Below are 230,686 nucleotides of genomic sequence, written 5' to 3'. Positions count from 1 at the left end.
TAAAATGGTGATACATTCCAGAAACGGATTGCTTCCGGCTGTTCGTTTTCATCTTGAAGATTCACATCTCAACAACGAATCACTACTAACTCCTGAAGAAATTGATTTACATAAAAAAAATAATGGTGGATTTTTATCTTTAGATTATATTTTTGAAAAGGATTTTAAAGATATTTTTATTTCCAAAGACCCTGAATTTTATCAGCGAATTAAGAATCTGTCGATAGAAGAATTTGTTGAAGAAATGATGGAATTACGAGAACGAATTGAACCTTTTACGCTTTTAAAAGCAGAATATATCCAAGCTGAAAAGTCAATTAAAAGACACGAATCTGTTTATTGGAAAGAAATGTTGGCCGTATTAAGTTTTGCTATGAATCAGCCCGCTAAATATTTATCTGCCGAAGATATGCAGCGCTTACAAAAAGTTTTAATGCCGCTCATTTCTATCGTTATTGCTTTTGTTCCTCAAACCTCTTGTTTAGAACTTCTTGCTTTGCATCAGGCGGGAATTTTAGATATTGTATCGGTTGGTTCAGACAGCACGGTTGAGCCGCAGGAGAATGGCGGAATTATATATCATTTTGAAGATGAAGACAATAATCATCAATCTGTTTATTACAAAACTTTTGTCGATTGTATTGGTCAGCCACATTTATCTTATGATAATTTTCCTTTTAAAGGATTGGTTTCACAAAAGATAATTAGTCCGGCAAAAATAAGATTCCAATCTAAAGCTTTAGGAAAAGAGGCTTTAGAGAACGGCAACGAACAAGTTGAACAAGATGATAAAGGTACTTATTTTCTGAATGTTTCGGGAATTGCGATCAATGATAATTTTCAGATTATTGATCAATACGGAGCTTATAATGAAAATATTTTTATTATGGCCGTTCCTTATATTGGCGGATTTAATCCTGATTATTCCGGATTGGATTTTTGCGAAGCAGCTTCGTTACGTATTTTAAACAGCATTCTGAAAAATTAAGTAACCTTTTGGTTTTAAAATCAAAATGCCTGTAATGACAAAATCATTACAGGCATTTTTATTAAGTTAGAAAAGCGTATTAATGAGATTCTAAGTAAGTTTTAAAGTTGGTTACATCATCATTAACCAGTTTCTCAAAATAAGGATTTAATAGTTGTGCGGCACTTTCTCCTGCAATTCCAAGTGGAGCCTGATACGAAATCGTAACATCAATTTCTGTGGCTTTGCCTTTAGATTTAAAAGTGATTTTCCCAACATTTGTAATAGATGACTCCGGTAAAGACTTCCAGCTTATTTGTTTTTCTTTTTCATCTTTTATGACTTCTGCGATCCATGACAATTTCCCAATTCCGGCCGGACCTTTTGCTGTCCATTTCGAAATGTTATAATTTATCGGTTTAACAGATTCAATATGATTCATGAATTTTGGCAGGTTTTCGAAATCGCGCCAAAAAGTATAAACTTCACTAATAGGTTTATCAATTACACTATGAACACGAATATTAATGTTTGATGTTTTGCCGTCTTTTATATGATCAACAGCATCATATACAGGACAATATCCGCTAAGGCCTCTTAAAAGCATTGCGCCTCCGGTACCAATTTTTCCAATACTTTTATCTTCTTTAGACAATCCTTGATATAAAAGATAAGATCCGCTGGTTACCATTAAAATTCTTTCAATAGCCGAAACGTTATTTTTAATTTTTGGAAGATTCTGTTTTTGAATATTTTTAATAGATGTCGATATATTTTCCATGATTTTATTTTTTGTCGTTATTTAAATTATTTGCATAATAATTTTAGAAGGTTAAAAATAAGCAGTTTACGAAATATTTATCTTACAGTATTTCAATCTTTCATTACAGAATTACGCTTTGATTTTAAAATTATTCAAAAAAAAACTTCATTATTTCTAATGAAGTTATCGGCGTGTAATAAAACTAAAAAGGCAATTAATATGTTGTAACTTCAATTCCGTGGTCTTTTGCGTACGGCAAAGCCAGGTCCCAAAGTTTTTTATATTTTTCTTCAAAAATTGGAAAATTAGCCGCTTCCATTTCGGCAATAGCTTTGTCTACTGTTTCTTTAGATGCTTTTTGATCCATTAATCGGGCGATTTTTACATAATCATTTTCATATTTTTCTTCAACAAATTTGAAAAGATCTAATGAAGCATTAATCATGGGTGTAGTTTCGTCAGTTGGTTTTAAATCTTCTATTTTTTTAATAGATTGTTTTAAATACGGAACTTTAAATCTCATAATATGGTCTTCATACGATTTTGCAGGAAACGTACTTTTTTCATCAAAAGCCATAAGTTGATTTGCACCTTTATTTTCTTCCATTCTTTGAAAATCCTTCGCACCAAACTCCATAAATAAATTAGTATTTAAGGCAGATCTATCAAAATATTCTTCTGGTGTGTTTTCCAATTTACAAGATTGTAAAACGATCAATAGCAATGCTGCAATAATAATTTTTGTCTTCATTTTATTTCTTTATAATTATTTTAAAATCTATAGTTTGTGTTAAAAAAGCTGTAACACAAATTTTATTAAAGTGAGTAAAACAGTTGTAATTAATTCTACCATCGTTCCGTTTTTTTCTTATTCCATTTCAATCTGTATCAAAGCCATTGCAGACTTCTGACTTCCTTTTTGAACACCAATATTCCATTGTTCTATCGCCTTTTCTTTTTTGCCCAACATATAATAATAGCTGCCCAAAAGTGTGTAGCCTTCAGGTTCGCCTTGTGCAATTATTTTATTTCCAAGCGCAACAATTTGAGGATTTAATGGTTTTGGTTTTGCATTTTTTCCAGGATTTAATATTGCAGCCATACCTTGATCTTCGATCAGCATCATTCCAAAATAATCCATGCAGGCTTTACTTAATCCCTCATTACAAAGTTTGCTTATTTTTTCCTTTTTAGCATTTACTGCATTGTCATCTAAAATAAGTTCTAGCGATGATTTGTTGTTAGACAACGTATAATATTCATGCAACAAACCGGCTTTTTTCTTTGCTAAAACCGCATCTTTTCTATTATTGGCAACGACAGTATCTTTTTTAATCCATGTTTCATTTTCTACCCAGTTCGAAGCTCCAATAAGAGTATTGTTTTTTATTTTAAATTTAAAAATACTTTTATCAGGATAGATAAATAACGAATCGCCTTTGGTAAAATAATCACCGTTACCTAATCCAACAATATTTACTTTTCCGTTTCCGTCAAATTCAAAAAACGAATACATATTCGAATCAGATTTGGCAAGATAGTATCCCTGAAGATTATTATCGATAACCTGAGCGTTTGCCCAATTCGAAAGAGAAATTATAAGTACTAAAAAATGGATTTTTTTCATGACACTTTTTTATGCTAATGAAATGACAATGTGATAATGCCAGTATGAGACATTGCTTTTTCATACTGGCATTTAGCAATTATTTAATGAAATCAAATTTATCTGTAAATAATTTTCCTACTACAGGAACAGGAATTTCTTGTTCGTTATTAGCGTTTATGATCCCCATAATCCATAAAACTAAAACTCCAAGATTTACCAGGCTTAAAATACTTGCCAATGTTGGTACAACAACCGCAATGATTGTTAAAGCAACAGAAATAACGATTCCTAAAATTGCAATTCCTAAACCTTGTTTCAAGTGAAATCTCGTTAAAGAATCTTTAACGGTTAATTTGTTGTAGTTTACGTAAGCAATAATCCAACCGATAATAGTAATGTACGAAATAATTGAAAGCGTCTTTTTGTTCATGATTTTTGGTTTTAAATTCAATCCAAAATTAATCATGAAATTCCTCAAAAAATAAAATCTGGTATATACTAACCATCTACAGTAGTCATTTTGACCATATATTTTGTATCTACAAGAAAATTATTTTAACAATAAAAAAACGCCTAAAGTATTGATTTTACTGGACAGAAGTGATATAAGTATCCAAATCAGTTTCGCGGTCAAGGTTTAGTTTTTGCTTGATTCGGTAGCGCGCCATTCGCATGCTTTGGGTTTCGATATTCATGTGATTGGCAATTTCTTTGGTACTCATTCCTAACTTTATGTAACCGCAATATTTAAAATCGAGTTTGGTAAGCGTGCCCGAAGCTTTTTCCTGTAAGGTCGAAAAAAATACAGGATTGGTGTTTTCAAGACTCGTTTTTAATAATTCGAATTCATCATCGACCTCCATACTTTTGTCGATTGTTTTTGAAATGGTTTTTATATCCGAAGATTTCTCCGATTTCATAATCTGCAATTTGTTCTGAATGTCTTTCAGAACCTCATTTTTCTTTTCTAATTGAAGATTATTGGTCATTAATTCCTGCTGCAATTTAATTTTTTCCTGTTCGTTCAGTTTCTTTTCCTGAATCGCAATCTGAAGTTCTTTCTCCGTCAATTCAAATTCTAATAAAGCAATCATAGCTTCTTCTTCCTTTATTTTAGATAAAAGAGTTGCTTCTTCATTCGCTTTTTGAAGCAAAAGGTTTGTTTTAATATACGAGCGCTGTCTAAAATGATACGAACGCAACATAAACAAAAGCGTAAAAAACACAAAGACAACCAATGCGATATACAAATAATTGATCTTTTTTCTTGATTCAAGATTATCCTTCAATAATTTAATTTCCTGCGACTTTTTCTCTGTTTCAAAACGTACCGAAGCATTGTATTCTCTGGATCTGTTTTCCTTTTCCATCATCACGGCAACCGCTTTGTCATACAAATCAAAATATTTTCTGTAGGCAGGGAAATCATTTTTTATAGTCGCCAGATCCATATAGTTTTTATAGAGTAGGGCATAATACCTGGAGTTTATTTCCGGATGATTTTCAATAATTTGAGATACTTTTTTTAATACTTTTTCAACGTTGGGTATATCATTTATGTTCGTGTAATATTGTGCTTGCTGGCCGTACATCACCATAAGCTGCATGGGTTCATTTATGTTCAGGCAAACAGCTTCCGTCTTTTTTAAATAGGCTAAAGTTTTTTCGGGCTGCGTTTCAAAAAAATGATACAAATAAAGACTGGCAAGATTTAAACACGTTCTTCCATAAGAGCCATTTATATTGCCTTTTCTTTTTTCATTTTCGAATATTGCAATGGCTTTTAAGTAATTGTTTTCGGCCGTTTTTAAGAGATGTAAATCAATGGGAGTTTTCTGTTCTGCATCTCTAACCAGAAAAAGAGTCCAACTTGTTAAACCATTAGCGATGTTAATTTGATTTTTACTTTCATAAGCTAAGTCTAAAGCTTTTTTATTATACTTTTTAGCGAATTTCAGATCGTTGTGATCGATAAAATACGCACCCAAATTTTCATATCCATTTACTACTTTATCGTATCTCATTTTGTTTTTTTCAAAATAAGCCAGCGACTTCAGCATGTAATAAATATATTTTTCCTTATTGCCAATAAATTCATGTTTGTAAGCAATAGCATAATTGGCATAAGCAATCGCCTTCGGGTCTTTAGATTCTACAGCTAAAGCATAACTCGAATCGGCAAATTTTATTTGTTTTGGAATATTATCAAGATAGCGTGCAATGTCTGAAAGCGCTTCATAGGCAATTGCCTGGTTATTAATTGCGTTTTCTTGGCGTGCAATCTTTAAAGCTTGATTTGCAAAAGCATACGCTTTTATGGTATCGGTTTTTTTATAACACGAACTGAGCTGGCATAAATAATCGCCTTTTATTTCTGGAGATAAATCTTTTTGCTCAAGTAATTTGATTAATTCTTGTTTTGTTTTTTGTGCAAAACAATGAAACGAAGTAAAGAAAGTAAATAGGCATATATAGAAAATATACTGAAGGCATTTAGTCATAATTTCTAATCTGTTTTTTAACTAGTTTTTGGAAATATGGTTAGTCTTTCAACTTGGTATTTGATGGAATAATGTAATTGAGGATTTATCCTGAATTAAAATCAAAGATATAAAAATAGTAGCACCAAAAATAGCCGGCAACTCTCAATACGTCGAAGTAGTAAGTATCGATAAATTTTATTAGATAAATCATCGAAATCATAATTTTGCCAATAAGGTAATTTTATTTTCCTGTAGTCTTTTTTCTATTTGTGTTCAAGCACATTATTTAATTGTAAAATAACTGTAGTATAAAAACTACAATAATTGCAAAACGCAACTTTTTTTTGTGTTCGAACACATATTTTTGAATTTTCGCATTGTCAATTAAATTTCATTATTTACTTTAGTCTGAAATAAGCTACTTTAAGTTTCTTTTTTAAATGATAGTAGTTTTAAAATCAGCAGCTTAATAATAAAATTATCGTTGATTTTTTAAAAATGAAGAAACCAAAACAGCTTGTTTTATTGAACTGTAAATATTGCAATATTTTATACTATAATTTTTTTTAATTGTTAAATCCCAAAATATCAAATTATGAAAATCAAGAAAATTACTTTTATTATTTTATTGTGTTTTGTGCAGGGTTTTGCGCAAACGTATGTTTCGACAACCGGAAACGATACTACTGGTACAGGTACAGCCGCGTTACCATTTAAAACGATTGTAAAAGGAGTTCAGGCGGCTCCATCTGGCGGAACAGTTTTGGTGCTTTCAGGAACCTATCCTGTTACAGGTCCTATTTTTGTTGGTAAACCATTAACTATTCAAAAAAGCGGTTCAGCTGCTGTGGTAATCAACGCTTCGGGATGGACAAGTACTGATACCTATGTATTGGGAATTGTAAATACAAGCAGCGTTACTATTGATGGTCTGACTATTGCGAACAAAATTGGCAACGGAAGTAAAGGAATCTGGATTCTGGCCAATTCAGGTGCAACCGCTAATCTAAACAACATTACGATCAAAAATTGTGTGGTTAGAAATATTGGCTGGATCAGCAATAATCTTTCTTCAATTCCTGCTAATAGCGGTATTGTGGCCAATGCGATTAAAGTAGATGCAGGAAATGGCACGTACGCCATAACTAATGTAAAGATTGAAAACAACGAGGTAAATAATTGTGCCACAGGTTGGGGAGAAGCCGTAACAGTAACCGGAAACGTAAATGTTTTTTCGGTTTCAGGAAATACAGTTTATGATATTGCCAATATCGGAATTGTTGCTGCAGGAAACTACACTTCAACCGGTGCGACAAGTAATAATCAGGCAAGAAATGGTATAATTGCTTCAAATGAAGTTTTTAATTGTATGAGTGCTGTGGCCAATAGTGCCGGTATTTATGTAGATGGCGCTTTAAATGTTACAGTAGAAAGAAATGAAGTGTACAGATGTGGAGTAGGGCTTGCCGTTGGTGCTGAGCAAAATACGGCAACCGGAAACGGAGGTCCGTCTACCGGACATATTGTAAATAATAATTCGGTTTATAATAACGTTGTAACCGGAGCTATTTTTGGTGGCGTTAACGGAAGCGGTTACACAACAAGTGTTGGCAATACAAAAATCTATAACAATACTTTTTACAAAAACAGAACCGGAGCCGTTATCAATGGTGTTACTACAATTGCCGGCGTTGCAGTAGGAACCGTTGCTGATATTTACGGAGGTGAAGTGCATTTTCAGAACAGTTCAGGAATAACGTACAAGAATAATATTATGTATGCTACAACCGGTAAAAAAGCATTTTTGGCTTCTTCTGGTTATACCATTTCAAGTTTTGTATCCAACTACAATTTATATTACAGAGAAGGAAATACAGATTTCATTATTGATTTAACCGGAATAAGTTTCAACGGAAGTTCAACAACAGGATCTTATAATCAGCCTCAGTTTGCAACAGCCACAGGACAAGATGTAAACTCTGTAGTAGGATTACCCGGATTTGTAAACGCTGCGACATTTGATTTTACTTTAACAACAGGTGCTTTTGCCACAGATAAAGGAGATCCAACGTATAACAGTACTTATTCCGGCACATTAGATTTTGATGATGATATTCGTAAAAGAAATGGAAGAATCGATATTGGTTGCTCTGAATTACAAACCGGATCTACAGCTAAAAAGGCTGCTACAGCAGAAGTAGCCGAAGAAATTGCCCCAAGCTTTGCTGTTTTTCCTAATCCTGCCTCAGATGAAATTAATATTAATTTTGGAAAAGAAATTCAATCTGCCACTGTTTCGGTGTTAGATTTAAATGGCCGAGTACTTTTAAAAGGAGAATATAATGCAACAAATTCAGCAACAATGAATGTTTCTGATTTAAAAAAATCACAATTGGTTATTCTTCAAATTAATGCTGATAACGAAATCAGCAACAATAAAATATACCTGAAATAAATAATAATAATTTTTAGGGAGCAAGGAAGATTTTTCTTTTTTTGCTCCCTTTTTTATTTTTAAAATTTCGTACCTTTTTAGAATGAAAAATTATAATGTAAACCGTATCGAAAAAAACATTTTGCAAATAAATGGTTTAGGAGATAATCCGTTTTGGAATAAAGCTGAAATTTTAACTGATTTTGTTTCGCCTTGGGATGAAATAAACCCCGATAAAATTGAGTTTAAAGCTTTATGGGATACAGAGAATATCTATTTTTGCTACACCGTTTATGATGCTAATGTTCATATAGACGGGCAGGATGATTCTATTGACAGTATTGGAGAATCAGACAGGGTAGAGATTTTTTTCAGGACAGATGAAACATTAAATCCGTATTATTGTATCGAAATTGATCCAACGCCAAGAATCATGGATTTTACAGCATCTCCCGCCAAAAAATTTGATTTTGACTGGAATTGGCCTGAAAATGATATTACCGTAAAATCTCAAATCAAAGAAAATTACTTTGTTGTAGAAATAGCAATCAGCATTCAGTCGCTGCAAAATTTCCACTTAATTAAAGGCAATATTCTCGAAGCCGGACTTTACAGAGCAAAATATAAAAAACAAGAAAATAATCTCTATGAACCAACCTGGATTTCATGGGTGAATCCAAATACGGAAACGCCTAATTTTCATGTTGCCAGTTCTTTCGGAACTTTGACTTTACTTTAATAAAAAACGCTGTTAATATTTTTAAACACATAGAAACATAGATTTTATAGTTTAAAAAAAGAGAATAAAGATAACACGTTATTACACATAGTCCCGAAGCTTCGGGATGAATTCATGCAAGTGAAACGCCTTTTTACACTACTAAAGGCTATGTTTCTATGTGTTTAAAAAAACTAAGCTCATAGTTTATAAAAAATAATACTTAGCATTTTCTGTATTAATGATATCGATTGGCAACAACTTTTCGGCACTAATTTCTTTTTCAAAAATAAAATGTTCGATCAAACTCGTTGTTCCCAAATACGCCTGTCTTTTCGGATTTTGATGAATCAAAAAGTCAATTGTTTTATTGTTTAAATATTCCAGATTATTCTCCAATAAATCATAACCTACAAGAGCAATTTTCTTTTCAGGATTTTTAGCAATAATTTTTGCGACCTGATACGCTTTCGAAGTCGTTACAAAAAGTCCGCTGATATTTGGATTTGCTTCTAAATACTCTTTAAGCGTCGTTTTAAACTGCGGATGTTTTACTTTGAACGTTTTGATTTCGAATTTTCCATCTTCAAATTGATCGAAATAATCCCTGAAACCTTTTTCTTTTTCCTGCATGTGAATCGCATTTTCATAATCCTCATCAATATGAATAATGGCGATTGTTCCTTTTTGAATCAGTAATTCTAGTAATCGTGCAGCAATTCTTCCGCTTTGAAATAAATCCTGACCAACAAAACTTTTTATAGAATTCGATTTAAGCTGATTATTAAAAATACTGGCAATAATACCTTTAGAATTATAGGTTTCGATTGCGTCAATAGCTTCTTTATGAAATAAAGGAACTAAAAGAACAGCATCTGGCGAAGCATTTAAAACAGCTTTATTCGTTTCTACAAAGGAGGCTGTACTTGTGGCATCAAACAAGAAAATCTCCACCTTAACATTAAAAGATTTAAACTCTTTTTTGGCTTCATTTATGCCATCAATACAAGGCTGCCAGTACGGATCGTTTTTAGAATCCGGCAATAAAACACATATGGAATAAATTTGTGTCTTCTTTAAACTTCTTGCCATTAAATTGGGCTGATAATCAATTTTATCCAAAACTTCATTAACCCGGTCAAGAGCATCCTGAGAGACTTTTCCTCTTTTATGCAAAACACGATCTACAGTGCCTTTAGAAACACCTGCGAGTTCTGCAATATCCTTAATTGTGTAAATTTTTTCCATATAGAAACAAATATATATAAAAATCAAATATGAGAAAATATTTAATTTTATGTGTTCGAAAACATTTTAATTGTGTTCGAGCACATTTTAACACAATTTTCTTTTTTTATAGAATATTAATATATATTTTAGCCGAATATTAATCATATAGTTTATGATATTAACTTAAAAACTATCAGATTAATATTTATTTTTCACTTTATACGAGAAGTTATCAAAATAGAATTACTCATTATTTTGCTGCTTTTTTAAAATCAATGGAAATAAAAAAACTGACCAAAAACAATAAAATAATAAACCAATTAATATACTATTTAAATGAGCAAAAGTAAACCTACTCTCGTGATTTTGGCGGCAGGTATTGGAAGTCGATACGGAGGATTAAAACAGTTAGATACGTTTACTCCCGAAGGAGATACAATAATGGACTTTTCGATATATGATGCATTACAGGCAGGCTTTGGAAAATTTGTATTTATTATCAGTAAAAATATAGAAGAGGAATGCAAAGAAATTTTTGATAAAAAGTTAGAAGGAAAAGCCGAAGTAGGATATGTTTTTCAGGAAATTAATAATGTTCCGCCAAAATATCAAAATCCCGAAAGAAAAAAACCATGGGGAACCGGACACGCCTTATTAATGGCAAAAGATGAAGTAACCGAAAATTTTGCTATTATAAACGCCGATGATTTTTACGGAAAAGAAGCGTTCGAAATTATGGCAAAAGCCTTAACAGAAATGGATAAAGAATCGTATCATTTTAATATGATGGCGTATTTGCTTAAAAATACGGTTTCGGATCATGGTTTTGTTTCAAGAGGAGAATGTCAGGTCGATGAAAATAATTTTTTGACCGATGTTACAGAACGCACGCACATCGAAAAAATAAATGGCAAATTAATGCGCAAAGACGATAACGGTGATTTTATTCCCATTGATGAAAACACGATTGTTTCGATGAATTTCTGGGGATTTACACCTAAATGTTTTGAGTTTGGAGGCGCACTTTTTGAAGAATTCCTGAAAGAAAACGAACACGATTTAAAAGCCGAATTCTTTATTACATCAGTTGTAAATGAAATTTTAAAATCAGAAAATGCATCTCTGGAAGTGCTTCAGTCGAATGCAAAATGGTTTGGAGTGACGTATAAAGAAGATAAGGAAATTGTAAAAAAAGAAATTGAAAAATTAAGAGCCCAAAAAGTGTATCCAACTAATCTCTGGTAATATGGTAGCAGAACATTTAAAATTTATATTCGACCAGTTCGACCATATCGAGGTTTTCAAAAATTTTGGAGAATTGGCTTCCGGTCATATCAACGACACCTATTTAATAACAACTGATAGTTCTAAACAGTTTATTTTGCAACGTATTAACAATGGCGTTTTTAAAGACGTTTCAGGACTTATTGCCAACAAAGTTAGCGTAAGTAAACATTTGTTGCGAAAACTAAAGCATTTATCTGAAGACGAACTGAAACGCCGTGTTTTAACTTTTATCGGTACAAAAAAAGGCGTTTTTTATTATCAGGATAAAGATGGAAATTTCTGGAATATGATGGTTTATATTGAAGGAAGTCTGACTTTTGAAACCGTTAACAATGAGGAAATTGCTTATGAAGGCGGTAAACTTTTTGGCGAATTTCTAAACCTGACCAGTGATTTTGATGCCAGAAAATTAATCGAAGTAATTCCGAATTTTCATAATATGGCATTTCGTTATTCGCAGTTTGATACTGCCTTAAAAGAAGCTTCAGAACAACGGATAGAACAAGCCAAAACCTGCATAAATCTCGTTCATGAACTGAAAGAAGAAATGCACATTCTGCAAAAATTAAAAGATACCGGAAAAATAAAACTACGGGTTACACACAACGACACCAAAATTTCAAACGCACTTTTCGACGCCAATAAAAAAGGACTTTGTGTAATTGATACAGACACCGTTATGCCCGGAATTATTCATTATGATTTTGGCGATGCAATCAGAACCATTTGTAATACAGCTGCCGAGGATGAAAAAAATCTGGAACTTGTCAATTTCAATTTACAATATTATAAAGCCTATGTAAAAGGTTTTCTTGAGAAAACGAATTCGTCACTTTCTTTATTAGAAATAAAATACTTACCGCTTGGTGCAAAAACGATGGTTTTTATTATGGCATTGCGTTTTTTAACTGATTTTCTGAATGATGACGTGTATTATAAAACAGAATATCCGGAACATAATCTTGATCGCTCTAAGAATCAATTTAAACTAATTGAAAGCCTTACGGAACAATTTTCAGAAATGGAAAACTATAATTTGAATTCGGCTGTATCATTAAAATAAGAGAAATGAAAAAATATGTAATTACCGGAGGTGCCGGTTTTATAGGAAGCCACATCGCCGAACATTTATCAAATGAAGGACATCAGGTTACAATTCTGGACAGTTTAAGAACAGGATTCGAACACAACCTAAAAGGATTGAATGTTGATTTTGTAAAAGGTGATATTCGCGATGAAAATTTAGTTAATGAAGTAATTGACGGTGTAGCAGGTGTTTTTCATTTGGCAGCTTTAGTCAGCGTTCCTGAATCGTTATTAAAAATTAGAGAATGTATCGAAATTAATACGATCGGAACAATTAATATTCTGGAAGCGGCAAAAAATAATGCAGGTTGTAAAGTTGTACTGTCAACATCTGCAGCGAATTACGGGAACAATCCTATTTTACCAAAAGTAGAAACCATGTTTCCGGAACCCATGACGCCTTATGCAATTACAAAATTAGACGGAGAATATTATTTAAAAATGTATCTCGATCAATATCAGGTTCCAACCGCATCGTTGAGATATTTTAACGTATTTGGTCCGCGCCAAAATCCGGAATCAGCTTATGCAGCGGCGGTGCCAATTTTCATTAATAAAGCACTTCAAAATGAACCGATTACTATTTACGGAGATGGATTGCAGACCAGAGATTTTATTTATGTCAAAGATGTTGTAAAAGCTAATATTCTGGCTTCTCAAAAAGGAGATGAAACGTATAATGTTGCACTCGGTCACAGTACATCGGTTTTAGAATTGGCCGAAAAAATCATCAAAATTACCAACTCAAAATCGCAAATAAAATTTCTGGAAGCAAGACCGGGCGATATCAAACATTCAAAAGCGAATCCTGAAAAATTCAATCAATTAGGCTTTAAACCAGAGTATATAATTGATAAAGCTTTAGAAGAAACCATTCTTTTTTATGAGCAGGAATTAGTCGGTAAATAAGCATCGAATTAACAAAGCTTAAATCGCATAAAAAATATTAAACACATAGAAACATAGATTTTATAGATTGAAAAAGAATATAAAAAGAAAACTAGTTTTCTCACACATAGTTATGTGTGTTGATGCAAGTGAAACGCCTTCTTTTAGCTTATAAAATCTATGTTTCTATGTTTAAAAAAAACACACACAGCGAATAACTAACCCCAAACCCAAAAATATGTCAGAAATCGATATTACTTTAAAAAAAGAACAAAGCAGCACTTTGATTCCAATGGTTATTTTAACCTCGTTATTTTTTATTTTTGGATTCGTAACCTGGCTCAACGGACCGCTGATTCCATTTTTTAAATTGGCATGTGAACTAACCGAATCACAATCGTATTTTGTGACTTTTGCCTTTTATATTGCTTATTTTGTAATGGCGATTCCGTCCTCATTTCTAATCGAAAAAGTAGGCTATAAAAATGGAATTTCACTAGGATTATTAGTTATTGCCGTTGGTGCATTACTATTTTATCCAGCAGCCGAAGCCCGAACTTTTGGACTTTTTTTAATCGCTTTATTTGTAATGGGAACCGGTTTGGCAGTTTTACAAACCGCTGCGAATCCGTATGTTGTGGTAATTGGTCCGCGCGAAAGTGCCGCTGCGAGAATCAGCGTATTGGGAATCGCAAATAAACTCGCAGGATTTCTGGCTCCGTTATTACTCACTTCTTTAGTATTATCCAATATTGGCGACTATTCTGCAGATAAAATTGCGGTTTTAACATCGGCTGAAAAAGAAAGTGCTTTAGATTTACTAGCCTTGCAATTGCAAACGCCATATATGTACATGGCAGCAATCATGTTGGTTTTGGCCGTTTTAGTGAAATTTTCTCCGCTTCCTGAAATCAATTTAGATGACGAAGGACAGGTGGCACATTTAAGTATTTTCAAACAAATAAAAGAAGCTTTCAAACATCCGCAATTGGTTTTTGGCGTTATTACTTTGATGGTTTATATCGCTGCCGAAGTTTTAGCCGGAGACTCCATAGGAGGTTTCGGAAAACAATTGGGCGTTTATGGCGAAAATGGATCTTTTTATCTCAAACTGACTTCGTTTACGATGACCGCAATGGTTGTGGGATATATTTTAGGAATCACACTAATACCCAAATATGTTTCACAGGTTTTTGCTTTAAAAATGTCCGGATTTTTGGGTTTAATTTTAGTTTCATTGATTGTAATACTTTCACCTAAAATCATGATTCAATTACCTGGAATTCCACAATTGCCTTTAGTAATCATTTTAGTGGCACTTTTAGGATTGGCCAATGCACTTTGCTGGCCGGCAATCTGGCCAATGGCACTTCAGGATCTTGGCGGATTTACAAAAATTGGAGGCGCAATTCTGATTATGGGAATTATTGGCGGTGCTGTTTTTCCGTTACTTTATGGTTTGCTTGCAGATACAATTAATACATCAAATGCAACTGCGGGAATTACTGAAACTGCAAAAAGTGGAAATCAACTGGCTTATTTAATATTGTTTCCAGCCTATTTAATGATCGTGTTTTTTGCATTTAAAGGTCATAAATACAGAAACTGGTAAAGGTTTTTTGGTTTTAGTTCTACCTGAAATTTGTCCTCGAAGGAGATGACAATATTGTGTAGTAAGCTTGCAGAACTTTCTATAAACATAACATTTTATTCAAGATTATAATAAGCACTCAAATATTCGTATTTGAAAGAGCTCTGGCTCAACTGATGTCTTTTTTTATCGCTTCTTGCAAATGCTAAAATTACGTTTATAAAGCTTCGTGAAAGTTAACACTGAATCTTATATGAGCAAAAGCAAAATTGAATTAACTCCGCAAATTAATGTGAAGGAAATTTTAGAAAATATAGCACAAAAAATTCAGCAGCCAAAAACCGAATTGTACCGATGTTATCAAAATTGATTTTAGGGTTGAATAAGTGCATTTAAGAAAATCAAATAAAGAACCGATTAGTCGTATTTATATCGAAAGTATTTCTCAAGAAAAAGCTGATCACTTGACAGAAAAAATCATTATTGAAATTAGGAATTTAATTTAGTTGTCATCGGCTTAAAGTTGTTTTTTGGAATAAGAATATGGTTTCAAAAAAACATTAAATGATTGATTTAGATATAGAAAAGAGAATTTTTATTGCGTTTTTTAATTAAATGAATTCCAAATAAAACATTCTTAATTTTAGAATTAAATGAACTTTTTATATTAAAAATTTAAATTCTTATTCGGTTAAAATTCAAAATAAGTAAGAATTTAATAATACTTTTTCTAAAAAATGTGTTCGAAAACACTTTTTTTATGTGCACGAACACATTTTTTTGATTTTACCATTGTTTATTAAAAAATATTATTTAGTTTAGCCAATAGTAAGTTAAAAAAGAGCTTTTTTTTTGCCCATTTTGAAGTTGAAAATGAGTTTCAATATTCGGAAGAAAGGAAATAGAAAATCAAAAGATTACGAAATCCGAAACGTAATTAAGTAATTGATAATTAGGCGAGACATAAACCCAAAATAAAGAATATCAGTTAAAAAATAAATAACCAAACGAAAACAAACAAAAAAAACAAAACCAGAAAAATTATGAAACCAAAAAAAACATAACCTGAACTTTTTCACTTTGTGCGGGCTAAAATTCCTAACCATTATTTACTCACATAAAGTATGCTTTTCACATTAACCAATAAACTAACCAGAATAATATGAAAAAAAGTAATAAGTTACTAAACGGTAACTATCAGGAATTAAAATTTAATTTAAAAGCAATAATTACAATTTTAGTCTTGATCGTAACTGTTGTAAAAGTAAATGCTACAACATCTTCGGATAGTGGCAAAAAATCAGAAATTATAAATAAAAAATCAGTTGCAGATATAATTATCAAAGGAGTTGTTTTAGATGAGTTAGGTCAACCCATGATTGGCGTGACGATTGTTCCAAAAGGATCATCAAGAGGAACAACAACTGATTTTGACGGAACATTTACTATTTTAGTTCCTTCTGGCACAGAAGCTTTATTGTTTTCTTATGTAGGATATGACAGTAAAGAAGTTTTGATAGCAAACCAAACCAATATTAAAGTTTCTTTGGTACCCGTATCAAAAACCTTAAATGAGGTAGTAATTGTAGGTTACGGAACTCAGAAAAAGAAAAATGTATTAGGAGCGATGTCTTCCATAAAAGGAGAAACACTTACTCTATCTTCTGCACCATCCGTTTTAACAGCGCTTCAGGGTAAAGTTGCAGGTTTGCAAATTACTCAAAATAGTGCACAGCCGGGCGGTGGTTTTAATATTCAGATTCGTGGTGCAGGATCTATTAATGCCCCAAATGATCCCTTAATTGTTGTTGACGGATTTCCGATTACAAACCTTGATCAGCCAGGTTCAGGAAATAGATATAACGGAGGAACACAAAGTGTCTTAAATTCATTTAATCCAAATGATATTGAATCTATAGATGTATTAAAAGACGCAAGTGCTTCTGCTATTTATGGAGCAAGAGCTGCAAATGGTGTCATTTTAATTACAACCAAAAAAGGAAAAGACGGAGAAGTAAGAGTAGATTATTCCGGATCATTTTCGTATCAAAAATACAATGACGGTTATGATGTTCTGGATTTGAAAGAATGGATGCAATTACGAAATGATGCTTCCAGAGAAAATTGGGAGTTTACAAATAAAGTATATCCGTATTCTTCAAAAACACTGGAAGAAGCAAATGCTAATCCCGTTAATGGAATCGCATACAAAAGATATTATTCGGATGAACAGATCAGAAATGCCGGAAAAGGAACAGACTGGTTATCGCTGGTAACGAGAGACGGAATGGTGCAGCAAAACAACTTATCATTAAGAGGCGGAACTCAGTCTACTAAATATTTCTTATCTGGAAATTTATACAATCAGGAAGGTATTGTTAAAAATTCAGGAATTAAAAGAAGTACGGTCCATTTTAGTATTGACCAGAAATTACATGACATTGTTACTGTTGGTATGAATATGACAAAAAGCAGGATTAACAATCAGAACTCACAATTAGGAGGACAATTTAATCAGGAGACAGGAGAAGAAGTATCTCAATTTGAAAACTCAGGAATTATTAGATCTGCAATTCAACAAGGGCCTCATATTTTGGCCATAGATGAATTCGGAAAATATCCAATTAACCCTGATAGCTCACAAGAACCAAATCCATATTCATTGCTTACTATTTCTGATGAAGGAGTTGTAGACAGAACGCTGATGAATTTTTATGCTGAAGTAAAACCGTTTAAATGTTTTACAGCAAGAGTTCAGGCAGGTTTTGATCAGGGAAATGCTAGCAGAAGTACTTATTTGCCAAGAACAACACTTTACGGAGCATTAGAAAATGGTAAAGCATCGATCAATACACAAAATAAGAATGATGATTTGCTCGATGTTATTTTAACTTATAACACCAAAATAGGAGCCAATAACTCTTTTACTTTCATGGCAGGATATTCTCAATCGACTTATAGAGTAGAAACAACAGAATTAGGAAACAGTAATTTTATTACAGATTCTTTTTTATGGCATAATATTGATGCCGGTGCGGGAATTAAACGAACAGCCTCATCAGGCCTGGAAGATATTTATCGCTCTTATTTTTCAAGAATAAACTATTCTTATAAAGATAAATATATGCTAACATCAACCATACGCCGTGATGGAGTGAGTTATTATGCTGCAAATAAAAAATATGCCTTGTTTCCATCTATTTCGGTGGGTTGGGATGTGTCGCAGGAAACTTTCATGGATCCAATTTCAGAATATGTTTCACAATTTAAATTAAGATTTGGATATGGTTCAGTAGGAAATTCAAACGGAAAAGCCTCAGGAGCATTTGATGCAAGAGCAGCTTATTTAAATCCTGATGAATCAATTTGGACAGGAGTATTTGCCAATAGATTAGAAAATCCTGACTTGATGTGGGAAACAACAACCGAAAAGAATTTTGGTGTTGATTTTGAAATCCTTAAAAGAAGAGTTTCAGGTTCTGTAGAAGTATACGAAAGAGTGATCTCAGATTTATTACAGGAAAAAAATATTAATAGTTATAATGAAGTTAATAAGGTTTGGGCTAATATTGGAAGTACACAAACTAAAGGGGTAGAGGTTACAATAAGTACAGTAAACATTGATCGTCCTGATTTTCAATGGAAAACTACATTTAGTTATTCTCACTATAAAACAAACTGGAAGGAAAGAGCTCCTGACTGGAAACCAAAAGTTTATGAAAGTTATAATGATCCTGTTCGTGCACAATACAGCCAAATTGCTGACGGAATAATGCAAATAGGAGAAGTAGTACCTGCGCAGCCTGAATTGTTTCCGGGACAGGTAAAAATTAAAGATGTTAATGGGTTTGTAAGAGACGGTCTAGGAAATCCTGTAACAGATGCAAATGGAATATTTTTGAGAACGGGTGCTGCCGATGGTAAGATTGATGAGGCTGATACGGTTTTACTCGGATCATCTGATCCTGATTTTGTAGCAGGTTTAAGTAATAACATAATTTGGAAAAATTTTCAATTGAACTTTCAGTTTAATGGAATGTTTGGAAGAGAGATTATGGACAGAACTGATTTTACATACGGTGTAACCGCTATAGGTGTAGCGCAAAACGGAAGAAATGTGACTACCAATATATATAACAGATGGACACCGGATAATCCAAGTAATACACGTCCGGCATCACACTTTGGATATTCACCATACGGATCTGGCAATTTATTTATGCAGGAAGCTTCATTTGTACGTTTGCAAAGCGTATCGCTGACCTATAATTTCCCGAAAAAATGGTTTGGAAAATTCATGCAGGGTGCTGCCATCAGACTTGATGGGCAAAACCTTTTTACCATAACAAAATATGATGGTATAGATCCTGAAACAGATGGTTATGCAGCAGCATATCCAAATGTAAAAACATACACAGTAGGAGTTGATCTTAAGTTTTAATAAAAAAGACATGAAAAATTTAAAAAATTATACAATAGTTTTACTATTACTAGTTTTCTCAGGATGTAACGATGATGATTTTCAATCGGTCAATTACGATGAGATTAATCCAAGTATTTTTCCCAGCTCAGAAGCCGATATTCAAGCTATTGTAGCATCAGCCTATTCTCCTTTAAGAGGTGCTTACGGTGACGGAATTCATTCTACTTCAGAAAATGGACTAATATTTATTTTAGATGCTACAACCGAAATTCTTCAGGGGCCTTACGGCGTACAGCAAGAAGCATCTCTACACAGCTATAAACCTAGTTCTACCAATTTTACCCGTTTTTATGATGTGTTCTACAACAAGATAAGCAGTATGACTTTGAGCATTGACAGAATCGAAAAATCAAGTGTAAATGAGTTGATAAAAAAACAGGCGATTGCAGAAATTAAATGTGCAAGAGGAGTATTGGCTTATGAACTTTTTGATATGTACGGTCCAATTGTAGTAGCACCTTTAGAGGTTCTTAAAAATCCACTGATAGAAGAACCTTTGGCACGACTTTCAAATGCAGATATGGTAAGTTTTATTGAAAATGATCTGAAAGCTGCCGCAGTAGACCTGCCGGCTCCGGATAAAGCAAACTATGGCAGATTTAGTCAGGGTTTGGCCAGAATGGTTCTAATACGATTATATCTTCATGAAAAAAGATGGGCAGAAGTAGAGGAACAGGCTAATGCCATTATGAATATGAATTATTACGCATTAGAAGCTGATTATGTTGGCCTATGGGGATTAACAGCACCAACTAAAAGTAAAGAAGTAATATGGGCTGTTCCCGCAGACTATGCAGGAACAAGCGAAAATCAATGGCAAATGATGGCGCTGCCAAATAATTTTCCGGGACGCGGAGGCTACGGAACTATTCAGAGTTCATGGACATTTTATGACTCTTTTGAAGCCACTGATATTCGTAAAACAGCACTTATTGCAGAATACACAGGTACAGATGGAGTGACTTACAACAGAGCTAATCCTGCTAATTACATGCAATTAGGACCAATTCCGTTAAAAATTCATCCGGATGCTGCAAGAACAACCGCTTTGACAACAGTAGATATGATTATATATCGTTATGCTGATGTATTATTATCAAAAGCAGAAGCACTGGTAAACAAAACTGGAACGCCAACGCAAGAAGCCATCGATTTGGTAAATATTGTTAGAAAAAGAGCTAAAATCAGTGAAGTACAATTAGCAAATTATAGCACGCTTGCCAGTTTTAATACTATGATTCTTTTAGAAAGGTCACACGAATATTGGTGCGAAAACGGACAATACCGTTCAGACTTAATCAGACACGGGAAGTTTACAGAACATGCTATTTCTTTGAATGGTGCAGCCAGTCAAAGTGCGCCTTATAAAGCATTATTTCCATTTTCATTAGACAGAATAAGTGAAGGAAAAGGAAAATTTCTTCAGAATCCGGGATATAATTAATTTCTTTTTAAGAAGAATATTAAATGATTTGATCAGATAATTTAATTATAAAAAAAACATGAAACATTTATTAATAGTATTTTGCCTTTTTCTGAATCTTGCTTCAAGTTGTCAGAGTGATGGAGGTGGCGAAAATAAAGAAGAAGAAATAACCGGAGCGGAAAAAGTAACCTACACCGTTTCTAACGAAGTCTTCACCAATCCGGAACGTGGTTTTATGCACACCTGGCAGGTAAATTCTGAAGGTGCAGCTATAACTGCCGCATCTTTAGCGAATTTAAAGAAAGAAAATGTAAGCCTTATTTTGCGTTTGTATTATTTGGAGAAATTCAAAACGACGGCTTTAAGCCAAGCGCAATTAGATCTTATAAAAACTGATTTTACACGCTTGAGAGAATCAGGTTTAAAATGTGTTTTACGTTTTGCTTATACCGATGCTCAGGATGGTTCAGATGCTTCTGTTGCCATAATTTCAGGACATTTAGATCAGCTAAAACCAATTTTAGAAGAAAACAAAGATGTCATAGCTTTTGTTCAGGCGGGTTTTGTTGGCGCTTGGGGAGAATGGTATTACACCACAAACCAACTAACTACACCAGCCAATAAAAAACTGATATTGGATAAACTTTTAGAATCTTTTCCAAAAGAAATTAAAATTCAGGTTAGAACGCCAAAAATCAAACAAGACTTCGTAGCCACTACAACCGCTATGGATGCTACAGTTGGTTACGGAAATACAAATACAGCCCGTTTAGGTTTTCATAACGACTGTTTTATGGCAAGTGTTGACGATTATGGTACGTATGTAAATGTAACGGCAGAAAAAACATATATAAGTAATGAAGCCCTTTTTGTCCCAACAGGAGGAGAAACATGTCCGCCAACCGATGTTCCGGTGGCAAGCTGCAGCATTGCCGAAAAAGAAATGACAATGCTAAAATGGACGTACTTAAATCTTGATTATTACGGTCCGGTTTTGCAGGAATGGAGAAATAATAATTGCTTTACTGATTTTGAAAGAAAGTTAGGTTACAGACTTGCATTAGCATCATCAAGCATAAAAAAAGAAGCTGCCTTAAATGGGACTTTAGAATTTAATGCACAAATCAATAATTCCGGTTTTGCTCCGGTTTACAATCCAAAAAATGCTTATTTAATTCTAAGAGCAGCGAGCGGAACGGTTTACAAGAAAAAATTGAGTTTTGATGTTCGAAAAGTGGTTCCAAGAGTAGCTTTCGATTTAAAAGAAACGGTTAGCTTATCAGAGATTCCAGCCGGTACGTATGAATTACTATTAAAGATTGAAGACAGTTCATCAAAACTAATTGACAGACCTGATTATTGTATTCGTCTTGCCAATACTGGATTATGGGAGGCTTCTACAGGATTCAACAAATTATCACAAACGGTTATCATTAAATAGTTCTAAAAACATTTAAAACAAAAAACCATGAAAAAAATAAAATTAACCAAATACATAGCAATAGTGTTAGCATTGCTATTGCTAACAGCATGTTCGAGCGATAGTTCGTCTTCGGATTCGGCAACAAAACCTGTCGCAGATTTTTCGTTTACCAATGACGGAAGTACGTTTACTTTTAAAAATCTTTCTACAAACGGTACAAAATACAGATGGGATTTTGGAGATTTATATTTTACTTCAAGTGAAAAAGACCCCGTTTACACCTATCAAATTGGTGGTGAAATTAGAGTTTCGCTCACCGTTACAAACGATGCCGGAGAAGAAGCCTTTATCACAAAAGTTATAACAGCACCACGAATTATAATCATCGATATTAAAATTGATGGTGAATTTAAGGATTGGGATGATGTAGCCGTTACTGATCAAAATACATCTGGAAATGGATCTATCCAAAAAATTAAAATTTGGGCAGGCGGTTCAAATGTGAATGTGTATTTAGAAGGAAATAAAAAAATGTTACTGGAATTGGCTCGTTTATTTATCAATACAGATGGCAATACACAAACAGGATTTTTACATCCTATGCATTGGTTGGAAGGTGCAGGAGCAGAATTTTTATTTGAAGGACCTATAGTAAGTAATGGATGGGGAACTTTTTTTGATTATACAGGTACTAATGGAGCTTGGGGATGGACAGTAATTTCAGGTTCAGGGATTAACTTAAATGCATCATCAATTGTAAGCCTTAACAATACAACAAATGCTATCGAATTTAATATTCCGAAATCTCAATTAGGAACTTTAGGAACATCTGTAGGAATTGGAATTAATGAACTAAATGGAGGATGGGGAGATGTTGCTTATTTCCCCGAAGGACCTAAATTTTCAACCTTAAAATTGTAGTTTGTCATCGATAGCCTGTCAAATTGCCATTAGATTGAACGTTTTTTGAAGAGGTCATTTTTAAATCTAATGGCATGAGCTATCGAGTAATCATATTTAAAAAGTAATTCTTCTATTATAATCATAGTAAGGATTGCTTTCTAAAATTCAAATTAAGAAATAAAGACACCAAATGAATAAAACCATTGCCAATAACCGATTAATGTCTATAGATGTTCTGCGAGGATTTGATTTATTGATGATTATTGTGGCAGATCGTTTTTTCTATAATTTGAATACAGCTGCCAAAACCAATTTCACAAAAAGCTTAGCAGACCAGTTTGAACATCCGGAATGGATTGGTTTTCATTTATATGATGTAATTATGCCTTTGTTTCTGTTTGTCGTTGGAGTTGTAATTCCGTTTTCATTAGGAAAAAGAAGCACTGAAACAGCATCAGATTTCAAATTATATTCACACATTTTAAGACGATTTGTAATTCTGTTTATTTTAGGATGGATTGTTCAGGGAAATTTATTGTTTCTGGATATTTCAAAATTTCAAATATTTAGCAATACACTTCAGGCCATTGCAGTCGGTTATTTATTCTCATCAATAGCTTACATCAATTTATCTAAAAAAGGAAGATATCTATTTTTTGCAAGCTGTCTGATTTTGTATGCCATATTATTATCAATTCCGAGTTTCTTCGGACATAGCTTCGAATTATTGCCAAATAAAAATCTTCCTATTTATATTGACCAACAGATTTTTGGACGTTTTTACGATCAGACACAATATTCATGGCTCTTAACAGGCTTGGGTTTTACCGCCACAACAATGTCAGGATTATTTGCAGGAGAATTGCTTTTATCATCTTTATCAAGACAAAAAATCGCCAACTATTTATTTTTAATTGGAATAATCGGAATCGTTATATCGTTAATAATAGGTTTATGGCATCCGATAATTAAAAAAATATGGACGAGTTCATTTGTAATATTCTCATCAGGAATTAGTTTTGTTTTGCTGGCTTTATTTTATTGGCTTGTCGATGTAAAAGGTTATACAAAATGGGCGTATCCGTTTCGGGTTATTGGCCTCAATGCCATCGCCACTTATGTGGGTTCGCATGTCTTCAATTTCTCTTTAATTGCAAAACAGGTTTTCTTTGGTTTCGAACAATTTACCGGAGCATATTACGATGCGTTTTGCGATTTAGCGGGTTTCGGAATCCTTTATTTCATACTTTGGTACATGCATAAAAACAAGACTTATATAAAGGTTTAATTAAAATTAAAAATGGAGAATTAAAAATTAAAAATCTTTGAAATCCTAATTTTTACATAATAAACTCTGTGTGTTTTAAATAAGTGGAACGCCTTTATTTTAGAGAACAAATTCTATGTTTCTATGTGTTTAATAATACATCGTTTATAACAAAACAAAATAATGACGAGTAACTCACCTCAATAAATTATATTAAAATAAAAAAAAATGAAAAGTTCAAGTTTAAAATTTCTACTCATAGCTTTTTTGCTATTAAGAATTTGCGATGCATCTGCTCAAATCATAAAAACAAAAACGCCCAAAAGAGATAAAGGTCAAACCGATGTTTTGCGTTTGGCGACACCTGCAATTCCGGTAGTTCATGTTGCAATTATTGGTTTAGGAATGCGTGGCACAGGCGCAGTAGAACGTATTACACATATTCCCGGAGTAGAAATTGTGGCACTTTGTGATATGCTCGAAGACAGAACAAAAGCAGCCAACGATACTTTAGTAAAACACGGAATGCCAAAAGCAGAAGTATTTTTTGGAGAAGATTCCTGGAAAAAAGTAACCGCACTTAAAAATGTAGATCTCGTTTATATTGTAACCGATTGGAAACACCACGCCAATATTGCCGTTCAAGCCATGAAAGACGGAAAACATGTTGCTGTAGAAGTTCCCGGAGCTTTAACCATGGAGGAAATATGGGATATTATTAATACATCAGAAAAGACCCGTAAACATTGTATGATGCTAGAAAACTGTGTTTACGATTTCTTTGAACTGACCACATTAAATATGGCGCAACAAGGTTTGTTTGGAGAAATTCTTCATGCTGAAGGTTCTTATATTCATGGACTTCAGCCATATTGGGGAAATTACTGGAACAACTGGCGTATGGATTATAACCGAAAACACAGAGGAGATGTTTATCCGACACACGGAATGGGACCAGCCTGTTTAGCCTTAAATATTCACCGTGGAGATAAAATGAATTTCTTAGTTTCTATGGATACCAAAGCGGTTGGAAATCCTGCTTTTATTAAAGAAAAAACGGGAGAAGTTGTAACTGATTTCAGAAACGGAGATCACACGATGACGATGATTCGTACCGAAAAAGGAAAAACGATCCAGATTCAGCATGATGTTACAAGTCCGAGACCTTACAGCAGAATGTATCAATTGTCAGGAACTAAAGGATTTGCGAATAAATATCCGGTTGAAGGTTATGCTATTGATGCTAAAGAAGCCGGAGCAGAAATTGCTAAAAATTATCAAAACCTGAATGCCGAAGAATTTGTATCAGAAGATGTCAAAAAGATTTTAATGGAAAAATATAAAAATCCGATTGTAAAAGATATCGAAGAGAAAGCCAAAAAAGTAGGCGGACACGGCGGAATGGATTTTATTATGGATTACCGTATGTTTTATTGCATTCAAAACGGACTTCCGTTAGACATGGATGTTTACGATTTAGCCGAATGGTCTTGTCTGAGTCCGTTAACAGAAATTTCGTTAGACAATAATTCTTCTCCGGTAGAAATTCCAGATTTTACTCGCGGCGGATGGCAAAAATTGAGTACTGTTGAATTTTCTAAATAAGGAAATCCCAGCGTAATCGATTAGTTTTTAATATTTCTTGTTAGTTAAAATCTTCTGTTTTCAAACAACAGGAGATTTTTTTATGGATAAAATGTTATGAAAAAACATTTTAATTGTTCATTAAAATGTTGATAAATAGTGATTTATATTTATTTTTTTAACACGAGGTCAATTTAATTAATAGTTATATTTGAATTAATAAACAGCTTATTAATTTAAAAGATATTTATTATGGAAAAAGCTATAAAACTAAAAGTTCGCAAAGAGTTAGATGGTCAGCAACAATTCAATATAATAAAATTAAAAGGCAGTTTAATCTCAAAGGGCTATACAGAAATAATTCATATTTTAGATCAGGATGATGAATTTCACATCAATTCCTTCGAAACTGCAGTTGGTACTACCAATGAAGTTCAGGAATTTATTAAAGATTTTATCACTAAAGAAAACCTAACCGATACGATAACATTGTTTAGATAAGTTAGGATAAAATTAACCGCAAAGAACGCTAAGTTTTTTCGCAAAGTTCACAAAGTTAGATAGATATAAAGCTTTTTGAACTTTGGGTTTTATAATACTCAACTATAAAAAACTTATCGTGCTTTGCGGTAAAAAAAATACTTGAAACCTGAAACTTTTTAGTTCAAACTTCTATATTCAATAGGAGTGTAACCGGTATTCTTTTTAAACATTCGATTAAAATGCTGTGGATATTTAAAACCCAGTTCAAATGCTATTTGACTGATGGATTTCTCCGTATCGAAAATTCTTTCTTTAGCCAGGTTTATTAATTTCAACTGAATGTGTTCCTGAGCAGATTTGCCTGTTTCTTTTTTGATCAAATCACCAAAATAATTAGGAGAAAGATGTAAATGATCTGCAAAATAGCCTACAGAAGGTAAACCTGAATCCTGCGGATTTTCAGATACGAAATAATCATTTAGCAAATTCTCAAATTTTGATAAGATATCCGTATTGATGTTTTCACGGGTAATAAATTGCCTGTCATAAAAACGGACACAATAATTTAAAAGCAACTCGATATTATTACTTATAATGCTTTTACTATGTTTATCAATAGACTGGCTTAATTCATATTCTAATTTACTAAATAGATCTTTTATGATTTGCTGTTCTTTCAACGATAAATGAAGCGCTTCATGCGAATCATAAGAAAAGAAAGAATAGTGACTCATATTTTTTGCCAGTGATGTTCCTTTTATCAAATCAGAATGAAACAAAAGCACTAATCCGGTTGGTTGATAATCTTCAGAATTATTTATTTCAAGCACTTGTCCGGGCGCAACAAAAACCATTGTTCCTTCCTCATAATCATAATTATTGCGACCGTATTTCAATTCACCGCAATTTCCGGCTTTTAAATACACGGCATAAAAACCAAAATGCATACGCGTATTATTGGGTAAAGCTTTTGCATTAGAATTATCAAAAACACTTATTAAAGGATGCTGATTTTCAACACCTTTCAATTTATTGTATTGTGCAACTTTTTCAAGTTTTATAATATGTTCCATATCTATTTCCTTAAATTGTACTGTAAAGATAATACTCAGATTGTTAATAACTTAGTCTGATTCTTCAAATCAGTAAAAATGGTAATCATATCAGTAATGTGTATACAATTAAGATATGATTATTGGAGGAAATTTGTACTGTCGAAATATTGAACAGGATTATTTTACAAACATTTAAAATACTTAAAAATGGAGAAGAGAATATTAGGAACTCAAGGATTAGAAGTTTCTGCATTAGGATTGGGTTGTATGGGATTAAGCTTTGCTTATGGACAGGCAATGGATAAACAGGAAGCAATAAAATTAATCAGAGAAGCGTACGAAAAAGGAATTACCCTTTTTGATACTGCTGAAGCCTATGGAATTGCAAACGAAGAATTAGTTGGAGAAGCCCTGAACCCGTTTAGAAAAGAAGTTGTTATTGCTACTAAATTTGGTTTTAAAGATGGAAATGTAACTGACGGCCAGGACAGCCGACCTGAGAACATTAGAGCTGTTGCCGAAGAATCTTTAAGACGTTTAAAAACAGATGTTATCGATTTATTTTATCAACACAGAGTAGATCCAAATGTTCCCATGGAGGATGTTGCCGGAACGGTTAAAGATCTTATTCAGGAAGGAAAAGTAAAATATTTTGGACTTTCAGAGGCTGGTGTTTCATCAATACGAAAAGCCCATGCAGTTCAGCCAGTATCAGCGCTACAAAGCGAATATTCGATTTGGTGGAGAGAACCGGAATTAGAAATTTTACCAACACTTGAGGAATTAGGAATTGGTTTTGTTCCGTTTAGTCCGTTAGGAAGAGGATTTTTAACCGGTGCAATCAATCAGGATACAAAATTTGAAAGTACTGATTTTAGAAATACTTTGCCTCGTTTTAGCGAAGAAAACAGAAGTACAAATCAAAAACTGATCGATTTATTGGGCGGAATTGCTTCTCAGAAAAACGCAACTCCTGCACAAATTGCATTAGGCTGGCTATTAGCACAAAAACCGTGGATTGCACCAATTCCGGGGACAACAAAATCACACCGATTAACAGAAAATATTGGCGGAGCATCCATTAATCTTTCTGTAGACGATATTAAAAAAATTGACGATGCTTTTGCTCAAACCACAATTCAGGGAGATCGATATCCGGCACATTTTCAAAAAGCGGTTGGGAAATAAAGAATTAAGAATAAAGAATAAAGATTGAAGAATTAAGATTGAAGAATTAAGATTGAAGAATTAAGATTGAAGAATTAAGATTGAAGAATAAAGGTTTTAGAAAAATCATTCATTAATGAGTGATTTTTCTTATATTTACAATGATTCGGAATTGTTTGAATTTCTTAAGTAAATGTTTCTTTTCTATTATTTTCAGCGAAAAAGCAATCCTAATTTTACAATTATTAAATAATTTAAATTAAAAAATATGAGCACAAGTAACGTAAAAGCATTTGGTGCGGCTGCGGCCGATGCAGATTTAGAACAAATGACTATTGCACGCAGAGAGGTTCTGGCCAAAGATATCGAGATAGAAATTTTGTATTGTGGCGTTTGCCATTCTGATTTGCATACAGCCAGAAACGATTGGGGAGGAACGCAATATCCTGCCGTTCCGGGTCACGAAATTGTGGGTAGAGTAACAAGAGTAGGAAGTGAGGTTACCAAACTTAAAGTGGGCGATTTAGCCGGAGTAGGCTGTCTTGTTGATTCTTGCCATACTTGCGAAAGCTGTAAACAAGACCTTGAACAATATTGTTTAAATGGATTTACAGGAACTTATAATGGCAAGGATAAACATCTTGGCGGACATACTTTTGGCGGTTATTCTGAAAAAGTGGTTGTAGATAAGCATTTTGTATTAAAAGTACCTTCAAACTTAGATTTGGCTGCTGTTGCGCCATTGCTTTGTGCGGGAATTACAACCTGGTCGCCACTAAAACACTGGAATGTTGGTGAAGGAAGCAAAGTTGCAGTTGTTGGTTTGGGCGGACTTGGACATATGGCAATTAAACTGGCCAAAAGTCTTGGTGCTGAAGTAACATTATTTTCAAGAACTCCGGATAAAGAAAAAGACGCTCTGGAATTAGGCGCAGATGCTGTAGTTATTTCAACAGATGCAAACCAAATGAAATCGGTAAGCGGGAAATTTGATTTAATTATCGATACCGTTCCTTCTATACACGATGTAAATCCGTATGTTACAACTTTAAACATTAACGGAACTTTAGTTTTAGTTGGCTATTTAGGTCCGTTAGATCCATTCTTGCATACCGTACCGATGATCATGGGAAGAAAATCTGTAGCCGGTTCTGTAATTGGCGGAATCGCTGAAACACAGGAAATGCTTGATTTCTGCGGAAAACATAACATTGTTTCAGAAATTGAAATTATCAAAATTCAGGATATCAACGACGCTTACGAAAGAATGCTTAAAAGTGATGTTCGTTATCGTTTTGTAATCGATATGAATTCTCTTCAAGGATAATACATTGCAAAATTTTCAAATAAAAATCCCGGATAAAACCGGGATTTTTTATATAAATAAATCTTGACTTTTTTAATCCTCTTCATTACACTCCTTTTTAATCGTAATGAAAATTTTATCAAATTCCTCCCGCATTGTATCATCTTCGCCTATCCATTTTATTTGATCATTAGCACAATTGAACCATCCGTAAGTCATCAGTTCCATTTGAGCATATAATAAATGGTCTTTAGAGTTGTATTTTTTATTATATTCCTCAATTACTTTTTCAGGATATCCGTTTTTACTTTTTTGCACTTCAACAATATTTCTCCAGGCTTTTAAAAGCTCAATAGTATCGTTTGATGCCAAAGCCTGAACATATTCAGAACATTTTGCAGAATATTTATTATTTAGTAAAACAGTTGGATCTGAATAGGCTTCAATAGTGATTTTTTTTAATAGATATTCTTCTTCTAATTCCCGTAATCTTTGTGTTTTTAACTTATTCCAAAACGGAGTAGAGACTACTTTTCTATTTAATAAAGCTTTTTGATTTATGTATTCCAAGAAAAGTTTAGTAGCGTCTAGTTTATTAACGTCTTCTATAAAATAAGCGTTTGTTTGAGTTTGTAATTTGGCTGTGGAAAAAGTAAACCATAAATCGTAAGTGTTTTTTAATTCTTCCTTTGTATACTTTTTAGGATCAAAAGTTCCTGTATTTTCACATGATTCTGTTGCCCAGTTAAAAATGGCTGCATTATCAATATGTTTTGCTAAAGCTATTTTACTTTTTGGTTTCTCGGATTTATCAGCGCAAGAGAGAATAAAAAATAAAAGAGCAAGTATTAGAATCGCTTTTTTCATGAATATAAAAAGTTAGAAAAATTTATGAGCGCTAATATATAGTATAAAAATACATTGGTAACACAGCTTATTAAATGTTAATACAATGTTTTATAATAACCCTGTTTTATTAATGTAAACGTAACCTTGTTGACCTACCCTCATTTCTATTTTTGAAGACATATTATAAAACAAACTATTGTAGTATATGTCATTTTTAAAAATAAGAATACTTCTCAAAATAACCGTTTTGTTACCAACCCTTTTTGGGGCAAATAATATAAAAGTGAAGTATTATGTATAAAGGTTTTACAGATGAAGAACTTGTTGAATTATTAAAACAAGGAAAAGATAAAGCATTTGATGAACTGTATTTTAGGTACAGAGATTTACTCGTTCGCTTTGTATATATCAGAATGAAATCCGTTCCCATTTCTGAAGAAATTGTTCAGGAAGTATTTACCACCATTTGGGAGCGCCGCAAAACCATACTAATTCAAAAGAGTTTTGCTGCATATATTTATACTTCAGTTCGTTACATGACTTTAGATTATATAAAATCACATTCGGTTACAGACCAGTATATACAAGAGGTTTTAGACCGGAATACTGTCGAATACACCAGCCACAACGCAACAGAAGATTCAATTTTTTATGATGAATTGCAAAAAGCCGTCGACAAAGCAACAGCATTACTTCCTAAAAAATCAAAAGAGGTTTTTATTCTGAGTCGGATTAAACATTATTCCAATAAAGAAATCGCAGAAGAACTTAATGTTTCAATCGAAACAGTGAAATATCATATAACATACTCACTAAAATTCATGCGAACTTATTTAGGAGAGTTCAATCAGAATATTTCCTAATTGAAAGCAATACGTTTTTTTCTTAACAAAAGCGTAACCTAACCAACCTACCCGAAATTTCAATTTCAAAGACATACTATTAAAGCGATAAAGAAATTATAATGCCCGAAAAATTACAACAGGAAATAAAACATTTTTTAGATGGAGGATATTCTCCAAAAGGACAAGAGATGTGGAATAAATGGTACGACAGTACCAATGAAGTTTTTGAAAACATGGAAGAAGTTCAATCTGATCGTTCGAAGCTGAAAAAAGAATTAAGACAAATAAAGAAGACAAACAAAGTTATTTTTCTTCAACATAAAAATTGGGCTGTTGCAGCATCCTTATTATTCGTAATGGGAGTATCGTGGTTTATTTATCAAACAACAATTCCAGCTATTCAGAACATACAATATGCGACAAAAGCCGGCGAACATGCTAAGGTAATTTTAAGCGACGGAACCCAAATTTGGTTAAACGCAGGAAGCCTTTTAAAATATCCAAAAGAATTTAAAGGAGATACAAGAGAAGTATACTTAACCGGAGAAGCTTTTTTTGATGTACACAAAGACAAAAAACATCCTTTTATAATTCACACCGATAAAATGGACACAAAAGTATTGGGAACCAGTTTTAATGTTCAGGCTTATCCGGATCATACCACACAGGAAGTTGCTGTTTTAACCGGAAGAGTAAATGTAAAATCGGCAGTAACAGAAGAAAATGTGTATGTAACTCCAGGTCAGAAAGTGGTTTTTAAATCGCAGGATAATAAACTACAGGCCTTTAAAGATGTTCCGGTCAATTCAATTTCATTATGGCGAAAAAACATCATTGTTTTTGAAGACACACCACTTCCGGAAGTTATTGCAACCATCAATCGGAATTATAATGTTGCCATCGAAGTCAAAAACAAGAATTTAAATAACCTGAAAATAAGCGCTTATTTCAAAGAACTTCCAGTAAATCAGGTTGTTGCTTTAGTGTGTAATATCATAAATGCTGATTACAAACTGGAGTCTGGAGTTTATAAGATTCAATAATTATTAATTATCAATTATGAATTGTTAGTTGTGAATTATAAGTGAGAAGTCACAGCGAAAAATCTAAAATCTAAAATCTGAAATCAAATATTTAATCTAAATCCCTTCCCCCATGAATGAAAAACAAATGCGGTTTGTCGTAGAAAGTCAAAGCATTACAAAAGCCCTTCTGGCCAAAGTTGTTATGTTCATTGTCTTATTTTTTACAGGAATAACGGCAAATGCCGGAAATGTTGACCTGAACAACAGAGTCACTTTAAAAGTAGAAAATGAAAGCATAAAAAGTATTTTTCAAAAAATAGAAAAACAAGTTGATGTACATTTTATGTACGAAAGCAATCAGATTAACAGCAATCAAAAAATTAGCTTAAAACTAAGCAACGTTCCATTGGAACAAGCGTTAGATAAAATTTGCAGCAATTTATCACTTCGATATGAAATTGTAAGTAATAATATTGTCATTAAAAAAAATCAAAGAATTGGTGCTTTAGACCAGAATAAAATCATTATTTCAGGAACGGTTTACGGTGGCGATGATAATATGCCATTGCCAGGCGTTGGAATTAAAGACAAAACTTCAGATGCAGCGTCATCTACAGATTTTGACGGAACTTTTAAAATAGAAGTTAACGCAGCTGAAGCTAATCTTATTTTCTCTTATGTAGGTTATGTAACGCAAGAAGTGAAGGTAAATCAATCTCAAAATATTACCGTAAAACTGGTTGCAGACATGAAACAACTTCAGGAAGTTGTAGTTATGGGATACGGAAGTGTAAAAAAGAATGAAGTTTTGGGTGCTGTAGGAGCAGTTTCTATGAAAGAATCTTCAAGCAGAACCTATAACAGTGCATCTGAATTATTACAGGGAACTGTTGCTGGTGTAACGGTAATTAATAACGGAGGTGACCCAACGGCAGAACCAACCATCAACATTCGTGGTATCGGATCTTTGAATGCTGAAACGCCGTTAATTGTCTTAGACGGAATTATTTACAGCGGTTCGTTAAATACGTTAAACCCAAATGATATTGCTTCGATAAGTGTTTTGAAGGATGCGGCTTCGGCAGCGATTTACGGTGCGAGAGCTTCTGGTGGAGTAATTTTAATTACTTCTAAAAAAGGAATATCTGATCGTATTAATGTCAATGTAAATTATCAGGGAGGTTTTCAAAACGTAGCCAAAAAATTGGGAGTTTTAAATGCTGCTGAATATGCAGATGCTATGAATACTGCAAGAGATAATGCAGGATTACCAAGAATTCCGGCTTTTGATACGGCTTTTGAACCAACGGCAAGAACTACAAAAACAAACTGGATGGATGAAATTTTCCAAACAGGCGAAATTCAGGATTTATCTATTTCGATAAACGGAAAAACAGAAAAATCTAATTTCTTTCTTTCAGGAAGTTACAGAAAAAATGAAGGTATTTTGTTGAATACTTTTGGCGAGCGTTATACAGCAAGAGCAAATTCTTCTTTTAAATTAGCGCCAAATTTTACCATTGGAGAAAACCTATCGTATTCCCTAACAAACGGTCAAAGTGCCAATACATCAAGTGGTTACACAGGAGCAATTTTGGCCGCTATTTTCTATCCGCCAAATGCAACAGTTTATAGAGAAGATGGTTCAGGACAATTTGGTGGAGTTCCTGAAAAATACATTGGTTCTTACGGAGACGTTATAAATCCGGTTGCTTATTTAAAAAGATTAGACAACAGAAATCCTATTTCGACTATTTTGATTAATCCTTATGCAGAATGGGAAATTGTTTCAGGTTTGAAAGTAAAATCAAACTGGGGTTACACCAGAATTCAGGATAATGCAAAAGAATTTGCAGTGAAAATTACTGAGCCTGGAAAAATATTCGACTTTAATCGATTAACACAAAAGTCGGTTACAACGACTGATTTATTAGGCGAGCAAACGATTTCTTACGAAAAATCATTCGGAAAACACAATTTCAAAGCTTTAGCCGGATATACGTATCAGGAAACAAAAAGAGAATTTTACACCGTTGAAGGAACAGGTTTTGATAATGAAGACGCATCACAACGTTATTTATTGAATGCAAAATTAATTCAGCAAACCGGCGCAGGATTATCTGATGAAATTATTTCTTCTTATGTTGGAAGGTTAAATTACGATTTCAATCAAAAATATTTATTCTCAGGAATTGTTCGTCGCGACGGAACTTCAAAACTTTTATCAGCAAACCGTTGGAAAGTATATCCTTCTGTTTCTGCAGGTTGGTTAATTTCTGAAGAAGAATTTATGAAAAGCATTAGTCCAATTGTAAGCAATTTGAAACTGCGTGCAAGTTGGGGACAAATCGGAAATTTAGGAAACTTAGGTCCATACCAATTTAGTGTGCCTTTAGTGCAGACTTCAGCTTTGATTGGTTCAGTTCCAACAATCAATTACGGATATGCCGAAAGTGAATTATCAAACCCAAATTTAAAATGGGAAAGCTCTGAGCAAACCAACATTGGTTTAGATTTTACCATGTTCAACAGCGCTTTAACAGGATCTGTAGATGCTTACGTGAAAAAGAATAAAGACATGTTGGTTCGTGATCAGCTTCCGGGCGTTTCAGGAACTCCACAAGGTAGAATTGTAAACTCTGGAGATGTTGAAAATAAAGGTATTGAAGCTAGTTTAACGTACCAAAAAACACGCGGAGAATTTAAGTTTGATGTAACTGCAAATGCTGCATTTTTAAGCAACAAAATTGTTTCAATTAAAGATGATTTAACGTCTCTTGAACCTTTAAATATAAGCAGAGTTCGTAGTTTGCCTTTAGCCAATATTTATCAGGTTGGAAGCCCGGTTGGTGCTTATTACGGTTATGCTACAGACGGATTATTTCAAAGTACTGCCGAAGCTAAAGCGTATGTAAATAATTCAGGTGTAGTCTATCAGCCAAATGCCGTTGCGGGAGATATGAAATTTAAAGACGTAAACGGAGATGGCGTAATTAACAATAGCGACAGAGTGGTTCTTGGAAATCCGTTTCCTAAAACAACGTACAGTTTAAACATGAACTTTAGATATAAAGGTTTTGATATGAATGTGTTTTTCAACGCAGTATCAGGAAATAAAGTTTTCAATGCTGTAAAATATACCGGTTTAAACGCTTCTTTCCCAGGATATAATTTATTGTCAGATTCTAAAGATGCCTGGTCGCCAACGAATACAGATACTAATATTCCGGTTCTTTCATCAACGGATAATAACAATAACTTCGGAAGAATCTCAGATTTTTATATCGAAGACGCTTCTTTCATCCGATTAAAAAACCTTTCAATTGGTTATACCGTTAAAGATAGTTGGTTAAACGGAAAAGCAAAATTGAGATTCTTTATTTCAGGACAAAACTTGTTTACCATCACAAAATATTCAGGAATGGATCCTGAAGTTGGGCTGAGCAACTTTGGTCTTGACTTAGGTAAATATCCACTTTCCCGTATTTATATGACGGGTGTAAATGCTACTTTTTAAAAAAAATATAAAACGAACAAAATGAAAAAATTAAGTCTTTTATTATTGAGTTTTGTGCTTTTAATAGGCACTTCAGCTTGCGAAAGCGAACTTGATGTTGTTCCGCAGGGAGCTCCGTCAAGCGGAAATTTCTGGAAAACTCCGGCTGATGCAAAAGCGGGAGTAAATGCAATTTATGCTTTATATTCAGATGACAATATGTACGGTCGTGGCTTTTTCTGGCTTAATAATGCCAGCGACGATATCGGAACAAAACCAAGACAAAATGCAGAACGTATCAAAAATTTTATTGTTGACGGATCGGAATCGGATACGAAAGATATCTGGAGACTGCATTATGAAATCATGAAACGTTGCAACGACGTAATTCGTAATATTCCAAACATTCCTTTAGACGAAAAAACAAAAAATGCAATGTTGGGAGAAGCTTATTTTAATCATGCCGTAATGCATTTAGAATTAGCCTATCACTATGGAGATGATCGCGCCGGAATTCCGATTCAGGACAGAAACGACCCAACAAATGTATATGTTCCGAGAGCTAAAAACGTTGGTGAAAACTATGCTTATATCGCTGCAGATTTAATTAAAGCAGCCGATTTATTACCGTATTTTAATGAGCTTACACCGGACAATTACGGACGTGCACACAAAACAGCAGCGTGGGGATATTTAGTTAGAACTTATTTGTATGCAAAAGACTGGGACAACGCTATTAAATATGCTAACTTAATTGTTGGAAGTGGAAAACACAAACTGCTTGATAATTTTGAAGATGTATTTAAAATTCAGAACAACTGGTCTACAGAATATATTTGGTCAGTAACTTCAAGTGCAGAAAATACATCTTTGGGTTCTATTTTTCCCGGAGTTTGTTTAGAAGATAAAGGTTGGGGAGTTTACAACGGTTGGGGAAATTTTTATCCAACAAAAGAATTATTTGACACCTATGATCCTACTGATAAAAGACGCAGTGCGACTATTTTACAAAAAGGAGACAAATTTACTTATTTTGGAGAAGTAGTCACTTTTAATGAAGGAAGTCACGTTGTAAGTTCAAGCAACAGAACAGGTTATCAGTTTAAAAAATACATGGAGCCGTTTAGTTATCCAAAAACAGGTTCTGGCGGCGTTGATATTCGTTACGTAAATGCAAACGGAGATAAACCTTCAACCGCTTTAAACGTTCCGCTTTTGCGTTATGCCGATGTAATTTTAATGTTGGCTGAAGCTAAATTAATGAAAGGCCAAAATGCAGATACAGAAATCAATATGATTCGCCATCGTGCAGGTCTTGGTGATCTTTCGGGAACAACAATGACCGATTTAAAAAGAGAAAGACGTTGCGAATTAGCAGGCGAGTGGACAGATCGTCATTATGATTTAGTACGTTGGGGTGATGCAAAAGATGCTTATGCCAAACCATTACACCATTATGACGGAAGCGTAATTTATCCTGCACGTAATTTTAATCCTTTGATTCACCATGTTTGGCCAATACCACCAGATGAAATCGCAGTTAGTAAAGGAGCTTTATGGCAAAATGAAGGCTGGAAATAGTAATTGTTAATTGTGAATTATTAATTGTGAATGTTTTTTTAGTTTGTTTTTTATTTTTTACGCTGCAGGCTTGATTGAGCTTGCAGCTGTAAAGAATTTCCAATTAAGAATTAAAAATTAAGAAATAACAATATTATAAAACCAGTCTTTGTTTAAGGACTGGTTTATGTTTTAAAAAGTTCCGGAGGAACGAACCATATTGTAGCAACGGATTTCAATCCGTTGAAAAGAATAGAAATCAAAGTGAAGTTTGTCATTCCGAGGAACGAGGAATCTCCGCAAGAAACGCTACAATCTAGATCGTCAATTTTTGTCGATTATCGTGCGGAGATTCCTCGTTCCTCGGAATGACAAAAACTGCTTATTAATTGCGAAGAATTTAAACGAATAACCCTATTTCAATGAAAAAAATAATCACCCTTTTTTGCCTCCAATTTTTCCTGTTTGCACAAGCGCAGGAATACAGTTCATCGAACATTCATTCGCACAATGATTATGCCAGCGCGCTTCCGTTTTATGGCGCTTATTCTAACGAAACCGGTGTAATCGAAGCCGATGTTTTTATAGTAAATAACGAGCTTTTTGTTGCTCATAATTTCAAAGACATTGCGCCGCAAAACACACTTAAAAATTTATATCTCGATCCTTTAGCTTCTAAGTTAAAGCATTTAGAAGGAAAAGCATACGCGAGCAATAAGCCTTTGATTTTAATGATCGACATTAAATCTGATGCCAATGCTACGCTAAAATTAATTGCCCAACAATTAAAAACGTATCCGGAAATCATCTCTAATAAAAATATTAAAGTAGTTATTTCAGGAAACAGGCCTTCGCCGGAACAATACAAAGATTATCCTGAATTTATTTATTTTGATGGAAGACTCAACGAAAATTATTCTCCGGAACAATTAGCGCGCGTTGAAATGATCAGCGAAGATTTAGGACAGCTTACAGTTTGGAACGGCAAAGGAGTTTTAACCCAAACCGATTTAGAAAAAATTCAATCGATAATTAAGAAAGTTCACGATCAAAACAAAAAAATTAGATTTTGGGCAACGCAGGATAATGTAAATACCTGGATGACGCTGATGAATTTAAAAGTTGATTTTATTGGGACAGATACTGTTTCAGAATTAACGCATTTCATCAACAATATCAAATCAACTTTCTATCAAAATACAGTATTTCATCAGGCTTACGTTCCTAAAAATCCATCGGCATTTGCCAAAAAGAAACCTAAAAATGTTATTCTCCTAATTGGTGACGGAATGGGATTAACGCAGATTTATTCTGGTTATACGGCTAATAAAGGACAATTAAGCCTTTTCAATATTCCAACACAGGGACTTTCTATTACCAAAGCTTCAGATAGTTATATTACAGATTCTGCAGCCGGAGCAACAGCAATGGCAACGGGACATAAAACCAATAACAGGTTTATTAGCGTTGATGAAAACGGAAAACCTTTAGAATTAATAACACAACAATTGGCTAAGAAAAATTACAAAACAGCCATTATTTCTGCAGGAAATATTACCGATGCAACGCCGGCGGCTTTTTACGCACACCAGCCAGAGAGAAGTTACAGCGAACCAATTGCGAATGATTTTTTAGCAAATCCATCAGATATTTTAATTGGAGGCGGACAAAATGAATTCAGAAAACGAAAAGACGGAAAAGATTTATCTAAAGTTTTGATGGAAAAAGGATATACATTTTCGGATAAATTCAGCAGTTTAGACACAATCAAAAATGCAAAATTTGTTGTTTTAGAAGATGCCGCGGTTGTTTCTATGAAAGACGGAAGAGGAGATTTTTTAACCAAATCTTTAGCAAAAGCAACAACGACTTTTTCATCAACAAAAAATCCGTTTTTTATCATGGCCGAAGGTGCACAAATCGATTATGGTGGACACAAAAACAACCTGGAATATGTGGTTCGCGAAATGCTGGACTTCGATAAATTGGTAGGACAAGCAATGGAATTTGTAGATAAAAATCCTGAAACACTTTTAATTGTAACTGCCGATCATGAAACGGGCGGACTTTCATTAATAGACGGAAACATTACAAAAGGTTACGTTCAGGGAAGTTTTAGTACAAACGATCATACTGCAGTTCCGGTTCCGGTTTTTGCTTATGGTCCGGGCGCTCATAATTTTTCCGGGGTTTATCAAAACACAGCCATTTATACTAAGATTATGGAAGTACTTAACGCGAAGTAATTCTTTTTATATTTTAAATTCAAATAGTTTTACTTAACTTGTGGTTTCAAATAAATACTCTCGACATTGTTGAGAGTTTTTTATTTTATTGAATTATAAACTTACAAGCCCTTCCCGTATAAATCAATTAAAAATGGTTCAAAAAACAGAAGAGAAAAAAGAACAGAGTGCAGTTTCTCTGCTGCCTTGGGTTACTGCTGTAGCAATGTTTATTCAGTCTTTAGACGGTACAATTCTTAATACATCATTGCCTTCTATCGCAAAAGATATGGGATATTCACCAACAGAAATGCATTCGGTTATTGTGACGTATACGCTCACACTTGCTATGTTTATTCCGCTTTCCGGCTGGCTGGCAGATAAGTTTGGTACCAGAACAATGTTTATGATTGCTGTTTTTTTATTTGTAACGGGTTCTGTATGTTGCGCACTTTCTGTCGATTTAAGAACCTTTAATCTCGCGCGGGTTCTGCAGGCAATTGGCGCATCCATGATGGTTCCCATCGCAAGGCTGGCTATTTTGTACCAATATCCTAAAAGCGAACTGCTGAAAACCATGAATTTCATTACGGTTTTTGGCTTGTTAGGGATGGTCGTTGGACCAAGTTTAGGCGGTTTTCTTTCGGATAATTTTTCCTGGCATTGGATTTTTTTAGTGAATGTTCCTATTGGAGTAATCGGAATTTCGATGGCATACAGAATCATGCCCAATTTTAAACATGCCGTCGGAAGATTTGATTTTAGGGGATTGGTTTATTTTAGTCTGGCTCTAATCTTTATTACGATGGTTCTCGAACTTATTGGCAGCGGAAGAACGCACATGATGCTAATTCTGGGGCTTCTGTTTTTATCGGGATTACTTTCGCTGTTTTATTTTATTCATTACAAAAAAACAGAAAAACCTATTATCGATTTAAGACTTCTGAATATAAGAACATTAAAAATAGGCTTAACCGGAAGTTTAGTAACACGATTAGGAATTGGCGGATTACCATTGTTGTTACCGCTAATGTTGCAGACCAGTTTTGGTTATTCGGCTTCGGTATCAGGATTATTGTTATTGCCTTCTGCGCTGGCAAATGTTGCTGTAAAACCTTTTATGGTGCGAATCATTACCTTTTTCGGATACAGAACTGTACTAATTAGTAATACAATATTATTGGGAATTATTTTTTAATTATTCTTGGTTTTGTCGAGCGCGATACACCAATTGTTTATTACATAATATTGATGGTTTTCTATGGCGTTTTTACCTCTATACAAATGTCGGCGATGAATACGATTACGCTTGCAGATTTAGATCAGGATACGGCAAGCGGAGGAAATACAATGTTGGTGATCATGCAGCAGCTTTCGGTAAGTTTTGGAGTATCGGTGGCAAGTTTGGTACTTTCGTTATTTCAATCGGGTATTTTTGAGATAGATAAAACAAAAGCATTTCAATATACATTTATAATTCTGGCCATTTTTACTATTCTGTCAAGTATCACTTTTTCAAGATTAAATAAAACAGATGGCGGTGGATATATGTAAAGTGAAAGATTAAAAGATTAAAAGATTAAAAGATTAAATCTGCTCAATCTGCGTGAAAAAATAATACGTTTAAACGGTTATCAATTTTAATCATTATTTTGATAGATTATCGATTTCAAACGACAGAATCATTTTAAAAACAGTAAAAGTTCACAAAACATAGCGCAATATTAATAAATTATTAAATGACCAAATCGTAAAAATATCAATAAGTGTTTATTATACTTTTGTAAGGGTCTTCTTTAACAATTAAAATTGCAATATGAGTTCTAATTTGGTAATAAGGTTACGTGCTGGAGATGATTCTTGCTTTAAAGAAATCTATGATTTGTATCATTTTAAAGTCTTTTGTTTTGTGAAAAAATATACAGCGCAATTGGCTGATTCTGAAGATGTGACACAAAATGTTTTCATTCACCTTTGGAAATACAGAACAAAATTAGACCCAAATGTAGACTTAGAAGCCATTTTGTTTAAAAGTTCAAAACAGGAAATCTCAAAATGGTATAAAAAGCAAAACAGAATCTTTTCATTCGAAAATGATCAGTTGATAAAGGAACTCGACAGCCCGTTAGAACCTGACGATGAAATCAATGCAAAATTGGAAAAAATAGAATATCTTCTAAATAAAATCCCTGAAAAAAGAAGAAAAATATTCAACCTTCATAAATTTGAAGACCGCAGTTACAAAGAAATAGCGCAGGAAATGGATATGTCGCCAAGTGCTGTGGCAAATCAAATTTCGAAAACACTCCAATTTCTCAAAAAGCATTCTGTAAAAAATCATGAATTGTATTGGTTTGCCTTATTCTTTATAAGTCAGTCAGAAATAATTTCGTAAGTTCTTTACATCAATAAAACAGCTAGCTATCACAATTATAGTAACGCTGTTCAACTACATAATCTTCTTTTTGCCTTTCGACCAAGGTTAAGTAAATCTTCCTTTACATTAAGAAAACGTTAATACTAATGTTGCCCCGTGATATTTAAAAGAGTCGAAATCTAATGTAGTTGAATCGAGAAGATTCGCCTGTAATTTTCACTATTAATTATTGATTGTAATGAAGTCTAAAAGAGTAAGAGAAGAATGGAACGCAATACCAAACAGAGGCATTCTTCCTGATGAAACTAATGCCCGTATGTGGAATAATATACGGAAGGTTACAATTGATAAGTACAAAAATCTTTATAACTGGATGGCCGTTGCCTGTGCCGTATTTATACTTTCTATAAGCACGTATCATGCTTTTATTCAATCCAATTTTTCTAAACAGGAAATTACGGCTACCAAAACATTTAATAAAGACATACGACTGTTGTTTTTGCCTGATGGAACACGTGTCTGGTTAAATGAAAATTCTGAACTCGAATATCCTTCACATTTTCTAAAAAACGAAAGAACCGTAACCTTAAAAGGGGAAGCTTTTTTTGAAGTAAAACGCGATCCGTCAAGACCTTTTATTATCAGTTCAGGAAGTATTAAAACTACTGTTTTAGGAACTTCATTTAATATTAAAGCTTACGGTAATAAAGAACCCGAAGTAAATGTCAGAACCGGAAAAGTAAAAGTAGAAACCAATCAAAATAGTGTTTTGCTGGTAAGAGGCTACAAAGCAGTTTATGCTGAAAAATCGTCGACGGTAAACAAACAAAGAACAAATGTTTTTGAACCGGACTGGAAAAAGGTTTTGATTTATGTTGATGATTTAAGCCTTGAAGAAGTTTTAAGCAAATTAAAATCAGATCATGCATTTTCGGTCAATTATCTTGATGAAGATTTAAAAAATCTTAAAATGCAGGGAACACTCGATACCAGACAAGGTTTGTATGAAATGCTGCAAACTATTGCTTTTGCACTTGAAATTAAAATTCAGTCGACAGGAAACAACACGTACCTGATTAGCAAATAAAACGATGAAATAATTTTTACAATTATCTTATTTGAATCTGTATTAACGGATTTGAATAGGACAGGAACCGTCATTCAAATTTTTAAATAATAGTAAGCCTAAATATCATATTAAAATTAATTCTAATACACTAACAATCATCAATTATGAACAATAATCTTTTCAGGCATTTTGCCTTTTGGATTTTATTTTTCGGAGTTTTCTTCGGAACAAACACCATTTATTCGCAAACCGGAACAGTATCGGTTGATTTTAAAAATTCTTCGCCGCAAAAAATTATCGATAATTTAAAATCGCGCACACCTTATCAGTTTATTTATCAAAAAGATCTTGATCTTACTGTGCCGCTTGTAACATTAAAAAAAGAAAATGTTTCGATTGATGAAATTTTGAGTGATTTGCAAAACATGACCAACTTAAATTTCAGAAGAAATGAAAATAATATAGCCGTAAATAGTAAGGACGCTTCGAAAAAAAAAAAGAAGGGAAAAATTACAGGTAAAGTTGTAGACATAAACGGACTTTCGTTACCGGGTGTCAATGTAATGATTGCAGAACTTAGTTTAGGAACACAATCGGATATCGATGGTAATTATGTTTTAGAACTTGAACCCGGAGAATATACGATTGTGATCAGCGCGATTTCATTTCAAACTCAAAAAGTTACTGCTGTAAGAGTAAACGAAGGTGGAGAAACACCATTAGTAGTTTCTTTAAAAGAAGATACTCAATCGCTAAAGGAAGTGGTAATTGTTCAGGATTATAAAAAAGCTACAGCATCGGTTCAGGGAATGTTATTGCAGCAAAAAAAAGCGGCTCAGTTTTCTGATGGTATTTCTGCAGAACAAATTGCAAGAACACCCGATAAAGATGTAGGAAGTTCTCTTAAACGTATCACTGGTGTAACAACAATTGGTGATAAATATGTTGTAGTACGTTCTATGGCAGAAAGATGGAACCAGGCTGTTATGGACGGAATTGTGTTGCCAAGTACAGATGCTTATCAGCAAAATTTTTCTTTTGATATTATTCCTACTGCGATTGTTGAGAGTATTGTAGTCAGCAAATCTGCGACTCCGGATATGTATGCCAATTTTGCCGGCGGATATGTAGAGGTTAAAACGATGGATATTCCGAAAGAAAATTTCACCAATTTCTCTATAAGTACTTCATATAATAGTCAAAGTGCATTTAAAGAACGACTTACACGAAAAGAAGGCAAATATGATTATTGGGGATTTGATGACGGAAGACGCGATTATCCAACCGGACTTGTTGCATTAGATATACCAACAAATGAAGCAAATTCAGGTCTTTTTCTTCAACAGTCAAAGCAATTTACAGAGGATAATTTCAGTACGTATAAAACGTATGGTGCGCCGGGAACAACACTGCAATTTGGTATAGGAAGAACTTATAAATTAAAAGATAATAACAAATGGGGATTTGTGGGATCTTTAATTTTTAAGAATACGCAGGAAAAATTAGAAATTGAACACACAGAAAGAGGTAATTATATAAGTAATACAGAGTTTTCAGCTGAAGATCAATCTACGGCATATTCTACTTTTACGAAATATGGTTTTAAAAATTCAGGAGCCAATTATAATTATAATTCAACCTTAGGCGGTATGTTTAATGGGGGAGTACAGTTGGGTAATCATAAAATCACGATCCGTAATACTGTAATGCATATTTATAACAATCAATTAACCCAAATTACAGGCTGGCGCGATAGTACAGAAATTAATGATATAATGAGTGGTACCGTTTTACCTTCTACATCTGAATCTAATTATCCTGTTTATACTACTTTTATTCAAAATAAAATCGAGGGAAGTCATAAGTTCGACAAATTAGAAATTAATTGGTACGGAGCTTACGGAAATGTAGCAAAAGATACCAAAGATGCTACATTTTTAAGCGTAGGCAAAGTAAAAATTGGTGATGATGAAACGTTTGCATATGGTGTTTATAATCAGGATGATAGTTTTAGAAGAAGTAATTTTACTAATGATGAAGTCGATTATAATGCAGCCATTAATTTTAAATACTCTTTTAATTTTAATGATTCGTTTACAAATGATATCAAAGCAGGTTATTTCGGGACTTATAAAAAAGCAACAAACCAGCAGGAATCTGCCAAGTTAGTTACTGTAGGTCAGGCTGAACGAGCAACAATTTATGAGCCATTGTCAAAATTTTTAGACGGTTCAAATTATTACTATGGCGGTTTTGGCTGGCAGGATTACGGTATATATGGCAATAAATATGTTGGAGATGTAAAAGTACATTCACCATTTTTAATGCTTGATGATAAATTGGGCCGCTTTGTAAGATTCGTTTGGGGAGTAAGAGCTGAAAGTTATATTTATACACAAATTGAAAGCCAGTCTGAAGTTCCTGGTGGCTTTACAAACGTTCAAACTGATGATAAAGTTTGGCAATTTCTACCATCGGCAAGTTTAATTATAAGCCCTACTAACAAAATGAATGTAAGGCTTGGTTATAATAAGTCTGTTTTGCGTCCTCAGTTTGCAGAGCGTTTGACAATTCCGTATTTCGACCCAATCCGTTCTGCTAAAATATATAATTATACGGATGGACTAGTTTCAAGCGTTGCCAATAATTATGATTTAAAATTAGAATGGTTTCCTTCTGGCGGCGAAATTTTATCTTTCGGTGTTTACCATAAAAATATAGATGATCCAATTGAATCTGTTGGTTATTTAAACGCATCAGGAGTTAGGGATATCTATAATATTAATTCAAGCAATGCAAAACTTTGGGGTGTAGAATTTGAGTTTTATATGAGTCTTTCTTTTTTAGGAGAAGGCGATATTTTAAAAAACCTGTTTGTTTATGGAAACGCATCTGTAAACGATACAAAAGTAACTTCATATGTTAATCTAGACGGTACAGGCGGACTTTATGAAGCCAACAGACCTCTTTACGGACAATCTCCATATACGTATAATTTGGGTCTTGATTATGTAGGCGAACGTTTAGGATTTAGCCTTAGACATAACGTTGTAGGAGATCAATACATACTTGTAGGATTTGAATATTTCGCCGAAGAAATTCGTAAACCTTATGCTGTAACTGATGCACAGATGAGTTACAAATTTTTTAAAGAGAGAAATCTGGAGGTAAAGTTCAGTATGAAAAATTTGTTTGATGCAAGTATAGAAACATATAATAATGCTAACAGCTACAGTAAAACAGAAGATGTTTCTACAGGATCTAATCCAAGAGCATATAAAAGTCTTGGAGCAGGTGCAACTACAAAATTTGATCAGGATCTGGATAGAGAAGTATTTAAAGCAAAAAACGGAAGGACTATAAGTATATCACTTAATTATTCTTTTTAAATGTATCTGCAATCAGTATTCAGTATTTAGAAGAAATAAAACCTAAGGAAGGATATTTTGCTGCTCTTTTCCAAAGGCCATGTGTAATGACAGCAATTTTAGAAATAATTAAATAGTATGAACAAAATTTTTATGTTTGCAATGGTAGCTCTGTTTATGAGTTCCTGCCAAAATGATGATGCTTCATCTGAAGATTCTTCTTTTTCTATGAAAGCTCCCAGAGCTGATTATTCCGGATATCCAGCTACAGTTCAAACGGTAACCGGAAATATTACAACAAATACTACCTGGACAAATGATAGGGTTTGGGAAATTGATGGAGTAGTTCTTGTAAAAGGGGGAGCCACGCTAACGATTCAGGCCGGTACTTTTATTAAAGCGAAACGATTACTTTACGGATTTGCCTCAGGAGTACTTGTAATTAGTAAAACTGGTAAAATCGATGCTCAGGGTACAGAAAATGCACCAATAATATTTACCAGCTATAATTTATTGGATGGCAATGCAAATACGGAGGCCCAATATGGAGATTTTGGGGGTGTAGTAATTTTAGGAGATGCTATTGTAAATAATTTTCAAGATACAAATATTGTAGATGGACTAGGCGATCAGCCTAATAGACCTGATTTTTATTACGGTGGACCAAACAATGAACATAATTCTGGAACTTTAAATTATATACGCATCGAATTTGCAGGAGTTTCATCATATGATGGTGCGTATTGGATACAATTAAATGGTCTAACATGTGCTGGAGTTGGAAGTGGAACATTTATAGATCATATTCAGGTATCTTATAGTGCTGAGGATTCATTTGAGTTTTTAGGAGGTAAAGTAAATGCAAGCCACTTAGTTTCTTTTGCACCTGACGATGACAATTTTGATTTTACTTGGGGTTATACTGGAACGATTACAAAAGCGATTGCAATTGCTGACGGTAATTTTACTCATAGTTTAAGTGGTGGAGTCCCAGATTCTAACGGTATTGAGATAGATAACAACGGTCCGGGTAGTGCTACATCAATTATCACACGTCCTGTTTTTAACCAATTATCAATTATTGGTGTTAATTCTTCTACTGTCGCAGATTTATATGAAAACGCAATACATGTGCGCCGATCGGGACAAATAAGATTAACTGATGCAACTATTACAGGGTATGACAGAGGAATTAGATGGGATTCTCCTTCTTTGCCAAGTGGTTCTTCGTATTTAAGAGTATTAATTCATGGATTTGATAATGTAGCGTTACCAGTAGGAACAACTATATCAGGTCTTGGTACAGCTACTTCAACGGCAAATCCGGCTCCAAAATGGGGACTTACACAGCCTTTCTTTAATGATGGAGCATTAGATTTTACAGGAAATACAGGTGCATTTAAAACCGAAGTTCTTTGGACAAACAACTGGACAAAGTTTACCAATTTTTAATGGCAATATTATGCTAATGATACAAATATTAAGAAACAGTTAACAATAAAATTAGGGGATGATATTTTGCTTTTTCAAATGCTAATGTATTTAGTTGTAAGTATTAGATTTCTTTTTTGTTTTGTGCATAAAACAAAAATCCAAGAAAATACTTTAAGATGTTCTTTAAAATTTAAAAGAATGGAAAGCAAACCTTTCGCTGCGTTAAAAAAATCCTATGAGTGAAAGATGGAAATATAGGTATAAACCCCAGTGGTAAAGCGGGATTGTTTATTAAAAAAAGCCTTTACCAAAAAAAGCGAAAAGACCTGAGGAAAGATATTTTGCTGCTCTCTCCAAAGGCCTAGTTTAATAGCAGCAAATATAGCAATAATAAAATTATTATGAAAAAATTTTTTCTATGTGCAATGATCGCTCTGGCTGTGAGCTCTTGTCAAAATGATGATTCTTCTGCTGATTCTTCTTTTTCTATGAAATCTGCTAGTGCTGACTACAGCGGATATCCTACAACAGTACAAACTGTAAGCGGGGATATTACAACAAACACAACATGGACAAGCGACAAGGTTTGGGAAATTGATGGGGTGGTACGTGTAAAAGGAGGTGCCAAATTAACAATTGAAGCAGGTACTTTTGTTAAAGCTAAACCTTTAGCATTAGGAGTTGCTACAGGAGTGCTTGTAATTACTAAAACAGGTACAGTTGATGTACAAGGTACTGTTAATGCTCCTGTTATTTTTACAAGTTATAATTTATTAGATGGAAATGATGCTACTGGTGCTACTCCTGGAGATTTTGGTGGTTTTGTTATTTTAGGTGATGCTGCAGTAAACAACGGATCAACTACTAATATTATCGAAGGATTAGGTGATCAGCCTAATGTTTCTGATTTCTATTATGGAGGATCAAACAACGCTCACGATGGTGGAGATGTTAACTACTTACGTATCGAGTTTGCCGGAAGAATTTTAGATGCCTTAACTGGTGTTGAAATCAACGGATTGACTTTAGGTGGTGTTGGTTCTGGTACTGTAATTGACCACGTTCAGGTATCATACGGAAGAGATGATTCATTCGAATTTTTTGGAGGAACAGTAAGTGCTTCGCATTTAGTTTCTTTGGCTTCGGATGATGATAATTTCGACTTTGATCTTGGATATACAGGAACAATTACAAAAGCTATTGCAATTGCTGATAGTAATTCTACTCATAGTTTGAGTGGTACTGCTCCTAATCAAGTACCGGATTCTAACGGTATTGAGTTAGATAACAACGCTACAGGTACAGTTTCTAATACAGGAGTTATAACACGTCCGGTTCTTAATCAATTGTCAATTATTGGTGTAAGCTCAACTACAGTTGCTGATTTATACGAAAATGCTATTCACGTACGCAGATTAGGACAAATAACTTTAATTGATGCAACCGTTACAGGATACAACACAGGAGTTAGATATGAAGCTCCATCAACTCAAGCTAGTTCTTCTTATTTGAGAGTATCAATCCACGGGTTTGATAATGTAGCTTTGCCGGCAGGAACAACTTTCTCAGGTCTAGGTACAAGTATTTCAACTGCAAATCCAGCTCCAAAATGGGGACTAACACAGCCTTTCTTTAATGATGGAGTATTAGATTTTACAGGAAATACAGGTGCATTTAGAACAGAGGCTCTTTGGACTAACACTTGGACAAAGTTTACTAATTTCTAATAGGCATAATTAAGTTAGTTATTATAATTCTACATGGGCAGACTATTTCTGCCCATGTTTTAAAATTAAAAAAAATGAAAAAAAATTTACTTTTATTAGTTTTTACTATGGTTACAGGAATAGCATCTGCTCAATATACAATTTGGGAAGATGATTTTGATGATTCAGATGCTTCAGACTGGACTTTATTAGACAGAGATGGAAATGGCAGTAATTGGATGGCACGTAAAAATATTCAATTTGCAGAAACTGTTACAGATGGTGATATTGATGTTTTAGGAACTTATAATATTGATTTTGCTACTGGCGGACAATTAGAAACTAATGAAGATAATCTGGCTATAAGCCCTGCTTTGGATGTATCATTTTATTCCGGTAAAATTAAATTAATCCTTAATGCACAACCTGCTATTTATGATACCAATGAGGATTTATTAATCTATGGATCTACTTCGCCGGATCCTGCTTCATTTATACTTTTGCATACCGTTACGTTAGAAAGAGCAACAGCAGATGAAGCAGAATTTAAAGATTATACTGTTGATATTTCACAATTTGCAGGTAAACCAATAGTATATATCGCTCTGGGGAATAAGCTTGAAACGCATTTTATAGGATATGAAATTAATAAAATTTCAGTGATTGCAGAATCACTTTTAGGAGTTGATGATGTAGACTTAAAATCATCGCTTTGCAGATTAAAACAAAATCCGGTTCAGGAAAATTTACAATTAGAATTAGCAGAAGAATTTCAGACAGAAGAAACAGCATTGCAAATCTATAACGTAAACGGAATTTTAATTAAAGAATCTCCATACAAACAAGAAGGTTTATCTGTTGAAGATTTATCACAAGGAATCTATTTTCTTTCTGTAACGAATAACGGAGTTTCCCAAAAAATAAAATTTATTAAAAAATAACGATTAGTAAAATTTCATGATTTTACAATAAACAAAACGACTACAATAAATAAAATGAATATGAAGAATAAATTGACAAGGGTATTAATTTTCTCAATCATTACAGCTCTTTTCGCATCTTGTACCAATGATAATTTGGTTCCCTATTACGGCACTGAAACGAACCAGCCCGGAAAAATAACCATTAATGGTTATAGCGCAGTTGCTGATTCTTTGCAGATAACTGTAAATGGTAAAGTGATTTTGATTGGAAATGACAAAAAAACTGCTTTTGTAAAAAAAATAGAAAAAGACTATGATTTTGTTTATTTCGGAGCTGAAGGAAAAACAGTTGAAATCTCAAATAAAGTAACAAAAGAGGTATTGCGTACTTACCATTTTACCGCAGAGAAACCAAAAGATACGCTTTCCTTTTTTGTAAAAGAAAATCTTTGGATCGACAAAATTTCTTCAATAAAATTAGGCGTTTTGAGTAAAACGGGAAACAGCGGTTATAAATTTATTTTCCCTAATAAAAATAAATATTCTAAAAGCGGTTACGAGGGCAATTTAGACGGAATTATTCGCAAATTAAACGGACAGGTTTTAGGAGTTGTAGAAAATATAAACAAAGATCAGTTTGGATCATTTATAGAATTTCCTTTCAGTTCGCCTCCAACGATTTTAATGGAACTGGTAAAACACGGCACAACAGAATCGTATGTTCCAGGTCAAAAGGTTGTTGTAATTATGACCATGACGAATAATAAATCAAAATTAATTGTGCTCGAAGAAAAAAGTGATGCAAACGGTCTTTTTTCAGGCGTTGACGGAACTTTAAATTTAGCGGATTATTTCGTTTTTAAATAGGCTAATAAATTCAATTGTTGTTTTAGTGCGTAATGAAATTCATATTTATAGATTTTAAAATGAAAAATAAAATTTACAGCTATATATTCTACAGTATCATTTTTCTTATAGACGTTTCGATTCTTTCCTGCAGTTCAGATGATCCGGTTCAGTTCTATAATGAAGGTACTAACGAATATATAAATGAATGGATATACCAGCAAATGAAAAAATATTATCGCTGGAACGACGCCATGCCGGCTCAGGGTGACATCTCAATTGCTCCAAAAGAATATTTTGGGAAATTGCTCCAGAAAGATGATGTCTATTCGTATGCCATACATCCTGAATTGCCGGAAACTGCACCAAAAAGCCTGAGACAAAAATTTGGATTTGATGTCTCATTTTTTGAGTTTGAAGGAAAATATTATGCTGTAATATTATATGTATTGGCCGATTCTCCAGCTAAAAATAACGGATTGAAAAGAGGCAATCTTATTACTCACATAGCCGGAACAGAACTAAATTCAGGAAATTATGACCAATTGTATAAAAGTATGATTGCGTCAAATAGTGTAAATCTGAAAATAACTTCATATGCTGCAGGATCAGGTTTTTCTACTCCAAAAGAAGTTTCATTATTGCAGGGATTTAGTTTTACACAGCCAATGCCATATCAGGTTATAACTGATGAAAATACAAAAATTGGGTATATAGAAATTCCACATTTTGATGTTGGCCAGGCGCAACAATTTCTAAAAATCTTTCAGGACTTAAAAAGTAAATCCATCACAGAACTTATTATAGATTTAAGATACAATGGAGGAGGAGATATAGCATCTGCAACCGCATTAAGTATTATCCTCGCTCCAAACATTAAATCAGGCGATCTTTTTATAAAATTTGAAGGAAATGCAAACGGAGGAAACGTCGATCAATCCTTTAAACAAGCCTTAGAAAGCAATGAATCTAAAATAAGTTTTGATGCCTTACAAAGTGCGCATCCCTCAATAGACAGGATATATGTTTTGTGTGGAAACCGTACCGCATCTGCATCAGAACTTATTATTAATAACCTAAAACCCTACATGCAGGTGATTACAATTGGTGAAAAAACTTTTGGTAAAGATGTAGCCAGTTTTCCAATTGAAGATGATCGAATTGCAGGAAAAAAAGGTTGGATTTTATATCCGGCAATTTATAAATTATTCAATTCCAGACATGAAGGGAATTATTCAAAAGGAATAAATCCTATCATTGCAGTAAATGAAATTCAGCAGGTTGAGGTGTTCCCTTTGGGAAACACTTCTGAAGTTTTATTGAATAATGCAGTGAATAATATTAACGGAAATGCAAGTAAAATGAAAACGGCAGCACTACGATCGTTGCCTGTTTCTAATATTGGTATTGATGCAGATCCAATACTAATAATGATTCCGTAAAGCACTTTTTTTCTAATTTTTAAAATATTGGAGTAATATAATTATGCAGGGAATTGATAATAGAGAACATCGAAATGTATTAGATGTATTTCAAAAATATGAATACATGTTACTTACTATTACCGAAATAGAATTGGAGGAAGACCTTAAAATACGCAAAGAAATGGCAGAACTTACTGCCTTATACAATAGTTTTAAAGCATTATTAGCAGAACTCGAAAAATGCACGAGAGACTACGAAAGCAAAAAGAAATATACACGAAGCATTCTTCATAAAAACATACGAAAGCTAAGTGTTAAGAGTTAGGAGTTTTTAAGTTGTGAATTATGAGTTATGAGTTTGAAGGTAACGGTTAAAGTTTTTTGTTTTATTTTGAAAACTAAACTTTTACGTTTTTAATCCTTACCTTTTTAATAAGATGCAAAGAATCTCTAATTAAAGTTTTAATTTCTAAATAAGGAGTGTGGTGTAAATCGCTGATATTTTGTCGTAAGCCATCTATATAAGTTCTGGCAATCAGTAAATCAGTTTCAAATATTTTCAGGAAATTGTTTTCGACACTTTTATTCCTTTTATAATAATAAATGGCATTATGCAGATCTTCGATTTGACCCGTAAAATCTAAAATCGCCTTTTTTGAAACCGCACGACTGTAATAATACGAAAACTCCAACGGGTTCATTTCTATAGCCTTATCAAAATCTTCAATTGCCCTGTAATGATAATCCAGTTTTTGAAAACAATTGCCCCTTATCTCATAAGCGCCGGTATCATATCCTAATCTAATGGCATTGTCAAGATAGATTAAAGCATCGTGAATTTGATTAGACCGATAAAGCCGCTTTCCTTTTTCTAAATTTTCGAGACCTTCATTTGTAGTATTTGGGTTTGAAAATTTGTCTTTAAATTTTCCCGTTAAATTGATAAACCAGTTCATATTTTTGAGGTTTTTGGTTGGTCAGATTATGTAGGTTCTAAAAACAATTTAATAAAATTCAGGGGCTTAAATGTAGTTATTTTTTTGATATATAGCTGTTTATAACTTTTTATTACGTTTTTTTATTTCATAAAAATAATTAATAGAATAAAAATTAGATGTAGAATATCTATACTCTTCTTAAGCTGGCTGGTGTTTCACTTGCTTAAATACATCCCGAAGCTTTGGGACTATGTATAAAAATCTTGATTTTTTTTAAAACTCTTTTTTGTTTAAATTTTTAGCCTATGTTTTTATGTGTTCAATAAAATTTTCATCAGTTAGATTCAACAAATAAGAATGTCAAACCTTGTTCGGTTTGCTCACATATTTATTGCCTTTTACGAAAAAGCGCCAGGGCAAAAGCGCATCTTCCTGAGCGTAAGCAACGCCAACACGAGGCAATGCCACAATCTCATCATTAGGATATTGAATACCATGATCTTCAACCCAGATTTCTTCGCCGGTTAAATCTTTTTCATTAAAAGAGCGATCAATTCCCAGCGCTTTAGCCGCAGAACCCGGACCAGAGGAAATAGCCGCTTTTGCTGCGGGCATATTGCGTCGGGCTTCGATGATATCAATTCCTACCAAAGGTTCAATTGCCCTGATCAAAACAGCGTGAGGTTCACCTTCAACAGAACTTACTATATTAAAAAGATTGTGAATTCCGTAGCATAAATACACATACGAAATGCCACCCTGACTGTATAAAGTTTCCGTTCGATTCGTCCGCCGTCCGCCGTAGGCGTGCGAAGCTTTATCCTGAACACCAAAATAAGCTTCGGTTTCTACAATTATTCCCGCAGAAATTTGTCCATCAATTTGAGTATAGAGCACTTTGCCCAAAAGATCCTTGGCCAGAAAAAGTACATCTTGATTTTGATAATAGGAAAACGTTAGCTTAGTGGGGTTCTGTTTAGAATTTTTAGGCATTATTTTTAATGAATTGCTTTTTTAAAATATATTTCTTTTTGATAAAGATTCATGTCCTGATTCATTACCGGTTATGTAAAAATAATACTTTCTCTAAAAACCTTCGGCCATTTTTATTAAGATATAAATAGTCTTTCTTGTTTATTTGTTTGGCATAAAAATGTTTTAATCAATCTGAATACTTTCAATTCCTTTTTGCAAGGCATTATCTTTTAATTCCGGAACTTTTAATCCTTCAGCACGGAAAGCTGTTAAATCGGTCATGCCTAAAAATCCCAGGAAAGCCTTCAAATAAGGAACAACAAAATCGTTTGCTTTTCCCGGACCTTCTGAATAAACACCGCCGGAAGACATGGCAACATAAACTTTTTTTCCGGTAACCATACCAACAGGACCGTTTTCATTATATCCAAAGGTAATGCCAGGTCTTGTAATATGATCAATCCAGGCCTTTAGTGAAGTATGAATTGTAAAATTGTAAAGTGGTGCACCAATAACAATAATATCTGCAGCCAATAATTGTTGAATCGCTTCCTGAGAAAATCGAATCGCTTTTTTATCTTCTTCGGTTAGCTGATCTTCAGGCATAAAAAAAGTACGTAGAATAGCAGGATTAAGATACGGAATTTCGATATCCACAAGGTTTGTTTCTGTAACAGTACTGCCCGGATATTTATCCTGAATTTTTTCGATGATTGCTTGACTCAGTTTGATACTGTAGGATTCTTTGCCTTGAATGCTTGAAATTAAATGAAGAATGTGTTTCATATGAAAATGTATTATTATTATTATTATTATTATTAATGTTAGATTTAATATGAAGCAAAGCTACAATTACCAACTATGCAAAAGATAGTACTTACCCAAAGGTAAGTGGTTACTTTTAGGAAAGTCTGTATCTTTGTAACATGAAAACAATTGAATATGAAACACTTCCTACAAAGGAAGAATGCGCAGGATCGCTTAAGAATATCCTAGACGCGCTGTATGTTTTAAACGGAAAATGGAAGATACCATTGATACTTACGTTGATACAATCGCCTAAACGTTTTAATGAAATTCAGAAAGAAATCAGCGGAATATCTCCCAAAGTTTTGGCAAATGAACTCAAGGATTTAGAGCTGAATGACTTTATAAAACGCAATGTTTATCCAACCACTCCGGTTAGCATTATTTATGAAGCGACAGATTATAGCCGGACTTTAAAAAGTGTAATGCGCGAACTCAGCGTTTGGGGTGAACAACATCGTGAAAAGATTAAGGAAAGCATGCGGAAATAAACTTAGATTTAAATTGGAGTGTCAGGTAAATCGCTTTAAATAAAGCTAATTTTAGAGCAATAATTCTTGTATTGTAAATCCTAATAATTTTAACTTTTCAATGTTAATGATGTCATAATTGTGAATTTTATATGTTTTTTCTTAAATTAAGCAGTATCTTTAGCTATATATAAACCGTTTCACGGATATAATTCGATCGTTTATTTATCTACAATAGCTTATATTTTTATATAATAACATTTGCAGATTTTTAAATTCTTGTCTTATTTTTTTGCACTATAAAATATACGGAGATGACAACACAAAATTCTAGTTTTCAGAGATGTATTTATTTAGCAGACGATGACGATGATGATCGAACCATGTTTGTCGAAGCATTGCTTGAAGTTGACAGCAATGTAATTGTAACCCAGGCTGAAGATGGTAAACAATTAATGGATATTCTTAATACACAGCCAGATCCCTTACCGGAAATCATCTTTTTGGATATTAATATGCCAAAATTGGATGGTTTTGAATGTTTAGAAGAAATAAAACAGGATACAAAATTGAAAAAATTAAATGTTGTCATGCTTTCAACCTCTAACGATCCGGAAACTATAAAAAAAGCTTATAATCTTGGAGCAACATTTTATGCTGTAAAACCAAATTCATTTGATGGATTAAAATCGCTCATCAAAAATGTTTTACAAAAAGATTGGGTTTCTCCTGAACAAGGCAATGAAAAATGTAGGTTTTCCTGATTTAAAAACTCACTACACAATCAATAATTAGTTTTGCTGCTTCATCAATCGCCTGCAGTACAATTTTTTCTGCAGATCCTTTAAAGACCTTGCGATGATTTATCATTTTATTAGGTGTTATGATACATAAGAAAATCGTACCAACAGGTTTTTCAGTAGTTTCACTGCCTCCCGCAGTTGTAAGTCCGGTAACTGCAACCGTAATTTTTGAGTTAAATATTTTTGAAGTCTGTTCAGCCAGTTTTTGAGTAACTTCTGCAGATTCCGGTGTGAATTTCTCAATGAGTGTATGAGGAACGTTCAATATTTGTTCTTTCACAAATACTTCATAACAGGTTATTCCTCCGCGCAAAACTTTTCCTGAATCTTCTGTCATCGAAAATTCAGCGCTCATTCTTCCCGCTGTAGCACTTTCCGCGAAGGCAATATTCCATTCTTTTGCAGCTAAAACTTTACTGCATTTGATTACATGTTCTGAAGGCATAACTTTATTTTTTAATGTTTGAAATTCTTCGGATATATAATTTTAATCACAGTTAAATCAGGAAAAGTTTAACTGGTCACGTTAATTTTAGGATCGTAATAACATTCGAGTAATGATCGCATCTGATTAAGGTTTTTGACAGCATTTAAAAATTCATTCCAGTTTTTTGCAGGAACTAAATCAATTAAGGGCTGCGGAACTTCCAATACTTTTGGCGAAACTTCTTTAATAAGCAAATCCCAATCTTCATGAAAGCGAAGAATATCATCAGGATAAACTGTTTTACGTTCTGTTCCTTCGTCTATAACATCAAAAGGTTCTTCTACGTTAAGGTAGCCGTAATCGTCTGTTAGTTCTTCTCCGGGGTGAATATCTCTTATCGCAATTTCAAAATCGTAAGCAGTACTAAAACAAGTTGGTTTAAAACTGTGATTCACATATTTGCCATTGTCCCAGCACAAAACCAAATCACCATTTTTATTGGTGAAAGAGTAGGTTTCAAGATGCTTTCTGATAAAAGGATTTAGGTTTGGAATTTTCTCCCGTTCCACTATCTGATCTAAATCATCTTGTACCCAGGTTATCGTTCCTTTAGGGATAAATTTCGTAGCTACAAGACCGTATCCTTTTTCGGCATTTATAAATCGAACTTCAGTATCGGTATGAATCATAAAAACAACTATTTAATCATTTACAATTTTTAGACATTCACATTGATATACTTCTTTTCTAAGTCCACTGCTTGAAAATCGGTGATTTCGTTTATTGTAAACCAATTCGATATCCATTTTTTCGCAATATTCCCTTCCGGTAAAGTTTACTTCTTTATACTCATCGCCAAGAATTCGAACATCGATACGCAATGCCTGAAGAATATCTTCAAGATCCTGTTCTGTGGTATACGGAATTATTTCATCTACAAATTTGCAGGCTTTTAGCTGAATATATCTTTCTACTACAGATTGAGTAGGTTTGTTTTTTTCCGGTCTGTCTATTGTAGGATCTGTTTGCAGTCCAACAATAAGATAATCACAATGTAGTTTTGCTTCTTCGAGCATTCTTACATGTCCTGCATGAAGTAAATCAAAAGCACTAAATGTAATTCCTGTTTTAGTTTTAGTTAATTCCATTGTAAAAAATGTTTAGTTTTTAAAAAAGTTAAGTACAAAATCTAAAATTTTGTTTGAGTTTTTAAATTTTGTTTGAGCTTTTTCAACAGCTTTTATATATTCGTCGTGCGGTATTCTGTTTCCGTTAGCATCCAGATCCCAAATGCCACACTCACAGTATTTTGTCAGATCATCCCAATCAGGTCTGTCTGTAATTGGATAAATGCAGATACCGTTTAAATCGACACCTTTTTCTTTAGCAATCAGGCATTCTGCGGTAATTTCTTCAATCCATTGCACTCTTCCGGAACCAAAATGACCCGTTTCTGAAATAAATATTGGTTTTTGGTATCTGGAATACGCCATTTGAAGCAAATCTGAAAGCGGAGTTCTCAAATTATTTACATCAGGCCAGTCGAGTGGGGCAGCATTGACTTGCCATTGGCAATTCCAATAATAATTGAAACCTAAAATATCCAGATAATCTTCATGGCCGCCAAGTTCAGGACACATTCTGCCGGCAATAATATCCATTGCCTGAAACTGATGATCGTTTAAATCGTGCAAATGATCTGCATTTTCATAATCTGAACCATGAATTTTTATCAATGGCTCGACCAAAATAATCACACAATTTAAGTCCACATCTTTTAAAGCCTGAATTCCTAAAATTGCCGCTTTGCACAAATGGTATTTAATATCCCATCCGCTGTTAACAGCAAAAGGCACCGTTCCTCTTACATCGCCAGAATGCCATGACAAAAAGCTGATTTCATTTATGGGTACAACATATAATTCCTGTGATGAATTTTCTTTGTAAAAGGTTGCAAAAGCGTAACACAGTGCTGTAAATCGGTCACAAAAATGAGGATGCGTCGGGTAAATTCCATCAGGATAACCAAAATGAATCAAATCCCAAATTTGCTGAATTCCAAACTCATCAGCCGCCTGCATTCTGTTATATACTTCAGAAAAATCAAAAACACCCGGCGAAGTTTCTACAGCACTCCAGCAAATTCCTTCGCGTACTGTTCTTATGCCAATAGCAGAAAGTGCTTCATAATCTTCTACGACCCTTGTATCATGTTGCGTTTCTTCAAGAAGATTAATGCGTTCGCCGGATCTGTTGATATGATCTGCACATTCATAACCACCCATAAAAAAAGTATTGAATATTTTCATTTATCCCGCCGTTTTATAAGTGATACTGTCTTTTTTCTCTAAGGAATCAAAAAGGTCCAGCGCATTTTTAAAAGCCTGATCCATATTGAAATATTTGTAATTAGCCAGTCGGCCTACAAAATGTACATCAACAAGTTTTTCGGCTTCTTCCTGATATTTTTTATAGATTTCTCCATTTTTCGGATTTGGAACCGGATAGTAAGGTTCGCCTTCGTCTACCGTAAATTCTCGTACAACTGTGGTTTTTTCTGATTGTTGATTTCCAAAATGTTTGTATTCGATTATTCTGGTAAAGTCAACTTCAGTTCCGGGATAATTTACTACTGAGTTTTCCTGAAAAAATTCGGCATCAACCGTTTCGCTTACAAAATTGATAGAACGGTATTCTAACTTTTCGGTTAAGCTGTATTTAAAATCAAAAAAACGGTCTACAGGACCTGTGTAGAATAATTTCTCATAGCCGCTATAATCATCTTTTACATCAAAATAATCAGTTTCGAGTAAAACTTCAATATTAGGATGACTTATAATATTTTCGAATAATTGCGTATATCCGCCTTGTGGAAGTGCCTGATAGGTATCTGAAAAATAACGGTCATCGTAATTAAAACGAACCGGAATACGATCCAGAACCGAAGCATCTAACTCAGCAGGATATTTATCCCATTGTTTTTTGGTGTAATGCTTAAACATTTTTTCATACAACACAGTTCCAACACGGTTTAAAACCGCTTCTTCACCGTTTGCAGGTGTTTCAATGGGAGTTCGGTTTTCTTCCAGCCAGTTTTTCATTTCTTCTTCAGAAGTAATATTGGCAGAAAATAATTCATTTACCGTTGTAATGTTTACCGGAATAGGAACTGTTTTGTCGTCGACTCTTGCGATAACTTTGTGTTCCCACGGATACCACTGCGAAAATTTGTTGACATATTTCCATACAGATTCTTCATTCGTATGAAACAAATGAGCCCCGTATTTTGAAACCAGTATTCCGTTTTCATCAATATAATCGTAGCAGTTTCCTGCAATGTGGTTCCGCTTTTCTATAATAAGCACTTTTTTGCCCATCGCGGCATATCTTTCCGCTAATACCGATCCGGAAATTCCGGCACCGATTATTAATATATCTACTTGTTTCATTTTGAGAATGTTTTAATAATGTTTTGCATTTTGGTTGCTGTAGCGTCCCAAGATGTGTTTTTCAGAATATCAAAATATTCCAGTTGTAATGAAAGCTGGTCTCTTTTATCAAAAAGATAAGTGATTGCTTCAGCAAATTCATCTGCCGTTTCTACAAGGTTTACGCAAATGCTATAATCTCTAACAACGTCTGTAATTTTTGTTGATATAATAGGTTTTCCAGCCGCCATATATTCAAGCGTTTTGGTTGGGCTAATGTATTTTGTTGCGTCATTGATGGCAAAAGGCATCATAGCAACATCAAAACCTTTAAGATAGTTTGGAAGTTCATCATAAGATCGCATTCCCAAATAATAAATATTATCTTCTTTTGGAAGATCAGAATCGTCTATTTTGGCCAATGGACCAATCATTACAAAAGAAACATTTGGCAGTTTTAAAGCCGTTTCGTGCAACAATTGCAAATCAAGACGTTCGTCTATAACACCAAAATAACCTACAACAGGAGCTTGTAAATTGGCAATATCTCCGGGAATTTCGATTCCGTTTAAGGCCTGTGCAAAATGAGGTTCATCGACAGAACTCGGAAAACAATAAACATTAGAATGATGTTGTTTTTTTGATTCATATAAAGATTTTCCTCCTGTAAAAATAATATCGGCATTGGCCATTAAATATTTTTCCTGATGAAGTAAATGTTCCGGAGCTCCTTTAAATAAAGTAAGTTCATCCATACAATCATAAACAATGGTTTCAAATTTAAATACATTTAAAAGTGGGCTAAAAGAAGCCGAATAAAACCATCCGATTGCAATTTCTTTATTTGTAAGATATTGAGGTAATATGTTTGCGATTGATTCAATGTCTTTTACTTTCGGTTGTAAAATATGTAAATTATCATCTATAATCTGAAGGTCTGCTGTATTCTCTTCCTCAATATTGTAACCTATTGGCTCTTCTATTAAAAGGACTTTCATATTTTTAGACATTCGACTAATTAAATGTTGTGGACGCTGGTAAACAAATTGCCATCTTAAGTGACAAAAAACTACCATGTCATAATTTTGAGGTGGTTCATTTCTCGTAATAGAAATATTAGATTCTAAGGATCTTTTTTTCGAACTGTGTATATTGGACTGCATGACTGTAAATATTTATGGATTATTATTGTATGTAATTATTTGATTTGTAAAATTTTACTGAACCAAATGTACTCGTAAAATTGAGCTGGAATTTATACAATTTTGTAAGTATGTTACACAATTAAAAGCTTGTTAAGTGCTGATTTATAAAGGTTTAAATGATGTAAGAATGTAACAGAATTATATAAGCAAATACCTTGATTGTAGTTATACATTTGATAAAACAAATTTTAAAACTTATATCATGAAAGATTCAAATACTAAGACGGCAAGCAAAAAAACAGCTGCTGTAAAAACGACGACAACTACAGCAAAATCAAAAACGACTGCTGCAAAAACGACTGCTGCGAAATCAACAACTCCTAAAGGAACTGTAAAAGCTAAATCATCTGCTGCTGAAGGTTTAAGAGATTTATTCGTAGATTCATTAAAAGATATCTACTGGGCAGAAAAAGCTTTGACTAAAGCATTGCCAAAAATGGCTAAAAATGCTACTTCTCAAAATCTTATTGATGCGATTAACGATCACTTAAAAGTAACTGAAGGTCAGGTAACAAGACTTGAAGAAGTTTTCGCAGCCGTTGGAGAAAAAGCATCAGCTAAAAAATGTGATGCAATGGAAGGCTTGATTAAAGAAGGTGAAGGAATTATGGAAGAAACTGAAGTAGGTGCTGTTCGTGATGCAGGAATTATTGCAGCATCGCAAAAAATTGAACACTACGAAATTGCTACTTACGGAACTCTTGCTGCTTTTGCAAAAACACTAGGTGAAGACGAAGCTGTTGCACTTCTTGTTCAAACATTAAATGAAGAAAAAGAAGCTGATATTACTTTAACAGAAGCTGCTTACAATACTATCAACTTTGACGCCACTGAAGGTGATGAAGAATAAATAGTAAAACAAAAAATTAAAAAACCCTGCATCTCAAAAAGATGCAGGGTTTTTTTATGATGATTTCTAATATGCAAAGTCTTTTACTAAACACATAGAAACATAGAATTTATGATGTCAAATAAATAAGGACAAATAGAAATATATTTCTTTCACATAGCACTATGAGTTGTTTTATTACAAGTGAAACATCTTTGTACGATGCTAAAGCCTATGTTTCTATGTGTTTAAAAATTTAGGTTATATTATAAAAACAATTTGTAAACCAAAAATGCTACAACACCAAAAATGACATGTGCCACAAAAAGTTGAATGTAATAACCTTTAAAATCAATATTAGGTTTTTGAGGCACGATTTCAAATAAAATAACCCAGCTAATAATGCCGATAATGCCACTAATTACGCCAAGTAAAATACTGGCAGCCCATGAAATTTCTAAAAATTCATTGTACCATAAAAAGTGATATCCAATAACAAACAGAAGGCCAATTATATAATGTAAAACCCAGGCCAGAATATTTTTAAGATTTGGAGAGATTTTTAAATGAAGATGTGAAAGAACGTAGGTTAATAAAACCGGTTCTTTATAAAGTTCTCTCGCACTTGCAGAAACAGCGTAACTAAACAAAGTCATTACAGAAGTGGCAGCAATAGAAGAAATTAAAATTTGAAGTATAATATGAAAATTCATGGTAAGAATATATTTAATAGTTTTCGATTGCTTGTTCCGGCAAGCCCTGAACCCAATGTAAGGCTTCATCAAATGCATCTTTTTTAAACCCCTTGAAGTTGCCCGGTACAACATAACTAAAGGCATTGGTAAAAGAAATAGCTCTTTCAGAGTCGGTTACAATTGCAGCGCGATTCCATTTGCCAAAGTTTTTCAGGCCAATGAATGCATCTTCAAGCCAGGCCGTTGCAGTAAAATTTTCAAGATCAGTATCAATCAGAAATAAAAAATTTATTTCATCAATTTTTGCTACAAGTTGTTTTACAGCCGGAGCAATTATGGTTTTATAATCGTGTGCCGTAACTTCTCCAAGTGCTCTAAAAGCAACAACATTCTCAGGAGCATCAATTATTTGTATCATTTGTATCTATATTAGAATTGAAAATTTAGGTGAATTTTAATTATTTTATATGAATGTGACTAAGATCAGTTTGGGCAGGTCCGTTAGTAACCGTACCATCTGTAGAAAATCTTGAACCGTGGCACGGACAATCGAAAGATTTTTCGTCATCGTTCCATTGCACAATACAGCCTAAATGAGGACACACGGCTGAAAATGCTTTTAAAGTATTGTCATAATCTCTGTAAACAGCAATTTTTTTAAGTCCCGAAGAAAGAACTCCGCCTTCGCCTGCAGCTAAATCTGCTGTGTTTTCTAAATCAGAACCTTTTATCCAATCCAGATATTGCGATGCCATATTTCCGGCTTCTTTAATAAAATCACCTGTCGATTTTAGTGTAATTCGCGACGGACTGTACAACTCTTCCCAATTATTTTTATTTCCCAAAATAAGGTCGCTGATAATCATGGCACCAATTGTAGCATGCGTCATTCCGTTTCCGGAATCACCGGTAATAATATAAATATTATCATCGCCAGGATTTTTACCCATAAAACCCAAACCATCTACAGGTTCCATAACCTGGCCTGACCATCTGTAGGTGATATCTTCGAGCATAGGGAAATAACTTCTTGTCCAGCTCTCAAGTCTATCGTAACGTTCTAATGCTGAGATTCTTTCTTCATCTGCCTGACCTGTTTTATGATCTTCTCCACCCGAAATCAGTAAGTCGTATTGATCATCAAAATTTTCCAGACGAACATAATGATAAGGCTGAGCAACCCATTTAGATTCTAAATCTCCCGTGTCCCACCATAACGAATAAGGTAGCATTCCTTTTGGAATTTTACCAGCCACAACATAAGTTCTGTAAGCAGCTTGTTTGGTATGCATCGTAAAAGTATCGTTAACAGGAGTGTTCGTTGCTACGACAATATGTTCTGCAGAAAAAGTAAAACCGTTTACTTCTGCGCCTTCTTTAGTAATATTTTCGGCACGGGCTTCTGTATATATAATTCCACCCAACGCTGTTATAGCATCGGCAAGACCTTTGAGGTAATGCAAAACATGAAACTGCGCCTGATTATTAAAAACAATAGATGGCATTGTTTCTCCGCCAGTTATTGTTGGAGTTACTTTTAGAAAATTGGTTTTTATTCCTGCAGTTTGCGTGGCCTGAAATTCTTTTTCTAAATTTTCTATTTTATCGCTCGGATGCAGAAATAAATAACCATTTACTCTTTTAAACGAACAATCTATATTTAAGGTTTGAATTGTATTTTCAATTTCATCAATTGCGGCGCTATGACTCTGGGCTGCTAATTTTGATGCATCTTTACCAAAAGTGCTTTCAATGTAATAATATCGGTCATCCAGCGCGCAAGTCAAATGAGCTGTAGTGCGTCCGGTTTCTCCGCTTCCTATAAAACCATCTTCAACCAGCACTACTTTTTTGCCTGCTTTTACCAATTTATAGGCGGTTGTAAGTCCGGCAATTCCTCCTCCAATAATAAGTACTTCTGTATTAATATTTTGATCTGGCTTATTAAAAGCTATAATAGAAGTCGAATCAATCCAATACGACACATTTTCTCCTGACGTAATACTTCCATTATTTAATTGATCGTCTATTTTAGTCATAATAAAATTATTAAAGTTTTTATTTAATTGATTGGAGATTATCCACATAGAATCAAAATTATAAAAGCGCCCTAATAAAAGTTTACAGCATATAACGATAAATTTATATCATTACCAGTTGTTGGTTATGTAAGAATGACGGTTTAAATTGTAAGATTAAGTGGTTTATTAATAGTTACTTACGATTTATTAATCTTAAATTGAAAACTTATGAAAGCAGCAGTTATTCATGGACCCGGATCTATAAAATACGATACGGTAGACGATCCAAAATTAAACGCAAAAGATGATATTATTCTTAAAGTAACTTCCACGGCAATATGCGGATCTGATTTGCATATTTACTCCGGAGGATTTCCACAACCAAGACCAATGGTTTTAGGTCATGAATTTATGGGAATCGTAGAAGAAGTTGGCTCTGAAGTAACACATTTAAAAAGAGGCGATCGGGTAGTAGTTCCTTTTCCGATTGCGTGCGGAAATTGTTTTTTTTGCAACCACGATGTTCCCGGAAATTGCGAACACAGTAATCCGGAACATTATGGGCCTGAAGGTGGAATAGCCACCGAAAAAGGAGGAGCACTTTTTGGTTATACTGATCTTTACGGAGGATACGACGGTGGTCAGGCGCAATATGTTAGAGTTCCGTATGCGAATTACGGACCAAGAGTAGTTCCGGATAATCTAACCGATGAGCAAGTTCTTTTTCTAACCGATATTTTCCCGACAGGATACACAGGAGTGGATTGGGGAGAAGTGAAAGGCGGTGAAACGGTTGCTATATTTGGTTCCGGACCTGTTGGAATTATGGCAGCCAAAAGTGCATTTTTGAGAGGTGCTGCACAGGTAATTGTGGTAGATACACTTCAATACAGGCTTGATAAAGCAAAACTTACAACCGGCTGTACAACAATTTTATGGGAAGACGGACCTAAAGATGTAGTTGAACACATTCGTTCGCTTACTCAAGGCCGCGGAGCAGATGTTTGTATTGATGCCGTTGGATTTGAACCTGACCGAAACCTAGGTGATCGTATTAAAGCAACAGTTAATTTTGAAAAAGGTTCTACCAAAGTTTTAGAAGCCTGTATGAGCGCTGTAAGAAGAAGTGGTATTGTTTCTGTTTTAGGTGTTTATCCGGTTAATTATGATAATTTCCCGTTAGGACAATTTTTTGATAAAGGAATAATTTTAAAAGGCGGACAAGCGCCGGCGCACAAACATATTGATAAACTTTTAGAATATGTGGTTCAGGGAAAAGTACAGCTTGATGATATTATTACGCACCGATTGCCTTTATCAGAGATTTCACATGCTTACGATATTTTCAAAAAACGTGAAGATGGTTGTGTAAAAGTGGTTTTAGATCCTTGGCAATAATATTTTATTTTGAATTAAAAATTAAAAATCTGTTGAATCTTAAAAACAAAAAAATCTGCAACTATGTTGCAGATTTTTTTTATCTAAAATCTAAAATCTAAAATCTAAAATCTAAAATCTAAAATCTAAAATCTAAAATCTAAAATCTAAAATCTAAAATCTAAAATCTAAAATCTAGAAATTTTATTCAGCCGCTACAATGTTTACGGTATTTAAAGCAACGTCGTTAAGTACGCAATCTGCTTCTTTTTCTTCCGCAAGTGTTTGTGTTAATAATTTAGCAGCATCATTTTCTCCCAGTGTTTTTGCAAAAGCAACCAGCGTTCCGTAAGTTGCAATTTCATAGTGCTCAATTTTTTGTGATGCAGCAATAATTCCTGCGTCTCTTACTGGTCCCGGAGTTGTTTCTGATACGATAGAATCACCTTCTTTTAGCAATCCGGCCATAGCTTCGCATTTTTTTCCTTCAGCTTTTTCTCCCAAAAGGTTAAAAATTTGCTCTAATCTTGCAACCTGAAGTTGCGTTATGTCAAGATGTTCTAAAATTGCGCTTGCAAGACCTGCAGAAGTAGCATTTGCTGCCATTTTAGGCAATGCTCCGACAAGTGCGTTTTCAGCCCAGTAAATATCTTTCAAACTGTCAACAAACAGTTCTTTTAAATTTGTTGCAGCATCAGATGTTGGTTCAACAAAATTAGCTTTCGCATTATTCTTTACAGCTTTTGCGTCAGTTGCCTTTGGTTGAGTGGCGTTTATCTGACCTTGATTTTCTGAATTTTTCATGTTATATTTTTTTAAAATTAAATGTATAAGTTTGGTTCACGTTTCCAGAAACGGTGTTTTGTCATTGCAGTAATAAATTCCTGAGCAAATGCTTCAGAACCAACTTCGCTGGTTACAATAACGCCGCCATCTTCATTTGTTATTTTAGAAGCAAAATTAGTTGCGCTAAGCAATTCAGATGCTTCTCCGTCTGCACCAATAACTTTGCAGTGTTTGTAAGCATCGTTTAAGTATTCCAGCGCGTCATCATTTTCTGCTAACACGTTAAGTCCTAATCCGTGAGGTACATAAACCGCATCGAATAAAACAGATGATGCAGTAAGGAAACTGAAATCAGCTTTTAATGCTCCATCAGCATCCGTAAGCACAGATCCTAAATGTGGTGCAATAACAAATCCTTTAGCGCCTTCTTTTTTAAGTGCATTTTTAAGATTTGTAACCGCTGCCTGAGAAACGCCGTCAGAACAAAGTATAGCTACTTTACGTGACTCAATAGTTGGTGTGTTTGTAGGGTTATTAATCATGCTTAAAGCTTCAGAAGAAGAAACCGATTGTTCAACTGTTTTTGGTTCCTGATCTCCGCCTTCATTTTCTGGTGAAACGCCTTTATTAACAGGAAATTCAAGAGTTGATGGTACAGTAGCCCCAAGTCCAAGCGCCACTTTTTCAGCAAGTTCTGCATCAACCTGAGACAATAATCCCAGCATTCTAACTCGAATTGCAGTTGTTTCTACTTTTCCAAGTTCAAAACGAAGTGCTTTCACGATATGGCTTTTTTCTTCCGGTGTCTGACTGTTAAAGAATAATTTTGCTTGTCCGAAGTGATCAGAAAAACTTTCGCTTCTTGCTCTCACTTTATGTGCGTCTACACGCTCTTCAAAACTTGAAAAACCACCTTCGCTGATTTTTGCCTGATAAGGACATCCGCCTCCAAGTGAATTTGGGTGATAACTTACACGGCCTTTGTTAACTTCCTGACGCATATGTCCGTCACGTTGATTATTGTGAACGGGAGCAACACTGCGGTTAATTGGTATTTCATGGAAATTAGGACTTCCTAATCTTGATAATTGTGTATCGGTGTAAGAGAATAAACGTCCTTGTAATAATGGATCATTTGAGAAATCAATTCCAGGAACAACATGTCCGGGATGAAAAGCAATTTGCTCAGTTTCTGCAAAAAAGTTATCCGGATTTTTGTTCAAAACCATTCTTCCAACAATAGTTACAGGAACAAGTTCTTCCGGTACTAATTTTGTTGGGTCAAGTAAATCAAATTCGTATTTTTCTTCGTCTTCTGAAGGAATGATTTGTACGCCAAGTTCCCATTCCGGAAAATTTCCCATTTCGATTGCTTGCCATAAATCTTCTCTGTGAAAATCAGGATTTTTCCCGGAAATTTTTTGAGCTTCATCCCAGGCAACGGCGTGAGTTCCTAATTTTGGTTTCCAGTGAAATTTAACAAAAGTAGACTTGCCTTCTTCATTAATTAATCTAAAAGTATGTACTCCAAATCCTTCCATCATACGATAGCTTCTCGGAATAGCACGATCAGACATTACCCACATAATCATGTGCATCGATTCTGGCATTAAAGAAATAAAATCCCAAAAAGTATCATGTGCAGATGCAGCTTGTGGAATTTCATTGTGTGGTTCCGGTTTTACGGCGTGAATAAGATCAGGAAATTTAGACGCATCCTGAATAAAGAATACAGGTATATTATTTCCTACGAAATCATAAATTCCTTCCTGAGTGTAAAATTTAACCGAAAATCCGCGAACATCACGTGCTAAATCTGTAGACCCACGTGATCCTGCTACGGTAGAGAATCTCGCGAAAACAGGAGTTTTCAGCCCAGCTTCTTTTAGAAAACCAGCTTTAGTCAATTCCGGTATTGGGTTCGTTACTTCAAAAAAACCATGTGCTCCGGAACCTCTTGCGTGAACAATTCGTTCCGGAATTCTTTCGTGGTCAAAATGCGTAATTTTTTCTCTTAAGATAAAATCCTCTAATAAAGAAGGACCTCTTTCGCCTGCCTTTAATGAGTTATTATCGTCGTTAACTTTGACACCCTGATTTGTCGTTAAAAACTTATTGGTGCCATCAGATTTGTTGATAGACAGATCTCTCTGTTTTTCATCCTGCAAATTTTCCATGTGTTTAGTTGTTATTGGTTAAAAATTTGAAAGCTTGATGTAGAACAAAACTCTTACAGTTTATTTTTTTCAAGCAATCCAAATGTACCCTTACAACATAACTTTTGCTTACACTATTTCAATTCTTACCTTACAAAATTTACAGTAATGTGTTAGATATTAGATTTTTATATTTCTTAGATCTCTAATTTTAGATTTTAGATTTTAGATTTCAGATTTTACTTTTAGACTTTAGACTTTGGACTTGACGACTTTATGACTTATTTAGAATCTACATTAATGCCTTTATAAGTTGCCTGGTCTCCACCTCGTGACAATTTTAACTGAATGTAGTTTTGAATTTTTATAAAGTTTCTGCTTTCAATTTTTGAAATGATCGATTTTAACTGTTCCGGAGTCAAATTCCAGTATGATGCCCAAAATTCGATATGTCCGCTGTCTTGATTGTTTTCTGGATTTTTCATTAGTTCTAAATTTTTTGGTTACTTTATTTAAAAGAAATATTCGTTGTTATTGTAGCTTAGGAAATGTTAGAATTGCTTCCTTGTCATCAAGTGGCTCAAGTGCCGATAATATTTCTGTAAGCGAAAAATGAGCGCCACACACAAATTCATCAGCAGCTCCGTAATAGATTGTTATTTTATCACCATCAACTACATGTCCGTTGGTAAAAACCACGTATCCAAAAAAGCCACTCAGTTCATAATTTTCCTTTGGAACCATTATGGGTTCTATTGTTCTGGATATTACCTTAGAAGGATCTTCCAAATCCATTAAAAAGGCACCAAGGCAATATTGATGTTCTGCGTTTGCACCGTGATATATCTCCAGCCATCCTTTATCTGTTTTAATAGGAGCAGCACCTGCGCCAACTCTGGCACTGTCCCACAATCCGTGTCTGGTTTTGATAATGCATTTATGATTTCCCCAATGTATGCCGTCCGGAGATTCTGCGAGCCACATATAATTTCCGCCAATTTGTGGACTTGACGGACGATGCAACGCATAATATTTGCCATTTATTTTCTCTTCAAAAAGAGCGCAATCTTTATTATGCGGAGGAAAAATCATCCCTTTTGTTTCAAAATTTTTCCAGTCTTTTGTAGTTCGCAAGCCAACTCCAACGCCATTTTCTGAAACTGCAGTATAAGCCAGATAATAAGTATCTTCTATTTTTGAAACCCTACAGTCTTCTATACCAAATTGTTCTAATATTCCTGATCCCATTAAAGTAGCTGAATCTTCGGGCTCATAAAAATGTACTCCGTCATCGCTGCAAACCACTCTCAAATGAGAAATAGTAGTAAGATAATCTAATCCTTTATACTTTATAACCCGTGCATCTGTCGCAATAAGATCCGGATCATTTAGAGGAATTTCTATGATTTCGACTTTGCCAATTGCATTAATAACAGGAAAAAAAATAACACCTTCTTTTTGCGCAATCGATTCGGCAACACGCACCAAAAGCCAGATCTTTTCTTCAAATACAAAAACACCGGGATTTAAAAGGCTGATAATCTGCAATTCGCTACTGCTCGGACGTAAATCTTTTGGCATTAGCAATGGATTTTCAGGAAACCTGCGGGCAATGTCACTCATAATGATTTCTATTTTTTGCAACTATAAAGTATAGTTAGGAAATTGATATAAAAACGATAGTATAAAGAAAGTTCTTTAATTAATGAATCGTCTTATATAATACTTAGGCAGTATTATAAAATTTTCATTTTTAGGTAAATACAGATGAAAAAACGCAGAGAAAAATGATTTAAAATGAGGATTAAAATCGCAAAATAATATAATAAAGCAGGAACAATAATGTAAAGTAAATAGCAAAGTGTAGACTAATTTTAATCTTTACAAAATGAAGACTTTTACAGAATTAATAAAAAAAAATTAATAACGCTAAATAATCAAATTATGTTTCAAAAAGGCCAAAAAGTACAGCAGGAATTCGGTATTCAGGTTATGGAAGTTATAGGTTTCGAACCTGAGTTGATCGAGAATGTGATAACCCAATGGGAAGATGAAGAAGGAACAATTGTAACAGGAAAATTTATGGAATCTCAGCTTTTGCCTGCAGAGGAATAAATGGAATAAATAAAATAGTAAATCAAAAAATGAAAACAAATACACAGCCCAAAAATACATTCTACGCTTATCAGGAAAAAGACATTCAAATTATTTTTGATGAGATGGAAAGTGCTGCAAAAAAGAAACTCTTATATCAATTGCCAACAGGCGGCGGAAAAACGGTTGTTTTTTCTGAAATTGCCAGAAGATTTATGGTTCAGTTTGGTAAAAAAGTGGTGATCCTGACACATCGAAAAGAACTGTGTACTCAGACATCATCAACACTAAAAAAGATTGGTGTAAGAAACCAAATTATAAGCAGTACCAGTGGTAATTTTAAACCGGGTTGTGATTGTTATGTTGCAATGGTTGAAACACTTCGCAACAGAATTAAAGCAAAAAAAATAAAAACGAATGATGTAGGACTTGTTATTGTTGACGAAGCGCACCATAATTCGTTCAGGAAATTAATGGGCAGTTTTAAAAAAGCATTTGTTATTGGTGTTACCGCAACACCTTTTAGCTCTGATATTTCGAAACCAATGAACAAACATTACGATCTATTGATTACGGGAGAAAACATAGCCGACCTTATTGCCGATGGTTATCTGGCCAAACCGGAATCGTTTGTTTATGAAGTAGAATTAAATTCGCTAAAAACAGGATTACACGGCGATTATACGGTAAGTTCTTCTAACGAATTGTATAGTTCTCCGGTAATGCAGGAATTATTATTAAAGGCTTACAAAGAGCATTCAACCGGAAAAAAGACGTTGATTTTTAATAATGGCGTTACAACTTCGCAAAAAGTATATGAAACTTTTAAAGATGCCGGAATTTCAATAAGACATCTCGATAATAAAACTTCTGATGACGAGAGAAAAGAAATCCTGAAATGGTTTAAGAAAACAAAAGATGCCGTTCTTACTTCGGTTTCGATTCTGACTACAGGATTTGATGAGCCAACGGTAGAGAATATTATTCTGAATCGTGCTACGACATCTATAACATTGTATCACCAAATGATAGGCCGTGGATCCCGAAAACTTCCGTCTAAGGAAACTTTTTCTATTACAGATCTTGGTAATAATATTCAGCGTTTTGGCGCGTGGGAAGAACCGGTAGACTGGAAATTTGTTTTTGAACATCCTGATACTTTTGCAAAACAGCTTCAATATCAATCAACTGGAGGTTCATCTGTACAATCGCACGGAATTTCTGCTGAATTAAGAGCACAATTTCCAAATACGCTTGAAATGACTTTTGATATTGAAGATCATTATCAGGAAGCCATTGATATGGATAAAAAACCGAAAACCGTTATTCAGGAATCAATCAGGCAACATGCCAAAATGTGTATGGATAATGCTGAAACACTTTCTCAGGCGATTGCATTGGCAGAAGCCCTACAACCGGAAATTGACTGGCGTGTAAAACAATATGTAAAATGCCTTGAAAACGCCAGCAAGAATTATAAAGAATGGCTGATGGAAGATTATCAAAACCGTTTAAAGGGATTGATTATAAAATTATACCCAAAAATAAACGCCGCTTAACATTCATTTTAAGCCTGAAAATATTGTAAAATCGCTGTAAAATAATGTAAATAATTGTCTTTGAATAGCATAATCTTTATTCGGTACAAAATAAAATACGGTAAAATTAAATATGAAAACTTTTTTACGCAACAACGGACTCTCGGTTTGCTTTTTCTTATTATTTGTCGCTGCATTTGTCGGACAAATTATTTTTGGATTCGAAGAATATAATAAAGATCTCGTTGAAAATGGAGCTTCAACAATTACGCTGTTGTCCTATTTCTCGACAGGACATTTTATAGAATCTACTTTTGAAAACTGGGAAAGTGAGTTTTTACAAATGGCGCTTCTTGTTGTAATGACTATTTTTTTACAACAAAAAGGGTCTTCAGAATCTAAAGATTTTGATAAGGAAGAAGAAGTTGACAGAGAACCTTCGGCGAATAAAAAAGATGCGCCATGGCCGGTTAAAAAGGGTGGATTAATTTTAGCGATCTACAAACATTCGCTTACGATTTCTTTGTTTTTATTATTCCTGCTTTCATTTGTGGCACATTTCTACGGAAGTTTAAAAGATGAAAACGAACAATTGTCTTTGAAAGGAATGCCGCTTGAAACAGCCTCTGATTATATAACCGATTCAAGATTTTGGTTCGAATCTTTTCAGAACTGGCAAAGTGAATTCCTTTCGGTTTTCGCTATTATCGTACTTTCTATTTACCTGCGACAAATTGGTTCATCGCAATCTAAACCTGTTGATGCACCGCATATGGAAACGGGGGAGTAGTTATTAATTGTTAGTTATTAATTATTTAGGTTGGATTACTATTAATTGGATTTATAATTACGAGTTAATTCTTTTAAACAGATATTATGCATACAATTTCACCGTGGGCTGCGACTGTGCATGCCGATTTAGAAAACAGCACTGTAATTTGGGAAAAAGAATTCCAAAAATACACTTTTCAGGCCTTTAATACTGGCGACTCATTATGGATTGTAGCTACTTGGCCAGATAACGGAAAAATGGCTTTTCGTCCTGCTTTTGGTATGAACAGCTGTTTTGAAGTAACTAATTTATTTGATGACGGACAAACGCTTGTTATTACTTTAGAAACAAGGCTGGGCAAGTATGAAGTTACTGTTTCTTTTCCGGATGATAATGCGCCTTTATTGCACTACACAACTTCGTTTAAGGCTAATCAGCCTTTGATGATTCCTTTTTGGCCAAGAGATATTATTCCCGTAACACAAAAAGGAAGCGTTGAAAACACGAATGGAAAAATACACATGAATCAAATGGGTTCGCGTTCCGGTATTATATTTTTTAGTACAACCAAACCAAAAACCGGCTCCATTTTTTACTTTCAGGACCTTACTTCTTTAAGTAGCTATTGTGAAGCTACAGAAACTAATTTAGATGATAGTGTTGTGGGAAGCTGGCCGGAAATAGGATTCAAATTACCAACCACTGAAGAAAAGCCATTGCCAGCTGATAAAGCGTATATTGTTTCTGATGCTTATGTTTTATTATCAGAAGAAATTATTGATGATGAAATAAAAGAAACGCATCAATTTTTAAACAATCTGGCAACAGTTTATCGCACCTTACCACATCCTGAAGTGATTTATCACAACTGGCCTGAAATTACAGACAATTGTCTTAACGATATTTACAACAACAAAGGCTGCTGGACACAAACGAACGGATCTCCGTACTTAAATGCTTATTTGTGTGATTATGATACTCCCGCAGAAGTTATGGTTCAATTGGCTGTAATAATGCCTTTGAATGAATTGAAGCATTGGTTTGGAGAAACACATCCTCTTTATGATGATCTTTTTAACGGAATAGATGCATTTTACGAACCTAAAATAAAGACAATAAACCGTTGGCTTCCTGACCTTAAAGATGATCTCGATAATTCAGAAATTCAAAAAAAGGAAATGGTTATGGATTCCTGGTACCTGCATCATCCGCTTATGAACCTTGCCAGGCTTGCTTTGAAAGGTGAAAAAAAGGCTGAAGAATTGGTTATGGAATCGGTTGAATTTGCTATAAAAGTGGCCCATCATTTTGATTATGAATGGCCAGTTTTTTATAAAATGGATACTTTAGAAGTGATAAGAAAAGAAACTGCGCCCGGAAAAGGCGGAGAGAAAGATGTTCCCGGATCTTACGCACATTTAATGTTGCTGATATATCGATTAACAAATGATAAACGCTATTTGCGTGAAGCCGAAAAAGCAGTTAAAAAACTGGTTGGTATTGGTTTTGATATTTTTTACCAAGCCAATAATACAGCCTTTTCTGCCGGAGCTCTTTTAGAATTGTATAAAATTACCGGCAAAAAAGAATACCTGGATTTGAGTTATGCCTGTTTGGCCTGTCTTTTCAAAAACATGCAAATATGGGATTGCCAGTACGGATACGGAAAAAATTATCCTAATTATTTTTCTGTTTTTCCTCTAAATGATGCACCTTATACCGCCGCTTACGAAGAGATGGAAGTATATGCTGCACTATCAGAATATTTAATACAGGCTGATGAAATAGAGTTACTTCCTTCCCTAAAAATTTTAATACCGGAATTTCTAAAATATGCCGTAAACAGATTGCCTTTTTATTATCCGTCAAAACTGCCTGACGAAATGTTGTCCGAAGAAGTTAAAACAGGAGAAATTCAAAAAGAACTATGGATTCCGTTAGAAGATCTTTATAGTGGCTGGGAAAAAAGCGGACAAGTAGGGCAGGAGGTTTATGGCGCCGGAGTTGGCTTTGGAGCCATGACCAGACAATACCATCAGGTTAAAGATGAAGACTTTTTATTGTTTGTAGATTATCCGCTGGTTAAATACAAACAATCAAAAAAAACAATAAGCTTTACCGTTTTAGGAAGTGCTGAATTTGGATGCAATTTTAAAATTATCCTGGCTGAAAAGAGTAAAATTAAAATGGAAGTTTTTCAGAATAAAGAAATTATTGATCCAACTGCAAAATCAAAAACTTTGCTGGAATATAAAATTAATGGAGAAAGCCACATTAAAATAACCTGGTGAGAATAAAATAATTTTTTGGTTATAATTCTGATTTATAATTTGTTATAAAGTTTAAATGTGTAAATGTCCTTGCAAATTATGTAACATTCGTGTAGGTCACAAAATTATCTTTGGCACATAAACTAAAATAATATATTATGAAAACGCTAATTAAAACCACCATGTTAGTTGCTTTATTTGCAACAGTAGTTTCATGTAAAAAGAATGAAAACGTTACAGAAGATCCTTACATGAATAGTACAGATTCAACTGAAACCACTATCGATAGTGTTGGGCCAAACTCAGACTCAACAAATACTAGTACAAACGGAACAACCGGAGCCACTGGCGAAGGTTCTACAGGTTCTGGATCTGCGGGAACGGTACAAAAAGGGAATACCAACGTAAGCACAGATTCGACCTCTACACAAAAAGGCAGATAAGATGCTGCCCTGTTGATTATTTAATGTTTTAAACCTGTGGCAGTTGCTGGCTGCAGGTTTATTTTTTTTAATTAAAAATTAAAAATTAAAAAATCCATTAATCATTTATAATTAACCATTAACCATTAACTATTTTTTCCGGTTTCATTTGGTCTGTCGGTTTGTATTTGTTGTGCTGAAACTGCGTAGGAAAAGCAAAATAAACCCAGCATTATAATTTGTTCAAATTTTTTCATGTTACTATTTGTAGTTTTTCAGATCTTTATTTAATGATAAAGCCATTTGCATTAAGTACTTCTGCAACTTCAATTACCACTTCAGAACGGTGTTTACCATCAGTCACCTTTAAATCTGTTTTTACCCAGTATCTTACATTAATCTGCACCGTATTTCCTGTAATACCCGAAACTACAGCAGAATTTGAATATCCCTGATCTTCAATATCATTATCAGCTTCCATGACATCGCGGTTATAAGAGCAAGTGCTTTTTTATAATCTGAACCATATTCAAGACCAATGGTAAAATCCTGTAAAAGAAATCCGCCACTATTAAAATTGACTAATGTGTTTTTTATCAAAAGTGCATTCGGAATGTAGATGTTTTTACTGTCACTTTTTATTTGTGTATCACGAAGATTGAGCGCAACGACTTTTCCTTTTACGCCATTGCTTTCAATAATATCGCCAACAGAAAATGGCCTTTTGAAAGCAAGCAGAATACCGGCTAGGAAATTCTCTCCAATATCTTTTAAGGCAAATCCAATAATAAATGCAGAGATTCCGGCTCCGGCCAAAATACTTTGTGCAACTCCGGTTAAGCCTATAACACGAAACATAAAAAGAAATCCTATAACGATCAGGATTGCCTTAATAAGATTGGCAATAAAAGTAGCTAATAAAGGATCGTGCATTTTGCGTTTTAATCTTTGGTCTGCAAATCCGCGTGCACGCGACGCAATAAACCAGGATATAAGAACGACCACAACGGCAAGCAATAATTTTGGAGTTATATCGACAATAGTTTGATAATATCCTTCTACATGTTGCGCAATGTCGTGTAAAAATTCTTCCATAAAATCGTATACTTAAGTTTTAAGATTTGGCAACAAATGATGATAAATAACAGTTGTCGCTGCTTATTCAAAAATAATTTATAGATTTTATACGCCGTTTATAAGTTAAAGCGATTAATTTATATAATTTATTGGTGTCAGTATTTGATAGTTTTTATTACGAAAATCTTGTTGATTCTCATTAAAAAATAAAATGCCTGTAGATTATTTTCTACAGGCATTTACAATTTATTTAAAATTGAAACTTATTACGATTCAAGATATTCTTTTAGAGTAGCAACATCATTTTTTACTAGTTTTTCAAAATACGGATTTAGAAGTTTTGCAGCACTTTCTCCCGCAATTCCTAGTGGCGCATGATAAGAGATTGTGATATCAAGTTCTGTAGAACTACCATGCGATTTAAAAATCACTTTTCCGGCATTTCTGATTGTTGAACCTTCAAGAGAATTCCAGCTCAAAAGTCTGTCTTTTCTGTCTTTTACAATTCTTGCTTTCCATGAAATAGATCCAATTCCGGCAGGACCTTTTGCTGTCCATTGAGATGTTGTTGCATCAATTGTTTTAATGTTATCCAAATGACTCATGAATTTTGGTAAATTTTCAAGATTACGCCAAAAATCATATACTTCTCCAACAGGCTTATTGATAACCGTATTAAATCTGATGTTAATGTTCGAAGCTTTGTCATTCATCAAATGCCCAGCCGCATCATAAATAGGACAATATCCTGAAATTCCTCTTAACAGCATTGCGCCACCGGCCCCTGCTTTGGTAATGCTTTTGTTCTCTTTCGATAAAGCATTATATAAAAGATAAGCACCACTGGTTACCATTAATACTCTTTCTACTGTAGATACATTAGTTTTTATTGATTTTAAAGCACCTTGTGCTGATGTTGTGAGAGTTCCCATAATTATTTTATTTTAGTTTTTAAAGTCGAGTAATTTGTACATTATTGTAAGTAATTAAAATTAAGAAGCTTAGAACGTTTTTGCTTTACACCTTTTTTTATTTTCATTACAGAATTATTGGGTGTCGTTTTTCATTAGTTCATTTAATTTTAAGGCATTAAAGGCAGCCTAGCCGTGTTCATCATTGTCAAAATAGAAATAAAAAAACCGTCTGAATTTCAGACGGTTTCAATCAACTAATTTTAAAGGCTTTTATTGATGTCACTTTCCGTGTAATCATTATCTGAATCTAGTTCAGAATCGTCATCGTCATCGTCTAAGGCATTTAAATCATCATCATCATCAGAGTCATCTTCTTCCTGATCAGTGGCGTCCAAATCATCTTTATTTTCGTAATCACCTTGATTATTAAAGTTCTGATTATTATTTTGTCCTTCATTATAGTTTTCTGAATTGTCTAATGAAGCTAAATCATAACTTTCCTTTTCAAATCTAGTTTCGCTTTCCTGAATATACAGTTCATCCTGACCGTAGTTTTCTTTTTCGGCTAAATTCATAGTCTAAATTTTTAAGGATTATTTTTTACTGCCTGCTGCACCTTTTTTTGTATCTGCAGCTTTATCACTGCTTTTTGATGCAGTTTCTTTTGTATCAGTTTTTTTATCTGATGCCTTAGCACTATCTGTGCTTTTTTTGGTGTTTGAAGTACTCATAATAGTTTAGTTAAAAGATTAATATAATAGTAAATGTATTGTTGTAATACATACCATTTTTATACTAAAATATTCTGTAGTTGTATAATTACCAGTTATTTAAAGCAATGATGAGTTTGTCATATATATTGAATGCTGAAATGCGAATAGGATTTAAAATATCTTACTAGCACATAAAAAAACCTGTAATAAATTAAGATTACAGGTTTATCATTTTTATTTAAATTGAAATTACGAAGGAAGATATATAAATACCGTTGTACCTTTTCCGGGTTCACTAGAAACTTTAATCATTCCTCTGTGGTTAGAAACAATTCTTTGAACCAAAGTCAATCCAAGTCCGCTTCCGTACTGTTGATTATTACTATGAAGTTTATAAAATGGATTAAAAATTAAAGATTCAAAATCTTTGTTAATACCAATTCCGTTATCGCTTACAAAAAGTTTTACATACTCCGTTTCGGGATTTGCTTCTAATGCAATAAGTTCTTCATCAGATGGATTTGTTATTCCAATTTTTATTTCAGGAACAGTATCTTCCTTAGCATATTTTATCGAATTGGATATCAAATTGGTGAAAAGCTGCTGTATCTGATCCGGTATAATATTCAATGACGGAAGTGGATCAGCTATAATATTTGCTTTATGTTGGCTAATAATTCCCTTTAAATCACCGGTTGTTTTTTTAAGAAGCAAATTTAAATCCGTTATTTTAAATTGCTTTTCAGCGAAATTTATTTTAGAATAATTAACAAGGTCTTCAATCAATTGATTCAAATTTTCTGTTGAGCTTAAAAGTCGTTTTACATTGTGCATTCCTGATTCTGTTAAATTCTTTTCGCTGTCTAAAATCTTTTTCCCAAACATAGAAATTTTTCGGATCGGGTCCAGAAGATTACTGCTTGCCTCAGCAGTAAATGATTGCAATTGCCGGCTAAAACCTCGCATTTCCAAAGTTTTAATTTTCAAAGATTCACTGCTTTGTTCCAAATCTGTAACATCTTCAATAGCAATAAGAATCATGCCTTCGGGTATCGAATTGACAATTGGAGCCGCATTTATAATCATAATTTTTTTGCCGCCGGTTTCAAAGTTAAATTGCAATTTTAAGTTCTCGACAGTTTCATTTTGTCCTATTTTTTTAAGGACACTGTCTTTAAATTCCGGGAAATTCCAATCATTATTTCCAATCTCAAAAATCGACAAGCCTTCCGTTTGTTCTTCCGTTGTTTTAAAATATTTATAAAATGACGGATTGGCGCTTTTCACTCTATAATTTTTATCGATAATCATAATGGGTTCCCGTATGGTTTTGATAACCGATTCGTAAAAATTCCGCATGGATGATAATTCATCCCGCCGATCCCGAAGCTCATCATTCAAACACGATAATTCTTCATTATTAGAATGAAGTTCTTCTGCAGAAACGACAAGCAGATCGTTTGCATTTTGCAGGTCTTCGGCACTGTTTAATAATTCTTCATTGGTAGTCTGCAGTTCTTCAAAATAAATTTGCTGATCTTCTGATACTCTTTTATAATCACCGGTCAGTTGTGCTAATTCTTTTTCGAGTTCCTGTATGCGGGTTTGACCTGTAGCATCTGATGGTACTGCTTTTACAGGTTTGTTCGTTTTTTTGTCGAAAACAATTAATAATAATTCAGGATGTGCGGAAAGATAGATAACTTCAAAAGAGGTTAAAAAAGACTGATTTTTAACAGCAACAAAATCCCCTGTGATGTTTTTCTTCTCATTTCGTGCTTTTAAAATGGCATATTTCAGATCAAAATCTACTTCGTCCCGAATCATATTCAAAATCTTAAAATTTGGCTTTCCTGAAGGAGGTTGCAAATAGGGACTTGTATCGCCATGAAAATGTACAATTTCCAATTCTTCATTTATGATTACTGCTGCGGGCGAATATTGCTGCAAAAGAATGTCTGAAGCAATTTTTCTAAAATCTTTTTCTGTACTAATAACCGGAGCAGCATTTCTTATTTTACTGACCGATTTATTAAAGAGATCTAGCAATCCTTTTGGTTTGTAATAATCCTGGGGAGTTTTGCGAGCGTATATTTTTTCTTGTTTTTCTACTATAGTAAATAAATTTTGGACATTATTTGCCGATTCAGATTTTCCAAGAAATAAAGTCCCATTTTCTTTAAGCGCATAATGAAATGCGGCCAATACATGATTTTGCAAATGGGTATGAAAATAGATTAAAACATTTCGGCAGGAAACAAAGTCAATCTTAGAAAAAGGGGCATCTTTTGTTAAATCATGAACCGCAAAAACACACATGTCGCGTATTGTTTTATTGACATGATAACTGTTGTCTTTTTTAGTAAAATATTTTTTGAGTCTCTCATCGCTAATGTGCTTAACATCTTGTGGCGTATACACACCAGAACGCGCTTTGGTTATGCAATGATCAGACAAATCGGATGCTAAAATCTGGACTTTTACATCAGTATTATTAGTTTGTTGTAAATATTCATGAAGGCATATTGCAAGCGAATAGGGCTCTTCACCAGTTGAGCATCCCGCAGACCAAATCCTTAAATTTTTGTTAGTCAGATTTTTTATTAGAGAAGGAAATACCGTATTATACAAATTATCAAAAAACTGCTCATCCCTAAAAAAGAATGTTACCGGAATAAGTATATCGTGAAATAATAAATCTTGTTCTTTGGTATTTTCTTTCAGTAAATTCAAATACCTTTCAGTAGTTTCCTGTCTGGTAATGACCATTCTTTTGGCAATACGTCTTCTTAAAGTCTGATCTTTATAATTGTGAAAATTAGTTCCGGATCTCAACACTATAACATCTATAATTTTATTAAAGAATTCATCTTCATCCGGTGCAATTTCTTCTTCAACATAAGCGTGGTTGATCAGATAACTTTTATGAATCTGTAATAATTTAGGAACTATGTCTGTTGGGGGAGCAAAATAATCGATAAATTCAGAAGTTACTTCATTTTGTAATAGTCCTTTTTTAGAAATAGAAGCAATAGAAGAACCTCCCAATTCTTTTATTTTTTTAAGTCCGGCAGAACCGTCTAAAGGTGTTCCGGCCAGTATTAATCCAGTTGCGTAACTCATGTAGGTTTGAGCGAGGGCATCAAAAAAGATATCCAGGCAATAATGAACTTTGCTGCTTCTGGTGTGTAGTTTTAGTTTTAAAATTCCGTTGTCTAATACCAGGAAATTATTTTCGGGTACAACATAAACATGATTGGGTTTTAGATTTACCTGATTAACAATTTCAGTAACAGGAACTTTGCTGTGTGAGGCAAGCAATTCTGCAAGATTTTCAGACTGTGGCTGCGATAAATTTTCGATAATAATATAAGCTATACCGGAATCTTCCGGCAGCTCAGAAAGTATTTTTTTTAATAGATCAATTTCTGAGGCGGCTGTACCGATACCAACAACAGGAAATTGCTGGCCAACTATTACGGTATTTTTAATTACTGTCTCCATGGCTTTTAAGGTTTAATAGGCAATGCAATATTTTAAAATTGTTTTGTACGAATGGCTCTTAGTTAACTTTGCAAATTGTAATAGAACAAAAGCATCTTAATTATAAATCAAGATGTTGATTAACCTGAATGTGAAATTTATTTTTGCCGATCTAATTTCATGTTTCTCAAATGCTTAAGTGAAACAAACAGAATACTGAAAAGTGGTCATTAAGTAAAAAACGAGTTAGTTTTCACCAAAATGGATAATCATATTGTCAAGTGTCTGATGCGGATATAGAAAAAACAATCTTCAACAGCACTGAATAAGAATTTTATAATGATCGCTGATGTAGCTGTTTAAATAGGAGAAACTGGCATAAATTCATCATTTTGATTAATTTAATTCGTTGGTTTGAAAAATAAATTATTAGGTTAGTTTTTATTTATATAATTTCCATTTAAAGTTTCATAATTTTTAGGTGAACATATATCTCATGAAAAAACCTGCTCATATTAAGAAACAGGTTTTTGCAATTTATTAAATTGATAATCAGGTGTGAAATAATATTATTTAATAGTAAAGGTCATATTAGGAACAACAATAGCACCGTTACTTCCGGTATAACGTTGAGCATAGACTTCGACATAATCATTTGTTGCTAATTCTACGGTAGCATTTAATGGAAGTACTACGATGTCATTAACAGCTGTTCCTCTTCCATAAATTTTGTATTGACTCAAAACAGTACCATTTTTAGCTATATAAATGATATAAGTTCCGGCTCCCGGAACCTGAAAAGAGATAGAACCCGCAATTTGAAAAATTCTTTTCTTTTTGCCTAGATATTTTAATCTGTTAGGAAAAGCACTATCTGTCGAAAATCTAAAAAGATTTGAAGATGTAGATATCGTGTTTACATCACCTACCTTTAGTATGTTACTTGGGTTTGAATTATTAAGAGCAACTCCAACACCTGAACCTACAGCATAGTCCATAGAAAAATCTCCTACAGCATTAGCATCTCCTTCAGTAGGAATTCCTGCTGCTCGCACCGTCCAGCTATTATTAAAATTATATCCTGTATAAGTTCCCGTAGTATAAGGTTTAACAAATCCGGCAGTAGTATTCCCTGTAAAAACTACAGATTCTAATACAGCATCACCAGTTATACTTAAACCTGAAGTTGACACGTCAACACCAATCGCAGTTCCGTTTACCTGGCTAAAGCCACCTTGTTTTTCGATCAAAGTAAATGTTCCGGTAAATTTTTCGAAAGTACCAAGATTATTGCCAAGCCATGCTTGATTGCTTAATAGCAATTGACCAATATTGTTATACGTTATACCATTTGTATTCGCTACAAAATTGACAATACTCATAAAAACTAATCCATAACCGGATATAGTACCAATACTTGTTGCGTTTGCAATAATGGTATCTCTCATTAAAAAGTTTGAAGTCGAAGCAGCAGCATTCAAATTAAAAACAGTCGCACCAGCCGCAGAAATAGTAATATTTCTTATGCTTCCTCCGGTAGTTCCGTCGAAAAGTATTCCTGATGATTTAACCAGAATGTCCTCATTAGCATCCATACCTTGTATGTAAGCATTATTTAAATCGATAGGGAAATTGAAAACAATCATACCGTTTATTTCATATAAAGTGGAACTATTAAGAACGTATTTTGATCCGCCGCCAGCAGCAAGCTCAGTTGCGAGAACAACTGAAAGGACATCAGTACTTTTTATACGCTTAAAATTCAAGCGTTGAGTAGTTCCATTATTTATTGGTGTCCAGGTCGAGGTAGTTGAAACATAGTGATAAAATGATTTCAGCGTTGTATCATAAACCATTAAGCCGTCAGCAGGAGTGGCTATTGCATTTCTTTGAGTCGTTGTCATTCTGGGAGGCAGCAATCCCTGAGTAGTAGAAGTAATATCAAGTACAGAACTTGTATTAGGCGTTACAGTTCCAATTCCGATTTGGGCATTTCCTAAAAAGGAAAGGAAGAAGAAGAAAAGCAAAAAAAGGCGATTATAATTTTTTGGAGTAATTTTATGTGTCATAATAGAGTGGTATTTAGTAGAAGTAGATTTTTTATAATTGAATTTTAACCCTTTGATTATAATTTTCCAGAAGCGGAAATAATAACTTTTTGAGTTATTTTGATATCATCAGCAGTTAAAAAAGTAGCAATGTAAATTCCGGTACTTAAAGCTGCTGTAGAAAAATTGTAATTTTGCTCTGAACCTAAATTATCCTTAACCAAAACTGTTTTTCCCAGTATATCGTAAAGAACAAAAGATTTTAAAGTAAGATTATCAGGATTTGTGGCTATTAAAAATTGGTTTAAATTATCCTGACGGATATAAAAACTATCGGTTTTAGTTTCTTCGTTTACACCTAAAGTTTTATTGGTGAATGTAATTTTAAAACGATCTGTGTACGTTCCGGGCGCAATAGTAACTTGATAAGTTCCGTTTTTTACATCATGATAAGAAGCATCAAGATTATCATACAAATAAATGTTTTGTGCCGGATCGAAGTTTATAACTTCCGGAATATAAAATTTAAGTGTAGTGCTTATTGTTGCTCTAACCGCTAAAGGAATTCTCTTTGATTGTTCGAAGTTAATGCCCTGTATAACATAATTTTTGTTGTCTAACCAAAAAGAAGCATCACTGGGAAGGCTTGAATCCATATTTAAAGCATCAATTCCAACATCTACACCATCAGTTGCTTCCGGCAAAAATGCCAATGCAAGCTGCCTTGTAAATTGATTGTTGATAATGGTGTTTAATTTGAAATGTGGAATTTCTGTAACTTCATCTTCTGTACTTTTATCACTTTTAGTATTTGAAGATTTTGCAAATTGAGACAAACCGGCACCTTCAAAATAAAACATGCGATGCGAATTTTTAAATGTAACGGTACCGTTTGCTACACCATTAATTATAAAACCCTGACCTATAGGTAAATATTTTCGTTCGACAGCCACTCCAGATGTAGTTCCGACAGTATTTAAAGAACCATCACTTTTATAAGAATTGAAAGTGGCCGGAACATAAATACCAGTTGATCCTAAACTTCCCGGCGAATAAGAGGCGTAACCGCCTTTATAAGCAGACAGGTAATGAGAATTTACTGCTTTGTCCTGTTCCCAAAAATAAGCGATACCGGTGCAGGCATTATTTGTTCCGTCCAAAAGAAATGCATTTAAATGCAATGCCGAAGGATACGGATTTCCTGTTAAGGTTGCAGCGTTATTAGCGCCTACCGTAATGGCGATGTTACCATCATTGGGTTTACCTCTAAAATCATAACGTTGAGCACCGGTACCGGGATTATTTGTAACTCCTGTTCCTTCCGGATCAGTAGTATCAGAACCGCTTGTACCTTTCATGGTAAAACCTTCTCCGGCAGCAATAGTTGTTGCACTGGCTACTTGTACCCATTGCGAATAATTATTAGAATTGGTTAATTTATAAATCCAGTACGGAGCAATTGCCAGCGGATTTGCAGTTCCGTCATAATTTCCAATAGGAAGTATTGTTGCAGCAGTAGAAACAGTCGAACTAACGGGTTTATTTAATAAAGTAATTCCAAAACTAGTGTTACCTGTCGCAATAATCGGGTTGCCAACAGGAGAGCACCAGTAATTATAATCGAAGTTATCCGAAGTTCCTTCCTGATAAACAGATATAATTCCTGTTCCTGTATTGGCAGATGCTCCCGTAGTGCCCTGAACCAATTGAGAATTATTTCTCAAATATAAATTGGAATTTGTATCCAAATTGATATTTTGAGTTACGTACAACACTTGACTTTTTACATACACCGGTGTGTTAGAGCCAATGTATATTTGAGAGAAACTACGTATGGAAATCAAAATAAATAATAAAAATAGTTTTCTTTTCATAGTAGGTTATTGGGTTTGTCTAAATTAACATTCACTCTGATTTTTTTCTTCGGTATCAGGGATATATTGAGTTTTTTACAGGTAAAGTATATTCCTATAAAAATCGCAGTAACAAATAAAATCGAATCTATCTGATTTATGGGTGCTGCTACCGGAAGTGGGTCTGGAAGCCCTGGAGGGGGAGGACCTTGAGAAAAGTGTAAGAAAGGAATTAAAAAAATTAATAAGTAATATATTTTTTTCATAGTGGGGCTGTAAGAAATTATACTTGGTTGTGCGCAAATATAGAATAGGGTAAACTCGCATTTTACACAATTACAATCAGAAGTTACATAATTCCCATGTTTTGGCATTATTTGCCTGCTTTCGACAACGTAGAATTGTCATTTTTGAAGATAAGGATCAGACAAATAACAGGTTATTTCCTATTTTTGAGCTTTCCACTTTGTAATACTAGGAGTATAGTACAGCGTTTTTATTTAAGATTTCCGCTATAATTGTAAATTCAGAAAATAGTAACATCTTTAATGGAAAACCCGCCAAATACTAAAAAAGTACAAGGCGGGGTGTCCATAAACATAATCTTCCATTTTATGTTTACTTAAAAAAATTTCCGTATGAATTCGAAATAAATGCGATGCAGTAGTAATTAATTTTACTCGTTTTTACTGCCTTATTTTTTTTTATTAATGACGTACGCTCCAAATATAATTCCCGCTACCAATAAGATGTTGGTGAATTCATTTATAGGAACCGCGATGGGCTTTTGCACAGTTTCAGAGAAAGCTAAATAGGGAACCAATATAGTAAAAAATACAATTATCTTTTTCATCGCAATTTAAGCTTATTAATTAATATAAGATTTGAAAGTATAAAGTCAATAAAGTAACTTAAAGCTGATATTATATTAGTACTAAAAAGAATGTTTGTAAAGATTGTTTTACTTTTTAATTACCGATGTCTCAAAACTGATGTAAAAAAAAGTCTTGTATTTACATAATTATCGAGGAAAGTTATATAATTCCCACCTCCTGAAATTTAGTATAATTAATAGAAAATAGGGTAGAAGGCTTTAAATTTCCCATAAAAAAATTGCGCAAAGTCTATTATAGACCATTGCGCAATTTTTATGCGGATATTTTAAGTGATTATTTAAAGAAAAGTACCAAATCTTTCAAAATGACACGTATAACCATTTGGATTTTTTACAAGATAATCCTGATGGTATTCTTCTGCAGGCCAGAATTTGGTATAAGGTTCTAATGTTGTCACAACTTTTCCAGGCCATCTTTTAGAATCATTTACAATTTCAATAACTTCTAAAGCATCTTCTTTTTCCTGTTCATCTTGTATAAATAGGGTAGATCTATAACTTGAACCCAAATCATTTCCCTGCTGATCTACAGTTGTTGGATCATGCACTCTAAAGAAATAATCCAGTAATTCTTTGTATGATGTTTCATTAGGATCATATATAATTTCTATTCCTTCTGCATGTCCGGGATGATTGTGATAAGTTGGATTTTCATTTTGTCCTCCAATATAGCCGACTTCAGTATTTTTTATGCCTGGTCGTACTCGGAACAAATCTTCCATTCCCCAAAAACAACCTCCGGCGATGTAGGCTTTTTTTAAATTTTCCATATTGTAATTTGATTTTTGAAGTAAATTCTAAAAGTTCCGTAAAGTTACTTAAAAATAAAGATTGTTTTTTATCGTGAGAATGCTTTTCAACATTCATTTTTAAACTTTTGTATTTCTCTTTATAATTAAATTAAAGATGAATGAATAAATCTAAATGAATATAAACTCGGAATTCAGAACGCTAAAAATTGTAGAGAGCAGTATAGATAAAATGAAATACAACCTTCATTTTTTTGCTAATTATAAGGCACAATTAATTTAGCCAATTATAAAGTAAGATTTACTATGAATTTAGCTTAAATCTGAGAAAAAATCAATTGAAAAACCATCAATCCCGTAAATTGAGATTAAATAGTATCAAAATTGAATGGAATTATATTGTAAAGATATTTTTTTTGGATTTTTAATTCGTGTAACAAGTTTCGTTGACGAATTAAAAATTAGAACAAAGAATATTCTGAGGAATTAAATTAATTCCTCTAATTCATAACTACCTTCACTAACAGTATTGTTATCCGGTTGATCATCCCAATCACCCCAATCTCCCACATAAGCTTTTCTATATGTAAACTCAGAATTCTCTTCTGTAGAAATAGCACTGTGAAGACATTTACCGTAATTTGGGCTGATTATGTTATTTACATTTTCCATTGCTATAAGATTTAGTTAGTAGACAGGGGCAAAATTACGTCATCTATGCTTCAATGACTTTACATTTAAAAATGTATTTGTTATGGAATTTACATGTAGTTGATTAATAATCAAAAATTTATAGGTGATTTTTATCGGACATAAAAAAACTCCATTAATAAAATGGAGTTGCTGTTTAGTATTTTTTAAAATTAAGATTTGCAACAGAAGATAGACAACCTTTTTATCGTTCCGGATTTAAAATTATTTTTTTGACAAAGTCGTCAATAATTCTTCTAAACTATTTATTGTCATTTTAAAGCCTTCTACAAATCCCATTTCAATCATTTTTTCCATACGTTCAAGTGATTCATTGGTGATAATCAGACTCAATTTTGTGATGTCATTTTCTTCACTAAAATTAAAATCCCAAACAGAACCGGGCAATTGAGGATTTTCATCTTTATCTGCAAAAGCATTATGCATTTTAAAATTACTTTTAGGAGTAATGGAAGTATATTCCTGAAGTGACCAATGCTCTTGTCCTTCGGGACTTACCATAGCATAAAATCTTTTTCCGCCAACTTTAAAATCCATATGCTTTGTTCTGGCTGTCCAGGGTTTTGGTGCAACCCATTGATCTAATATTTCTGCTTTGGTAAAAGCATCCCAAACTAATGGAAGTTCAGCGGCAAATTCTCTGGTTATGAATACCGTTTTTGCTGTTTTGTCAACGGTAAAATCAAATAATAAATTGTTGTTCATTTTGTATTTTTTTTAATGGTTGATAATACATCATCGAGTTGGTTAAAACGGATTTCCCAAATTTCTCTGAATTGGTTTAACCATTTATCAATCTCTTTCATTTTTTCAATTTCAAGAGAATAATAAATTTCCCTGCCCTGATGCTCTTGTTTTAATAATTCACATTCTGATAGTATTTTTAAATGTTTTGATACAGCTTGTCTGGTCGTGTTAAAATTCTCGGCAATAGCGTTTGGTGTCATTGCCTGTAATGAAATTAAGGCAATAATTGCTCTTCTTGTCGGATCTGCTATGGCTTGAAAAATATCTCTTCTCATTTGTTTATTTTAAAATGCGAAACTAATTGGTTGCAAATATATATGAAACCATTTGGTTTCGCAAATTTTTAGTTGGTTTTTTTGTTTTTGAAGATGATTTAATAGAAAATAGTATAATGTTAAGATCTTAATAACTTAATTTTGAATAAATTTCAGATACAATATTATTATGTTTGAACCACTTTTTAATTATTTAGAAAATCTTCAAAAAATAACTTCAGAAGATAAAAACAGCATTGCCCAAAACATTGAATATAGAACTGTCAGAGAAGGAGAAATTTTGTTTGAAGAAGGAAAAGCGGCAACAGAAATTTTCTTTGTTTGTAAAGGGGTATTAAAAATAGCCAGTATCACTGAAAAAGGAAATGAAGTAATCCATTTCTTTTTTAGTGAAAATCAGTTTTGTACGATTTTAAAAAGCTTTACGGAAAATACAATATCAAAAGATCGAATTGAGGCAGCTTGTGATGCAGAAGTAATTATTTTTCAGAAAAGTAAATTGCTTACACTTTATGATTCTTTACCTTATTTTGAAGATATGTTGGATAACATTTTCCAACAGGCTTTACTTAATAAAGTAGAATTACGTAATGCTTACCTTGGTGAAGATGCAACGGCACGTTATCAAAAATTTATGGTCAGACAATCTAACATTGCATCGAGAGTTTCACAAACTGATATTGCTTCTTATTTAGGCATCGCAAAACAGTCTTTGAGCAGGATAAAAAAAAATACACTCTAAATTTCTTTTTAACATTTGTTAAATCCTTTCGGTATTTGGCTATCTACTTTTGTTCCGTTAAATAATATTTTTAAAAGAAATAAAAATGGAAAATTTAAAAGGGAAAAAAGTAGTTATTATTGGAGGAAGTTCAGGTATTGGTTTAGCAACAGCAAAACTTGCAGCTTCGAAGGGAGCACAAATTATTATTATATCAAGTAAGCAACAACGTATTGATAATGCTTTGCAGGAAATAAAGTCTGAAAGCATTGGATATGCGATTGATGTAACAGATGGCCTACAAGTAAAAAAACTGTTTGAAAAAATTGGTTCTTTCGACCACTTAATTTTTACTGCTGGCGAAAATCTTATTCTTGCCAATGTGGAGGACACTTCATTAGAGGATGCGCGAAACTATTTTAATATCCGTTATTGGGGAGCTTTTGCTGCTGTAAAATATGCGACTCCATTTATTAACTCAAAAGGTTCTATTGTCTTAACGAGCGGTATTGCAAGCAACAGACCCAATAAAGGATGGGGATTAGGTGCCAGTATTTGTGCCGCTATGGAAGGTTTTACAAGAGCAATGGCTATGGAATTAGCACCAATAAGAGTGAATATCGTTTCTCCGGGAGTAGTAAAAACAGCATTATGGAATGGAATTTCAGAAAGTGATAGAGAGAATATGTACGCAAATATAGGGAGTAACCTGCCGGTAAAACGAGTTGGTGAAGCGGAAGATATTGCTAAAACATTTTTGTATTTGTTGGAACAAGAATACGGAACAGGACAAACATTAATTATTGATGGTGGAACATCATTAGTATAAATCCATGTATTCATAAAAGCCCCGACTGTTTTAATAGTCGGGACTTTTTTTTGTAAAAGTTACTATAAGTTTCTGTATTTGTAGTTAGGTTCTATAATTACTATTAGTTTTTCTGAAATAATCAAAACTAAAAAGAACCCACTTTAGGTTTCACGACAGCCGTAAAAATTTTCGAAAACAATAATGATGCAGAAGAAATTTACCCAATTTTATCCTAATTTTCATCCTGGTGTAGAATAAAACCGCAACGATACACGTTGTAAAATAAAACTATATTATGGGCTTATTTGATTTTATGATAGTGGAAATAGCTATGGATTTAGGGACAGCTAATACGTTAATAATTTATGACGGAAAAATTGTAGTAGATAGTCCTTCGATCGTAGCAAGAGATATTAAAAGTGGAAAAATTATCGCTGTAGGTCAAGAGGCTAATTTAATGCAGGGTAAAACACACGAGAACATCAAGACCATCCGTCCGCTTAAAGATGGGGTTATTGCAGATTTTGATGCTTCTGAAAAAATGATTAACTGGTTTATAAAAAACATACCTGAACTAAAGAAAAAAAACATTTTCACTCCTTCACTCCGAATGGTAGTATGCATTCCTAGTGGTATCACCGAGGTCGAAATGAGGGCTGTAAAGGAATCCTGCGAACGGGTAAACGGGAAAGAAGTATATTTAATTCACGAACCTATGGCTGCTGCTATCGGGATGGGATTAAATGTGATGGAACCTAAAGGAAATATCATCGTTGATATTGGAGGAGGTACTACAGAAATTGCAGTTATTGCCCTGGGGGGAATAATTTGTGACATGTCTATAAAAATTGCCGGAGATGTTTTTACTAATGATGTATCGTATTTTATAAGAACTCAGCACAATTTGTATATTGGAGAAGCGACAGCAGAAAGAATAAAAATTGATGTTGGTGCTGCCATGGAAGAACTAGAGTATCCTCCTGAAGATTTAACAGTTCGTGGAAGAGATTTGCTAACGGGTAAACCAAAAGAAGTTGTAGTAACTTTCAGGGAGATTGCAAGAGCTATGGATAAATCTATACAAAGAATTGAAGATGCTATTATGGTAACGCTCTCGATGACACCACCGGAACTGGCTGCTGATATTTATAATAGCGGATTGTATCTGGCAGGAGGAGGCGCTATGCTTAGAGGTCTTGATAAAAGAATTTCGCAGAAAACAGATTTACCGGTTTATATTGCAGAAGATCCTTTAAGAGCCGTAGTGAGAGGAACTGGCATTGTTTTAAGAGATATTTCTAAATATAAAAGTGTACTTATAAAATAAGATGGTATTAGAAAAGTGGTAAAGTTACAATGCGCTAATGGTTACCACTTTTTCAAACCGGCCATGATGACTTTTAGAAACATCCTGAATTCTGTTTGTTATTGAATTATCTAAATACGGAATACCATTTTCGTCTTTTAAGATAGATTTGTTTTCAATTTCTATAACCTGTTTAAGATCTTCTAAAATGCTTACAGCAATAGTATGAATGCGATCTTCAACGAGGATTGTTTGAGTATGATAGCTGTTTTCAGCACAAACCACTTTGCCTGTAACAAAACCACGATCTTGTGATGCGAGAGAACAAACCAGTTTTTGAGGAATATAGGCTCTTATTTTTGTTTGGCGATTATAGATTTTATACGCCGCTTCTTTCATACTCCAAAGTATCCAGACCATTATTTCAGGATCTGGTGCGTTTGAAATAAGCAATTGTTCATCAATCGTAAAAAGCTTTTCTGTAAAACCTTTGCGCTGCCAATTGCTTTCCTTTCGGGATTGCAGAATATCGATGACATCATTGCCAATCATTTTTGGGCCAGTTTGGTTTCGATAATCTCAACGGCAGTTTTAACATCGAGCATGCGTTCCATGTCTGTATTGTCAATCACGACATCAAAAGTTTCTTCGATATCAAGGATAATGTCAACAAGATTTGCTGAGTTTATACTAAGATCGTTAATGAAATCAGTATTCTCCGTAAGGTTATTATAAGCTTCTGTATTTGTTGTGTAAGGCTTAATAATTACTTTTAGTTTTTCGATAAGTTCTTCTTTATTCATGGTTTTTATTTTTCAAATTTTTTAAAGATTATGCAGGCATTTACATCACCAAAACCAAAACTTGCCTTGGCAATTATGGTAGGATTAATGTCGATTGTTTTTAAAGGCACTTTTGACGGATCAATAAGTGCGGTAATTTCAGGATGAAGATCATCACAATTTATATTTCCAAATATAAAACCTTCGTGAAGTTGCAATACGGCAGCAATACTTTCAATACTTCCGGCAGCACTTAAGCAATGTCCGGTCATACTTTTTAAGGAATTGATGTAGGGAAAATTATTTCCTTTTCGATCTAATGCTTTTGTCCAGTTTTCAATTTCGAGACTATCTTTTGTGGTTGCTGTAAGATGTCCGTTTATGGCATCAATATCATTAGCAGAAATGCCTGAATTTTGAATCGCATTTGTAATGCATCGTTGTACCGCCGTGCTGTTAGGAGCCGTCATGCTTCCGTTTCCGCGTTGTCCCCCAGAGTTTACGTTGCCGCCTAATATTTCTGCATAGATGGTTGCACCGCGTTCTAAGGCACTTTCTAAATCTTCGATAACCAATGCTCCGGCGCCGCTTCCGGGTACAAATCCTGCAGCCGTGGCACTCATAGGACGTGAACCTTCTTCGGGATTCTCATTATATTTTGAACTGCAAACGCGAAGCGCATCAAATCCGCCCCAAATGTAAGGGCCGCTGTCTCCGGTGCTTCCAGCCAATATGCGTTTTGCCTGTCCGGATTGTATGCGATCGTACGCCATTAAAATAGCTTCGGTTCCTGTTGCGCAGGCTGACGAATTTGTAGTTACCTGATTTCCGAGTCCTAATTTACCGCCAAGATAAGCGCTAATACCGCTATTCATAGTTTGCGCTACAACAGTACTGCCTAATCTTCGAACTTGCAATTCATCAATTTTATAAATGCTTTCGCGAAATTTATCGATTCCTGAAGTTCCGGAACCAAAAATTGTCCCGCTATCCCAATCAGGTTCGTTATTAATTTCTATTGGTAATCCGGCATTTTTCCAGGCTTCTATACCAGCGATAACGCCGTATAAAATACCCGTGCTGTTAAAACCTCGTAATTCTAGTTCTGTAAAATATTCTGCTTTAAGTTCTTCTGATATTTCAGGTTTACCCGCTATCTGACAAGAAAACTGCAATTCCTGCAGTTGTACATCGTGCCGAATTCCGGATATTCCGTTTTTGATGGCGTGAGTAAATTCGGCAATGCCAACTCCGTTTGGAGCCGCTACGCCTAATCCTGTTATTACAACTCGCTTACTCATAATTTATTCGTAATCATGCCGGCTAAAATCCCTTTACAAACTTCCTGTCCGGCTTCGTTTTTCATAATTACATCACACTTCAATTTTCCAAACCTAAAAAAAGATTTTTGAGATGTTACCGTAACTTTTTCGTTAGGATATACCGGCTTTAAAAACTGCATATCTGCTGAGGTAAAAGCAATTACGGTATCTTTATTAAAAGCATCACCCAATAAAAAAATACCAAGGCAAACCATGCCAATCTGTGCCATCGTTTCCGTCAGGATTACACCCGGAGTTACAGGATTACCCTTAAAATGACCTTTGTAAAAATCAAGATCTTCCTTAAAAGTATAAGTTCCCGTTACACTATTTTCATCTACATGTAATAGTTCATCTACAAACAGAAAAGGTTTGCTGTAAGGCAACTGTGCTAAAATATTTTTTGCAGTCATTTGTTTTTATTTAATAGGTTTGATGTGTAATTGAACGCGGATAAAACGGATTTACTTCGTAAAGACGCGGATTAAAACGGATTTTTTATTTTTCTCACTTTAAATATGCGCAAAATTTGAATACTTTAATTATTTAAAAATTCGTTTTTATCCGCGTCTTCGCTTAGCGAATCCGTAAAATCCGCGTTCAATTTCATATGCCAAATTACCATTGCAGCAAAACCCGTTGTGCCGAAAATCCGGGACCAAAACTAAGCATCAATCCTTTTTCTCCCGGTTTTGGATTATCATCCATAATTTGTTCTAAAACATACAATACCGTTGCGCTCGACATATTGCCGTATTGTTTAAGAACTTCTTTTGTAGCATCAATATTTTTTCCTAATCCGGAGAAAAGTGATTCAACCGTAGTAATAATTTTTTTTCCGCCGGGATGAAATATCATGTGATCGATAGCTGCTATTTCTAAATTGTTTTTTTGAAGAAATGGATGTATGATATCTCCAAAATGTGATGAAATGGTATCCGGAACTTCAATATCCAAAACCATTTGCAAACCGGAATTGGTTAGTTTAAAACCCATCATATGTTCAGCATCATAAAAATGATACATTTCTTCATCTACTATTTCAGGGCCATAATCGTCTTCATACGATGATAATAGACAACAAGCGGCTCCGTCGCCAAAAATTGCGGCACTTACGATATTCGGCATCGAAAAATCATCAAGCTGAAAAGTTGCCGTTGGAGATTCGACTGCTATGACAGCAGCACGTTTTCCGGGATTTGCTTTCAGGAAGTTTTTCGCGTATATAATACCAGATATGCCGGCAGCGCAGCCCATTTCGGTTACCGGAAGGCGCACAATGTCCTGCCTCAATTTCATTTTATTGATGAGGTAGGCATCTAATGACGGAATCATGATTCCGGTACAACTTACCGTAATAATATAATCCAGCGTTTGCGGATCCCAGTTGGCTTTTTCGAGCGCTTTTTGCAGCACTTGCTCGCCCAGAATAATTACTTCCCGACTATAAATTTCGTTTTTATCTTCAAAAGATGTTGCAGTAAAAACTTCAACCGGATCCATTATAGAATAACGTTTGTCTACGGCAGCACCTTCGAATATTTTTTTGACTTTTTTTATAAAACGCTCTTCTTGTCCTGCCAGCCATTCATCCAAAAACGGAAGTATGTCTGCAGTAGCACGCGAATATTGTGGTAGTTGCTTGGCAACAGTTATAATTTTTACACTCATGTTTTAGCAATTATCCACTGGTAGCGAAAAGCCCATTTCCAGTTTATGGAGTAGTTTTTTAAATTTAATTTTTGGGAGAATCCTTCTAATTCGTTTTTCCTGAATCCTCTTAGAATAGAGACTAATCCATCTTCACGCGACATTCTGCTCAAATTAAACGTAACGCAAATCAATTGAAAAAGGAGATACGCTAATTTACTGCGATGCAAATCGTTAATAACAACACCAATCTGTGCGTTGTTATTAAAGGTACTAATTATATTTAATATTTGCTCATTGGTAAAATGGTGCAGGGTTAGGGTGCATAAAACAATATCATATTGTATGGTTTTAAAATCTTCACTAAAAATATCCACGCATCTATACTCAATATTTGAATATTCCTTTGATAATGTTCTCGCGTAATTTATTGTAAAATCATTAGCATCGACACCAATGAATTTAAAATTCAGGTTGTTTTTTTGACCAAATTTTGCCAGCATCCGTAAGATATCACCGTTACCACAGCCTATATCTACAATTGTAATTGTTTTTCTTCTATCAGATTTTTTTAATAATTTTTTTATTCCGTTTAATGTCACTCTGTTTCCGCCAAGTAATTGATTAATAGAAGCAATTTGGTCAAGTGCAGCTCTTAATTCTTCTCCCTGAAGAGAAAAATCATCCATTATTTCAGTTTCCTGCGTTCTATATTTTGTATTTATTGCCATTTAATTGATTGCTATAGGTTTGCCATGCGTTTGTTTAATTATTGCGGGAAGTAATCCGGGAAACGATGCCACTATTGCAACAAGTATATTGGTAATGGTTTTATGAGTTAAGATTTGCGCCAGAATCCTGCCCATAAAAACTCTTTTTCCAAAATGTTTTTTCCATTCTTTCGTATAATTTTTTTCTAATAATTCGCGTGATATTTTTTCATCTGAATAATAATCCAGGATTAATTCTGATGCTATTTTTGCGCTGTGAATTGCCATCGCCATTCCGTTACCACAAAGCGGATGAATAAGACCTGCCGTATCGCCAATCATTAGTATATGATTTTCGACAGCTTGTTTTTTATCAAAAGAAATCTGGCTTATCGTTAATGGTTTATCAAAAAGAAGCGTACTATTTTCAAAAACGTTTTTAAGATGTTTGTTTTTGTAAAGTACATTTTGTTGATAATCCTCAATATTTTTATATTGCTTAAAAGTGGCGTAATCGGCCAGATAGCAAATGTTTATCATATTGTTTTCAACCTTAGAAACGCCGCAATAACCACCTTTAAAATTGTGCAGCGCAACAACGTCATTATCTAAAGTACCGGAATAATGCGCTTTTACCGCTAACCAGGGCGATTTTTTACTGATAAAATTCCGATCTAAAACCTGATCTACATTCGAGCGTTTGCCAAAAGCACCCAATACTATTTTAGCCTTTAAAATTTGATTTGAAGTTGTAACGGTAAATAAATCATCATCAAAAGAAACATCAGTAACTGTTTCTTTAATAATAGTACAGTTGTTTGCTACTGCCTTTTGGCATAAAAAATCATCAAGCGCATATCTGCTGATGCCAAATCCTCCTAATGGAAGTTTTGCTTTTGCAGCTTTTCCATTATGGGTTGTAAATTCAAATTTGGAAATGTTTGTTGGATGAAGTGCCGAAACATCAGCATCAAGCCATTGCAGATAGGGAAGAATCTCATTCGAAATATATTCACCGCAGACTTTATGTCTGGGATAGCCGGATTTTTCAAGCAGCGTTATTTTCAAATTATTCCGGGACAGATGAATCGCTGCAGCCAATCCGGCAAGTCCGCCGCCAATAATCAATACATCCGGATTTTTTTCCATATAACCAATTTAGGCATAAAATCTCACATAATGCAAAGGATAATTCTAAAAAAGGAATATTTTAACGTATTAAAATTAGTAAAGCAAAGCAGCGTAAGTAAAGCATCCCGTATTTTTTTTGATAAAAGTTAAAAGTAAAAAAACAACTATGAGTTGATTTTTATAGATTTGTAAAATCTATATCTCCCAAAAATGATTTGGGTAACAACTATAAAATCTAAAGACAATGAAATCTATTACTTCAATATTTTTATTTTTCATGTTTGTTTATTCAAATTCTTACTCACAATTGAGTTCAGATAAAATATTCGAAAGCTTTAAACAAGGAGAACGTACAAATTGTTCATCGATTGCTTTAATTAAAGCTTCTTTAAATATTTATGGATTAGACAACCTTTTTGTGACTGAAAAAATAAACGACAGTTTATACAAAATAACCTTAAAAAATAATGCCTCATTCCATCTGAAAAATGATGAAATAGAGAAAGCTAAATTTTCTGCAGGTTTTGTATTTATTAAAGACAATTGCGAGAGCGAAGAAATTACAGACTACGCAATACTGGCCTACGCCGTGATGGCAAAATACAAACAGATTATTGACAAGGATGCAACTTTTGAGAAAGCATTAGAAGATTTAGAAGATGGTGAAGTTTATACTCCAACAATTTATAAATATTTAGGATTCGAAAAAGGAAAGCAAGTACAAAAATTAAAACGACAATCCGGAAATGAATTTTGTGGAGTTGTTGCATGGTCAACAGCACATGCAGTTTTTGTTTGTGAAGAATTTATGGACTATTATGGCAACAAAAAAAGTATTTGGATAAAATACCCGGGCCGTTTTAGAATAATAAACTCACAAGAAGGAATAAAAAATAATTATAAAATTTCAGAGCTTCCCACTGATACCCTGACTTATGATGGCGCTATAGAATGATATATTGATAATTGTTAAAATTTTTCAAAAAAAAGAAATCAATAAAGTTGCAATTTAAGTTAATTTGTATATTTTTGTTCCATTAACAACCAATACATTAAGAATATGAAGAGCAAAATTATTTTACTAAGTATCCTTTTCTTCTTGACGACTGGCGCTATTTCAGCACAGGCAAAAAATGCTCCGAGAAGTATTATCAGTACAACAGCTCTAATCCGTAAATACCATGATCAAAAAGAATTAAGTGGTATGCAAAAAGGTGAGCTTTTGGAATTATACATCGAGCGTATTAAAGTTCTAGTGAAAACTCTCCCATACATTGCATTGGTTACAAAACCAGGTGTTACGATGGCAGATTTGGGTATTCCGGACGACTCTGAGCACAAAAAAGTGTTAGACAATCAAGCGATAGGTACATCAACGTTCTTAGATACTACGGTAGAATTTCAGCGTAAAATGATGCCTTATTCAGATAAGGGAAATCTAATTGCTGCAATTTTATTTTACGAAGGTACATTGAAATCATTACATGAGTTCAACGACCTGAACGAAATGTAATAGCATAAAACAAAATTTAAAACCTCCAAAGTCATTTGATTTTGGAGGTTTTTTTTATTTCTAAAATGTTCAATTGATAGATGTAATTCGCTTCTTGTACTTCTTTAAAAATTTATTTATTACCTGCACCATTAACTTAACATAAAGTTAAATTAACTTTTTAGGTATTTTTTCCCTGTTAGTTTTCATTTGCGATTAAAATTTATCATGGAAAACTATCTTTTGCCAATGTCTGACGATGAACTCCAGAAATTGATATTTCAGGGAAATAGCGATGCGTTTGCCGTTATTTTTAATCGTTATTGGAAAAAGCTATACAGCTATGCTTTTAAGATTTATAAAGAAGAAGCCATCTGTGAGGATATTGTTCAGGAAATTTTCATCAGCCTTTGGAAAAACTCAGGTAATACAGTGATACTTAATCTTGAAGCCTATCTTTTCAGGGCTGTTAAATATAGAATTGCAAATCAAATTAGAAACTTAAAATTTGATCAGCAGCATTTGGATGTCCTTGAAAGCATTCCTGCGCCTCACAACACAGTCAATGATATCGAATATATTGAATTTGAAAAAGGTATAATGGATGATATTAACCGACTCACTCCCAAATGTCGGGAAGTTTTTTTGTTAAGCCGTATCGATCAATTTACCAATGCTGAAATTGCAGACAGACTTAGCCTCTCCATTCATACTGTAGAAAAGCATATCAGCAACGCGCTAAAACAACTTCGTTTGAATCACCATTCTAACAATTTCCTTCTTTTTTACTGGGCCGCACTTTTTTATGTTAACTAAAATACCGCTATTTTAAGAAAACGTTAAGACTGGTATTTCGACTACTTGTTATGATCAAAAATGGTTACTTGTAGTTAAAAGCACTCATTTTGAAAAAAGAAACCTTTTTGCTTCTGGCAAAAAAATATGCACAAGGTACCTGCACACCTGAAGAAAAAACAGCCGTTGAGGCGTTTTTCGATAAGATGCAGAATCAATCAACATTTCACCTGAATCAGATATCTGATCAAAAAGGTGATGTTATTTTGGATAAAATATTTTTAGGAATTCATAGAAAGCCAAAAAAATATATACTGCGTAAAGCTTTAAAAATTGCAGCCATTTTAGTTGTAGCTTTTACTGTTGCCTTTACCGCTGCACAATTTGTATTCGCACCAAATGAAATAATACAGACTGCAGCCAAAGGAGAGAAAAAAGAAGTGCTGCTGGAAGACGGCAGTGTGGTGGTATTAAACTCCAACAGCAGTATTACTTATTTTGAAGATTTTGAAACTGCCCGAAACATTACTCTTAGTGGTGAAGCTTATTTTAAAGTATTCCACGATAAAAGCAGGCCTTTTACTGTACAAACCCATGATGTAAAAGTCAAAGTATTGGGAACTTCATTTGATATAAATTCTTATAAGCACATGCTTACCAAAGTAAGTGTTGTAACCGGAAAAGTAGAGGTTAGTTCTCCAACCGGAAAAAAAGTACACATCATCAAAAACCAGCAAGCCGATTTTGTTAATAACGCTGATTTCAGAATTTCTGCAGAAGACAGCAGGGAAAGAATTGCCTGGACGAGCAACATTATCATGCTTAAAAATACAACACTTTCTGAAACGGCCAAAATTATTGAAAACTGGTATAACGTTGATATTGAATTTGAAGATAAGGCACTTCAGGAATTAACCATTTCAGGAAAATTTAAAGATGAAAAGCTGGAAAATGTACTGGAAAGTATCGCTTTTTTGAAACAGTTAAAAATAGATTATATAACCAAAAAACATATCGTTATAAGAAGAAAGACATCATAAGAGCCCAATAATAAAGATAAACCCGCTTCCGGTGCAACGGAAACGGGCATTTAAAACAGACTATAAATTAAATTTACAGCCCAATAGTAATGAATACGAAACTACAATTTTTTTTCAATAAGTATATCAAGATGAAAAATCTTTACTTAATGATTATATTATTTATGTCTGCTGCAGGATTTGCAACAGGACATTCAGAGAAGGATACACAAATCAGCCTTAATCTTAGAGATGTTACCATCACAGATTTTTTTAAGGCAGTTGAACAAAAAACAACATTTACATTTGTCTTTGATGAAAAAATATCAGGGACTTCGCAGCGTATTTCGATTTATGCCGAAAAAGAAAGCCTTGATGCCGTACTTTCAAAAATTGCAGCCAAAACAGGATTATCTTTCAGGAAACTGAACAATACGATTACGGTTACCAAAAATCTGCGTGCACAGATGTCAGTACGCGGAAAAGTACTGGATGAAAGTGGAATGCCTATGCCGGGCGTTACCATACTTGAAAAAGGAACAAAAACCAGTACGATGACTGATATGGAAGGAAATTTCAATTTTGCTGTATCAGGTTCTTCAGCGGTTCTTGTTATTTCTTATTTGGGTTATGTTTCTCAGGAAGTTTCAGCAAGTACTTCGGTCATTACAGTTACGATGAAATTAGGCACAAGCGAGCTTAACGAGGTTGTTGTAACTGCTTTGGGAATTAAAAGAGAAGAGAAAAAACTTGGTTTCTCGCAACAAACGATAAAGTCTGAAAGCTTATCGCAGGCCAGATCTAACAACTGGTCGTCAGGGCTTAAAGGAAAAGTTGCCGGACTTAGTATTATTTCTACAGGTTCCGGGCCTTTAAATTCACAGCAAATTACCCTTAGAGGTAACAGATCATTGAGTCCAAAAGGAAATTATGCACTTATTGTTGTTGATGGAGTGCCGGTAAACGCAGAGATGACAACTTCAGGTTCGACAAGTGCTTACATGGGAGAAGATTCTCCTATTGATTACGGAAACGGAATTTCTGACCTTAATCTTGATGATATTGATACTGTTACAGTATTAAAAGGTGCGGGAGCAACTGCACTTTACGGAAGCCGTGCTGCAAACGGAGCGCTTATTATTACTACAAAATCAGGAAAGAAAAATAAAGGGCTTGGTATTTCTTTTAGTACGGGCGCTGCTTTTGATAAAATCCAGAGATGGCCTGATTATCAATATAAATACGGACAAGGAACAGGAAATTCACCGGATGCTCAGGGAAATCAATATTATTCGTATGGAAATTCTGCAGACGGAACTTCTACAAGCGGAACCAGCAGTGCATGGGGACCAGCTTTTACAGGACAGAATTTTTTCCAGTATGATCCTGCTTTACAAGGGCAATCTGCGCAAAGAGTTCCATGGCAATCTTACGGCGACAACCGAAAAGATTTCTGGAGAACAGGGATTACATTAAATAACAACCTTTCTATTCAGGGAGGCGATGAAAAAGGATCGATGCGTTTGTCTCTTGGAAATCAAAAGAATGAATGGATTATGCCAAATACCGGATTTGACAGGGTTACCGCAGCGGTAAATGCCAACTATCAGGTATCGGATAAAATTAAACTGGCTACTTCAGTTAATTACAACACAAGAAACAGTGAAAACTTACCTTCTACAGGATACAATAACGGTTCTATAGCGTATTTTATGATTTTCCAGCAACCCAATATCGATTTGGATTGGTATCGTCCAATTTGGGAAAAAGGAAAAGAACAAATCCAGCAGCTGCACCCGTTTAGTTCTTTTATCGACAATCCTTATTTAATTGCTTACGAGGCGACCAATACACTAGACAGCGACCAGATTGTCGGGAATCTTTCTGCCAATATCGCACTGTCTCCAAATCTGGATTTAATGTTGCGCTCTTCTATGAATACGTACAACCAGACCAGAGAGCAAAAAAGACCTTACAGTATTAACCGATATGCAAAAGGTTTCTACGAAAGACAGGATGTATTTAAGCAGGAAATCAATTCAGACTTTTTACTTTCTTATAAAAAAGATTTCAGCGATAAGTTCTCTCTTTCAGCTTCAGCTGGAGGAAACTCTATGAGCTACAAATACAGAAGAACAGAAGCAGAAGTAACGGGTCTTGTAGTGCCGGGAGTATACAAACTTTCAAACGGTTCAAGCGCTCCGATTTTGACTTTAGGAGATGCCTACAAAAAAATGAACAGCTTGTACGGAGTAGTTTCCATGTCAGTTGGCGAAATGCTTTTTGTTGATATTACCGGAAGAAATGACTGGACGAGCACACTTCCAGTAGCCAATAATTCATTCTTTTATCCGTCGGTTAATGCGAGTTTAATTGTTTCTGAAATGGTTTCGTTACCTAAAACAATAGATTATTTAAAATACAGACTTTCTTTTGCACAGGTTGGAAATGATACAGAACCTTATAAAACGCAAAAATATTACGGACAAAGTGCTTTTCCGAGTTCGGCACAAACACTAACGGTTTTATACAATGATCATTTTAAACCCGAAATCACAACAAGTTTTGAAACCGGTTTTGAAATCAGAATGCTGCATAACCGCTTAACGGCAGATGCAACATTTTATGAGAGTGTTACCAAAAATCAAATCATTGATATACCAATGGACTTTTCAACAGGATATAGCGGAGCGGTATTAAACGGTGGAAAAGTAAAAAATCGTGGTGTTGAATTATCACTTGGCGGAAAATTTATAGACAATGCCAATTTCAAATGGAGCACCAATGTAAACTGGTCACGCAACTGGAATAAAGTTATGGAACTTCCTGAAGGAATCGACGGACAGCAGATCATCGGAACAGGTGGAACGGCTTCTATCATTGCTAAAGTGGGAGGAACTACAAGTGCCATTTACGGTTTTGGATTTGTAAGATCGCCAGACGGAAAGATTGTTTACGACAATGCAGGATTACCAGCTTACCCGGATCAGATACAATATATAGGAGACGCAAGTCCGGACTGGAAAGCGGGTCTGACTAACAGTTTCTCTGTTGGAAACTTTACCATGAATGTAACAATCGACGGTCAGTATGGAGGTATGATTTATTCTATGACACACCACAAACTTTCTGAACAGGGAAAATTAAATTCTAATGAAATGGGCAGGGCAGAAGGTTATATTATAGGAGACGGTGTGATTCAGAATGCTGACGGATCTTATTCTCCAAATACAAAAAAGGTAGCAACAGCAGATTATTATGTTCGTTATTACCGAAGAGCCAATATCGAATCAAATTCGTTTGATGCTTCTTATGCCAAACTGCGAGAAGTAAGTCTCCAGTATAATATGCCAAAAAGATGGCTTAAAGATACCGGACTTCAGTCTGTTCAGTTTTCAATTTTTGGAAGAGATCTGGCTGTTATTTCAGATTTTCCAATATATGACCCGGAAACCGCAGCCCTAAATGGCGATACCATTCTGCCTGGTGTAGAAACAGGACAAATGCCTTCTCCGGCTACTTATGGTTTTAATTTAAGTTTGACTTTATAATAAAACAATGAAAAAAATAAAAATTACAGCGATAATTCTTCTGCTTACAGGACTGACAATTTCTTGTTCAGAAGGTTTTGAAGAACTTAACGATAACCCAAATCTTATTTCAGAAATAAGTCCGGGGACCTTACTAAATCCAATTATTTATGGGGTTGCTTCTCAGAATGCACTGCAGAGTGTTGATGTTACCTTCAATCTGATGCAGGTTTCACTTCCGTTTCCAAGTATCACAGGAGGACTGCACCGTTATGATGTGAGCAACAATATTGGGAACTCGGCATGGAACAATTATTATAAATGGCTGTCTAATATCAGAGAAATGCGAATGGCCGCAGTTAAAGCCGGTGACGTTAACTATGAAGCCGTTGCCTTAACGCTTAACGCGCTTGTTTATGCGAACCTTACAGATCTTTTTGGACCAGTTCCTATGACTGAGGCCGTTCGTGGCGAAGACGGTATTTTATATCCAAAATATGACACACAAGAGTTTATTTACGAAACGATTCTGGCAGATTTAGAAAGAGCCAACACGCTTTATGATGTAAGTAAACCGATGATCTATGCGGAAGATATTCTTTTTCAGAATAACATTCTTAAATGGAAGAAATTCACCAATTCGTTAAAAATGAGATTGCTGTTAAGAGTTTCAAACAGAACAGAGATGCGTGCTTTTGAAAAGCTTGCCAATATGAGCGATCATCCTGAAATTTATCCGGTTTTTACCACTACAGCTGAAAGTGCTATCTTGAAAGTTACCGGTGTTTCTCCAAATGTTTCCCCATGGGGAAGACCTCAGGATTTCAATCTGAATATAAAAATGGCTTCCTTTTTTATTGATAACCTAAACACGCTCGAAGATCCAAGAAGAGCAATAATTGCAACAGGAGCTACAGCTTTGGTTACTAATGCGCCAATTGGTTTTAAAGGAATTACGAGCGGATATGCCGGTGCAGATTCACAGTTTAAATATAATGCGTCTACGCTATTGAATGTTCAGGCAACAAACCCAATGCAAATCTATATTCTTACTTATGCTGAAGTAGAATTTATCAAAGCAGAATTGGCTCAAAGAGGTTATATTACTGATGCTGCAGGTCATTATGTAAAAGGTGTAAAAGCAGCAATAGAACAAGTAAAAGCCACAGCTCCGGCCAATTATTTTGATAATGTACAGGCACAGTACGACGGTACACTGGATAGAATTATGCTGCAGAAATATTATGCTTTGTATTTTACAGATTATCAACAATGGTTTGAATACAGAAGAACGGGATTACCGGTATTACCAACCACAACGGCAATGCTTAACGGAGGAATTATGCCTTCGAGATTTACGTATCCGGACAATCAGCAGATTAAAAATACAGAGAACTATCAGGAAGCGATTCAAATGATTGGGGGAGATAATATTAACTCTAAAGTCTGGTGGGACAAATAAAATTTAAAATGAAAAAGACATTTATATTCAGCACATTATTGTTCTGCAGTGTTTTAACAGCACAAACGACAGTAAAAGGAAACGTATTTGAAGATGTAAATCAAAACGGAAAAAAAGATAAAAAGGAAAAAGGTATCTCAAATGTTGCGCTTACCAATGGCCGTGACGTAGTTTTGACAGATAAAAAAGGAAATTACGAACTTCCATTGCAAAGTGATGCCATTATTGCCGTGATTAAACCATCGGGTTATAAAATTCAGGCTAATGCAGATAATGTGCCGCAGTTTTTTTATAATTACAAACCTGAAGGTTCACCTAAATCAAAATTTGAAGGAGTTGCTCCAACAGGAAAACTTCCTGAATCGGTTGATTTTGGACTTGTTCCGCAACAAGAAACGCCTGATTTTACGGCACTTATTTTTGGAGATCCACAACCTTATAATCTTGAAGAAGTAGATTTTTTTACAAGAGGAATTGTTGCCGAAGTTCAGGGCATAAAGAACATTCCGCTTGGTTTAAGTATGGGAGATTTAGTTGGGAATGACCTGAGTTTATTTAATCCGTACATTCAGGCAGTCAAAAAAGTGGGAATTCCGTGGTACAATCTTTTGGGAAATCACGATCTTAATTTCGATGCTAAAGTTGATAATCTGGCAGATGAAACCTACGAAGCTCATTTTGGCCCGGCCAATTATGCCTTCAATTACGGAAAAGTACATTTTATTATTCTTGATGATGTTTTGTATCCGGATCCAAGAGACAATGAAGGATATTGGGGAGGTTTTACAGAAGAGCAGATGAAATTTATAGAAAATGATCTGAAAGTAGTACCGAAAGACAATCTAATTGTGATGGCTTTTCATATTCCTATAAGCGAACCGGACAGCAAAGATGATTCTTTTAGAGATGCAGATCGTAATAAGCTTTTTGAATTGTTGAAGGATTTCCCAAACACACTTTCACTTTCGGCACATACACACATGCAGCGTCAGGATTTTTTCGACAAAAAAGATGGATGGTTACAGGAAAAACCACATCACCATTATAATATCGGAACAACTTCTGGAGACTGGTATTCAGGAAAATTAGATGAAAAAGGAATTCCAATATCGGTTATGAGAGACGGTACACCAAAAGGATATGCATTCATTCATTTTGCAGGAAACCAATATACGGTAGATTATAAAACAGCCGGTAAACCAGAGAATTACCAAATGAAACTTTTTGCACCAAAAGTAGTTGCAAAAGGCAAGCGTACCAAATCAGGCGTATTTGTAAATTTCTTTATGGGAAGTAAAAAAGACAAAGTAGTGTATCGTGTAGACGAAGGAGAATGGAAAGAAATGGATTATGCAGAAGTACAGGATCCTTCGTATGTAGAGCTGGTATATGAGTGGGAACTTTCAGAAGTACTTATGCCCGGAAGACGTTCTTCAGATCCTGAAAAAAGTACGCATGTCTGGAGAGGAGATATTCCGTCGAACCTTGCCCTTGGAAATCATACAATTGAAGTTAAAGCCACAGATATGTTTGGTAAAACCCATACAGCAACTTGCAGTTACAGAATAGATAAAGTAAAATAATTCGAATACAATGATCAGGACAATACAGATAATCTGCCTACTATTGCTACTTTTAACTTCGTATAACTGTGCAAGCAAGCATAATATGCAGCAGACACATACGCCAGAAGTACAGGGACATCGCGGTGATCGCGGAAATTTTCCGGAGAACACAATTCCGGCTTTCCTCAGCGCTGTAAAAAAAGGCGCAGATGTAATAGAATTAGATGTAGTGATTTCAAAAGACCAAAAAGTTGTGGTTTCGCACGAAACTTTTATGTCTTCGCAATATATGCTGGATCTGGAAGGAAAACCCATTACAAAGGAAAAAGAAAAGAGCTACAATCTTTATGAAATGACGTATGACAGTATTAAAAAATTTGACAGCGGTTCAAGAGGTAGGTTTTCGGGCACAGCAAAAAATGAAAACCTACAAACCATTATTATCTGAAATGATCGACAGTGTTGAAAATTATATTGCCAAAAACAAACTAAAACCTGTTAAATACAATATCGAAATCAAATCAGAAAAACAGGATTATGGTAAAAGACAACCACAACCTGAGCAGTTTTGCGAAATGGTAATGAAAATTGTTAAAGATAAAAATGTAGAACAAAAGATAAACATTCAGTCATTTGATCCTTTTGTTTTAAATGTGCTTCATAAGATGTATCCTAAAACCAGAATCGCTTTTTTGGTTGGAGAAGGTACTGTAGTTAAAAATCTTTCGTTGCTTGATTTTGTGCCTGAAATTTACAGTCCACATTTTAAATTGCTTAACAAGACAGAGGTAGATTCTTTAAGATCTCTAAAAATTAGAATTATCCCCTGGACGGTTAATGAGAATCAAGATATAGACAATATGCTGAATTTACATGTTGATGGCATTATCACGGATTATCCGGAGAAAGTATTGCAAAAAATAGTAAAATAAGCGGAACAGGAATTATTAGAACACAACTCATGAAGTTTTTGGTAAAATCATTTTTTAATTAATTATAGAATATCTTATTATGCAGGGAATAAATTCCAGAGAGCACAGGATTCTGGTAGAAGCTTTTGATAAATTTGAATCTATGTCCTTGATCGCTCAGGATGTATTGGAAGAATCGGAAGATGCCGTGACCCGAAAAGGCATGGCAGAACTTGACAGACTGTATGAGAGATTTCAGTTATTATATAATGAACTTGAAAAATGCATTAAAGATTATGAGACCAAGAAAAAAACGGTGCGTAGTAGTATCAACAGAAGCAACCGAAAATTAAGTTCTGAGTTACAAAAGAAAGTAAAATATTAAGTCAGTTTGTTATTTAAATATTAAACCTCCAAAGTCTTTTTGATTTTGGAGGTTTTTTTTAGTTAAAAGATTGCCTGAATTCCAGCGGAGAAAAATTTGTTTTTATTTTAAAAAGACGACTAAAAGATTGCGGATGTTCAAAGCCTAATTCATATGCTATTTCAGATACCGACAAATTAGAAGTCGATAATTTTTCCTTTGCTTTTTCAACCAGTTTGTTGTGAATGTGCTGCTGTGCGCTTTCTCCGGTAAAAGAGCGAAGCATATCACTTAAATAATTAGACGAAACATTTAGCTTTTCAGCGAGATAATGTACCGTTGGAATTCCTTCTAACGATGATTGTTTTGTATTAAAATAATCGTCTAAAATTTCTTCCAGTTTTTCGAGCAGACTATTGTTGGCTGACTTGCGTGTTATGAACTGACGTTTATAAAAACGATTGCTGTAGTTTAACAATAACTCAATTTGAGCAACAATTACATCCTGGCTAAAATCATCAATTCTGCTATTTAATTCATCATCAATTATTCCAAAAATTGTCATGATAGTTTCCTTTTCCTTTTCGGATAAATGCAATGCTTCATTGGCAGCATAAGAGAAGAAACCGTACTCCTTAATTTTTTTTGCCAGTGGATAAGACAGAAAAAAATCAGGATGAATAAGCAGTAAATGACCTGAGTTTGCCTGTTCAGTTGGAGATTCAAAAATTTGTCCCGGTGCCGTAAAAACTAAACCTCCTTCACCAAAGTCATAATAGTTTTGTCCATATTTTGCCTTACCGCAAAGCAGCGTTTTATAGGCAATTTTATAAAAATTTAAAACAATAGAATTGGGTAATCCATGTGCTTCAATTTTCATATCCTTTATGTCTATAAAGCTAATCATAGGATGTAAGGGCTTTTTGAGCCCAAACACCTCATGAAAGTTCGATAAAGATTCAAATTTATATAGATTATTTTCTTCCTTCTTCATTTTACAAATTTACACTTTTTGACGCAATGTTCTTTACCATGGCGTTTCTCCTGTTTCAGGATTATGTTCCTCACTGATAAATTTCCCGGTTGGGCCATCATTTCCAATCATTGCATATTTAGCAATGCGGGCGCCACCTTCCTGAACGGTTCCGGTTCCTCTGTGATTATTAAAATCAGTAGCTACAAAACCGGGGCAAACAGCATTTACTTTAAATGGAGTATCTCTTAAATCATACGCCAGATCTATTGTATACATATTAAGCGCTGCTTTTGATGCCGGATAAACGGCTGCTTTATGGGTGTAATATTTCCAGTTAGGATCGCTATGCAACGTAAGAGAACAACCGCTCGAAGAAACGTTTACAATGCGGGGCTGAGGCGCGTTTTGCAGTAAATCGATAAAGGCTTGCGTAACTCTAACCACACCATATACATTAGTTTCAAATACATCTTTAAACTGATCAATACTTGCGTCAAGTGATGATTGTGGCCACCCACCGTTTATTCCCGCATTATTAATCAGTACATCGAGTACATCTGTTTTTTGGCCTATTTGAATTCTCGCTGCCTCTACAGATTTAGAATCAGTAACATCTAACTGAATGGCTTCCGTAGTAATAAATCCTTCTGCTTTAAGTTTATTTACAGCTTCAAGTCCCTTTTCGAGACTACGGCTGCCAATGTAAACGTAATATCCTTCTTTTAAAAGCACGCGTGCGGTTTCAAAACCAATACTTTTGTTAGCTCCTGTTATTAATGCTTTTTTCATCTTAAGTTAATTTGATTGGTTATAAATCTTGGCAAATTCTTTTGCAAAATCTACCAGTTTTACTTTTCCTAAAGTTGGTTTGTTCATGTAATAATCGGCATACAAGCTTCCATCTCTTTGTGCGGCCTGCATTTTTACAAATCCATTTGCAATCCACTCATTTACATCGGCAGATAACATACCTTGAAGCGTTTCATCATCTGAAATTACAGACCATTCTAAGTCTGGTTTACCAATTGCGGCACCAATAATTTTAGCAATTTCATTTGGTGAAACTTCATCGCTGGCGACATAGCGAACACTTCTTCCGTTAAACGGATTTTCCATTTCTTCAGTGATTGCAGCTGCAATATCAAGAGGAGATACCCAAGGTTCTTTTTTGTCTCCGCCATAACTCTGTATTATTTTTCCTTTTGTTTTAATGGTTTGCATATACCTGAATATATTATTGAAAAATCCAACAGGTCGCATAAATTTAATAGAGACATTTTCAGGTAGTTCCTTAAGAATATTTTCGACAGTATGATGAACAAAAAGACTTCCGGTTCCTGTGTTTGTATGCGCGCCAATACTGCTTAAGTGTACCACTTGTAAAACTCCGGATTGCGCAATGGCTTGTTTGTAGTTGTTGCCGATTTTATTAAATGCAGCAACAAAATCTACATCTTTATCAAAGATGCTTCCTATGCCTTCCCAGGCTTCCATAAGATAAACGATATCGGCACCTTTAAAAGTTTTGGTTAAAAAATCAACGTCCTGCATCGTGCCAATGGCCGCTTTTGCACCAAGTGCCTCAATATCTTTTTGTTTTTCGGCTTTGCTTGAAATAACGGTTACCGAATGTCCTTTTTGCACCAGCTCAATTGCTAATGGCTTTCCAATGTTCCCTAAAGAACCCGTAAGTACAATATTCATAATTTTACTATTTTTTTGTTGAGACAAAGGTCATCATCAAGCCAAACAAACATTTAACCGAATTAAGGAATTTTGTAACCTAAAATAATTGAAGTGCTTTTTGACAGCAATTACTTATTCCAAATAATTTAAAATCTAAAATCAAAAAGTAATCTTATATCTTTGAAAAGGCAAAAAATAAATCATGGAAAAACTGAGAAAACATATTGAAGAAATTATTCCGATTACGGATGAAGAGTTTGAATCGATCAAACCCTTTTTCACGATAAGAAGAGTATTAAAAAATCAATATTTAATTCAGCAAGGTGATGATGCCAGATACGAATACATTATTATGAGCGGGATTTTCAGGGTTTTTTATCTGGATGAAGAAGGAAAAGAACACATCGTACAATTTGCCACAGAAAACTGGTGGATGTCTGATTATATTGCTTACTTCAATCAAAAGCCCGCAAACCTTTATGTAGTTTGTATGGAACCGGGAGAAGTATTATGCCTGACACTTGACGGCAGGGAAAAACTTTCTGATACGCTTCATAAAATGGAACACTTTTTTAGAATAAAACTGACCAAAGGTTTTATCGCACTTCAGCAAAGAGTTATTTCACTGCTTTCTAATAATCCGCAACAGCGCTATAAAGAATTTGCAGCGCTTTATCCCAATCTAATGCAAAAAATTCCCAAGAAATATATTGCAGAATATCTAGGAGTTAGCCGTGAAACCCTTAGCAGGCTTTACTCCAGTAGCAAATAACATAACCAATAATTTTCAAAGTGTGATTCTCGTCACACTTTTTTTGTGACTTTGCTCCTCGTATTGAGGAGTAGTGCTGGCATAAATTTGTCCTATAAATAATTCATTAACAACTTAAAAATTTATAGAAATGAAAAAGATTATGATTTTATCCGTAGCACTTGCCTTTTTTTCTTCTTATGGACAAACTAAAAAAGAAGACACAGCAATAAAACAAAAAACAACCCTTAAAAACGAAACAAAAATGAACAAGAAAATTTTAATTATCGTATCGAATGCCAATGCAATTGGACCAAATAACAGAAGAACAGGAACTTTTCTTCCTGAAGTAGCGCATCCTTATGCCGAATTCGACAGAGCAAATTACCAAATAGATTTTGCCAGTTTAACCGGAGATACTCCTTATTTAGACGCGCTTAATTTGGCAAACGATCCTGAAAACCTTGCTTTTTTAACCGGAAAAGGATGGGAAGCAATGCAGAAAGCCGTTAAACTATCCACTGTTGATGTAAGTAAATACGATGCCGTTTTTGTACCCGGAGGATTAGCACCAATGGTTGATATGCCGGAAAATGAATTGCTAAAAAAAGTTATTAAGGAAACTTACGAGCGCAATGCCGTTGTTGGAGCAGTCTGTCACGGTCCGGTTTCATTACTAAACGTGAAATTAAGCAACGGAACTTATCTGGTAAGTGGTAAAAATATCACTTCTTTTACAGATGAAGAAGAAAGAGGTTACGCTATAGCAGATGTACCTTTTTTATTAGAAACTGCATTAACTAAACAAGGAGCAAAATTTCATGCTGCTGCAGTATGGTCAGCTCACAGTATTGCAGATGGTAATTTGGTTACAGGACAAAATCCAGCTTCTGCAAAAGGTGTAGCTGAAAAAATGATTGTGATTTTAGAAGCTGCGAAAAAGTAATTATAACATTCAACTAGTCAGCACATTTTTGTCATCCCGAGGAACGAGGGATCTCCACGAGAAACTCCGCAAGCAAAATCGCCAATCTTTATAGAGCTACTTGCGAAGATCCCTCGTTCCTCGGGATGACAAGATTGTGGCTACTGGTTTATTAGAATGAAAGAAATATATTAAATCATAAAAAAAATCAAAATGGAAAATCAAAATTCAGTTCATGTTTTTGCAACATGGAAAGTAAAAGAAGGTCAGATTGAAAACGTTTTACAATTGCTGAAAACGGTACAAGAAGAAAGCATCAAAGAAAAAGGTAATTTGTTTTATAAAATTCACCAAAGTAATTCAGATGCAAATACAATTGTATTATTTGAAGGATATAGTAGCGAAGCTGCAGTTGCAGAACACCGAAATTCACTACATTTTCAAAATTTAGTTTTAGGAAAAATTGTTCCGTTGTTAGATAACAGAGAAATTGTTTTAACAACACCCGTAAGTTATTAATTTTCCTATTATAGAATAAGAGGTTGTAATCATCAATATTTTGAACTAAATTTAAGTATCAAACCATCCGAATTTATATCTAATAGAATCAGCTTGGTTTTTTAAGCTCACACATTAAAAAAACTTTTATGGAAAAGACGACAAAAATAGTATTCCCATACGATCAAAGCCTTGTAAAGGAATTACCGTTGATTAATAAAAATGATATTGAACAAATATTGAGTACAGCCCAGCAATTATTTAATGATCAATCTAATTGGATTCCTGCTTTTAAAAGAATTGAAATATTAGAAAAAGCAGCTTCAATAATGCATGACAGGAGCGAAGAATTAATTCATATTGCTATTAGTGAAGGCGGAAAACCCTATAAAGATTCGAAAGCAGAAATACTTAGAGCCATCAAAGGAGTAAAACTGGCAGCTGAACATATATCTCAAATAAAAGGAGAACAAATCCCGATGGGACTTACGGAAGCTTCTGTAAACAGAATAGCTTTTACTACAAAAGAACCTATTGGCGTTGTTGCGGCTGTAAGTGCGTTTAATCATCCGTTAAATTTAGCCGTTCATCAAATCGCTACTGCTGTTGCCGCTGGTTGTCCGGTTATATTTAAACCCGCAAGCAGTACTCCATTATCAGGACTTGCATTGGCAGCTATTTTAAAAGAAGCCGGATTGACCGATGGATGGCTGCAAGTGGTTTTGTGTGATAATGAAACGGCTGAATTGTTAATTACAGATTCCAGAATTCATTTTTTTTCTTTTATTGGTTCAGCAAAAGTAGGCTGGTCTTTAAAAAGTAAATTAGCTCCCGGAACACGCGCTGCATTAGAACATGGCGGTGCTGCACCGGTAATTGTAGAAAGTGATGCCGATTTTAGCGAAATGATTCCAGATTTGGTAAAAGGTGGTTTTTATCACGCGGGTCAGGTTTGTGTTTCGGTTCAGAGAGTATTTGTGAATCAGGAAATTGTAGACCGTTTTGTCGAACAGTTTTCTGAAGCAACCCAAAAATTAATTGTCGGAAATCCGTTTGATGAAAATACAGATGTTGGCGCACTTATTTCACCAAAAGAAGTTGATCGGGTAGAGGAATGGGTTAACGAAGCTATTGAACAAGGCGCTAAATTAATTACAGGTGGAAAAAGAATTTCTGACACCTGTTTTGAGCCAACAGTTTTGTTCAATCCTTCAGAAAATTCTAAAGTTTCGACTCATGAGATTTTTGGTCCTGTGGTTTGTATTTATCCTTTTACAGACAGACAAGAAGCTATAAAAAAAGCAAATGCTTTAGAAGTACATTTTCAGGCCGCTGTTTTTACTAAAAATATAGATATTGCTTTGGATGCTGTAAAACATCTAAACGCGACTGCTGTTATGGTAAACGACAATACAGCTTTTAGAGTAGACTGGATGCCGTTTGGCGGAAGAGATGCTTCAGGCTTGGGAATGGGCGGAATTTCATATACTATAAATGATATGACAAGAGAAAAGCTAATGGTTTTTAAAAGTAAATATTTATAAGTATTATTTATTTTAAAAAGAAAAGATAGTAACCAAAATTATTTCCGGTTACTATCTTTTATCAATTAAGCTCTTTATTAACTAGTAAGGTTTTTAAGCCTTTTATTTAGTGTTTTCCTTTGCCATTTCCATGACCTTTATGGTTTCCGTTATTTCCTTTTCCGGGTTTTTGTCCAATTGTTTTTTGAGGTTTTCCTTTATAACCTTTTCCGTATTTTACTTTGTGTGATTTAAAATTGTCATAAGGTCTGTCTCCTCTATAATCATTCAGTACCACTTTATATTCGGTGTAAAGATCATAGTTTCTGTAAGCAGCAGGTAGTGATCTGGTTCTTACCCATCTTCCGTTATTCAAATAAACATAATTTGATGTGCTTACGTCATAATAGGTTTCAAGATCCGGCAGATAATAATAACGAACATCTGAGTAACCGGCAGGTCCCCATGCAGGAGGAGTTCCAACATTTACATTAACAGATACCTGAGCCTGAGAGTAAGAAAAAGAAAGGAATAATATTCCGATCAATACATATTTTAAATTTTTCATGGGTTTACTTTTTTTTAATTAGTTATGAGTGTTAAAACAAAAAACGTGCCTTAATTTTTTATTTTTTTTAAGTACTTGTTAATCATTTGTTTATATTTGGTTTGATGGTGATACTATCAGAACTCATAGTGGTAGTTCTGGTGTAATGGCCATAACGAACTATAGAAAAATACCCCAAATGGAATTCATAAAAGGGCTTTCAGAGCGTAAGATCTCTTGCTTTAAATTTATGGTATGAAAAAAAAGGTAAAAAGTATAATTACTGCAAATGCTAAAATTTAAAGAATGTTTTCGTTTGAATGTTTTAAAGGTAATGTTACAGTAAATTCAGCTCCATCGTCTTTTATGCCTTTAGCAGTTATTGTACCGTTGTGTCTTTTTACGATTTTTTTGCAAAGAGCAAGACCAAGACCGTTGCCTTCATATTGATCTTTAGAATGCAGCCTTTCAAAAGCATTAAATATTCTTTCGTTAAACTCAGGATCAAGCCCAATACCATTATCCTTAATTATTATTTGTACTGCTTCGATACCGTTAACTTCAATGGTAGAACACGATATAATTACTCTCGGCGGCTGGTCTGCTTTTGAGAATTTCAGTGCATTTTGAATCAGGTTATAAAAAAGCTGGTTGATTAAAATTGGTGCACCTTCCATTTCAGGAAGATCGCAAGTAACTAAAATTGCACCTTTTTCTTTTATAATAAGTTCCAGGTCTGTTTTAATATTTTCTACAATTTCATTAAGATCTATTTTCTCAAAAGGCTGTATAGTTTTGTCTAAAGTAGAATAAGCAAGAATACCTTCTATAATACTGTCCATCCTTTGGGCAGACTTATCGATTTTAGAAATGTATTTTCTTGAATTATCGTAAAAGTCTTCTCTTTTTTCATTATTCAAAAGAGTATTGAAAATTTTAATTTTTCGAACAGGTTCTCTAAGATCATGGCTAACAATACCGGCAAATTGCAAAAGATCGTTATTAGAACGCTTTAATTCTTCGGTTTGATTGGCAACCTGTTTTCTTAACTCTTCTTCAAAGGCGCTCTGTTCGTGAATATCCTGAATAACACCAATAATAGTTTTTGGAGTATCATTTTCGTCATTAATGATTTTACCATTAATTTGAACCCATTTTACAGATTGTTCATCATTTAAAATTCTGGTCTTATAGCTTAAATTTCCGGTAATTAAAGCATCTTCATGTGCTTTTTCACGTACAGCCAAATCATCCGGATGCAGTTTTGCAATCAGTTCATCATTGTTCAATTCCTTATCAATAGATAAGATCTCATTAAAATTTCCTGCAGTTTTAACTTTTTTGGTAGCCAGGTCTATTTCATAGGTTCCCATACCAGAAGCATCAATTGCTATAGTAAGTTTTTCATTCGAGCTTTTTACCTCATCTTTAGCCTGATGAAGATCTGTAATATCGATTCCTGTATTAAGTACGCCGTATACCTTTCCTTCTTCATCAAAAAGAGGAATAAAACTATAGTTAAAGTAATGTTCGGTCATAATTCCATCAATGACAAGATCAACTTTTTGATCTTTGGCATGAAAAGGAATTCCAGTATTAAGTACAGTCAAAGCCTGATCTAAAATTTGCTGGTCCTTAATTTCCGGAACAATGTCAAGATAATTTTTTCCAATTACCTGATCTCCTTTTCCCCATGTTTTAATCATGGCAGGATTGGCAATTTCAACTTTTAAATTTTTTCCCACATACACTGCAACAGGTAAGGGAAGGGAGTCAACTATATCATTCAAAAGCCTCGGATTTTGGTACATAGTGATTTTATTTTTAGGAACGAAACTAATTATTTTTTTTGAGTAAATGTTTACATTACTTTCACGAATTGTTTCACAATTTCAACCAATGTAGTAATTAAATTATATATTATATCCTTTTTGATATTTTATTATTGGAAATTGCTCTTTGCAAGTTACATTTAAAACGATCAATTCCCTGATTTCGTTTATGCAAATGTTTTGTTTTGCAGTTTTCAACTCTTGTCCGCCATAATTTATAACTGCTAAATTTAAGCTCTTTTTTCATTAATGCTTTCACATCTGATTCAGATAAACCAAATTGATATTGTATAGCATCAAAAGGAGTTCTGTCTTCCCATGCCATCTCAATGATTCGGTCTAACTCAATTAGCGAAAAATTATTTTCTTGTTTTTTTAAGTCCATTTTTCTTTAAGTCTTGCTAAAGTTTTAAGGCTGAATATTTTACGTTTTTTAGCCTTATTTTAAATTGATTTATACGCTAATTTAAATAAAAAAGAATTTATTTTGTTTAACTTTTACTTAAAATTATTAAACAATCCTTATCTTTAACATTTAAGGATCTGATCAATTAAAATTACAGCAGATTGTTGTAAAATTAGTAGTGAATATCTGTATTCATTTGGCCTAACAAGTATATATCATCCACAAAAAGCTTTAAATAATATCAACTCAATTGTATAAAAATGGATAAAATTGTTATTATCGGAGGAAGTAAAGGTATCGGAAGTGCTATTTTGCTTCAGCAGTTAGAACACAGCTTAGTTTATAATATCAGCAGAACGCCTCCTGATATTTCACATCCTAACTTAGTTCATTTTTCAATTGATGTTCTTACCGAGCCTTTGCCTGAGATAGAAAATATTGATGCTTTGATTTATTGTCCGGGATCCATAAATTTGAAACCTATTTTGAGTTTAAGCCTTGATGATTTCAGGAATGATTTTGAAATCAATGTTATTGGCGCTGTAAAAGTTATTCAGCATTATTTGCCAGCATTAAAAACTTCGATGCATCCGTCAATTGTTTTATTTAGCACTGTTGCTGCAAAATTGGGAATGCCTTTTCATGCGAGTATTGCCACAGCAAAAGCTGGACTTGAAGGACTTGTAAAATCACTCGGAGCAGAGCTGGCGCCCGGCATACGGATTAACGCCATTGCACCAACTATAACAGAAACTTCGTTATCAGCTTCGATTTTACGAAACGATCGTATGAAAGAAAATATGATGGAACGACACCCAATGAAAAATTATTTGAAACCTCAGGAAGTGGCCCGCATGGCAAATTATCTGATTTCTGAAGATGCAGCATCAATTTCGGGTCAGATTTTCCAAATGGATTATGGCTTGGTAAGTTTCAAATTATAAAACGAAATAAAACATGAAAATTCTATTAACAGGTGCAACAGGTTACATCGGCAAGAGACTTTTACCTTTGTTATTAGATCATGGACATGAGGTAATTTGCTGTGTCAGGGATAAAAGCAGATTTTATTTCTCTGATGAGTTTAAAAATAATATAACAATTATCGAAGTTGATTTTCTGGATCCGCAAAGTCTTGAAAATATTCCCAATGACATAGATGCTGCATATTATCTGATTCATTCAATGTCAGGTGCTTCCAATTATGATGAATTAGAAAGTATTTCGGCAAATTATTTCATAGAAAAAATAAACAAAACAAATGCAAAACAGGTTATCTATCTGAGCGGAATTGTAAATGACAAATCACTATCCAAGCATTTATCATCCAGAAAAGCTGTCGAAGAAATCTTAAAAACCGGAGCAGTTGCATCCACCACGCTACGAGCAGGAATTATTGTGGGATCTGGAAGTGCCTCTTTTGAAATAATCCGTGATTTAGTCGATAAACTGCCCGTTATGATTACCCCGAAATGGCTTAATACGAAATGCCAGCCTATTGCCATTAGTGATGTTTTAGAATTTTTAATTAAATCACTGCTGAATCCATTAACGTATAATCAAAGTTTTGACATTGGAGGACCTGATATATTGAGCTATAAAGAGATGCTGTTAGAATTTGCGAAGGCAAAAAGACTTAAAAGATATATTTATACGATACCGGTAATGACTCCTAAATTATCTTCTTACTGGCTGTATTTTGTTACGTCGACTTCTTTTAAACTGGCTTCTGCTCTGGTTAGCAGTATGAAGGTAGAAGTGATATGCCGTGATACGAGAATTAACAATATACTAGAAATAACACCAATTGGTTATCAGCAGGCTTTAGACAGAGCTTTAATAAAGATTAATGATGATGCTGTAATTTCAAGTTGGAAAGATTCTCTGGTAAGCGGTCAGTTTAAAGGAAATTTGGCTAACTATATCAAAGTACCCAAAAAAGACTGTTTTATTGATCGAAGAAAACGACAAATTATAGACAGTGATTTTACTATTGAAAAAATTTGGTCTATTGGCGGCGAAACAGGCTGGTATTACGCAGACTGGCTTTGGGATTTAAGAGGATTTATTGATAAAATTTTTGGAGGAGTGGGAGCCAGACGCGGAAGAACTCATAAATATTATATTCATGCAGGAGATGCACTCGATTTTTGGCGCGTAATATATGCCGATAAAAAAGAAGGAAAACTGATTTTATATGCCGAGATGAAATTGCCGGGAGAAGCATGGCTGGAATTTAAAATTATAAACAACACATTGTATCAGGCCGCTACATTTAAACCAAATGGAATTTCTGGAAAACTCTACTGGTATTCGGTTTTACCATTTCATGGTTTTATCTTTAATGGAATGATTAATAAATTGATACGATGATTTAAAGTTTTTATTTTAGTGTTTTTATTTATGCAATTAAAAATCCCATTTCAAATTGAAATGGGATTTTTTAGTTTTTGCTCACTTTGATCCAAATAAAATATTGAATAAATTAAGGATTACCTTCACCGCCGCTGGCACCATAAATTTGTCCAGTTGCATAACTAGCATCATTAGCGGCAAGCTGTACATAAATAGAGGCAAGCTCAGCAGGTTGTCCGGGTCTTCCCATTGGTGTTTGTGAACCAAACTCTTTTAGTTTTTCCATCGTCGCTCCTCCGCTTACCTGAAGTGGAGTCCAGATTGGTCCCGGCGCTACACCATTAACTCTGATGCCTTTGGGAGCAAGCTGTTTGGCAAGAGATTTTATATAATTGGTTGTAGCAGCTTTTGTTTGAGCATAATCATATAAATCTTCTGTTGGTGCATACGCTTGTACAGAACTGGTTCCAATTATTGAAGCACCGGGTTGCAAATAAGCTAGAGCAGCCTTGATAATCCAGAAAGGAGCATAAATATTCGTTTTCATTGTCCAGTCGAATTCTTCTGTCGAAATATCCAATATTGATTCATGAGTCTGCTGGCGTGCAGCATTATTAACAACAATATCTAATCCGCCAAGTGCTTTTGCCGCCTGATCGACAAGTGATTTGCAGAAATCTTCATTGCGTAAATCGCCAGGAATTGCAATTGCCTTACGTCCTTCGGCTTTGATGAGCTGAATTACTTCTTTGGCATCTTCTTCTTCGGTAGGAAAATAATTTATAGCTACATCAGCACCTTCTCGTGCATAAGCTATAGCAGCGGCTCTTCCCATTCCGGAATCTCCTCCGGTTATCAATGCCTTACGGCCCTTTAATCGTCCGGAGCCTTTATAGCTTTTCTCTCCATGATCAGGTCGTGGATCCATTTTACTAACAAGTCCCGGCCATGGCTGCTTTTGCTCTTTAAATGGCGGTCTCGGATATTTTGTTTTTGGATCTTCTGCACCATTTGAAATTTTAATTTCGCCTGTTCCAAAACCATTCGCTAAGACAGGATTAACGGCTGCCGTTGCAATTACTGCTCCCATACTTGTAAGTGCGGAGCGACGTGATATTATATTTTTAACATCCATAATAATTAATATTTAATTTTTAAACTTGTATGTCTGTGTTGTTGACAATCAAATAAATGTAAAAAACAAGGTGCTCAGAGTCTTATAGAATTTAAGTATTTTATTACAGAATATAATATGTGATTGAATTTCAAAAAAACCTAAGTATCTAATTATTTTGATGTTACGCATTATGGTAGTATTAAAAATGTAAGAATTTCTTATAATTATATAAAATGGCATATAGTCTTGCAGCTATCTTGGTCTTTAATTAAATAGATGATTATTAATCTGTTACAGATAAGATTTAAAGAATAGAATATAAGAGATATGAATCTATATACAGATTCTAATTCTAATAAGAAAGGCAGAAAATAACTGCCCTGGTTGATTATTTAAAGTTGTAAACCTGTAGCAATAAAAATGCTACAGGTTTATTTTTTTTTATCTGTGTTGATTACAAATTTTTCCCAAAGTGTAAAGCTGAATTCGCAAGAACCTTAGCAATAAATCCATAATCGATAATTGGTTTAGTTTAATTCTAATTCAAAATTTATTAAATCAGAAATTGTATAAACTATAAGAATAATCATTTAATAATCAGGCTATTGAAGCTGATACATTTGAAATATTACAAATTAAAAACTTAATATTATGAAAACATTAAAATCAAAAATCGCAATAGTTGTTGTTGCACTCGGATTATTATCTTCTTGTAAAAATACTACTGCCAGTTCAAGTCAGGGCGGTATGGACGGTGAAGGTACTGATTCGACTCAGACAACTATGGATACAGTAGGAAGATCCATGGATTCTACAAATGTTAACGGTACAAATGGAACTGGAACAAATGGAACTGGAACAAACGGTACAGGAACAAACGGTACAGGAACGAATGGCACTGGAACAAATGGAACTAGAACAAACGGTACAGGAACGAATGGAACAGGAACAAACGGTACAGGAACAAACGGTACAGGAACGAATGGCACCGGAACTGACGGGACAGGTGGTACTGGCGGAACTGATGGAACAGGTAAAAATTAACTTGCTATTAGTTACGAGTAAATTAAATTAAACCGATTAAAAGAAAAAGGCCTGTGGTGTAATAACCACAGGCCTTTTTTATATTCTTAATTTTATATTGTTTTCGGGAAATGAATTCTTCCATTTAAAACCCAAATACTTTTTAATAATGATAAAAATAATACACTTCCTGGTTTAAAATTTAATACTATCGGCAAGAGAGAAACAAAACAAATAAACCAGGAATGTGCATTATACTAAGCATTTTGAACATTTGGTTCTTCAAAAAATTCTAATTCTGATTTTATAAGATCCTTATATTTTGCGATTCCAATTGCTGCTATAGGAATGGATAGCTTTCCAATAATTGAACTCGCTTGTTTTTTGCCTATTTTACTAAGGTAAGAGGACAAAAGTATAGAGCCAATTGCTCCGCAAAGGATATAACTAGCCGGAACATCAGCTATTTTATTTTCTATAAATTCTCTGATGTCTTCAAGATTTTCCTGATTAATTAAGTTTTCCATGATTTAATATTTTAATGATAGATATATTTTTTTAATAATATTAAAATTAAAAGTTTATCGCCAAATGAAATTATAGAATTATGTGGCTAGTTTATATAATTGGCGGTAATTAATAAAAAATGATAATTTATTTTGAAGTGAGTAATAAATTAATAATCAGCCTTTTATTTCATTAAATTGATTTAAATGGAAATCATATAAGGTCAGTCAGACGTTATATAAAATAACAGTCGATTAGTTCACCAAATTTGTAATAAGAGATTTCTATATCTCTAATAATCAAATTATTAATTAAAATATACATTATGAAAAATTTAATTTTAACAGGTGCAATGCTGTTGGTATTTGGAACTGCAACTGCAGTTGCTCAGGATACTCCAAAGAAATCAACTCAAACCACTACGAAAACTTCTAGTGACACCGTAACAAAGAAGAAAAGTACAAAAGGTACTACAACTTCATCTCCTCACAAAACCGGAACGGAGAAACAAAGTACTACAAAGACGTCTACTACTAAAACAAGATCTATGGATCCTGCAACACGTAAAGATAGCGTTGGTACAACTACACCATAAGTTTGGTGTTTACAGATTGTAAAAAAGCCTATAAATTTTTATAGGCTTTTTATTTTTATAGTAATTTCAGTATTGCTTTTAAAAACAAAAAGCCACTTGATTTTACAAGTGGCTTTAATGTATTTGATTTATTCGATTCAATTCTGAAAGTGTTTAGGATTGATTGCTTTCACTAGAAAATTCACTATCTCTATATCGCTCATTTTGTTCTTCTTCGGTTGAATCTTCATCATCCAGATCACCTTCTTCTTTAAGATTGCTGTCGTCTAAACCATCATCATCCGTGTCAAAATCTTCTTCATTTGAAAGCGTATCTTGTAGCTCATCGAATTCCTGATTTCGGCTTTCACCTTCTCCGGAAAATGAATTATCGAATGGTGGAGCGTCTATATCTTCTTCCTGACTTTGCTTCTCAACTTGAAAATTAGGATCATATTGACCGTAATTTTGTTTATCTTCTAAATTCATAATAGTGTCTTTTAGATTATTTTTTCTTGTTTGATGCTTTTTTCGAATCTGTGTCTTTAGAGGTGCTTTTTGCAGCAGTTTCTTTTTTATCAGCTTTTTTAGTATCAGTATTTTTATCTGATGACTTTGCGTTACCTGTGTTTTGTTTTGAAGTACTCATAATGTATATTTTTTAAATGTTTATTTAGTAAATATCCTTGATATACAGGTTTCTTTTTTTCAAGATGCTGATTGTTAATTATATAATTACCAGTATTATAGTGTTGCAGGTTTAGTAATACCTTTTTTTATTACCAACGATCCCAGAAATAATAGTAAAAGTCCAAAAAGAAGGAACCCATAATTCCATAGATTTTTATCTGGGCTAAGTTCTCTCACATTGTGCAAATGCAAAATATGATGGTTAATTATTCCTTCAATCAAATTGAAAGTTCCCCATCCAAACACCATTCCTCCTGTCATTAGATATCCGGATTTATTACTTTCTCTGCGTGCCATTATTCTCCACATTAAATAAATTCCAAAGAAGGTTGAAAATAAGGTGAAAAGGTGAAAAATACCATCCCAAAACATATTTATACTTTTATTTAGCATAGTATCGGTAGGAATGATATTAGACAACATTTCGTGCCATTGTAAAATCTGGTGCATTACGATGCCATCAATAAATCCTCCCAAACTTATACCTAGTACCATTGCGGCGAAGCATAACCGCATGTCAGGCATTTTTTCTAAATAGAATTGTCCCATTTTTGTTTGATAAGAACTGAGGCACAGGTATGATAATAGGTAAATAACAATGCTAAGCCCAATAAAGGCGGCAAACAATAAATATTGAGTAAGATCAAGACTATGGCTAATGCCTTCCTGTACTTCGTCATTACAGCTTACACAAGGATAGGCGTTTGTAGAATACATTGTTATAACCAATAGCAATACATCATTAAATCGATGCGAACGACTTTTTTTGCTATTTAGCCAAATAGCAGTGTCCCTAAGCGACTTAAGAAATTCAATTCCCTGAGTGAATAAGCGGAAAATAGTGGTTATCGATTGCTTTTTTTTCATAAATTTTATTTTAAAGTACAGCACGAATATTCTGTGCTGCCTAAGGCTGATTTTCACAATGGGGGACTTGTGATTTTATATCAAGGATTAACAGATGTTTTTTATAATAAGATTTTGGAGTTCCGTAAACGTGCAGGGCTTAATTAGATAATCCTCTGCTCCTGAGAATGAACTTCCGGCAGGAGAACATAGTGAGGAAGTAGATAATATGATAACAGGAATATCTTTAATTGTTTGTCTTTTTTTAATTTCATTTATTAATTCTGGTCCGGTCATAAAGGGCATATTAACGTCTACTATAATAAGGTCGGGAATAACCTCCTGGTTAATTAATTTATTCAATGCGTCTATTGGATTATGTACAGCAGTATAAGCTGCATCAGAAACAGTTTTTAAAGCGTCTTCGAAAAATTCGCAGTCATCAAAATCATCATCTATTTGTAAAATATTTTTATACTTCATTTTTACGGCTGTTAAATATTGGTGTATAAATAAGTTCTTGGGAATAGATTAAGCCTCTAATGGTCAGTTTTTCATTATTAATTAGTGAAAGTTTTTCATTTTTTAGAATAATATAATTTAAATTATTTGATGATTTAATTTTGTAATGTGTTAATATATTGGCACTTAGCTTTTTAATTTTTATATAATACCAAATGTAGAAGGACGTGTAGCTGTCAACTTTCATAATTTTTCACGTTTTTTATACAATTCCCATGTTTGGAGTGTAAATACGATTAGTCAATAATTTTAGTGTAATAAATATATAAGGGATTTTGAGCGCTTCATTTTTATCTAATGGGCATAAAAAAAAGCCCATTTCCGAAGAAAATGAGCTCTGAGTTTAAACTTTAATCTAACAATTTATCTATGCCAGATATCTTGTTTTTCATTCTTAAACCTCTATCTATTTTTCTTGAAAATAACATAGCCTCCAAATAGAATACCTGCTGTAAATAATATAGAGATCATTGAGTCAATAGGTACCGCCACGGGTAAATCAGGTAACCCGGGCGGAGGTGGATTTGAGGAAAAAACTATGGTGGGAATTAGTAAAATTAAATAGGAAGCTAGCTTTTTCATTAATTTAGATAAATGTTAGTTTAATTTGTTCATTGCTTGTTTGCTACATTATGTTTAGTAACCTGCTGCTTAAATTGCAGTGGCTAATAAGCACATGTTAATACAAATTAAAAGGAATGCGTTTTAAATAAATAATGCGAAGTAATAACTGACTTTTACAAGGTATAAGTGTTTAGTAAAAATAAGGTTATTATAAAAGCCAGAGTCATAGCTTAAACTATGAATACAATCGGATTAATTTCGAAGAAACAAAAATTTTAAAAAAGGATCATGAAAAATTCAAATTTGATCTTCTAGATAATGCGGTCAAGAAATTCTTTAGTAATGGGTTTAACGTGAAAAGAAACCACATTTTTATTGTTGATAGATCGGGCAATGTCTTCATTGTCAATGGTTGAAGATATAATATAAGCCTTAGCATATTTTTTTAAGGAAGGAGATAGTTTATCATAAGCATCCAAAAATTCAAATCCGGACATTAAAGGCATGTATATATCTACAAATATTACCTGAGGCAATAAAGGAATATTATCCTCATTGTCCTGCAGGTATTGCATGGCCTCTTCTGCAGCTGTATAAAGCAACACATTTTTCGCAAAATTATTTTGAGTAATCATTCGTGATGTAATGTAAAGATCTATGACGTTATCATCAATAATCATTACAGTCTCAAATTTTGGAGGTAATTCTGTGCTCATGGTTTCAAATTTTTTAGTTTGATAATAAATGTGGTTCCAGTGCCTTTTGCCGATTGTATTTCTATAGAACCATCTAATATTTCTATGGCATCCTTTACAATATATAAGCCAATTCCTGAGCCATCTTTTTTGCCTGAAAGCCGAAAAAACATTTCATATATTTTTTGATGATATTCCGGATCAATTCCAATTCCGTTATCAGCAATGGTAATATAGAGTTTTTCATGGTCTGAATGTCCAGTTATCTTTATATATCTTCCGGTTTCTTCTTTTTTATGGTATTTTATTGCATTCGAAATCAGATTTTCTAAAATAGTATTAAAACGCAGCCTGTCTGTATAAAACGGTTGCTGTTCTTCGACTTTAATTTCATAACGAATTCCTTTTGCTTCTGTAATGCATTGAAGCGAATCTACAATATCAAAGAGTGTTTCATTAACCGAAATCTTTTCTACTTCAACTCCTGAGCGTTTGTTTCGCGAATAGCTTAAAATATTTTTGATAAAATCATCCAGACGATTCACACTGCTGCGTATCATTTCGGCATGCTTAAGAGTATCTGCTTCCAGACTTTCTGCTTCAATAAAAGAAAGCAGACCAAGAATAGAAGTAAGGGGAGAACGTAAATCATGAGAAACACTGTAAACAAATCGATCCAGTTCTGAATTAGTTTTGATGAGTTCTCTATTTCTTTTTTCCAGATTTATTTCTGCTTTTGTGCGATCAGTTACATCGTTCGAAAGAATTAATCTTGCAGGAAATCCTTCATAAATAATGTCATGTGCAATGATTTCAACCGGAACAATTGTTCCGTCTTTCTTTAAATGATTCCATTTTCCCCGATTGTAATTGGATTTGTTAATGGCTGAAGTATCGGTAGATTTTATGAAATTATTTTTGTCATCGCCAGGTCGTATGTCCAGAGCAGTCATAGAAAGAAATTCCTCCCGGCTATATCCATACTGCAGAATAGACATTTTATTGACGTCGAGAAATTTAAAAGTTACTAAATCGATAATCCACATTGGCATTGGATTTTTATCAAAAAGATACCGGTATTTTTTTTCGCTTTTTTTCAGTCTTTTTTGTGCCAATTTCATTTCTGTAATATCAGCAAGCACAATAACAGCTCCTGTGATCTGGCCTTCAGCATCACGAAAGGGAACAGGATAGGGCAGAACATTCCGTTTATCTCCATTCGGGCGTTCAATAATTATTTCCTTGCTAAGGCTTAAATTATCTTCATGCAAAGCCGTAGCCATCGAATAGGAGGTAAGTGGTATGGGGTTATTTTTATTATTGTAAATATTCCACGATTCGTGCCATAAATCTTTGCCTATTTCCGGTTCTCTTCCCCATAAAACAGCAGCAGCTTTATTGTAGATTAGTATGCGTCCTTCACGATCGCAGGAATATGTGGCAACAGGTAATTTGTGTATAAGATCTTTATACATTTTTTCTCGTTCCTCAATTTTTTTCCGGGACAAAACCTGCTCTGTTACGTCATTGGCGAAAACAAGAATACCGTCGATATTGTTATCCAAATCCCTATGCGCCTGATAAATGAAATTTAAATAAGCACCTCCGGGATTTTCGTTTCCATAGCGATTAAACTTTATTAGCATTTCGTTTGCTGAAAAAGGTTCACCCGTTTTATAGACATTATCTAATATTTCAAAAATTCCCTGCGTTTCAAGTTCCGGTAATACTTCTTTTACGGTTTTACCAATAATATCTCTTTTATCGATTAACTGTAAATAAAATTCATTTGCCAATTCATATACATGATTAGGGCCTTTTAAAATCCCCATACAGGAAGGAGCATGATAAAATAAATTATAAAACCGTCGTCTTTCTATTTCAAAAGCCTTTTTTATGTTTTTTTTCTCGGTATTTTCTCTGTTCAAAAAATCATCGGTACTACCGTTTTTTAATACTGTAGAAGCTTCTTCAAGCGCGTCTTTAATTTTATTTGTTAAAGTACTAAGATTCTCTTTTAGCACTAAATCCGTAACTCCGATTTTTATAAGCTTTATAGCTTTTTCAAGATCAATAGTTTGTAAAACAAAAATAAAAGGAATTTGCGGTGTCAGTTTTTGCTTTAGTCTAAATAGTGCAATCCCGTCAAAAGATGGGAAAGTAGCATTAGAAAGAATCAGGTCAGGTTTAAAATTATGTAGCGCCGTTTCAAACTGGTTCTCTGACTGAACAATTTCTAAAATACAATCGATATTGCCATTATTCAACTCGTGTCGAATCGACTCAATGTCGGCAGGATTGTGCTCAGCAATTACTATTTTTGTTTTCATAGAGAATATTCAGTCCGTATTGGTTGAAATTAACTTTTAAAAAGGTAAGGTTTTTTTTATTCTTTAAGCTTAATAAATTTGTTAAAATCATCTTGTCGCCTTTTAGCAACCGGTAAAATAGCCCCATTTGAGAGTTCACAGAAATAACCGTCTTTTTTCGAAATCTTAGTGAGATGACGAAGATTAACAATATACGAATGATGTATTCTGAAAAAATAACCGTTGTCCAGAATGCTGCTGTATTCTCCCAGATTTCGGCATGACATTATTTTATTGCCATTTGAAAGAACAAAAACAGTATATTTTCCATCTGCTTTACAATAAGTAATCTCTGCCATAGGAATTAGTTCTATTTTTTCTAAAGATGCAACAGCCACATAATCATTAGATTGATTTGCAGAATTCAAAATATTAATGCTGTTAATTTTTTGATTTTGGTAAGAACGTTCCATTTCTCTTATTTTAATTACTTTATAAACAGCTAATATTATGGCATTAAAATCAATAGGCTTCAATAAAAAATCAATTGCATTGTGCTTAAATGCTTTAATAGCGTAGTCTTTTTGTGCTGATACAAATACCAGTTTTGGAATGCTGAATTTTAATTGTTCCAGCATTTCAAAGAAAAGATCATCTACAAGTACAATATCCAGAAAAATAAGGTCTGGTTTTTTTGACTTTATAATATTGGTTCCGTCGCTAATGTTATCAGCATCACCGATTATTTCCATAATCATAGCGTTCTCTTCTTCAAATTTTTTTAAAATGAGCAAAGTTTCCTTTTCTTCAGATATAATTATGGCATTTATAGGAGTCATGGCTTTTTTTGGCGGTTGGTTGATCTAAACAATAAATTTATTGATAGTGTCTAATATAATGTGTTGATTTCTATAGTCTTACCATGCTATCGTATAGCGCATTATTAAAATAGAAATTACATAAACATTTGTTAATGCATTGCTTATGTTAGGGCGGGATTTCGCGAAAAGTAATAAGTGGGCTTCAATGCGTACAAGTGGGCAAAACAGCTTCTTTCGCGTATTTATAAATTATTTTTTAGGAATAGCGAACCCAGATAAAACAATCGCTGTTGAGGTTAATCTTTCAAATGTAGCTACAGTGATTACAATTCTTTATTACAATTGCGGTAACACCTTATACAATTCCCATATTTGTTTAAGTATTGGGATGGAAATTATTTAAACAGATATTATAATTAGCCAATAAGCTTTTTCTCAGGATAGATAAACAGCTTGTTGCTGACCATAAAAACGAGTTGCTAAACTCAATCCTTAGAACGGTTTTTATAAAGTATTTAAACAAATTAAACCTTAAACAAAATGCTGTTAATCAGTTTCTTAAATTAATGATAATGAAGTTATAAACTAAGGAATATTGTAAGATTGACTGTAAATACTGTAAGAAACATGTATGTCAGTCAACTACTTTTCACCTATTAATTTTAAACAAAAATATTATGTCATTAGAAAACGATCACAGAGAAGGAGCTACTGCCAAAGCAATAGAAGAGCAGACAGCTAAATTACCATCAGATTTATTCCTATATGCCTCAGTGGCCGCAATGGGTGCGTCGCTTACGCTAAAAGTTTTAGGGAAAGGCCAAACTGCGCTGTTTGTAGGGCAGTGGGCATCACCATTTTTATTATTTGGTATTTATAACAAACTGGTTAAACTGGAAGGTCATGATGCTCAAGACAGTAAAGAAGGTACGCTGTAAAAACAACTGTCGTAAATAGGGTTTAACTCCTGAATGGGAGGAAGAAAGTATTTAACTTTCGATTATAATTAAAATAAGCTGCCTGAGGCAGCTTATTTTTTTTTGCAAAAAATCTATAATTCAATTCGCGGTTTTGGATTTGTCATTACGGCCACTCCAATTTCTAATAAACCGAGTATCAAATGCGGAAGATAAACGACCTCTGAAAATCCAAGCAGCCAGGGTGATGCAGCAAGAAATATTCCCGAAGCAATATCCAGCATCAAGTGAATGTTCATTGGGATTAACTTTACAAGTCCCAATTCGTATTGGGTCAATATGCTGTATACTAATGCTCCCGCACCAAGAACAAATAATACAATACTTGGAGTACTTTCGACATTTAACTTCAAAAGAAAAGGTACTGCAATAAGAATAATGCCCATGATATAATCTATATATCCATGCGTTTTTGTATCAATTGGTTTCATAATGTTTTATTTAATTTGTATGGAAAAAATTTACGATTCGCTGTGTTTTGGTTTCTTATCAGAAGATGCCATTAAATAAGTAAGCACTAAGCCTGTAACTACAATACCCGCAGCAGCTTTTACTAAGAACCCTTTTTTGTTGTATTTCCACTCTGATTTGAGTCCAACTTCTTTTGGGATATTGGGAACATGGCCACTGGCAAAATCTTCCAAAACTCCTTCTATCATATCGACACGGTCAGCCAGTATAAGCGGAAGCCATCTGCCATAACTCGATTCACTGTATTTGTAGGCAAGTCTTCGTATGGCTCCGCTTAGTCCTTTAGGAGGTTTTGATGTTCCGTATACTGCAGTAAGATTAGGACGCTCTACTGATTGTAGTACTTCTACAGTTTCATCCTGCAAATCCGGACGCTCCCAGGTATACCCTTTATGCTCATCGTTGTTTCGTTTTTTTATAGGATACGTGGGATCGTTTTTCACATCCGCATCAATACCCCATCCTTTAATATGGCTATAATCACCCTGTCTGTCGTTGACAAAATCCTGAGGGCTTGTTTCATCTGTTATCATAATATTATTTTTAAATTAATTAACTGGCCGTTGGCGGAACCAATACCGTTTTAATACAATTATCCAGTTTTGAAGAAAAGATATGATAAGCTTCTGACACTTCTTCCAGCGGAATACGGTGCGTAATCAGTCCTTTTGGATTAAGAACTCCGGACTGAACATGCTCAATAAGTCTTGGCAGAAGGCGTTTTACAGAAGCCTGATTAGCACGAATGGTAATACCTTTGTTTACTACGTTTCCTATTGGAATTAAACTGTCAATTGGTCCATAAACTCCAACAATAGAAACAATGCCGCCTTTTTTAACTCCATTAATAGCCCAATGAAGCGCCGTAGTAGAGCCGCCCTGCAACAATAATCTACGCCCGGTAAGTGTATTAATGGCATTTCCTGCCGCTTCACAACCTACGGCATCAATGCAAACATCGGCTCCCAGAGAATCTGTAATTGTTTTAAGAAAAACAACAGGATCTCCAATTGAATTAAAATTGAAAGCTTCACACTGCGCATATCTTTCAGCGAATTCAAGTCGGTATTCGATATGGTCGATAATGATTACGCGTCCAGCTCCAAAAAGCCATGCACATTTAGCAGCCATAATTCCGATTGGTCCTGCACCAAAAACAACAACTGTATCTCCTGGCTGTATACCGCCCATTTCCGCAGCCTGATATCCGGTTGGCACTACATCGGTCAGCAGCACAGCGTCATCAGGATCCATCCATTGCGGTATTACCACCGGGCCAACATCGGCATACGGCACACGCACATATTCTGCCTGACCGCCATCATAACCTCCGGCAGTATGCGAATAGCCAAAAATACCGCCCACAGCCGTAGCTTCAGGATTCGATTCGTGGCAATTGCCATACAATTCCTGTCGGCAGAAAGCGCATTTGCCACAAGCAATATTAAAAGGAACCATAACACGGTCGCCAATTTTGACTTTTTCTACGGAGGAACCGATTTCTACGATTTCACCGATAAATTCATGTCCGAAAGTAGATCCCACACGCGTATCAGGCACTAAACCGTGATAAAGGTGAAGATCAGAACCACAGATACACGAACGAAGTACTCGTACTATTGCATCGCCCGGATGCAGAATTTCGGGCTCGGGCTTATCATAATCTATACGGACTCTGTGTGGACCGCGATAATTCATTGCTAACATAATTTCTAATTTTAAAATTAAACTTCAGTTCATTCTGTTAATACTCTATTTTATACAGATGTTATGGCTGTTTATCAACTGTTTACGGACTTAATCTTGCATAGATTAAACCGTTATTTGTTTCCATAATCATCTGATTCAAACAAATATCAAGTAACTGATTATAAGTTTTTTACAGAATTAAATCTTTGATTTACAGATATTGCATGATTCCTACGTCATATTTATTTCATTTATGTAAATGATTAAATAGTAGTTTGAAGAATCTGTTTATCAGTAGTTTAAAAATTTTTCGAATACTATTTTAAAAGAAGAAGAAAACGATACTGGAAAATGAAACCTGAATTTTAGTTGAAATTCCTTTTTTATGATGTAATATATTAAGCACAAAAGCCCGTAATGAAAATCATTACGGGCTTTTGTGGTAGGCAAGGCTTATTTTTTCTTGCTACATAATTTTAATTATAAATGAATACTTCTTAATTGAAAATAAATAACACGTGTCTTAATAAAATCTGTCTGAATTTTGATGCAGCTCGGTAAGTGTATTTTCATCCATATGTTCGATTACTTCTTTTAAGATTTCATGAAGCTCTTTTAAATCATAAGGTTTTGTAAAAAAGCTGACTGCTCCTTCTTTTTTTGCCCTCATGGCTTCTTCGATATGGTTCGAAGTAGAATACATAATTACAGGTATGTCAGCCAAAAGCGCATTTTTTTTAAGAAGCGCAAGGCACGTCCACCCACTCATTTCGGGTATATTAATATCCAAGAAAATAAGATCCGGCCGCTCTATTTTTCCAGCGGTAAGATCGGGAATCAAATTCATGCAGCTTTCTAATACAGTGCAGGAAACTTGAGATGAAACTTTAGAAATTGCGTCAAGGAAAAATTCCCTGTCGTCGCCATCGTCGTCTATCAGTAAAATTTTGTGTGACATAATTTATCAATTAAAAGGTTTATTTTAAAGAGGAAGCAACAGCGTAAAAACGGCTCCATTATTTGGTTCAGCGGTTGCTGTGATTGTTCCTTTATAACGTTCCATTATTTTTTTACAAAGCGCCAGTCCAAGGCCTGACCCTTCATATTTATCGGCAGAGTTCAGTCTGGTGAACGTATCAAAAATACTTTCAGACTGTTCTGGTCTAAATCCTATGCCGTTATCTGTTATGGTTATCATGAGATAATTGCCATTTTCATTACTTATTTGGTCAGAAGTAATTTCAATTCTTGACGGTTCTGTTGATTTTGCAAATTTCAGCGAGTTAAGAATAAGATTGTAAAAAAGCTGGTACACCAACGTAAAATGAGCTTCTATAGAAGGCAGGTTCGACGTTGTAATTAATGCTTTTTTAGTATCTATAAGTATCTCAAGATCGGTCTTTATAGCTGCAATGATTTCATTAAGGTCTACAGTTTCAAGCGGGTCCTGTTCATTTCCAAGTTTTGAATAATGAAGCACACCGTCAATCATTGTATACATACGGACTGCGGCTGACTCAATGCGCTGCAGGTATAATTTAACTTCCGGCGGAAGCAGATCGCCAAATTCCTCTAAAATTCTATTTTGAAATGTTCTTATCTTTCTAACCGGTTCTTTAAGATCATGGCTGGCAACATGGGCAAACTGACGAAGGTCATCATTAGAGCGCTGCAGTTCAACAGTTCTTTCGCTAACCTGTCTGCTAAGCTCTTCTGTAAACTGCTTCTGTTCTGTAATATCCAACATTACTCCAATGATGCGTGATGCCTTTCCTTTATCCTCGCTTACGGTTCTGCCATATCCTTTCATCCATGATTCAGCTCCATTATCTGCGCGAAGGATGCGAAATTCTGCTATGAATTCCCCAGCTGTGTCAACTGCTTGTTGCAGCGAACTTATTACCGTTTTTTTATCATGAGGATGTACGAACTTCTCAAAAAACGAAACGTTTACGGTTCCATTCCCGGGTGTAAGTCCCAGAAGTTTGTAATGGTTTTCATTTCAGCTGATCATATCTTCATTCACATTCCAGTCCCATGAAGCCATTCCTGCAGATTCAAGTGCTATACGGGAACGTTCTTCAAATACGCGAAGCTGTTCTTGTGCCAGTTCCTTTTTCTTTTCTTCCTTTTTACGTTGTGTGATATCATTGAAGAGCACTGCCAAACGATAATCTTCAGGATTACCTGTTGAAAATGCATAAACTTCGTAATAATAACCGGTTTCTTTAATTTGATTTTCAAAACGTTCCGGTTCGCGAGTTTTAGCAATTCTGCCGTATATCTCCAGTAAATGTTGATCCTGATCAGGAGAAAGTTGCTTTATGGTTTTACCGGCGGCATTATGCAGGCCTGTCTGGGTTGCAAATGCATTGTTTGCCTCTATAAAGCGATAATCATAGGCATTCCCATCTTTATCGAACTCTACTTGTATAATACAAAAACCTTCATCTATAGAGTTAAAAAGCTCCAGATAACGGTCATTGGCTTTTTTGGCAAGCTCATCTTTTAAGCCCAACAGTTCTTTTTCTGCCGTAATTTGTTTGGTAATATTTCGGGTTGTCATTACCACGCCGTCATCCTGTTTAACGATGGCCTGATAAAACCAACTGTCTTTAAACTGCTCAGACGAATAGTATTGCTCAATTTCGACAGGTATTCCGGTTTCGGCCACCTGTACAAGTCTGTCAAAAATACCTGCTTCAACAATTCCCGGATTTTTCTCAAGAAGGTTTTCGCCTATAACATCATCGTTCTGTTCCATTCCTTTGCTGTTCTGTACCAGCCAGACAAAATCTGTAATTTTGCCATTATCATCACGCACAGCTTTAAAAACCTGAATTACATCAAGAGAACTGTCGATCACGGAACGAAGAAATTCCCTGCCGGATTTGATTTCCTGCTCGGCTTCTTTGAGTGCCGTGATTTTTATCGTTGTGGTTACAAGACCGTCATTCAGTTTTACTGCCGACTGATAGAACCAGTCATTAAACTGTTCATGTTTGTAATGCAATTCAGAAAGATTCGGTATTCCTGTTGTTACAACCTGTCTGAAGGTTTCAAAAATTCCCTCTTCTAAAACACCCGGATTTAAGGTAAGAAGGCTTTCTCCAATAACATTTCCGTATATCTTTTCTGCAGCGTAATTATTTAGAACCCAACGGAAGTCGGTTATTTCGCCCGTTGTGTCACGAACAGCCTCAAATACCTGTATCATATCCGGCGAACTGTCCATGGTAGCCTGAAATAATTCCTGTTTCTCTTTAATTTCTTCTGCGGCATTTTTAAGATCTGTAATATCCCTGGCTGTGGCAAGAATGGTTTCAATCTCACCGTCAGCATTTCTTTCCGGTGTTATTCGGGAGTAAAAATGAATTTCTCCCTGTGGGGTAGGAAAGGAGTTAAAATGCTCAATTGTTTCTCCTGTTGAAAAAGCTTTCTCAAGACTTTCGGCATACGGTACCGCGATTTGCGCAGGCTGTCCCATTTCCGGATAAGTTTTCCCAAGCTGCATCCCAATATTTACGCCTGTTTTATTTTCAAAAGCTGAATTGGCGAAAATTAGTTTCAAATCCTTATCCCAACGGGTAATGACATCCGGAGTGTTTTGTACGAGTGTCAGATACTGATCGCGGCTTTGTTTAAGCTCTGCAGTACGCTGTTCTACCTGCTGTTCTAGTTTAAGTCTGTATTTATCTTCCACAGATCGAAGTGCTTCCTCGGTTTGTTTGCGTTCGGTTACATTTATAAACGAAATTATGATTCCGTTAATGCGGTCTTCATCTGTTCGATACGGCGTCAGGCGCATCAGGTAAATATTTCCGTCTGCGGTGTTGACTTCCTTCTCGATAATATTTAATTTTTCAAGTACGGTTTCAGCATCGCGCTGTAGTTCATGATATTCGAGTTTATGGGTGATATCCGTAAGCGGACGCCCATAATCGGCAGAAATCAGATTGAAAATTGCACCTGCTGCCGGCGTGTATAAAGCTACCCGGAAACTTCGGTCCAAAAATATAGTTCCAATGTCTGTCGAATTTATAATATTCTGAAGGTTGTTGCTTGCTATACTGGTTTCTTCAATTTTTACTTTAAGTTCCTGATTTACGGTACGAAGTTCCTCGTTGATAGATTGTAGTTCTTCTTTACTGGTTTCCAGTTCTTCTGCTGCCGAACGGAGTTCCTCGTTCATGGCCTGAAGTTCTTCATTAGAAGCTTTCATTTCCTCCGCCTGAAAGTCATGCTGTTCATTAGCAGTTCTCAGCTGGATTTTAACCCTGATAAGTTCTTCTTCCATCTGTTTGGCGAGCGGCTCATCCGAAGATAAAACTATTTCCTGTCCGGTTTCATCTTTTCCGGGTTCAAAAATAATCAGAATAAACCCTTTTGCAGTATCTCCTGAGCGTAACACAGGTCTTACTTTTACATTGATAGTTTCGGTTTTATCGTTAATATTGACTTTTAATCCACGTGCTTCTACAGCAGATTGCCTTTGAGCAGACTGGTAGAGCGCAGATCTTAGTTCAAGTCGCAATTCGGGCTTAATAAGTTTTAACAGATTCTTAGAAGGTTCGCCACCTGAAATCTGCAAAAACTGACCCGCACGTTCGGTAAGATGCAAAATCTCAAAATCCTCATTTACAACAAGTGAAGGCGGGGCATATTCTTCAAGCAACTGCTGATGCAGGTCACCAAAGGAAATACGGTCCAGCATTTTTTTCTCCTGTTCCTGAGATGTATCGTCATTTTTAAATTTATCAAAATTCAGGCTTGGCGTTGATTCCGGTATTGGATAAGCGCGCGGCGTAACCTGTCTTCTTTGAAATATATGGTTTTCACGGTTGTGTACAGAATACAGATCGCTTGCCCCGTCAACAGATTCCGAAGTACCAAGAAATAGAAAGGCACCCGGTTTTAAGGCAAAGTGAAACGTTTCAATTACTCTTTCCTGTGCGGTCTGGTTCAGATAAATCATTACGTTACGACAGCTGACCATATCGAGATGCGAAAATGGCGGGTCTTTAAGGAAATTGTGTGCGGCAAACATTATGGTTTCCCGAATTTCTCTACGAATCCTGTACATGTCGCCTTCTTTATTGAAAAAACGTCTAAGTCTTTCGGCAGAAACATCGGCAGTATCGTTTAATGTATACAAACCTTCTCGTGCGTGAGCTACGGCGGCTTCATCAATGTCAGTGGCAAAAATCTGGACTTTCGGCGCATCAATGGCACCGAGTGTTATTTCTGCACACAGAATGGCAAGCGAATAGGCTTCTTCACCGGTAGCACATCCCGTTACCCATATTCTTACCTGATCTTCACTCGTTTTATCTTTAAAAAGCAAAGGCAGAATTTCCTGTTCAATGGTTTCGAAAGGTTTTTTATCTCTGAAAAAATTAGTTACCGAAATAAGAAGATCTTTCAGCAAAGCGGCTGGTTCATTCGGATTGTCATGCATATATGCTGCATAGGAAGGAAGATCAGAATGTCCGGTTATATTGATGCGTCTTTCGATTCTGCGAAGCAGGGTAGGACGTTTGTAATTTGTAAAATCATGTCCGGTGCGAATGCGCAGCTGCGTGAAAATTTCGCGCAATGCTTTTTGCTGGTCGTCCGGTCGTTTTTCCGGCTCATCGGTAATTTCAATTTCACCAATGCTGTTATTATAGGATATGATTTTCTCCGGTATTTTTGAAACCGGAAGCACTTCATCTATCATTTTTGTAGCAATGGCGCTGCGGGGCATTTCGTTGAATTCAGCTTCACGCGGATTCTGTACGAAACAGGCACCGCCGCGTTCTTTTACTCTTTTAAGCCCCATCGATCCGTTGGCTCCGGTGCCGGATAAAATTACCGCTATTGCACGCGGACCATATTCATCGGCCATGGTACGAAAAAAGATGTCAACGGGAGCACGGCGCTCTTCCATCAGTACATTGGTAGTTGCAATTATAGTATTGCCTTCCATTGTAAGATGTTTGTTTGGCGAAACAACGTAAACGTGATCAGGCTCAATATGTTCTTTGTCAATGACCTGTTTAATGGGTAATTGGGTTTCACGCTGCAGTACCGCAGTAAGCTGGCTGTCATGGTCAGGAGAAAGGTGCAGTATTACTACGTAGGCAATTCCGGTATTTACAGGCACCTGCCTGAAAAACTCCTGCAATGCCTGAACACCTCCTGCAGAAGCTCCAATTCCAACAATTAGAAATTCGTTTTTATCCGGTTTTTGCTGTAACTGTCTTACTACTTTTTTAGTGCTGTCAGAGTCGTTTTTTTTCATAATATACTAAGAATGGAACAAAGTTAGTATTTTGTTTCATTTTTCAAATTGTTCACTTCGATCTGTACCTTAGGATTGGTAAGCTGCTTATAATTTTTTATTGTTCCGCGTACCAAATCAGAATGTCCTTCGGTTTCTTTTGCTTTAATAAAGTAAAGTGCGGCTTCTTGGGTTTGATTGATTTCTGCCAAATGATCTCCCATATGATTGAGAAGCCATATACTTTCATCCATTCCTGCCAGTGCCGTATAAAGGTCGTTTTCTACCCTGCGGCTTAGTGTAGCGAGTAGTGTATCGGCAGAAAAGGCATGTCCGGTATGACAACGATAGCGTGAAATGCCGCCTTCTACTATTTTAGAAAGAACACCCCTGCAGTCAGGACAGGTAAAAGGGGAGAGTTCTCCCATTTCAAATGATTTTCTTGCGGCTTGTTTGTCTCCGGTTGTACTGCGATTTTCCAACTCCGTTTTTTTATCTTTTATTACAGCATTTATGTCAATTCCTTCGGTTTCTATTTTGGTCAGTATTCCGGCAATTTCTGAAACGGGGGCACAATAATCGACTTCAACTTCCCGTAGGGCACTCTCGGGCATAGAACGCGCTTCCGCATCTTCAGGATCCTGTACGATTGTACTTCCGCCATTATTTTTTATCCTCCACAATCCGGCAGTACCGTCGTCAAGTCCTCCTGAAAGTACTATTCCTATAACTCTTGTTCCGTAACTATAAGCAGCCGAACGAAACAGCGGATCTACAGCAGGGCGAAAATAATTTTCTTTTGGCCCGTGTGTCAGTTTTATATAACCGTCTTCCAATAATAAATGATGGTCTGGCGGTGCTATATAAATGCGATTGGGTTTAATCAATTCATTGTGAGTAGCATGTGCGGCATGAATGGAATTTAGTTTGTTCAGTACTCCGGGCATGACGCCCTGCACATCTGCCCCGGTATGCCAGACAATAAAAACAGGCGGGCGAAAGTCGGGCGGTAGATCAGCAACTATCTTTTTAATAGCTTCAAATCCTCCTGCAGACGCTCCGATCACTACAATGTGATAATCCTCAGTATTGTAGCTGCTATTTATTTCTGGATGATCTCCGGAAAAGCTGTTGTGATTTGTAATCATTTTTTAAAGATAGTTATATTTATAAGCAAATTCTTAATAGAAGTAAAAATTAAAGTTCATTTTGGCCGAATTTTTTAGATCGGCTTTGAATATTTGGGTCGTAAATGAGATTCAATTTTATAGCTTTATTCTTATATTTTACAGCATTTATCTTCTATGTGAAATATTTTACCAGCAAATTATTGATAGGAAAAAACTGTTTTTTATACAATTTTTAAAACTTCTTACATAATGTTCATTAAGTTTAAAAGATTGCAAACTGCTGTGTTATTCTGCAGTGGCAAATCTTTATTATCTAATAATTAATCCTGACCATATGTTTCGGCTAATGATTTATCTAATGGAAGACACAAGTAGAGTGTTGTTCCTTTTCCAGGTTCACTGGAAGCTTTTACAAAACCGTTATGGTTAGATACAATAGTCTGTACCAAAGTCAGTCCCAGTCCACTTCCGTAATGCTGGTCGTTGCTCTGCAGGCGAAAGAAGGGATCAAAAATGAGGTTTTCAAAATCTTTTTTAAATCCAATTCCATTATCGCTTACCGAGAGTATCATATAATCCGTTTCAGGATCAGCGCCAAGGCTGTTGAATTCTTCCTGATCCGGATGGTGCAAACTGATTTTTATTTGAGGGACTGTATCGTGTTGTGCGAACTTTAACGCATTAGAAATTAAATTTGTAAACAGCATATGAAATTGCGATGCTATAATTTTCATTGGCGGTAAAGGATCTACTGAAATTACGGCATTATGCTCGCTAATCACTTTTTTGAGATCATTTAAGGCTTTTTTGACAAGTACGTTTAGATCTGTTTTCTTGAATTTTTTTTCCGCAAAGTTAATTTTCGAATACGTAACCAAATCTTCAATAAGCTGGCTCATGTTCACGGCTGAATGCAGCAAACGTTTTACATTATGTTTGGCAGGCGCTGATAATTCCGGTTCGTCATCGATAATTTTTTTACCGAACATATACATTTTTCTAACTGGATCCAGAAGATGCTCTCCCGCCACTGCGGTAAAAGATTCAAGCTGTCTGCTTCGGTTTATAAGCTCTTCGTTTTTTATTTGTAAAGCTTCATTACTTTGTTCTAAATCTGTAATATCTTCCAGTGCAATCAGAATCAGGCCTTCCGGCATTGAATCTGTAATAGGTGCTGCGTTGATTAGCATCACTTTTTTTACGGACAATGCTGCGCTAAATTGTATTTTCACATTTTCAACCGGTTGTTCTTTGCTTATTTTTTTTAATACCGATTCTTTAAATTCAGAAGTATTCCAGGTTGAATTTCCAATTTCAAAAATCAAAATTCCTTCGGTAAGCTCCTCACGAGTATTAAAATAGTTGTAAAATGCCGGATTTGCGCTGTGTACAATAAAATTATGGTCTATAATTAAAAGCGGTTCATGAATTGTTTTTACAATTGATTCGTAGAAATTTCTCATCGATGCCAATTGTCTTCTATGGTTCTGTAGCTCATCATTGGTACATGACAGCTCTTCATTATTAGAAAGAAGTTCTTCTATAGATGTTTCCAATTCTTCATTGATGTACTGAAGTTCTTCGGTTCTTTGCAAAAGTTCTTCGTTGGTAGAACGAAGTTCCTCAAAATAAATCTGCTGCTCTTCTGTCAGGTGTTTAAAATCATGCTGAAGCTGAAATAATTGGCTTTCTGTTTCTTTTCCGCTTTGTATATTGCTTGTGTGCGCTGTTTTTGCACCCGAAATTGTTTTTCTGCAAAAGATGATTAGCAACAGATCCAGATTAGCTGCGAGATATACCACTTCAAATGAAGTTAAGAATGCCTGATTTTTTACCACAATAGGTTCTCCAACAACATTTCTTTTTTCATTTCGCACTTTTAAAATGGCATTTCGAAGTGCAAAACGTATTTCATGCGGAACCATATTTATAATATTAAAGCTCGGTTTACCCGCAGATGGCTGTAAAAAAGCACTCGTATCACCATGAAAATGCACGATTTCAAAATCTTCATTAACCACAACGGCAGCCGGAGAATATTGTTCAAGAAGTGTATCTGCAGCAATTTTTTTATAATTGGTTACAGTAGTTGCTAGTTCCTCAATATGTTTTATCGGTTTGTTGGCCGTAAAGCCAGACATGTCTTTGCTAAATCTAACATCAGAATTTTTGCGTCTGTATATTTTTCCCTGTCTTTCTACCGTAGCAAAAAGCTCTTCTGCACGTACAGCTGATTCGGATTTTCCTAAGAAAAGAAAACCATGCTCTTTAAGGGCATAATGAAACGAGGAAAGTACGTGATTTTGCAGATCAGTATCAAAATAGATTAAAACATTACGACAGGCTACAAAATCAATTTTAGAAAATGGAAAATCTTTGGTAAGATCATGCACGGCAAAAACGCATAAATCACGAATGAGCTTGCTGACATGATAACCGCTTTCTTTTTTGTTAAAGTACTTTGCCAGTCTTTCTTCACTAATATTTTTCAGGTCCTGATGCGTATATACGCCAAGACGGGCTTTATCAATACATTTTTCAGAAAGGTCCGAAGCAAAAATTTTGATCGTAATGTCGCTGTTATTCGTCTGTTCCAGATATTCATCGAGGCAAATTGCCAGAGAATAGGCTTCCTCACCGGTAGAACATCCGGCTGACCATATTCTTAATTCTTTTCCCGTCATAGACTCTACAAGGGAAGGGAAAACAACTTTAGGCAGACTGTCAAAAAAAAGCTGATCTCTAAAAAAATATGTTACCGGAATAAGAAGGTCGTTAAAAAGCAAATCCTGCTCTGCACTTTTGTTTTTAAGCAGGTTCAGATAACGTTCTATGCTTTCTTGTTTGGTAATCACCATTCTTTTGGCAATTCTCCTTCGAAGGGTTTGCTCTTTATAATGATGGAAATTTGTACCTGATTTTAAGACAATAAGTTCCACAATCTGCTCGAAGAACGCATGCTCTTCTGCCGAAATTTCTTTTTCTTCATAAGCACGGTTAACGAGATAGCTCTCTCTGATTTCCAGTAGTTTTATAGCAGTTTCCTTGGGATCAGTAAAGAAATCGATAAACTCTGCGTTTGCTTTATTGTATTCGAAACCGATCTTGGTAACAGCAGACACAGCTGCGCCGCCGTGTTCCCTTATATTTTTCAATCCGGCAGCTCCATCTATTGGAGACCAGCACGCAAGCAGTCCAATAGTGTAGCTTTCATATTTCTGAGCTAGAGCATTATAGAAAATGTCCAGACAATTATTGATTCTGCTTCCTCTTATAACGGGTTTTAGTTTTAGAATTCCGTTTTCCAGAATCAAAAAGTTTTTTTCGGGAATAACATATACATGGTCAGGCAGTAGTTCTACAGTATTTACAATCTCAAGAACGGGCATGCCAACATGTGTCGCTAGTTGTTGTGTCAAATCGGCATGCTGATTTGCATCCAGATTTTCCATAACAATTATGGCCATGCCGGAATCAGAAGGAATACCGGAAAGAATTTGTTTTACGACATCAATTTCAGATGCTTCCGTGACAATACCTACTACGGGAAAAGACGGGATTATAATTTGATTTTTTTGATGTTCAGCGGTTTCCATAACAATTGTTTTAGTTAGCAGTAGATTTCTCTGCTGCTGTTAGTAAGGCAGTTCCCAGCTGATGGGCTTCTGCATTATGCAGGCGCTCAAATCAAATTACGAAATCAAAATATAAAGTTTAAAAAATGCTATTTTACTGGTTGTTTTGACGTTGATGCATTATCGAGAGTCCAAAACTAAAAAGTTTAGGATACTATTTTTTACAGTAAAAGCTACTTTGCGGAGAAAAACAGAGATAAAAAACCAAAATAGGTACAATGAAAATAGAACACGACTTTCTCCGGAAGGTTAAAATCGTATCCTACTGAAGCTGTACAACAGTTTGAGATAATTCTTAATAAATTTTATATGATTTGATTAATACGTTTGATGGGAAGATAAAGGTAATGCAATATCCAGAAACGGTCTTATATAATTGCTTTTATTAATACTATGATTCACAGTAAATTACATTTATTTATCTTTCTTAGTTGAATAAAATTAATGGTTTATAGATTATATTTTCAAATTAATGTTAAAATTGATTTTCAAATTTTCTGCAGTAGGAGTTTTGTTTGAAATTGCCGATAAATTTAAACTTGGATTTACAACATTTTCTTCTAATTTTATATAATTACCACCTTGAAAACAAGAAAATGATTTTTGTGATTTGTAGCTTATTTTTTAACAGTCTAAAATTAAATAATATCTATCTTTGGTATGGTTATAGTATAATGAATACAAAATAATGTTATGGAGAAAGCTATAAAACTAAAAGTGCGTAAGGAGTTGGATAGTCACCAACAGCTGAATATAATAAAATTAAAAGGAAGCCTGATTTCTAAAGGATATACGGAGATAATTCATATCATGGATCAGGACGAGGAATATCATATCAATTATTTTGACACTCCTGTAGAATCAAAGAGCGAAGTGCTTGCATTTATCAATGACTTTATCGTAAAGGAAAACCTGACCGATAGCATAAGTACAGAAAATGATGTTAAGCATTAATTGAACTATTACTTTATAGTTCATTCATTTATACTACTAAAGGAGAAAAATCAAACCATTTTATCTTTATGGTATTGAAGTAGCCATTGTTCCATTTTTTGAAGCAGTTTTACTTCAGCGGGATTTCCCATAGGATCTTCGAGTCCATTTAGTGTCCTGCTGATGTTGAATTTTTTGTTTTCAAACTGGCAGGTAAATTTCGGAAACTCATTGTGAGAAATAATCCAGTTGTCCGGCTGGATTTTTTTTATTTCAAATTTTTTCATGGTGGGGCATGGCAGCAGTATTGTTTATTCTATATAACTCCAAAATTAAAGAATTATTTCTGATGATCTTCAGACTATTAGGATAATCACTATTTTTAATAAGCAACAGCGATATGTTTGGAATAAAAATTATTTTTTTTTCGTTATCTTAGAGTATCGTTAAATAAAACTGTTCCTATAATATATTGGACAATAGGCGATTCACTACTAAACATACAGCTATGAAAGCACTTTTGATAGGAGCCACGGGCTCAACTGGAAAATTTCTGTTAAACGAGCTGATACAGGATGATGATTACACTTCGGTATCGATCTTTGTAAGACGGCCTACCGGAAGATCGCATCCCAAACTGACAGAACACGTCATTGACTTTTCTACTATTGATCAGTATAAAGAGCACATACAAGGAGATGTACTTTTTTCATGTTTGGGAACTACCTTAAAAGCAGCGGGTTCAAAAGAAGAACAATGGAAAATTGATTTTGAAATTCCTGCTGCATTTGCTTCCATTGCAAGACAAAACAGGGTTAATTCTTTAGTATTGGTTTCGGCTTCAGATGCTTCTCCCAAGAGCAGTATTTTCTATTCGAGAATGAAAGGAGAACTGGAAGTTGCAATAGCGGAGATGGATTTCGGACAGTATATTATTTTTAAACCAGGATTGCTGCTGCGAGAAGGTACAGACAGAACGGGGGAGAAAGTAATGGCTAAAGCACTTGACTTTTTTAATGGAATTGGATTATTGAAAAAATATAAACCGCTTCCAACTGAGGTTCTGGCTATGAAACTTGCGAAAGCACCATGGAAATTGCCTCAGGGAACTTCGGTTGTGAAATTGCAGGAAATTGCGAGTTTTTAGCAAAAAAATTAAATATTCCGGATCATAATTCAATTATAAAAAATGCACTGTAATCCGGTGCATTTTTTATTGGGTATTATAAAGTGTTGATTTTAATTACTTTATGTTTGAATACTGTAAAAGCTAAATAGGATTGTGTAAAATAGGATTAAAAGTGCGTTGTAAATTTGGGTATAATCAAAAAATCAAAAATTATGAAAACTGCCGCAAAAAAAACAACAGCTGCGAAAAGCGAAAGTAAATCAAAAAGTGCTAATGGAACTGTAAAAGCAAAATCGTCTGCAGCAGAAGGTCTGAGAGAATTATTTGTAGATTCTTTAAAAGATATTTACTGGGCTGAAAAAGCATTGACGAAAGCACTGCCAAAAATGGCTAAAAACGCTACTTCAGAAAATCTTATCACTGCGATCAATGACCATCTTACTGTAACAGAAGAACAGGTAAAAAGGTTAGAACAGGTTTTCTCATTAATTGGTGAGAAAGCATCAGCCAAAAAATGCGATGCTATGGAAGGCCTTATCAAGGAAGGTGAAGGCATAATGGAGGAAACAGAAGTTGGAGCTGTGCGTGATGCCGGAATTATTGCAGCATCACAAAAAATTGAGCATTACGAAATTGCAACTTACGGTACGCTAGCGGCCTTTGCTACAACTTTGGGCGAGGATGATGCAGTATTATTACTGGAAAAAACGCTGGCTGAAGAAAAAGAAGCAGATACCTTATTAACAGAAGCTGCTTATAATACAATCAATTTTAATGCTAATGATGAAGATCAGGATCAGGAATAAATTTTAAAAGTTTATTCTAATTCTGACTTAAGACACCTAACCTGTACTTTCTTAAGTGCAGGTTTTTTAGGTTGTAACACAGAGGATGATAAAAAATACCGCGACTGATTCTTTCCGAATGCGGAACGACCAGTCGGTTTATATAAGAACTATAAAAAAATAAACGCCATGTTATATAAAAATATATTGTTGATTGATGATGACAGTGATGATGCAGATGTATTTATCGAAGCCATCAATTCTCTGGAGAAGAACATTTCGTGCCTTGCAGAAACAAATCCGGTTAAGGCTTTAGAGTTTTTAGAAAGTACTGAAATCCTACCGGACCTTATCTTTCTGGATTATAATATGCCAGTTTTAAACGGCAATGAATTCATCGAGAAAATAAGAGCAGTAAAAAAACTGGAACCAATTCGTGTGATAGTATATTCCAGTTATTCGGAGACCGCTGCTGAGCAATTATCCATAATTCATGATACGGAAACGTACATTACAAAACCTAATACTTTTACCGAATTAACTGCGGTTTTAAAAACTATTCTGGATTGATAAAACGGTATTGAGAGAGTTCAAAAGCAAAAAATCTTCCTAAGAAGATTTTATTGCTTTTAAGTTGTATCAGTTTTAGCTGTTTGTAGCTGCACTTCCAGAACTTCCTGCACCTCCTGAATTGTCATTTCCACCTTGCTCGTTACGATCGGGATTTGTTCCGGCTTCATCGTCCTCATCCAGATCGCCCCAGTCTCCAGTATTGGCATTTTCTCGCGGATCATCATCGCTGGCCGCTGCGCTCTGTGGATTATGAAATGGACATTTTTGAAGTTCTTCTGCAGTGTATTGATTTGAATTTTCCATGATGTATTGTTTTAAGATTATTACTAAGTTTAAAATTAAGGGGATAACACTATTTTGTCTTATAAAATAATTTCTAATTGTTATCAGATTAACATTGTATTTGATTGCTTGTAGAAAAAAAGTATAAAAGGAATTAGTTATTTTTTGTTGTGTTTTAAAACTTTCTTCAAAATTTCTTTTTCTGCCAAATCAAAATCCTTCTCTTCCTGAATATTAGTTTCAGGAACATCATCCCAGTCTCCCCAGTCTCCCTGATAAGGTTTTCTGTAGCATAACTCGCTTTTATTCGTGCCGTATACCTGACTTTGATATGGGCATTTATAAAGACTTCCCTTGTTGTGAAGGTTTGAGTTTTCCATGATTTAATTGTTTAGTTTGTTAACTGATTTAAAACTAAGTATATACAAGTAGTTTTCTTTACAATAAAATCGGGTTTTGTTATGAAATTAACATCTATGAAAAGTGTATTTATTTGAAATTCAATAATATAAATAGAAAAAATAATCTTTTCCAACCATTCAGATAATCAGTGCAAGAGCAAACAATAATTTATTTTCTTTATATTTGATATATGGATGTAAATACAAAAGATATAGCTATTAGACGTGCTACAAATGCCGATTTGCCTAAATTAGGAGAATTTCTTCAATTTCTGGTAGAGGCAGAGCGGCCATTCGACCCAACATTAAAAGAGGGAAAAATTTTCTATTATGACATACAGGAACTAATCTTAGATGAGAAAACAGAAGTTTTGGTTATTGACTATAAAAATCAGGTTATTGGATGTGGATATGCTCAAATCAGATCAGCAAAACATTATCAAAAACATACCTTATTCGGATATTTGGGTTTCATGTATGTAAATCCCGAATTTAGAGGAAACGGTCTTAATAACCTATTGCTCAACGATCTTAAAAAATGGGTTTTATCTCAGGGAATAACAGAGGTTAGGTTAGAAGTCTACCATGAAAACGAACCAGCAGTAAAAGCTTATGAAAAAGCAGGCTTTAAATCAATATTGACAACAATGCGATGTGACATAACTCCAACGGATAATGATTCACACTAGAATGTCTTTACATAACAAATCAGAAATTCTCTTCCATTATAAGACGGAGCCAGGAAAGAGGTTGATTTTTCTGCTTTTTGACCAAACAATTTTTGGGTAAGATAAGGATTAAGCCAATACGCAGCTTTAGTACCCAATATTCCTATACTGGCTCCGGCAGCGACATCTGTAAGCCAATGCCTGTTATTGTACATTCTAAAAACTCCTGTTCCCGTCGCAACAGCATAACCGGCAACACCATACCAGATTGATTTATCTTTGTATTCCTGATAAAGAAATTCTGCTCCTGCAAAGGCAATTGCCGTATGTCCTGACGGAAAAGAATCATTAGTAGTTCCGTCTGGTCGCTGTACATTAGTGATAGATTTCAACCCAAAAACGGTTACAACTGTAATAATGGTAGACGTTGCCAAAATTACAGAGCGATCTCTCATATTGTTTTTCCCTTTAACCCCAAAAGCATTCAGTGCATAAACCGATACAGCAGGAACATATCTGGTGATGTCATCTATGGTTATTTTGCGATCAATATTTTCTGTAACCTTATCCCGAATCTGAAAATTGAAACTCTTGATTTGTCCGCTTTCAATGCCCCAAAACCCGTATCCAAGCAAAACTCCCGGTATGATCAACTGTTTGTAGTTAAAGCGAATGTTTTTAACAGTATCCAAATAAATACTGTCTTTTTCTTTTTCTGACTGACCAAAAATAGTCGTGCAAAAAAATAATACTAAATAGATAAGGAAGTAAATTTTTCTCATTTATAAATATAGAAATAATTTTAAAAGATTGCTTATAAGCTGAATAAAAAGAATTTTCGTCTACTATATCGATTGAATTTTAGTTTTGTTTTTCACAATTTACGACATATATCTATTCTTATTCCTGTTAAAGTTAATTATTTAGCTGAATTATAGTTAATTAAAATCAACTTGTAATAAAATAAAATATATTTGAATGCTTTTAGTGAATACCCAAATTTACAAAAACTTAATCAAATTTTAAATTCGTAAAATCATTTTACAATTCAAAAGACCTGTGGATTTTTGAAAGATAATTTTTTAGGATTTAAAATAAATAATACTAAAAATGAAAAGATTTGTAACACTTTTTTTGTGGATGGATACGCTCGCTGCTCAGCACGTAAAAAATTCATTATTTCAATTAGAAAGCTGTGTTCAATTAAAAAAACCGGGAAATAATGCTGTTTCCTATCCATTGACTGATAATGGTAAAGGAAATCTTTTTACGAATATTTCAGATTTTCCAATACAAATTAAAAATGAAAAAACTGAAACCGATTCGCATTTAATTATCAAAGTTACTTTATTGGCAAAGCAGGAGGTGTATTTTAATTTTCAGCAGACTTGCGTTTTACCAGTAAAGCATGTCAATTCCCAATTTTACATGCCGGGTTTTTGGTATCGTAAAAATTTACGTTCCCCAAAGGAAGCACCTTCTTTTCATACAAGTGATAGCTGGACAGTGAGGGAAGACCGTTTGAGTACACCGCTGACTGGAATTTTCGATGATACAACCGGAGAACATTATACTGTTTTGCGTAAAGATAAAATAATGCACGATGCTGTTACGGTTCATACGCATGGTGATGTTATTCTTTCAGGAAAAACAGATATTGGGTATACCGGATTTCAAAATGTTGATGGTAATGCTGCACTCGTTTTTGGATTTCCTTATTTTGAATCGCCAACAAGTTATATTCGAAAATTAACTTTAGCTCCCTCTGTAAAAGCTTTTCAAAAAATGGAGAAGGGAGAAACCAGAATTCTCACCTGGGAAATTAGACGATCAAAAAGCAACAACTTTTCAGATTTTGTGGCCGATGTCTGGAAATATACTTTTGATGTATTCAAGCCTAAACCATTAAAAAATACTTTATCAGCTGTTAAAGCAAAAGAAACCCTAACCAACTTTTTCGTAGAAAGTTATGTGGAAACTCCGGATTTAAATTATTTTTCAGGCGTACACCTGCGTACAGATGATGCAAAAAATACTGGCGTTGCAGAGGTAGGATTTGTAGGCAGAGTACTGCTGAATGCGTTTAATGCCTTAGAATATGGAGAAACTGAAAACCGACCTGATTTAATCGAAAAAGCCAATTCTATTTTTGATAGTTACCTCAAAAAGGGCTTTACATCTCAGGGTTTTTTTAGAGAATATGTAGATTATATCAATCATCTTGAAGAAGATACATATAGTATTCGCAGACAGTCTGAAGGAGCACTGGCCATTCTTAATTATTTAAAATACGAAAAGAATAAAGGCCGATATCATACAGAATGGGAAAATCGTATTACAATTTTATTGAATAATTTTTTAAAGTTGCAGCTAAATGACGGAAGTTTTCCCCGCAAGTTTGATAATAATTTTGAAGTTGTAGATTCGAGCGGAGGCAGCACACCGTCTGCAACTTTGCCCTTAACGATGGCGTCTGTTTACTTCAAATCAAAATTATATCTTGACGCAGCAAAAGCAACCGGTGTGTATTTAGAAAAAGAACTGATAACAAAAGCCGATTATTTTTCGTCAACCCTCGATGCAAATTGTGAAGATAAAGAAGCCTCTTTATATGCTGCTACCGCAATGTATTATTTAGCAATGATTACAACAGGCGATGAAAAACAGCAATATATTGATTATTCTGTAAAGGCAGCTTATTTCTGTTTGTCCTGGTATTATTTGTGGGATGTGCCTTTTGCGCCGGGACAATTGCTTGGGGATGTAAAATTTAAATCCCGTGGCTGGGGAAATGTATCTGTAGAAAACAATCATATTGATGCTTTTATATTTGAGTTTGCCACAATTTTAGATTGGTTAGCGGTAGAAAGAGAAGAACCCCGGTTCAGTGCTTTTTCATCGGTTATAAAAAGTACGTTATTGCAATTAATGCCAATGCCCGAGAATATGAATGATATTGGTAAAGTTGGTTTTTATCCCGAAGTAGTGCAGCATACCAGCTGGGATTACGGCAATAATGGCAAAGGATTCTATAATGATATTTTTGCTCCGGGATGGGTAGTTGCTTCTTTGTGGCAGATGTTAAGTCCGAATAGAGTAAACGATTTCTTTAATCCAATACCAACTTTTAAGCAAGAAAACTTAAAAAGGGATTTACCCACTCGGCCACCTTTTAGATCTAGGATAAAGAAGGTTGGCGTCTCAACTTTATCTGAAATCTCGCGATTCATTTTTTAATAAACCAATAGCGATGAATTTTAATTTCTTTAGTCAACAGTAGTGATTTTTCCATTTGAAGTAGCTAATCCAAAATTTTAAATAAAAAATCTTCAATAAATTGACTGGTAAATTCCGAGTGTGCCTTGGAGGAAACGTCGGTAAGTTTTGGTAAATTGACACTAAAGTATTGCTGGTGATGAGAAGTCTCAATCAAAGTAGTACTCAATGATCTTGGATATTTATACTTTGGATTATATTCTGAAATAACTTCTGCAATCTTTCCGCATAAGTCTTTATAGGGCTTAAATACCTCGTCTTTATTGATTTCTACCACTTCTTTTACCAAATATACTTTACTGCTTTCTGCAATAACAATTTGATTCAGCAGTTTTTTATTATAGTCAAATTGACTGGTGCTTTCTGCGAATTCGTGGGTAAGTAAGCTAACAATAATTTTTAGTCTTTCTTTTTTATCAGCTACGTTTTCTAATTTAAACGTTACTAAAAATTCCATGTAAGACCAGTACCAGTTTAAAATATAGAGCAAAAGACGGTGCTTGTTTTCAAAATACCTGTAAATAGTAGCTTCAGTACTGTTTATTTCTATCGCCAGTTTCTTAAAAGTAAATTGTTCAAAACCAATTTCATAAATCAGGTCTATGGCTTTTTTTACCATTAATTTACCTAATTCACTGCTTTCAGGATTCCGCAGAAATATCTTTTCGTTGATATCAAATTTTACTTGAAATTCCATATTCATTAGCGTTTCAGCAAATATAATAAACATTAGCGATTTAATAGTAACTGTATCTTTAAAAATATTTAACAACTATTTATAATAGTATTACTATCATTAAAAATAGTTTTTACTATTTTTACCTCATAATTCAAATCAAGAGCGTATGCTGATCAATACTAAAATCCCGGTTTCTTATCTTTTTAACAAAGTAAAATATGAAATTTTCTATGTATTAATTATTGGCACATTAGTACATTATCTTACTACTCAATTTGAAAATATTATTCCGGTAATGCCTATTACAGTTCCTGCATTTATAGGAACAGCCATTTCTGTTATTCTTTCATTCAAACTTAGTCAGTCTTACGACCGCTGGTGGGAAGCCCGCAAAATATGGGGAAGCATAGTAAATCACAGCCGCAGTTTTGTATTGCAGCTGCAGTCTTTTGTTTCCAGAGAAAATCAAAATGAAGTTAAAGAAATTTCTTTTAGGCATATTGCATGGTGCTACAGTCTGGGGCAAAGTCTTCGCGGTCTTGATCCTACAGAGAATTTAGCAAATTTTATTTCTAAAGAAGACCTGGAGGAAATAGAAAAACAGAGTAATAAACCCCTAGCATTATTGCAATTAAATACGCTTCAAATACTGGAATTGAAAGAAAAAAAAGCAATGAGTATCTTTTCACAAATTCAATTAAATAATACTTTAGTAAATTTTTCAAATGCGATGGGAATGGCGGAGCGTATTAAAAACACAGTTTTTCCCGTAACTTACCGCATATTTTTGCACTTTTTTATCTATATTTTTATTGTTACACTGTCTATTGCGTTGCGTGATATCAAAAGTTATTTTGAAATTCCTTTGCTTCTGACTATTTCAACAATGTTTTTTCTTTTAGAAAGATCTGCTACTCACATGCAGGATCCTTTTAGAAACCGTCCTACTGATACTCCAATGACAGCAATAGCAAGAACAATTGAAATCAATATTAAAGAGTTATTAAAAGAATCAGAAATACCTAAACCGCTACAACCGGAAAATTTTTATTTATCATAAACATTTAAAACCAATCACAAATGAAAACGTTAACAAAAGAAATGCAGGCCGCAATAACTCCTTCAAAGGCTTTAGAGCTTTTAAAGGAAGGAAACCAGAGATTTGTAAGCAACCTGAAAATAAACCGTAATCTTTTACAGCAGGCCAATGAAACTTCAGACGGACAGCATCCTTTTGCTGTAATTTTAAGTTGTATAGACAGCCGAACTTCTGCAGAATTAATTTTTGACCAGGGACTTGGCGATGTTTTCAGTGTGCGTATCGCCGGAAATATTATCAATGAGGATATCTTAGGAAGTATGGAATTTGGCTGTAAAGTGGCCGGTTCAAAAATTATTGTAGTTTTAGGACATACAAAATGCGGTGCTGTAAAAGGTGCCTGCGATCATGTTGAAATGGGTAACCTGACAGCCCTGTTGACTAAAATAAGACCGGCAGTTGATGATGAAACCGAGACAAAAGAAAACCGTAATTCAGGCAATGCTGCTTTTGTTGAAAACGTGTCGGCTATTAATGTTAAACGTACCGTTAAATCAATAATGGAACGCAGCCCGATATTAAAAGAAATGATTGAAAAAGGAGAAATTGGAATTGTTGGTGGATCGCACGACATTGCTACTGGTGAAGTGACATTTTTCCCTGACACTATTAATTTGGGATAGTAAAAACAGCGGTGACAATTTTTCTATATTTGAAAGAAGCAGTGTCAAAAAAGCATATTATTTGAGAGATAAAAATGACATTTTTTCATTATATATTATGAAAAAATGTCAGAAATAACCGCTGGCATATTATTTGTTTTTTTCGTAGTGCATATCTTTTGTGCAAGTTCTAAAATTTATTGTATAACAATTTTAAAAATTACTGTTATGAATCTTATTAAAAGAAACGGAAGCCGTGTGCCGGCTTTCCAACGCTTGTTTTTTGATGATGTTTTTGGCCGCGATCTTTTCAATTGGGAAAACAACAATTTTTCAACAACAAGCACCACACTGCCGTCTGTAAACATTAAAGAAACTGACGAGGATTATGAAGTGGAAGTTGCGGCTCCAGGTATGAACAAGGATGACTTTAAAGTTACCCTTGATAATGGACAGCTGCTTATTTCTTCATCTAAACAGGAGCAGGTAAATAAAGAGGAAGAAAATTATACCCGCAGAGAGTTTAGTTATCAGTCGTTTCAGAGAAGTTTTTTACTTCCTAAAAATGTAGTAGACGAAGATAGAATTCGTGCCCGTTACGAAAATGGAATTTTACTGCTTTCTATTCCAAAACTCGAACAGGCCAGACAAAAATCACCAAGGATGATTGAGATTTCTTAATATTCATCCTTGCTAATAATGAAAAGCTGCCCTCTAAAGGCAGCTTTTTTTTATAATAATTAATGAGGAGTGATTGAAAATAATTCCTTTTTTACAACTCATTAATATGTTTTGAAGTATAGAAATATGATTATGCTTTTTTTCTCAATCGGCTTAAATGCTCCGGACTTATTCCTAAATAGGATGCAATATAATATTGAGGTACTTTTTGAAGTATTTGTGGATAGGCTGCTACAAAATCACGGTACTGCTCGTCATTGGAAGTTGATATGATATTTTTTCTCTTCTGCTCGACAAGACAAAAAATCCTCTCGATAATCAGCCTGCCGAATCGCTCCCAAACCTTGTATTTATCGTAAAGAGAATTAATCGCATCTTTTTTAAGTATCAGCAAATCTACATCAGTTAGCGCTTCTAAATATTGTTTTGAAGGCACTTCCATTATAAAACTCTGATAATCGCTGGTAAAATGATTTTCATCAACAAAATCAAGGGTTGTTTCCTTTCCATTAAGAAACGAATATTCTCTTAAGACACCTTTATTTACGAATGCAATAAAATTACAAACCCGTCCTTCTTCCAGTAACAACTCTTTTTTTTTCAAAGTTTTAAACTGTACAATTTCAGTAAAGGCATCCCATTCTTCTTTATTAGGCTGAACAATTGTTTTAATAAATGATTCAATCTTTATCAGTGATTCGTTGTCTGTCATTTGCATAAAATTTTTTGTGCCAACATAAGGTTTTCTTCCTTAATGTATTAGTTACCATTAAACAAAATAAAAATTTAATTGTATTTCAATTGTTATAGTGATGTAAAGATAGTAGAACTGACGAATTTATGATATTTATATTCCGCTTATTGAACTCTTGTTTTTATTGTTCCTAAATAATTAATACAGCTTTCAACCTGATCTCCCGGTTTTAGATAGAAGGGATTTTTCATCTGCTTTTTTAAATATTGCTGTAAAATGTAAGGATGCATCTTAGCACTTAAAAATCTTCCGGTGCAAATGTACTTTATGAGCGTCCCAAAAATGAAACTTCTTTTTGGAGCATTAAATGCAGTTCCTGCAGGTGTTCCGGTAATGATGATTGAGTTTGAGGGAATGCAGTCGCCCGTAAATAACGTAACAGTTTTGTCTTGGTAGTAACTGCATTTTTTTCCTTTAACAGCTAGTGACCGCTCTATTATTTCATCAATTTTCCAAACCATGTCTTTAGCATTTCCTCTTTGTCGCAGCTCGCCATTAACACAAAGCTGCAACTGCAATTCTTTTACAAATGCCCGCCAGTCTCTGGGAATGACCATGTAAGGGCCAGTGGGCAGAAAGCCAATTTTACTTTTGGCATCAGGAAACCCTTTTCCTCCTGTAACATTTTGGCTGTCCATTTTACGCATTAAGGTGGCTCTATCGGTAAAATCATTTACAACCAAAAATCCAATCCTAAGGTGTTCTACATCTGAGGATAAACAGACAGCCGAAGGGAATGCAATGCCAAGTTCTACCTCGTAATCCAAAAGCCATCCCTTTTCATAATGTAAGTAATGCACTGCAGGATCTGTGGCAACAAATTTTGGAAACATAAATGGCCTCACTTGTCCGGTTTCTTTTCCGTGTTCAGCGTAGTTTATTCCAATTGCTAAATGCTCTTCTCCAGTTACACAGGGTAATAATTTTTTATATTTTACCGTAACGGTTGTAGTACACTCGAGGATAATTTTTACAATCTCGTTAAATTCCATGTCTTTTATAACATCAAATGAATTACTATCATATCGAGATAATGTGACACTTAGATCTACACCTTTAACACTTTCGCCGTCATCTTCAAGAACTGCCATGGTGTGTATTTTTCCATCTTTTTCAAATCGGCTTAGTGTAAAAGCTTCCTGCAGGGATTTGATAACCAGCGCTTTTTTTTTACAAATACTAATCTCTGCGACCGTATCAATAAGTAATAAGCTAGCCAGTTGCATTTGTCCCTTTGCATTCTCAGATTCAGGTAAAGCCTGTGAATCCACGATGTAAATGTTTAAAAAAGTGAGCAGGCCACAAAGACCTAATCCAACGAATATTCTGTTCATGATGATAAATTTAAATGATGATTTTTTCAACCGAAGCAATTCTGTTTTGAAAGCAAAATCATTAAACGCTTCGTTTGAAATTAGGGTTCATACTTTGAATGAGACAAAACTATCCCGCGCAATGCAGAAAATCATTGATGTTTATCAATTTATAGAATTATACAAGGAAATGCCAATAATGCGTGCTTCCTGTTCAAGTTGGAATATTGTAAATAGTCAAAATGAAAAGTACTGAAGATATTTTCAATATTGAAAAACACTACTGTCTGCAATCTTTTTAATAGCAGTAAGACTGTTTTATTCTCATAAATCTACGTACAGAGTATTTATTGATAAACATCAATGAGATACTAATTCATCAATGACATCTTTGCACTGATCCAATCAAATTTAATTTTAATAATAACTAAGACATTAGAAAATGAAAAAACACATTTTAATAGTTGCACTGTTTCTCATAAATGCACTATCATTTGCTCAAACGGGCATAATAAGGGGAACCTTGACGGATAAGCAATCTGAAAAACCTTTAGCTGCAGCAACCATAGAGCTAATAGGCGAATCAAGTATTACAGACACTACATCCGGAAACGGTACATTCTTATTGTCTAATGTACCAATAGGCAGACAAAGTGTGAGGGTTAGCTTTTTAGGTTATGAAAGTATTACTGTTCCTGATATTGATGTTACCTCCGGAAAGGATGTTATTATTGCAATTGCATTGACAGAGAGTTTTAATACGCTTCAGGAAGTTGTAATTAGTGGCGGAAATAATAAGGCAAAGACGGTTAACAAGATGGCAGCCGTTTCTGCACGCCAATTTTCTACAGAAGAAGTAAACAGATATGCTGGCGGACGAAGTGATGTGGCGAGGTTAGCCTCAAATTTTGCGGGAGTTTCAACAGCTGATGACAGTAGAAATGATATCGTTATAAGAGGGAATTCGCCTTCGGGATTATTGTGGCGTTTAGAAGGAATACCTATTCCCAGTCCAAATCACTTTTCGACACTTGGTACAACCGGCAGTCCCGTTTCTGCATTAAATCCTAATTTGTTGGCTAATTCTGATTTTATAACTTCTGCTTTTCCGGCTGAATACGGTAATGCTATTGGCGGTGTTTTTGATCTTGGACTTCGAAAAGGAAATTCAAGTGATTATGAATATACTGTTGGTGTGGCTGCATTTCCGGGTTTGGAGGCAATGGCGGAAGGACCATTAGGCAAAAAAGGAGGTTCTTTTCTTGCAGCAGGCCGTTACGGAATAATAGGTCCATTAGGATTTGCAGGTTCAACGGCTCAGCCCAACTACAGTGATTTTTCATTTAATGTAGATTTCGGAAAAGGAAAATTAGGGAATGTATCTGTTTTTGGAATTTTAGGAACATCGAATATTGACCTAATAGGGAAGGATGTAGAGTTGGATGGTGATGATCTTTTTGCAACAAGAGACACAGATGAATTTGTAACTTCAGGATTTAGTGCTTTTGGAGCAAAACATACTATAGATGTGGGTTCTAATTCCGTTTTAAAAACGGTAGTGGGGTATTCTTCTTCAACAAATACCAGTGAGGAAGACCGTTACTACAACTTAGATACGCCTCAGGAAAGCAAGATACATTTTGCAAAAGGTAAAAGTACAGAGAGCAGGTTTACCTTTTCTACCTTATTAAATTCTAAAATTTCGAATAAACTTACTTTTAGAACCGGGATACTTCTTGAGTTTTTCTCTCTAAACACAAATTTATGGGATAGGGACAGACAGGCAGATCGTGATGGTGACGGATATCCGGATTATGTCAATTTGCTGGATACTGACGGCAGTTATTCAATTTTGCAGCCTTATGCAATGGCACAATACAGACTTAGTGAAAAATTAACTTTAAATGCGGGACTTCATGGACAGTACTTTTCATTAAATGAACAAGCAGTACTGGAGCCCAGAGCCGCACTGACATATGCAATAAACAATGCAAATTCACTAAGTTTTGGATATGGACTGCATCATCAGAATGTAGCTGCACCTTTATTATTTTTAAACGAAAATGTAGATGGAAATTTATTGCAGACCAATAAAAATCTTGATTTGGTTAGAAGCCAGCATTATGTTTTAGGTTATGATACCCGATTTGCAGACAAATGGAGGGCTAAAGTAGAGGTATATTATCAGGCGGTGGATAAGGCAGCAGTAGAGAGGGCACCAACGAGTTATTCTTCTCTTACAGAAGGAGCTGATTTTGGATTTTCGATTGATAAAACTTCATTGATCAGTAAAGGTACAGGATTTAATCAGGGTATCGAATTTACTTTGGAAAAGTTCTTTAGCAGAGGCTATAATGTATTATTTACGTCCTCTCTCTTTGATAGTAAATATAAAGGGAGCGACAATATCGAGAGAGACTCACCCTTTAATAATGGTTATGTAATCAATGCTTTAGGCGGTAAAGAATTTAAAATTGGGAAAGCTAAAAAGAACGTATTTTCCATCAATGGTAAATTTACAACAGCAGGCGGGCGCCACTATACTCCGGTAGACCTGAATGCTTCGATTGCTGAAGGTTATGAAATTAGAGATGATCTAAAGGCTTATAGCGAACAGTATGATTCTTATTTCAGGCTGGATATTAAATTTGCTGTAAAACTTAATAGCAGTAAAAAGAAAAGCTCCCATTCTTTTTATGTGGACTTTCAAAATGTTACTAATAACAGCAATGTTTTTACTAAAAGTTATAACAGAGTTACGCAACAGGTAAATCAAATAGACCAAATAGGCTTCCAGCCGGATTTTGGTTACAGGTATCAGTTTTAAGTTGATTTAGAGTAGTTTCATATTGGTTAAGTTGAAAGAGTTTGTCCGTTAATTTATTAATGAGGCAAACTTTTTTATATTAAAACAGATATGAAATCAAGAAAGTATATCACAGTTATTAAACTCCAAAGCGTTGATGAAAATTCTTAAATAGGAGTGCAATTAAAAGTTTCGTTATTACAAATTTTAGGAAGCAGCGTACTTACAGAATAAAGTTATTCAGGTACAAATTTATTTGGCTCCTAACAGTTTCAGAAATCTGATCAAGTTTTTTTTCCTTAAATGAGACAACCAGATTGTCTATTTCTATGAAATATTTTCTATTATTTTTACTTCCCTTCAAAAAACCGCGTTTGATGTAACGCTCCTGTATTCGCAAAGAGCCAGAGTGATGGAATTTAAAAAAATTGACAGTCTTGTTACTCTTGTAGTGTATAAGCCAATGGTTATCTTTCAAGCCAATGGTTTCATTTTCAATTTCGATAATAGACATCTCTGTGTTATCCAGAAAATAAACGATATTAGTTTTTGTATTCATAATTGTAGCAATCAATGAGGTTTTATTTTTTCTAATATTATTTGCAAGTATCAGGATCTCTCCAGAACGTGCTATTGAAAAATTTTACTCATAGTCAGTAGCAAAGCTATACACATTAATAAATACCTTAGTTGATCTTTATCAATAAATAAGACTCTATAAAATGAGGGATTTAGCTCCATGAATCTGTAATGAAAATTATCGTAGAATTTGATCTATTTTCAATTATTCATCCTTTGAAAAATATTTTTATAAATAAAAACTTAGATTTCAGTTTGTTATGTTATAATAAAGTTTATCTTTGAGCAATTAAATACATTAAAAATGCAAGAAGGTACAGTAAAATTTTTCAATGAAGAAAAAGGTTTCGGATTCATAACTCCTAATAATGGAGGAGCTGAAGTTTTTGTTCATGTTTCAGGTCTATCAGAAAACATCCGTGAAAACGATGAAGTACGTTATGACGTTGAAGAAGGCCGTAAAGGTCCAAATGCAGTAAACGTAGTCATAGCATAATCAAACTATAACAGTTAGCTTACAAAGGCACCCGCTCAGCAGGTGCCTTTTTCTATTTAATATAGTTTCTACCAACAGATTAAACCATTTATAAATTTTAGTTTACTGGGAATTTTATAACTTCTTACTGAAATTTAATACTTTTTTAGCCTAAGCTCAATTGTACCTTTAGTACAATATTAAAATATTTTATAATCAAAAAAATAAGTTATGGCAGAAATCAAAATTGAGAAAAAGAAGCCTTTATGGCCATGGATTGTAGTAGTGCTTTTAATTGCAGCGCTTGTATACTTCGTGTTTTTAAGAGATAATGAGGCTAGTAGTGAAAGTAGCACACAAATCGAAAACGCTACAGGTACAGATACTATATCAAATTAACCAGGAAAAGGCAGGAATTAAAGCAGCTTCTTTAAATTTAAGCTCTTGTCCTTTAATGTCTTAAAAATATTTTAGGACATACCTTGGTGAATTTATAAGTTGAAATAGAAGTAAGGGTAATACCAGTTAATGCTTCTATAATTATACTTAGCGAAAAAATGAATTTACAATGTTACAATACTAAAAAATGAATTATGGAAAATAAAGATAGAAATTTATACAGACTGGACGAACTTTCTGATTATAAAATCGCTTCAAATTATTCTGACGTCAGAGGATGGAAAATAGTTGACTCTGAAAACAGAACTATTGGTAAAATTGACAACCTTTGGGTTAATAAAGATATGCAGCGTGTTGTTTATCTGGATGTTAATGTAGATAAGGCATTAATAGATGACAGCCATAATGAAGTGCATGATGCTCTTGCAAATGATAATGGAAAAGAGTTTATGTATAAAGACGGAAACAGCCATATTATCATTCCGATTGGGTCTGTATCCATAAATAAAGACACGAAAATTGTCATGGCCAACAGTATTGGGTATGATACATTTAGAAAAACAAGCAGATACAGTCACCAGCACAATTTTGACAGAAACTACGAAAGAAATGTGATGAACTCCTATTATCCTGAAAATGATTCTAATCATGGTAATGCAAGTGATGATGACAGTTTTTATAACCGTAGAGAGTTTGACAACAAATAGACCTACTTATTGAGATATCATTACGATCGAGCTTTAAAAAAATGTTACAATATTTAGTTGTAGCATTTTTTTTTGATAATTATTGAATGGTAACTTCGTAAACATAGCTAATACATATCAATATAAGTTCTTCGTTCATTTCAATAAAAATTGATTTATGTACTTACAGTTTGTACTTTTGTCACATGAATGATAATTTTATAAATGAATATTTTGGTATAGGAATACAAAATGGCAAAACGCCTGAAAATTTGGGTGTTTTATGGCGATCTGCCCAAAACTTAGGCGCTACTTTCATATTTACAATAGGTAATCGATATGCCAAACAAGCTTCTGATACACATGATGCCGTAAAAGCAATTCCTTATTTTCATTATGACACTTTTGAAGCTTTTTTTGAAAACTTACCAAAAGGAGCGCGATTGGTTGGCGTTGAATTAGATGAAAAAGCTACTGATTTAGAGACCTTTGAACATCCAAGACGTTGTGTCTATTTATTAGGAGCAGAAGATCATGGCTTATCCAAAAAAGTAATGGATAAATGCCATCATTTAGTAAAATTTAAATCAGAAAAAAGCTTGAATGTGGCTGTTGCAGGAACTATTATTATGTACGACAGAAACTTGTCTAAACCACGCTCTTAAATGATAATTTACTGCTGAGTGATCTTAAATAATTCAGTTTTTTACAGCTCGTTAATGTGTTTTAAGTAATAATCTGCCTGTTCTAATAATGCTGTTTTATCTTCAGGCTTCATTCTATGCCATACTTTATACATCATTCCAATTCTGGGATTATGCGCTAGTTTCGCTTCATGTTTATCATAAAAATTCCAATACAAGCTATTAAAAGGGCAGGATCTGTCTCCTGTTTTTTTCGTTTTATTATAAAAACAGGTACCACAATAATGACTCATTTTATCAATATAGGCAGCCGAACTTACATAAGGTTTTGTGCCGACAATTCCTCCATCTGCAAACTGACTCATGCCGCGGGTGTTGGTAATTTCAACCCAATCGAGAGCATCAATATAAATGCCAAGATACCATTGATCGACTTCTTCAGGATCAGTTCCGGCCAAAAGCGCAAAATTTCCTGTAATCATTAAGCGCTGAATATGATGCGCGTATGCAAACGTCAGCGATTGCGTTATGGCGTCCTTAAGACAATTCATTTTAGTTTTGCCTGTCCAGAACCATTGAGGTAATTTTTCCTGATGGTTGAAAAAATTTAACGTAGCGTATTCCGGCATCTTGAGCCAGTAAATACCCCTCATATATTCGCGCCAGCCAATAATCTGGCGTACAAAACCTTCCAACTGATTGTAAGCAATAATCTCAGGCTGTTTTTGCCAGGCGCCAATTGCGGCTTCTATTACTTCAGCCGGAGAAATCATTTTTGTATTTAATGAAAAGGATAATCTAGAATGGTATAAAGACCATTCATTAGGAATCATGGCATCCTGATAAGTACCAAATAAAGGCAAGCATTCAGTTACAAAATGCGAAAGCAGTTCAAGAGACTGATCCCTGTTTATCGGCCAGATGAAATTGGTTTTATCAATAACACCCATAGTGTTAATATCGGTCTGCAAAATAGCATCTACAATATCTGAAACATTATTATTGAAAACTAAAGGGGCAGCCGGTTTATGATTTTTTGGAAGTTTCTTTCTGTTTTCTTCATCGTAATTCCATTGGCCTGTTATCGGGTTTTCTCCAGACATTAGTACCTGATGTTTTTTTCGCATTGCACGGTAAAAACTTTCCATCAAAAAACTTTTTTTGCCTTCAAAGAATTTTCCGAGTTCATCACGGGTGCTGAAAAAATGCTGAGTATCGTAAACTTTAGAAGCAATACCAAGCTTTGAAGTGAAATTTTTCAATATCAAATCTACCCGATATTCATCTGGCAACTGGTATTCAAATTTCGTGTAATGATCTTTTTCAATTATATTAGAGAGGTTAGCCTCAAGAGATTGTAAATTGTCTTTATCGTTTATTTTTATATAGATACACTGATGTTTTTTGGATTTCAGAAAATTAGAAAACTGACGCATTGCAGCAAAAAAGCCTGCTGTTTTTTGAATGTGATGTGTTGCATAATCGGTTTCTGTCCTGATTTCCATCATCACATACGTTATCGAATGGTCTGTTGTTTCAAACCAGGAATGATTACAATTTAACTGATCACCCATAATGAGCCTTAACGTTTTGTCTGCCATATTATTTATTCATTCTGCATTTATCACTACAGTATTTTACTTCATCCCAAACTTTTTCCCATTTCTTCCTCCATGAAAAAGGTCGGTTGCAGACCGGACATATTTTAACGGGAAGATTTTGTTTTTTTACTGTTCGCATGATACCTGATTTAGGTTTTTATTCTGATTTATTGATCGCTTCTTTTTTTCGGGCATTCCAGATAGCTTCACTGGCGTGCTTTCTGGTCTCTTCAATATTTACAATCGGAAAAGGATAATCAATTCCTATTTCACAATTGTACAACTGCTGCTCTATTAGGCTTAATTTCCAGGGTTCATGAATTAAATGTGGGGGAATGGCAGCCAATTCAGGAAGCCACTGTTTGATGAAAATACCTTCAGTGTCGTGTTCTTCTGAGTTTTTGACGGGATTGTAAATTCTAATAGTTCCTGTTCCGGTTACGCCCGCCTGCATCTGCAATTGCGGATAGTGAATACCGGTTTCATAATCGAGAAACTGCCGTGCCAAAAAATGAAGCTCGCGCCAGTCCTGCCAGAGATTAAATACAAAAAAAGAAACCACCAGAGCGCGCATTCTAAAATTAATAAATCCAGTCTGAGCCAGACAGCGCATACAAGCATCTACAATCGGCACACCTGTTTTTCCTTCCTGCCAGGCTTTGATGTAAGTCTCATTTTTAGGTTTTATCAGCACATCAAAACTTCGGTCTATATTCTCAAACTCAATGCGGCAGTCACTTTCAAATTTCTGCATAAAGTGACAGTGCCAATGCAAACGCGAGACAAAATTAAGCATGGCTTTTTTATTGGGAGATGCTTCATAAAACTGATTCGTATATTGATACACCATTCTCATACTGATGTTTCCGTACGCTAAATAAGGAGATAAGCGGCTGCATCCCTTACGGCTTAAACCAGGTTTCGAAATATGTTTGCTGTAATTTACATGCCGCTGTTTTGCAAAACTGTCTAAATACCGCCAGGCCCAGTATTCGCCGCCCTGCTGAAAGTTTTTATTTCGCTCCGTAATATCTTTTGAAAGTGCTTTTCCTTTTAACTTTTGATAAAAATCAGCCTCTAAATTTTCAATTTTAAAAGCATTCAGATCGATCATTTTTGGCGGTGCACGCATTATTATTTCCCAGCGTTTTTCCCAGTCTTGTCTTGATTTCAATTTTCTGATGACACCATGCAGCTGCGATTCTTTCCATAGAATTTGATGCGCATCAAAAAAAGACTGCATCGCAATATCACGGTCAAAAGTAATTTTATTGCCAATCTCCTGATGTGAAAAGACTGTTTTAATGTCGTACAAATTGCATAACTGTTCAAAAACAGTTTGAACTTCGTTATGAAAATAATAAATCTGCGCTACATTCGTCGTTAATTTGGACTGCATTTCCTGCAAAGATTCATAAATAAAGCGCCAGTGACGCACATCAGAATCATCGTAAGCCATTACTGAAGGCTCAAAAAAATAAATCAAAAGCACAGGAATATTTTCCTGCTGCGCCAAATATAATGGCTCGTGATCTGTAAAACGCAGATCACGTTTGAACCATATAATATTTACTTTTTTTTTTATTCAATTGTCAAGCAGTGATGTGATTTCCTTATTGGGTTTTGCGTAACTCAACCGGTCCAGCTGTACGGTTCTGTGATAGCTGTCAAGACCGGAGCAGGTGAGGGTATTGGCTTTTTCTAAATTCACAAAACCATCATCGCTCAGGCAGTCTTCGGGAATAAAAATTTGAACTATTTCACCAATAATCAAAGTTGTATTATTAATTGCAATATCTATTTTTTCCTTAAACTCAATGCCTAGCTGTATGTTGCTTTCTTTTACAAAAGGAGCAAAAAAATCATTTTTATATTCTTTGCTTAGTCCCGTTGCATCAAATTCTGAAATTTCTTTGTCGTATCTCGCCGATGTCTGATGCGCTTGTCTGTAAATATTTTCGTTGATATGATTTAGGGTATAAAAACCGGTACTCAGAATATTTCGCATAGAATCACGTTCCGGCGGACTCGGACGAAAAATCATTCCTATAAGAGGGGGATTGGCGCCAATATGAAAAAAAGAACTAAAAACAGACAAGTTGGTGTTTCCTTCTGTATCAGAAGTGCCAACCAATGCCACACTTTTAAAACCGCCCAAACTGTTGATCAGATGCACTACGGTTTGTTTTTCCATTTTTTCCAGATCACTGGTTTTAAAATTTATTTTGTTTTTCATTTTTAAAATTTATTAAAAGCAGCACTTTTTTAATCAATCAAAATCCATTTTTTATCACTGTTTAATCTAAAAGTTCCCACATGTTCTTTATTCCATTCTTCCGGTGCAATTAGCGAGAGAAAATTAAATCCATCTACATCTTTGTATAAATGATAGATTTCGCCAACAATTGGTTCAAAAGAAAATCTGGCATTGTACAGCAGTTCATTCCACTGAAATTCTTCGATTAAATTTTGATACTGAACTTTTAATTCATTGAATTTACTTTCTAATTCTTTGTTTACCTTATTGATGCCTATGCTTTTCCAGCCTGCTAAATCATCTGCTTTTATCACCGGCGCACCAACACTCGTGGCATACGGCAACAGGCTTGCATTATAACCATGCTCTTCAGAAAATACGATATTGTCCGGTCTGTCTTTTTTCATGATCTGCAACTATTTTATCTCTTATAAATCTTTAAGGCTATTATCAATTTTACATCAACGAACCTTATTATTTTTGTTTAACTATTTTTTAATTTTGTTAAACAAAAATAACTATTTTTATGTTTTAAAGGGGTTAAAAATTAAAAAAGGTTAATAGTATTAGAAAGATTCAAAGTGAGTTTTTCGATTTGCTATATTTACTAAAACAGAAAAGCCGAATTAAAAAATTGGGCTTTGTAGTAGAATAGATTTAAAATAGGATTCTTCAGTAAATTTTTTCAATCCCAATTTAATCAATTGATGTCGTGTTTTGTGATTCCTAATTTGAAGTTTGGTTATTAATTTAATTCAAGGTGAATAATTCAAATTGCTCGTCTTTTCCTCTCAAGGTATTTTTTCCTACTGATTCCACTTTATAATGGGCATTCATATCAAGCTTTTCAACAAGCAAACTGGATAGAAGAATATCCACATGATATTGATTACAAAGCCCTTCAATTCGTGCTGTTGCGTTAAGTACATCGCCGGTAAAAATGATTTCTTTTTTTAATACGCCAATTTCTCCCGTTGTAACTTTTCCACAATGAAGTCCTGCTTTAAATTGTGGTGCTACTCCATATTTTTCTTTATACCCAGCTGATTTTCGAAGCAAGGATTCTTTCATAGCAAAAAAGCAGCGTATGCAAGTATTGTTTTTAAGACCTTTTTCTAATCTCCAGGATATAATCATCTCATCACCTGCATATTGGTATATTTCACCTGAATACTCTATTACAGGATCACTCAGATCTGAAAAATACTCTTGTAACATCTGAAAATAAACGACATGTCCTAGCTTTTCTGCAATCTGTGTAGATGATTTCATATCCAGGAACATAAATATCCGCTCTTCTTCTACAGGCTTGTAGTATTTTCCGAGAAAAAAATTACTCAGAAGACCTGTACCCATACTTTCACTTACTTCAGTGTAGAACTGGGTGATAAGAATAATGCAAGAAATGTATGTTAAGATCCCAAGAAAGGAGTAATCGTTAAAGAAAGCCCACATCACTAGCCAAAATTCTTTGCTGGAAATTGCTGCAGGCATTTCATTAACGGTTGTCAGGAATATTACAATGAGAAGGAACAAAATGATAAGCAAATAAACAGAAGATTTATATAAAATCTTTTTTGAGAAGCAAATATTGAGGAAACGTTTATTGAAGTAAAGTATTTCCAATATGCCAATTAGGATTCCAAATATAACAGACAGGAGTGGAATCACTATAATATTTCGGCCAAAAATATACTCATTACCAGATGAAGGGTAAAAGTTCAGATTACCTAATAATCCTCGTTCAAGAATAGTATAAATCAAACTAAATATCAGCCAGATGATACCAAATGGCAAAATGCGCATAATATTTCTTTTGTATTTTGGTTTTATCATCTGATTTGGTAAATCTCAAAGATATTCTTTTTTGGGATTCTGATGACGAACCTTTTGCGTAAATAAATGATTATCATTTAATAAATTAATTGATACAAGTGTGTGTTTGATCTTTATTAATTATTGTAGACTGGCAGATAAACCTCATTTACAAAATCTTCCAGAGTAGTGGGCGTAGTTGTCGAATCATCTCTTTTCTGATAATTCATAAAGCCAGTTTTGATGGCTGTTCCCATTTCGATCAGATTATCTGTAAAATCTTCTGAAAAGCCATTGCCTAAAAATACTTGTTTTGCCTGTGCTACCGGAACCTGCACATATTGCAAATCAGGATTACCGATTGCCTTACCCACAATGGTGGTGAACTCTCTATAGGTATAGTTTTTAGGTCCCATCACGGCATGGACACTTTTATCGGTAAAGTCAAGGTTTGCTAAATGTCCGGCTGCGATTTTTGCTACATCTTGAGTGGCTACCATCGGGATTGAATGGTCGCCATCTGCTACTGTACCATTGATTCCCATATTTTTTACCATGCCTATAGTTCTTAAAAAATTTTCCATAAAATAAGCAGAGCGGATATGCAGCACATTTACATCATTCAGCTGATTTAGTCTGACTTCCTGTTCACCGGTACCGCCCATGATCCCATTGCCTTCGTGCATATGAGATCCGAGGCTGCTCATATTTACAATATATTTGATACCAGAGTTTTCTATGGCTTCAATTAGGATGCCTGTAACTTGTGTTTGATATGCTCTTGTATTTTCAGCCTTTACATTATCAGGTAATAGCACGAATGCACTATCAGCAGTTGCAAAGGCCTTTGTTAATATTTTCACATCAGTGATGTCTCCTGCGATGATTTCGGCACCCAGACTGCGGTATTTTTCTAACTTTTCGGTATGTCTGGCTATCAAAGTTACCTGATGTCCCTCGTTTAAAAGGATTTCTGAAATTTTACTACCCACCGTACCAGTGGCTCCCAGAATTACTATTTTCTTTTTCATTTTTATAATTTTTATTTGATGTTGATTATTATTATACAAAGATGCTGTGATTAAAAAGGTAAAACTTGTATCAAATCACTGTTTTGACATAATGGATATTTCGAATTATTGCAGGTTGCCGCTATACATTCCCTCATCAAAATGAACTGTATGGGCTTGCGTAATAAACAATACGATATCACTTGTTTCTACTGCGCGGAATATTGGTTTTTCACTTTCTACCAAAGCACTTTCCCCAGCAGCAAGAGCCATCGTGTCACTGATGTTTATTTTTCCATCAAATACATAAAATAGAAAGACACAATTTTCAGTTGGAGCTTCCGGCAGAACAATTTCTGAACCTTTTTCCAATCGTAGATCCATCAGCCATGTATTGCTTCTTATCTGCATTGGGTAGTCGCTGCCCTTTCCGGCTATTTTTCGCCAAAGGTTGCTACTGTAAGTTTCGGGCAGTTGGTAAAATTGCACTTGTGGCGACAGACCAGCGGTTTCTGGCCTGATAAAAATTTGCAGTCCTTCCAAAATACCTCCTTCTTCCAGAACTTTTTCCACGTGAAAATAACTTGAACCTGCGTTCATCATCATTAATTTTTGATTTGATATAATGTCGGTGTAGCCTTCGGAGTCAATATGTTTTACTTTTCCGCTTCTTAAATAGGTTAAAATTTCGTCATCCCGATGCTGGTGCATTGGGATCAGTGTTACCGGTATAATGCGCGCGTGGTCAATTCTTCCAATAGTAGAAAAACCTGTATCCTGTAATTGTGGCCGGATAAGTCCGGGATATAATATTTGTATCCCAAAGCCTTCATGCTGCTTACCATATTTTATGCTATTGTCTATTTTTGTTACCATTGTGCTGAATGTTATTATTGATAAATGTAATGCCAGTGACCAAAGACATTGTTATTGCAATACTTTATAGAAGTTTAATTAATTTCAACTACAACTTTTCCAATGTAACCGCCTCTTTCAGCATATTCATATGCCTCTCTGTATTGAGAAAATGGAAACACTTTATTAACCTCGATCTCAAGTCCATTTTGTAATGCACTTAGTAAAACAGCTGTGTATTTAGTAGATGGGCTGGAAAGGATTACAATATGCTTTTGACCAGTAAGCAGGTTTTTGAAAATAGATACGGGAATTTCAATTGGCTTGGGTGTAGGGTTTAGAAAAATTGCCTTGGATTTCATTATTTGTTGGGCATTTTTGTATCCCATTTTGCCGGATAAATCAATTACAATATCGAAGGCGGATTTCTGAGATAACACATCTTCTCTGGTATAATCTATCACAGAATCTGCGCCCCATTTTTTTGCAAATTCTATACCTTTTGTGCCGGTTACTGCAGTTACGTTAGCCCCTTTATTTTTTAATAATTGAAGCAGGAACATGCCGAAACCACCGGTAGCTCCGTTTACTAAAATGTTAGTCTGTGCATTTATAGTACCCATTTTTTGTAATGCAGTAACAGCTGCAGTACCCACTACCGGTATAGACGAAGCCTGAGCAAAGCTGATATTAGAAGGCTTTTTCCAGACTAATGATGAGCTCACAGCAACATATTCAGATGAAACACCTTCTTTCATCATATTTTTTACTACTCCGAAAACTTCATCACCGGCTTTGAAGCTTTTTACATCAAGTCCGATTTCTTCAACAATCCCGGCGAAATCAGCACCAGTGTTCTTTGGGAATTTGGAGCCTGACATTAAAGTCATTTCTCCTTTTCTAATTTTCCAGTCCATTGGATTGATAGAAAATGCTTTTACTTTGATCAATACCTGATCTGATTTAATAGAAGGTTTTTCTTGTTCTACAGTGTGCAAAACAGCTACAGTTCCGAATTTTTTATACGCTATTGCTTTCATAATATTATTTTATTAGTTGTTTAAAATGATATTACAAAGTTGCGAACAAGCTCATCGTGAAACTTGTATCAAATCACTATTGTGTTTTGAATTATATTAAATGCTGTAATCTTTTATATGGAAGGCTTTTGGGGATAATAAAAAATGCACCTCCTAAATAGAGATGCATTTTTTATAATACTATATTATTTTATACTGGGATTACCGCTATAATTTAAGTTATGTCAATCAGTACTTTTTCGGCACTAAAGATAGAAACAAAACTAATAAACCTGTATCAGATCACTACTGTACTTTAATGCCTTCGGTGGCATTCCAAACATTTCGTACATATACTTATTTAATTGGGGTAGGTCATAGAAGCCAGTGTCGTAAGCAATATCAGTCAGGGTTCTGTCCCTGTCAGAAAGCGTAATATATATTGCCTGGCGTAACCTTGTCCACAGTAAATATTTAGACAAACTACTGCCGGTCTGTTGCTTAAAGAGAGAAGCTAATCGGGAGGGTGAAAGGAAAACGATATCAGCAAATGTTTGTGGTGTGATATCGGACTTATAATAATTTTCCTTAATGTATTCAACGATTTTGGTGACTCTTTCATCATAATCAATAGAAGGTAATTTAGAGAGCAGAGCATCGATTACATTATTTACATCCATACTGTTTTTAGGTGTCTGAAAAAATGCATTTGTTTCGATCGGCGAGTCAAATACGATACAATCTTCATTCTCTTTAAATCTGCTTGCAAGTTCTAAACCAATACTTGAATAGGGCTCAATATTTAAAACATTTAAAGTCCCTTTTTCTGCGACGCAAAAATGGTTAACATGAGGTTTTATCAAAAAACCGTGAATACGTTCATGAAGTATTCCGCTAATTGTTGAAGTGAAGGGTGTGTCGTTAGATAAAACGATTTGAAAGGCAGAATGATGATGAATTTCAACAGTAAGATTACGTGCTTGCAGGGCCAGAATAAAGGGATTCATAAATATAGTTTTTATATTTAATCAGATAGATTAGTAATTAGCCAATTTATGTAAAAATATTCTAAATATGCTCGTTGTTGCATTTTATATATTGATTCGCTAATCAATGTTCAACATTAGTGATAGACAGCCTTTAAATCTATTTTTTAAAATTTTACTTGCATTAAAAATATAAAGCGAACTGAATATCAAAGAGATACATGCGCTCGCCAATAAAAAATTAAGGCAGTTATTACAGTTTAGTTGAAAATTCGTCGATTGGCAGACGGACTTTTGGGATCGAAGCCAGGTAATCGTTTGCAGTATCACGATATCCCAGAGAAATAATCACTGAAGCGTGAAGATTCTTTTCTGTTAAACCCAAAACTTCATTGAATATCTCCGGATTAAAACCTTCCATAGGCGTAGCATCTATTTTAAGTTCAGCAGCTGCAATTAAGGCAGTTCCTAACCCAATATACGCCTGTTTGCTCGAGCAAATAGCGTTTTGTTCAGGAGTTTGGGTAGAGAAAAAAGAGATTAGTGTATCTCTGAAATCGTTAAGCGCTCCGATTTCCAAATTTCGTTGTCCTTCCATCATTGCTGTGTAGTCCGCAATGTACTCGCTGGTTACCTTGTTGAATGCGGCAAAAACCAGTAGGTGAGATGAATCCTGAATTTGCTTGTTGAATGACCCCTCGGCTAACTTTTGTCTTATTTCCGGATTAGTTATCACAATCAAGCGATAAGGCTGTATCCCGCAAGAAGAAGCGGTGAGGTTGATGGCTTCGATAATTTGGTCAATTTTATATTCGCTGACCAGCTCCTCTGAATATTTCTTAACAGCATAGCGCCATTGTAAATTTTTGATTAATTCCATTTTTTATTATTTTAATTGCAAAGCTATAGTATTGATGTGTATATTTGTAACTAAGTGACAAAAAGTTATAGTGACAAATGGGTAACCACATAAATGAGATGAAAGAAGAATTCGATCCTATAAAAGACTGCAGCCATAAAATATTGGCTATTAGCGATACAATGGATATTTTAAATGGAAAATGGAAAATGTCTATTATAGCATGTTTGTGTTATAAGTCGATGCGCTATTCCGAATTGCTGAGGGAAGTAAAAGGTATTTCCGGCAAAGTACTTAGCCGCGAATTGAAGGATTTGGAAATGAATGAACTAATTGAACGCATAGTGCTAAACACTGCGCCTGTTGCTGTAGAATACAGGATTACAACTTATGGTAATTCTCTTAAAGAACTTACAAATACCATAGCAGATTGGGGATTTATTCATAGGGAACGTATTATTTCCGGAATGAAAAACTCGATGAGCGAAAAGGGTTAAAAATATGGATTTCAGTGAGCAATTGCAGGTATAAACAGTGATTATTACTGTTAAACTTTAAGGGATATTTTACTTTTTTTACTAAAAACGAGAATTATTATAAGATCTGTAACAAGTTGCTTTTTGATGTTTTTATATCAAAATTGAAGAAGTATCGGACTTACAACGAAAGTGATTTCCTTATTTTGGAAAAACAATCCCCTGATTAGGCTAAATCTGGTAGAGTACATCTAACGACCTTTGTTATTATTAATTTAAAACAAAAAAGATGAACAGGAAATTAGGTAAAAATGGCCCTTTGGTTTCAGCAGTTGGTTTAGGTTGTATGGGAATGTCTGGTGCATACGGACAAAGCGATGAAAAAGAATCTATCGCAACAATACAAAGAGCCCTCGAACTCGGTCACAATTTTTTAGATACTGCTGATTATTATCTTGCAGGTCATAATGAACAGCTTATCGGAAAAGCTTTAAAAGGCAAAAGAGACAAAGCTTTCCTCTCGGTAAAAACGGGGCAGTTAGTTTCTCCTACGGGACCAGGTCCGGTTAGTGGGCATCCGGATTACATTCGTAATGCTGTTATGAACAGCCTGCAACGCTTAAAAACCGAATATATCGATTTGTATACTCTGGCAAGAGTTGATCCTACTATTCCTATTGAAGATACGGTTGGAGCATTAGCGGAGCTTGTTTCAAAAGGAATAGTACGTTATATTGGTCTTTCCGAAGCATCTGCTGAATCTATTAAAAAAGCGGCTGCAGTGCAATCTATAACAGCACTGCAAATAGAATATTCGCTTTGGACCCGTGATATTGAAGCTGAGGTACTACCCACAATTCGCGAACTTGGTATTGGACTTGTTGCTTATTCTCCGCTAAGTAGAGGTTTTCTAAGTGGTGAATTTATGAAAGCTGAAGATGTTCAAGGTAACCGACTCCATATGCCACGTTTTCAGGGGGATAATTTCCATAAAAATGTTGAACTGGTCGAAAAAATTAAGACTTTGGCTGATGAAAAAGGATGCACTACATCTCAGTTAGCAATTGCATGGGTTCTGGCACAAGGTCAGGATATTATAACCATTCCTGGTACAAAACGCAGAAAATACCTTGAAGAAAACATTGCATCTGAAAATGTTCAGCTTACCATTGAAGATTTAAAAACTATTGAAATTATAATGCCTGCTGGAGTTGTATCAGGTACTCGTTATCCTGAGAAGTTCATGAATAGTTTAAATCGATAAAGTTATTTTTAATATACAGTTTTGTGACAGAAGAGGGGCAATATTTTAAATATAATACTTAAATTAACAATATGAAAAAGCATGCAACTACTCCCTATATATTTGAATCTTTGACAGATTTGCATCGCATGCTAGGGCTGCCAAAGCCTTTGCATCCTTTGATAAGTTTGGTCGAAAATAATGACAATAAATTAGATTCAAGTCAACTGCCTCAGTCTTTTGTATATAATTTTTATAAAATATCGTACAAAAAAAATCTTACCGGAAGGTTAAAATATGGGCAAGGTCATTATGATTTTGATGAAGGAGGCATGTTTTTTAAAGGGCCGAATCAGCTAAGTGGAAATGGAGAAAACAATGATGATCATTCTGGTTTTACAATGCTATTTCACCCCGATTTTTTAATGGCATATCCATTAGCAAAAAAAATAAAGGAGTATGGTTTTTTTTCATACTCGGTAGATGAGGCATTACATCTTTCAGATAAAGAAAGAGAAACTATCGTTTCGATTTTTAAAATAATTGATAATGAACTGCAAAATAGAATTGATGATTTTAGCCAGGATGTTATTATTTCACAAATTGAAACATTGCTAAACTTTAGTAATCGCTTTTACAAAAGACAATTTATTACAAGAAAGGCTATTAACAATAGTTTATTGCAAAAATTAGAGGCGTTTTTAGAAACTTATTTTAATAGCGAAGAGATTAGAAGAAAAGGAATTCCGACTGTTCAATTTCTTGCAGAAAACCTAAAAATTTCACCAAACTATTTAAGTGATATGTTGCGAAGTCTGACAGGCCAGTCTGCTCAGCAACATATACACGAAAAATTAATTGAGAAAGCCAAAGAAAAAATATCTGCCACTAATTTAACAATTAGTGAAATTGCTTATGAGTTAGGTTTTGAACACCCTTCATCGTTTAATAAATTATTTAAATCAAAGACTAATATGTCTCCATCAGAGTTTAGACAATCTTTCAATTAAAGTCAGTTGAAAAAAAGATTTGCATTTTATTAGCTGACCAATATTGTTCAGAACCTACTCTCACATTTCTTTGGCTAATCTATTGTCTGACATTACTTGGTTTCAATAATATTTCCTGTCTCAGCCAAGCCGGATTTTATTGTATGAGATGTTTTTCCGGTTACTAGATTAATATTCGAAAAATAGGAAGGAAGACCTTCAGCAGCATTAGTTATATCAGTTCTAATCTCAAAATGAAGGTGTGGAAAAAACGAGCTGCCCGAAACACCAATTTGTCCAATTTCCTCCCCGGATTTTACCAAATCTCCCTTTTTAAACTTTAAACTATTTTCTTTTAAATGGCCATACATACTTACTGAACCATCTTTATGCTCAATTGCAATGCAATTTCCATATAATTCCAAAGGATTTTCTTTAAGCTTCGGGACATCAAAATTTTTATCGTCTTTGTGATCGCCTTTCGCATAAAGTACTTTTCCATCAGCAACTGCATAAACTGAATTTCCAAAACCAAAATAATCAGAATTGCTTTCCCCTTTGTTTTTAAATTGATTGTTGTTAGCGTCAAGTATTACAAAATCATAGGCATAACGCATGAAATTTGATTTTAAATCCAACAATTTAATAGGCTCAAAATTATAGTCGAATCTTCGATGGTGTGAGTTGTAATCATGTCCATCATATACAAGTACGCGACCTTTTAAGGGTAATTTGTAATTTATTTCTTGTTGATATCTTTTAGGTAAAATAGTAGTTTTTACAACTGTTTCTTTCTCTTTAGAATTATTAAATGTCCATTCGAATTCTAATTTTGCCAAAGCAAATGAATTATCATATTCTGAAAATGGATTAAAAATTAAATTACTTTCCTCACCGTTCCAGTGACGATTTGGTACTAATAAAATACTGGGAGCAGTTCCATTATTATCAAGAAATCTGGTGTGAATCAAATGATTTTGACTGTCAAAAACCAAAACTTTAATACGTTGTAAAGTCAGTGTATCAGTAGATTGATTTGAAATTAAAAAATCAAAATTAAGAATCTGCTTAGTGTCGCTTTGTTCAATTAAAATGGAAGATGGTTCTGAACTAATCAAAATTTTATTTTGGCTATAAATTGAAATTCCCAACAAAAATAATACGGCAAAATAATACGGTTTTTTCATTTAGTCTTTATATTTAGTTATATATCTAAGACGATAAAAAAAAAATCTGGTTACAGCAATTATCTATGGTTTGAATCAGAGACAGGAATTTTATATTAATTACTTTAAAAATTACTGTAGAATTAAGAATGAAGTTTTGAAATTACCTTTGAAGGAGCAACCCCAAATTCCTTACTGAATGAACGTGAAAAATGAGAGATATCTTCAAATCCTACTTCAAGATAAACCTCAGATGGTTTTTGGCCCTTTTTAGTTATTAGATAGTAAGCCTGCTGCAGCCTTTTTTGCAGGAGCCATTTTCCCGGAGCCATTTTAAAGATCTTTTTAAAATCACGTTTGAAAGTCGTTAAACTTCTGCCGCTCATATATCCGAATCGTTCCATTGAGATATTAAATTGAAAATTACGGTTCATAAAAGCTTCCAGATCTATTTTTCCGGGTTCGCTAAAATCAAACAATACATTTTTGAGTTCAGGATTTGTTTTTAATAACAATAGTACAGCCTCTTTAGTTTTTATAAGCAGCATTTGTTCATTTTTACCATCTGTAGTAAGATCGAAGTAAGGCGAGAGCGACTGAATATAGTTCAGTAAAAGTGGCTGCGGCTGTATGTTTATAACGGCATCATTGGTAGCTGGCATATTGGCTGTAAATCCGTATTCTTTACTAAAATCTTTTAAAAAATTCTGGTCAAGACGAACTGATATAGTTTTATATTCTCCGTTTTGTGGTGGAATTTTAATATACTTAGCGAGACGGTTTCTTCTTGCCAGACAGAATTCGCCTGTCTGCACTGAATATTCTTTTTCAGCATCATTAATTACCAGCGATCCTGAAAACTGATACAGAAAAATATGTTCCGGAATAAACTGCTCGTTTGATAAATTTCGTGTTACGTAACAGGAATACAGAATGTTGGGACTTATCATTTTATAAAATTATTTTGTACTATAAATGTAAGCAGAATTGAAATTTTAAGACTTCAATTCTGCTTATTAAGTTAAGCTCGTTCTATCATCGATCATTATTCAGTTGATGCAATAGTAGAACCGAATTGTTTACTACAATGCAATCACTTTTGGTTCTACATATTCTTCAATACCGTATGCCCATGAAGTTCTGCCTATACCAGACTGTTTAAATCCTCCAAACGGAGATTTAGATTCTCTATTTACGGCCGTATTTATTAGTACTCGTCCAGATATAATTTGGCGTGCGATCTGTTTCGCTTTTTCTTCATTACCTGAACTGATATAGGCTGAAAGACCATAAATTGTATCGTTGGCTATATTTATGGCTTCCTCTTCTGTTTTATAGGTTATAACACAAAGAACCGGACCAAAAATTTCTTCTTTTGCAATGGTCATATTGGGCTCTACATTCACAAAAACTGTGGGCTTAGCATAAAATCCTCCAAGACCTTCGGGATGACCAAGTCCTCCTACAAGGATTTCGGCACCCTGATCCCAGCCGGACTGAATGTAGCGTTGAACAGTGTCATACTGTTTTTGACTTACCATCGGACCAATGAAAGATTCCGCGTTCCATAAATCACCAATCTTGATGTTTTTCACACTTTCTACAATGAGACTTTTGATTTCTTCCAATTTGCTTTCCGGAACAATTATCCTTGTTCCCGCATGGCAGGCTTGACCGCTATTGCTGAAGCCTATTGCCAATGCCAAAGGAATAGCTTTTTGAAGATCAGCATCTTCCAAAATAATGTTTGGTGATTTTCCTCCCAGTTCAAGTGTAACCCGTTTCATAGTTTCTGCTGCTTTGCTGCCAATTAATCTACCAATTTGAGTAGATCCGGTAAAGGTTACTACTGCAATATCAGGGTGAGCAGTAAGTACCGCTCCAACAACAGGACCCGTTCCGTTTACAATATTGATAACTCCATTAGGAACACCAGCCTGATCAAAACACTCCGTAAGGATCTGCGTTTGAATGGCACTTAATTCACTGGGCTTAATAACAATCGTACAACCCGCTGCAATTGCCGGGGCAAGTTTGCCACAAATGTGCGTATAATCAGCATTCCAGGGTGTAATTGCGGCTATTACACCCAAAGGCTCGTTTACAATAGTTGCGTACTCCAGCTGTTTTTCAAATTCGAAACTTTCCATCGCAGCTTTGGTATCGAGAAATATTTGTGCGGCATATCGTGTTCTTCCTTTGGTTGCTGAAATTGGAGATCCGTATTCTTCCACTGCCGCATTATTAAGGGCTTCTTCATTGGCAAGGATAGCATCGTGCAGGCGCTGCAGGATTTCGCCACGCTCTTTCAGGGTTGATTTTGAAAAAGTTAGAAAAGCTTTTTTTGCGGCTTCGATTGCCTTATTAGTGTCAACTTGATCGCCTAAATGTACAATACCAATTTTCTCTGCTGTTGCAGGATTGTAAAGATCCTGTGTTGCTGTGCCGTGCGGTGCTGTAAATTGACCGTCAACGTAAATTTTATCTATTATTTTCATCTTGTATGATTTAATTTAACAATGCAAAATTAGAGTGAAAATGAAGGAGCGACTTGACTCAGAAGTCCAAATTTGTTGTCCCTAAAGCTCACTACGATTTGATCCTGGTTATTATTAAACGAATTGGTTTTAGAAACTGAATATCTTTTTACAGTCGGTTACTATTAAATGTAAAATTGCGACATGCCTTTACATTTAAGCTTAGCATCTTTTCCTGAATCGTTAACTATTCTTCCCATGCAATTAAAAGTGGATAAAACTGCTTGAGATTTGTCAATTGATTTCTTATTATATGTCAATATCCACCTCAATAGTGCTCCCTAATTTTGTACTTCAATTAATCCTTAAATAAATGAAGACATACTCTGACACAATTAAAAAATGGGCTTTAACAGCTATACTAATTTTCACAACGCAAATTAGCGTGCGTGCACAACAATCAACACTGATTCAAGATACAAAGAGCACACCGCTTGTGTTGTGCATAAAATTTAAAACAAGTCCGGAAAATGCCGAAGCATTTAAAAATGTTTTAATTCAACTTTTCGACACCATTAGCCATGAACAGAATTTTGTAGCCGCAGATTTGCACCAGGCTATAGGCAAACCCGAGGAATTTCTGGTGTATGAGACATGGAACGATACTGTATCTCATTTTATCAATGTCCAAATGAAAAAAACATATGCTGTCGAATTTGAGAAAGTTTTAAAGCAAATGAATGTGGAGCGTTCTCCAGAGGCTTACACTTCTTTTGGACACTGGACTAAAAAATAATTAGCGGAAATTTTTTCACAGTTTACCGTAATCGCAAAATGCAAATTCAAAATTGAACCTTTTAAATTAGACAAAAATGAGTACTAAAACAGCTAAAGAACTGCTTGTCGCTTATCTTGAAAATATTGGCAATCCAGATACAGTAATAGAATTATTTGCAGAAGATGCTGCTATTGAACTTCCCTATCTTAAAAGTCTGGGGATGCCATGGCAAATGAAAGGAAAAGAGGTCATATTAGATTTTCTGCAAAATCTTCCAATAATGTTTCCTGGTTTTAAATTTGAAAATGTTCAAATTTTTATTGATACGCCAGATCAGGTATTTGGAGAATATGACGTTCATTGTACCAATGGAAAAACCGGACTTCCGTACGATCAGTCTTATATGGGCAGACTGGTGGCCGATAACGGAAAAATTAAACTACTTCGCGAAGCTTTGAACATGGCCGAGGTTGCCAAAAGTTTCTTCCCTGAAGCGGCAAATTATCTGCCTTTCGAATAATAAATTATACTTTTTATTTAATCAGTTTAAATTTCTAATGTAAAACAAAAAGCATGTTTTAAAACTGATCTAAATTTTAAGCAGCTATCAAAAATCACTATCATTTAACTTAAAAATACATTACAATGGACAATAAATTATTTTCTGAATACAAATTAGGAGACCTTACTTTAAAAAATCGAATAGTAATGGCACCAATGACAAGAGGCCGTGCCACCAATCCTGAACTTTTGGCCACCGATCTAATGGCTACTTATTATAAACAACGCGCATCAGCAGGTTTAATTATTACAGAAGGATGCTGGGTAAGCCCGGATGCTATTGGATATATAAATGTACCCGGTATTTACACTGATAACCAAACCAAAGCCTGGAGTCATGTTGTTGATGCGGTACATGATGCAGGAGGTAAAATATTTCTTCAGATTTCGCATGTGGGTTCCGTTAGTCATCCAGATCATCTGAACGGAAAACTGCCTCTGGGGCCTTCTGCTATTAATCCGAATGAACAAACATTTACCCCTGAAGGATTTAAAGATACTCTTGTACCACGCGAAATGACAGTTGAAGATATCAAAGGCATAATTGAAGATTTTCGCACCGCAAGCCTTAATGCAAAAAAGGCCGGTTTTGACGGAGTAGAAATTCACGGAGCTCATGTGTATCTTTTTCCTCAATTTTTGAGTTCAGAGACCAATCAGCGAACAGATTCTTATGGAGGTTCTGCAGAAAACAGAAGCCGTTTTGTAATCGAACTTCTGGAAGCTGTAACCAGCGTTTGGGGAAAGGGAAGGGTAGGATTGAAAATTAGCCCTGCGACAAGTTCCGGAACCTTAAAACCTAATGCGGATACTGAGCCTACTTTCCGTTATTTAGCCCAGGCGCTAAATCAATTTGATCTGGCTTATCTTCATGTTTTAGGACTGGAATCGGTTGTTGGTACTCCGGCAGAAGCATTTCAGGATGTTGCTTCTTATTTTCGACCATTGTATAATGGTACTCTTATGATTGGCGGTGGACTTGATTCCGAAAAGGGAGAAGCAATTTTAAGCTCAAACAATGCTGATCTTATCGCGTTTGGTTTGCCGTTTGTTGCCAATCCTGATTTAGTAGAAAGATATCGTACAGGAGCAGCACTTTCTCTTCCTAATACAGATCTTCTTTATACGGGTGGTGCTGAAGGTTATACTGATTATGAGACTTTCAAGGAAAATTAAGTAGTATTATATTTTTAAAAACTAAGGAAAGCTCTTAAACTATTTAAGAGCTTTTTTATTTAGGATAGTTAAGTACCATAAATCGTTGTCTGTTTCTATAAATAAGAAGATTAGGAAAAATAGTTAACATATCAGGAATATATGCCAAACATTTAATTGTGTATGATTTGCAACTTTGTATCGTCAAAAATGACAATTAGAATTTAAAAAATGAAGATATGAAAATGTTTAAATTTAAATCGTTAAAAAGCTTAGCTGTGGTTGCAGTCTTGGCTTTAAGTTCCGCTATTGCTCAAACTACAGTTGCACAGGAACAGATTAGTAAAAATGTTGTTTTGGTACATGGCGCTTTTGCGGATGGATCAGGTTACAAAAAGGTTTATGAAATACTGACCGATAAAGGTTATAATGTGCGCGTAGTACAGCTTCCGTTAACAGGACTTGCTGACGATGTTGCAGCGGTAAAAAGAGTTTTAGACAAATTAGAAGGGCCAACAGTATTAGTCGGACATTCCTGGGCAGGAGCTGTAATAGCTGAGACAGGAACAGATCCTAAAGTAGCGAGTTTGGTTTTTATCGCAGCTTTTGTTCCAGACGCGGGAGAGACAGTAGCGCAATGGGCTTCGACTTATCCTGCAACTCCTGAAAATGGAATTACAGGCCCGGATCAATATGGCTATTTGTTTTATAGTAAAGCTAAATACCATGTAGGTTTTGCAGCAGATATCAGCCAAAAAGAAAGTGATTTTATGGAAGCTTCACAGGTTCCGATCCTTGCAGCTTCATTTGGAACAAAACTTTCAAATGCAGCATGGAAAAATAAACCAAGTTTTGCTATTGTAACACTTGAGGATAAAAATATTCATCCTGACCTGCAACGCAAAATGTATAAGCGTGCAAATGCAACAGTAATTGAGATTAAATCGAGCCATGTGGTTTATATATCGCATGCTGCAGAAGTAGCAGATTTAATTGTAAAAGCATCAAATACAAAGAAATAAGATTGGTGAATGATTCAGTATTTACTGATGAGAAGAAAGATTTTTGGTGATATATTACTTAAAAACTAAGATTCATTTTAGAAGTAATTCAAATTTTGACCCTATTTTTATCAGTAAATCCATTTGGTAATTGTTTTATCTTTACGCTGTAATTAACCTGTATTTTAATTAAGATTATATGTTTGAGATATTTGCTCAATACTTGCAAAGTAAAATAGAACTCAGAGATCAGGAACTAAAAATGATCGAAGAGGTTTGCGTGGTACGAAAACTTAGAAGAAATCAGTATCTATTGCAAGAAGGAGATATTTGGCGTTATAACGCATTCATAACCAAAGGATGTTTGAGGACTTATAGTATAGACGACAGATCAATGGAACATGTTCTGAATTTTGCTATTGAAAATTATTGGATAGGTGACAGGGAAAGTCTTCTAAATGGTACACCATCCCGCTTTAATATAGATGCCATAGAAGATAGTACTGTGTTATTAATCAGTAAGGAAAATTTTGCCGGACTGATGAAAAACATACCTCAATTTCAGGATCTCGTTAATTTAATAATCGAGAGAAGTTTTGTGGCAAGCCAGGATCGTATCAATAACAGTATCAGTCTTAATGCAGAAGAAAAGTATGTTCGATTTATCGAGAAACAGCCACAGATTGCGTTACGGGTTCCACAGCACATGATTGCTTCCTATTTAGGAATGACACCTGAAACGCTGAGCAGAATAAGAAAACAGAGTTCGAAAAAATAATACGGAAATAAATTCCAACCTTCAGGCACTTGATATATATCAAGTGCTTTTTTATTTTATATCAATTGTTTACGGCGTTATTGAAATTATTTTTGTGTACTGCTAATTTTAAAAATTTCACTAATATAATAATTGATGGAAACGACAAAAGTATCTGAGCGAAATATGGAAAGGAGCATTATATATCAGGCATGGCTCTTACAGAACAGGAAGATTAGCGATCTTGTTCACAAGCTTAATGACGAAGACTTAAAAAAGGATGTTGCTTTTGGCAGAAACAGCGGACTTTATCTGTTAGGGCATTTAATTGCCAGTAATGATCTCTTGCTGCCTCTTTTTGATTTTGGAGCAAAAATGTATCCCGAGTATGAGAAAATTTTCTTGTGCTGTCCTGACAAATGCGCTCAAAATTTTCCAGCCGTAAAAGAGGTAAAATCACATTGGTTTGCCTTAAATGAACACCTGATTCTGAAATTTGCCACAATAAATGAAAAGCAATGGATTATTGAGAGCGATAAATCACTTCACCAATTAAAAACGATGCTAACAATTGTAAATCATCAGTGTTATCACCTGGGACAACTTACTTTTCTATTGTAGTAACATATACGTTAATCGTAAAGCCTTGATATTTTATCAGGGCTTTTTTTATGCAATGTTTAGATTTGAAGTACTAGTTTGGGCAGAAGCTGACTTTTTATTCCATAATTTTTTTGAGTAATATGTAAATAATAATGCTAAATTTATAGCTTTAAATTACCCCTTTAAATCCTGCTAAATTTTAAGTTGATTACTAATTCTTAAATTTATAAATATGAAGGTAACTTATTTTGGACATTCCTGTTTTTTAGTGAATGCCGGCGGAAAAAACATCTTATTTGATCCTTTTATTACTCCAAATGAATTAGCAAAAGATATTGATGTAGACCAGATTAAGGCAGATTACATTTTTTTATCTCACGCGCATTACGATCATATTACCGATGTAGTCAGAATAGCCAAAAATACAGGCGCTATGGTACTTGGTAATTTTGAAATTTATAACTGGCTCCTGAAAAGCGGCATTGAAAATTCTTTTCCAATAAATCCCGGAGGTAAAAAAGAGTTGGATTTTGGTTCTGTTAAGTGTGTTGTTGCACAGCATTCCAGCAGTTTCAGCGATGGAAGTTACGGAGGAATTGCCTGTGGTTTTGTCCTTACCACTCCGGACGGAAACTTTTATTACAGCGGAGATACAGCACTAACAAACGATATGGCAATTATTCCAAAATTTACAAAACTTGATTTTGCTGTTTTTCCTATTGGTGACGGACTGACAATGGGAATCGAAGAGGCTGTTGAAGCTTCTAAACTCGTTGAGGTTAATAAAATATTAGGCGTTCATTATGATACTTTCGGTTTTATTGTAATGGATCATCATAAAGCAACTCAAAGTTTTAATGAGGCAGGATTACAACTCTATTTACCGGCAATTGGAACCACCATAGAATTATAATTTTACTTAATTTTACTTCTAAATAATATAAGCAGACATGATTTATAGTGGAGACAGCAAAGAGTTGCTAATTCTGGAGGAATTGGATAACATAAATAAAGATATACTTTTTAAAAGCGGTGATACCGATATGACCTTACTTTGGAACAAAGGAGAGGAAATGAAAATTATGATCGATAAAGTTGAATATAATTTAAACAAGAACGATGTTGTATTTCTAACTGAATACCACAAAATTGACAGCTTAGATTTAGACTCGGTTCGGTTTCTCCGCTGGAATCAATCTTTTTTTTGTCCTATTAATCATGACAACGAAGTGGGTAGCAAAGGGCTACTGTTTTTTGGTGCGACAGGTGTACCGATTGTAAATATCATAGAAAATGAAATTAAATTCCTTGAAAATTATTGGGAAAACTTTTCAAATGAGATGTCTGCAAAAGACAACCTTCAGAAAGACATGCTGCAGTCGATATTAAAACAGATTTTGATTTTTTGCGCCAGAAGTTTAAAGAAGTCTGCGAATTACGACCGTTTAGAAAAAAGCCAGGTAGATATTATTCGCGAATTTAACTTTTTAGTCGAAGGGCATTTCTCCAAGCATCACGATGTAGCCTTTTATGCTTCTAAATTAAATAAGTCTCCTAAAACGCTTTCCAATCTTTTTGCACTGGCTTCCAATCGTCCTCCCATAAGTATCATTCACGACAGGATTATGCTCCATGCAAGAAGACAGATCAACTATACCAATTTATCCATAAAGGAAATTGCATATGATTTAGGTTATGAAGACATTCAGACTTTCAGCCGGTTTTTTAAAAACAAAGAAGGTGTTTCACCAATTCAGTATCGCGAAAAATTAAAATTAAATTAGCAACATCAAGCTAATTATAAAAGTGCTCTACTCAGGGCACTTTTTTTTGTCTCTATTTTTATCTGATTTGTAAACTATTTTTTGAGATTTTACTACTTATAAAGACATTCTAAATCCCTTCTAGATCTTATTTTCTTTTTATTTCTCCTATTTGGGAAAAAAGGTTAACTCATCGGGAAAATGTGACTAACTCCTGCCACTATAAGTATTGCAACTTTGTACTGTCAATAACGACAATCAAAACGAATATAAATTTAATAATTAATATCATGGCACGATTAACAGCTTTAGACCCAGATCAAACAGATGGTAAATCAAAAGAATTATTTACTGCAATAAAAGGTAAAATGGGCATGGTTCCCAATATGATGAGAACGATGGGAAATTCACCAGCAGTACTAAACGGGTATCTTGGATTGAGTACTGCGCTTAACAGTTCATCACTTACACCAAAAACAAGAGAACTAATTTCTCTAATGATTGCAAATCAAAATGGATGTGATTACTGTAATTCAGCACACAGTTTCATTGGAGGAAAAATAGGAATTGATGCTGATGCTCTGGCTCAGGCAAGAATTGGAGTTTCATCAGATGAAAAAACAAACGCAGCTTTAGAATTTGCAAAAGCAGTACTTGATACGAAAGGAAATGTATCTGATGAAGCAATAGCAAAATTTAAAAGCGCAGGTTATCAAGAGGAGCAGATTGCAGAAATAGTGGCTGCTGTTTCATTGAGCATTTTTACAAATTACTTTAACAATACCGCCAAAACAGAAATTGATTTTCCGAAACTGGCACCAATTCACCAAAACTAATAATAAACCAAAAAAATAATTATGAAAACAACTTACCACACAAGAAAAATCAACGGAGTTGAAATTTTTTACCGCGAAGCAGGAGACAAAAACAAACCAACTTTAGTATTACTGCACGGTTACCCAACATCTTCTCATATGTTTAGAAATCTGATTGTAGATTTATCAGACAAATATCATTTGATTGCGCCGGATTATCCCGGATACGGAAGAAGCGAGCAGCCACCAATGAAAGACTTTGATTATACTTTTGAAAACATGGCCGGCATCGTAACTACGCTTTTGGGTGAGCTTGACATACAAAAATACAGCCTTTATTTAATGGACTACGGAGCACCAATCGGGTTTAGAATTGCAAGTGCCAGTCCGGAGAAAATAGACACTTTAATAATTCAAAATGGCTGTGCTTATGATGAAGGTCTTGAAGCATTTTGGGATCCAATTAAAGCCTATTGGAAAAATAGAGATGATAAAGAGGCCGAGGCTACACTTAAAACTTTTCATTCTCCTGACGGATTAAAATGGCAGTATACGCATAGCGTACCTGATGAAAGTGCCATATCTCCTGATAATTGGGAAATTGATTTAAGACACTTGGAACGTCCTGAAAACGGAGCGATTCAGCTTGCTATGTTTTATGATTATCAAACCAATGTGGTATTATATCCAAAATGGCAACAATATTTTAGAGATCATCAGCCAGAAACTTTAGTCGTATATGGTAAAGATGATTATATTTTTCCAGGCGTAGGAGCAGAGGCCTTCAAAAAAGATTTGAAAAATCTGGAATTTCATTTATTTCCAACCGGACACTTTGCTTTGGAGAGCTACGGAAAAGAAATCGGCGAACTGATCAGTGACTTCCTTGACAGAAAAGTAAACAAATAAGCATAAAATTTCATTCTGCAATTGTCATGAGATATTGCAGAATGAAATTATAATTACAAACCCATAAATCATTAAATCAAAAACATGGAAAAAAAATATCCTTTACCGCCTTTTACCCTTGAAACAGCGAAAGAAAAAATTCAGCTTGCAGAAGATGCCTGGAATAGTATGGATCCCAAACGAGTTTCTGAAGCTTACACCAAAGACAGCGAATGGCGTAACAGAACCGAATTTGTAAACGGCACGGAAGAAATTATAGCACTTTTGACCCGAAAATGGCAAAAGGAGAAAAATTACAAATTAAAAAAAGAATACTGGGCGCATAACGAAAATAGAATCGCAGTACGTTTTGAATACGAATTTCAGACAGCAGACGGCAAATGGTTCAGAGCTTACGGCAATGAAAATTGGGAATATGATGAAAACGGCCTAATGCAAAAAAGATATGCCAGTATCAACGATCTCGAAATTGAGGAAAAAGACAGAAAGTTTAAATAATCAGAAGACATCTTAAATTGTAAAACCTTTAAAAGCATTTATCATGGCAACAGCTATAAATTATAACCAGGACAACATTGATTATAATGTTTACTACCAATATGTTACTGTAGAAGGAATCCAGATTGGATATAGAGAAGCAGGTGTGTCAAATCAAAATGTACTGTTTTTACTTCACGGATATCCAAGTTCGTCTGTTATGTTCAAAATGATAATTCCCATTCTGGCGAAACATTTCAGAGTTATTGCCGTAGACCTTCCAGCCTTTGGATTCAGCGATATTCCGAGTAAGGATGATTTTGATTATACTTTTAAAAATTATGGTGCATTAATCTCGGCATTTATGCTGGAAATGAAAATTAGCAAAGCAAGTTTTTATCTTTTTGATTATGGAGCTCCTATTTTAATGCACAGTATTGTTGAAAATCCTGATAGTGTTGAGATGCTGATTTTTCAAAATGGCAATATTTACATGGAAGGTGTTGGAGATAAATTAAAGGAAATAAAAAAATTGTACGATGAAAACACCAATGAAAGTGCTTTACAATTAAATAAATTTTTTGAGTTGGATTATACCAAGTGGGAATATGTGAACGGTGTGACAAATAAAAACAGAATTATGCCCGAAACGTATCTTTTAGATCAATTTCTATTGGAGAGAGAAGGTGTAAAGACCATTCAAATCAATTTAAAAAGAGATTACAAAACCAATATTGAACTGTATCCGCTTTGGCAGGAAGCCCTTAAAAAACTTCAGCCACCAACTTTGATCGTATGGGGAGAAAATGATGAATTTTTTAAAAGAGAAGGAGCAGAACTGTTGCAGAGGGATATATCCAATTCCAAACTGATTTTTTATCCTACCGGACATTTTGCGCTTGAAGAATTTGGGTTAGAAATAGCCAATGAAATCATCGCATTCTGGCAGTTAAATTTTAAAAATTAATATCATGGAACAGTATGCTTTTGATATTTTGCTATTCTTTGCCGCATTGGCCGGAAGTGTGCTCAACGCGGTTGCAGGCGGAGGAGGGTTTATCGCTTTTCCGAGTCTTGTTTTTGCAGGAGCTTCCCCCGTAAATGCAAATGCAATTAGTACAGTAGCACTCTGGCCAGGCAATATCGCAAGTGCAAAAGCATTTCGGAATGATATAAAAGCTTCGCGAAGAACTTTAATTTACCTGCTTTCGATATCAGGATTGGGAGGTTTTTTAGGAGCCATGCTTTTAATTTTCGCTTCCTCAAAAACGTTTGGATTTTTGGTGCCTTATTTTCTGTTGTTTTCATGGCTGCTGTTTTCTTTCAGTTCTAGGATTTTGGAGTATTTCAAATCACGCAAAGAGACTCAGACAAGTTTTAGCTACGATCACAAAAAATTTGCGCCACTTTTGATATTGGGTATTTACGGAGGCTATTTTGGCGCAGGACTCGGAATGATGGTTTTGACCGTATTTACTTTTTACGGAATGAAAAACCTAAATGAAATGAATGGGCTGAAAGTGCTAATGGTTGCGGTAAACAATGGTGTTGCAGCGTTTACACTTTTATTCTCGGGATTTATAGACTGGCATTTTACCCTAATTATGATCGCAGGAGCGCTTATTGGCGGTTATTACGGAGCTTCGCTAACACGAAAAATAAATCAGGATACACTAAAAAAAATAATAATCGTAATAGGTGGAATAATAACCCTATATTTCTTTATAGCTAAAACATGACGCTGCCAGCATCATTTTTTTAGGATTTGGCATGCATTACAATTTTTCTCTACTATAAAATTCTAACAACTTAAATCTTTAATTATGAATTATGCAAAATTAGCTTTTACAGATGCTGTTAAAGACCTGCAGGAAAAACAGGGAAGCAGAAATGGTTATGACAGAATGGAAAAAATGTCGGTAGTTGACGGACTTACCGATAATGAAATTTATTTTATAGAGGATCGTGACAGTTTTTATATGGCAAGTTTCGGAGAGAATGAATATCCGTATATACAACATCGCGGAGGTCCAAAAGGATTTATGAAAGTCATTGATAATAAAACTATTGGCTTTGTTGATTTTGTGGGAAACAAACAATATATATCTACTGGAAATATCGCCACCAATAACAATGTGGCGATCATTATGCTTTCTTATCCGCACCGTGCCAGACTCAAACTGTATGCCAAGGCAAAGATTGTAGATCTTGAAAATGATCAAAAATTATACGATATGCTGAAACCCGAAGACTATAAATTTCGTCCCGAGAGAATGATGGTATTCGAAATTCAGGCCTACGACTGGAACTGTCCGCAGCACATTACGCCGCGATATACAACCGCGGAGATCGATGAGGCGCTTATGCCCCAGAAGGAATACATCGTAAGCTTGGAGAATAAAGTAAAAGCACTGGAGGAAAAACTGGGAATTAAAGAAGATTAAGATATGAGTATTGATATTTTAGCATTCGGGGCACATCCTGATGATGTGGAATGTGCTGCTGCAGGAGTGATTTTAAAAACGATAAGCAATGCAGGAAAAGTCGTTATTGTAGATTTAACCAAAGGAGAGCTAGGCAGTTTTGGCGATGAGGACACCAGAAATAAGGAAGCAGCGGAGGCAGCAAAAAAACTTGGTCTTTTTGGCAGAGAGCAGTTAAATCTAATGGACGGCAATATTGAAAATACGCATGAAAACAGGCTGAAAGTAATTCAGATTATTCGCAAATATCAGCCTAAAATAATTTTGGCCAATGCTGTTTTTGACCGTCACAGTGATCATAAAAAGGCAGCCGATCTTGTAAGCGAAGCTTCATTTTTATCTGGATTAATAAAAATAGAAACTTATCATGAGGGCAAGGCGCAGCATAAATGGAGACCAAGAGCAGTTTATCATTACATCCAGGACTATTTTATTAAACCAGACGTTGTTGTTGATATAAGCGATTTTTTTAATCAAAAAACAGAAGTGATCAGGACTTATAACTCCCAGTTTGTTTCTGCGGCGGATTCAAGTGCTGCAGGTATACTAAATCTCTTGAAACAAATTGAAAGCACCAATCAGATTTTTGGCCGTGCAATAGAGGTAAAGTATGCAGAAGGATTTACATGCGAGCGATATATCGGCACAAAAGATTTAATGGATCTTATATAAATGAGAACAGGTTTAGTCAGCAAAGATTAGGTTATATAATTAAGAAATGCGCCCCAGTAGAGATTATCTCCGCTAGGGCGCATTTAAATTTACTGCTTATAAAATTTGCACTATTGAGATACATATAGTATTTCTGAAGGCCTGCGGAGAAATTTTAGCCATCTTTTTAAATAAAGCGCTTAATTTCCTATGATGGTATTGGTCTGGAAAATATTTATTTTATTCCCATCTACGTCCTGAATCATAGTACAAAGCATTTTGTCGCCTGCGATATAAAGTTCGCGCCATACAAATGTCACTCCTTTTTCTTCAAGCTCTTGTGAAGCTACGGCAAGATCATCCACCTGTAGCACAATAGATTTATTCCCGATTGGAATCAGATGTTGTGGTGCTTCTGCAAAAAGCTCATCAATTCGTTTTGCATTTGGCACCTGCAAAAGTTCAAGACGAAGTTCTCCGGCTTTTATAATAGCCGTTTCTGCAGATCCGGCAGGAATAGTAAAGGTTACACGGCTTACAAGATCAAAACCGAAGATTGATTTGTACCATTCGATAGACTGATCTAAGTCGGCAACGGTAAAAGCAACATTGTAAAGAGAAAAAGAGGCAAGACCCTTTTTATTTAGTGAAGTAGTTTCCATATATGAAAAAAATTAAAATTGTTATTTAAGACCTGTAAAGTGTATTATTTAAAGCGCAAATTTCCGACAAAAGATCTTTTTGCTGATTGACATTTGATAGGAAAAGAATTGATTTATATCAAGATTAATAGGCAAAACAGTTTCATCACCTCTAAGATTTTCGGTTTATATTGTTCGCTTTTTTATAAAATCCGTGCACGGTAGCTGCAATTATAAAGTTTTCAAGCCTAAATAACCTTTTTATTAGGCTTGACCATTTATAGCTATTATATAGTCAAATACAGCTATTATACCTCATAATGTGTAATTATATTTGTAAATATAAATTGTTTAAACTCAAAAAAATGATAAAAAGTAAAAAGACAGCGATCATAAATACAAATTTATTTGATGGAAATAATGCTTTGGGAATTAAATCTGTATTATTTGAAGATGGAAAAATTGTAAAAATATTTGATTTCATACCACAACAAGCAGAAAAAGTCGATGGTATTTCTTTAAAGAATGCTGAGATAATTGATGGTACAGGTACTACTTTATTGCCCGGATTAATAGACGCCCATGTTCATACTTCAGAAGACTCACTTGCAGACGCATTAAAATTCGGGATAACTACTGAATTAGAAATGCAAGGTGGTATGACCAAAAGAGGCCGTGAAATGCAAATAAAAGATTGGAGTAATGTAGCCGATGTTCGCTCATCCGGAATGGCTCTTACAGCTCCCGGCGGACATCCCGACGAATTAATTCCTAAAGAGGATGGGATACCAGGTTTTATCCTGAAAAAGATGGAGAAAATGACCGAGCAGGAAAAACAAGATTTTATAGCCTCTTTTGAGGAGAGAAACAAAGAAGATGCTGTTAAACTGGATGTTACAACGGTTGAAGGTGCTGTGGAGTTTGTAAACAGACAAATGGAAAATGGAGCCGATTATTTTAAAATAATGATTGAAGAAGGGACTGTGATGAACGCGCCCGGTTTACCAATGATAAGACCTGATGTGCTAAAAGCTGCAGTTGATGAAGCTCACAGATTAGGCAAAATTGCAATTGCACACATATTAACTGCTGAAGCCGCAAAGACCGCAATTGAGGTAGGTGTTGATGGGCTTGCACACTTATTTATAGACAGACCTGATTGGACTCCTGAACTGATAAAATCTATTGCAGATAAAGGTATTTTTGTTACGCCTTGCCTCGTTTTGAATTCGTCGATAATTGGCAATTCTGCCTGTCATATTGCAAAAGATGAAAGGGTCGAACCTAAGCTAAATGAAGATTGGAAAATGACTATGTGCTCTTGTTTCAATACTTTTCCATCAGGTAATATGGAGGATAATTACAATAATGTAAAAGATTTATTTGACGCAGGTGTAGATATACTTACAGGTACAGATGTATCGGTGCCTATGGCACATCTTGGAGGTCTTGCTCATGGAGTAAGCGTCCATCATGAAATGCAATTATTGGTTCAGGCAGGCTTAACTCCAATAGATGCTTTAAGGTCAGCTACTTCAGTAACTTCCAGAAGATTTAGTTTAAATGACAGAGGCATTATTGCTGAAGGAATGAGAGCTGATTTACTTTTAGTAAAAGGTAATCCAACTGAAAATATTTCAGATACTTTATCTATAGTAGATATTTGGAAAGAGGGTAAGTCTTGTCCTAAATAATTTAGTTGTTGAACGTACCTACTTAGAATATTGAATCAGATTGTGAACCATTAGAAAGGAAGGGCATTATTGGTGCTCTCCTTTCTTTATTATTTTCAGGTTCTCTAGCAATAGTAAAAAATTAATAATAATTTAAGGACTATCTGTTTTTTTGAAACGATTTTGGCTTGGTCCCGATATGCTCTTCAAAAACTTTGGCAAAGTGACTTAAATTAGAAAATCCCATCTTAAAGCCAACCTCTGAAACAGTCATTTTATTTTCTTTTAGTAATCTTGCAGCTTCTTTCATTCTGAACTTTTGGTAATAGCTAAACAAACTGTCTCCAAAAATTTGTTTAAACAATCTTTTAAATTTTGATTCGCTCATTCCTATTTGGAAAGCCAGGTCTTTTATAACCGGAGGCACAGCAATGTCATTCAAAATTGTATCTCTCACTTTATAAATTTTTTGAACATCGATTTGGTTCAGTGCGTGCGTAGTAGGATTTTCTCTTTTAAAAAGCTCTTTTAAAGTCAGGCATATTAATTCTTCGGCTTTGATTTTATAAAAGAAATCGGTCAGGGAATCGGGAATGTCAGCCTGAATAATTTCAATTGCCACCTGCTGAATTTTTGGCGAAAGTAACTCTTCAAATAAAATCGACTGTTCACTGGTAATGATATTTCTGAAAAATTCATTATCATGATTCAATCCTAAAGTTTTTGCTAATTTGTCTGAATCAATTCCGATAAAAATAGAATTGAACTTAGTTCTGCCAGGATAGAATGTTTCAATATTAAGTTTTCCTTTGAAAATTTGCATCGAAGGAAGATCACCTGAATATTTTTCTTTTGAATCTGCATCAGGAAAAATATTATTAAAAGAAAATAGGATTCGATTCAGTGTATTTTGGTTTCCAAATCTTTTAGCAAGCAGATTGTCATTAAACTCATAAAAACGGACGAGCATATTTATTGAATTGTCTAATCTAAAGCCCCTTAAATACCCTTTTCCTTTATTTTCGGGTATTACTAATATTCCATTTTTTACTTCAGTACCTAATAAATCGGCAAAACCCGATAACAAACTGAATTCTTCCTTTAAACTTATTTCCATTTAAAATTGACCTTTTAGAGCTATTATGGTGTCAAATGTAGCTATTTTAACGCCTATTGATTAGATAAATTTGTCAAAAAATAATAATACGTATCAAAAGTAAATCATTATAAATGCCAATGTTAAATCACTTGCAAAGGAATATAGAAAGGTGACTGCCATAATCAGCTAAATTGTTGAATTAAACTGATGACAATCCCGCTTTTGTCCAGTTCACTGTTCAGTTTGTCCATCTAAGCAAGATTGCAATTTAAAGGCAGGTGATGTCGTGCTACTTTTGACAAAGAAATTAACAAACTAAGAATTAAATAAATAAATTAAACAACATGAAAAATTTAAATTTTGCATCAACAACAGTTTTTGCCTTCAGCCTTTTAGCATTGATTATTTCAAGTAATGCTTCTGCCCAGCAATCAGGAATAAAACGCACTGATTTACAACGTTACGATCTTTCTGTTCCCGGATATGAAACGGTTCAGGCACGCATCGATTTTGAAGCTCACTCCGCATTTGGCAAACATTCTCATCCGGGCGAGGAAGTGATATATGTGCTTGATGGGCTATTAGAATATGAAGTGGAAGGTCAGGCTCCGGTAACATTAAAAGCAGGTGAAGTACTTTTTATTCCGGCAGGAGTTGTTCATGCTGCAAGAAATAACAGCCATGCAAAAGCTTCAGAGCTGGCTACTTATGTTGTAGAAAAAGGAAAACCGATTCTGGTAATGAAAAAGGAATAATACTATTGAAGAGCCGCATTTAAGTTCAATTGCATTCCGCTGCTAATGCCATAGGAATATCTACATATTAAATAGTTATAAATAAAATTTATTATAGTTAAAAATTATTAATTTGATTTATAATCAAGAAAAAAGCAATTTTGTCCTGTCAATAAGTAATGACAGAAACAAAAATCGAAATCTTAAAATAACAATTAAACTAAAAGAAATGAAAACCAATTTAAAAACAATCGTAACAACAAGCCTAGCTATTTTTTTATTAGCAGTAGCAACTGCATTCTCTCAAAGCCAAAGAAAACCGGCAAGTTTAGGAAGAGAAGAATATATCGAAGTAGAAAAAAATGTAAAATTGCATGTAACAGATTTAGGAGAAGGAAAACCGGTAGTGCTAATTCACGGATGGCCTTTAAGTGATGCCATGTATGAATACCAATATGCAGAGCTTATCCAAAAAGGCTACAGAGTGATCGGAATCACCTTAAGAGGCTTTGGATTATCAGACAAACCTGGTGGAGCTTACAATTACGATGTGTATGCAGATGATATAAAAGTGATATTGGACAAACTTAAAATTGAAGGAGCTACAATTGGCGGATTCTCAATGGGTGGGGCAACAGTGATTCATTACGTGGCCAAATATAATGCAGCCCACGTTTCTAAACTGGCTTTGTTTGGTGCAGCAGCTCCACTTTGGACAAAAAGGGCCGATTTTAATTATGGTTTCTGGACCAAAGAAGATGTAAACGGGCTTATAACACTTAATAATACAAACAGACCACAGTTGTTTGAGAATTTCGGAAAGATTTTCCCTGCCAATGATACAAGCGTAACTGCAGGACAGGGTGCATGGTTAGGTACTATTCAGGCACAGGCTTCTCCTTATGCAATGGCGGAATCTATGAAAGCACTTCGTGATACTGATTTGAGAGAAGATTTGAAAAAAATCAAAATTCCAACTCTTATCCTTCACGGTACTCAGGACAAAATCTGTTCTTATGAATTAGCAGAACAAATGCACAAATCAATTGCTAATTCAACTTTGGTACCATTCGAGAAAAGCGGTCATGCCTTGTTTATCGAAGAGCTTCCAAAATTTAATGCAGAGTTGATCAAATTCATAAAATAAATAAAACATAAATCAGAAAGCTGTCTTTTAAGATGGCTTTCTTTTTATAAATACTGAAACAGGAAGCGATGAAAAATATAATAGCCCTTGCATTGTTACTATTGAGCTTTAATTTGTTGGCACAGACTCCGGAGCAAAAATTAAATCAGCTGGGAATTAAGTTACCACCACTATCGGAAGCTTTAGGAAGTTATGTTGATATGGTCAGGGTTGGAAATTTGGTTTATCTTTCAGGAAGAGGACCGCTTAGAGCAGATGGAAAGTATATAACCGGTAAAGTTGGACGTGATCTCAGTACCGAGGAAGGATTTCAGGCCGCCAGGTTAACGGCTATCAATCAGCTCGCAATTCTTAAGCAGGCTTTTGGAAGTCTGGATAAAGTAAAACGAATAGTCAAAGTGAACGGTTATGTAAATACTGCCGACTCGTTTACGGAGCAATCAAAAGTAATGAATGGTTTTTCTGATTTATTAATTGAAGTGTTTGGCGAGCAGGGCAGGCATGCACGTACTTCCATAGGTGTCTTTACACTTCCGCAGAACATGGCAGTAGAAGTAGAAATGATTATCGAAATGAATGATTTGTAACAGACTGAAGTTGTTTTTTTAATCTTTTTTACCGGAATATTGCTTATTAACATTCAAAGTGTTCTTGCAGATCACACGCCTACAATTATATAAAAACTATTTGTCATTCATTTGAAAAGCTATTTTACCGATGAAGACTTTAATATTCAAAAAGGAATAAATTCAAGTTTAAAGATCTCAAACAGCTCGATAATTTATTATAGTAAATAGATTGTTAATATTAATGAAAGGTAATATTAAAAATGCCGTAACTTGAGTTGTAATTTTTAATTGTTTTTTTGACATAAAAATTTTTTATGGAAAATAACAATGATTTAAGCAGAAGAAGGTTTCTTAGAAATTCTTTATTGGTTGCCGGAGGAGTTTTCATCGCGCCACTTATTGAAAGCTGCAGTGACGATGATAAAACGGCTAACAGCGGTGCACCAGATGGAATGAAAAATGAAGGGTTTGAGACAGGAGTAGCCAGTTTTGACCCTACTGAAACAGGAGTGATTATCTGGACAAGATATTCAGCAGGTTCAGATGCTGAAATTACCTGGGAGTTAAGTAAGGATGCCGCATTTTCTGAAGTAACAAGAAAAGGGCAGGCCGCAGCATCTTCTGCAAATGATTTTACAATAGCTGTAGATGTTCAGAATATTTCTTCCAATACAAAATATTATTATAGATTTTATAATGCCAAAACCAAACAGGTAACTGTTACTGGAGAAACGCGCACGCTTCCGTCTAAAACAGATACTGTAAATGATGTAAAAATGGCTGTTGTTTCCTGTTCTAATTTTCCAGCCGGACTTTTCAATGTGTATGGAGCGATTGCTTCTTCAGATGCCGATGTAGTGGTTCATCTTGGAGATTATATTTACGAATATGCACCAGGACAGTACGGAACAAATCCTTTTACAAATCCGTTGGGCAGAGAACATAAACCAGCCAGAGAGATTACAAGCCTTAGCGATTACAGAGAACGATACAGACAATATAGAGGAGATAAAAATCTTCAGCTTCTTCATCAGAAAAAACCTTTTATATGTGTCTGGGATGACCATGAGTTTGCTAATGATTCTTATAAATCTGGTGCAGAAAACCATCAGCCGGCCGAAGGAGATTTTCAAATGAGAAAAATGGCCGCTTTTCAAGCCTACAGCGAATACATTCCGCTTAAAACAGGAAAAGATCTTAGAATTTACAGAAGTTTTAATTTCGGTAATATTCTTTCGCTTTATATGATGGATACCAGAGTTATAGCAAGAGATAAGCAGATGAGTTATGCTGATTACATTGATAATAGCGGAAATTTTGACCAGACAAAATTTAGAACAGATTTATTAAGCACCAGCAGAAAATTAATCGGAAGCGAACAAATGACTTGGCTGGGAACACAGATCAATGCAGATACTGCTAAATGGAAAGTATTGGGTCAGCAGATCCTGATGACAAAAATGCTGATTCCTGCAGAGCTGCTGATGCTTTTGAACCAAGTTTTAGCAGAAGTGGATTATTTCGGAAGTGCACAGCTAGCGACCATGCAGGCTCTTATTAGTGCAATCTCTGAACTTGTTGTTATTAAAATGAGACATAAGCAAAATGATCCTTCGTTAACTGCTCAGGAAATTGCGAGAGTTACGACAACTTTGCCCTATAATCTGGATGCCTGGGATGGTTATTTTGCAGAAAGAGAACAATTGTATGCGATACTTTCTGGAAAAAATGTTGTGGTTTTAGCCGGAGATACGCATAATGCATGGATGGGTAAACTTACTGATATGCAGGGAAATTATATAGGAACTGAAATAGCGTGCAGTTCTGTTTCATCACCAGGATTGGAAGCTTATCTTGGAATTACCGCAGACCCTTCAAAAGCGATAGAATTAGCGCAAGCATTTGCAGTACTGATAGATGATTTAGAATATGCAAATTTGTATAAACGAGGATATTCGTATCTTAAATTTACATCATCTGGTTCTGAAGCTGAATGGCGATTTGTAGACAATGTAACAACGGAAACTACCACTACTATTACAGAAAAAAAATATACGATAGCATAGAAATATCATTTGACACTAATTGAATTTTTTTCAGAAGTGTCAAAGAAATGAGTGAATTAAATCGGAACAGGAGTAATCTTGTTCCGATTTTTTTATCTTAAAATTAAACTCATCAATTATATTGAAGAATTAAAAATTGTATTTCAAAATTTAATTAAAAGATTGGCGAAACTTTAGTGGACTTTGATTTGTCTTTGCCTTAAATAGTTTGCTGAATGATTGAGGATGTTCAAAACCAAGCTGATAAGCAATTTCGCCGATAGATAATTCGGTTGTCGATAATTTTTCTTTTGCTTTCTCAATTAATTTTTCGTGAATATGTTGTTGTGTTGTTAACCCAGTGAGCTGTTTAAGCAGGCTACTCAAATATTTAGTAGAAATGTGTAAGCTCTCAGCGATGTATTCGACCGTTGGTAAGCTATTTGAAATTAAATCCTCATTATTGAAATATTCCGACAGTAAATCTTCCACCTGAATTAGCAATTTACTATTAGTTATTTTTCGGGTAATAAATTGTCTTTGATAGAAACGTTCAGCGTAATTCAGCAACGTTTCAAGATGAGAAATGATAATATCCTGACTAAATTTATCAATGTTTGAATTATATTCGTTTTGAATATTTTTCACTATATCATTTATAATGGTTTCTTCTTTGTCGGAAGAAACAATGCTTCGTTAGTGGAATAACCAAAATATTCATAATGTTTAATTTTTTTAGCCAGTGTCGTATTCCACAAAAAATCAGGATGAATAAATAACATCCAGCCTTCAAGGTTAGCAGGGACTCCATTTTCTTCTCCACGTAAAATTTGTCCCGGTGAGATAAAAGCCATTAACCCTTCATCAAAATCATATTTTTGTTGGCCGTAAATAAGTTTGTCGCAACCCCTTTTAATTGAAATAACGTATAACTCAAATAATACGGAATTTACATCTGAACTTTTCAGTTCCGATAAATTTATTAATCCAATGAGCGGATGCTGTGGTTTAGGAAGTCCCATTAGGCGATGTATTTCTGTAATGGATTCTATCCTGTAAGGTTTTGAGTTTGTCATTTCACAAAGTTAGTTTAATTTTTAAAGGGATATTTCAGCCAGATCAGAATTAAGGGTATCATCAAAAAGGGAATTTCTATCAATGCTATTTTGTAATTTCCTGCTTTGAGGGATAATGCAATAATAAGAAGAATTATTATTGCATTTAAAACATTTCCAAAGAAGAATGTTTTAGGAATCAGTTGTAAAACTGCAACTACAATGGTTAAAATTCCAAGGTAAGGAACAAATGATTCATTGATGCCTAATTCTGACATCATTTTAATTGACTGGGGATTATTTTTGTAGTTAAATGTATCCCAGCCGTGCTTTAAATTTAGTAATACTGAAACTAACAATAGTACCAACGAAATTATATTTTTTATCATTTTAGTATTTAATTTGAATGTTATTTTTTATTTAGTTCAATAAATTTTTCAAACTCTTTATGTCCAAACTTTAAAAGTAAATTTGGAGCAATTCTGCTTAACAATTTTATTAAACTGACCAATTTAGGTTTGAGTTCATGTTTATTTTTTAAAAGTCCTTTTATGGCAACCTCAATCAGTTTGTCAGCATTCATCATCATCCCGGGACTTGGCTGCATAACCCAATTGTTTTGAAGATTCGTATTAACGCCTGGCGGTATCAGTTCAAAAACCTTTACGTTCGTGTTTTCCAATTGCAATCGCAATGCTTGGGTGTAAGCATGAACGCCTGCTTTTGCGGCACTGTAAATTGGTGCTGAAGAATACGACAAAAATGCGATAGCCGAAGAAACATTGATAATTGCAGCTGATTTTTGTTTTTGCAAATGTGGCAAAAACTGATGGACCATCTGAACGGTCCCTGTAAGATTGGTGGCAATTTCACGGTTTATATTTTCCAAATCCAATTTCGTATCCTGCAAATCTATCAGCCTCATAATTCCTGCATTATTAATGATAATGTTCAATTCGGGAAATTCTCGAATAACATCTTTGTAAAGTTGTTCAATCTCATTGGGCTTACTGACATCGCTTTGAAATATATGAATTTTTGGATATTGTTTTTTGGTGTCATACAATGCTTCGAGATTGCGGCCTGTAACTATAATATTCGCCTTTTGTTCGGTAAGTTGTTTTACAAATTCCAAACCTATTCCACTTGTTCCGCCTGTTATTAATACAGTACTGTTTTTTAATTCCATATTTCTATTTGTTTGTAATACAAAATTGCAACAACATCAAAAAATGGATTTAGCCATAACACCTAATATCGTAGTCAAAAAGATAATGTACTTAGTTATCCAAAAGAAAAAGGAATAAAAAAAAAGAGTTAAAATATTGTTTGTCAATAATTTAACTCTTTTTTTTTATGGTTGTTTTGCGATATTTTGTCGTGCTATTTCCCAATACAAAAATTAGCAAAAATATTCCCAAGTAATTCGTCATTAGAAACCTGACCAGTAATAAGACCAAATTGGTACAAGGCCTCACGAATATCGAGTGCAATTAAATCACTTGAAAGATTAGTTTCAAGTCCAAATTTTACTTTTTGTATTTCATCCAAAGCTTTTAATAAAGAATCATAATGTCTTGTATTGGTGACAATAGTTTCATTATTTCTTAAGGCTCCGGTATTTACAAACGAAAGCAATTGATCTTTTAATTCTTCCACACCTTCTTTATTTTTTGCACTCAGGAAAATTTGTTTCAGGTTTAAAGTTTCAAGTTCCTGACGTGTATTTTGAAGTTGTTCCTGACTAAGCTGATCTATTTTATTACAAACAATTAAAATTTCTTTTAAGGGATATTTGTTTTTTATTTTCTCAATTTCAATTATAAACGAAGCACTCGAAACCTGAAACTTTAAACTATCCATAAGATAGATAACGAGCTGCGCCTGTTCTATTTTTTCGAAAGTTTTTTTGATTCCGATACTTTCAACTACATCTTTGGTTTCACGAATTCCCGCAGTATCAATAAATCTGAAACCAATTCCACCAATAACCAACTCATCTTCAATTGTATCTCTGGTTGTTCCCGCAATGTCAGAGACAATGGCTCGTTCTTCGTTTAATAAAGCATTTAACAATGTCGATTTACCAACATTTGGTTCACCAACGATCGCAACCGGAATTCCGTTTTTAATTACATTTCCAACTGCAAATGAATCGATTAAACGTTTTAATACAAATTCAATTCTATTTAATAATTCATGAAATTGAGTTCGGTCAGCAAATTCTACATCTTCTTCGGCAAAGTCTAATTCTAATTCAATTAAAGAGGCAAAATTTAAAAGCTCTTCGCGTAATTTGGCAATTTCATTACTAAAACCCCCACGCATTTGCTGCATTGCAATTTGGTGAGATGCTTCATTATCAGACGAAATCAAATCGGCAACAGCTTCTGCCTGCGACAAATCAAGTTTTCCGTTTAAAAAAGCTCTCAACGTAAATTCCCCAGCATCAGCCATTCTACAGCCTTTTCTCAATAACAATTGAATTATTTGCTGTTGAATATAAGTCGATCCGTGGCAGGAAATTTCGATTGTATTTTCTCCGGTATAGGAGTTCGGACCTTTAAAAACCGAAACCAATACTTCATCAAGTGTTTTTGAATCATCAACAATATGACCCAAGTGCAAAGTATGCGTTTTTTGTTTGGTTAAGTCCTTGTTTTTTATTGATTTAAAGACAGAATTTCCGATAGTAATTGCTTCAGAACCTGAAATTCGAATTATGGCAATAGCTCCAGCTCCGGAAGGTGTTGCCAATGCAACTATAGAATCTTGATTTATCATGGTGCAAAGGTATAAAAAAAGGCACAAAGTTTGAAATCGATGTTGTCCTGAAAAGTGAGATTTAAGAAGTAAAAAGGCTATTTATAAAAGGAAAAATTAAATGTTAAATTACTGATAATTATCAGAGTAGTTTGTTTTTAGAATGATTAAATTTGAGAGAATAACTTTATAACCTGAAACAAAATGAAAAAGATATTAGTACCCACGGATTTTTCTGAAGCTGCAACAAATGCTTTTGTACATGCTTTAGAATTTGCTAAAATTGTTAATGCAGAACTTATTTTGCTGCATACATTTGAAATTCCGGTTTATGACAGTCAGTTTTTCCCTGAAAATTATGCATCAATATATAGCTCGATAGAATTGTCAAAATTTGAAGTATTTAAAGATGAAATTCCAAAACTGCGAACCATTGCGATGGAACGTAACTTAGAAGATATTGTTATAAAACACCGTTTGATGGATGGTGATCTTATTTATAATTTAAAAAATGCCGTCGAAGAAGATAAAATAGATTTTGTAATAATGGGTACCACGGGCGTTTCTGACTGGACAAAATTTTTCCTCGGATCTAATACCAGTTCTGTAATTTCAGGAGTTGAAGTTCCTGTTTTATGTGTTCCTATCGACGCAAAGTGCAAAAAAATAAAAACTATCGGATTTACGACGCGTTACCGTGAAAAAGATAAAAAAGAACTGCGTAAAGTTTTGCAAATAGCCCAAAAAACAGGTGCTAAAGTAAAAAGTTTGTATGTAAAAAATTCTCATTCAGATGTTGCAGATATTACTATTAAAGAATGGGAAGTAGAGTTTGCCAACGACAATGTAGAGTTTTTAGTCCTTCCGAGCGATAATGTAAAAGAGACTATTATCGATTTTATTCTGTATAAAGACATAGACGTTCTGACCACAATAACTCATAAAAAATCTTTTTTCGAAAGCCTTTTTGATTCAAGTTTTACTCAAAAAATAGCAAAACAAGTTTCTGTGCCTGTTTTAGTTATGCACGAGAACTAAAATTCAGTCTTTTTTTACTATTGATTTTATGATTCAAAACCTATATTTGTATTTCATCAAATCAATAAAATGAATTCATATCAAGATAAAGTCGCGCATTATTCTGAACTTTTTAATAAAATCAATAAAAGGTACAATAGCATAAGTATTCTACGTTTGTTAAGTGTTTTTTTATGTTTGTTTTTGCTGTTTTATTACATCAAAACAAATGAAATTCTTTACGTAGCTTTTGCTTTTCTGTCTTTTGTTGGTTTTGTTTTTTTAATGCGTATTCATTCGCGTTTGTCATTTCAAAAACAAATTACTACAGCACTTTTAAAAATAAATGAAAATGAAATTTCATTTCTAAAAAGAGAAAAACTTCCTTTTGAAAACGGAATTGAGTTTAATGATTTTCATCATCCGTATGCGTATGATTTAGATATTTTTGGCGAACATTCATTATTTCAAAACTTAAACAGAACAGCCACTTTTATCGGAAAAAAAACATTGGCTAATCAGTTGCTCACACAGTTTTCCAATGAAATTATTTTAGAAAATCAAGAAGCAATTAGTGAACTAAAATCTAAGATCGACTGGAGACAGGATTTTTTAGCGCTTGCCACTGTCAGTAATGACACGAAGAATTCTTATGATTCGATAATGTACTGGAAATCATTTCAAAATAATTCACTACCTAAAGTTTTAATTGCGCTTTCGCTTATTATGCCAACTTTATTTTTTGGTCTTTTAATCGCTTATTTAATAACTTCAAAAACAATATTATTATCGTATTTGACTTATGTTTTTATTGCCAATATGATTGTTTTAGGAAAATCATTAAAACGAATTCAATCTGAAATTGCCCAGGCAGATAACGTTGATAAAATTATCAAGCAATACAGTTTATTAGTTCGGAAAATAGAAACTGAAAAATTTCAATCAAAAAAACTAATTGATTTACAACAGCAATTGCTTTTTAAAAACACTGCTGCCAGCGCGCATTTAAAACAACTCTCGGAATTGTTTTCCAGAATGGACACGATTAGCAATTTTGTTACAGCAATTGCGTTTAACGGTACATTTTTATTTAATCTTCATGTTTTAAGAGCACTTTTGAAATGGAAAGAAAATTATTCCGACGAAATCGAAAAATGGATTAACATCATTGGTGAATTCGAAGCTTTGAATAGTTTGGCTAATTTGGCCTATAATAATCCTGATTTTGTTTTCCCTGAAATTAATTCAGAATACAAAATTGGGTTTAAAGATTTGGGTCATCCACTGTTAAATCCACTAACGAGAGTAGGGAATGATACGCATTTTTATCCTGAATCCTTTATGATTTTAACGGGCTCAAATATGTCTGGAAAAAGTACTTTTTTAAGGAGTTTAGGCGTAAATATGGTTTTAAGTGGAATTGGTTCTGTTGTCTGTGCTTCAGAAGCTAACATTCATCCATTGCCAGTTTTGGTTTCAATGCGATTATCAGATTCTTTAGCTGATAGTGAATCTTACTTTTTTGCCGAAATTAAGCATTTAAAACAAATTATGGATGCTCTCGAAGACAAACCTGCTTTTGTGTTATTAGATGAAATTTTAAGAGGAACAAACTCTGATGATAAACGAAACGGAACAATTGAAGTAGTGAAAAAGATTATCGCCAAAAAAGCAATTGGAGCCATCGCGACGCACGATATCGAAGTGTGCCTGACAACAAATGAATATCCTGATATTCTAACGAATCAATGTTTTGAAGTTGAAATTCAAAACAATGAACTTCATTTTGATTATAAACTCCGCAATGGAATCTGTAAAAATAAAAGCGCCACTTTTTTGATGAAGAAAATGGGAGTGATTTAGAATTTTAGATTTTAGATTTTAGATTTTTGATTTCGTGTGTCATTCTGAGCGAAGTCGAAGAGCGCAAAGTAACCACAAAGTGAAAAATCTAAAATCTAAAATCTAAAATCTAAAATCTAAAATCTAAAATCTAAAATTATTTCTGTACTTCTCGAATCGTATTCACAAAAGCTTCAACAGGCTGTGCCCCGGAAACGGCATATTTTCGATCAAAAACAAAAAAAGGAACTCCTTGAACACCAATTTCCTGTGCTTCGCTAATATCTGCTTTTACGTCTTTTAAAAACAAGCTTTCATTCTCTATAACTTCTTTAACTTCATTTGAATCTAAACCAGCTTTAACAGCCAATTCAATTAAAGTTTCAGAGTTGTTTAAGTCTCTACCTTCAGTAAAATAAGCTTTAAAGAAAACTTCTTCCATTTCATCGCCTAATTTTTTGGTTTTGGCCAGTTGTATGATACGATGCGAGGTTAGAGAATTTGAAATAATAGCTTTATCAAAGTGATAGTCTAAACCAACGCTTTTTGCGCGTTCTACCACACCTTTATGCATTTCTATTGATTGCTCAACTGAAATTTCTTTTCGTTCAGCTAGGAACGTATAAACATCTTTTCCTGATTGCGGCGTAATAGTTGGGTCAAGCTGAAAACTTTTCCACTCAATTTCAAATTCACCATTTGGAAATTCAGCTAAAGCTGTTTCCAGTTGTCTTTTTCCGATATAACAAAACGGACACATGATGTCCGACCAAATTTCTATTTTCATAATACAAAGTTAAGTAAAAATTTGTTTCAGGTTTCCAATTTGCCTGCATTGTGTTTTTCTACCGCAAAGTCACAAAGGTTTACGCGAAGTTCGCAAAGTTTTTACACAAAGCTTTGCGTTCTTCGCGTTTGTGAATACAGTCTGAGTAAAAAAACTTTTGCGAACTTCGTGGTAAAAATCTACACAAGCCTTAATAGCATTTCAACCTGAAATCTGAGACTTGAAACAAAAAAAATCCTCAAAATAAAAAACCGCAATTCTCTTGAAAGAATTGCGGTTTCTAGGTATAAAAAATGGTTGGTTAATAGCGATGTTTTTTTTTTACAATGATATGTCTTTAATCTGAAACTAAAAAAAATCCCTGTAACAAAAAGAAGTTTTGATGTTAACTATTTAACATTACAGGCATTACCAACATAGTAACAGTTTCGCCTTCTTCTAAACCATCAACTGGTGTAAGAATCCCGGCTCTGTTTGGTAATGACATTTCTAACATAATCATGTCAGATTGTAAGTTAGTCAACATTTCTGTTAAAAAACGAGAGTTGAAACCAATTTGAAGATCATCTCCTTGATAATCACAAGTTAGTCTTTCCTCAGCTTTGTTTGAGTAATCGATATCTTCTGCAGAAACATTTAATTCAGCTCCGGCAATTTTTAAGCGAATTTGGTGTGTAGTTTTGTTTGAGAAAATCGCAACACGACGAACTGAACTTAAAAATAAAGAACGATCAATCATTAATTTATTTGGATTTTCTTTTGGAATTACCGCTTCATAGTTTGGATATTTTCCATCAATTAAACGACACATCAAAATATAATTATCAAATGAGAAAGTCGCATTCGAATCGTTGTATTCAATTTTTACTTCAGCATCAGAAGTTCCTAAAATACTTTTTAAAATGTTTAAAGGTTTTTTAGGCATAATAAAATCTGCAACCTGAGATGCTTTTACATCTGTACGAGCGTATTTTACCAATTTATGAGCATCTGTTGCAACAAATGTTAGACCTTCTGGAGAGAACTGAAAGAAAACACCGGACATTACCGGACGTAAATCATCATTTCCTGCAGCAAAGATAGTTTTGCTTACAGCAGTTGCCAAAATATGAGCAGGAACAAGTGTTACAGACGGATCTTCAAGGTGTACTGATTTTGGGAATTCTTCTCCGGCAGCATATGCTAATGCATATTTTCCTGAGTTTGAGCTAATTTCGACTGTATTGTTTTCTTCAACTGTAAAAGTTAAAGGTTGTTCCGGAAACGTTTTCAAAATTTCAAGCAAAAGTTTTGCAGGCACAGCCACGCTTCCTTTACTTGTAGAATCAATTGATAATGTAGCAGACATTGTAGTTTCAAGATCTGAAGCCGAAACTGTCAATTCATTGTTGTCTAGTTCAAATAAAAAGTTATCTAAAATAGGCAACGTATTGTTACTGTTAATTACACTACCTAAAACTTGTAATTGTTTTAATAAGTACGAACTCGATACTATAAATTTCATCTCTTTTGTTTTATTTTTTTCTCTTTTCCTTAGTTTTTCTTCCACTAAGATAGATTTTACAAATATATCGCAAACAATTTTAGTATTGCAATTTTTTTATTAACATCTATTTGCTATATTTTCTTTTGCGTATGTAGGTAAAAGCCAATCCAAAAACCAATAAAATTAGAATTGGAAGTCCGATAGTTATGAATTGTGTAAGACTATAATTTTCGTAAACTTTTTCCTTATCTAATAATGGCAATTCTAAATCTTTGCTTCTAATGTTAATAAGTCCGGTATCATCCAGTAAATAATTAACGCAATTCATCATAAAATCTTTATTATCATACAGGTTTCCTGTGCGCTGATCATAACCTAATTCAACCGGCATCAGGTTTTTATCTAATTGATTTCTTGCTAAATCTCCATCAGAAATTACAATCATTTTTGTAGGTTTTCCTTTTGCCTGAAATGAATCTTCTTTGAAAGGTAAAACGCGATTCTCAAAAACGGAATGAAAACTTCCTTCTAATAAAACAGCTAAAGGTAAATTTCCTTTATTTATATAATCCTGAGGAGAGGTTTGCTCTGTTACGATGTTCAAATTAACTTCAACCGGAGTTCCAATTTTTTTAGAATATTGAGAAGATTGCAATAGAACCGTTTTTTTGATTCCGTTTTTCAAGGTGTCAATCGGATTTGCGAAATCGAATTTTATTCCACCTAAATTTTTTACAATTGGATGTTTGCTCGTTGGATACACTTGTGGAGCATATTTCCAGATAAATTCCTGATATTGTGTGGCGCTTCCTTGCTCACCTGTGGCTAATTTTATCGGACTTCCTTGTTCGTCTTTTATTAAATCGGGATTAATTCTAAATCCATATTTAAAGAACATATCATTCAAATTCAAATCTCTCGGATATGCTAAAGTTGCTCCGGATTGATTGTATAAACTGTCCATATCGGCCGCAACCTGATCGATTAACCACAATGTTTTTCCGCCATTCATGATAAACTGATCTAAAACCTGTTTTTCTTCGTCAGAAAAAGTTTCAGTTGGTTTTGAAATAATCGCAAGATCATATTTCTTCAAAGCCTCTAAAGTTCCTGTCGCATTTTTAGCAACAGAGTCTAATGTAAAAGGCCCGATATAATAGCTTTCTTTAATTTGCTTCAACATATTGGCAATGTGAACTTCATGTAATTCGCCATTTCCTTTGATGATCGCAACTTTCTTTTGTCTGTCTTTGCTGATTTTATTAATGGCATCGGCAATTGAATATTCTAAATGCTGAATTGATCCAATTACTTTTTGCGTAGTCGAAGCGCCCATTATGTTTTTCAATAATGGAATATTAACTTCTTTATTGTTGTAAACTGCAACAGCCCACGGGAATACCATTGCCTGCGATTGTTTTCCTTTATCGTCAACCGTAATGTTTATTGGTGTAAGTCCTTTTTGATAAAGCGATTTTACGACGGCCATACTTTCGTCTTCGTTTTCCATCGGATTTACAAATTCGAAAACAATATTGCTATTATAAGCCTGAAATTCTTCTAATAATTGTTTGGTTTCCTGTTGCAAACGTCTGAAATCTGCCGGCAAATCACCTTGCATATAAATCTTAATCGACAACGGATTTTTAACCTGTTTTACGATTTGTAAAGAAGTTTCAGATAATGTATATCGCTTGTCTTTGGTTAAATCAAATCGGTGGAAAAACAAACTTCCTAGAACATTTAAAACGATTAAAACGAAAACGGTAATACCTAACGTTTTGATATTTTGTTGAGTAGATGCTTTCATTACGCTTTAAAAGATTTTAATTGATAAACAGTAAAAGACAAAAACAAAACCGTGATACTTAAAAAATAAATAACATCACGAGTATCGATAACGCCCCGACTCATACTTTTAAAATGATCCTGCATACCAAATGCTGAAATAAGGGTTGAAGATCCCGGAATTAATGTAGCCAATGCTTCAAAACCAAAATAAAAAACAAAGCATAAAAAAACGGCAATGATAAAAGCCACAATTTGATTTTCTGACAGGGTAGAAGTAAAAATTCCGATAGCAGAATAAGCAGCGATTAAAAACAACAAACCGAAATAAGAACCAATTGTGCTTCCCATATCGATATTTCCTTCAGGAGAACCCAAATTCGAAAGTACTTTTACATATATAAATGTGGGAACAATTGCTAAAATAATCAATAATAAAGATCCTAAAAATTTTCCGTTTACGATTTCCCAAATCGATAATGGTTTGGTTAAAAGCAATTCTAATGTTCCTTGTTTTTTTTCATCAGAGAAACTTCTCATCGTTACGGCCGGAATCAGAAAAATTAGAATCCAGGGCGCCAAAGTGAAAAACGGAGTCAAATCAGCATAACCTGTATTTAAAATATTGTAATCTCCTTCAAAAACCCATAAAAATAGTCCGTTGCTAATTAAGAAAATAGCAATGACCAAATAGCCAATAGGAGAGCCAAAAAAGGATTTTATTTCTCGTAAAATGATTGATTTCATTTATTTTTTGTTTAATCGTTTATTCGTTTGAATAGTTTATCTGTTTCAGTTTTCAGGTTCTTCCAGATTTGCGAACTTTGCATTTTGTAAAAACCTTGTAATATAATCGTAGCGTTCTTTGCGGTTAAATTTTTTCAGTATTAAAACCAGTATAGTAAATTAATTTAAACTAAAGAAACAATTTTATCGACGCTCCACGCTTCTGGTTTTGCATTAAAGAGTTTTTTTGTAAAATCCCAAACGCTATTAAAAAGTTCAGATTGTCTGTAATTTTCTAAGTCTTCTTCGGTTTCCCAATAACTGTATGTAAAAAATATGCATTTGTCATTTTTGTCCTGATACAATTCTAAAAAACGATTTCCGTCTGCATTTCGTATTTTGTCTTTTACGGTTTCAAAATTCTCCAGAAAATCAGGAATTTTTTCTTCGTGAAAACTCATTTTTACTATTCTGACAAACATCTTTGTGATTTTAGATTTTAGATTGTTGATTTTAGATTTTTGAATGTCTAAAGATTCTTCAGGTGCGCAAAAATACCAAAATTGATTGTTCTTTTTAGGAAAATTTTAAAATTCCAATTATGAAAATTCCAAATTCCAAATTCCCGCAATTTTTGAATCTGAAATCAACAATCTGAAATCTAAAATATTTAAAGAAACTGAACCGTAATTACATCGCGATAATTCAATCCCAACAAACTATTTGCAGAACCAACTTTTGAAGGATTGCCTCTAAAAATGGCAATTTCAAGAAATCCGGCTTCGTTAAAAATAGCCAGTTTTTCTCCTTCGTATGTTTTTATTGGGTATTTTTCTGAAGTTGCAATGGCTGAATAATTTGGCAGAATGGTTTTGATGCTTTTGGGTTTCATTACAATTTCGTACGGACGGCCTTTTGCTACTTCTATAAATTGCTTTTTAGAAATATTAGTCACAATGTTTCCGAGATGATCGATATAAATTACATATCCTTTTAGCGAATTTCCATCGTTTGAAACCACTGCCTGTAATTCGTTTATTTCCTTAATTCCGGAAACTTCTCTTCCAATCACATTCAATAAACCGCCTTTTGCAATATGGCAGGCGACTTGTATAAAAATATCCAGATCGCTGAATTCACTAGGAAAACGATCGTGAACATTAATTTCGACAATTTTTTGCGGAACAATTTTTTGTGTAAGCATACTTAAAATGCCATTATCGGCACAAATAAAGTAATGATCGTTCCATTCCATAGCAATATGCTGATTCTCTTTATTACGTTCGATATCAACTCCAATTAAATGGACTGTTCCTTTTGGAAAACTTAAATAAGATGCCCCGATAATATAGCTTGCTTCGGCTGTATTAAACGGGTCTATATCATGTGAAATGTCAATTATTTGAGCCTCTGAATATTCAGATAAAATTTTACCCTTTAGCGAACCCACAAAGTGGTCTTTTAAGCCGTAATCAGTAGTAAGGGTAATTATTGACATAATTTTGTTTATAACTATTGGTAGTTTTTAAATCTAATTTTCATTAAATTTGAGATATGCAAATCTAGTAATACTAAATACAAATTGAAAGAAGAAAAGACAATTTGCATTTAAAGATAAAACAACCCGACAACATAGATTTACAAAACAAATTTAATTTTAATTTAAAACTACCTCATTTGAACGAAAGAATAATCGAGCTAATAGACATCGCTCCAAAAGACTTTTGGGGCGCTCAGGACACTCATCTTGAAATAATTAAAAAGTACTACCCAAAGCTTAAAATAGTAGCAAGAGGGACGACTTTGAAAGCATTTGGCGAAAAAGAAGTTTTAGATGAATTCGAGAAAAGATTTCAGAGGCTGATGCTTCATTTTACCAGATACAACAACATTGACGATAATGTAATTGAACGCGTAATTATGGATGGTCAGGATGAAAAAAAATCATACGATCATGACAAAATATTAGTTCACGGAGTTGGCGGTAAGATTATTAAAGCCATGACGCCAAATCAACAATTATTGGTAGATACCATCAAGAAAAATGATATGGTATTTGCAGTTGGACCAGCAGGAACCGGAAAAACCTATACAGGTGTGGCAATGGCCGTAAAAGCACTGAAAGAAAAGGAAGTAAAAAGGATCATACTTACACGACCGGCAGTAGAAGCAGGAGAAAACCTTGGTTTCCTACCCGGTGATATGAAAGAAAAACTAGATCCGTATATGCAGCCTCTTTATGATGCTTTGCGCGATATGTTACCCAACGAAAAGCTCGAAGATTACATATTAAAAGGAATTATTCAGATTGCGCCATTGGCATTTATGCGCGGACGTACGCTTGATAATGCCTTTGTAATTCTGGATGAAGCACAAAATACAACACACTCGCAAATGAAAATGTTTTTGACCCGTATGGGAAAAAATGCCAAATTCATGATTACGGGTGATCCAGGACAGGTCGATTTACCACGCAGAACTATTTCGGGTTTGAAAGAAGCTATTTTAGTTTTGAAAGACGTTGACGGAATCGGGATTATTTATCTTGATGATAAGGATATCGTGCGTCACCGATTAGTGAAAAAGGTAATTGATGCTTATAAACAAATAGAGAATCACGATTAAGTTTTTATTTAATGAAATGTCAAATGTAAATCGTAAAATGTGTTTTGATGTTTAATGATATTCGTTTTATTCATGTTCTTTTTAGAAATGTGTAAAACGAATATTTTTTTTGAATTTACTCTTTTTAAACTTTATATAAATGAAACAACTAGATGATTTTTACCTAAACCAGGAAGAACCTATAAAAGAGACACTTCTTGCATTAAAAGAAATCATTCTAAAACAAGACCAAGACATCACAAATGTCCTTAAATATGGAATGCCATTTTTCTGCTATAAAGGAAAAATGTTTTGTTATTTATGGATTCACAAAAAACTCAAGCAACCTTATATCGGAATTGTAGAAGGAAAACACTTTGATGAATCTTTTTTAATTCAGGAAGATCGATCGAGAATGAAAATTATGTTATTTGATTCTGATGAAGATTTGCCATTAGAAAAGATAGAAATGGTTTTGCAGAAGGCATTGAATTTGTATAAATCTGGAATTATTAAAGTTTAAATTACCAATAATTTACTTTTTGAAGAAATAGTTAAATATATAATAAACTTGTGTCATTTTAGGCTTTCATGCCTTGTAATCTTTGCTCAACTGGTCATAAAACCTTAAATTTGCATAATCATAAATACTTGATTACTAATATGACTTCAAAACTTAAAAATATAAAAGTTGTTGTAAGTGACTTAGACGGAACTTTACTCAACACCCAACACAGAATATCAGATTATACCAAATCTATTTTTCAGGAACTTCACAATCAAAATTATCTTATCATTGTTGCAACTGGCCGCCATCATCTTGATGCAATGGCAATTATCGACACGCTCGAAGTTCCGGTTTATTTGGTAAGTTCAAACGGAGCGAGAATACATTCACCTGAAAAAAAAGAACTTTTTGCATTCAATTTAAATAGTGATGTTGTTAAAGCAGCATTAAATATTGAAATCGATCCTGAAATTACAGTTGTTTTATTTAAGGAAAATGTCTGGCAAACGAATAAATTAAGCGAAAAACTAAATGCTTTTCAAACGGAATTAAAATACCGTCCGGAATTGGTTGATTACAAAAAGCTGGAAGATTTTGGTTCTATTAAGTTATTCTTTTCATGTGATAATCATGAAAAACTAGTAAAATTAAAAGATGACATTTTAGCAAATTCTTCAGAACATTTGCATCATGCATTTAGTCTGCCAACTTGTTTGGAATTTATGGATAAGTCGATAGACAAAGCCGTTGCCATTGAACAAGTGCTGGAAAAAGAAGGTTTTACCTTAGATGAAGTGGTTTCTTTTGGAGATGGTTTTAACGATGTTCAAATGTTATCTGCATCAGGAAAAGGTTTAATTATGGGTAATGCTCCTGCTTTATTAAAAGAAACATTGCCTGATTTAGAAGTTATAAAAACAAATGCCGAAGATGGCGTTGCAAAATATATTTCATCAAAAATTTTGAATAAAGAGTTTGTAGCAAGCTAATTTCAATTCATTATAATAAATAAACAAAATGCCTGTAGAATTTCTATAGGCATTTTGTTTTAAGTACCTTTAGATTATAAAATGCAATATTTCTTGATGCATCTCTTTCTTTTCATTGGATACTCTGTGAAATAGTTTTAAATTTGCATTAATAAAACAAAAACACAACTTAAGGATAATGAGCAATACAATCACAACTACAAATTTTAATTTCCCAAATCAGAAATCAGTTTACCGCGGAAAAGTTAGAGAAGTTTATAACATTAACGACGAACTTTTGGTAATGGTTGCAACCGACAGACTTTCGGCTTTTGATGTGGTTTTGCCAAAAGGTATTCCATACAAAGGACAAATTCTAAATCAGATTGCGACAAGATTTATGGAATTAACAGAAGATATTGTTCCAAACTGGTTGATTGCATCTCCGGATCCAAATGTAGCTGTAGGACATTTATGTGAGCCTTTTAAAGTAGAAATGGTTATTCGTGGATATCTTTCAGGGCACGCTGCTCGTGAATATGCTGCAGGAAAAAGACAAATTTGCGGCGTAACAATGGCCGAAGGTTTAAAAGAAAATGACAAATTTCCGGAACCAATTATTACACCAACAACAAAAGCAGATAACGGTTCTCATGACGAAGATATTTCCCGTGAAGATATTTTATCAAAGGGAATAGTTTCAGAAGAAGATTATATTGTTTTAGAGAAATTTACACGTGATTTATTTCAAAGAGGAACTGAAATCGCAGCTTCTCGCGGCTTAATTTTAGTAGATACCAAATACGAATTCGGAAAAACAAAAGATGGTGTAATTGTTTTAATTGATGAAATTCATACACCTGATTCTTCTCGTTATTTTTATGCCGAAGGTTATGAAGAAAGACAAGAAAAAGGGGAGGAGCAAAAACAATTGTCTAAAGAGTTTGTGCGTCGCTGGCTGATCGAAAATGGTTTTCAGGGTCAGGAAGGACAACAAATTCCTGAAATGACAGATGCATATATCGAATCAGTTTCTGAGAGATATATTGAGTTGTACGAGAATATTTTAGGTGAAAAATTCGTAAAAGCTGATATTGCTAATATTGATCAACGTATTGATAAAAACGTATTAGAATACCTTGAAACTAAATAGTAATTTCGGGTTTAAACTAACTATTTAAACCATGAACTTAATTACAAATAAAAAAAATGCCTTGCTATCTCTATTTATGATAGCAGGGCATTTTCTTTTTGCGCAAATTGATAAAAATGCGACAAAAGAAACGAAAGTTTTGTATGAGAATTTAAAACTAATTTCAAAAAATCATATTCTTTTCGGACATCAACATGCGCTTGAATATGGGTACGGATGGTCAAATGAACCCAATCGTTCAGATGTTAAATCAGTTACTGGTTCGCATCCGGCCGTTGTAGGAATTGATTTTAGTGGATTTTCCGGAAAATCAAAAGAGCAAATAGAAAAAACAAAAGAGATTTTAAGAAAGAATGTTATTGATACTTATGAAAGAGGCGGAATCACAACCGTTTCATGGCATTTTATAAATCCGGTTTCCGGAAATAGTTTTTATAAAAAAGATTCGACTGCTGTTGCTGCAATGTCTTTAATTAAAGAAGGTGGCTCACATCATGAACAATACAAAGAAATTTTAAAAACGATTGCTGATTTTGCTCATTCTGTAAAAGCCAAAGATGGCTCGCTTGCGCCAATGATTTTCAGGCCTTTTCATGAATTTGATGGCGATTGGTTTTGGTGGGGAAAACCCTACACCTCTCGTGAAGACTTTATCGCGGTTTGGCAATTTACAGTTTCTTATTTAAGAGATACTTTGGGCGTTCATAATTTTATCTACGCTTTTTCTCCGGATAATAAATTCAATTCAGAATCTGAATACTTAGAACGGTATCCGGGAGATAATTATGTAGATATGTTTGGAATGGATGATTATGGTGATTTTGGAAGAGATGGAAAATATGATCTGGAAGCTGCAACTAAAAAGCTCTGCATAATTTCAGATCTCGGAATAAAAAAGAACAAGTTAGCAGCTTTTACAGAAACGGGTTTAGAATCTATTCCCAATCCAACTTGGTGGACAGAAACGTTATTGAAAACTTTACAAACAAAAAAACTTGAATTAGCCTATGTTTTAGTTTGGAGGAATGACGCTACAAGTCCTACTCATTTTTATGCGCCTTTTCCGGGTCAGGTTAGTGCCCCTGATTTTATTAAGTTTTATGATAATCCCTACACTTTATTCGAAAACGATTTGAAGGATATCTATAAAAACAAATTCAAATTGTAAATTTTATGTTTACTATAAATCCAAATAAAATATAGAGATAAAATAACTTCATTTATCCCTTTTCTGATTTTACTTGTTAAAGTCTGGATATTAAATTTTTAAGTATTTTCTTATTTTTCAGACTTTTGTTAATTTTTTTTATTTACATCAAAAATTGATTATTACTGTTCTATTTATTTAGTTTTAATGAATAAATTCTTCCTTTTTTGTACATAATATTATTGTAGAGTTAAAATCATAAAGTATTGATTTTAATTTTTTTAAAAAACTTCAGATTTAATTTTAAGAAATATTCGTTTTAGTGTAACATTTCTACCTTTGCAGCGTCTATTATAAAAAATTAAGAAATTAACGTTTGGAATATTTTGAATTCATTAAGTAAACGTTAACAATTAGTTAAAACAAAGTACCTTGCATAGCAATATACTAGAATTTAATATACATTTGCATAAGTTTAACAACAACCCATTATCAATCAAATAATTATCAATCAATTAAAAACAAAATCATTATGAAAAATTCAGTTATTTATTTAGGATTAGCTTTAGTAGCATTCGCAAATGTTTCAATGGCTTCAAATTACAAAACGTGTGTTAAAGATCAGGTAGAAGTATCAGTATCTTTCGGAACTCCATTAACAGTTGCTGTTAGTAAAGGAGATATTGAAGTAGTGAAAAAATTTATCGAATACGGTGCTGATGTAAATGAAAAATCAGATGACATGTCTCCTTTAATGATCGCTGCCCGTTATAACAAAGTAGAAATTATTAAAGTTTTATTAGCTAGTGGAGCTCGTCCATCAGATAAAAACGAACAAGGATATACAGCTTTAAAATTTGCACAATTATCTAATGCAACAGAAGCTATTGCACTTTTGAAAGCTGCAAAATAAGAGTTTAAAAATAAGTTTGAGTTAGTACACAAAAACGACCTTCATTGAGCAGAAGGTCGTTTTTTTTGTTTAAGCTTTTTTGTTTTAATCTTTTTGTTTCAATAAAACTATGATTATTCTAAAATGATATTTTTTGAATTTGCTTATCCTGAATTTTTGAGAATGCAATAAGCCCAACTATCGCCCCGATTGTTGCAAATAACATATCCGACTGTGTATCCCAAACATAACCCTGAGTTCCTAAAAAGGCATCGCCGCCATCTCCGGTTGCTAAGGAAACAAACCATTCTATAAATTCGTAAGCGGCACTTATGGCCACACAAATGCTTACAATAATAAAATTGAAGAAGCTTTTATTGCTTATTACATTTTTGCGAATAAATAATTCTCTTATTATCATTGCCGGAACTAAGCCTTGCGCAAAGTGCCCCACTTTATCATAATTGTTTCTGCTCTGATGAAATACTTCTTTTATATAATCAAAAAGCGGAACTTCGGCATACGTATAATGTCCTCCAATAAATAAGATTATGCAATGCACTAGTATTAAAGTATAAGTGAAATTTGTAAATCTGAATTTCTGGAAAGTAAAGGCTAAAATCAAAAATCCAATAATCGCCGGAATAATTTCAAGAAAACATGTAAAAGCTTCTTTAGGATTTATAATTGAAGCTATAAAACTGATAAAAAATACGGTTATTAAAAAGTAGATATATTTCATATAAATTTAAAATGATTAGTGCAATATATTAAACTAAAAGGTAACAGAATCAAAAAAGCACCATTAAAAAATGATGCTTTTTCCCTAACAAAACCTAATTAATTTAACCAAAATTAATTTATTTTAAAACTCCTTACTCAATAGGAGCATTTTTCTTGCGGTTGAATACCCAAAATATAATTGGGAAAACCAATAACGTTAATATTGTTGCAGTAATTAATCCTCCGATAATTACAATCGCTAAAGGTTTTTGTGATTCTGAACCAATTCCCGTTGAAATAGCTGCCGGCATTAAACCTATCGATGCCATAAGTGCTGTCATAACAACTGCTCGTGTTCTGGCTTTTACACCTAAAAAGATAGACTCTTCCAGACTTAATTTTGCTTTAATGTTATGATGAAATTCAGATATTAAAATCACGCCATTCTGAATACAAATTCCTAATAAGGCAATAAAACCAACACCTGCAGAGATTCCAAAATTCATTCCTGTAACATGCAAAGCGATAATTCCTCCAATAATTGCAAACGGAACATTGGCCAAAACAAGCAATGAATCTTTGATGTTTCCGAAAAGAATAAACAACAATACAAAAATCCCGATTAAACTGATTGGAACTACCTGAGCCAAACGCGCGCTGGCACGAACCTGATTTTCAAATTCACCTGTCCAGCCTACAGTATAACCATTAGGGAGTTTCATTTTTGCTACTTTAGCCTGAGCTTCAGCAATTGTGCTTCCTAAATCCCGATCACGAACAGAGAATTTCACGCCAATAAAACGTTTGGTATTATCTCTGTAAATGAAAGCCGGGCCAGTAATCGTTTTTAATTCACAAATCTCTTTCAAAGGAATTTTTATTCCGCTAATTGTTGGCACTTTAAGTTCGCTGATATCATTTTCGTCTTTACGATATTCTTTAGAAAAACGAACTCTGACATCGAATTTTTTCTCGTCTTCATATTTTTCAGTAGCCGTTTTTCCACCAAAAGCCAATTCTAAAACTGCTTGTGCATCACTTAATGTCACTCCGTAAGCCGCCATTTTATCTCGATCAAGAATTACACTAATTTCGGGCTGACCAACATTTCTAAGAATTCCGACATCTTTAATTCCCGGAATATCTTTTATTTGTTTTAAAACCTCATTAGATAATTCATCGAGTTTATCAAGATCATCACCATAAATTTTTACCGCATTTGAGGCTTTAAAACCTGCTACAGATTCTGCAACGTTATCAATAACGGGCTGCGAATAATTATAAGTAATTCCCTGATGAACTTTGAGTTTTTTATCCATTTGATTGATCAAATCATCCATAGTGATTTTTCGTGTCCATTCTGATTTTGGTTTTAAATCAACCTGAAGCTGTATGAACCCAAAACCATTAGGGTCTGTTCCGTCATTACTTCTTCCGGTTTGCGATAAAACATTTTTTACTTCAGGAAAAGTTTCCAAATCTTTTCGAATCATTGCGGCAGTTTTTACACTTTCAGGCAAAGACGTACTCATTGGTAATTCTGCCGTTACCCATAAAGCTCCTTCGTTTAATTGAGGCAAAAATTCTGTTCCTAAAAATGTAGCCGAGAAAAACACAGTCGCTAAAATTGCCATTGAAGCAATAAGTGTTTTCATTTTGTGCTTAAATGTCCAGGCAAAACCCTTACTTACAATTCGGTCCCAAAAATTAACGAACGGATTATTTTTTTCTTTTACATTTTTATTTAATAGAATGTGAGATAAAACAGGAACCAATGTCAAAGTAAAAAGTAAAGCTCCCATTAAGGCAAAACCAAGCGTGTAGGCTAGAGGCGAGAACATTTTTCCTTCTACTTTTTGGAAAGAGAAAATGGGCAATAACGCTGTAATGATGATTAATTTAGAAAAGAAGATGGCTTTACCCATTTCTGCCCCGGTTTTTTTAATCAGGCTGCCTTTTGCAATTTTGTTATAAGCCGTCATTCCTAATTGATTCGCGCGGTGATCCAAAACCACAAATAATCCCTCGACCATAACCACCGCACCATCAATAATGATTCCGAAATCGACTGCACCTAAACTCAGCAAATTAGCACTCATCCCCATCATTTTCAGGCACAAAAAGGCAAACAATAACGACAACGGAATAACAATTGAAACCGTGAAAGTTGTCCTCCAGTCGGCCATAAAAAGAAATACAACACAGGTAACCAGAATAATACCTTCAAATAAATTGTGCATTACGGTTTCTGTCGTGAAATTCATCAAATTATCACGATCGTAAAAAGTTTCAATTTTGATGTCTTTTGGAAGAACATTATCATTCAGATCTTTTATTTTAGCTTTAATCAAAGCCAAAGTTTCTTGTGGATTCTCGCCTTTGCGCATAACCACAATACCTTCAACAGCATCATCATTTTTGCCTAAACCGGTTTGTCCCACTCTTGGCATTGAACTTTCGTAAACAGAAGCCAGGTTTTTTACCAAAATTGGATTTCCGTTAGCATCATCAACGATAATATTTTCAATATCTGAAATAGATTTTAATAGTCCGACACCGCGCACTACAAATGCCTGTCCGTTTTTCTCGATAATATCTCCGCCGACATTTAGGTTTCCGGCATTTACAGCATTATAAACCTGTAAAGGAGTAATGTTGTATTTTGCTAATTTGATGGGATCAACACCAACTTCATATGTTTTGGTCTGACCTCCAAATACATTTAAATCCGCAACACCGGGAACAGAACGCAATTGTTTGTCAATAACCCAGTTTTGATAGGTTAATAATTCTCTACTATCTCTGCTATTACTTTTTACAATGTATCTGAAAATCTCACCGGTGGGCCCATAAGGAGGCTGGACGTCAGGATCAACGCCATCTGGAAGCGATACATTTTTAAGCAAATTATTTACTTGTAAACGGGCAAAAGTATCATCAACTCCATCATCAAAAATAATTTTGATAACAGATAATCCAAACATGGTAATACTGCGAACACTGGTCTTTTTCTGAACCGAGTTCATGGAGATTTCTATAGGAGAAGTAACAAATCGTTCAACTTCTTCAGCACTTTTTCCATTCCATTGTGTAATGATGATAATCTGTGTATTTGTTACATCCGGAAAAGCGTCAATTGGCATATTTTTGAAGGAAATAAATCCGGCAACAGCCAATAATCCAACCCAAAAAAAGGTAAATGCTTTATTCTTAAGCGAAAAAGCAATAATATTTCGTATGAATTTGTTCATGTCTTATTCGTTTAAAGCGCGATAAATAAACAACTGATTATTGGTTATTACTTTCTCATTTTCTTTTAATCCACTTGAGATATAAGTAACATCACCAACTTGACTGTAAACTTCAACTTGTCTGGTTTCTATATTGTTACGATCTTTAAAAACCATTACAAAGTTTTTACTTTTATCAAAAACAATTGCTTTACTTGGTACGGCTATCATAGATTTACCTTCGTTAAAAGACAATTTTATATTCGCATTCATATCAGGTTTTAACAAATAATCTGTGTTTTTTAATTTAATACGCGCCTGCATTGCCTTAGTTTCAGGATCGATTACATTGAAGATTTTATCCACTTTTCCTTTAAAAACTTTATCAGAATAACTGAGCGTTGTTACATCAGCATCAATACCTAATTTTACTTTATTAATATCGATTTCATTAATATTGGCCAATGCCCAAACTTCGCTGATTTCGGCAATGTCAAAAATATTTTCAGAACGATCATTTCTCAAAAGCATATCCTGATTAATACTTTTTTGAATAATAAATCCACTAATTGGAGCCGTTACTTCGTAAATAGAACCCGCCTTAATATTATAGATTTTATACGTTTCCTGAATTTTACCCAATTGCGATTGTGCTTTATTTACTTCAGATTTTGCCTGAAGTACATCGCTTTCTGAATTCAATTTTCCATCAAATAATTCCTGAGCTACTTTTAATTGATTTTTTGCAACTAATAAGTCATTTTTTGCATCAATAGATTGTTTTTCAAAATCAGCAATATCGGTGCTTTTTATAGTCGCTAAAACTTGTCCTTTTTTTACATAATCTCCAAGTTCTACATTTACTTTGACAACATTTCCTCCAACAAGCGGATAAACATCAATCATCTTATTATTGTCTGCAGTAATTTTTCCGTAAAAACTCAATTCATTTTTTACAGGTTGTGTTTGCGCGACAGCTGTCGAAGTCGTTTTTAGCATTGCATCGCTTAAAGCAAAACTTGTATTCGTTTCAGGATTTTCTACTTCCTTTTTACAGCTCGAGATTGATAAACTCACGAGAGCAATTCCTATAATTAGTTTATATTTCATCTTTATTAGGTTTTAAAATAAGTCTTTGTTGATTGTACTATTCAATTCTTCGCCAGAAAGTGCTACTTTCTTTTTCAGTTCATTTATCTGAACTGCCGCTTGATTATAGCTTTCCATAAAATCAGTAAATTCTAATAAGCTCACATTTCGCTTTTGAAAATTGGTTAACATTCCATTATAAACAGCTTCAAAGTCAGCATTTATAGTTGGTTTTATAGCAACATAATTTTTGCGGGATTCATTCCATTTATTCCAAGCCGATGTGATTTCAGTTTGCAATTGAAGATCAAAATTTTGCTTTTCAACTTTTGATTGTTCTAAGATTGTTTTGGCGTATTTAATATTCCCTTTGTTTGAATTCCAAAGCGGTAAAGGAATTCCCAATGTTAAATTTGCTTCCTTATTAAATGCACCACTTCGCTGGTCATAATTTGCACCAACTGTAATGTCCGGAATGGATAATGATTTTTGCCATTTCACATTAAGTTCATTTGCTTCAATATCTTTTTGTTTAGCTAAATAATCAGGGCGATTGGCAATAGCATCACTTTCAAGACTTTTAAGGTCAAACGGAATTTCTTTTGTGTATTTATCAAATGCTTCTTTAGAAACTTCCGGTATCACGTTTTCAGTTGCATTCAATAATAATTTTAAGTTCGCTTGTTCCTCAATATTATCATTTACAACTTCCATGCGCTCGTTTTTAAAGTTGAGATATAGCGATTGCAAACGGACAACATCTTTCAACGGAACATTTCCTTTTTGAGCCTGAGCAGAATAAGAATTGATTAAATCTTCAATATGAGAAAGCTGCTCATCTGTAGTTTCCAGGCTTTTTGTATTATAATAAACCGTGTAAAAACTTTTTCGCAATTGCAATTTTAATGTTCTTAGTAAATCATTAAACTGAAGCTCAGCTAATTTTTCATTAGTTTGAGCCAGTTTTATTTCGTTGCGTTTTTTTCCGCCCAAATAAATCAGCTGCTCAATACCAAAGGCTTTCTGACCGTCTTTTCCAATATCTAAATATTGATTTCTTTCAGGATTGTAAGCATTTAATTCTGCAGTAATCGTCGGATTATTCCAAATTCGGGCTTGCATCGTCAGTGCTTTTAAGGCATCTATATTATATTGAGATGCCAGCAAAAAAAGATTGTTTTTTAGAAACTGGCTTTCACACTCTTCTAAAGTGACTGTTTTTTGTGCCGAACTTACCTGATTGAATAAAATCAGCAATAATAATGCAAATAACTTTTTCATCGTATCATTTTTATTTGATACAAAGATGATAGCACAGGGCTTTAAGATGCCTTAATGGCGACCTTAAAAAGAACTTAAAAATGAAAAGTTTCTAGAAATTGGAATGAAATACTAATTGAAATAAATTAGTATTTTCTTTTGGAACGTTATACATAATTTGAGTATTATGAAGATTTAGAATACGCTGAACAATACGTAAACCAAGCCCAAAGCCTGAAGTTCCTTTAGAATTTTCACCACGCATAAAAGGCTGAAAAAGATTTTTTTGCTCATTTTCAGTTAATGTATTTCCTGTATTTAAAATAGAGATGATAAGATTATCATTTTCAGTACTAATTTTTATAAGAGCTTGTTTATTATCAGAGTAAACACACGCATTTTTTAAAATATTACCTAAGGCGATTTCTAATAGGTTTTTATTTCCTTTAATTTCTAAAGCCGTGTCTAAATTGTCGTTTTCTTCCATTTCAAAAAGAATTACAAAATCTGGAAAACTTTTATTTAAGTTCTCAATAGCCGAAAATATAATTTCATCCATACGCTGGACTTCTGTATTTTCATGTTTTTTGTTATCTATTTTAGATAGAATCAATAGTGAGTTAATCAATTCAGTTAACTGATTCACATCTGATAAAATAGTATTTAAGAATGTTTTGCCTTTTATGGATGTTGTAGAATCTGCAATGGTGTTTTCTATTTGAGAAGTAATTCTAGATAGGGGAGTCCTAAGCTCGTGCGACGCGTGCGCGGTAAATTCTTTTTGTTTTTGATAAGAAATCTCAATCCGGTCCATCATGAAATTAAATTCATTGGCGATCAGGTCAATTTCATTATTATTACTTTTAGATTCTACACGAGTATCAAGATTATTTTCATTGATTTTTTTTATTTTTTGATGAAAAGCACTTAACGGACTCATTAATTTTTTCACGGTAATAGAGGTAACCACCCAACAAACACAAGTAAAAAAGATATAAGATATAATTAACGTATAGCGCAAAAAAAGTAATTTGCGTTTGCCGTAATCATCAGTTGCCGATATCAAAGCATAAAAATCCCGGTCTTTAGTGTCATAAAAAACGCCATAAACTTCGTAATCGCCTTGTTGCTTAAAAAAGGTTTTATTCTTCTTTAAATATTTTAAATCATCAATTGACCAGTTAATTTTCGCATCATCTATACTACTGTATATAAGTTTATAATTAGAATCGAATACTAAAGTTTTCTCGTCGTACAATTTATTAATCGAGTTTTGATCAATAATTTTCAAAAGCTGATTATCAACTTGCTTAACATTTACCAAAAGTTTAATGTTAGAAAGCGCCTTTATTTCGAGTCGATCTCGAAATTCTTCCTTTCTGAAATTGGAATATAAAACGAATATCAATGTAGAAGCCAACCCAAAAAGGATTGTAAACAATAAACTTACTAAAAGTGATATCCTGTTTTTTAAAGTCATTCCTGATCGCTTAAATAATATCCGTAACCAATTTTGGTCCGAATGAGTTTTGTTTCGTGGTCTTTGTCTATTTTCTTTCTCAAAAAATTAATATAAACTTCAATAGTATTCTGATTGGTTTCAATATGATAATCCCAAAGTTTCTCAGCAATAAATTGTTTCGATAATACCTTGCCCTTGGCTTGAGCTAGAATTAAAATCAATTTAAACTCTTTTGGAGTAAGTTTGATTTCTTCGCCAGAGCGATACACTTTCATTTCCTCTTCAAGAATTTCTAAATCATCAATAATAATTTTCTTCTCAACTTGTTGCGGAATATCTTTTCTCCTTAATAAAGAAGAAATTCGGGCATGTAATTCTTCAAAATGAAAAGGCTTCATCAAATAATCATCGGCACCATTATCAAAAGAAGCCAGTTTATCTTCAATTTCACTAAAAGCCGTAAGCATAATAATTGGCGTCTTTTTATCAACTTCCCGAATACCCTTGCAAACATCAATTCCATTTGTTCCGGGCACATTAATATCGAGAATTATTAAATCATATTCATAAGGCAAATATTTTTTCAATAACAGCGAACCATCATAATAAGTTATACACTCGAATTCTTTTGAAGTAAAGAATGCAGAGACTTCTTTAGATAAAGTAAAATCGTCTTCGAGTAGTAAAATTTTCATGTAATAATATATTAGTCAAATCGGTTATTTATTTAATAACCGATTCGACGTTTTAGATTGTCTTATTTGAAATAAGAAAAAGTTTCATTGTTTTCAATTTTCAATAATGATTCATAAATCAACTGAATCACATTTTCAACATCTTCTCTATGCACCATTTCTACAGTCGTATGCATATAACGCAAAGGTAAAGAGATTAATGCAGATGCTACACCGCCATTGCTGTAAGCAAAAGCATCAGTATCTGTTCCTGTTGCTCGAGAAATTGCACTGCGTTGAAACGGAATTTTGTTTTCTTCTGCAGTATCAACAATTAAATCACGCAGTTTGTTTTGAACCGCCGGCGCATAAGCGATAACAGGACCTTTACCCATTTTAAGATCGCCTTCTACTTTTTTATCAATCATTGGCGTAGTTGTATCGTGGCAAACATCAGTTACAATGGCAACATTTGGTTTAATCGTTTGCGCAATCATTTCAGCACCGCGTAATCCAATTTCTTCCTGAACAGAATTTACTATGTACAATCCAAACGGAAGCGTTTTTTTATTTTCATGCAATAAACGCGCAACTTCGGCAATCATAAATCCACCCATTCTATTATCGATGGCACGGCAAACAAATTTATTTTCGTTAAGAATCATAAATTCGTCCGGATAAGTAATCACGCAACCAACGTGAACACCCATTTCCAGAACTTGCTCTTTAGTTTCGCATCCTAAATCAATGAAAATATTGCTTAATTTTGGAATTTCTTCCTTATCACGCAAACGAGTATGAATCGCAGGCCATCCAAAAACTCCTTTTACAATTCCTTTTTTGGTGTGAATATTAACCCTTTTAGATGGAGCAATCTGATGATCAGAACCACCATTTCGTATTACATATAATAAACCATCATCAGTAATATAGTTCACATACCACGAAATTTCATCGGCATGACCTTCAATAACTACTTTAAAAGGAGCGTCCGGATTAATGATTCCAACAGCAGTTCCATAAGTATCAGTAATAAAAGTATCAACATACGGAGTTAAATAATTCATCCAAAGTTTTTGGCCTTCACTTTCGTAACCAGTAGGCGAGGCGTTATTAAGGTAGCTTTCTAAGAAAGCGATAGAGGTATCTTTTAAGATAGATTTCGTGCTCATAAAAATATTTTTGCGCTAATTTATAAATTTGGTATTAGAGTTGTATATAAATATATAATTTTACATTTAAATTATGACTCTATGAGATTTACCTACATTCTTTTGTTTTTTATATTGATTTCTTTTACAAGTCAGGCTCAGGTTACTCCTAAAGAAAATCAGGAAATGGGCTATATCCTTACCGAACAAGATTCTATCTTGAATGATACTATCCAATTACCGGAAATTATCATTTCTAAAGAAAAGCTTGATCCCGAAGCTCAAAAGCAATTTCTCATTCTTCAAAATAGAGTTTATAAAGTCTATCCCTATGCAAAATTAGCTTCAGATAGATTAACTGCTTTAAATCAGGGAATGGCGAGATTGAAAACCAATCGTGAAAAAAAGAAATATTTTAAAATTGTAGAAGATTACCTTAATAATGAATTCGAGGACCGATTGAAGAAGCTCTCGCGTAGACAAGGCCAAATTCTGGTAAAGCTGGTTCATCGCCAAACCGGAATTACAACATACGAATTAATCCGAACCCTGAAAAGCGGCTTCAAAGCCTTTGTATCTAATACAACTGCCAATTTATTCGACATTAGCCTCAAAACAGAATATAAACCGTACGAAGTCAACGAAGACTATCTAATAGAAACAATTCTTGTTCGTGCATTTGAGTCAGGCAGATTATTAAATCAAAGACCAGCCAAACCAGTAGATTATAATGATCTCATGAATCACTGGGAAGCGAAAGCAAAAACAATCAACAAAAAATAACGCTCCTATATATAAGAGTAAAATTTACTCCCACAACCCGACAGTTTTTGAAAACCTGTCGGGTTTATTTTTGCTGTCTATATATTAAGAGAAGTGTTTAGCTGATCCAAGCCGAAGCTCTTTAAGTTTGAATTTGGAATTTCTAAAATTTAGAATTTAGTTTTAAGGAGCTATTCTCGCTATGCGTTCCAATCTTTTGCGCCGACCCCCGGCACAAAAGGATTTCTCCCGAGACTTCGGGACTATCGGTGCTAGGGGCAGTAGTTTTCAAAAGAAGCCTCCTTATATAAGCAAAGAAAGCAACCTATAACCTTTAAAACGAAAAAAAAGCCACTTTGCATAGTTCTGTAAAAAAGGGGTAATTAAGGTGCGAAGTCCATAAAACAGGGATAAATTAGAAGCTGAGGATTGCGAAACCCACAACGGCTACAGAAATTCCTCACAAATACTAAAAAAGTTATAATTGTAAAAAGGGGGTTATCAGAGAGTTAAGAAAAAGTTTTGAAAAAGGTTGAAATTA

General features: G+C 34.3%; 218 protein-coding genes and 1 pseudogene (1 of these 219 cut by a window edge). 110 read left to right on the top strand and 109 right to left on the bottom strand.

Going from position 1 to position 230,686, the window contains the following annotated elements:
* Window positions 1-988, top strand: partial view of an FAD/NAD(P)-binding protein gene (locus EV143_RS13530; protein ID WP_133508472.1) — the 3' portion only. 734 nt of this gene lie to the left of the window's left edge; the window shows 988 of its 1,722 coding nt (coding positions 735-1,722); its start codon lies off the left edge, out of view; its stop codon occupies window positions 986-988.
* Between the two features lie 79 nt (window positions 989-1,067).
* Here EV143_RS13530 and EV143_RS13525 read toward each other — a convergent pair whose 3' ends face one another.
* The 5 genes from EV143_RS13525 to EV143_RS13505 form a co-directional block, all read right to left on the bottom strand.
* On the bottom strand, window positions 1,068-1,748 hold the full coding sequence (locus EV143_RS13525) for an SRPBCC family protein (protein ID WP_133508471.1): 681 nt from the start codon (window positions 1,746-1,748) through the stop codon (window positions 1,068-1,070).
* Window positions 1,749-1,944: 196 nt separating this feature from the next.
* Window positions 1,945-2,481 carry a hypothetical protein gene (locus EV143_RS13520; protein WP_133508470.1) on the bottom strand — a complete coding sequence of 179 codons (537 nt, stop codon included), beginning with the start codon at window positions 2,479-2,481 and terminating at the stop codon, window positions 1,945-1,947.
* 117 nt (window positions 2,482-2,598) lie between these two features.
* Window positions 2,599-3,357 carry a hypothetical protein gene (locus EV143_RS13515; protein WP_133508469.1) on the bottom strand — a complete coding sequence of 253 codons (759 nt, stop codon included), beginning with the start codon at window positions 3,355-3,357 and terminating at the stop codon, window positions 2,599-2,601.
* A 79-nt stretch (window positions 3,358-3,436) separates the two neighbouring features.
* Window positions 3,437-3,769: a DUF4870 domain-containing protein gene (locus EV143_RS13510; protein ID WP_133508468.1), complete on the bottom strand. Its 333-nt coding sequence runs from the start codon at window positions 3,767-3,769 to the stop codon at window positions 3,437-3,439.
* A gap of 157 nt (window positions 3,770-3,926) precedes the next feature.
* Window positions 3,927-5,840 (bottom strand): hypothetical protein, encoded by a 1,914-nt coding sequence (locus tag EV143_RS13505; protein ID WP_133508467.1) that lies wholly within the window; start codon window positions 5,838-5,840, stop codon window positions 3,927-3,929.
* 577 nt (window positions 5,841-6,417) lie between these two features.
* Between EV143_RS13505 and EV143_RS13500 the strand changes: the two genes are divergently transcribed.
* Both EV143_RS13500 and EV143_RS13495 read left to right on the top strand, forming a co-directional pair.
* Entirely contained in the window at window positions 6,418-8,277 is a 1,860-nt protein-coding gene (locus tag EV143_RS13500) for a T9SS type A sorting domain-containing protein (protein WP_133508466.1), read from the top strand.
* An 82-nt stretch (window positions 8,278-8,359) separates the two neighbouring features.
* Complete coding sequence (locus EV143_RS13495; protein WP_133508465.1) at window positions 8,360-8,995, top strand: carbohydrate-binding family 9-like protein; 636 nt, start codon at window positions 8,360-8,362, stop codon at window positions 8,993-8,995.
* Between the two features lie 186 nt (window positions 8,996-9,181).
* On the opposite strand, the gene EV143_RS13490 is transcribed toward EV143_RS13495, so the two are convergent.
* Window positions 9,182-10,222: a LacI family DNA-binding transcriptional regulator gene (locus tag EV143_RS13490; protein WP_133508464.1), complete on the bottom strand. Its 1,041-nt coding sequence runs from the start codon at window positions 10,220-10,222 to the stop codon at window positions 9,182-9,184.
* A gap of 318 nt (window positions 10,223-10,540) precedes the next feature.
* Here EV143_RS13490 and EV143_RS13485 point away from each other — a divergent pair, with 318 nt between their 5' ends.
* The 11 genes from EV143_RS13485 (at window position 10,541) to EV143_RS13435 (ending at window position 26,643) form a co-directional block, all read left to right on the top strand.
* On the top strand, window positions 10,541-11,449 hold the full coding sequence (locus EV143_RS13485) for a sugar phosphate nucleotidyltransferase (protein WP_133508463.1): 909 nt from the start codon (window positions 10,541-10,543) through the stop codon (window positions 11,447-11,449).
* Window position 11,450: 1 nt separating this feature from the next.
* On the top strand, window positions 11,451-12,554 hold the full coding sequence (locus tag EV143_RS13480) for a phosphotransferase enzyme family protein (RefSeq protein ID WP_133508462.1): 1,104 nt from the start codon (window positions 11,451-11,453) through the stop codon (window positions 12,552-12,554).
* A gap of 5 nt (window positions 12,555-12,559) precedes the next feature.
* A complete protein-coding gene (locus tag EV143_RS13475; protein WP_133508461.1) occupies window positions 12,560-13,486 on the top strand; it encodes an NAD-dependent epimerase/dehydratase family protein in 927 nt (308 codons plus the stop codon).
* 217 nt (window positions 13,487-13,703) lie between these two features.
* The gene (locus EV143_RS13470; RefSeq protein WP_133508460.1) at window positions 13,704-15,077 is read left to right on the top strand and encodes a sugar MFS transporter; all 1,374 of its coding nucleotides are present in this window, start codon (window positions 13,704-13,706) and stop codon (window positions 15,075-15,077) included.
* A 1,141-nt stretch (window positions 15,078-16,218) separates the two neighbouring features.
* Complete coding sequence (locus EV143_RS13465) at window positions 16,219-19,497, top strand: SusC/RagA family TonB-linked outer membrane protein (RefSeq protein WP_133508459.1); 3,279 nt, start codon at window positions 16,219-16,221, stop codon at window positions 19,495-19,497.
* 10 nt (window positions 19,498-19,507) lie between these two features.
* Entirely contained in the window at window positions 19,508-20,983 is a 1,476-nt protein-coding gene (locus tag EV143_RS13460; protein WP_133508458.1) for a RagB/SusD family nutrient uptake outer membrane protein, read from the top strand.
* Window positions 20,984-21,041: 58 nt separating this feature from the next.
* Window positions 21,042-22,406 carry a DUF4832 domain-containing protein gene (locus tag EV143_RS13455; protein ID WP_133508457.1) on the top strand — a complete coding sequence of 455 codons (1,365 nt, stop codon included), beginning with the start codon at window positions 21,042-21,044 and terminating at the stop codon, window positions 22,404-22,406.
* 27 nt (window positions 22,407-22,433) lie between these two features.
* A complete protein-coding gene (locus EV143_RS13450; RefSeq protein ID WP_133508456.1) occupies window positions 22,434-23,309 on the top strand; it encodes a PKD domain-containing protein in 876 nt (291 codons plus the stop codon).
* A 172-nt stretch (window positions 23,310-23,481) separates the two neighbouring features.
* Window positions 23,482-24,579 carry an acyltransferase family protein gene (locus EV143_RS13445; RefSeq protein ID WP_133508455.1) on the top strand — a complete coding sequence of 366 codons (1,098 nt, stop codon included), beginning with the start codon at window positions 23,482-23,484 and terminating at the stop codon, window positions 24,577-24,579.
* 207 nt (window positions 24,580-24,786) lie between these two features.
* On the top strand, window positions 24,787-26,163 hold the full coding sequence (locus tag EV143_RS13440; protein ID WP_133508454.1) for a Gfo/Idh/MocA family protein: 1,377 nt from the start codon (window positions 24,787-24,789) through the stop codon (window positions 26,161-26,163).
* 231 nt (window positions 26,164-26,394) lie between these two features.
* On the top strand, window positions 26,395-26,643 hold the full coding sequence (locus EV143_RS13435; protein ID WP_133508453.1) for a hypothetical protein: 249 nt from the start codon (window positions 26,395-26,397) through the stop codon (window positions 26,641-26,643).
* Window positions 26,644-26,801: 158 nt separating this feature from the next.
* Here the strand turns inward: EV143_RS13435 and EV143_RS13430 are convergent, their stop codons facing one another.
* Window positions 26,802-27,698 (bottom strand): helix-turn-helix domain-containing protein, encoded by an 897-nt coding sequence (locus tag EV143_RS13430; protein WP_133508452.1) that lies wholly within the window; start codon window positions 27,696-27,698, stop codon window positions 26,802-26,804.
* Between the two features lie 189 nt (window positions 27,699-27,887).
* Here EV143_RS13430 and EV143_RS13425 point away from each other — a divergent pair, with 189 nt between their 5' ends.
* The gene (locus EV143_RS13425; protein WP_133508451.1) at window positions 27,888-28,868 is read left to right on the top strand and encodes an aldo/keto reductase; all 981 of its coding nucleotides are present in this window, start codon (window positions 27,888-27,890) and stop codon (window positions 28,866-28,868) included.
* Between the two features lie 247 nt (window positions 28,869-29,115).
* The gene (locus EV143_RS13420; RefSeq protein WP_133508450.1) at window positions 29,116-30,174 is read left to right on the top strand and encodes an NAD(P)-dependent alcohol dehydrogenase; all 1,059 of its coding nucleotides are present in this window, start codon (window positions 29,116-29,118) and stop codon (window positions 30,172-30,174) included.
* 72 nt (window positions 30,175-30,246) lie between these two features.
* Here EV143_RS13420 and EV143_RS13415 read toward each other — a convergent pair whose 3' ends face one another.
* Window positions 30,247-31,020, bottom strand: coding sequence for a hypothetical protein (locus tag EV143_RS13415; protein WP_133508449.1), 774 nt, complete (start codon window positions 31,018-31,020; stop codon window positions 30,247-30,249).
* Between the two features lie 275 nt (window positions 31,021-31,295).
* Between EV143_RS13415 and EV143_RS13410 the strand changes: the two genes are divergently transcribed.
* From EV143_RS13410 to EV143_RS13340, 16 genes are all read left to right on the top strand, one after another.
* The gene (locus tag EV143_RS13410; RefSeq protein WP_133508448.1) at window positions 31,296-31,865 is read left to right on the top strand and encodes an RNA polymerase sigma-70 factor; all 570 of its coding nucleotides are present in this window, start codon (window positions 31,296-31,298) and stop codon (window positions 31,863-31,865) included.
* 101 nt (window positions 31,866-31,966) lie between these two features.
* On the top strand, window positions 31,967-32,890 hold the full coding sequence (locus tag EV143_RS13405; RefSeq protein WP_133508447.1) for a FecR family protein: 924 nt from the start codon (window positions 31,967-31,969) through the stop codon (window positions 32,888-32,890).
* Between the two features lie 112 nt (window positions 32,891-33,002).
* Window positions 33,003-36,389, top strand: a complete 3,387-nt coding sequence (locus EV143_RS13400) for a SusC/RagA family TonB-linked outer membrane protein (protein WP_133508446.1) — start codon at window positions 33,003-33,005, stop codon at window positions 36,387-36,389.
* Window positions 36,390-36,410: 21 nt separating this feature from the next.
* On the top strand, window positions 36,411-37,949 hold the full coding sequence (locus tag EV143_RS13395; RefSeq protein ID WP_133508445.1) for a RagB/SusD family nutrient uptake outer membrane protein: 1,539 nt from the start codon (window positions 36,411-36,413) through the stop codon (window positions 37,947-37,949).
* A 401-nt stretch (window positions 37,950-38,350) separates the two neighbouring features.
* Window positions 38,351-40,174 carry an alkaline phosphatase gene (locus EV143_RS13390; protein WP_133508444.1) on the top strand — a complete coding sequence of 608 codons (1,824 nt, stop codon included), beginning with the start codon at window positions 38,351-38,353 and terminating at the stop codon, window positions 40,172-40,174.
* Between the two features lie 133 nt (window positions 40,175-40,307).
* Window positions 40,308-41,351: an MFS transporter gene (locus EV143_RS13385; protein WP_243739869.1), complete on the top strand. Its 1,044-nt coding sequence runs from the start codon at window positions 40,308-40,310 to the stop codon at window positions 41,349-41,351.
* Between the two features lie 95 nt (window positions 41,352-41,446).
* Window positions 41,447-41,707, top strand: coding sequence for a hypothetical protein (locus EV143_RS21825; RefSeq protein WP_243739868.1), 261 nt, complete (start codon window positions 41,447-41,449; stop codon window positions 41,705-41,707).
* Window positions 41,708-41,969: 262 nt separating this feature from the next.
* A complete protein-coding gene (locus tag EV143_RS13380) occupies window positions 41,970-42,548 on the top strand; it encodes an RNA polymerase sigma factor (RefSeq protein ID WP_133508443.1) in 579 nt (192 codons plus the stop codon).
* Between the two features lie 220 nt (window positions 42,549-42,768).
* The gene (locus EV143_RS13375; RefSeq protein ID WP_133508442.1) at window positions 42,769-43,617 is read left to right on the top strand and encodes a FecR family protein; all 849 of its coding nucleotides are present in this window, start codon (window positions 42,769-42,771) and stop codon (window positions 43,615-43,617) included.
* Window positions 43,618-43,763: 146 nt separating this feature from the next.
* Window positions 43,764-46,988, top strand: coding sequence for a TonB-dependent receptor (locus EV143_RS13370; RefSeq protein WP_133508441.1), 3,225 nt, complete (start codon window positions 43,764-43,766; stop codon window positions 46,986-46,988).
* Between the two features lie 117 nt (window positions 46,989-47,105).
* On the top strand, window positions 47,106-48,419 hold the full coding sequence (locus tag EV143_RS13365; RefSeq protein ID WP_133508440.1) for a hypothetical protein: 1,314 nt from the start codon (window positions 47,106-47,108) through the stop codon (window positions 48,417-48,419).
* A 383-nt stretch (window positions 48,420-48,802) separates the two neighbouring features.
* Window positions 48,803-50,128, top strand: coding sequence for a hypothetical protein (locus EV143_RS13360; RefSeq protein ID WP_133508439.1), 1,326 nt, complete (start codon window positions 48,803-48,805; stop codon window positions 50,126-50,128).
* 74 nt (window positions 50,129-50,202) lie between these two features.
* Entirely contained in the window at window positions 50,203-51,048 is an 846-nt protein-coding gene (locus tag EV143_RS13355) for a T9SS type A sorting domain-containing protein (protein WP_133508438.1), read from the top strand.
* A 60-nt stretch (window positions 51,049-51,108) separates the two neighbouring features.
* On the top strand, window positions 51,109-51,897 hold the full coding sequence (locus tag EV143_RS13350) for a hypothetical protein (protein WP_243739867.1): 789 nt from the start codon (window positions 51,109-51,111) through the stop codon (window positions 51,895-51,897).
* Between the two features lie 59 nt (window positions 51,898-51,956).
* Window positions 51,957-53,318: a S41 family peptidase gene (locus EV143_RS13345; RefSeq protein ID WP_133508436.1), complete on the top strand. Its 1,362-nt coding sequence runs from the start codon at window positions 51,957-51,959 to the stop codon at window positions 53,316-53,318.
* A 106-nt stretch (window positions 53,319-53,424) separates the two neighbouring features.
* The gene (locus EV143_RS13340) at window positions 53,425-53,625 is read left to right on the top strand and encodes a hypothetical protein (protein WP_243739866.1); all 201 of its coding nucleotides are present in this window, start codon (window positions 53,425-53,427) and stop codon (window positions 53,623-53,625) included.
* Between the two features lie 73 nt (window positions 53,626-53,698).
* Here the strand turns inward: EV143_RS13340 and EV143_RS13335 are convergent, their stop codons facing one another.
* The 3 genes from EV143_RS13335 to EV143_RS13325 form a co-directional block, all read right to left on the bottom strand.
* On the bottom strand, window positions 53,699-54,256 hold the full coding sequence (locus EV143_RS13335; RefSeq protein ID WP_133508434.1) for a soluble NSF attachment family protein: 558 nt from the start codon (window positions 54,254-54,256) through the stop codon (window positions 53,699-53,701).
* A gap of 342 nt (window positions 54,257-54,598) precedes the next feature.
* A complete protein-coding gene (locus EV143_RS13330; RefSeq protein WP_133508433.1) occupies window positions 54,599-55,231 on the bottom strand; it encodes a DNA-3-methyladenine glycosylase in 633 nt (210 codons plus the stop codon).
* A gap of 165 nt (window positions 55,232-55,396) precedes the next feature.
* Window positions 55,397-55,999, bottom strand: coding sequence for an FMN-dependent NADH-azoreductase (locus EV143_RS13325; RefSeq protein ID WP_133508432.1), 603 nt, complete (start codon window positions 55,997-55,999; stop codon window positions 55,397-55,399).
* 140 nt (window positions 56,000-56,139) lie between these two features.
* On the opposite strand from EV143_RS13325, the gene EV143_RS13320 reads away from it, so the two are divergent.
* Window positions 56,140-56,511 carry a winged helix-turn-helix transcriptional regulator gene (locus EV143_RS13320; protein WP_133508431.1) on the top strand — a complete coding sequence of 124 codons (372 nt, stop codon included), beginning with the start codon at window positions 56,140-56,142 and terminating at the stop codon, window positions 56,509-56,511.
* A gap of 293 nt (window positions 56,512-56,804) precedes the next feature.
* Window positions 56,805-57,254, top strand: a complete 450-nt coding sequence (locus EV143_RS13315; RefSeq protein WP_133508430.1) for a response regulator — start codon at window positions 56,805-56,807, stop codon at window positions 57,252-57,254.
* A gap of 1 nt (window position 57,255) precedes the next feature.
* On the opposite strand, the gene EV143_RS13310 is transcribed toward EV143_RS13315, so the two are convergent.
* From EV143_RS13310 to EV143_RS13285, 6 genes are all read right to left on the bottom strand, one after another.
* Window positions 57,256-57,738, bottom strand: coding sequence for a CinA family protein (locus EV143_RS13310; RefSeq protein WP_133508429.1), 483 nt, complete (start codon window positions 57,736-57,738; stop codon window positions 57,256-57,258).
* 68 nt (window positions 57,739-57,806) lie between these two features.
* Entirely contained in the window at window positions 57,807-58,409 is a 603-nt protein-coding gene (locus tag EV143_RS13305; RefSeq protein WP_133508428.1) for an SET domain-containing protein, read from the bottom strand.
* 12 nt (window positions 58,410-58,421) lie between these two features.
* Window positions 58,422-58,868, bottom strand: coding sequence for an adenylyltransferase/cytidyltransferase family protein (locus EV143_RS13300; protein ID WP_133508427.1), 447 nt, complete (start codon window positions 58,866-58,868; stop codon window positions 58,422-58,424).
* 12 nt (window positions 58,869-58,880) lie between these two features.
* On the bottom strand, window positions 58,881-60,029 hold the full coding sequence (locus EV143_RS13295; protein ID WP_133508426.1) for a glycoside hydrolase family protein: 1,149 nt from the start codon (window positions 60,027-60,029) through the stop codon (window positions 58,881-58,883).
* A complete protein-coding gene (gene glf / locus EV143_RS13290) occupies window positions 60,030-61,169 on the bottom strand; it encodes a UDP-galactopyranose mutase (protein WP_133508425.1) in 1,140 nt (379 codons plus the stop codon). It lies immediately after the preceding gene.
* On the bottom strand, window positions 61,166-62,146 hold the full coding sequence (locus tag EV143_RS13285; protein ID WP_243739865.1) for a glycosyltransferase: 981 nt from the start codon (window positions 62,144-62,146) through the stop codon (window positions 61,166-61,168). Before EV143_RS13285 ends, glf begins: the two co-directional genes overlap by 4 nt.
* A gap of 409 nt (window positions 62,147-62,555) precedes the next feature.
* Between EV143_RS13285 and EV143_RS13280 the strand changes: the two genes are divergently transcribed.
* Window positions 62,556-63,203 carry a YciE/YciF ferroxidase family protein gene (locus EV143_RS13280; protein WP_133508423.1) on the top strand — a complete coding sequence of 216 codons (648 nt, stop codon included), beginning with the start codon at window positions 62,556-62,558 and terminating at the stop codon, window positions 63,201-63,203.
* 245 nt (window positions 63,204-63,448) lie between these two features.
* Here EV143_RS13280 and EV143_RS13275 read toward each other — a convergent pair whose 3' ends face one another.
* Genes EV143_RS13275 through EV143_RS13265 form a run of 3 tightly spaced genes read right to left on the bottom strand, consistent with a single transcriptional unit; the run spans window position 63,449 to window position 65,916 of the window.
* A complete protein-coding gene (locus EV143_RS13275; protein WP_133508422.1) occupies window positions 63,449-63,895 on the bottom strand; it encodes a hypothetical protein in 447 nt (148 codons plus the stop codon).
* Between the two features lie 13 nt (window positions 63,896-63,908).
* Window positions 63,909-64,295, bottom strand: a complete 387-nt coding sequence (locus EV143_RS13270) for a SpoIIAA family protein (protein WP_133508421.1) — start codon at window positions 64,293-64,295, stop codon at window positions 63,909-63,911.
* Window positions 64,296-64,335: 40 nt separating this feature from the next.
* Window positions 64,336-65,916: an FAD-dependent oxidoreductase gene (locus EV143_RS13265; protein WP_133508420.1), complete on the bottom strand. Its 1,581-nt coding sequence runs from the start codon at window positions 65,914-65,916 to the stop codon at window positions 64,336-64,338.
* Between the two features lie 210 nt (window positions 65,917-66,126).
* Here EV143_RS13265 and EV143_RS13260 point away from each other — a divergent pair, with 210 nt between their 5' ends.
* Window positions 66,127-67,296: a zinc-dependent alcohol dehydrogenase gene (locus EV143_RS13260; RefSeq protein WP_133508419.1), complete on the top strand. Its 1,170-nt coding sequence runs from the start codon at window positions 66,127-66,129 to the stop codon at window positions 67,294-67,296.
* 183 nt (window positions 67,297-67,479) lie between these two features.
* Here EV143_RS13260 and EV143_RS13255 read toward each other — a convergent pair whose 3' ends face one another.
* The 4 genes from EV143_RS13255 to EV143_RS13240 all read right to left on the bottom strand — a co-directional run bounded on the left by EV143_RS13255 (window position 67,480) and on the right by EV143_RS13240 (window position 71,840).
* Window positions 67,480-68,079 (bottom strand): YciE/YciF ferroxidase family protein, encoded by a 600-nt coding sequence (locus EV143_RS13255; RefSeq protein ID WP_133508418.1) that lies wholly within the window; start codon window positions 68,077-68,079, stop codon window positions 67,480-67,482.
* Window positions 68,080-68,096: 17 nt separating this feature from the next.
* Window positions 68,097-70,238: a catalase gene (locus EV143_RS13250; protein WP_133508417.1), complete on the bottom strand. Its 2,142-nt coding sequence runs from the start codon at window positions 70,236-70,238 to the stop codon at window positions 68,097-68,099.
* A gap of 260 nt (window positions 70,239-70,498) precedes the next feature.
* Window positions 70,499-70,702: a hypothetical protein gene (locus EV143_RS13245; RefSeq protein ID WP_133508416.1), complete on the bottom strand. Its 204-nt coding sequence runs from the start codon at window positions 70,700-70,702 to the stop codon at window positions 70,499-70,501.
* 46 nt (window positions 70,703-70,748) lie between these two features.
* The gene (locus EV143_RS13240) at window positions 70,749-71,840 is read right to left on the bottom strand and encodes a glycoside hydrolase family 130 protein (protein ID WP_133508415.1); all 1,092 of its coding nucleotides are present in this window, start codon (window positions 71,838-71,840) and stop codon (window positions 70,749-70,751) included.
* A gap of 321 nt (window positions 71,841-72,161) precedes the next feature.
* Here EV143_RS13240 and EV143_RS21495 point away from each other — a divergent pair, with 321 nt between their 5' ends.
* The 5 genes from EV143_RS21495 (at window position 72,162) to EV143_RS13220 (ending at window position 77,334) form a co-directional block, all read left to right on the top strand.
* A complete protein-coding gene (locus EV143_RS21495) occupies window positions 72,162-72,332 on the top strand; it encodes a hypothetical protein (RefSeq protein WP_166638156.1) in 171 nt (56 codons plus the stop codon).
* A 29-nt stretch (window positions 72,333-72,361) separates the two neighbouring features.
* Window positions 72,362-73,870, top strand: a complete 1,509-nt coding sequence (locus EV143_RS13235; protein WP_133508414.1) for a DEAD/DEAH box helicase — start codon at window positions 72,362-72,364, stop codon at window positions 73,868-73,870.
* A 112-nt stretch (window positions 73,871-73,982) separates the two neighbouring features.
* Entirely contained in the window at window positions 73,983-74,639 is a 657-nt protein-coding gene (locus EV143_RS13230; protein ID WP_133508413.1) for a DUF6766 family protein, read from the top strand.
* A gap of 86 nt (window positions 74,640-74,725) precedes the next feature.
* Window positions 74,726-76,912, top strand: coding sequence for a glycoside hydrolase family protein (locus EV143_RS13225; RefSeq protein WP_133508412.1), 2,187 nt, complete (start codon window positions 74,726-74,728; stop codon window positions 76,910-76,912).
* Window positions 76,913-77,049: 137 nt separating this feature from the next.
* Window positions 77,050-77,334 (top strand): hypothetical protein, encoded by a 285-nt coding sequence (locus EV143_RS13220; protein ID WP_133508411.1) that lies wholly within the window; start codon window positions 77,050-77,052, stop codon window positions 77,332-77,334.
* A 262-nt stretch (window positions 77,335-77,596) separates the two neighbouring features.
* Here EV143_RS13220 and EV143_RS21820 read toward each other — a convergent pair whose 3' ends face one another.
* The 13 genes from EV143_RS21820 to EV143_RS13170 form a co-directional block, all read right to left on the bottom strand.
* A complete protein-coding gene (locus EV143_RS21820) occupies window positions 77,597-77,794 on the bottom strand; it encodes a hypothetical protein (RefSeq protein WP_243739864.1) in 198 nt (65 codons plus the stop codon).
* The gene (locus EV143_RS13215; RefSeq protein ID WP_243739863.1) at window positions 77,743-78,408 is read right to left on the bottom strand and encodes a mechanosensitive ion channel family protein; all 666 of its coding nucleotides are present in this window, start codon (window positions 78,406-78,408) and stop codon (window positions 77,743-77,745) included. Before EV143_RS13215 ends, EV143_RS21820 begins: the two co-directional genes overlap by 52 nt.
* Before the next feature lie 248 nt (window positions 78,409-78,656).
* On the bottom strand, window positions 78,657-79,322 hold the full coding sequence (locus tag EV143_RS13210) for an SRPBCC family protein (RefSeq protein WP_133508410.1): 666 nt from the start codon (window positions 79,320-79,322) through the stop codon (window positions 78,657-78,659).
* 242 nt (window positions 79,323-79,564) lie between these two features.
* The gene (locus EV143_RS13205) at window positions 79,565-79,879 is read right to left on the bottom strand and encodes a hypothetical protein (RefSeq protein ID WP_133508409.1); all 315 of its coding nucleotides are present in this window, start codon (window positions 79,877-79,879) and stop codon (window positions 79,565-79,567) included.
* Between the two features lie 18 nt (window positions 79,880-79,897).
* Window positions 79,898-80,035 (bottom strand): hypothetical protein, encoded by a 138-nt coding sequence (locus EV143_RS21490; protein WP_166638155.1) that lies wholly within the window; start codon window positions 80,033-80,035, stop codon window positions 79,898-79,900.
* Window positions 80,036-80,266: 231 nt separating this feature from the next.
* Window positions 80,267-83,521, bottom strand: coding sequence for a CheR family methyltransferase (locus tag EV143_RS13200; protein WP_133508408.1), 3,255 nt, complete (start codon window positions 83,519-83,521; stop codon window positions 80,267-80,269).
* A gap of 548 nt (window positions 83,522-84,069) precedes the next feature.
* On the bottom strand, window positions 84,070-85,569 hold the full coding sequence (locus tag EV143_RS13195; RefSeq protein ID WP_243739862.1) for a hypothetical protein: 1,500 nt from the start codon (window positions 85,567-85,569) through the stop codon (window positions 84,070-84,072).
* Window positions 85,570-85,625: 56 nt separating this feature from the next.
* The gene (locus EV143_RS13190; RefSeq protein WP_133508407.1) at window positions 85,626-87,422 is read right to left on the bottom strand and encodes a T9SS type A sorting domain-containing protein; all 1,797 of its coding nucleotides are present in this window, start codon (window positions 87,420-87,422) and stop codon (window positions 85,626-85,628) included.
* Between the two features lie 673 nt (window positions 87,423-88,095).
* Window positions 88,096-88,254: a hypothetical protein gene (locus tag EV143_RS21485; protein WP_166638154.1), complete on the bottom strand. Its 159-nt coding sequence runs from the start codon at window positions 88,252-88,254 to the stop codon at window positions 88,096-88,098.
* 320 nt (window positions 88,255-88,574) lie between these two features.
* The gene (gene msrA, locus EV143_RS13185; RefSeq protein ID WP_133508406.1) at window positions 88,575-89,066 is read right to left on the bottom strand and encodes a peptide-methionine (S)-S-oxide reductase MsrA; all 492 of its coding nucleotides are present in this window, start codon (window positions 89,064-89,066) and stop codon (window positions 88,575-88,577) included.
* 465 nt (window positions 89,067-89,531) lie between these two features.
* Window positions 89,532-89,717, bottom strand: coding sequence for a hypothetical protein (locus EV143_RS13180; RefSeq protein ID WP_133508405.1), 186 nt, complete (start codon window positions 89,715-89,717; stop codon window positions 89,532-89,534).
* Between the two features lie 243 nt (window positions 89,718-89,960).
* Entirely contained in the window at window positions 89,961-90,461 is a 501-nt protein-coding gene (locus tag EV143_RS13175; RefSeq protein ID WP_133508404.1) for an SRPBCC family protein, read from the bottom strand.
* Complete coding sequence (locus EV143_RS13170) at window positions 90,458-90,778, bottom strand: ArsR/SmtB family transcription factor (RefSeq protein WP_133508403.1); 321 nt, start codon at window positions 90,776-90,778, stop codon at window positions 90,458-90,460. The genes EV143_RS13175 and EV143_RS13170 overlap by 4 nt, the downstream gene beginning before the upstream one ends.
* A gap of 169 nt (window positions 90,779-90,947) precedes the next feature.
* Between EV143_RS13170 and EV143_RS13165 the strand changes: the two genes are divergently transcribed.
* From EV143_RS13165 to EV143_RS13155, 3 genes are all read left to right on the top strand, one after another.
* Window positions 90,948-91,520 (top strand): Crp/Fnr family transcriptional regulator, encoded by a 573-nt coding sequence (locus EV143_RS13165; protein ID WP_133508402.1) that lies wholly within the window; start codon window positions 90,948-90,950, stop codon window positions 91,518-91,520.
* Window positions 91,521-91,605: 85 nt separating this feature from the next.
* Window positions 91,606-92,328 carry an SDR family oxidoreductase gene (locus tag EV143_RS13160; RefSeq protein WP_133508401.1) on the top strand — a complete coding sequence of 241 codons (723 nt, stop codon included), beginning with the start codon at window positions 91,606-91,608 and terminating at the stop codon, window positions 92,326-92,328.
* Window positions 92,329-92,605: 277 nt separating this feature from the next.
* Window positions 92,606-93,637: a rod shape-determining protein gene (locus tag EV143_RS13155; RefSeq protein WP_133508400.1), complete on the top strand. Its 1,032-nt coding sequence runs from the start codon at window positions 92,606-92,608 to the stop codon at window positions 93,635-93,637.
* 24 nt (window positions 93,638-93,661) lie between these two features.
* On the opposite strand, the gene EV143_RS13150 is transcribed toward EV143_RS13155, so the two are convergent.
* The 7 genes from EV143_RS13150 to EV143_RS13120 form a co-directional block, all read right to left on the bottom strand.
* The gene (locus tag EV143_RS13150; protein ID WP_133508399.1) at window positions 93,662-94,168 is read right to left on the bottom strand and encodes a 4'-phosphopantetheinyl transferase family protein; all 507 of its coding nucleotides are present in this window, start codon (window positions 94,166-94,168) and stop codon (window positions 93,662-93,664) included.
* Entirely contained in the window at window positions 94,165-94,419 is a 255-nt protein-coding gene (locus tag EV143_RS13145; protein WP_133508398.1) for an acyl carrier protein, read from the bottom strand. The genes EV143_RS13150 and EV143_RS13145 overlap by 4 nt, the downstream gene beginning before the upstream one ends.
* Before the next feature lie 5 nt (window positions 94,420-94,424).
* The gene (locus EV143_RS13140; RefSeq protein ID WP_133508397.1) at window positions 94,425-95,699 is read right to left on the bottom strand and encodes a beta-ketoacyl-[acyl-carrier-protein] synthase family protein; all 1,275 of its coding nucleotides are present in this window, start codon (window positions 95,697-95,699) and stop codon (window positions 94,425-94,427) included.
* Window positions 95,696-96,133 (bottom strand): 3-hydroxyacyl-ACP dehydratase FabZ family protein, encoded by a 438-nt coding sequence (locus EV143_RS13135; RefSeq protein ID WP_133508396.1) that lies wholly within the window; start codon window positions 96,131-96,133, stop codon window positions 95,696-95,698. Before EV143_RS13135 ends, EV143_RS13140 begins: the two co-directional genes overlap by 4 nt.
* Before the next feature lie 205 nt (window positions 96,134-96,338).
* Window positions 96,339-97,391 (bottom strand): type III polyketide synthase, encoded by a 1,053-nt coding sequence (locus EV143_RS13130; protein WP_133508395.1) that lies wholly within the window; start codon window positions 97,389-97,391, stop codon window positions 96,339-96,341.
* Window positions 97,388-98,101, bottom strand: a complete 714-nt coding sequence (locus EV143_RS13125; protein WP_133508394.1) for a methyltransferase domain-containing protein — start codon at window positions 98,099-98,101, stop codon at window positions 97,388-97,390. The genes EV143_RS13130 and EV143_RS13125 overlap by 4 nt, the downstream gene beginning before the upstream one ends.
* Complete coding sequence (locus tag EV143_RS13120) at window positions 98,102-99,229, bottom strand: NAD(P)/FAD-dependent oxidoreductase (protein ID WP_133508393.1); 1,128 nt, start codon at window positions 99,227-99,229, stop codon at window positions 98,102-98,104.
* A gap of 226 nt (window positions 99,230-99,455) precedes the next feature.
* Between EV143_RS13120 and EV143_RS13115 the strand changes: the two genes are divergently transcribed.
* The 10 genes from EV143_RS13115 (at window position 99,456) to EV143_RS13075 (ending at window position 110,370) form a co-directional block, all read left to right on the top strand.
* Window positions 99,456-100,166: a hypothetical protein gene (locus EV143_RS13115; RefSeq protein WP_243739861.1), complete on the top strand. Its 711-nt coding sequence runs from the start codon at window positions 99,456-99,458 to the stop codon at window positions 100,164-100,166.
* A gap of 105 nt (window positions 100,167-100,271) precedes the next feature.
* A complete protein-coding gene (locus EV143_RS13110) occupies window positions 100,272-100,724 on the top strand; it encodes a hypothetical protein (protein WP_133508392.1) in 453 nt (150 codons plus the stop codon).
* Between the two features lie 207 nt (window positions 100,725-100,931).
* A complete protein-coding gene (locus EV143_RS13105; protein WP_133508391.1) occupies window positions 100,932-101,519 on the top strand; it encodes an RNA polymerase sigma-70 factor in 588 nt (195 codons plus the stop codon).
* A gap of 89 nt (window positions 101,520-101,608) precedes the next feature.
* A complete protein-coding gene (locus EV143_RS13100; RefSeq protein WP_133508390.1) occupies window positions 101,609-102,538 on the top strand; it encodes a FecR family protein in 930 nt (309 codons plus the stop codon).
* 149 nt (window positions 102,539-102,687) lie between these two features.
* Window positions 102,688-106,068 (top strand): SusC/RagA family TonB-linked outer membrane protein, encoded by a 3,381-nt coding sequence (locus tag EV143_RS13095; RefSeq protein WP_243739860.1) that lies wholly within the window; start codon window positions 102,688-102,690, stop codon window positions 106,066-106,068.
* Between the two features lie 7 nt (window positions 106,069-106,075).
* The gene (locus EV143_RS13090; protein ID WP_133508388.1) at window positions 106,076-107,509 is read left to right on the top strand and encodes a SusD/RagB family nutrient-binding outer membrane lipoprotein; all 1,434 of its coding nucleotides are present in this window, start codon (window positions 106,076-106,078) and stop codon (window positions 107,507-107,509) included.
* An 8-nt stretch (window positions 107,510-107,517) separates the two neighbouring features.
* The gene (locus EV143_RS13085; protein WP_133508387.1) at window positions 107,518-109,092 is read left to right on the top strand and encodes a calcineurin-like phosphoesterase C-terminal domain-containing protein; all 1,575 of its coding nucleotides are present in this window, start codon (window positions 107,518-107,520) and stop codon (window positions 109,090-109,092) included.
* Window positions 109,093-109,102: 10 nt separating this feature from the next.
* Window positions 109,103-109,522, top strand: coding sequence for a glycerophosphodiester phosphodiesterase family protein (locus EV143_RS21815; RefSeq protein ID WP_243739859.1), 420 nt, complete (start codon window positions 109,103-109,105; stop codon window positions 109,520-109,522).
* Entirely contained in the window at window positions 109,494-110,006 is a 513-nt protein-coding gene (locus EV143_RS21810; protein WP_243739858.1) for a glycerophosphodiester phosphodiesterase family protein, read from the top strand. Before EV143_RS21815 ends, EV143_RS21810 begins: the two co-directional genes overlap by 29 nt.
* Before the next feature lie 79 nt (window positions 110,007-110,085).
* Window positions 110,086-110,370 (top strand): hypothetical protein, encoded by a 285-nt coding sequence (locus tag EV143_RS13075; protein ID WP_133508386.1) that lies wholly within the window; start codon window positions 110,086-110,088, stop codon window positions 110,368-110,370.
* A gap of 58 nt (window positions 110,371-110,428) precedes the next feature.
* On the opposite strand, the gene EV143_RS13070 is transcribed toward EV143_RS13075, so the two are convergent.
* Genes EV143_RS13070 through EV143_RS13060 form a run of 3 tightly spaced genes read right to left on the bottom strand, consistent with a single transcriptional unit; the run spans window position 110,429 to window position 113,029 of the window.
* Window positions 110,429-111,343: a helix-turn-helix domain-containing protein gene (locus tag EV143_RS13070; protein WP_133508385.1), complete on the bottom strand. Its 915-nt coding sequence runs from the start codon at window positions 111,341-111,343 to the stop codon at window positions 110,429-110,431.
* A gap of 33 nt (window positions 111,344-111,376) precedes the next feature.
* Window positions 111,377-112,114 (bottom strand): SDR family oxidoreductase, encoded by a 738-nt coding sequence (locus tag EV143_RS13065; RefSeq protein WP_133508384.1) that lies wholly within the window; start codon window positions 112,112-112,114, stop codon window positions 111,377-111,379.
* A 6-nt stretch (window positions 112,115-112,120) separates the two neighbouring features.
* Window positions 112,121-113,029 carry an SDR family oxidoreductase gene (locus EV143_RS13060; RefSeq protein WP_133508383.1) on the bottom strand — a complete coding sequence of 303 codons (909 nt, stop codon included), beginning with the start codon at window positions 113,027-113,029 and terminating at the stop codon, window positions 112,121-112,123.
* 184 nt (window positions 113,030-113,213) lie between these two features.
* Here EV143_RS13060 and EV143_RS13055 point away from each other — a divergent pair, with 184 nt between their 5' ends.
* The 4 genes from EV143_RS13055 to EV143_RS13040 all read left to right on the top strand — a co-directional run bounded on the left by EV143_RS13055 (window position 113,214) and on the right by EV143_RS13040 (window position 116,729).
* On the top strand, window positions 113,214-113,783 hold the full coding sequence (locus tag EV143_RS13055; protein WP_133508382.1) for a Crp/Fnr family transcriptional regulator: 570 nt from the start codon (window positions 113,214-113,216) through the stop codon (window positions 113,781-113,783).
* Between the two features lie 130 nt (window positions 113,784-113,913).
* Window positions 113,914-114,708 (top strand): type 1 glutamine amidotransferase domain-containing protein, encoded by a 795-nt coding sequence (locus EV143_RS13050; protein WP_208111278.1) that lies wholly within the window; start codon window positions 113,914-113,916, stop codon window positions 114,706-114,708.
* Window positions 114,709-114,900: 192 nt separating this feature from the next.
* Entirely contained in the window at window positions 114,901-115,206 is a 306-nt protein-coding gene (locus EV143_RS13045; RefSeq protein ID WP_133508381.1) for a putative quinol monooxygenase, read from the top strand.
* 128 nt (window positions 115,207-115,334) lie between these two features.
* Window positions 115,335-116,729 carry an aldehyde dehydrogenase family protein gene (locus EV143_RS13040; RefSeq protein WP_133508380.1) on the top strand — a complete coding sequence of 465 codons (1,395 nt, stop codon included), beginning with the start codon at window positions 115,335-115,337 and terminating at the stop codon, window positions 116,727-116,729.
* Between the two features lie 106 nt (window positions 116,730-116,835).
* Here the strand turns inward: EV143_RS13040 and EV143_RS13035 are convergent, their stop codons facing one another.
* The 3 genes from EV143_RS13035 to EV143_RS13025 form a co-directional block, all read right to left on the bottom strand.
* Window positions 116,836-117,276, bottom strand: coding sequence for a hypothetical protein (locus EV143_RS13035; protein WP_133508379.1), 441 nt, complete (start codon window positions 117,274-117,276; stop codon window positions 116,836-116,838).
* Between the two features lie 278 nt (window positions 117,277-117,554).
* Window positions 117,555-119,045, bottom strand: coding sequence for a PAS domain-containing sensor histidine kinase (locus EV143_RS13030; protein WP_243739857.1), 1,491 nt, complete (start codon window positions 119,043-119,045; stop codon window positions 117,555-117,557).
* A 130-nt stretch (window positions 119,046-119,175) separates the two neighbouring features.
* Window positions 119,176-119,472, bottom strand: coding sequence for a TIGR03643 family protein (locus EV143_RS13025; RefSeq protein WP_133508377.1), 297 nt, complete (start codon window positions 119,470-119,472; stop codon window positions 119,176-119,178).
* Between the two features lie 281 nt (window positions 119,473-119,753).
* On the opposite strand from EV143_RS13025, the gene EV143_RS13020 reads away from it, so the two are divergent.
* Window positions 119,754-120,437 carry an SDR family NAD(P)-dependent oxidoreductase gene (locus EV143_RS13020; protein WP_133508376.1) on the top strand — a complete coding sequence of 228 codons (684 nt, stop codon included), beginning with the start codon at window positions 119,754-119,756 and terminating at the stop codon, window positions 120,435-120,437.
* Between the two features lie 13 nt (window positions 120,438-120,450).
* Complete coding sequence (locus tag EV143_RS13015; protein ID WP_133508375.1) at window positions 120,451-121,866, top strand: SDR family oxidoreductase; 1,416 nt, start codon at window positions 120,451-120,453, stop codon at window positions 121,864-121,866.
* 112 nt (window positions 121,867-121,978) lie between these two features.
* Here EV143_RS13015 and EV143_RS13010 read toward each other — a convergent pair whose 3' ends face one another.
* Window positions 121,979-122,983 (bottom strand): SDR family oxidoreductase, encoded by a 1,005-nt coding sequence (locus tag EV143_RS13010; RefSeq protein WP_133508374.1) that lies wholly within the window; start codon window positions 122,981-122,983, stop codon window positions 121,979-121,981.
* A gap of 633 nt (window positions 122,984-123,616) precedes the next feature.
* On the opposite strand from EV143_RS13010, the gene EV143_RS21665 reads away from it, so the two are divergent.
* Window positions 123,617-124,009 carry a hypothetical protein gene (locus tag EV143_RS21665; protein ID WP_208111277.1) on the top strand — a complete coding sequence of 131 codons (393 nt, stop codon included), beginning with the start codon at window positions 123,617-123,619 and terminating at the stop codon, window positions 124,007-124,009.
* Window positions 124,010-124,245: 236 nt separating this feature from the next.
* Here the strand turns inward: EV143_RS21665 and EV143_RS13000 are convergent, their stop codons facing one another.
* On the bottom strand, window positions 124,246-124,515 hold the full coding sequence (locus EV143_RS13000) for a hypothetical protein (protein ID WP_133508373.1): 270 nt from the start codon (window positions 124,513-124,515) through the stop codon (window positions 124,246-124,248).
* A gap of 305 nt (window positions 124,516-124,820) precedes the next feature.
* Here EV143_RS13000 and EV143_RS12995 point away from each other — a divergent pair, with 305 nt between their 5' ends.
* Window positions 124,821-125,090 (top strand): hypothetical protein, encoded by a 270-nt coding sequence (locus EV143_RS12995; protein ID WP_133508372.1) that lies wholly within the window; start codon window positions 124,821-124,823, stop codon window positions 125,088-125,090.
* A 153-nt stretch (window positions 125,091-125,243) separates the two neighbouring features.
* Here EV143_RS12995 and EV143_RS12990 read toward each other — a convergent pair whose 3' ends face one another.
* The 7 genes from EV143_RS12990 to EV143_RS12960 form a co-directional block, all read right to left on the bottom strand.
* On the bottom strand, window positions 125,244-125,558 hold the full coding sequence (locus EV143_RS12990; protein ID WP_133508371.1) for a hypothetical protein: 315 nt from the start codon (window positions 125,556-125,558) through the stop codon (window positions 125,244-125,246).
* 16 nt (window positions 125,559-125,574) lie between these two features.
* Entirely contained in the window at window positions 125,575-125,718 is a 144-nt protein-coding gene (locus tag EV143_RS21480) for a hypothetical protein (protein WP_166638153.1), read from the bottom strand.
* A gap of 95 nt (window positions 125,719-125,813) precedes the next feature.
* On the bottom strand, window positions 125,814-126,308 hold the full coding sequence (locus EV143_RS12985) for a DUF2243 domain-containing protein (RefSeq protein WP_133508370.1): 495 nt from the start codon (window positions 126,306-126,308) through the stop codon (window positions 125,814-125,816).
* Between the two features lie 405 nt (window positions 126,309-126,713).
* Window positions 126,714-127,088, bottom strand: a complete 375-nt coding sequence (locus tag EV143_RS12980) for a response regulator (RefSeq protein ID WP_133508369.1) — start codon at window positions 127,086-127,088, stop codon at window positions 126,714-126,716.
* Window positions 127,089-128,002: 914 nt separating this feature from the next.
* Window positions 128,003-128,407 (bottom strand): response regulator, encoded by a 405-nt coding sequence (locus EV143_RS12970; RefSeq protein ID WP_133508367.1) that lies wholly within the window; start codon window positions 128,405-128,407, stop codon window positions 128,003-128,005.
* On the bottom strand, window positions 128,404-130,716 hold the full coding sequence (locus tag EV143_RS12965) for a PAS domain S-box protein (RefSeq protein ID WP_133508366.1): 2,313 nt from the start codon (window positions 130,714-130,716) through the stop codon (window positions 128,404-128,406). The genes EV143_RS12970 and EV143_RS12965 overlap by 4 nt, the downstream gene beginning before the upstream one ends.
* A gap of 56 nt (window positions 130,717-130,772) precedes the next feature.
* Entirely contained in the window at window positions 130,773-131,534 is a 762-nt protein-coding gene (locus EV143_RS12960; protein ID WP_133508365.1) for a LytR/AlgR family response regulator transcription factor, read from the bottom strand.
* Window positions 131,535-132,193: 659 nt separating this feature from the next.
* Between EV143_RS12960 and EV143_RS12955 the strand changes: the two genes are divergently transcribed.
* Window positions 132,194-132,454, top strand: coding sequence for a hypothetical protein (locus EV143_RS12955; protein ID WP_133508364.1), 261 nt, complete (start codon window positions 132,194-132,196; stop codon window positions 132,452-132,454).
* Window positions 132,455-132,567: 113 nt separating this feature from the next.
* On the opposite strand, the gene EV143_RS12950 is transcribed toward EV143_RS12955, so the two are convergent.
* From EV143_RS12950 to EV143_RS12915, 9 genes and pseudogenes are all read right to left on the bottom strand, one after another.
* Window positions 132,568-132,924, bottom strand: a complete 357-nt coding sequence (locus tag EV143_RS12950; RefSeq protein ID WP_133508363.1) for an SPW repeat domain-containing protein — start codon at window positions 132,922-132,924, stop codon at window positions 132,568-132,570.
* Between the two features lie 30 nt (window positions 132,925-132,954).
* On the bottom strand, window positions 132,955-133,497 hold the full coding sequence (locus EV143_RS12945) for a hypothetical protein (protein WP_133508362.1): 543 nt from the start codon (window positions 133,495-133,497) through the stop codon (window positions 132,955-132,957).
* 19 nt (window positions 133,498-133,516) lie between these two features.
* Window positions 133,517-134,671, bottom strand: a complete 1,155-nt coding sequence (locus EV143_RS12940) for a zinc-dependent alcohol dehydrogenase (RefSeq protein ID WP_133508361.1) — start codon at window positions 134,669-134,671, stop codon at window positions 133,517-133,519.
* Between the two features lie 505 nt (window positions 134,672-135,176).
* Window positions 135,177-135,611, bottom strand: a complete 435-nt coding sequence (locus EV143_RS12935; protein ID WP_133508360.1) for a response regulator — start codon at window positions 135,609-135,611, stop codon at window positions 135,177-135,179.
* A 24-nt stretch (window positions 135,612-135,635) separates the two neighbouring features.
* On the bottom strand, window positions 135,636-136,397 hold the full coding sequence (locus EV143_RS21915) for a sensor histidine kinase (protein WP_410503704.1): 762 nt from the start codon (window positions 136,395-136,397) through the stop codon (window positions 135,636-135,638).
* Window positions 136,371-136,643, bottom strand: a pseudogene (locus tag EV143_RS22000) (PAS domain-containing protein); the annotation flags it as partial. The gene EV143_RS21915 and the pseudogene EV143_RS22000, both read right to left, overlap by 27 nt.
* Before the next feature lie 12 nt (window positions 136,644-136,655).
* Window positions 136,656-140,936, bottom strand: coding sequence for a CheR family methyltransferase (locus tag EV143_RS12925; protein WP_133508358.1), 4,281 nt, complete (start codon window positions 140,934-140,936; stop codon window positions 136,656-136,658).
* Window positions 140,937-140,959: 23 nt separating this feature from the next.
* Complete coding sequence (locus tag EV143_RS12920; protein ID WP_208111276.1) at window positions 140,960-141,982, bottom strand: chemotaxis protein CheB; 1,023 nt, start codon at window positions 141,980-141,982, stop codon at window positions 140,960-140,962.
* Between the two features lie 383 nt (window positions 141,983-142,365).
* Window positions 142,366-145,641 (bottom strand): CheR family methyltransferase, encoded by a 3,276-nt coding sequence (locus tag EV143_RS12915; RefSeq protein ID WP_133508356.1) that lies wholly within the window; start codon window positions 145,639-145,641, stop codon window positions 142,366-142,368.
* 732 nt (window positions 145,642-146,373) lie between these two features.
* On the opposite strand from EV143_RS12915, the gene EV143_RS12910 reads away from it, so the two are divergent.
* Complete coding sequence (locus EV143_RS12910; protein ID WP_133508355.1) at window positions 146,374-146,634, top strand: hypothetical protein; 261 nt, start codon at window positions 146,374-146,376, stop codon at window positions 146,632-146,634.
* 50 nt (window positions 146,635-146,684) lie between these two features.
* Here EV143_RS12910 and EV143_RS12905 read toward each other — a convergent pair whose 3' ends face one another.
* Window positions 146,685-146,900: a hypothetical protein gene (locus EV143_RS12905; RefSeq protein WP_133508354.1), complete on the bottom strand. Its 216-nt coding sequence runs from the start codon at window positions 146,898-146,900 to the stop codon at window positions 146,685-146,687.
* A gap of 221 nt (window positions 146,901-147,121) precedes the next feature.
* Between EV143_RS12905 and EV143_RS12900 the strand changes: the two genes are divergently transcribed.
* The 3 genes from EV143_RS12900 (at window position 147,122) to EV143_RS12890 (ending at window position 149,097) form a co-directional block, all read left to right on the top strand.
* Window positions 147,122-147,760, top strand: a complete 639-nt coding sequence (locus EV143_RS12900) for an NAD(P)H-binding protein (protein ID WP_133508353.1) — start codon at window positions 147,122-147,124, stop codon at window positions 147,758-147,760.
* A 194-nt stretch (window positions 147,761-147,954) separates the two neighbouring features.
* The gene (locus EV143_RS12895) at window positions 147,955-148,548 is read left to right on the top strand and encodes a YciE/YciF ferroxidase family protein (RefSeq protein ID WP_133508352.1); all 594 of its coding nucleotides are present in this window, start codon (window positions 147,955-147,957) and stop codon (window positions 148,546-148,548) included.
* A gap of 168 nt (window positions 148,549-148,716) precedes the next feature.
* Window positions 148,717-149,097 carry a response regulator gene (locus EV143_RS12890; RefSeq protein ID WP_133508351.1) on the top strand — a complete coding sequence of 127 codons (381 nt, stop codon included), beginning with the start codon at window positions 148,717-148,719 and terminating at the stop codon, window positions 149,095-149,097.
* Between the two features lie 75 nt (window positions 149,098-149,172).
* Here the strand turns inward: EV143_RS12890 and EV143_RS12885 are convergent, their stop codons facing one another.
* The gene (locus EV143_RS12885) at window positions 149,173-149,403 is read right to left on the bottom strand and encodes a hypothetical protein (protein ID WP_133508350.1); all 231 of its coding nucleotides are present in this window, start codon (window positions 149,401-149,403) and stop codon (window positions 149,173-149,175) included.
* Between the two features lie 137 nt (window positions 149,404-149,540).
* Window positions 149,541-149,762 carry a hypothetical protein gene (locus EV143_RS12880; protein ID WP_133508349.1) on the bottom strand — a complete coding sequence of 74 codons (222 nt, stop codon included), beginning with the start codon at window positions 149,760-149,762 and terminating at the stop codon, window positions 149,541-149,543.
* A 212-nt stretch (window positions 149,763-149,974) separates the two neighbouring features.
* On the opposite strand from EV143_RS12880, the gene EV143_RS12875 reads away from it, so the two are divergent.
* Complete coding sequence (locus tag EV143_RS12875; RefSeq protein WP_133508348.1) at window positions 149,975-150,472, top strand: GNAT family N-acetyltransferase; 498 nt, start codon at window positions 149,975-149,977, stop codon at window positions 150,470-150,472.
* On the opposite strand, the gene EV143_RS12870 is transcribed toward EV143_RS12875, so the two are convergent.
* Window positions 150,469-151,233 carry a phosphatase PAP2 family protein gene (locus EV143_RS12870; RefSeq protein ID WP_133508347.1) on the bottom strand — a complete coding sequence of 255 codons (765 nt, stop codon included), beginning with the start codon at window positions 151,231-151,233 and terminating at the stop codon, window positions 150,469-150,471. The genes EV143_RS12875 and EV143_RS12870 overlap by 4 nt on opposite strands.
* A 328-nt stretch (window positions 151,234-151,561) precedes the next feature.
* On the opposite strand from EV143_RS12870, the gene EV143_RS12865 reads away from it, so the two are divergent.
* Window positions 151,562-153,688 (top strand): hypothetical protein, encoded by a 2,127-nt coding sequence (locus EV143_RS12865; protein WP_208111275.1) that lies wholly within the window; start codon window positions 151,562-151,564, stop codon window positions 153,686-153,688.
* A 64-nt stretch (window positions 153,689-153,752) separates the two neighbouring features.
* Here EV143_RS12865 and EV143_RS12860 read toward each other — a convergent pair whose 3' ends face one another.
* Window positions 153,753-154,424, bottom strand: a complete 672-nt coding sequence (locus tag EV143_RS12860) for a TetR/AcrR family transcriptional regulator (protein ID WP_133508346.1) — start codon at window positions 154,422-154,424, stop codon at window positions 153,753-153,755.
* Window positions 154,425-154,572: 148 nt separating this feature from the next.
* Between EV143_RS12860 and EV143_RS12855 the strand changes: the two genes are divergently transcribed.
* From EV143_RS12855 to EV143_RS12845, 3 genes are all read left to right on the top strand, one after another.
* The gene (locus EV143_RS12855; protein WP_133508345.1) at window positions 154,573-155,466 is read left to right on the top strand and encodes a bestrophin family protein; all 894 of its coding nucleotides are present in this window, start codon (window positions 154,573-154,575) and stop codon (window positions 155,464-155,466) included.
* A gap of 20 nt (window positions 155,467-155,486) precedes the next feature.
* Window positions 155,487-156,128, top strand: coding sequence for a carbonic anhydrase family protein (locus tag EV143_RS12850; protein ID WP_133508344.1), 642 nt, complete (start codon window positions 155,487-155,489; stop codon window positions 156,126-156,128).
* A gap of 207 nt (window positions 156,129-156,335) precedes the next feature.
* Window positions 156,336-156,788 carry an Hsp20/alpha crystallin family protein gene (locus tag EV143_RS12845; protein ID WP_133508343.1) on the top strand — a complete coding sequence of 151 codons (453 nt, stop codon included), beginning with the start codon at window positions 156,336-156,338 and terminating at the stop codon, window positions 156,786-156,788.
* Between the two features lie 130 nt (window positions 156,789-156,918).
* Here EV143_RS12845 and EV143_RS12840 read toward each other — a convergent pair whose 3' ends face one another.
* Together EV143_RS12840 and EV143_RS12835 are read right to left on the bottom strand one after the other, a co-directional pair.
* Window positions 156,919-157,500, bottom strand: coding sequence for a Crp/Fnr family transcriptional regulator (locus EV143_RS12840; protein WP_166638152.1), 582 nt, complete (start codon window positions 157,498-157,500; stop codon window positions 156,919-156,921).
* 146 nt (window positions 157,501-157,646) lie between these two features.
* On the bottom strand, window positions 157,647-158,813 hold the full coding sequence (locus EV143_RS12835; RefSeq protein WP_166638151.1) for a fumarylacetoacetate hydrolase family protein: 1,167 nt from the start codon (window positions 158,811-158,813) through the stop codon (window positions 157,647-157,649).
* 7 nt (window positions 158,814-158,820) lie between these two features.
* Here EV143_RS12835 and EV143_RS12830 point away from each other — a divergent pair, with 7 nt between their 5' ends.
* The 6 genes from EV143_RS12830 (at window position 158,821) to EV143_RS12810 (ending at window position 164,465) form a co-directional block, all read left to right on the top strand.
* Window positions 158,821-159,111 carry a hypothetical protein gene (locus EV143_RS12830; RefSeq protein WP_208111274.1) on the top strand — a complete coding sequence of 97 codons (291 nt, stop codon included), beginning with the start codon at window positions 158,821-158,823 and terminating at the stop codon, window positions 159,109-159,111.
* A gap of 186 nt (window positions 159,112-159,297) precedes the next feature.
* The gene (locus tag EV143_RS12825) at window positions 159,298-161,682 is read left to right on the top strand and encodes a TonB-dependent receptor (RefSeq protein ID WP_133508339.1); all 2,385 of its coding nucleotides are present in this window, start codon (window positions 159,298-159,300) and stop codon (window positions 161,680-161,682) included.
* A gap of 862 nt (window positions 161,683-162,544) precedes the next feature.
* Window positions 162,545-162,736 carry a cold-shock protein gene (locus EV143_RS12820; RefSeq protein WP_133508338.1) on the top strand — a complete coding sequence of 64 codons (192 nt, stop codon included), beginning with the start codon at window positions 162,545-162,547 and terminating at the stop codon, window positions 162,734-162,736.
* Between the two features lie 210 nt (window positions 162,737-162,946).
* On the top strand, window positions 162,947-163,114 hold the full coding sequence (locus EV143_RS21475; RefSeq protein ID WP_166638149.1) for a hypothetical protein: 168 nt from the start codon (window positions 162,947-162,949) through the stop codon (window positions 163,112-163,114).
* A gap of 194 nt (window positions 163,115-163,308) precedes the next feature.
* Window positions 163,309-163,821, top strand: coding sequence for a PRC-barrel domain-containing protein (locus EV143_RS12815; RefSeq protein ID WP_133508337.1), 513 nt, complete (start codon window positions 163,309-163,311; stop codon window positions 163,819-163,821).
* Window positions 163,822-164,006: 185 nt separating this feature from the next.
* Window positions 164,007-164,465 carry an RNA methyltransferase gene (locus tag EV143_RS12810; protein WP_133508336.1) on the top strand — a complete coding sequence of 153 codons (459 nt, stop codon included), beginning with the start codon at window positions 164,007-164,009 and terminating at the stop codon, window positions 164,463-164,465.
* A gap of 41 nt (window positions 164,466-164,506) precedes the next feature.
* On the opposite strand, the gene EV143_RS12805 is transcribed toward EV143_RS12810, so the two are convergent.
* The 11 genes from EV143_RS12805 to EV143_RS12755 form a co-directional block, all read right to left on the bottom strand.
* Window positions 164,507-166,045, bottom strand: a complete 1,539-nt coding sequence (locus EV143_RS12805) for a cryptochrome/photolyase family protein (RefSeq protein ID WP_133508335.1) — start codon at window positions 166,043-166,045, stop codon at window positions 164,507-164,509.
* Between the two features lies 1 nt (window position 166,046).
* Window positions 166,047-166,184, bottom strand: a complete 138-nt coding sequence (locus EV143_RS12800) for a DUF2256 domain-containing protein (protein WP_133508334.1) — start codon at window positions 166,182-166,184, stop codon at window positions 166,047-166,049.
* A gap of 18 nt (window positions 166,185-166,202) precedes the next feature.
* Window positions 166,203-167,609: a cryptochrome/deoxyribodipyrimidine photo-lyase family protein gene (locus EV143_RS12795; protein ID WP_262710979.1), complete on the bottom strand. Its 1,407-nt coding sequence runs from the start codon at window positions 167,607-167,609 to the stop codon at window positions 166,203-166,205.
* Window positions 167,610-167,630: 21 nt separating this feature from the next.
* The gene (locus tag EV143_RS12790) at window positions 167,631-168,281 is read right to left on the bottom strand and encodes a flavin reductase family protein (protein WP_133508332.1); all 651 of its coding nucleotides are present in this window, start codon (window positions 168,279-168,281) and stop codon (window positions 167,631-167,633) included.
* A gap of 29 nt (window positions 168,282-168,310) precedes the next feature.
* Window positions 168,311-168,709 (bottom strand): DUF2452 domain-containing protein, encoded by a 399-nt coding sequence (locus tag EV143_RS12785; protein WP_133508331.1) that lies wholly within the window; start codon window positions 168,707-168,709, stop codon window positions 168,311-168,313.
* Between the two features lie 343 nt (window positions 168,710-169,052).
* Window positions 169,053-170,138 (bottom strand): adenylate/guanylate cyclase domain-containing protein, encoded by a 1,086-nt coding sequence (locus EV143_RS12780; RefSeq protein ID WP_133508330.1) that lies wholly within the window; start codon window positions 170,136-170,138, stop codon window positions 169,053-169,055.
* A 116-nt stretch (window positions 170,139-170,254) separates the two neighbouring features.
* Entirely contained in the window at window positions 170,255-171,148 is an 894-nt protein-coding gene (locus EV143_RS12775; RefSeq protein ID WP_133508329.1) for an NmrA family NAD(P)-binding protein, read from the bottom strand.
* A gap of 105 nt (window positions 171,149-171,253) precedes the next feature.
* Window positions 171,254-172,003 (bottom strand): pirin family protein, encoded by a 750-nt coding sequence (locus EV143_RS12770; RefSeq protein WP_133508328.1) that lies wholly within the window; start codon window positions 172,001-172,003, stop codon window positions 171,254-171,256.
* A 74-nt stretch (window positions 172,004-172,077) separates the two neighbouring features.
* Window positions 172,078-173,022 (bottom strand): NAD(P)-dependent alcohol dehydrogenase, encoded by a 945-nt coding sequence (locus EV143_RS12765; protein ID WP_133508327.1) that lies wholly within the window; start codon window positions 173,020-173,022, stop codon window positions 172,078-172,080.
* Between the two features lie 263 nt (window positions 173,023-173,285).
* Window positions 173,286-174,008 carry a helix-turn-helix domain-containing protein gene (locus EV143_RS12760; protein WP_133508326.1) on the bottom strand — a complete coding sequence of 241 codons (723 nt, stop codon included), beginning with the start codon at window positions 174,006-174,008 and terminating at the stop codon, window positions 173,286-173,288.
* A gap of 232 nt (window positions 174,009-174,240) precedes the next feature.
* Entirely contained in the window at window positions 174,241-174,867 is a 627-nt protein-coding gene (locus EV143_RS12755) for a nitroreductase family protein (protein ID WP_133508325.1), read from the bottom strand.
* Between the two features lie 77 nt (window positions 174,868-174,944).
* On the opposite strand from EV143_RS12755, the gene EV143_RS12750 reads away from it, so the two are divergent.
* From EV143_RS12750 to EV143_RS12740, 3 genes are all read left to right on the top strand, one after another.
* On the top strand, window positions 174,945-175,343 hold the full coding sequence (locus tag EV143_RS12750; RefSeq protein ID WP_243739855.1) for a winged helix-turn-helix transcriptional regulator: 399 nt from the start codon (window positions 174,945-174,947) through the stop codon (window positions 175,341-175,343).
* A gap of 268 nt (window positions 175,344-175,611) precedes the next feature.
* Window positions 175,612-176,586 carry an aldo/keto reductase gene (locus EV143_RS12745; protein ID WP_133508324.1) on the top strand — a complete coding sequence of 325 codons (975 nt, stop codon included), beginning with the start codon at window positions 175,612-175,614 and terminating at the stop codon, window positions 176,584-176,586.
* A gap of 71 nt (window positions 176,587-176,657) precedes the next feature.
* Window positions 176,658-177,575, top strand: coding sequence for a helix-turn-helix domain-containing protein (locus tag EV143_RS12740; RefSeq protein WP_133508323.1), 918 nt, complete (start codon window positions 176,658-176,660; stop codon window positions 177,573-177,575).
* A gap of 92 nt (window positions 177,576-177,667) precedes the next feature.
* Here the strand turns inward: EV143_RS12740 and EV143_RS12735 are convergent, their stop codons facing one another.
* From EV143_RS12735 to EV143_RS12725, 3 genes are all read right to left on the bottom strand, one after another.
* The gene (locus tag EV143_RS12735) at window positions 177,668-178,741 is read right to left on the bottom strand and encodes a M23 family metallopeptidase (protein WP_133508322.1); all 1,074 of its coding nucleotides are present in this window, start codon (window positions 178,739-178,741) and stop codon (window positions 177,668-177,670) included.
* A 122-nt stretch (window positions 178,742-178,863) separates the two neighbouring features.
* Window positions 178,864-179,670, bottom strand: a complete 807-nt coding sequence (locus EV143_RS12730; RefSeq protein ID WP_133508321.1) for a helix-turn-helix domain-containing protein — start codon at window positions 179,668-179,670, stop codon at window positions 178,864-178,866.
* A gap of 132 nt (window positions 179,671-179,802) precedes the next feature.
* Window positions 179,803-181,218 (bottom strand): aldehyde dehydrogenase family protein, encoded by a 1,416-nt coding sequence (locus EV143_RS12725; RefSeq protein ID WP_133508320.1) that lies wholly within the window; start codon window positions 181,216-181,218, stop codon window positions 179,803-179,805.
* Window positions 181,219-181,570: 352 nt separating this feature from the next.
* Between EV143_RS12725 and EV143_RS12720 the strand changes: the two genes are divergently transcribed.
* The 15 genes from EV143_RS12720 (at window position 181,571) to bshB1 (ending at window position 193,171) form a co-directional block, all read left to right on the top strand.
* On the top strand, window positions 181,571-181,993 hold the full coding sequence (locus EV143_RS12720; RefSeq protein ID WP_133508319.1) for a putative quinol monooxygenase: 423 nt from the start codon (window positions 181,571-181,573) through the stop codon (window positions 181,991-181,993).
* A gap of 76 nt (window positions 181,994-182,069) precedes the next feature.
* A complete protein-coding gene (locus EV143_RS12715) occupies window positions 182,070-182,495 on the top strand; it encodes a nuclear transport factor 2 family protein (protein ID WP_133508318.1) in 426 nt (141 codons plus the stop codon).
* A gap of 125 nt (window positions 182,496-182,620) precedes the next feature.
* Window positions 182,621-183,712 carry an alkene reductase gene (locus tag EV143_RS12710; RefSeq protein WP_133508317.1) on the top strand — a complete coding sequence of 364 codons (1,092 nt, stop codon included), beginning with the start codon at window positions 182,621-182,623 and terminating at the stop codon, window positions 183,710-183,712.
* Window positions 183,713-183,930: 218 nt separating this feature from the next.
* Window positions 183,931-184,713 carry an alpha/beta hydrolase gene (locus EV143_RS12705; protein WP_133508316.1) on the top strand — a complete coding sequence of 261 codons (783 nt, stop codon included), beginning with the start codon at window positions 183,931-183,933 and terminating at the stop codon, window positions 184,711-184,713.
* Window positions 184,714-184,891: 178 nt separating this feature from the next.
* The gene (locus EV143_RS12700) at window positions 184,892-185,470 is read left to right on the top strand and encodes a Crp/Fnr family transcriptional regulator (protein WP_133508315.1); all 579 of its coding nucleotides are present in this window, start codon (window positions 184,892-184,894) and stop codon (window positions 185,468-185,470) included.
* 135 nt (window positions 185,471-185,605) lie between these two features.
* Entirely contained in the window at window positions 185,606-186,070 is a 465-nt protein-coding gene (locus EV143_RS12695) for a DinB family protein (protein ID WP_133508314.1), read from the top strand.
* 214 nt (window positions 186,071-186,284) lie between these two features.
* The gene (locus tag EV143_RS12690) at window positions 186,285-186,965 is read left to right on the top strand and encodes a metal-dependent hydrolase (RefSeq protein WP_133508313.1); all 681 of its coding nucleotides are present in this window, start codon (window positions 186,285-186,287) and stop codon (window positions 186,963-186,965) included.
* Between the two features lie 37 nt (window positions 186,966-187,002).
* Window positions 187,003-187,836 (top strand): AraC family transcriptional regulator, encoded by an 834-nt coding sequence (locus EV143_RS12685; RefSeq protein WP_133508312.1) that lies wholly within the window; start codon window positions 187,003-187,005, stop codon window positions 187,834-187,836.
* A gap of 269 nt (window positions 187,837-188,105) precedes the next feature.
* Window positions 188,106-188,651: a carboxymuconolactone decarboxylase family protein gene (locus EV143_RS12680; protein ID WP_133508311.1), complete on the top strand. Its 546-nt coding sequence runs from the start codon at window positions 188,106-188,108 to the stop codon at window positions 188,649-188,651.
* Window positions 188,652-188,672: 21 nt separating this feature from the next.
* Window positions 188,673-189,539, top strand: a complete 867-nt coding sequence (locus EV143_RS12675; RefSeq protein ID WP_133508310.1) for an alpha/beta fold hydrolase — start codon at window positions 188,673-188,675, stop codon at window positions 189,537-189,539.
* Between the two features lie 84 nt (window positions 189,540-189,623).
* A complete protein-coding gene (locus EV143_RS12670; protein ID WP_133508309.1) occupies window positions 189,624-190,037 on the top strand; it encodes a nuclear transport factor 2 family protein in 414 nt (137 codons plus the stop codon).
* Window positions 190,038-190,080: 43 nt separating this feature from the next.
* Window positions 190,081-190,983: an alpha/beta fold hydrolase gene (locus EV143_RS12665; protein WP_133508308.1), complete on the top strand. Its 903-nt coding sequence runs from the start codon at window positions 190,081-190,083 to the stop codon at window positions 190,981-190,983.
* Between the two features lie 4 nt (window positions 190,984-190,987).
* Window positions 190,988-191,755 (top strand): sulfite exporter TauE/SafE family protein, encoded by a 768-nt coding sequence (locus tag EV143_RS12660; protein ID WP_133508307.1) that lies wholly within the window; start codon window positions 190,988-190,990, stop codon window positions 191,753-191,755.
* 84 nt (window positions 191,756-191,839) lie between these two features.
* Window positions 191,840-192,460, top strand: a complete 621-nt coding sequence (locus EV143_RS12655; RefSeq protein WP_133508306.1) for a pyridoxamine 5'-phosphate oxidase family protein — start codon at window positions 191,840-191,842, stop codon at window positions 192,458-192,460.
* Between the two features lie 3 nt (window positions 192,461-192,463).
* Entirely contained in the window at window positions 192,464-193,171 is a 708-nt protein-coding gene (gene bshB1 / locus EV143_RS12650) for a bacillithiol biosynthesis deacetylase BshB1 (protein ID WP_133508305.1), read from the top strand.
* 179 nt (window positions 193,172-193,350) lie between these two features.
* Here bshB1 and EV143_RS12645 read toward each other — a convergent pair whose 3' ends face one another.
* On the bottom strand, window positions 193,351-193,812 hold the full coding sequence (locus EV143_RS12645; RefSeq protein WP_133508304.1) for a VOC family protein: 462 nt from the start codon (window positions 193,810-193,812) through the stop codon (window positions 193,351-193,353).
* Window positions 193,813-194,156: 344 nt separating this feature from the next.
* Here EV143_RS12645 and EV143_RS12640 point away from each other — a divergent pair, with 344 nt between their 5' ends.
* The gene (locus tag EV143_RS12640; protein ID WP_208111273.1) at window positions 194,157-195,485 is read left to right on the top strand and encodes an amidohydrolase family protein; all 1,329 of its coding nucleotides are present in this window, start codon (window positions 194,157-194,159) and stop codon (window positions 195,483-195,485) included.
* A 139-nt stretch (window positions 195,486-195,624) separates the two neighbouring features.
* Here EV143_RS12640 and EV143_RS12635 read toward each other — a convergent pair whose 3' ends face one another.
* Window positions 195,625-196,581, bottom strand: coding sequence for a helix-turn-helix domain-containing protein (locus tag EV143_RS12635; protein WP_133508302.1), 957 nt, complete (start codon window positions 196,579-196,581; stop codon window positions 195,625-195,627).
* A 326-nt stretch (window positions 196,582-196,907) separates the two neighbouring features.
* On the opposite strand from EV143_RS12635, the gene EV143_RS12630 reads away from it, so the two are divergent.
* The 4 genes from EV143_RS12630 (at window position 196,908) to EV143_RS12615 (ending at window position 201,079) form a co-directional block, all read left to right on the top strand.
* The gene (locus tag EV143_RS12630; protein ID WP_133508301.1) at window positions 196,908-197,318 is read left to right on the top strand and encodes a cupin domain-containing protein; all 411 of its coding nucleotides are present in this window, start codon (window positions 196,908-196,910) and stop codon (window positions 197,316-197,318) included.
* Between the two features lie 208 nt (window positions 197,319-197,526).
* Entirely contained in the window at window positions 197,527-198,444 is a 918-nt protein-coding gene (locus EV143_RS12625) for an alpha/beta fold hydrolase (RefSeq protein WP_133508300.1), read from the top strand.
* Between the two features lie 68 nt (window positions 198,445-198,512).
* On the top strand, window positions 198,513-199,031 hold the full coding sequence (locus EV143_RS12620) for a RidA family protein (RefSeq protein WP_133508299.1): 519 nt from the start codon (window positions 198,513-198,515) through the stop codon (window positions 199,029-199,031).
* A 296-nt stretch (window positions 199,032-199,327) separates the two neighbouring features.
* Window positions 199,328-201,079, top strand: a complete 1,752-nt coding sequence (locus tag EV143_RS12615; RefSeq protein ID WP_133508298.1) for an alkaline phosphatase D family protein — start codon at window positions 199,328-199,330, stop codon at window positions 201,077-201,079.
* 150 nt (window positions 201,080-201,229) lie between these two features.
* On the opposite strand, the gene EV143_RS21980 is transcribed toward EV143_RS12615, so the two are convergent.
* The 5 genes from EV143_RS21980 to mnmE all read right to left on the bottom strand — a co-directional run bounded on the left by EV143_RS21980 (window position 201,230) and on the right by mnmE (window position 204,897).
* Complete coding sequence (locus tag EV143_RS21980) at window positions 201,230-201,706, bottom strand: helix-turn-helix domain-containing protein (RefSeq protein WP_317128073.1); 477 nt, start codon at window positions 201,704-201,706, stop codon at window positions 201,230-201,232.
* An 8-nt stretch (window positions 201,707-201,714) separates the two neighbouring features.
* Complete coding sequence (locus EV143_RS21975; protein ID WP_317128072.1) at window positions 201,715-202,134, bottom strand: hypothetical protein; 420 nt, start codon at window positions 202,132-202,134, stop codon at window positions 201,715-201,717.
* Between the two features lie 14 nt (window positions 202,135-202,148).
* The gene (locus EV143_RS12605) at window positions 202,149-202,502 is read right to left on the bottom strand and encodes a hypothetical protein (protein ID WP_133508297.1); all 354 of its coding nucleotides are present in this window, start codon (window positions 202,500-202,502) and stop codon (window positions 202,149-202,151) included.
* Window positions 202,503-202,522: 20 nt separating this feature from the next.
* Window positions 202,523-203,302 (bottom strand): SDR family oxidoreductase, encoded by a 780-nt coding sequence (locus EV143_RS12600; protein ID WP_133508296.1) that lies wholly within the window; start codon window positions 203,300-203,302, stop codon window positions 202,523-202,525.
* Window positions 203,303-203,496: 194 nt separating this feature from the next.
* Window positions 203,497-204,897, bottom strand: coding sequence for a tRNA uridine-5-carboxymethylaminomethyl(34) synthesis GTPase MnmE (gene mnmE, locus EV143_RS12595; RefSeq protein WP_133508295.1), 1,401 nt, complete (start codon window positions 204,895-204,897; stop codon window positions 203,497-203,499).
* 183 nt (window positions 204,898-205,080) lie between these two features.
* Between mnmE and EV143_RS12590 the strand changes: the two genes are divergently transcribed.
* Window positions 205,081-205,914, top strand: a complete 834-nt coding sequence (locus EV143_RS12590; RefSeq protein WP_133508294.1) for a universal stress protein — start codon at window positions 205,081-205,083, stop codon at window positions 205,912-205,914.
* A 69-nt stretch (window positions 205,915-205,983) separates the two neighbouring features.
* Complete coding sequence (locus tag EV143_RS12585) at window positions 205,984-207,756, top strand: MutS-related protein (protein ID WP_133508293.1); 1,773 nt, start codon at window positions 205,984-205,986, stop codon at window positions 207,754-207,756.
* Between the two features lie 136 nt (window positions 207,757-207,892).
* Here EV143_RS12585 and EV143_RS12580 read toward each other — a convergent pair whose 3' ends face one another.
* From EV143_RS12580 to EV143_RS12555, 6 genes are all read right to left on the bottom strand, one after another.
* Window positions 207,893-208,522: a DsbA family oxidoreductase gene (locus EV143_RS12580; protein ID WP_133508292.1), complete on the bottom strand. Its 630-nt coding sequence runs from the start codon at window positions 208,520-208,522 to the stop codon at window positions 207,893-207,895.
* Window positions 208,523-208,907: 385 nt separating this feature from the next.
* Window positions 208,908-210,026 (bottom strand): DNA polymerase III subunit beta, encoded by a 1,119-nt coding sequence (gene dnaN / locus EV143_RS12575; protein ID WP_133508291.1) that lies wholly within the window; start codon window positions 210,024-210,026, stop codon window positions 208,908-208,910.
* 106 nt (window positions 210,027-210,132) lie between these two features.
* The gene (gene gldG, locus EV143_RS12570; protein WP_133508290.1) at window positions 210,133-211,818 is read right to left on the bottom strand and encodes a gliding motility-associated ABC transporter substrate-binding protein GldG; all 1,686 of its coding nucleotides are present in this window, start codon (window positions 211,816-211,818) and stop codon (window positions 210,133-210,135) included.
* Entirely contained in the window at window positions 211,818-212,543 is a 726-nt protein-coding gene (gldF, locus tag EV143_RS12565; RefSeq protein WP_133508289.1) for a gliding motility-associated ABC transporter permease subunit GldF, read from the bottom strand. The genes gldG and gldF overlap by 1 nt, the downstream gene beginning before the upstream one ends.
* A gap of 164 nt (window positions 212,544-212,707) precedes the next feature.
* Window positions 212,708-213,004, bottom strand: coding sequence for a putative quinol monooxygenase (locus EV143_RS12560; RefSeq protein WP_133508288.1), 297 nt, complete (start codon window positions 213,002-213,004; stop codon window positions 212,708-212,710).
* Window positions 213,005-213,192: 188 nt separating this feature from the next.
* Entirely contained in the window at window positions 213,193-214,020 is an 828-nt protein-coding gene (locus tag EV143_RS12555) for an SAM hydrolase/SAM-dependent halogenase family protein (RefSeq protein ID WP_133508287.1), read from the bottom strand.
* Between the two features lie 179 nt (window positions 214,021-214,199).
* On the opposite strand from EV143_RS12555, the gene EV143_RS12550 reads away from it, so the two are divergent.
* The 6 genes from EV143_RS12550 (at window position 214,200) to EV143_RS12525 (ending at window position 219,815) form a co-directional block, all read left to right on the top strand.
* Window positions 214,200-215,147: a PhoH family protein gene (locus EV143_RS12550; RefSeq protein WP_031456209.1), complete on the top strand. Its 948-nt coding sequence runs from the start codon at window positions 214,200-214,202 to the stop codon at window positions 215,145-215,147.
* 139 nt (window positions 215,148-215,286) lie between these two features.
* Entirely contained in the window at window positions 215,287-215,649 is a 363-nt protein-coding gene (locus EV143_RS12545; protein WP_133508286.1) for a DUF1801 domain-containing protein, read from the top strand.
* 140 nt (window positions 215,650-215,789) lie between these two features.
* Complete coding sequence (locus EV143_RS12540) at window positions 215,790-216,623, top strand: Cof-type HAD-IIB family hydrolase (protein ID WP_133508285.1); 834 nt, start codon at window positions 215,790-215,792, stop codon at window positions 216,621-216,623.
* 178 nt (window positions 216,624-216,801) lie between these two features.
* Window positions 216,802-217,755 (top strand): phosphoribosylaminoimidazolesuccinocarboxamide synthase, encoded by a 954-nt coding sequence (locus EV143_RS12535; RefSeq protein ID WP_133508284.1) that lies wholly within the window; start codon window positions 216,802-216,804, stop codon window positions 217,753-217,755.
* Window positions 217,756-217,786: 31 nt separating this feature from the next.
* Window positions 217,787-218,923, top strand: coding sequence for a glycoside hydrolase family 26 protein (locus EV143_RS12530; RefSeq protein WP_133508283.1), 1,137 nt, complete (start codon window positions 217,787-217,789; stop codon window positions 218,921-218,923).
* 511 nt (window positions 218,924-219,434) lie between these two features.
* On the top strand, window positions 219,435-219,815 hold the full coding sequence (locus EV143_RS12525; RefSeq protein ID WP_133508282.1) for an ankyrin repeat domain-containing protein: 381 nt from the start codon (window positions 219,435-219,437) through the stop codon (window positions 219,813-219,815).
* Window positions 219,816-219,933: 118 nt separating this feature from the next.
* On the opposite strand, the gene EV143_RS12520 is transcribed toward EV143_RS12525, so the two are convergent.
* The 7 genes from EV143_RS12520 to EV143_RS12490 all read right to left on the bottom strand — a co-directional run bounded on the left by EV143_RS12520 (window position 219,934) and on the right by EV143_RS12490 (window position 229,404).
* Window positions 219,934-220,536, bottom strand: a complete 603-nt coding sequence (locus EV143_RS12520; RefSeq protein ID WP_133508281.1) for a DUF2238 domain-containing protein — start codon at window positions 220,534-220,536, stop codon at window positions 219,934-219,936.
* Between the two features lie 133 nt (window positions 220,537-220,669).
* Entirely contained in the window at window positions 220,670-223,768 is a 3,099-nt protein-coding gene (locus EV143_RS12515; protein WP_133508280.1) for an efflux RND transporter permease subunit, read from the bottom strand.
* Between the two features lie 3 nt (window positions 223,769-223,771).
* Window positions 223,772-224,857 carry an efflux RND transporter periplasmic adaptor subunit gene (locus EV143_RS12510; protein WP_133508279.1) on the bottom strand — a complete coding sequence of 362 codons (1,086 nt, stop codon included), beginning with the start codon at window positions 224,855-224,857 and terminating at the stop codon, window positions 223,772-223,774.
* 12 nt (window positions 224,858-224,869) lie between these two features.
* On the bottom strand, window positions 224,870-226,117 hold the full coding sequence (locus tag EV143_RS12505; RefSeq protein WP_133508278.1) for a TolC family protein: 1,248 nt from the start codon (window positions 226,115-226,117) through the stop codon (window positions 224,870-224,872).
* A 91-nt stretch (window positions 226,118-226,208) separates the two neighbouring features.
* Window positions 226,209-227,576 (bottom strand): sensor histidine kinase, encoded by a 1,368-nt coding sequence (locus tag EV143_RS12500; RefSeq protein ID WP_133508277.1) that lies wholly within the window; start codon window positions 227,574-227,576, stop codon window positions 226,209-226,211.
* Window positions 227,573-228,253, bottom strand: a complete 681-nt coding sequence (locus tag EV143_RS12495) for a response regulator transcription factor (protein WP_133508276.1) — start codon at window positions 228,251-228,253, stop codon at window positions 227,573-227,575. The genes EV143_RS12500 and EV143_RS12495 overlap by 4 nt, the downstream gene beginning before the upstream one ends.
* Before the next feature lie 62 nt (window positions 228,254-228,315).
* Window positions 228,316-229,404, bottom strand: a complete 1,089-nt coding sequence (locus EV143_RS12490) for a M42 family metallopeptidase (protein WP_133508275.1) — start codon at window positions 229,402-229,404, stop codon at window positions 228,316-228,318.
* Window positions 229,405-229,485: 81 nt separating this feature from the next.
* Here EV143_RS12490 and EV143_RS12485 point away from each other — a divergent pair, with 81 nt between their 5' ends.
* Window positions 229,486-230,166: a DUF4294 domain-containing protein gene (locus EV143_RS12485; RefSeq protein ID WP_133508274.1), complete on the top strand. Its 681-nt coding sequence runs from the start codon at window positions 229,486-229,488 to the stop codon at window positions 230,164-230,166.
* The last annotated feature ends 520 nt before the right edge of the window (window positions 230,167-230,686 follow it).

The organism is Flavobacterium chryseum, from assembly GCF_004362015.1.
Lineage (GTDB): Bacteria > Bacteroidota > Bacteroidia > Flavobacteriales > Flavobacteriaceae > Flavobacterium.
The sequence above is the reverse complement of the archived record's forward strand: the minus strand, read 5'-3'. Positions and strand labels throughout refer to the sequence as shown.

Excerpts from the sequence above, each read along its gene's own strand:
- EV143_RS13340 (WP_243739866.1), top strand. The coding sequence starts at position 53,425 with ATGTTACTTACTATTACCGAAATAGAATTGGAGGAAGACCTTAAAATA.
- EV143_RS12800 (WP_133508334.1), bottom strand. The coding sequence starts at position 166,184 with ATGCGAACAGTAAAAAAACAAAATCTTCCCGTTAAAATATGTCCGGTC.
- EV143_RS13355 (WP_133508438.1), top strand. The coding sequence starts at position 50,203 with ATGAAAAAAAATTTACTTTTATTAGTTTTTACTATGGTTACAGGAATA.
- gldF (WP_133508289.1), bottom strand. The coding sequence starts at position 212,543 with ATGAAATCAATCATTTTACGAGAAATAAAATCCTTTTTTGGCTCTCCT.
- EV143_RS12985 (WP_133508370.1), bottom strand. The coding sequence starts at position 126,308 with ATGGGACAATTCTATTTAGAAAAAATGCCTGACATGCGGTTATGCTTC.
- EV143_RS12635 (WP_133508302.1), bottom strand. The coding sequence starts at position 196,581 with ATGGAAATAAGTTTAAAGGAAGAATTCAGTTTGTTATCGGGTTTTGCC.
- EV143_RS12965 (WP_133508366.1), bottom strand. The coding sequence starts at position 130,716 with ATGAAAACAAAAATAGTAATTGCTGAGCACAATCCTGCCGACATTGAG.
- EV143_RS12845 (WP_133508343.1), top strand. The coding sequence starts at position 156,336 with ATGAATCTTATTAAAAGAAACGGAAGCCGTGTGCCGGCTTTCCAACGC.
- EV143_RS12790 (WP_133508332.1), bottom strand. The coding sequence starts at position 168,281 with ATGAAAAACAAAATAAATTTTAAAACCAGTGATCTGGAAAAAATGGAA.
- EV143_RS13075 (WP_133508386.1), top strand. The coding sequence starts at position 110,086 with ATGCAGGGAATAAATTCCAGAGAGCACAGGATTCTGGTAGAAGCTTTT.
- EV143_RS13235 (WP_133508414.1), top strand. The coding sequence starts at position 72,362 with ATGAAAACAAATACACAGCCCAAAAATACATTCTACGCTTATCAGGAA.
- EV143_RS13115 (WP_243739861.1), top strand. The coding sequence starts at position 99,456 with ATGAAATCTATTACTTCAATATTTTTATTTTTCATGTTTGTTTATTCA.
- EV143_RS12705 (WP_133508316.1), top strand. The coding sequence starts at position 183,931 with ATGAAAATGTTTAAATTTAAATCGTTAAAAAGCTTAGCTGTGGTTGCA.
- EV143_RS13325 (WP_133508432.1), bottom strand. The coding sequence starts at position 55,999 with ATGAAACACATTCTTCATTTAATTTCAAGCATTCAAGGCAAAGAATCC.
- EV143_RS13345 (WP_133508436.1), top strand. The coding sequence starts at position 51,957 with ATGAAAAATAAAATTTACAGCTATATATTCTACAGTATCATTTTTCTT.
- EV143_RS12700 (WP_133508315.1), top strand. The coding sequence starts at position 184,892 with ATGTTTGAGATATTTGCTCAATACTTGCAAAGTAAAATAGAACTCAGA.
- EV143_RS13265 (WP_133508420.1), bottom strand. The coding sequence starts at position 65,916 with ATGACTAAAATAGACGATCAATTAAATAATGGAAGTATTACGTCAGGA.
- EV143_RS13165 (WP_133508402.1), top strand. The coding sequence starts at position 90,948 with ATGTTTGAACCACTTTTTAATTATTTAGAAAATCTTCAAAAAATAACT.
- EV143_RS12915 (WP_133508356.1), bottom strand. The coding sequence starts at position 145,641 with ATGGAAACCGCTGAACATCAAAAAAATCAAATTATAATCCCGTCTTTT.
- EV143_RS13300 (WP_133508427.1), bottom strand. The coding sequence starts at position 58,868 with ATGGAATTAACTAAAACTAAAACAGGAATTACATTTAGTGCTTTTGAT.
- EV143_RS12840 (WP_166638152.1), bottom strand. The coding sequence starts at position 157,500 with ATGACAGACAACGAATCACTGATAAAGATTGAATCATTTATTAAAACA.
- EV143_RS12500 (WP_133508277.1), bottom strand. The coding sequence starts at position 227,576 with ATGACTTTAAAAAACAGGATATCACTTTTAGTAAGTTTATTGTTTACA.
- EV143_RS13250 (WP_133508417.1), bottom strand. The coding sequence starts at position 70,238 with ATGGAAAATTTGCAGGATGAAAAACAGAGAGATCTGTCTATCAACAAA.
- EV143_RS13160 (WP_133508401.1), top strand. The coding sequence starts at position 91,606 with ATGGAAAATTTAAAAGGGAAAAAAGTAGTTATTATTGGAGGAAGTTCA.
- EV143_RS13205 (WP_133508409.1), bottom strand. The coding sequence starts at position 79,879 with ATGAATTTAGCCGAAAAAGAAAACTACGGTCAGGATGAACTGTATATT.
- EV143_RS12770 (WP_133508328.1), bottom strand. The coding sequence starts at position 172,003 with ATGGTAACAAAAATAGACAATAGCATAAAATATGGTAAGCAGCATGAA.
- EV143_RS13260 (WP_133508419.1), top strand. The coding sequence starts at position 66,127 with ATGAAAGCAGCAGTTATTCATGGACCCGGATCTATAAAATACGATACG.
- EV143_RS12815 (WP_133508337.1), top strand. The coding sequence starts at position 163,309 with ATGGAAAATAAAGATAGAAATTTATACAGACTGGACGAACTTTCTGAT.
- EV143_RS12490 (WP_133508275.1), bottom strand. The coding sequence starts at position 229,404 with ATGAGCACGAAATCTATCTTAAAAGATACCTCTATCGCTTTCTTAGAA.
- EV143_RS12955 (WP_133508364.1), top strand. The coding sequence starts at position 132,194 with ATGTCATTAGAAAACGATCACAGAGAAGGAGCTACTGCCAAAGCAATA.
- EV143_RS13055 (WP_133508382.1), top strand. The coding sequence starts at position 113,214 with ATGGAAAAACTGAGAAAACATATTGAAGAAATTATTCCGATTACGGAT.
- EV143_RS13045 (WP_133508381.1), top strand. The coding sequence starts at position 114,901 with ATGGAAAATCAAAATTCAGTTCATGTTTTTGCAACATGGAAAGTAAAA.
- EV143_RS12690 (WP_133508313.1), top strand. The coding sequence starts at position 186,285 with ATGAAGGTAACTTATTTTGGACATTCCTGTTTTTTAGTGAATGCCGGC.
- EV143_RS12620 (WP_133508299.1), top strand. The coding sequence starts at position 198,513 with ATGAAAAATATAATAGCCCTTGCATTGTTACTATTGAGCTTTAATTTG.
- EV143_RS13050 (WP_208111278.1), top strand. The coding sequence starts at position 113,914 with ATGAAAAAGATTATGATTTTATCCGTAGCACTTGCCTTTTTTTCTTCT.
- mnmE (WP_133508295.1), bottom strand. The coding sequence starts at position 204,897 with ATGATAAATCAAGATTCTATAGTTGCATTGGCAACACCTTCCGGAGCT.
- EV143_RS13410 (WP_133508448.1), top strand. The coding sequence starts at position 31,296 with ATGTATAAAGGTTTTACAGATGAAGAACTTGTTGAATTATTAAAACAA.
- EV143_RS13240 (WP_133508415.1), bottom strand. The coding sequence starts at position 71,840 with ATGAGTGACATTGCCCGCAGGTTTCCTGAAAATCCATTGCTAATGCCA.
- EV143_RS13245 (WP_133508416.1), bottom strand. The coding sequence starts at position 70,702 with ATGAAAAATCCAGAAAACAATCAAGACAGCGGACATATCGAATTTTGG.
- EV143_RS13270 (WP_133508421.1), bottom strand. The coding sequence starts at position 64,295 with ATGATACAAATAATTGATGCTCCTGAGAATGTTGTTGCTTTTAGAGCA.
- EV143_RS12505 (WP_133508278.1), bottom strand. The coding sequence starts at position 226,117 with ATGAAAAAGTTATTTGCATTATTATTGCTGATTTTATTCAATCAGGTA.
- EV143_RS12545 (WP_133508286.1), top strand. The coding sequence starts at position 215,287 with ATGAAACAACTAGATGATTTTTACCTAAACCAGGAAGAACCTATAAAA.
- gldG (WP_133508290.1), bottom strand. The coding sequence starts at position 211,818 with ATGAAAGCATCTACTCAACAAAATATCAAAACGTTAGGTATTACCGTT.
- EV143_RS13385 (WP_243739869.1), top strand. The coding sequence starts at position 40,308 with ATGGTTCAAAAAACAGAAGAGAAAAAAGAACAGAGTGCAGTTTCTCTG.
- EV143_RS12715 (WP_133508318.1), top strand. The coding sequence starts at position 182,070 with ATGAGTACTAAAACAGCTAAAGAACTGCTTGTCGCTTATCTTGAAAAT.
- EV143_RS12515 (WP_133508280.1), bottom strand. The coding sequence starts at position 223,768 with ATGAACAAATTCATACGAAATATTATTGCTTTTTCGCTTAAGAATAAA.
- EV143_RS12935 (WP_133508360.1), bottom strand. The coding sequence starts at position 135,611 with ATGTCACACAAAATTTTACTGATAGACGACGATGGCGACGACAGGGAA.
- EV143_RS12775 (WP_133508329.1), bottom strand. The coding sequence starts at position 171,148 with ATGAAAAAGAAAATAGTAATTCTGGGAGCCACTGGTACGGTGGGTAGT.
- EV143_RS13360 (WP_133508439.1), top strand. The coding sequence starts at position 48,803 with ATGAAAAAATTTTTTCTATGTGCAATGATCGCTCTGGCTGTGAGCTCT.
- EV143_RS12780 (WP_133508330.1), bottom strand. The coding sequence starts at position 170,138 with ATGATAAAACCAAAATACAAAAGAAATATTATGCGCATTTTGCCATTT.
- glf (WP_133508425.1), bottom strand. The coding sequence starts at position 61,169 with ATGAAACAAGTAGATATATTAATAATCGGTGCCGGAATTTCCGGATCG.
- EV143_RS13400 (WP_133508446.1), top strand. The coding sequence starts at position 33,003 with ATGAATGAAAAACAAATGCGGTTTGTCGTAGAAAGTCAAAGCATTACA.
- EV143_RS12685 (WP_133508312.1), top strand. The coding sequence starts at position 187,003 with ATGATTTATAGTGGAGACAGCAAAGAGTTGCTAATTCTGGAGGAATTG.
- EV143_RS12625 (WP_133508300.1), top strand. The coding sequence starts at position 197,527 with ATGAAAACCAATTTAAAAACAATCGTAACAACAAGCCTAGCTATTTTT.
- EV143_RS13330 (WP_133508433.1), bottom strand. The coding sequence starts at position 55,231 with ATGCCTAAAAATTCTAAACAGAACCCCACTAAGCTAACGTTTTCCTAT.
- EV143_RS13315 (WP_133508430.1), top strand. The coding sequence starts at position 56,805 with ATGACAACACAAAATTCTAGTTTTCAGAGATGTATTTATTTAGCAGAC.
- EV143_RS13335 (WP_133508434.1), bottom strand. The coding sequence starts at position 54,256 with ATGAACTGGTTTATCAATTTAACGGGAAAATTTAAAGACAAATTTTCA.
- EV143_RS13415 (WP_133508449.1), bottom strand. The coding sequence starts at position 31,020 with ATGAAAAAAGCGATTCTAATACTTGCTCTTTTATTTTTTATTCTCTCT.
- EV143_RS13025 (WP_133508377.1), bottom strand. The coding sequence starts at position 119,472 with ATGGACTTAAAAAAACAAGAAAATAATTTTTCGCTAATTGAGTTAGAC.
- EV143_RS12805 (WP_133508335.1), bottom strand. The coding sequence starts at position 166,045 with ATGGCAGACAAAACGTTAAGGCTCATTATGGGTGATCAGTTAAATTGT.
- EV143_RS13510 (WP_133508468.1), bottom strand. The coding sequence starts at position 3,769 with ATGAACAAAAAGACGCTTTCAATTATTTCGTACATTACTATTATCGGT.
- EV143_RS13420 (WP_133508450.1), top strand. The coding sequence starts at position 29,116 with ATGAGCACAAGTAACGTAAAAGCATTTGGTGCGGCTGCGGCCGATGCA.
- EV143_RS12525 (WP_133508282.1), top strand. The coding sequence starts at position 219,435 with ATGAAAAATTCAGTTATTTATTTAGGATTAGCTTTAGTAGCATTCGCA.
- EV143_RS13120 (WP_133508393.1), bottom strand. The coding sequence starts at position 99,229 with ATGGAAAAAAATCCGGATGTATTGATTATTGGCGGCGGACTTGCCGGA.
- EV143_RS12785 (WP_133508331.1), bottom strand. The coding sequence starts at position 168,709 with ATGAAAAAAGACAGACCGGACAATATCGTATTTTCTGAAGAGCATGGT.
- EV143_RS12670 (WP_133508309.1), top strand. The coding sequence starts at position 189,624 with ATGGAAAAAAAATATCCTTTACCGCCTTTTACCCTTGAAACAGCGAAA.
- EV143_RS13200 (WP_133508408.1), bottom strand. The coding sequence starts at position 83,521 with ATGGAGACAGTAATTAAAAATACCGTAATAGTTGGCCAGCAATTTCCT.
- EV143_RS12945 (WP_133508362.1), bottom strand. The coding sequence starts at position 133,497 with ATGATAACAGATGAAACAAGCCCTCAGGATTTTGTCAACGACAGACAG.
- EV143_RS13455 (WP_133508457.1), top strand. The coding sequence starts at position 21,042 with ATGAAACATTTATTAATAGTATTTTGCCTTTTTCTGAATCTTGCTTCA.
- EV143_RS12875 (WP_133508348.1), top strand. The coding sequence starts at position 149,975 with ATGGATGTAAATACAAAAGATATAGCTATTAGACGTGCTACAAATGCC.
- EV143_RS12765 (WP_133508327.1), bottom strand. The coding sequence starts at position 173,022 with ATGAAAGCAATAGCGTATAAAAAATTCGGAACTGTAGCTGTTTTGCAC.
- EV143_RS12825 (WP_133508339.1), top strand. The coding sequence starts at position 159,298 with ATGAAAAAACACATTTTAATAGTTGCACTGTTTCTCATAAATGCACTA.
- EV143_RS12580 (WP_133508292.1), bottom strand. The coding sequence starts at position 208,522 with ATGAAAATAGAAATTTGGTCGGACATCATGTGTCCGTTTTGTTATATC.
- EV143_RS21485 (WP_166638154.1), bottom strand. The coding sequence starts at position 88,254 with ATGAAAAAGATAATTGTATTTTTTACTATATTGGTTCCCTATTTAGCT.
- EV143_RS13215 (WP_243739863.1), bottom strand. The coding sequence starts at position 78,408 with ATGGAAGAATTTTTACACGACATTGCGCAACATGTAGAAGGATATTAT.
- EV143_RS21475 (WP_166638149.1), top strand. The coding sequence starts at position 162,947 with ATGGCAGAAATCAAAATTGAGAAAAAGAAGCCTTTATGGCCATGGATT.
- EV143_RS13440 (WP_133508454.1), top strand. The coding sequence starts at position 24,787 with ATGAAAAGTTCAAGTTTAAAATTTCTACTCATAGCTTTTTTGCTATTA.
- EV143_RS12990 (WP_133508371.1), bottom strand. The coding sequence starts at position 125,558 with ATGAATTTAGAAGATAAACAAAATTACGGTCAATATGATCCTAATTTT.
- EV143_RS13395 (WP_133508445.1), top strand. The coding sequence starts at position 36,411 with ATGAAAAAATTAAGTCTTTTATTATTGAGTTTTGTGCTTTTAATAGGC.
- EV143_RS13150 (WP_133508399.1), bottom strand. The coding sequence starts at position 94,168 with ATGATTGGCAATGATGTCATCGATATTCTGCAATCCCGAAAGGAAAGC.
- EV143_RS12905 (WP_133508354.1), bottom strand. The coding sequence starts at position 146,900 with ATGAAAAAATTTGAAATAAAAAAAATCCAGCCGGACAACTGGATTATT.
- EV143_RS13490 (WP_133508464.1), bottom strand. The coding sequence starts at position 10,222 with ATGGAAAAAATTTACACAATTAAGGATATTGCAGAACTCGCAGGTGTT.
- EV143_RS13035 (WP_133508379.1), bottom strand. The coding sequence starts at position 117,276 with ATGAAAAATTTAAAATATGTATTGATCGGAATATTATTCCTTTCTTTT.
- EV143_RS12855 (WP_133508345.1), top strand. The coding sequence starts at position 154,573 with ATGCTGATCAATACTAAAATCCCGGTTTCTTATCTTTTTAACAAAGTA.
- EV143_RS12865 (WP_208111275.1), top strand. The coding sequence starts at position 151,562 with ATGAAAAGATTTGTAACACTTTTTTTGTGGATGGATACGCTCGCTGCT.
- EV143_RS12605 (WP_133508297.1), bottom strand. The coding sequence starts at position 202,502 with ATGATAAAAAATATAATTTCGTTGGTACTATTGTTAGTTTCAGTATTA.
- EV143_RS12810 (WP_133508336.1), top strand. The coding sequence starts at position 164,007 with ATGAATGATAATTTTATAAATGAATATTTTGGTATAGGAATACAAAAT.
- EV143_RS12860 (WP_133508346.1), bottom strand. The coding sequence starts at position 154,424 with ATGGAATTTCAAGTAAAATTTGATATCAACGAAAAGATATTTCTGCGG.
- EV143_RS21825 (WP_243739868.1), top strand. The coding sequence starts at position 41,447 with ATGAATACGATTACGCTTGCAGATTTAGATCAGGATACGGCAAGCGGA.
- EV143_RS13040 (WP_133508380.1), top strand. The coding sequence starts at position 115,335 with ATGGAAAAGACGACAAAAATAGTATTCCCATACGATCAAAGCCTTGTA.
- EV143_RS13255 (WP_133508418.1), bottom strand. The coding sequence starts at position 68,079 with ATGAAAAATTCAGAAAATCAAGGTCAGATAAACGCCACTCAACCAAAG.
- EV143_RS13435 (WP_133508453.1), top strand. The coding sequence starts at position 26,395 with ATGGAAAAAGCTATAAAACTAAAAGTTCGCAAAGAGTTAGATGGTCAG.
- EV143_RS13190 (WP_133508407.1), bottom strand. The coding sequence starts at position 87,422 with ATGAAAAGAAAACTATTTTTATTATTTATTTTGATTTCCATACGTAGT.
- EV143_RS13140 (WP_133508397.1), bottom strand. The coding sequence starts at position 95,699 with ATGAGTAAGCGAGTTGTAATAACAGGATTAGGCGTAGCGGCTCCAAAC.
- EV143_RS12940 (WP_133508361.1), bottom strand. The coding sequence starts at position 134,671 with ATGTTAGCAATGAATTATCGCGGTCCACACAGAGTCCGTATAGATTAT.
- EV143_RS21495 (WP_166638156.1), top strand. The coding sequence starts at position 72,162 with ATGTTTCAAAAAGGCCAAAAAGTACAGCAGGAATTCGGTATTCAGGTT.
- EV143_RS12880 (WP_133508349.1), bottom strand. The coding sequence starts at position 149,762 with ATGGAAAACTCAAACCTTCACAACAAGGGAAGTCTTTATAAATGCCCA.
- EV143_RS12640 (WP_208111273.1), top strand. The coding sequence starts at position 194,157 with ATGATAAAAAGTAAAAAGACAGCGATCATAAATACAAATTTATTTGAT.
- EV143_RS12560 (WP_133508288.1), bottom strand. The coding sequence starts at position 213,004 with ATGTTTGTCAGAATAGTAAAAATGAGTTTTCACGAAGAAAAAATTCCT.
- EV143_RS12495 (WP_133508276.1), bottom strand. The coding sequence starts at position 228,253 with ATGAAAATTTTACTACTCGAAGACGATTTTACTTTATCTAAAGAAGTC.
- EV143_RS12910 (WP_133508355.1), top strand. The coding sequence starts at position 146,374 with ATGGAGAAAGCTATAAAACTAAAAGTGCGTAAGGAGTTGGATAGTCAC.
- EV143_RS12870 (WP_133508347.1), bottom strand. The coding sequence starts at position 151,233 with ATGAGAAAAATTTACTTCCTTATCTATTTAGTATTATTTTTTTGCACG.
- EV143_RS12615 (WP_133508298.1), top strand. The coding sequence starts at position 199,328 with ATGGAAAATAACAATGATTTAAGCAGAAGAAGGTTTCTTAGAAATTCT.
- EV143_RS21490 (WP_166638155.1), bottom strand. The coding sequence starts at position 80,035 with ATGAGTACTTCAAACACCAAAAAAAGCACAGATAGTGCTAAGGCATCA.
- EV143_RS12830 (WP_208111274.1), top strand. The coding sequence starts at position 158,821 with ATGTTTAAAAAAGTGAGCAGGCCACAAAGACCTAATCCAACGAATATT.
- EV143_RS12485 (WP_133508274.1), top strand. The coding sequence starts at position 229,486 with ATGAGATTTACCTACATTCTTTTGTTTTTTATATTGATTTCTTTTACA.
- EV143_RS13430 (WP_133508452.1), bottom strand. The coding sequence starts at position 27,698 with ATGGAACATATTATAAAACTTGAAAAAGTTGCACAATACAATAAATTG.
- EV143_RS12660 (WP_133508307.1), top strand. The coding sequence starts at position 190,988 with ATGGAACAGTATGCTTTTGATATTTTGCTATTCTTTGCCGCATTGGCC.
- EV143_RS13110 (WP_133508392.1), top strand. The coding sequence starts at position 100,272 with ATGAAGAGCAAAATTATTTTACTAAGTATCCTTTTCTTCTTGACGACT.
- EV143_RS13485 (WP_133508463.1), top strand. The coding sequence starts at position 10,541 with ATGAGCAAAAGTAAACCTACTCTCGTGATTTTGGCGGCAGGTATTGGA.
- EV143_RS12820 (WP_133508338.1), top strand. The coding sequence starts at position 162,545 with ATGCAAGAAGGTACAGTAAAATTTTTCAATGAAGAAAAAGGTTTCGGA.
- EV143_RS13155 (WP_133508400.1), top strand. The coding sequence starts at position 92,606 with ATGGGCTTATTTGATTTTATGATAGTGGAAATAGCTATGGATTTAGGG.
- EV143_RS21810 (WP_243739858.1), top strand. The coding sequence starts at position 109,494 with ATGAAAACCTACAAACCATTATTATCTGAAATGATCGACAGTGTTGAA.
- EV143_RS13495 (WP_133508465.1), top strand. The coding sequence starts at position 8,360 with ATGAAAAATTATAATGTAAACCGTATCGAAAAAAACATTTTGCAAATA.
- EV143_RS13480 (WP_133508462.1), top strand. The coding sequence starts at position 11,451 with ATGGTAGCAGAACATTTAAAATTTATATTCGACCAGTTCGACCATATC.
- EV143_RS13180 (WP_133508405.1), bottom strand. The coding sequence starts at position 89,717 with ATGGAAAATGTAAATAACATAATCAGCCCAAATTACGGTAAATGTCTT.
- EV143_RS13305 (WP_133508428.1), bottom strand. The coding sequence starts at position 58,409 with ATGATTCATACCGATACTGAAGTTCGATTTATAAATGCCGAAAAAGGA.
- EV143_RS12555 (WP_133508287.1), bottom strand. The coding sequence starts at position 214,020 with ATGTCAATAATTACCCTTACTACTGATTACGGCTTAAAAGACCACTTT.
- EV143_RS12750 (WP_243739855.1), top strand. The coding sequence starts at position 174,945 with ATGGGTAACCACATAAATGAGATGAAAGAAGAATTCGATCCTATAAAA.
- EV143_RS13010 (WP_133508374.1), bottom strand. The coding sequence starts at position 122,983 with ATGGATGTTAAAAATATAATATCACGTCGCTCCGCACTTACAAGTATG.
- EV143_RS12510 (WP_133508279.1), bottom strand. The coding sequence starts at position 224,857 with ATGAAATATAAACTAATTATAGGAATTGCTCTCGTGAGTTTATCAATC.
- EV143_RS13020 (WP_133508376.1), top strand. The coding sequence starts at position 119,754 with ATGGATAAAATTGTTATTATCGGAGGAAGTAAAGGTATCGGAAGTGCT.
- EV143_RS12995 (WP_133508372.1), top strand. The coding sequence starts at position 124,821 with ATGAAAAATTTAATTTTAACAGGTGCAATGCTGTTGGTATTTGGAACT.
- EV143_RS13515 (WP_133508469.1), bottom strand. The coding sequence starts at position 3,357 with ATGAAAAAAATCCATTTTTTAGTACTTATAATTTCTCTTTCGAATTGG.
- EV143_RS12520 (WP_133508281.1), bottom strand. The coding sequence starts at position 220,536 with ATGAAATATATCTACTTTTTAATAACCGTATTTTTTATCAGTTTTATA.
- EV143_RS12885 (WP_133508350.1), bottom strand. The coding sequence starts at position 149,403 with ATGGAAAATTCAAATCAATACACTGCAGAAGAACTTCAAAAATGTCCA.
- EV143_RS13090 (WP_133508388.1), top strand. The coding sequence starts at position 106,076 with ATGAAAAAAATAAAAATTACAGCGATAATTCTTCTGCTTACAGGACTG.
- EV143_RS12725 (WP_133508320.1), bottom strand. The coding sequence starts at position 181,218 with ATGAAAATAATAGATAAAATTTACGTTGACGGTCAATTTACAGCACCG.
- EV143_RS21815 (WP_243739859.1), top strand. The coding sequence starts at position 109,103 with ATGATCAGGACAATACAGATAATCTGCCTACTATTGCTACTTTTAACT.
- EV143_RS13350 (WP_243739867.1), top strand. The coding sequence starts at position 51,109 with ATGAAGAATAAATTGACAAGGGTATTAATTTTCTCAATCATTACAGCT.
- EV143_RS13070 (WP_133508385.1), bottom strand. The coding sequence starts at position 111,343 with ATGAAGAAGGAAGAAAATAATCTATATAAATTTGAATCTTTATCGAAC.
- EV143_RS12730 (WP_133508321.1), bottom strand. The coding sequence starts at position 179,670 with ATGATAAGTCCCAACATTCTGTATTCCTGTTACGTAACACGAAATTTA.
- EV143_RS13295 (WP_133508426.1), bottom strand. The coding sequence starts at position 60,029 with ATGAAAATATTCAATACTTTTTTTATGGGTGGTTATGAATGTGCAGAT.
- EV143_RS13390 (WP_133508444.1), top strand. The coding sequence starts at position 38,351 with ATGAAAAAAATAATCACCCTTTTTTGCCTCCAATTTTTCCTGTTTGCA.
- EV143_RS12630 (WP_133508301.1), top strand. The coding sequence starts at position 196,908 with ATGAAAAATTTAAATTTTGCATCAACAACAGTTTTTGCCTTCAGCCTT.
- EV143_RS12890 (WP_133508351.1), top strand. The coding sequence starts at position 148,717 with ATGTTATATAAAAATATATTGTTGATTGATGATGACAGTGATGATGCA.
- EV143_RS12960 (WP_133508365.1), bottom strand. The coding sequence starts at position 131,534 with ATGACTCCTATAAATGCCATAATTATATCTGAAGAAAAGGAAACTTTG.
- EV143_RS13475 (WP_133508461.1), top strand. The coding sequence starts at position 12,560 with ATGAAAAAATATGTAATTACCGGAGGTGCCGGTTTTATAGGAAGCCAC.
- EV143_RS13310 (WP_133508429.1), bottom strand. The coding sequence starts at position 57,738 with ATGCCTTCAGAACATGTAATCAAATGCAGTAAAGTTTTAGCTGCAAAA.
- EV143_RS12895 (WP_133508352.1), top strand. The coding sequence starts at position 147,955 with ATGAAAACTGCCGCAAAAAAAACAACAGCTGCGAAAAGCGAAAGTAAA.
- EV143_RS12970 (WP_133508367.1), bottom strand. The coding sequence starts at position 128,407 with ATGAGCACAGAATTACCTCCAAAATTTGAGACTGTAATGATTATTGAT.
- EV143_RS12695 (WP_133508314.1), top strand. The coding sequence starts at position 185,606 with ATGGAAACGACAAAAGTATCTGAGCGAAATATGGAAAGGAGCATTATA.
- EV143_RS13375 (WP_133508442.1), top strand. The coding sequence starts at position 42,769 with ATGAAGTCTAAAAGAGTAAGAGAAGAATGGAACGCAATACCAAACAGA.
- EV143_RS12720 (WP_133508319.1), top strand. The coding sequence starts at position 181,571 with ATGAAGACATACTCTGACACAATTAAAAAATGGGCTTTAACAGCTATA.
- bshB1 (WP_133508305.1), top strand. The coding sequence starts at position 192,464 with ATGAGTATTGATATTTTAGCATTCGGGGCACATCCTGATGATGTGGAA.
- EV143_RS13370 (WP_133508441.1), top strand. The coding sequence starts at position 43,764 with ATGAACAATAATCTTTTCAGGCATTTTGCCTTTTGGATTTTATTTTTC.
- EV143_RS13130 (WP_133508395.1), bottom strand. The coding sequence starts at position 97,391 with ATGAGTGTAAAAATTATAACTGTTGCCAAGCAACTACCACAATATTCG.
- EV143_RS12585 (WP_133508293.1), top strand. The coding sequence starts at position 205,984 with ATGAATTCATATCAAGATAAAGTCGCGCATTATTCTGAACTTTTTAAT.
- EV143_RS13445 (WP_133508455.1), top strand. The coding sequence starts at position 23,482 with ATGAATAAAACCATTGCCAATAACCGATTAATGTCTATAGATGTTCTG.
- EV143_RS13175 (WP_133508404.1), bottom strand. The coding sequence starts at position 90,461 with ATGAACAACAATTTATTATTTGATTTTACCGTTGACAAAACAGCAAAA.
- EV143_RS13145 (WP_133508398.1), bottom strand. The coding sequence starts at position 94,419 with ATGAATAAAGAAGAACTTATCGAAAAACTAAAAGTAATTATTAAGCCT.
- EV143_RS13230 (WP_133508413.1), top strand. The coding sequence starts at position 73,983 with ATGAAAACTTTTTTACGCAACAACGGACTCTCGGTTTGCTTTTTCTTA.
- EV143_RS13170 (WP_133508403.1), bottom strand. The coding sequence starts at position 90,778 with ATGAGAAGAGATATTTTTCAAGCCATAGCAGATCCGACAAGAAGAGCA.
- EV143_RS21480 (WP_166638153.1), bottom strand. The coding sequence starts at position 125,718 with ATGAGTACTTCAAAACAAAACACAGGTAACGCAAAGTCATCAGATAAA.
- EV143_RS13085 (WP_133508387.1), top strand. The coding sequence starts at position 107,518 with ATGAAAAAGACATTTATATTCAGCACATTATTGTTCTGCAGTGTTTTA.
- EV143_RS13015 (WP_133508375.1), top strand. The coding sequence starts at position 120,451 with ATGAAAATTCTATTAACAGGTGCAACAGGTTACATCGGCAAGAGACTT.
- EV143_RS13195 (WP_243739862.1), bottom strand. The coding sequence starts at position 85,569 with ATGACACATAAAATTACTCCAAAAAATTATAATCGCCTTTTTTTGCTT.
- EV143_RS13105 (WP_133508391.1), top strand. The coding sequence starts at position 100,932 with ATGGAAAACTATCTTTTGCCAATGTCTGACGATGAACTCCAGAAATTG.
- EV143_RS13135 (WP_133508396.1), bottom strand. The coding sequence starts at position 96,133 with ATGACTGCAAAAAATATTTTAGCACAGTTGCCTTACAGCAAACCTTTT.
- EV143_RS13460 (WP_133508458.1), top strand. The coding sequence starts at position 19,508 with ATGAAAAATTTAAAAAATTATACAATAGTTTTACTATTACTAGTTTTC.
- EV143_RS12540 (WP_133508285.1), top strand. The coding sequence starts at position 215,790 with ATGACTTCAAAACTTAAAAATATAAAAGTTGTTGTAAGTGACTTAGAC.
- EV143_RS13275 (WP_133508422.1), bottom strand. The coding sequence starts at position 63,895 with ATGAATTTTCATATTATACTTCAAATTTTAATTTCTTCTATTGCTGCC.
- EV143_RS21975 (WP_317128072.1), bottom strand. The coding sequence starts at position 202,134 with ATGACAAACTCAAAACCTTACAGGATAGAATCCATTACAGAAATACAT.
- EV143_RS13060 (WP_133508383.1), bottom strand. The coding sequence starts at position 113,029 with ATGAATATTGTACTTACGGGTTCTTTAGGGAACATTGGAAAGCCATTA.
- dnaN (WP_133508291.1), bottom strand. The coding sequence starts at position 210,026 with ATGAAATTTATAGTATCGAGTTCGTACTTATTAAAACAATTACAAGTT.
- EV143_RS13095 (WP_243739860.1), top strand. The coding sequence starts at position 102,688 with ATGATTATATTATTTATGTCTGCTGCAGGATTTGCAACAGGACATTCA.
- msrA (WP_133508406.1), bottom strand. The coding sequence starts at position 89,066 with ATGGAAAATTTAAAAAAAGCCTACATCGCCGGAGGTTGTTTTTGGGGA.
- EV143_RS13000 (WP_133508373.1), bottom strand. The coding sequence starts at position 124,515 with ATGGAAAACTTAATTAATCAGGAAAATCTTGAAGACATCAGAGAATTT.
- EV143_RS12590 (WP_133508294.1), top strand. The coding sequence starts at position 205,081 with ATGAAAAAGATATTAGTACCCACGGATTTTTCTGAAGCTGCAACAAAT.
- EV143_RS12535 (WP_133508284.1), top strand. The coding sequence starts at position 216,802 with ATGAGCAATACAATCACAACTACAAATTTTAATTTCCCAAATCAGAAA.
- EV143_RS12900 (WP_133508353.1), top strand. The coding sequence starts at position 147,122 with ATGAAAGCACTTTTGATAGGAGCCACGGGCTCAACTGGAAAATTTCTG.
- EV143_RS13125 (WP_133508394.1), bottom strand. The coding sequence starts at position 98,101 with ATGGCAATAAATACAAAATATAGAACGCAGGAAACTGAAATAATGGAT.
- EV143_RS13320 (WP_133508431.1), top strand. The coding sequence starts at position 56,140 with ATGAAAACAATTGAATATGAAACACTTCCTACAAAGGAAGAATGCGCA.
- EV143_RS12645 (WP_133508304.1), bottom strand. The coding sequence starts at position 193,812 with ATGGAAACTACTTCACTAAATAAAAAGGGTCTTGCCTCTTTTTCTCTT.
- EV143_RS13465 (WP_133508459.1), top strand. The coding sequence starts at position 16,219 with ATGAAAAAAAGTAATAAGTTACTAAACGGTAACTATCAGGAATTAAAA.
- EV143_RS13505 (WP_133508467.1), bottom strand. The coding sequence starts at position 5,840 with ATGACTAAATGCCTTCAGTATATTTTCTATATATGCCTATTTACTTTC.
- EV143_RS12735 (WP_133508322.1), bottom strand. The coding sequence starts at position 178,741 with ATGAAAAAACCGTATTATTTTGCCGTATTATTTTTGTTGGGAATTTCA.
- EV143_RS12745 (WP_133508324.1), top strand. The coding sequence starts at position 175,612 with ATGAACAGGAAATTAGGTAAAAATGGCCCTTTGGTTTCAGCAGTTGGT.
- EV143_RS21820 (WP_243739864.1), bottom strand. The coding sequence starts at position 77,794 with ATGGAAGCTGATAATGATATTGAAGATCAGGGATATTCAAATTCTGCT.
- EV143_RS12950 (WP_133508363.1), bottom strand. The coding sequence starts at position 132,924 with ATGAAACCAATTGATACAAAAACGCATGGATATATAGATTATATCATG.
- EV143_RS12655 (WP_133508306.1), top strand. The coding sequence starts at position 191,840 with ATGAATTATGCAAAATTAGCTTTTACAGATGCTGTTAAAGACCTGCAG.
- EV143_RS13450 (WP_133508456.1), top strand. The coding sequence starts at position 22,434 with ATGAAAAAAATAAAATTAACCAAATACATAGCAATAGTGTTAGCATTG.
- EV143_RS13220 (WP_133508411.1), top strand. The coding sequence starts at position 77,050 with ATGAAAACGCTAATTAAAACCACCATGTTAGTTGCTTTATTTGCAACA.
- EV143_RS12665 (WP_133508308.1), top strand. The coding sequence starts at position 190,081 with ATGGCAACAGCTATAAATTATAACCAGGACAACATTGATTATAATGTT.
- EV143_RS12710 (WP_133508317.1), top strand. The coding sequence starts at position 182,621 with ATGGACAATAAATTATTTTCTGAATACAAATTAGGAGACCTTACTTTA.
- EV143_RS13405 (WP_133508447.1), top strand. The coding sequence starts at position 31,967 with ATGCCCGAAAAATTACAACAGGAAATAAAACATTTTTTAGATGGAGGA.
- EV143_RS12530 (WP_133508283.1), top strand. The coding sequence starts at position 217,787 with ATGAACTTAATTACAAATAAAAAAAATGCCTTGCTATCTCTATTTATG.
- EV143_RS13425 (WP_133508451.1), top strand. The coding sequence starts at position 27,888 with ATGGAGAAGAGAATATTAGGAACTCAAGGATTAGAAGTTTCTGCATTA.
- EV143_RS12600 (WP_133508296.1), bottom strand. The coding sequence starts at position 203,302 with ATGGAATTAAAAAACAGTACTGTATTAATAACAGGCGGAACAAGTGGA.
- EV143_RS13210 (WP_133508410.1), bottom strand. The coding sequence starts at position 79,322 with ATGGGAACTCTCACAACATCAGCACAAGGTGCTTTAAAATCAATAAAA.
- EV143_RS13225 (WP_133508412.1), top strand. The coding sequence starts at position 74,726 with ATGCATACAATTTCACCGTGGGCTGCGACTGTGCATGCCGATTTAGAA.
- EV143_RS13285 (WP_243739865.1), bottom strand. The coding sequence starts at position 62,146 with ATGAAAGTCCTTTTAATAGAAGAGCCAATAGGTTACAATATTGAGGAA.
- EV143_RS12850 (WP_133508344.1), top strand. The coding sequence starts at position 155,487 with ATGAAAACGTTAACAAAAGAAATGCAGGCCGCAATAACTCCTTCAAAG.
- EV143_RS13280 (WP_133508423.1), top strand. The coding sequence starts at position 62,556 with ATGAAAGATTCAAATACTAAGACGGCAAGCAAAAAAACAGCTGCTGTA.
- EV143_RS12740 (WP_133508323.1), top strand. The coding sequence starts at position 176,658 with ATGAAAAAGCATGCAACTACTCCCTATATATTTGAATCTTTGACAGAT.
- EV143_RS13065 (WP_133508384.1), bottom strand. The coding sequence starts at position 112,114 with ATGAAAAAAGCATTAATAACAGGAGCTAACAAAAGTATTGGTTTTGAA.
- EV143_RS12755 (WP_133508325.1), bottom strand. The coding sequence starts at position 174,867 with ATGGAATTAATCAAAAATTTACAATGGCGCTATGCTGTTAAGAAATAT.
- EV143_RS13470 (WP_133508460.1), top strand. The coding sequence starts at position 13,704 with ATGTCAGAAATCGATATTACTTTAAAAAAAGAACAAAGCAGCACTTTG.
- EV143_RS12980 (WP_133508369.1), bottom strand. The coding sequence starts at position 127,088 with ATGAAGTATAAAAATATTTTACAAATAGATGATGATTTTGATGACTGC.
- EV143_RS13525 (WP_133508471.1), bottom strand. The coding sequence starts at position 1,748 with ATGGAAAATATATCGACATCTATTAAAAATATTCAAAAACAGAATCTT.
- EV143_RS13380 (WP_133508443.1), top strand. The coding sequence starts at position 41,970 with ATGAGTTCTAATTTGGTAATAAGGTTACGTGCTGGAGATGATTCTTGC.
- EV143_RS12675 (WP_133508310.1), top strand. The coding sequence starts at position 188,673 with ATGAAAACAACTTACCACACAAGAAAAATCAACGGAGTTGAAATTTTT.
- EV143_RS13365 (WP_133508440.1), top strand. The coding sequence starts at position 47,106 with ATGAACAAAATTTTTATGTTTGCAATGGTAGCTCTGTTTATGAGTTCC.
- EV143_RS13520 (WP_133508470.1), bottom strand. The coding sequence starts at position 2,481 with ATGAAGACAAAAATTATTATTGCAGCATTGCTATTGATCGTTTTACAA.
- EV143_RS12925 (WP_133508358.1), bottom strand. The coding sequence starts at position 140,936 with ATGAAAAAAAACGACTCTGACAGCACTAAAAAAGTAGTAAGACAGTTA.
- EV143_RS21665 (WP_208111277.1), top strand. The coding sequence starts at position 123,617 with ATGAAAACATTAAAATCAAAAATCGCAATAGTTGTTGTTGCACTCGGA.
- EV143_RS12760 (WP_133508326.1), bottom strand. The coding sequence starts at position 174,008 with ATGAATCCCTTTATTCTGGCCCTGCAAGCACGTAATCTTACTGTTGAA.
- EV143_RS13500 (WP_133508466.1), top strand. The coding sequence starts at position 6,418 with ATGAAAATCAAGAAAATTACTTTTATTATTTTATTGTGTTTTGTGCAG.
- EV143_RS12680 (WP_133508311.1), top strand. The coding sequence starts at position 188,106 with ATGGCACGATTAACAGCTTTAGACCCAGATCAAACAGATGGTAAATCA.